The organism is uncultured Desulfobulbus sp. (genome assembly GCF_963662935.2).
Taxonomy (GTDB): Bacteria; Desulfobacterota; Desulfobulbia; order Desulfobulbales; family Desulfobulbaceae; genus Desulfobulbus.
The window spans coordinates 1,153,273-1,383,958 of the sequence record NZ_CAXXTL010000002.1; the positions used below are offsets into that span (position 1 = coordinate 1,153,273).

The window sequence follows — 230,686 nt, forward strand, 5'->3', positions numbered from 1 at the left end:
CCATTCCGCAATCCAGGCCCAAGGTTTCAAATCCCTGAAAGAGGGGGATCGAGTTAAATTTGATGTTGTCAGCGGGGCCAAGGGACCGGCAGCTGAAAACGTGACCAAACTCTAAGGAAAGCGCACCACACCCCTCGCACGATCGCGTTGGCCGAGATCGTGCGAGGGGTGTTCATTTCCCCTGCAAGCCACTCTCTCTTCCTGCCTGCCCTTCTCCCCTTTCCGGATAATCCGATCAGACCGCCTGCACGAATCTGATATATTTCGCAAACACCTCGGGGGCTAGCACCTGCAATTCCGTGCGGGCTGCACCCATTGCCGCATTGTCCTGGTGATGTCGGGCCCGTTCTGCCCATCGAAGCGTCGCATAGATTCGCGTTGCCTCGGTCTCGTTGGCGATCTCCTGCTCCACCAGGGGTAACACCTTGTGCAAATAGCCATACACCGGCGCCATAACCGCCCCGTGATTGGTGATGATCGCCGCAAGCCGGTGGTTGCATAACGGATAGGCTGCCATCCGCTGGGGATCGAGCAGCAGGGCGGTCGCGTAGACGCCGTTGGCTATTTCCCGCCGCCCCTGTAGCCACAGGGCATCGGCAAGATACCCGTAAAGAAGACCTTCTTCAGGGACTGATTCGATCAGGCTCCGCAACTGGCTCTCGGCAGCGACATAATCGCCCAACTGCAGCAAAAGATACCCATTGCACAGACCAGGCGGGATATATTCGACCCCGGCCCTTTCCATCAAGGCATGGAGCCGCCTGAGTAAATTGGTACGCAGCTCGCTGTCAGCAGTGCTGTTGCCGAAGGGAAAGGTCCCCAGCCGTTTCCAGAAAAAAACGACCGCATCTTCTCCCTGCCTTTCGGCGAGCTCCCGCACAACCTGCTCCCAGTACTCGACCGACCGCAGACCGGCTCCGGCGGCCTGATGATCGGGCAAGGCATCAAGGACGCGGGCAAAGTGCTCCCTTGCCTGAGCAAAATCAAGCCGGGCCAGGCAGTTGTATCCGTTGCCGGCCTCTAACAAATCCCATTGGAACAGGTTCAGTTGCATGACAGTAGGGTAAGGCGCTGTGCTCCCAAAAACTTCACAGGGAGTATCGGGGATCGCAGCACCTGAATGGAGGAAGCAACCGTTATCGACAAAAACCAGGTCGGATCAATCACTCATCGAGCAGCCGGACCGCGCCCTTGTCAGCGGAAGCGGCAAACCGGGCATAAACCCTCAGGGCCGTTGAAACAACACGATCCCGTCTTGGGGTAAAGGCCAGAGCACCCCGAGCCTCTTCGCTACGGCGACGAGCAACCATCTCTTCTTCACTGACCAGCAGAGAGATGGTTCGCTCCGGAATATTGATATCGATGGCATCGCCCTCCCGAACCAGTCCAATGGCACCGCCGCCGGCCGCTTCCGGGGAGACATGCCCGATGGACAGGCCGGAGGTGCCGCCGGAAAAACGGCCGTCGGTCACCAGGGCACAGGCTGCCCCCAGATGGCGGGACTTCAAATACGAGGTGGGGTAGAGCATCTCCTGCATACCCGGCCCGCCCTTGGGGCCCTCGTAGAGGATGAAGACCACGTCGCCGGCCTGCACCACATCGCCGAGAATGGCCTCGCAAGCCTCTTCCTGGGAATGGTAGACCTTGGCCTTACCGGTGAAATGCAGGATGGAGGCGTCAACCCCGGCGGTTTTGACAATGCAGCCTTTCTCGGCAATGTTGCCGTACAAGACCGCCAGTCCGCCGTCACGGGAGTAGGCGTGTTCGATATCGCGGATGCAGCCCGCAGTCCGGTCGGTATCGAGTTCAGGGTAGAGTGTCTGCTGCGAGCCCATCACCAGGTTGCGCACCCCAGCAGGAGCACTACGGTACAGGTCCCGCACCTCCTTGCTCACATCCGGACGCATAATATCGTACTGCATCAGCACCTGACCGAGCGTCAAGCCATCCACCCGATGCACTCCGGTGTCGAGCAAACCACCGCGCGCCAGTTCGGCGAGGATGCCAAGTATACCGCCGGCCCGGTTGACATCCTCCACATGGTAGGAGGAACTGGGCGCTACTTTGCAGAGATTGGGTGCCTTGCGCGACAGGGCATCAATATCCTCCATGGTGAAATCCACCCCGGCCTCATGGGCAATGGCGAGGATGTGAAGGACGGTGTTGGTGGAGCCGCCCATGGCGATATCCAAGGCCATGGCGTTGCAAAAGGCCGGCTTAGTGGCTATCGACCGGGGCAGAACCGTGGCGTCGCCTCGGCCGTACCAAGCCTCACAGAGGGCGACAATCCGTTCCGCCGCTCGATCAAAAAGCGCCATGCGCGCCGCATGGGTGGCGACCACGGTACCGTTACCCGGAAGCGCGAGCCCCAGGGCCTCATTGAGGCAATTCATCGAGTTGGCGGTGAACATGCCGGAGCAGGAGCCGCAGGTCGGGCAAGCGGAACGCTCAACCACGGCGACCTCCTCGTCGCTAACCGAACTGTCCCCGGCCATGATCATGGCGTCGACCAGATCCAAGGCCTTGTCGCCAACCCGGCCGGCTTCCATCGGACCACCGGAGACGAAGATCGCCGGGATGTTGAGCCGCATCGCCGCCATCAGCATGCCCGGCGTGATCTTGTCGCAGTTGGAGATGCAGACCATGGCGTCCGCCTTGTGGGCGTTGCACATGTATTCGACCGAATCGGCAATCAGCTCGCGGGAAGGCAGCGAGTAGAGCATGCCATCATGCCCCATGGCGATGCCGTCGTCGATGGCGATGGTGTTGAATTCGGCGGCAAAACAGCCTAAACTCTCTATCTTATGTTTGACCCGCTGGCCTATCTCGTGGAGATGGACATGGCCGGGAACGAACTGGGTGAACGAGTTGACCACGGCGATCACCGGCTTGCCGATCTGCTCCTCGCGCATGCCATTGGCCCGCCATAAGGCACGGGCACCCGCCATTCTCCTGCCTTCCGTTGTCGCCGCGCTCCGCAGTGGATTCGCCATTCTCTTCACCTCAACGCAATTGAATTATTTTTTTTCTTGTCTTTTTTCGCCAGGAAGCGATAGAACCTAACAAGATGATTTTGTCAATTCTATACTGGGATTCGTTATGAAACAACAGGAGATTAACTACTGGATCACCGCCATGCTCAACAAGCACGAGCGGGTTTCCGATCTCAATCTCACCGTGGGCAAAACCCTGCAGGTGGAGAGCGACGGCGTCCTGGTCCCGGTCGAGGTCACTCCACCGGTGACCGAACTGACCCCCTTCCAGACCGAGGTCTTTGCCCTCAACCTGATAGGCAGCAACCGCCGCCTATTGCGCGACCTGGTCACCAAGGGTTCCTGCGACCTCTCCTATTCCTTAGACGACAAGGTCCGCTTCAGGGTGAACATCTTCTCGCAAAAAGGCTACTACTCGACGGTCCTGCGGAAACTGGAAACCAAGATTCCCTCGATCAAGGGATTTCATTTCCCCGAGGCCTTCAGCAAGATGGCCAAGGAGGTCAACGGCCTGATTCTCTTCACCGGCGCCACCGGCACGGGCAAAACCACCTCCATGGCCGCGATCCTCAACCGGATCAACGAGGAACGCCAGGTGCACATCGTCACCCTGGAAGACCCGATCGAGTACGTGCATCCCCATAAAAAAGCCACCTTTAACCAGCGGGAGATGGGCGACGATTTCGACACTTTTTCCAGCGGCCTCCGTGCGGCCCTGCGTCAGGCGCCCAAGGTCATCCTCGTCGGCGAGATCCGCGACCGGGAGACCCTGGAAATCGCCCTGACTGCGGCGGAAACCGGCCATGTGGTCTTTTCCACCCTGCACACCATCGATACCGGCCAGACCGTCAACCGCATCCTCGGCATGTTTGAAACCGACGAGCAACCCCAGGTTCGTAACCGGTTGGCCGACACCATCCGCTGGATCGTCAGCCAGCGCCTTTTGCCCCGTATCGGGAGTGGCCGCATCGCCGCTCTGGAAATCCTCTGCACCAGCCTGCGGGTTCGGGACCTGATCATTAATGGTGAGACCGAAGAAAAGACCTTTTACAACGTGGTCCGGGATGGTTCAACCCACGACATGCGCACCTTTGACCAGCACCTGCTGGAACTCTTTGAAACAGGGCTGATCACTGAAGAATCGGCCATTCTCTACGCCTCCCACCGCAGTGAAATCAAGCGGGGTCTGGATACGATCAAAGCCTCACGGGGCGAACGGACCTCCTCTATTGACGACCTGCGCATGGAAGAGGAGGAAAATGACCCGTACAAACGCTGGTAAGCTCACTGGCCCTGCGATCATGCGCTCCCGATCAGCAATCGCCCTTGCCTCCCCTGGCCTGAATCGCCGCTACCGCACTTTGCCAAATCCACCACACCCGACTCCACCGTTTGAGGAAACCCCATGCTGACCCACTGCCCCTCCTGCCAGCAACCTCTCCCCTTCACCGACGACCAAATTGCACGGTTGGAACAGGCGCTCATCCAACTCGCGCCCGGCAAACTGCTGGCCATGAAGTGCCCCCTGTGCCGCAATTCGATTTCGCTCGACAAATCGGGACGTCCGCCGCAAAAACCCGCCTGCCACGTGCAGCCACCTCCGCCGCCGAACTTGGACTGGCTACAGACCGGTGTCTTTCAGGGGGAGGAAAAAGTGGAAGACGTGCCCATGGCGCTGGTTCTCCACCAAGCGGGTGAAGAGCGGAGACGAATCGGCGATTCACTGGAGGCCGTAGGTTATCAGGTCTTCATGGCCGACACGGTTCCCGAGGCTCTCGAACGCATGCGTTTTGTCAATTTTTCCTGCATCGTCCTCCAGGCAAAACTCGAGGGAAACCTTGAACAATCCTCCTTCCACGCTCACATGCGCGCGCTCCCGATGGATCGAAGACGCTATATCTTCTACCTTCTCATCGGAGAAAATTTTCATACGCTCTATAATCTTGAAGCTTTAGCATACAGTGCCAACCTCACCGTCAATACCGGCGACCTCCGCCACCTCGACATTGTGCTGCGCAAATCTATCCCGACCTACGAGGAATTGTTCGGCCCCATGCTCGAAGAGCTGGGTGCCTACGGCAAACGCTGAGGAGAGCAGGAGCCCTGCAACCCGGTTGGCCCCTGCAAATCAAGGCAACCGGAGACATAGCCACTCACCTTCCCTCCGGCCGAAACCGTTCCCTCCGGCCCGAATTGAAAAATGTTCCTGCAGGGCAAGAAATGCCTTTTTTCAGCAGGAAACAGTTGTTTTTCAAAAAAAACTCTGGTAAACAACCTGTTCTTACTAATCGGCACGAAAAAGATTTCTTTTTCGTGCCATCAACCACTTACCAAAGACCTCTACCGGTCACAACAGGAACACTCACTCCATGACAAATAACGGAACTCAACCCGCTTTTGCGGCAGATGACACCAGCTTTGAGGAAATGAGCTTTGCGGAATTATTTGAACAAGAAGACAACAACACCGTCATCACTGTCGGTGAGGTCGCCCTCGGGACTGTCGTCGGGCTGAGCAGTGACGCCGCCCTCATCGATGTCGGCGACAAAGCGGAAAGCTACATCCCGCTCTCCGAATTCCGCCAAGAGGACCCGGATCGAATCGTCAAGATAGGCGACCAATTCGAAGTCTTCATCGAAAAAAGAAAAGATGAAGGCGGCCTGCTCCTTTCACGCGAAAAAGCTATTGCCATCAAAGTCTGGGAACAGATTGCCACAATTCAAGAAGAAGACGGGACTATTGAGGGCCGTATTGATAATCGGGTCAAGGGCGGTATGTCTGTCGACATCGGCGTCCCCGCCTTCCTGCCCTATTCGCAGATCGACCTGCGGCCGGTCAAGGATCTGGATGGACTCATTGGTCAAACCTTCGACTTCAAGATCCTCAAGTTCAACCGCAAGCGCAACAACGTCGTCATTTCCCGGCGGGCCATCCTGGAAGATCAACGGACGGCCCTGCGCGAGCAGATGCGCACCTCTCTCGAGGAAGGTCAGACCATTCGCGGCGCGATCACCAATATCACCGACTACGGTCTATTTATCGACCTGGGCGGCATGGACGGTCTCTGCCACATCACCGACCTGTCCTGGGGCCGGGTATCGCATCCTTCCAAGCTGTACACCGTCGGCGAGGAGATTGAAGTCAAAATCCTCAAATACGACAAGAACTCCGACCGGGTTTCCCTGGGCGTCAAGCAGCTCAAAACCGACCCATGGGAACGGGTACCTGAACAGTATGCCCCGGGCTCCAGAGTCATGGGCAAAGTTGTTTCAATTACCGATTACGGTGTCTTCGTCGAATTGGAAGAGGGCGTCGAGGGCCTGGTCCACATCTCCGAGATGAGCTGGTCGAAAAAACCGCGCCACCCCTCCAAGATCGTCGGGGTCGGCGAGGAAATCGAAGTGCAGGTGCTCAAGGTCGAGGCAGAGACCAAGCGTATCTCCCTGGGCATGAAGCAGATGCAACCCAACCCCTGGGATGTGGTTGAAGAGAGCTATCCCGTTGGCTCGGTCATTGAAGGCAAGATCAAAAACATCACCGATTTCGGTATCTTTATCGGTATCGAAGAAGGGATTGACGGTCTTATTCATGTTTCCGATCTCTCCTGGACCGAGCGAATCAAACATCCTTCCGAGAAATATGCCAAGGGTGAGACTATCCAAGCGGTCGTTCTGAAGATCGACAAGGAAAACGAACGGTTCTCCCTCGGCGTCAAACAATTGGAGCCCGATCCTTGGCAGGCCGCTTCCAGCAACTACCCGATCGGCTCAACCGTTGAAGGCACCATCACCAACGTGACCGATTTCGGTGTCTTTGTACAATTGGAAGAGGGCATTGAAGGTCTGGTGCATGTCTCTGAAATCTCCAAGGACAAGGTGAAAACACCGGTCGGCATGTTCAATGTGAACGAAACCTTGAAGGCCATGGTCATCAACGTTTCCGCAGATGACCGCAAGATTGGACTTTCCGTCAAGGCCATGCAGGAGAAGGAAGACAATAACGGCGCTGTTCCCGAGGAATACCTGCAGAAAGCACAGAGTACGGCGCCCTCCACGTTCGGAGACCTGCTGAAGGCTGCTGCTGGCGAAGACTCAAATAAATAAGCACCCCCTGCTTTTTGTTTGCGAGGAACTCTAACGGGTGTTTCACCTAGCCACACCATGGGCGCGGACAAGGTGAAACACCCCTTTCTCTTCTACCCCGCACTCAGACGGCAAACTGTCTGATAACAACGCGGTCGGTTAAAAAGGATACAGATCATGCTCAAGCGTGAATTGATCAATCAGGTCTCCGAGCAACTTGGCGACTACTACAAACAAGACATAGCACAAGCTGTTGAAATCATACTCGAAGAGATCTCGCTGGCCTTGGCTGAAGAGCGAAGAGTCGAAATACGGGGATTCGGCAGTTTTTCGGTGCGCACCCGCAAACCGCGAACGACGAAGAATCCAAAAACCGGCAAGATGATGAATATCCCTGCGCGTAAAACGCTGCATTTCACCATGAGCAAGTCGTTGAAGGAAGTCTTGATCGACGAAGTGGAATAACCGCTCTTTTTCCGCAAGCACGAGACCGGACCCGTTTAAGGGTTCGGTCTTTTTTATTTATCGCCAAAAAAGAGAGGAGAGACGGTAGGAAGACGAAAAGCCTTTTTTACAGAAAGGAACTGATGTCCCCTTTGCCCACGCGCAGGATCTCAGGTTGTTCAGTCAAGAGAGAAATGACGGTGGAGGGTGCGGGGACGATTTCGCCACTGTCGATGATCAGGTCGACCTGTTTGCCGAAGAGCTGGTCAACATCGTGGCAGGTGCACACAGGTGCCTCATCTTCCTCAAGCATGGCGCTGGTATTGAGCACCGGATTTCCCAAGGCCGCGATGATAGCCAGACAGACCGGATGATCCGGAACCCGGATGCCCACAGTTTTCTGTTTGGTCAGCATAATTTTGGGGACGACCTTGGTCCCGGAGAGGACGAAAGTATAAGGGCCGGGAAGATTTTTTCGCATCAACCGGTAGGCATTGTTGCCGACATGGCCGTAATGACTGATGTTGGTTAAGGAAGCGCACATGAAACTAAAAGGCTTGTCCTTAGGACGCCTTTTAATCTGATACACCCGTTTGACGGCCTTTTGATTGAAAATGTCGCAACCGATACCGTACATGGTATCCGTCGGATAGCAAATGACACCGCCACGCTGGAGAATCTCGATTGCCTGGGCTATCAGCCGCGGCTGTGGATTGGAAGGATTTATTTCAACAATTTTTGCCATAGAAAAAACAGTCACTGAAAACAATAGGTTGGACGGCAGGAGTTGCCCGTTTTGCGGCAACCAGTTCATTGGTGGTGCGAACACTCCTTCAAAAATTTTATCAATAAAGCAGGAATATCCAGTAAAAGCCAGCGGTTTTTGCACCTGCCTCTTGAGCCCAAACCAGCGCCGGTTGACACCATTTTCCGGGTCGATTATTCCTTTTTTCGCAAGAACGTGCTAATAAGCCATGGATACAGTCATGCACCATGCACCGATTGACTGTACCGTAACCCACCGGCAAGATGAGCCCTTCAACCTCTTTTACAAGGTTGCTGCCTTCTCCGGCCACCCCTTCTTTTAAAAAAACAAACATACGCCGAGCAACCGGGACGGCTGAAACAACAACCCGCCCGTTTTCACTCCACTAGAAAAGGAGACCTTATGTTGCACCACGATATCCCCATGGCCCTTACCTTTGACGACGTCCTGCTGGTGCCGGGCGCCTCCGAAGTCCTCCCTTCGGAAGTCTCCTTAAAAACCCGCCTCACCAACACCATCGAGCTGCAGGCACCTTTGCTCAGTGCGGCCATGGACACGGTCACCGAACACCAGACCGCCATCGCCATGGCGCGGGAAGGCGGCATTGGCATCATCCACAAAAATATGAGCATCGAGCACCAGGCCAAGGAGGTCGAACGGGTCAAGAAGTCGGAATCCGGCATGATTGCCGACCCGATCACCGTCTCTCCCTATCAGAGCGTGGCCGAGGTGCAACAGATCATGCGCACGTACCGCATCTCCGGGCTGCCGGTGATTGAAGACGACAAGCTGGTGGGCATCGTCACCAACCGCGACCTCCGCTTTGTCTCCGACGACGGCCTGCGGGTCAACGATGTCATGACCAGCAAAAACCTGGTGACCGCCCAGGTAGGCATCGACCTGCCGCATTGCAAGGCCCTGCTCCATGAGCACCGCATTGAAAAACTGTTGATCGTCGATGAAAAGGGCCGTCTTAAGGGCCTGATCACCATCAAAGATATCGAGAAGATCAAGCAATATCCCAATGCGGCCAAGGACAGCTTGGGCCGACTGCTGGCCGGCGCAGCCCTCGGGGTCAGCGCGGAGTTGCTGGAGCGGACCGAGGCCTTGGTCAAGGCCCAGGTCGATGTGGTAGTGCTCGATTCCGCCCATGGTCATTCCGCCGGCATCCTGCGTTCACTTCAGGAGATCAAGGCCCATTTTCCTGATTTGCAGGTCATTGCCGGCAACATCGCCACCGGCGAGGCCGCTGAAGCCCTGATCAAGGCGGGCGTCAACGGCATCAAAGTTGGCGTTGGACCAGGATCAATCTGCACCACCCGCATCGTCGCCGGCGTGGGCGTTCCCCAGCTCACCGCCCTGAAAAACTGCGTCGAGGCCGCCTCGAAAAAAGGCATCCCGGTCATCGCCGACGGCGGCATCAAGTTTTCCGGGGACATCTGCAAGGCCATCGGCATCGGCGCCCACTCGGTGATGATCGGCTCGCTCTTTGCCGGTACCGACGAGACCCCCGGCGACACCTTCCTTTATCAGGGCCGGAAGTATAAAGGGTATCGGGGCATGGGCTCGATCGGCGCTATGAAGGAGGGCTCCAGCGACCGTTATTTTCAGGACAGCCAGAGCAGTAAACTGGTGCCCGAGGGCATTGAAGGGAAGGTACCCTACCGCGGCCCGATCTCGGAGATGATCTACCAGTTGCTCGGCGGCCTGCGTTCCGGCATGGGCTACACCGGCGCTGCCACCATCGAGGAACTGCACCAGAAGGCCCGCTTTGTCCAGATATCCACTGCTGGCCTGCGCGAGTCGCACGTCCATGATGTCATTATCACCAAAGAGGCTCCGAACTACCGGACCGAAGGGTTATAAGGCCCATTCACTCCTTTCCTCCTTGCACAGACAGGTTGCCCATGTCCACCCATACCCAGAAAATCATCATCCTCGATTTTGGCTCGCAAACCACTCAGTTGATTGCCCGCCGCATCCGCGAGCAGAAGGTCTACAGCGAAATTCACCCTTATACCCTGGACCTCGAACGGCTCAAGGCCATGCAGCCCACCGGTATCGTCCTCTCCGGCGGCCCGGCCAGCGTCTACGACGACGATGCCCCGATCAGCGACCCCGGCATCTACGAGCTCGGGGTGCCGGTGCTCGGCATCTGCTACGGTGCCCAACTGATGATGGTCCAGCAGGGCGGCCGGGTGGAAAAGGCCGAAAAACGAGAATTCGGCAAGGCCCAGCTCAACATCGAATATACCGGCGGCCTATTCGCGGGCATGGAAGTCTCACCCGCCCATTACCAGGTCTGGATGAGTCACGGCGACCGGGTCGAACAACTGGCGCCCGGTTTTGTTGTCACCGCCACCAGCGCCCATTCCCCCTTTGCCGCTTTGCGGCACGGTGAGAAACCCTTTGTCGCCGTCCAGTTCCACCCGGAGGTCGCCCATACCCTGATCGGTACCGACGTGCTCCGCAACTTCATTTTCGGCCTCTGCAATTGCCAGCCGGACTGGACCATGCATTCGTTCATCGACGCCACGGTCGCCGATATCCGCGCCAAGGTCGGGACCGATCAGGTCATCTGCGCCCTGTCCGGAGGGGTTGATTCCTCGGTGGTTGCGGCCATGGTCCATCGGGCCATCGGCGATCAGTTGACCTGCATCTACGTCAACAATGGCCTTATGCGGACCGGCGAGTCGGAGAGCGTGCTCCGCTTTTTCCGGGAGAAAACCCACCTCAAGGTCATCGATATCGATGCGGAAGCCTTCTTTCTTCAATCTCTGGATGGCATTGCCGATCCCGAGGAAAAACGCAAACGCATCGGCTACGGCTTCATTGAGATTTTTGAGGCCGAGGCCAAGAAACTGGGCACGGTGCGCTATCTGGCCCAGGGAACCCTGTACCCCGACGTGATCGAATCCGTGGTCTTTCGCGGTAAGGCGCCGATCAAATCGCACCACAATGTTGGTGGACTGCCCGAACGAATGCAGTTGGATCTGATCGAACCTCTGCGCGAGCTGTTTAAGGACGAGGTGCGCGAACTGGGCCTGGAGCTCGGCCTGCCCGAGGAGGCAATCTACCGCCAGCCCTTTCCCGGCCCCGGCCTGGGCATTCGCATCATGGGTGTGGTCACTGCCGAACGGCTGCGCATTCTCCGTCAGGCGGACGTGATCGTGCTGGAAGAGATGAAGGATGCCGGCTGGTACCGCAAGGTCTGGCAGTCCTTTGCCGTGCTCCTGCCGATCCAGACCGTGGGCGTCATGGGGGATGGCCGCACCTACGAGCATGTCATTGCCCTGCGGGCGGTGGACAGCAAGGACGCCATGACCGCCGACTGGTCGCGCCTGCCCTACGAGATCCTGGGGCGCATCTCCAACCGGATCATCAATGAGGTCCGCGGGGTCAACCGGGTGGTCTACGACATCTCCTCCAAACCGCCGTCGACCATCGAATGGGAGTAAGGCGATCATCACACAATCCTGAACCAATTAAGCGCTAACGTTTGTTATGCTCAAATCAGCAATCTATGTAGATGCGGAAAACATCAAAATGAGCGGCGGCTACGGCATGCGCTACGATGTGCTTGTCGACCTGGCCAACAACAACAACTCGGTGATGCTGAGGGCCAATTGCTATCTCGCTGAGGATCACGAGCGCACCCAGCGGGATGCGGAATACCGGCAAAAGGTCTATTCCTACCACAACATCCTGCGGCAATGCGGCTTTAAGATCATCAAGAAGTATGTCCGCCGCTTCAAGGATGAGGACGGCAACATCACCACCAAGGCCAACGCCGACATGGACCTGGCGATTGACGCCCTCCTTCAGGCCCGCAACCTTGACCGCATCATCCTGCTGACCGGCGACGGTGATTTTCTCCGCCTGATCGTCGCCCTGCAGAACATGGGCTGCCGAGTGGAAGTTATCGGTTTTCACAACGTCAGCAAGGAGCTGCGCGAGGTTGCCGACTCCTACATTTCCGGATTCCTCGTGCCCGGACTGTTGCCCATCGCCGGCAGCAACGGCGACAATGGCGACCAGTGGCAACGAGGTACGGTCGCCAACTTCAACCAGGACCGGGGTTTCGGCTTCTTCCGCTACTTCCGGTTGCACAACAGTGAACTCCAATCGGAAACCGTGTTTTTCCACCTCTCGAAATCAACCCTGCCCTCCGATCATTTTTTTCAGGAGCGGCACCGCATCTTCGAGTTCCGGGTGGTGGAAAATCCGGCCAACAACAACCGCTCGGAGGCTTGCGACATCCGACTCCTCAAGGAAGGGTAACCCGTGCTATGAAAGATGGCCTCTTGCTTGCCGGCGATATCGGCGCCACCAAGACGACCCTGGCACTGTATGAAGCTGCTGCCTGGCCGAGTGCACCGCTCCGACAGCAGACCTTGCAGAATGCCGGATTTGCCGATTTTGACAGTCTGCTTCGGGAATTTTTAGGAGCGGAGAAGCCGGCACCGGCAACTGTTTGCCTTGGTGTGGCCGGCCCGGTGATGGCGAATGCGGTCAAAATGACCAATCTCAACTGGTCGATCAATGCCGCTGGGCTGCAAGCCCATTTCGGTTTCGACCAGGCCCACCTGATCAATGATCTGGTGGCCACCGCCATGGGCGCCCTGCACCTGCCGCCGAAAGACCTGCAATGCCTCAATCCGGGGAAAAAGCAGGATGGGGCAGCGATGGCCGTCCTGGCGCCGGGCAGCGGTCTAGGCGAGGCCTTTGTTCTTCCGCACAACGAAACCTATTTTCCTTACCCCTCCGAAGGAGGCCATGCTAGTTTTTCCCCCAGAAACGCGGAACAAATTGCCCTACTCACCTTCATGCTCAAGCGGCATGCGCACGTCTCGGTGGAACAGGTCTGTTCTGGTCTCGTCATTCCCGATCTCCTCGCCTTCATGGCCACCAGGCAGTCCATGCCGGATTGGCTCCGAGCCGAACTTGAGCAGGTCACCGACCGGACGCCGATCATTGTGCAGGCGGCACTGGCGTCCGTGCGGGGCGAAAAGCCCTGCGACATCGCCGTCTCCACCCTCAGCCTCTTTATCGACATTCTTGCCGACGAGGCGGCCAACCTCGCCCTGAAAACCCTGGCACTGGGCGGCGTCTTTCTTGGCGGGGGGCTTGCGCCACGACTGTTGCCGCTCATCGACCCGCACCGGTTCATGACCGTCTTTGCCCGGGGCACTTACCAGGACATGCTCGCCCGCATCCCGATCCACATCATTCGCAACCCGCAGACCGCCCTGCTCGGGGCCGCAGCCTACGGCGCCGAGGCAATGGCCCGCAGCAGGGCTGCCCAAGGGCCACGGGAAAAGGCAATGATGCCCCAGCGGTAAGCCAAGCCCGGCCGCCTTCCAGCCCATTCCTCTCGGCCCAAGGGCTGTTCCAAAGTCGCGAACCCACCGCATATGACCCTTTTTGCGCTTTCCCAACTGCTGGCCGGCATTGCCATTGGTTTCGACCTACTCTCCTTCCAGTTCAAAGAGCGGCGGCAGATCATCGCCTGTCTGATCGTCTCCTGCCTGCTCATTGCCACCCATTTTGCTCTTCTCGGCCTCTGGACCGCCATGGGCCTCGGCCTGCTGGCGGCGATACGCTTTGTGGCCAGCTACCTCACCACTTCAAAGAAAGTGATGGCCTTCTTTATCGCCGCATCCATCCTCGTTACCGCTTTGACCTTTCACGGACTGTTGAGCGTCCTCAGTTGCTCGGGTTCTATTTTCGGCACTATCGGATCTTTCTGCAAGGAAGACAAACAGTTGCGACAGGTTTTACTGATAGCCACCAGCCTCTGGCTGATCCACAACTGGCTGGCAGGCACCCCCACGGCGGTCCTCATGGAGGCCCTGTTTATCGGCAGCAATCTCCTGGGATACTACCGCTATTATTACCGGAGGGCAGGAAAGACGGGACTGGAGCAATCGGACTCGGACCAACAGGGAAAATAAGCGAGGGCAACATTCATACGCCGGTCTGCACCGACGGCAAGGCCAGGAGGCGATGATAAATCTCCCGGCCGATCCAGGCATCAGTGGCGGCATACTGAATCTGCTGGGCGGTGAGATCGGGATTGGCCCAGTTGGTTGTGCGTGCCGACTTGGAGATGCGGATGCCACAGACCACGGCAGCCAGTCCCCTGAGACCGTGATTGCGGATACCGCGACTCCGGGCCATCCGAGCCAGTCCGACAAATCCGCCCGGCACGAAAAAATGCAGCTCCTGTAAACTGCGCAGATCGAAATCCAAGGCGACCCCGGCCTTGATAATGTTCGGATCACGAAGCACAGCCAGCAGGGGTTCGGGGAGGCCGGTCTGCTGCAACTGAAAGAGCACGACTTCCTCTTCGGTTGCCAATTGCAACAGACTTGGAGAAAATTTCTGCCCTTTCCTGAACGCGGGCCGGGTTTCGGTATCAAACCCCAGCACCGTGGCGCGCGTCAGACACGCCGCCGCCCTTTCCGCCTCTTTGCTGGTCCGCACCAGACGAACCGGCCCCTCCCATCGGCCAATGGGGAACAGGTTAATCTCCTCCTTGCTGATCCGGGTTCGCACGTTTTCTTTGACACTCTCGACCACGGGGACTTCCATAAACTCACTTTCCATAAACTGTTATCCCGGCCTTACCCTGCAAGCGCACTCGAACCGGTTGATATCCTCTTTGCCTCACAACTTCGTCAATTCTTCACGAAGGGCGCGGCCCAACTTGGCAATGGTGTAGGGTTTTTTGATATAGCACCCGACCCCGAGCCGCATCGCCTCGGTGACCCGTTCGCTTTCGGAAAAACCGCTGGTGATGATCGCCTTTTGTCCCGGCGCATGGACGATAAATTGCCGGTAGGTTTCGAGCCCGTCCATACCGTTGCCAAGGATCATATCAAGCAGCAGCAGATCAAACCGCTCGTGCCCGACCAGCGCCAAGGCCTCCGAACCGCTCCCCGCCGTGGTGACCCGATATCCCAATTCCGTCAGGATGGAGGCGGCTATTTCCCGCTGCTCCTCGACATCGTCGACCACCAAAATATGCTCCCCGCTGCCCCGATAATCTGCCAGCGAGACGGTCTGCAGGTGCTGTTGCACGATTTTCAAAGTCACCGGGAAATACAGGGTGAAGGTGGTGCCGGTCCCAACCGTGCTTTCACAGTTGATGTACCCCTGATGGTCCTTGACGGTCCCCCAGACAACAGCCATCCCCAGACCCGTGCCGCTTTTCCCCATCTTTTTGCTGGTATAAAATGGCTCGAAGATCTTGTCGATATCTTCTGTTTTAATGCCGCTGCCCTGATCCGTCACCTCAAGCACCACATATTCACCCTGGCTGATCCGTTCATAGAGCCGAAGCGAATTGTCCACATACCGGTTATCGGTCCGGAGACGAATCGTTCCTCCATGGTCCATGGATTCCGCCGCGTTGGTCACCAGATTCATAATCGTTTTGGCAAGGTGCACCGGCGACCCCAGGAGGGCAAAAAGATCCTCGGCGCATTCGGTCACCACCTCGATGCCGGGATGACGAAAATGCAACAGACTGAACTCGGGACTCCCCAGGTACTCGCTGATCAGGGTGTTGAGATTGACCGGTTCCTTGACCGCCACTCCCCGCCTTGCCAAGGTAAGCAGGTCTTGGACAATGGCCGAGGCCTTTTCCCCGGATTCCTTGATGGTTTGCAGGGGTTTGTACAACGGGCTGTCCTTGGGCAATTTCATCAGGAGAAGATCGGGATAGCTGACGATTCCCGAAAGGATATTATTGAGGTCGTGGGCCACGCCGCCGGCCAGGGTGCCGATCATCTCCAGCTTTTCCGCCCGGATCAGCCGATCCTCGGCCCGCTGCCGCTCAAGCACCTCTTTTTTCAGCTCTGCCCCCCGCTGTTCGATGATTTTCTCCAGATTTTCCTGGTGATGAGCAAGTGCAGCCTCGGTTTCTCTGCGGACCTGAATTTCTCCGTTCAGATCCGTCATGGTGTGGTCCAATTGTTCGATCATGGCGTTGAACGAATCGGTCAGCTCGGTGATTTCATCCGGCTTCACCGAAACGTGCGGCAAGCGCTGGCTGAGATCTCCGGCCCCGACGCTGCCGATGATCCGGAGCATGGCCTGGAGCCGGGCAACAATCAAGCGGTGAAAAAGAACAGCGAGCGCCAAAGAGACCAAAAGCAGCACCACCAGAGCGCCAGCGGTACTGAATTGCATGATCCGATCCAGGGGGCGCAGGGTATCGTCCAAGGACTGATTGATAACGAAGGCCCAATCAGTCCGCTGCAGATGCTGAAAAACCGTCAGCATTTCAGCGGATTTCATCTGATGCGTAAACATGCCGCTAGCGCCGGCTAAAATTCGGTGCAGGAACTCGGCAGAGGCAGCTTCCGATAACACGCTCTCATTATCCTGCGAACTGCCAAGAACCTGGAGATGATTATCGACGACAAAAGCATAGCCGTACTGTTTGATCTTGAAGTCCTCAAGGAACAGGGTCTTGAATATCGCGAAATCCACCACCCCGCCGAGCACGCCGACGACCTCGCCATTCACGAAAACCGGAGCGACCACGGTAAACGTCTTGTGCGTGGACAATCGACTGACGATCACATCGGAGATAACCGCTTTGCCTCTCGCTGCTTCCTGGAAATAGGGGCGGTCGGCCAAGTGCACCGGCTTTGCGGGCTGGCTGGCCTGCGGTGAGACCGCGATAATCTCCCCCAGTGGATTGGCCAGAAAAAGACTTTCGTATTGCGGATAACCCGTCTTTAAGCTGGCAAAAAGGGCCTCAGCCCCTGTGCGGGCGCTCCTGCCGTAGTAGCCCCCTTCCGTCAGGGCCTCGACCAGCACTTCCTGCCGGGACCAGGCCACAATATCGGTCACTCGCGCCTGGAGCCAGCTGTCGATCAATTTTGCGGTCAGCTGCACCTCCCTATCCAGCCGCTTGGTCAGTTCCTGGCGGATAATCGAGCGCGCATTGAGATGCTGCCCAACCAAAACCGCCAGCAACCCGAGGGCAATAATGCCCAAGGTGGGGAACAGAATTTTTTTACTGAGTCCTGATCGCATAGCCAGTTTACCTGATAACCACGTCAGCCCGTTTGATCATGCCGTACGGAATCTGGATGCCTAGCTGTTCGGCGGTTCGCAGATTCAGCTGAATGCGTCCGTGGCCGGTCGGATTGATCGCAAAATCGCCTGGTTTTTTGCCCTCGAGCAGTTCCCGGGCGATCTGTCCGGCGGCTCGCCCCTGTTCCCTCATGGAAACGCTCACGCCGCAAAGGATACCAGATTCGGCGGCACTGTCATAAAAACCGACCGTGGGCAGTTTGTACTGCTCGTTGATCAACCGGACCAGTTCCTCTTCGGGAACCTTGGCCGGGTTGGCAGCGCTGCGGGCGATGGTGCGGATCACATAAAGACCAACAGCATCTATCTGGGAATGATACTGTTCGAGTACCGCCTTCCAGGCCTCCAAGGTGAGCGGCTGCTCGTAGGCTACCACGGTAACCGGTAAGTTGAGCGTCTTGCAGTAGGCAATCAGGGGGTCGGAGCTCTCCGACTTATCGGCCAGGAGCAGCAGGCGCTTGACCTCCGGCCGGATTTTCTGCAGCAACTCGATACTCTCGACCACGTTAGGCCGCTCGAGCACACCGGTGACATTGGCCGCCGGAAAGCCGTACTGTGCCGGTTCACCGTTGACGCCACTGAAAACGAAGTAAGGGGGCGAGGGTTCGCCGGCATAGTCCTTGGCAAAGTATTGCTGGGCATTGTCGTCCAGGCTGATCACCACCTGAGGCCGGTATTCAGCGACGATCCGCTTGGCCTCTTGTCCCGCAGCCCGCTTCCACTGCTCGATGTTGTTCCTCTTGGTGTCCATGTAAAAGGAGCGAAGTTGACAATGGGCTCCGGTCAGAGCCTCCTCTATCCCCTTGGTCATTTCAACCACATGTTCCCACTGGTCTTCATGATAACTGTGGACGACCAAAATCTTTGGGGCCGCGGCATGGGAAGGAGAGAGAAACAGAAAAATAAGGATCAACAGAGGGAGGAGAACAAGGTGCAGTGTCCGGTTTCCGACGTTGTGCATGGCGTTCCTCGGGTTATGTCCGGGCTCGGTACAGGGAATCTTCACCTTTTATGCTCGCACAGAAACCTCATCATTGCAACCCCCCCCAGGGAAGAATAAAACGCTTCGTCTCTTTATCACGACGACTGCCTGGAAGAAGCAATACCTGCTTTTCTGCCTTGGCTGCAAGAAAAAGACTTTCTTTGTCCCCTCTTTTTTTCTATTCTGCACGCGTAGTAACTATTCTCATATTCTTAGATTGTTATGTTCCTTCGTCAGCTGTCTCCTTTAGCCTTGGAGTGCCCCCCTTGAAACCGACAGACATCGAGGATCCGGAATACTTTCACCAGGTGATCGACTGCCAGTTCGCCTGCCCGGCCCACACTGCGGTGCCGGAATATATCCGCCTGATCAGCGAAAAACGCTACACCGACGCCTATATGCTCAACTGGGTTTCCAACGTCTTCCCCGGTGTGTTGGGCCGGGTCTGCGACCGTCCCTGCGAACCGGCCTGCCGCCGTGGCCGGGTGGAAAAGGAGCCGGTGGCCATCTGCCGCCTGAAACGGGTCTGCGCCGACAACCGCGATGATGTGACGAGCCTCTTCCCCCCCATCCCCCGCCAAAAAAACGGCAAAAAAATCGCGCTGATCGGCGGTGGCCCGGCCGCCCTGACCGTGGCCCGGGACCTAATGCCGCTCGGCTACGAGATCGATCTCTATGACGACCAGGAAAAAGGGGGCGGCTTCATGCGCAGTCAACTGCCCTCGTTTCGCCTGCCGGAGTCGGTGTTGGCCACTGAGGTCAACTATATCCTCGACATGGGGGTGACCACCCATTTCAATCATCGGGTCGAAAGCATGAAGGCCATGCTGACCAAAGGCTACGACGCCCTCTTTGTCGGCACCGGCGCCCCGCGCGGCCGCGACCTGCCCGACCTGCCGGGCCGCAACGAAGGGGGACCATGGATTCATGTCGGCATCGACTGGCTGGCCGGGGTGGTCTTCGGCCATGTCTCCAAAATCGGCAAACGGGTGCTGGTGCTCGGCGGCGGCAATACGGCCATGGACTGCTGCCGCACCGCCCGGCGTCTTGGCGGCGAGGAGGTGCGCGTCGTGGTGCGCAGCCCGCGATCCGAGATGAAGGCCTCCTCCTGGGAGGTCGAAGAGGCCCTGCACGAAGATATTCCCATTATCGACAACCATGTCCCCCTGGAATTTGTCATCGAGAAGGGCACCTTGACTGGCATGCGTTTTGACAGGGTCCGGGCCGTACAGGACGCCGCTGGTAAACGCCGCCTGGAGTCAACCGGTGAGCCGCCGGTGTTCATGGCCTGCGACGAGGTCCTGCTCGCGGTCGGCCAGATGAATGCCTTCCCCTGGATCGAACCGGATGCCGGCATTCACTTTGATGCCCAGGGCTTGCCGGTGCTCGATCCGCACACCCTGCAATCCTCCCTGTCCCAGGTCTTTTTCGGTGGTGACGCCGCCTTTGGCCCGCGCAACATCATTACCGCCGTGGCCCACGGTCACGAAGCTGCCATCTCGATCGACCTCTTCTGCCAGGGCACATCTCTGCACGAGCGGCCCGCGCCCCAAGTGAATCTGGCCGGCCAGAAAATGGGCGTGCACGATTGGCTCTACCATAACCAGATAGCGGAAACCGAGCGGCAGGCCGTGCCCATGCTCGCCAAGGCCAAAACTCTGAAGGATCGGTTGCTCGAAGTCGAACTCGGGTTTGACCAGCAGGTGGGCCAGACGGAATCGCTGCGCTGCCTCAACTGCGATGTGCAGACGGTCTTTCGCGCCGATCTGTGCATCGAGTGCGATGCCTGTGTCGACGCCTGCCCGGAGAGCTGCATCAATTTTATCGACAATGGCACGGAGGAGGAGTTACGCACCCGGCTCAAGGCCCCGGCCACGAACCTTGGGCAGAGCCTCTATGTCTCCGGGCCGCTCCCCACCGGCCGGGTGATGGTCAAGGACGAGAACGTCTGCCTGCACTGCTCCATCTGTGCCGAGCGCTGTCCGACCTCGGCCTGGGAGATGCAGAAATTTCTTTATCATTCAGCACAGGCAGGACAACCATGAAGCAACTGGAAGGCGTCAACGATTTTGTCATCCGTTTTGCCAACGTCAACGGCTCCGGCTCGGCCAGCGCCAACAACCTCTTTGCCAAGGCGGTGTTCCGCATGGGCGTGCCAGTCAGCCCGAAGAACATTTTCCCCTCCAATATCCAGGGGCTGCCGACCTGGTATGAGGTGCGGGTCAACGAACAGGGTCATGTGGGGCGGCGGGGCGATGTCGATATGGTGGTGGCGGTGAACGGCCAGACCCTGCGTCAGGACTACGACAGTCTCGTTCCCGGCGGCTATTTTGTCTACGATTCCTCCAAGCCCCTGCCCGCGACCTTTCAGCGCGACGATGTCACGGTCATCGGCATCCCCATGACGCTGCTCTGCAACGAGGCCTTTGACAACCCGAAGATGCGGCCTCTGCTGAAAAACATCATCTATGTCGGGGCCATGGCCTCGCTGCTCGATATGGAATTGCAGGTCCTGGTCGATTCCCTGCGCAAACAGTTCCGAAAAAATCCTAAATTGGCCGAACCCAACATCCAGGCCCTGGAATTGGGCTTCACCTACGCGCAGGAGCATTTCCCGGGAACCTGCCGCCTTTCGGTGCGCCGGAGCGACCGCGTCGGCGACGGCATCATCATGGACGGCAACACCGCCGTGGCCCTGGGCGCCCTCTATGCTGGAGCAACCGTGGTTGGCTGGTATCCGATCACCCCTTCCACCTCGATCATCGAAGCTTTTGGCCGCTATGCCGAAAAATTCCGCATCGAGACGGCAACCGGCCGGATCAAGGCGGCCATTGTCCAGGCCGAGGACGAACTGGCCGCCATCGGCATCGTTATCGGCGCCTCCTGGAACGGGGCCCGCGCCTTCACTGCCACCTCAGGCCCGGGCATCTCGCTGATGGCCGAGTTTCTCGGCCTGGCCTATTTTGCCGAGATTCCGGCGGTGCTGATCGATGTCCAGCGCACTGGTCCATCGACCGGCATGCCCACGCGCACCCAACAATCGGACCTGCTGGCCTGCGCCTATGCCTCCCACGGCGACACCAAAAATCCGCTGCTCTTTCCCTGCGATCCCAAGGAATGCTTCGAGATGACCGCCGACGCCTTTGACCTGGCGGAACGGCTGCAAACGCCGATCATGGTGATGAGCGATCTCGATCTGGGCATGAACGATCACTTCAGCCCGCCGCTCAGCTGGGACCCGCAGCGCACCTATGACCGGGGCAAAGTCCTGGACGCCGCCCAACTCGATGCCCTGACTACCACCTGGGGCCGTTATCGCGACATCGACGGCGACGGCATCTGTTTCCGCACCTATCCCGGCACTCATCCTAGCAAGGGCGTCTACTTTACCCGGGGCACCTCCCGCGACGAGTATTCGGCCTACACCGAGGACAGCCCCACCTATGTCCGCAACATGGAACGCCTGCAATTGAAATGGGAGACCGCCAAACGGCTGCTGCCGCTGGCCCGGATCAAGTTCACCAATGCCCAGGCCCGGCTGGGGGTTGTGTTCTACGGCAGCACCACGCCTGCCGCCTACGAGGCCATCGACATACTGCGCATCCGGGGCATCGCCGTCAACAGCATGCGCATCCGGGCCTTCCCCTTCCAGCAGGAGGTGATAGACTTCATCGATGCCCACGATTTGGTGTTCATCATCGAACAGAATCGGGACGGCCAGATGCGTACGCTGCTGATCAACGAGGGCAACCTGCCGCCGCACAAACTGATCCCGATCACCAGTTACGACGGTTTGCCGGTGGCCAGCCGCTTTCTCACTCAGGCCCTGGAGGACGCTCTGGCGGAACGCGGGGTTATTCTGCAGCAGCTCGTCTCCGGCCAAGGAGGTGCCCAATGACCTTTTCCCGCCCGACCTTTCGCCACCCCGAACTGCCGCCCAATGCCGCCGGTTACAGCCGCCGCGATTACGAGGGCGGGATCTCGACCCTCTGCGCCGGCTGCGGTCACGATTCGATCTTCAACGCCATCATCCAGGCCTGCTTTGAGCTGGCCCTGCCGCCGCACCGGATCGTCAAGATGTCCGGCATCGGCTGCTCATCCAAGACTCCGGCCTATTTCCTCGGCAAATCGCATGGCTTCAACTCGGTGCACGGCCGCATGCCCTCTATCGCCACCGGGGCCAACATGGCCAACCGCGACCTGATCTACCTGGGCGTCTCCGGCGACGGCGACACCGCCTCCATCGGCATGGGCCAGTTTATCCATGCAGTCCGCCGCAACCTGCACATGCTCTACATCGTCATGAACAATGGCTGTTACGGCCTGACCAAGGGTCAGTACTCGGCCACCGCCGACAAGGGCTCCAGGAGCAAAAAGGGCGGAGTCAACGCATTGGAATCCATCGATCTCTGCGAGTTAGCCATCCAGCTGGGAGCCGGTTTTGTCGCCCGCAGCTTCTCCGGCGACAAACAGCAATTGGTCCCGTTGATCAAGGCCGGGTTGTCGCACAACGGGCTCTCCTTTATCGATGTCATCTCGCCCTGCGTCACCTTCAACAACAATCCGGAATCGACCAAAAGCTACCACTGGGTGCGCGAGCACAGCGAAGCCACCAACACCTTCGACTTCGTTCCCTTCCGCCAGACCATCACCGCCGAGTACCCGGATGACGCCATCCAGGATGTGACCCTGCACGACAATTCCATCATCCATCTGCATAAACACCACGATGCCCCGGATATTACCGACCGACGCCAGGCCATCGATAATCTGGAGGATCACAAGGCCCAAGAAATGATCCTGACCGGGGTGCTCTATGTTAATCCCGAATCAACCGATACCCACGAGATCCTCAATACCTGCGAGCGGCCGCTCAACAGCCTTGGCGAGGAGGATTTGTGTCCGGGGAGTGAGGCGTTGGAGGCGATTAACGGGGGGCATCGGTGAATCTATTAGGAACCCAGCAAAAGAAGAGCGTATCTATCAAATTCCGTCTATCCAAGGGTTAGCGCTCCATCCTATCTGATTCCAATTCTTTAATATATACTTGTAAAAGGAGGCCCAATTCATGTCCGTTTTACCGAGGTCCGAAATTAAAGAAGTACTGCGAGCCCTCACACTGGACGTTGATGAATACTTCGCCTCCGTTGAAAACGTATTCAAGCAAGATGGCAAATCGCGCTACACCTCCAGTTACGAGCCCGCCAATCACTTTTGGGACCAACTTCCTCCAGAATTGCAGGAAACTGCACGTGTGATTATCAACCAACTTCTCCCAATTTGTGCCACACTCGCCGACCAAGCAGGTTCGTCTCCGCTTACCGGAACGGAAGACTTGCAGGATATAAAAATAGCGACCAAAACTATGCGGACTGCCTTGAGGCTCCGAAAATATAGCTACCGTGAGCCAGATGCAATACATGATGAAGGTGCTATTTTAGGATTTCGACCAGCGGACCAGTCTGAAAACTACGCTCTTTTTCCAATTGCAGCTAAACGCGAGTTCGAAGAGCATCTGTCAAGACTTGGAGGGGTTCTTAAGCTTATCGAAGCCACTGCGTCCGCAAATCCAGGGGTTTCTTTGAGTGTTGCTGTTACTGAACCAGCTAAGTACCTAACAGGGACGGCCTTCATAATGATGTGGATGGACCCGCAGCATCCCGAGCTTAGCGATGTAGCTGATGCCGTTAGGTCTGTCTTTCGGTCATTTGAAGTACGAGCAGTACGTGCAGACGATATTGAGCACGAAGGTCTTATCACCGAACGAATACTAAACGAAATTAGAACCTCAGAGTTTCTATTTGCCGATCTAACTGGCATGCGTCCCAACGTATACTACGAAATAGGCTATGCGCACGCTCTTGGAAAACGGGTAATTCTCTTTCGTAAGTCAGGCACTGGCTTGCATTTCGATCTGGCTGGCTACAACTGCCCAGAATATGAAAACCTGAGAGATCTACGGGAGAAGCTCAGCAAACGACTTGTCAGCTTAACAAATCGAAATCCTAATGAAAAAAATGATATATAACGTGTGAATCCCTGAAATATTTCGGTAAAAAAATCGCCAACCAACCATTAAACCTAACCGGAATAAAGCGTGTTCTTAAAGAGGACAGCGAGTAGCCCGGATGAAGCTAGGACTTCGCCATGACCACGAACACCCGACCCCATCAAATGATGCCAGATACCCAAAACCAGTGGCCGAACCGCTCGTCAAAATGCTTACCCGCGCTGCGCGGCAAACTCCTCACCCACTGCGCCCTGCTGCTCTTGCTTGGCCTCACCGCTTGCGCGGAGCAATCAACTCGAATTGCTCAACCACCCATTGCCAACGCGCAAACGAGCCGGTCAGCGAACAGCGACCCCTCGGATACGTCTCCGCGTAAAAGTGTCGGCACCTACCATGCCAAGCAAATTACCGGCGATTTTGCCGGCTATGCCAGCCTGGAGCAATTCGTCGACCAGATGGTGCAGAAACATGGTTTTGAACGCGAATACTTGATGGGCCTGTTTTCCCAAGCCCACCGCAAAAACTGGACCCTCGACTATCTCGCCAAGTCGGATCAGGGATTAAAAGGCAAGCCCGCCGCTGGGGGATGGGCACGGTACCGGGCACAATTTCTCGACGAGCGCCACATTAGCGCCGGCGTTGATTTTGCCCACCGCCATCGGGCCGCACTCCAACGCGCCACGCAACAATACGGCGTGCCGGAAGAATACATTCTCGGCATTCTGGCGGTTGAAACCACCTTCGGCGGCAACGTCGGCAATCACCGCGTGCTCGATGCCTTGACCACCTTGGGGTTTGATTACGCCCGGCGCGGCGAGTACTTTCGCGATGAGCTGGAAAAATATCTCCTGATGGCGAGGAGTGAGGGCATGGACCCGGCTAAACCTGTGGGTTCGTTTGCAGGGGCCATGGGACTGGGGCAATTCATGCCCAGCAGTTTTCTGCAATGGGCAGTCGATTTTAACGGTGATGGCCGTCGGGATCTGTGGGACGCGGAAGATGCCATCGGCAGCGTCGCCAACTACTTTGCCCACCACGGCTGGCAAGCCGGTCACCCCGTGATCACGCCCTTGCAGGCGAATGGCACAGTCGCTTTGGAGCCAGGCATAGAACCAAAGTATACCCTCACCGCCTTGCAGCAAGCCGGTTTGCAGCCGGCGCGCCCGTGCAGCGGCGAAGGATCTCTGTGCTTATTGCTGCTCCGCCACCAAAACAACGATCAATACCTGATCGGTCACCCCAATTTTTACACCATCACCCGCTATAACCACAGCACCTACTATGCTATGGCAGTCCACGAACTGGCGGTATCGATCAAACGCAGGCTGTAATGACGGTGGGAACCGCCCGGTCATGGCCTAGAAAAGCCCCTGCTGCGCACGCAAGGACCAAGAGGCAAGTGACCTCGAGCAGAAGAAAGAGCAACAGCTTCGGATGACCATCAAAACCGCCCCGCGCCCTCTCGTCTCCTGCATCATGCCCACCTGGAATCGGCGGCGATTTGTCCCCCAGGCAATCAAGTACTTCCTGCGTCAGGACTATGCCCCCAAGGAACTGATCATCATTGATGATGGCACAGATCCAATCAGCGATTTACTACCCATGGATGCTCGCATCCGCTCTGTCCGGCTGGAGCATAAAGTAACGGTTGGCGCGAAGCGTAATCTGGCCTGCGAGCAGGCGAGAGGCGAGATCATTGTCCATTGGGACGATGATGACTGGATGGCGGATTGGCGCTTGAGTTATCAGGTCAGCGCGCTTCTGCACGACCAGATCGATATATGCGGCCTGAATCGTGTGGCCTTCTTCGATCCGGTTGCCGGCGCAGCATGGGAGTATGTGTTTCCGGGCACGATCAAGCCATGGGTCTATGGCGCGACGCTCTGCTACACCCGCGCTTTTTGGCGCAACAATCCTTTTCCGTCCATCGATACTGGAGAAGATACCCGTTTCGTCTGGAACGACCCAGAGGCCAAAATCGTAGCGCTACCTGACAACAGCTGGCTCGCTTCATTGGTTCATCCAGGCAACACCAGCAGCAAGCGGACCGACGAAAAAAGTTGGACAAAATATCCTCTGGCAAAAATCCGCGCACGCATCGGGACGGATTGGGAGTTTTACGAAGGCGGGTAGGTCGAAGGATGGGGGAAACAGCAGATGCGCCTTAACCCGGCCTGCCTACCGACCACGGCAGGCTGAACCCACCGTAGTCGTGACAGTTGCATGAAGATAGAAGCAGGGGGGCTTGTGTTGACCGCATGCCGGAACGACCTCTTCTGGCGCTCGTTAAACCGGCAGGGCTGGGCTCCGGTTATCTTCCGTACAGATTTTGTTGCATTGGACCTTCAGTCTTGATTTGCGATGACGGTGCAATCTTGCCTTGAACCGATGTCTTTGTCTGTGTGGAGAATTTCATCTGTTCGGATGCCACACTATCCTTGTCCTGACGGGAATAGGCAGTGGGCGGGCTCTCCATTCTTTTATTGTCCGCTAAAGCGTCGCCCACCGGCACCCCCAGAGAGACCCCCAGCGAGGCTGCCAAGGCCGCAACGGTAAGGGTTTTACTCAGGGAACGATCAGACGATTTTTGGTCATCGTGGGGCTGTTGTTGCGATGTTGACTCCATGGTCATCTCCTCCTTCATAGTATGCCGCCCACTCCCGGACGGCCTTGATGTGCATTGCCATTTTTTCGTCGATCTCCTCGGGGACGGGAAGATTCGAGCGACTGCAATAGTCGGCCACCGCCCGATCCATGTCAACCCAGGCGGCCTCTGGTCCATCCGCGCCGTCGGCGACAGCGCGGACAGCAGCGAGGACGGTCTCGGATTGGGAAGGTGCAAGCTCCTGTTCCTTCAGTGTCTCCATCAAATGCCACAGGAGATCCAGGTAGCGGTCTGCGGCGCGCATAAAAGGAAGGGCTCCTTGCTCTTCCAGGTACTGAGTGACGGTGCCGTTTTCGTGCAACACCCCTTGGCACCCTTCCTCAAGTGGTATCTGAGCAAAGGTTTCCACGCCTAAATAATCGACAAAACGCCCTAACGGATAGAGGCGGCAGACCAAGGGCCGGTCGGGGTGGACGGCGCACCCTTCGGCATCAAGAAAAACGCAGGTGCCCTCAGTATTGGTTTGCAGGATCGTCCCGCCGGTTGTGTATTGCCCGATGAATGCGGTGGTTGTCATGTCCCGATTGTCGGCCAAGCGGGCTATCTCATAGGGATTGAGCTGGATTTTCTTGAACCGGCAACAGCCCAGACAACGGCTGCAGGCAAAACCAAACGGGGATTGGCGGGTTAACCCGGTCTTGCAGAAAGAATTTCTCATAGGGGTTCTTGGCTCTCCTAGTCGATCAGCGCGGCACCATTCTGGTCTCGCTGAACGATTCCGCCCTATTTTATCGATATTAAAAATTTTATACAGGCCGGAATTATCCGGTCAAGCCTTTTCTCCGATGAAATGCCGACTATCCCGAGAGATTGGGAAGGCCGCGCAGCCATTAAGAAAGGTTAGCCAGGGGGAATATAAATTCTCTAACCAGCACTCAGCCGGCCAGGAGGATTCGCGCGAGTCCGGGAGAGTTGATCAACCGCCCGCCCGTTTGACCGTGTAGCCGAGCTGCTGCAGGGTTGCCACCAAAAGATCGCGGTGATCGCCCTGAATTTCAATGACGCCGTCTTTGACGGTGCCACCGGTGCCACACTTCTTTTTCAATTGGCTGCCCAGTTCTCTGAGTTCCTCCGGACCCAGCGCGAGGCCGGTGATCATCGTCACCCCGCTGCCCTTGCGGCCTTTAGTCTCGCGGCCAACCCGGACAATACCGTCACTTTTGGGGGCGGGTGATTTTGCCTTGCAGGTGCAGGCTGCGACCGGTCGGACGCAGCTGGGGCAGATCCGGCCGTGTTCGGTGGAATAAACCAAGCCGGATGGTTTCTTTTTGACCACCATCTCAGCCTTTCCCCTGTTCATCTGATAGGGACCATCGGAGTTCCTGACCTGCCAGGAAGGGCCGCACCGATCCATACAAATCGGGAACCAGCCACGCTTCACGCCGGAGTTCCACGGTCTTTGCCGGTGGCGCAATCCGGTAGAACCGCTGGGCATTGCCGGAAATGAATGCAGGCAATCGCTCCAGACACTCCGCCTCTTCAAAAAGCTGCACCAGCATGGGCAGGGCCACCGGCGCGGAGAAGACCCCAGCGGCGCAGCCGCAGCATTCCTTCTTATGGCGAGGATGCGGGGCCGAATCCGAGCCGAACAGCAGTCGGGAGTGGCCACCGAACACCGCCCTCCGCAGAGCTTCCCGGTCGCGCGGCGTCTTAGCGATCGGCTTGCAGAACAGATCCGGTCGCAGGAGCCCGCCCGCGACATCGCCCAGGGTTATCATCAGGTGATGGAGGGTGACGGTGGCCGCGACATTGTCAAACTTCTCCAGAAACTCGACCGCCGCAGCTGTGGTGATGTGCTCCATGACCATCCGCAGCCGGGGGAAGGTCTCGGCCAGCCATTGGTAGACAGGCAGAAACTCCCGCTCCCGATCCATGACAAAACCGCTGGTCTCGCCGTGCACCAACAGCGGGATATCCAACTCCTCCAACAGAGCCACGGTTGCCCCGATCCGGTCGAAGTCGCGCACCCCGGCCTCACTCTGGGTGGTGATCCCGGCCGGATAGAGCTTGAGCCCGATGATCTCGTCCTTGGCGGCAATCAATTCCTCACGGCTGTACTCGCGAAAGAAAAGGGTCATGTACGGCGTGAAGGTCTCCGCACCGCAGGCATGGTGGATGGCGGCGCGGTAGGCCCGCAATCGGGCCAGGGTATCCACCGGCTCGATCAGGTTGGGCATAACCACCCCGCCGGCGAACTGGACGGCGCTGAAGGGGGCGACCAGGTGCAGCATTTCCTGCTCGCGCAGGTGCAGGTGCATGTCCAAGGGGGCATCAAGCAACAGGTTCATCGATCTGAATGGGGGTTGAGGTTGATTGGCCGCTCAAAAAACAGGGGTTATTTTTTGGGCGGCAGGACATCGGTGATCGAGCCGTCGACCATCTCGGCGGCAAAGGCAAAGGTTTCGGCGAGCGTTGGATGGGCATGCACGGTTTTGCTGATGTCCTCGGCATTGGCGCCCATCTCCAGGGCAAGCACCGCCTCGTGGATCAGTTCGCCGGCATTGAGCCCGCAGATGCCGGCACCGAGGATGCGGCCGGTGACCTCATCAAACAGCACCTTGCTGACACCGTTGCTCGCGCCGCTGCTCAAGGCACGGCCACTGGCACCCCAGGGAAATTTGCCTTTTTTAAAAGAAAGCCCCTGCTGTTCGGCCTCCTTCTCGGTCAACCCCATCCAGGCGACCTCCGGAGAAGTATAGGCCACCGAAGGGATGGTCATCGGGGTGAAGGCCGACTTGTGGCCGGCAATTACCTCAGCCGCCACCTTTCCCTGATGCGAGGCCTTGTGGGCCAGCATCGGTTCGCCGACCACATCGCCGATGGCATAGAAATGGGGCACCGCGGTCTGCTGGCGCTCATTGACCGGAAGAAAGCCGTGCCCGTCAAGCGCCAAACCGATCGTCTCCAGCCCGAAACCTGCGGTGTTGGGCCGCCGCCCCACCGCCACCAGGACGGCGTCGAAGCTCTCGGTCGTTGCTATCTTGCCCTCAAGGATAACCTCAATGCCAGCCGGTCCATCGGTGATCCCGGCCACTCTGGTCTCGGTGTAAATTCGATATTTCTTCTTCAGCTTCAGAAAGAGCGGCTGGACCAGATCGCGGTCCGCGGGCGGGATAATTTGCGGCAGCATCTCGACGATGGTGATCTCGGCACCGAGCGCGCTGTAGACCTGGGCCATCTCCAGACCGATGATGCCGCCGCCGATGACCAGCAGCCGCTTTGGCACCGTGGTCAGGGCCAGGGCATCGGTGGAATCCCAGATGCGGGGGTCGTCCGGACATCCGGGCAAGACAAAGGGATGCGAGCCGGTGGCGATGATCGCGTCGGTGAAGCTGACCCTGGTGTCGCCGTCCTTGCCGCTGACCAGTAGGGTCTTCTGATCGACAAAGGTGCCATGGCCGGTGAGCCGGGTGATCTTACGGGCCTTGCACAAACCATCCAGACCGTTGGTCAGTTGGGTGACAATCTTGGCTTTATGACTGCGCAGGGCCTCGATGTCGATCTGAGGCGTGCCAAAACTCACCCCAAATTCGCTCGCCGCTTGTGCCTCTTCGATCACGAAGGCTGCATGCAGCAGGGTTTTCGAGGGAATACAGCCGACATTGAGGCAGACCCCGCCCAGCCGCCCGCCCTGTTCGATCAGGCAGACGTCAAGTCCCAAGTCAGCTGCGCGAAAAGCTGCCGTATAGCCGCCCGGTCCGCCGCCGAGAACAGCGACGCCGGTTGTTAGTTCATGCACCATAGAATGCCTCCTTTGAGAAAAATGAGGGGCCTTTATACCAGGGTTCGCTTCAGATCTTCAAGGTACAACCGCAGGGTCCGGCAGAACCGGGCTGCCTCGGCGCCGTCGATGATCCGGTGATCGTAGGAAACGGAAAAGGGCAGGATCAGCCGAGGGGCAAAGGCCTGGCCATCCCACACCGGCTTGGTAACCGATTGGGACAACCCGAGGATGGCTGCCTGCGGCGCGCTCACCAGGGGGGTAAAGCCGGTGCCGCCAATACCGCCGAGGCTGGAGAGGGTAAACGAAACCCCCTGCGACTCGCCGATGGTCAGCTTGCCCGCACGGGCTGCCGCACTCAGCCGGGCCAGTTCCGCGGCAATGTCGCGCAACCCCATCCGGTCGGCATGTTTGAGCACCGGCACGGTCAGCCCCTGGGGGGTATCGACCGCGATGCCGATATGGTAGTAGCGCTTGAGGATAATTTTCTCGCCGGGCACCAGGGAGCTGTTGCACAGCGGGTGGACCTGCAGCGCTGCCACCGCCGCCTTGACCGCGAAGACCAGGGGGCTATACTTCTTCCCGTCTTCCGCCTGCAGCTGCTGGCGGAACCGGTCGAGCTCGGTAATGTCGGCCTCGTCGAAATGGGTGACCAGGGGAATACCGACCCAGCTCGCGTGCAGGTGCGGCCCTGATATTTTCTGGATGCGGGTCAGCGGCAGCTCCTCGATGGGGCCATGGAGACTGAAGTCCTCCAGCGGGGCCGACAGGACGGGGCCACCGGCGGGTTGGGCCAGGGCCTGCTTGACCAGAGCCTGGACATCTTCCCTGAGAATCCGCCCCTTGGGACCGGTAGCCCGCACCTGGGCCAGATCAACCCCCAACTCGCGGGCATAGGCCCGGACCGAAGGGGTGGCATGATACGAGGGGGCCGGTGCATCCGCTTCCGTGGCCGGTTCCTGCGGCGCGGGGACCGGAGCCGGTTGCGCCTCGATGGACGGCGGCGCGGGCGTTGGGGCAACAGCTTCGGCCGGTTTCTCCGTCGACTCGGCATCTTCGCTGACCTCGATTTCGGCGATCAGGTCGCCGCCCTTGACCGTGTCCCCTTCCTTGCACTGCACCTTCTTGATAGTGCCCGCAAACGGCGAAGGAATCTCCATCACCGCCTTCTCACTCTCCAGGACGATCAAGGCCGCCTCTTGTTCGACGGTATCTCCGGGTTTGATCAACACCTCGATCACCGTGATCTTCTGGACGCCGCCGAAATCCGGGACGATTATTTTTTCCAGGCGCATGGCTGTCTCCTCCTAGCGGTTGACGGGGTGCGGGGCATCGGCATCGATCCGGTAGTGTTTGATTGCCTCCGCCACCCTGGCCCTGTCCAGTTCGCCCTGCTCGGCCAGGGCCGCCAGCGCGGCAACGACGATGTGCTGCCGATCCACCCGGAAGAAGGCGCGCAGGGACTCGCGGCTGTCGCTGCGGCCGAAACCGTCGGTACCGAGAATGGTCAGGGGATTGGGAATCAAGCGCCGGATCTGCTCGGCATAGCCGCGTACATAGTCGGTGGCGATCACCGCCGGTCCCGCAAATCCGGCCATCGCCTCGCTCAGATACGCACGCCGCGCTGGCTGATCGGGATGGAAGCGATTCCAGTCCTCAACCTCCATGCCCTCGCGGTGCAATTGGTTGATGCCGAGAATCGACCAGATATCGGCCTGCACCCCATGGTCCGCAGCCAGCAAATCGGCAGCGGCGATCACCTCCCGCAGGATGGCACCGCTCCCCAGCAGCTGCACCCGCGGTCCGCCCTCCTCCCCCTGGCGGAACAGGTACAGTCCCCGATGGATGCCCTCCTCAACCCCGGCCGGCATGGCCGGCTGCGGGTAATTCTCGTTGAGCAGGGTGATGTAGTAGTAACAGTCCTCACCTTGGCCGTACATCCGCTCCAACCCCTGCTGCACCAGCACCGCCACCTCGTAGGCAAAGGTGGGGTCAGAGGCCCGGCAGTTGGGGATGACCGAGGCCAGAAGCAGCCCCTGGCCGTCCTGATGCTGCAAGCCCTCGCCGTTGAGGGTGGTCCGACCCGAGGTGGCGCCCATGAGAAAACCCCGGGCCCGACTATCGGCGGCGGCCCACAACTGATCGCCGATCCGCTGGAAACCGAACATCGAATAAAAGGTGTAGAAGGGGATCATCGGCACGCCGTAGTTGACATGGGCGGTGCCGGCAGCCAGCCAGGAGGAGATGGACCCGGCCTCGGTGATCCCCTCCTCGAGGATCTGGCCCCTAACATCCTCCCGGTACCAGGCCAGGGCCTCGCCATCCTGCGGCTCGTACAACTGGCCCAAGGGAGCATAAATGCCCAACTGACGAAACAGCCCCTCCATACCGAAGGTACGGGCCTCGTCCGGAATAATCGGCACAATCTGCTTGCCGATCTGTTTGTCCCGGACCAGGGTGGTGAGCAGGCGGACAAAGGCCATGGTGGTGGAGATTTCCCGCTCCCCGGAGGACTCGAGCAGTCCGCTGAAGTCGGCGAGCAGCGGCGTGACCAGCGGGATATGGCGGCTGTCGCGAAAGGGCACCGGCCCGCCCATGGCCTGACGGCGATCCTTCAAAAATTTTGCCTCCGGGCTGTCCTCCGGCGGTTTGATAAAGGGCAGCGCGGCCAGTTCCTCGTCCTGCAGCGGCACATGGAAGCGATCGCGAAAGACCTTCAACGACTCCACATCCATCTTCTTGACGTTGTGAGCCACCATCACCGATTCCCCGGCCTGGCCCATGCCGAACCCCTTGATGGTCTGCACCAGGATGACCGTGGGCTGGCCCCGGTGTGTGCGGGCTGCGGCAAAGGCGGCGTAGACCTTGCGCGGATCATGGCCGCCACGGCTCATCTGCCACAATTGCGCATCGCTGATCCCCTCGACCAGCCGCACCAGGGCGGGATCGTCCCCGATGAGCTTTTCGCGCAGATAGGCCGGGCCCCGGGCATGGATGGTCTGGAATTCGCCGTCAACCATGGTGCCGAATTTCTTCAGCAGCAACCCTTCGGTATCGCGCGCTAGAATCTGGTCCCACTCGCTGCCCCAGAGGACCTTGATCACCTGCCAGCCGGCACCACGGAACTTGCCCTCCAGTTCCTGGATGATTTTACCGTTGCCGCGCACCGGTCCGTCCAGGCGCTGCAGGTTGCAGTTGACCACAAAAATGAGATTATCGAGGCCTTCGCGGGCCGCCAGCGACAACGCCCCCAAGGCCTCGGGCTCATCGGACTCGCCGTCGCCCATGAAGACCCAGATCTTACGCTCCCCGGCCGGTTTCAGGCCCCGGCTGTCCATGTAGCGCATGAACCGGGCCTGATAGATGGCCGCCATCGGTCCCAACCCCATGGAGACGGTCGGAAACTGCCAGAAATCGGGCATCAGCCAGGGATGGGGATAGGAGGAGAGACCGCGTCCATCCACCTCCTGACGAAAATGGGCCACCTGTTCCTCGCTGAGCCGTCCTTCGACAAAGGCGCGGGCATAGACGCCGGGAACGCTGTGTCCCTGGAAATAGACTAGGTCGGCGCCGTCCGGGCCATCGGGGCCACGAAAAAACCAGTTGAAACCAACCTCGTAGATGGCGGAAATCGAGGTGTAGGTGGCGATATGCCCGCCCAGGGCCTTTCCGTCCTTGTTGGCGCGGGCGACCATGGCCATGGCGTTCCAGCGGACATAGGCCGCCACGTTGCGGGCAAGCCACGATTCCTCAGGAGGGATGACCTCGCTCTGGTCGGGGAGGAGGGTGTTGCCGTAGGGGGTAAGGATGCCGGGCGAGGTGTTGACGCCCCTGCTTCTGGCGCGGTCGGTCAGGGTGCGGAGGAGATAATCCGCCTTCTCTCCGCCTTCCTGGGCAATCACCCCGTCGAGGGATTGCAGCCAGTCGTTGGTCTCTGCCGGGTCGGGATCGTTGAAATACGCACTCATCTGGCCTCCTGGAAAGAGAGAGGGGAACTCCGGGTTCTCGCCTTTTGGTGTGGCGCCGAAACGCTTCCACCCGGGCAGCTGAACCCGATATAATGCGTGAATCGGGCATTTTCCTGAACGATCCGCACGTTATCATGATATTCCGGTCCTCTGCAAGAGTTAGCGCACCCGCCTCTATCCAGGACACGATTTGCCCTGCCACTCGCACCAGCACCACGACAAAAATGTCCAAGTCGCTACCCTTTTGCCACCCCTCACCTGTCGAACTTGTTGCCAACCGACAGAACGATGGGTTGACCTGCAGACCTTCAACCGGACAACCAATTGATTTAGCAGACAAATCAATCACCTGTCGTTACTGGCCCAGGTTTTGCTTTTCCCTTATCGAGGGAACCGGCCGCATCCCGGCCTTCCCGGGTGGCACGGCAGGAGACAAACGATATGAAAGAGACATGGGAAAAGATTTTTGAATATGCCTCCATGCCGGTGCATGGCACGCTGTCGCGGAAATTACGCAACGGCGTAACTCTCCAGATCAACGAGGGCAAACGGTTTGAAAGTGCAGTGCTGTTTCTGGGCGAGAGTTTTATTCGGATCACCGAGGAAGAAGACGGCAAAATGATCAACAGTTATTACGATTGGCAAAGCATCCAGTCGATCAGGACCTACAGCCCCAAAGAGGGGCCAACGAAGTAATTTTTCAAGACGTATCAACCAGGAAAGACGAGCCGGCTCAACCGGCAACGGGCACCGGCGGTTCCCTTGATCCTCCGCCCGTGGCATCAGAACTGAAAACGATCGTTTGGGGAGCAGAAACAATGAGTGTGCAATACAGGCCGTTGGGCATGGTCAAGGAGATGTTGGAACTGATCGGGATCGAGGTGACCTATGCCTATGAAGATCTGATTTTTATCCAGCACAATCATTTTCTCCTCCAGTTCGGCAAGGTTGGGGAAATCCTCTTTTATTCTGCCAATGTTGCAACCACCGAGGACGAAGCGCAGCAACTCTTCACCGCAGTCCAGACTGCGGCAAGCGGCAAAGGCATCACCCTGCTCCGTCGCGGACCGTACCAATTGACGGCAGACGCCGATGAAAAGATGTCCCTCCATTTTCTTGACGACGCACCTCCGCAACCCGAATGAGCGCCGACTACCAACATTCCATGGAACTGCTGGCTTGCCCAAAATGCGGCTCGGCATGGTTTGTCTCCTCAAGGACCGATGAACGAATCGTTTTCCAAATGGATACCGGCCGACATCCGGTGATTGCACGGCCGGACCAGCAGGTGAAGGATGTAAACCTGATCGATCCGGATCACCTCTACTGCGGCGCCTGCACCTGGAAAGGTTCCGCCGGGGATCTAGTGGAATCGCACATGTAAGAAAACCCGCCACACGATTGCTCGAGGCTCCAAGAACTTTTAGGGAGCCAATAGCATGTCTCTCGTTGTTCCCGGAGACAACACGCACAATCTCCCCTTCCACCTCTCTTCAAAACCCGCATTTCACACCCGTAATCCACAGGCCCGCGTCTGCCCCATAACGTATGTTCAGGAAGAAGGCCGACCAGCAATCTCCGTCTTCCCTGCACCAGCATCTCCTGGCCCCACGGGTTGTTTTTTTGCGATCCCAATGCCCAGACTGTGCAAGATGGACAAACTCCATGACGTCAATCAGGGAAGCGAGTCTTGCCCTCAAAACTTCTTTCCCCCTGTCCTTCGACGGGAGCCTAAAATACGGATGACAGGTTTACCCCACCAGCCTGTCCGTCATTTGCCTTACTTGCACAACACATCCCAATCGCTGATTGTGCGGGTTGTGCAAAATAAAAAATATATTGCACAGGTTTTTTTTTCTCCTTATAGAACATCCAGAAGAATTCCCCCCATAGTTTGTTTCAAAGAGAGATAGGTCAAAATTTCATGCGTGCATAAGCAGTTAACTGTACATCAAGGAGGTGACAGATGAAGTCAAAGGTTGTGGGCAGCAACGATAATCTGTTGAGCAGCGTGACTCGCAGGGATTTCATGAAGTTCTGTACGGCTATCGCCGCGACGATGGGACTGCCAATGACGGCGGTGCCGGAAATCGCTGAAGCCGTCACCTCGCCGAAGCGACCGTCGGTGATCTGGCTTTCCGCTCAGGAATGCACCGGCTGCGTCGAAACACTGTTGCGGGCCGGGCATCCGAAACTGGACACCCTCATCCTCGATCTAATCTCCCTCGACTACTCCGAAACCCTCAATGTCGGGGCAGGGCACCAAGCCGAAGCGTACCGCGAAAAGGCGATTCAAGAGAACAAAGGCAAGTTCATCCTGGTAGTCGATGGCGCCATTCCGATCAAGGATAAAGGTGTCTACTGCATGGTTGCCGGCAAACCGGTACTCGACATTCTTCTAGAAACCGCACCGCTCGCAGCCGCTGTAATCGCTCTCGGCTCCTGCGCCGCCTGGGGCGGCGTTGCCGCCGCCGACCCCAACCCCACCGGGGCGACTCCGGTCTACGAGGTACTCAAGGCCAAGGGGATTCCGGTGGTCAACATCCCCGGCTGTCCGCCCAACCCTTACAATTTCCTCTCCACGGTCATTCATTTCATGACCTTCGGCAAACTCCCGGCCCTCGATGGTAAGGGACGCCCTAAGTTCGCTTACGATCGGCTCATCCATGAAAACTGCGAACGGCGACCCCACTTCGACGCCGGCCGCTTTGCCGAGGAATTCGGGGATGACAACCATCGCCTTGGCTACTGCCTGTACAAACTCGGCTGCAAGGGTCCAGAGACCTACAACAACTGTTCCACCCTCCCCTTCAACGACACCCCCGGCTGCTGGCCGGTGGCCACCGGTTCGCCCTGCTTTGGCTGCTCCGAGGAGAAGGTTGGCTTCCACAGCCCGCTGTTCTCCAAAGCCAAGGTGATCTTCCCGACTCCGCCGGCGCAGCAAGTCGATGCGGTACCGGAAAAGGGGAGCGGCGCCCAGAAATTCGCCTACGGCGTCGCTGGTGCGGCCGTTGGCGCGGTGGCGGTGGCTCTGTCCACGAGAGGCGGCAAGGGTGACGGTTCCTCAAGCTCGGGAGAATAAAGCCATGTCGATTAATAGACGCGATTTTCTCAAAATTTCTGCTGGTGCCGGCTTGGCGCTGTCGGCGGGCGCCACGCCTGCCCAGGCGGCCAAGACCCCAGAATTACCGCCGGAAGCAGTGGGCATTCTCTATGACGCGACCTTATGCATCGGTTGCAAGTCGTGCATGGTCAACTGCAAGAAGGTCAACTCGGAGCGGGGCGGGGCACTGTACCATAAGGACACAGCTGGCCAGATTCCCTACGTTTACAACGAGCCCGATAAAATTTATGACGCTCCGCAGAATCTTTCCGACAAAACCCTGTGCATCATCAAGGCGCACCGGAACGATGGCAAAGAGGCCAAACCCGCTTCCGGCGAGCAGAGCCTGAGTTTCCTCAAACTCCACTGCCTGCACTGCATCGAACCGGCCTGCGTTTCGGTCTGCCCGGTGGCGGCCCTGCAGAAAAACCCGACGACCGGCATCGTCACCTACAACAAGGATCGCTGCTTTGGCTGCCGGTACTGTCAGATTGCCTGCCCCTTCAACATCCCCATGTACGAATGGAGCAAGGCATCGCCCTCGGTGGTCAAGTGCCAGTTGTGCAACCACCGCTACGCCCAGGGCAAATACTCGGCCTGTTGCGAGTTCTGCCCCACCGGCGCCTCCATCTTCGGCAAGGTCAAGGATCTGCAAGAAGAGGCCAAACGCCGCCTCGCCCTCAAGCCCGGCGAGGTTTACTCCTATCCGGTCAAACGGGTTGACGGCAACGAGCACACCGAGAAGGTGGTGGCCAATTATGTCAATCACGTCTACGGTTTGACCGAAGCCGGCGGCACCCAATATCTTTTCCTCTCCGGGGTCACGTTCGACAAGCTGGGATTCAATCCGAGGATCACCAACCAGGTCTACCCCGACTTCACCTGGAACTACGTTTCAGCGGTCCCTAAACTGATCGCCACCCTGCTGGTCACCGGCACAGTGGTGCGTGTAGTGACTCAGAAACTGGATAAAAACAAAAAGGAATCCGGAAAAGGGGACGCGTCCTGAGCATCGGGACAACCCCGCGAAACCCAAGCATATTGCCGACTACCCCCTGAAGGGGGGTATAAAGGAGAACACACATGGCCAAGAAAATAACCATTGATCCCGTAACCAGAATCGAGGGTCATCTTCGGATTGATTGTGAAGTTGATAACGGCAAGATTACCAACGCCTGGTCATCGGGACAGATGTGGCGCGGTATTGAAATCATCCTCAAAGGCCGCGATCCCCGTGATGCTTGGGCCTATGCCCAACGCATCTGCGGTGTCTGCACCACGGTGCATGCCATGGCCTCTGTACGGGCGGTGGAAGATGCCCTGAAAATGGAGATTCCGCTTAACGCCCAGTTCATCCGCAACCTGGTGATTGGCGCCCATGGTATTCACGATCACATTGTCCACTTCTATCACCTCTGCGCCCTGGATTGGGTGGACATCGTCTCCGCCACCAAGGCCGACGTGGCGGCCACCGCGGCCTTGGGCCAGAAGCTGTCCAACTGGACCGGTAATAGCCCCCAGGCTATCAAGGCCACCCAGGACCGACTGAAGAAATTCATCGGCAGCGGCCAGCTGGGCATCTTTGCCAGCGGCTACTGGGGCCATCCGGCGATGAAACTCTCGCCTGAGGTCAACCTGCTCGCCGCCACCCACTACTTGCAAGCCCTGGATTACCAGCGCAAGATCAACACGGTGGTGGCGATTCTCGGCAGCAAGACCCCGCACATCCAAAATCTGGCCGTGGGCGGCGTCACCAATCCGATCAACCCGAACAGCCCGGCCAACCTGACCGTCGAAAAGTTGTTCCATATCAAGACCCTGATCGATGAGGTCGGCACCTTCATCAAAGAGGCCATGCTCACCGATGTCGCCGCGATTGGCGCCTTCTACGCCGACTGGACCAAATACGGCGCCGGCGTGCTCAACTACCTGTCGGTGCCCGATATGCCCATGGACACCAAGGGCACGGTTTTCGCCCTGCCCGGCGGCTACATTCCCGGCGGCGACATCAGCAAGTTCGTCCCGATCACCAGCCAACGCGAGAAGTCACTCTACGACGGCATCAAGGAATCGATCAAGCACGCCTGGTACAACGGCAACTGGGACCGCTCGCCCTACGAGGAAGAGACGGTGCCCAACTATACCGGCTTCGATTACGATAAGAAGTACACATGGGTCAAGGCACCCACCTATCTGGGCCAGCCTGCCCAGGTCGGCCCGCTGCCCAACGTGGTCGCCATGTACCTCTCTGGCCACGAGGCCACCAAGAAGTATGTCGACCTGACCCTGAAAAACGTCTCCGCCCTGGCCGGTACCACCGTAGGCATTGATGCCCTCCACTCGACCATCGGCCGGATTGCCGCCCGCGTAATCCGCTGCGGGGTACTCTACGAGAACATGAACGTCCAATGGCAGGCCCTGATCGACAACATCGGCAAGGGCGACCTCGACACCTTCAACGCCCCGGTGTTCCCGAAAGGTGAACAGCGCGGCACAGGCTTCCACGAAGCTCCGCGCGGCACCCTCTCCCACTGGATTGTGATTGAGAACGGCAAGATCAAGAATTATCAGGCGGTCGTTCCCTCCACCTGGAACGCCGGCCCACGCAACGGCGAAGATGCTCTCGGTCCCTACGAAGCCTCCTTGGTCGGCAATCCAATAGCGGACCCTGAACTGCCGCTCGAGGTTCTGCGCACGGTCCATTCCTTTGACCCATGCCTGGCCTGTGCCATCCATCTGGTCGACGGCAAGAAAACCCCGATCAGCAAGGTCAAAGTCCTGTGATTGATGGGCATGAGGTGAAAACGCTGGTGCTGGGCATCGGCAACCTGCTGATCGGCGACGAAGGGGTTGGCTGTCTGACGGTCGAGGCATTAGGCCGCCGCTACACCCTACCCCCTTCGGTGGCATGCGTCGATGGCGGCACGGCCGGCTTTGAGCTGCTCTCAATGCTGGAAAGCAAGGACCATGTCATCCTGATCGACGCCCTTCGCGACGACCGGGAACCGGGCACCGTGATCATGGTCGAGGACGAGCATGTCCCCCGTGCCTTCATGGCCAGGACAACGCCGCACCAATTGGGCATCTGTGATGTCCTGGCCGCCGCCCAGATGTGCGACACTATGCCCAAACATCTGACCTTGTACGGCATTGAGCCCAAACAGCTCGAGGTCGGCATCGGCCTGTCCCCGGAAGTGGAGGCCGGAATGGAAAAAACTATCCGTGCAGTTGTTGATCAACTCCGTCACTTTGGATATGAGGTGAAACGCAATGGAATCGAATCCGCAAATTAAAATGTGGACCCCGGCGACCATCGTCATGGTGGTCCTGATGATCCTCGGCGGCGCGGTCGCCGGCTATCGAATGCTCTTTGGCCTCGGCGCGGCAACCAACATGAACGACGGCTATCCATGGGCCTTCTGGCTCGGCCTCGACGTTCTTGGCGGCGTCGCCATGGCCGCTGGCGGTTTCATCATCGCCTGCGCCGTCTATATCTTCAACTGGAAGAAATATCATGTCATTGTCCGGCCCGCCATCCTCACAGCCTTTCTTGGCTACCTGATGGCGGTGGCCGCCATCTTTCTCGACATCGGCCACCCCTTCCGTCTGCCAAACCCAATGCTCATGTGGCAGTGGCACTCGGTCATGTGGGTCGTAGCCATGCACGTTATTTTTTACACCGCCACCCTGGCACTCGAGTTCAGTCCCATGGTCCTTGAAAAGCTCGGCTGGCATAAGACACTCAAAGCCGTGAACAAGATCATGGTGGGCGCTGTCATCTTCGGCGTCATGCTCTCCACCCTGCATCAAGCATCGCTGGGCGCAGTCTTCCTGATCGCTCCCTCCAAGATGTCGCCGCTGTGGTGGAGCACCGTTATGCCGTATCATTTCATGATTTCAGCCGTGGCCATGGGACTCTCCATGGTCAGCTTTGAAGCCATGCTCAGCAAGAAGTTTCTTCACCACGAGGTGGACAAAGAGGTTTTTTATGGGCTGGCCCGCGGCTGCCTGATCGTCCTCAGTTTCTACCTGATACTCAAACTCTACCAGTGGTTCGTAAATGCTGGTATCGGCGCGGCCTTTGACGGCACCATTGAGGCCAATATGTTCCTGCTGGAAATGCTCGTCGGTGTGATCCTGCCCATCGCGATCCTGAGTATCAAGAAAAACCGAACCAACCTTAACACCATCTTCAAGGTCAATATCATCGTCATCGCCGGCGTAATGCTCAACCGGATGAATGTGTGCCTTTTCAGCATGGAGCAGTTCAACACATGGAAAGGCTTTTCCTATACGCCTTCATGGATGGAGTTCGCGGTCTCACTGGGTATTATTTGCCTGGGGGTTTTGCTCTTCAAGATGTCGGCAAAGTATCTGCCGCTGTTTTCGCACTGAAGCCGCGCCGACCACGAAACCGGCCTTGCGGCGGGCGCGGATATTGGCAAGGAACCCGCATGGGGAGGTTACCATTCTCCGGCTTCTCCGTGCGGGCACCGTTTACGGGAATGAGATGATTGTTTCCAGGCTCGATGAACCCTAGGAGGTTGTTGCTATGAATCAATTGAAAAAGGTATGGGCATGCAAGCTGCTTGTTCCGGCCCTGGCCGGAATTTTTCTGGCAGGTTCAGCGCTTGCCGGTGAGGAATGCAAAGTACTTTTACAAAACAAGTGTTCTTCCTGCCATACCGTTAAGGACTATGTTTGCGTAAAGATGGATGAGAGTGCAGCAGGACGTCACTTTATGGTCCCCGAAACAGTCTACTGGCAATGGGTCATGCATACCATGATCAAGCAAGGCGCCGTTCTCACAGACCAAGAGAGTTCAACGCTGGTTGACTGCCTGAGTTCGCACGACGCCCAGGCCCGATCTTTCTGCACCAAAAAACCCTAAGACGGAGGGAGGGGATGGGATTGGGGCCGCCCCAGGTGAACAACCTGCCGGCTCCATCCCGCACTCGCCCGCTGGTCAAACGTCAGTATATTGCTCTTCAGGTCCGAAACAGATTATCGGCCAGTTCCGTCACCGTGCGTACCGGCACAATCCGCATCCCCTCTTTCTTTTTCCCCTCCAGCTGACGGGCCGAGGATTCGGGCATAAAGAAGGTTCCAAACCCGAGCCGTCCAGCCTCACGTAACCGCATCTCCATTTGCCCCACCGCCCGGATCTCCCCGGCCAGACCCACCTCGCCGCAGACCACTGTCGCAGAATCAATCGGCTTCTCGAAAAAGCTGGATAGCAGCGAGGCTACCACCCCAAGATCAAGGGCCGGTTCGTCGATACGGATGCCGCCGGCAATGTTGAGAAAGATGTCGTGATCAAACAAGGTCACGCCGAGCTTTTTTTCGAGGACAGCGGTGAGCAGGGCCAACCGCTGCGGGTCAGCGCCGATGGCGGTTCGCCGGGCCGTGCCGAGACTTGAACGACTGACCAGGGCCTGCACTTCCACCAGGATGGGCCGAGTCCCCTCGATACTGGGCAGGACCACCGAACCCGGCACATTGACCGGGCGCTCGGCAAGAAACAGGGCAGAGGGGTTGTCGACCCCGGCCAGCCCGCTCTCCTTCATCTCAAAGACGCCGATCTCGTTGGTGGAACCGAAACGGTTCTTCACTGTCCGTAGAATGCGAAAAACCTGACCGCGATCCCCCTCAAAATAGAGCACCGTATCGACCATGTGTTCCAAAACCCGGGGACCAGCGATGGACCCGTCCTTGGTGACGTGGCCGACTAGGAGAATCGGCAGATGACTCGATTTGGCCAGTGCCATGAGCCGGGCCGTGGACTCCCGCACCTGGGTGACCGATCCAGGCGCCGATCCCACCTCCTCACTGAACACTGTCTGGATCGAATCCACCGCCAGCAAAGCGGGCTGCATCTTGCCGGCCAGATCGACAATGGCCTCGACACAGTTCTCGGTGGAGACGTAGATCTCTTCGTCCTCAATTTTGAGACGACTCGCCCGCATCCTGATCTGGCGCACCGATTCCTCACCGGTGACGTACAGCACCTTAAGCCCCTTGACCGCTAGCGAGGAAAGCAGCTGGAGAATGAGCGTCGACTTGCCGATGCCGGGATCGCCGCCGATGAGCACGAGCGATCCGGGAACGATGCCGCCGCCCAGCACCCGGTCCATCTCGCCGATACTGGTCACCAGACGGGCGCACTCCTCCTCACCGCTTGCTGCCAGGGGTTGCGCGGTCGCGGTCGTCCGGCCATGGCGGACCGAAATCTGTTTTTTCTCTTCTGTCAGACTGTCCCAGGCGCCGCAATCGGGGCAGCGCCCCAGCCATTTGCGGCTTTCAAAACTGCACTGGCCGCAGACAAAGAGCAGGGTTTCTTTTTTCGATGGTTGCATGCACAATCCCGCCTGAGAAGGGTGTCATTCAACAGGTTTGAGAGTGGGTCCGCCTTCACACAAACCGTGTCGTCGCCTGATTTCCGTGGAAAATATTTCAAGGGATTCCTACCACTGCCTTATACAACCGGGGAACCGGAGGCGCAAGGCGTTCGCAAGACACAACGCACACCGAACATGGTCACCCTGAAAATGAACGAGATCTAATTCAATAGACCTTGAAAATCAGCCACCTCTTATGATTTACAACAAGGTGCTTCAGGTCGATCAGAGCTCTCCACCATCAATGTCGAGACCTGAAGTTTGATTCTGGCATAGAGCTCTAGGAGATCGTCTGTGCCAAAATTGGCAAACAATGACGCTGTCTTCGTCCCCCAGAGATCCCCTTGCATCCCGCTGATGCGGCCCCCAAGAGGGGCATAAAATATCTAATTGAATACACGAGTGAAATCTGTTATCAAAATTGCCATTAATCCAAAGACGATGCACCTGCCGATACGGTTTTCCGGCCTGATTGACGCAGGATGACAATAACAACCGAGATCGTTTCAGAGGGAGACTCAACAACACAAGAGGAGGGCTGTGCATGAATTCGTTGACTTTGGTATTTGCAGCATTGTGCGTATTTGCAATTGGCTACCGGTTTTACGGACTGTTCATCGCCAACAAGGTGCTGAACCTACGGGAGGAACGGCTGACACCTGCGGTAACCCTGGCGGACGGCCATGATTACCACAAAACCAATAAGTATGTCCTCTTTGGCCATCATTTTGCAGCGATCGCGGCAGCGGGCCCCCTGCTCGGACCCGTCCTAGCAGCCCAATTTGGCTACCTCCCCGGCGCGCTCTGGATTCTCATCGGCGCGGTCATGGCGGGTGGCGTCCATGACATGGTCGTACTCTTCGCCTCGGTCCGTCACAAAGGCCAAAGCCTGTCGAAGATCGCCGAGAGCGAGATCGGCAAAGTCGCGGGCGGGTTGGCATCGGTCGCCTTCCTCTTTATCCTCATCTTGACCCTGGCGGGGCTCTCCATCGCAGTGGTGAACGCCATGTTCGAAAGCGCATGGGGCACTTTTACCGTCTTCGCCACCATGCCCATTGCCTTCTTCATGGGCTTTTGGATGTATATGATCCGGCCGGGCGATGTCAAGGGGGCCAGCATCATTGGCGTCGTGCTCCTCTTTCTCGCCATTCTTGTCGGTCCTTATGTAGCCGCAAATCCGACCCTGGCTTCGATATTCACGCTCACGAAAAAACAGATTGCCATCATCATCCCCACCTATGGGTTCATGGCCTCGGTTTTGCCGGTCTGGATGCTGCTCTGTCCCCGTGATTATCTCTCCACCTATCTTAAGATCGGTACCATTGTCATGCTAGCGCTCGGCATTGTCGTGGTCCATCCGGATTTTCAGATGAGTGCGATTACCCAGTACGTGCACGGCGGCGGCCCGATCATCCCGGGACCAGTCTACCCCTTTGTCCTGATCACCATCGCCTGCGGAGCACTGTCGGGATTCCATGCAATCATTGGTTCAGGCACCACACCCAAGATGATCGGCAATGAACGGGACATCCTGTTCATTGGGTACGGCGCGATGCTGGTCGAAGGTTTCGTGGCGATCATGGCCCTCGTTGCCGCCTGTGTGCTCGTGCCCGCCGACTATTTCGCCATCAACACCGCGCCCGCAGTCTTCGAAAAGCTCGGCATGACCGTGCAGAACCTGCCCGCCCTGGCGGAACAGGTGGGTGAAAAGATCCAGGGCCGTCCGGGCGGAGCGGTATCGCTTGCCGTGGGCATGGCCTATATTTTTTCGTCGGTGCCGTTCATGAAGGGGCTGATGTCCTACTGGTACCACTTCGCCATCATGTTCGAAGCAGTCTTCATCCTCACAGCCGTCGACACCGGAACCCGCGTCGGCCGTTTCCTGCTCCAGGAAATGATCGGCAAGGCTATCCCCCAGTTTCTCGAGAAAAAGTGGTGGCCGGGAATCGTCATAACCAGCCTGCTCTTCACCGGTTCCTGGGGCTATCTTGTCTATACCGGCGACATCGCCACCATCTGGCCCCTCTTCGGCATGAGCAACCAGTTGCTCGCCTCAAGTGCGCTGATCATCGGTACCACCATGATCATCCGGATGGGCAAGGCACGGTATGCCTGGATCACGGCGGTGCCAGGACTGTTCATGGCCTTTACCACACTTTATGCAGGGTACCTGAATATCACGACCAATTACCTGCCGAAGAACAACATACTCCTCGCCATGCTTTCAGCGATCATCATGGCGCTAGTCGCCGTCCTGTTCACCTCGACCTTTTTCCGCTGGTATGAACTGCTCCAGATTGAGCAATCGGTGACCGACCGGTATGGAGATATGGTGCTCGAAGTTGTCGAAGAATAAGAAGGAGGTCTTTCATGGGCTGCTGCGAGTTCGAACTGCTGGAGATGAGTGTCTACCGGATCGTTCTCCAGGTCAAAAATCAGCACCGGACCGGCAAAGGCGGCCCTATCCCCTGCCACCTCTGCAATTGCGCGGTGGACCATGCATTCATCAAAAAACGTCTTCTCGGCTTCAATGTCAGAATCAACTGCCCGCAGTGCGGCTGGACCTTTGAGGGATAGGGAGAAAAACCGGATTAATAGAAAAAACGTCAGAACAGGGGCGGCCTTTGGTGGCGTCGGGGACGGAGTCGCCCTATTCCTCAATCAACGCAAGAACGAGTTGCCCCCGGCCACATTGCGGACCGGCACGGTAGCTGTAAAGGACAGATCCAAAATCATCCTCTTCACCAGCGACTGACCCCACACCAACCGATTTTTTGTGCCCCGCGCGCCCCTTCTCTCGAAAAAAGATAGGCGCGCGGGGACTTCCGAGCGCAGCCGCTAACGCAACTCTTTGCTGGCAGCAATACTCGCTTGCCGGTACACTGACAACCAGTGTCCTCGTTCTCGAACAGTCCGCAGCTATCGTCAACCGAACAACGCCGACGCCCCGCATGCCGTATCTGCTACTGATCCTCACCACCTTATTCTGGTCCGGCAACTTTGTCCTCAGCCGGGGGATGCATGCCGCCATGCCGCCACTGGCCCTCTCCTTCTGGCGGTGGTCGGTGGCCCTGCTTATTTTGCTGTTTCTCGCCCACCGGCATCTCCGGGCCCAGCGGGGACTGATCCGCGCCCATGGCCGGTTCATCCTCGTGCAGGGCCTCCTCGGTGTTCTCGGTTTCAACACCCTGCTCTATCTGGCCATGCAGCACACCACCGCCATCAACGCGGTGCTGGTCAACTCCTGCATCCCGGTGCTGATCCTGGTTTTTTCCTGGCTGCTCTACCGGGAAACCATGAGCCTGCGCCAATGCGGCGGCGTCCTGATTTCGCTTGTGGGTGTGGTCTCTATCATGGTCAAGGGCGACATGGCCACCCTGTTGCAGGTTTCATTCAACCGGGGCGATCTGCTGGTCCTGGCCGCTGCCGTGGCCTGGGCGCTGTATTCGTCCCGTCTCAAACAGTATCCCCAGGAGCTCCATCCGCTGGCCTACCTGACCGCGATCAACATCGTCGGCCTGCTGGCCATTTTTCCCCTGTATCTGCTTGAGTTCTCAGGCGGCAAGACCTTTTCCCTCAATCCGGCCTCGGTGGTCACCATCCTCTATGTGGCGATCTTTGCCTCGGTGCTGGCCTTTATCTTCTGGAACCGGGCCATCCGCACCATCGGCGCCAACAAGGCCGGTCCCTTTGTCCATCTTATGCCGGTGTTCAGCACCATCTTGGCGGTGCTTTTTCTTGATGAAACCCTGGCTTGGTATCATGCGCAGGGCGTTCTGCTTATTTTCAGCGGCATCCTCATGACCACCTTCCGGGTCAGCAGAGCAGCGCGGGATTGAGTCGACCAAGCCCACCCGGAACCGTCTCATTGCTTGTACCAAGAGCTCGCTCCCTGGGAACTCTTCTGCTATAAAGCACACACAACCTGAAAAGATATCGAGAGTCTCCATTCCCGCACCGTTGAGAACGGCGCACCCATCTCCACAAAGGAACCCCATGCACTACGTCGCAACGAAAATCTGCAGGGCCAGCGAGATCGGCTACAACGGCAATCTCTTCGGCGGTGCCATGCTCTCCTGGCTCGATGAGGCCGGAGCCGCCTTTGCCGGCTACCTCTGCCGTACACCGAACATGGTTACCCTGAAAATGGACGAGGTCCAATTCAGGCGGCCGGTCAAGATCAGCCACCATGTCCGGATCTACGCCAAGGTGCACAAGGTCGGCCAGAGCTCGCTGACCATTAACGTCGAGGCCAGACGGTTTGATTTTGTCAAAGAAATCGAGGAGATCGTCTGTTCCACCCAGATCGTGTATGTCAAGATTAATGAAGAGGGCAAGGCTGAGCCCATCGACGAGCATCTGCGGGCGACCATGGCGGATGCTTCGCTCTACGATCTCATGCAGCGTTTCTAACAGAGCCCTGCTTTTTCGCCACAATGTGAACGGCTGAGCCCTGGCCGAACCTGCTCACCGGTGGGGCTCGTGCTCCCTTCCGGCTCCGGTTTGCGGGAGCAATTGCGCAATCGCCTGGTTAGTCGCGGAGGCGGTGGGACAGGGATGGTGCCGGTAGGCAAGGAGATCGGCCAGGGTGTCGATATCCCGCAGCACCGGCAACAGGGCCACGTTCAGCCGGCATGCCGCGAAGCGTTGCAAAGTGGCCGGCAGGACCTGATTGGTACTCCAGGGAATATCAGTGAACAGTTCCTGCCGATACTGCTGGCGCTTGAGGGCAATCAGTCCGTAACCGCCGTCAACTGCCGGAGCCAGGGCCGCGTCATGGGTGGCAAGGGCTTCTCTGGCAGCACCGATGATCCGGGGGCCGAGGTCGGGGATGTCGCTGCCCACCAAAATTACCTGTTCAATCTCTTGGGCAAAGCAGTCGGCAAAAGCGGCCGCCATCCTTTCGCCGATATCCTCCCCCCATTGCGGCCGAACTTGGGCCGCCGCATCCCGCCAGACCTGGGGCAAAGCACCGCTCTCCTTGTCGTCATGAAACAGAAAAATCGGCAAGCCGGTGGCCTTGAGAGTACCGAGAATATCAGCCACCATGGCCTGGTACAGCTGACAGGCCCCCACCTCACCGAGACCAACGGCGAGACGAGTTTTCACCCGGCCGGGAACGGGCGCTCGCACGAACAGAGCCACCACTGTCTCAGGCACCTGTCTCATCCCTTGGTCTCCCGTTCTTCCCTGCTCGTTCCAGAGATTCCTGCAGCCAGAAAAAAGGGGCAAGGATGCCCATGTACCAGACAAAACAGCAGAGCCCGGTCAGGGCGCTCACGAGCCGGAAATCGATGCAGGGCGCAACCAGCCGGTCATAAAAACCGAGCAACGGGTATCGTCCCGGTCCCAGGTGCGGCCTTAGCCAGACATCGAGAAAGAAAAACAACTGCCAGGCATTGTGCCGGATATAGTGGCCCAGACGATAAAAGGTTCGGAGGGTTCCGGACAGGCCCCAATCACGGCGAACCATGGACCAGAGGAGACCGAAAAACGGCGTGAGCAGCAATTGGCCGGTCTCCTGCTGCACCCGATACACGCCCGGCGCGCGGGTGAAAAAGGCCAGTTCGCCGATGGAGAACAAACCCATCATCATCCCCATGAGGAGATAGCGGCGATGAAAGCCTTCGTTCTCAAAACGCCGCGCCGAGGTGTGGAGGGAACCGGGCAGCGTTAGCCATCGCCCCTGGTCTCTGATTTTTTCGGCAAGGCGCTGATCCTCGAGAAAGGGCAGGCTGTCGTCAAAACCGCCAAGCTGATGATAAAAGGTGCGGGAGAGGAGCAGCCCCTGGTCGCCGTTGGTGGTGTTGGTCCGGTTGAGGGCAGTCTTTTCCTCGATGTAGCGGTAGGCCAGCCTATTGCGCTGTCCTGAGCGCATGAACCGCAGGCGAAAATGACCGGCAACCCGGGGATGCTCCTTTTCTGCCTGCTGGAGAGTAGCCAGGGCGTTGACGAGCAGGCGGGAGTCGTCCAGCCTTGAATCGGCGTGCAGGAACAAAAAATAAATACCGGTCGCCTGTCCTGCTGCGGCGTTCATCTGCCCCCCCCGGCCGCGCGGACACCTGAGAAAACGGCTGCCAAAGGATCCGGCAACGGCCTCGGTCGCATCCGTGGAACCGCCGTCGCCGATGACAATCTCAAAGTCAATATCCCCTTGGCGCTCAAGATCCGCCAGAAGCGCGGGCAGTGCGCCCGCCTCGTTGAGCGTAGGAATGATGACGGACAGCAGGGGCTTCTCCAACCGGTTTTCCAGCGGGCGGATTTGCTGACTCATTACGGCTTCACGATCCTGCATCCGCCTCATCTAACAGACTGGCCGCCTCACGATCGACAAACCAATGCAGCTCCCCGTTCAATGGGCGGATCAATTGTGCCGGCACCACCGGTTGCGGACTGCTTGCCTCCAGGACAGACCGCAGGACCCCGGCCTTGTTGCGGCCGGTCACCAGGAACACCACCAGGGCTGCCTGGTTGAGCAGGGGCGCGGTCAGAGTCACCCGGGTAAACGATTCATCGGGACGGCGAGTCACGACGGTCCAGCGCACCTGCTCGGCCAGGCTAGCGGAGCCGGGCAGGAGCGAGGCGGTGTGCCCGTCCGACCCCATACCGAGCAGGACCAGATCAAAGCAAGGTGGATTGGTGCCGAAAAAAGCCTGCAGCTCGGCCGCATAGGCTGCCGCCGCACGCTCGGGCGACTGATCGCAGCGAATGGGGTGCACCTGCTCCGGATGCAGCGGCACAGAGTCAAGCAAGGCTGCGCGGGCCATGGATTCATTGCGCTCCGGGTCACCCGCAGGCAGACACCGTTCATCCCCCCAAAAGAAATGCACCTGTCCCCAAGGAATGCGGCTATGAAGTGGTTCCCTAGCCAATTGTTCATAGGTGCGGCGCGGGGTGTCGCCCCCGGCCAGCAGCGCGACGAAGCGACCGTGATCGGCCACCGCCGCCTGCGCCTGCTCGGCAAACAGTTCGGCCGCTGCCCGGCTGAGCGCTTCTTTGTCGGCAAACCGGCGGAGCATGCTCACTCCGCCGTTGTCGGCTGCAGCCAACTATGCCGTTGCCGGGCCACCATCAGGTCGGCGGATTCCGGTCCCCAGGTGCCAGCGACATACTCGGAGAAATCGGTCGCCGGCACCGATTCCCAAGCCTCAAGGATCGGCGTGACCACCTGCCAGGCGCATTCAATCTGATCAGCCCGCATAAACAGGGTGGCATCACCGCGAATCACATCGAGCAGCAAGGTTTCATAGGCCTCCGGCGCGGGTGTTCGAAAGGCCTCATGGTACCGGAACCGCATCTCAGCGGACCCCAGCAGCATCCGGGTTCCCGGCTGTTTGACCTGAATACGGGTGCCGATTCCCTCCTCGGGCTGAATTCTGATCACAATCCGGTTCGGCTGCCAGCTCTCCACCGCCGCCGAGGGAAAAAACTGGTGCGGCGGTGAATGGAAGAGGATGGACACCTCCGAAACCTTGGCCGGCAGGCGCTTACCGGTGCGGAGATAGAAAGGTACGCCATGCCAGCGCCAGTTATCGATATGAAAGGTGAAGGCGGCGTAGGTTTCGGTGGTGGAGTCGGGGGCTACGCTGCTCTCCTCGCGGTACCCCGGCACTGCTTTGCCGAGAACAGTTCCCCTGCGATATTGACCCCGCACCGCGACCCGATGGATCTCTTCCGGACGAAACGGTCGGATTGCCCGGAGGACATCCACCTTCTTGTTGCGGATATCATCAGCGTCAAAGGAGATCGGCGGTTCCATCGCCACCAGACAAAGAACCTGGAGGAGATGATTCTGCACCATGTCGCGCAAGGCACCGGACTGGTCGTAATAATCGCCCCGGTCTTCGACGCCAACGGTTTCGGCCACCGTAATCTGCACCTGATCGATATAGTGACGGTTCCAGATGGGCTCAAAGAGTGAATTGGCAAAACGGAAGGCCAGGATATTCTGCACTGTTTCCTTGCCGAGATAATGATCGATCCGATAGATCTGCGATTCAACGAACATCTCACCGAGGAATTGGTTCAAGTCCCGGGCTGAGGCCAGATCGCGGCCAAAGGGTTTTTCCACCACCAGCCGGTCGTGGGCGCAGTCCCGGCAGACGCCGAGCCGCTGGAGCATGGCCGCAGCCGGTTTCATCATGGCTGGCGGCACGGCCAGATAATAAATACGGTTAGCCCGCACCCCCCATTCTTCCTCGATCTTCTGAAGACAAGTGCTGAGGACAAGGCCGGAGGCAGGATTACTCACATCCTCAGAGAGATAGGAGATGGTGGCTGCAAATTCGTTCCAGTCCGATTCATCCTCTATCCCGCGGCGGGAAAACCATGCAACCCCTTGCCGAAGGCGCTGCCTGAAGGACTCGTTGTCTATCTGCCTGCGGGCAACGCCGACAATGGCAAACCGCTCCGGAAGCTGCCGGTCCAGCCGCAGATTGTAGAGGGCAGGGATAAGTTTGCGCTGGGTCAGGTCGCCGCCACCGCCGAAAATGACCACAATGGTCGGGGCAAGCGTTGCGGTTTGCGGCATGGCTAGTCCTCCTTGGCGGTCGGCTTCTCGATGTGGCCGCCGAACTGATATCGCAGGGCGGAGAGCAGTTGATCGGCAAAATCACCCTGGCCGCGCGAACTGAAGCGCTGGTAAAGGGCGGCACTCAGCACCGGGGCCGGAACGCCGGCCTCAATGGCAGCGGCAATGGTCCACCGGCCTTCGCCGCTGTCGGACACCCGCCCGGAGAACCCCTCGAGGGAAGGTTGATTCGCAAAGGCCTGGGCGCTTAAATCGAGCAGCCAGGAAGGGATGACCGAGCCTCGCCGCCACAGCTCGGCGATGTCGGCCAGGTTGAAGTCGTAGCGAAAATGTTCGGGGTGCTGCAGCGGGGTGGTTTCCGCATCGTGAACCTGTTCGCGGTTGCCCGCACCGGCATGACGCAGAATGTTGAACCCTTCGGCGTAGGCTGCCATCAACCCGTACTCGATACCGTTATGGATCATCTTGACAAAATGGCCGGCGCCGCTCGGGCCGCAATGGAGATATCCCTGTTCCGCCGTCGATCCCTTCTGCTGCCGCCCGGGCGTGGGGACCACGCTGGCACTGCCCGGAGCCAGGGCACTGAAAATCGGATCCAGCATTTCCACCGCCTCGGGTTCGCCGCCGATCATCAGGCAATACCCCCGCTCCAGCCCCCAGACTCCACCGCTGGTTCCCACATCGAGGTAGCGGATGCCCTGGTGGCCTAAAGCGCTGCTGCGGCGGATAGCATCATGATACCGCGAGTTGCCGCCATCGACGAGGATATCGCCCGGAGCCAGGAGCGGCGCAATCTCTGCGATCACCCCATCAACGGCGGCAGCCGGGACCATCAGCCAGACGACCCTCGGTGCTGCCAGGCAGGCGATAAATTCGGAAAAATTCAAGGTGCCGACCGCGCCTTCGGCCACCAGGGCTTCAACTGCGGCGGCCTGGCGCCCGTAGACCACGCAGCGGTGGCCCGTGCGCAATAACCGGCGCACCATATCGCCTCCCATCCTACCGATGCCGATCATCCCTATCTGCATGTCATTTCCTCCTGGATTGTCCCGATACAAAGAATCAACAGGCAAGCCGTATCACCCGCCTATTTCCTGAGCCATTGATGCAATCGGGCGCAGTACCTCTGGAATTGCTCGTTTGTCCGATTTCGGGGACGGTCCAACTCGATCTGCAGTTCCTCGCCGATCCCGCCGGTGTCCCGATCGATCAGCAGCACTCGATCGGCAATCGTGACCGCCTCCTGGACGTCGTGGGTCACAAAGAGAATCGTCTGCCGCCGCTCCCGCGACAAATCAAGGAGCAGATCCTGCATGTCATCCCTGGTTTGGGCATCAAGAGCGCCGAAGGGTTCGTCCATCAGCAAAATCGCTGGAGAGAGGATCAGCACCCGAGCCAATGCCACCCGCTGCTTCATCCCGCCGGAAAGAGTCCGGGGCAGATGGTCGCCGTAGCCCTGAAGACCGACCAGATCCAGATACCGGTCGACCTCGACTGCCTGCGACTGTGCCGACATTTTCCTGCCCCTCAGGCCAAAGGCGATGTTTTCCCGCACCGTCAGCCAGGGAAAAAGGGCATCTTCCTGGAAGACCACGCAGCGGTCCGGACCGGGCCGGGAGATTGGCCGGCCCTCCAGCAGACAGCGTCCCTGAATGGGGGCAAGAAAACCGGCGACAATCTTGAGCAGGGTGGACTTGCCGCAACCGCTGCGGCCGATCAGGCAGACCAGTTCGCCTTGCCGCAGCACCAGCGATATATCGCGGAGCACCGCTTCGGCGGCGCCGTTGTGGCAAAAAGTATGGCTGAGCCCGACGATTTCCAGAAGTGCCGGCCGGATGCCGTTTGCTGCCATCATCTCCGCCGCCTTCATATCTGCCGGCGGGCGCTCTTGAAACAGAGGCGCAGCAGGGCGACAAGCAGCCGGTCGCAGAGCCTGCCGATCAGGGCGATCAGGATGATGCCCACCAAGATGATGTCGGTCTGTCCCAGCATTCGAGCATCCATGATCGTCGCGCCCAAGCCGTCCGGGACGCCGGTGAGTTCGCCCAACACCAGATAGGCCCAGGAAATCCCCATGCCCAGGCGCAGGCCGGTGATGATATTGGGCATGGCCATGGGCAGCAGGATGGCAAAGACGCCACGCAGCCTGGAAACGCCGAGCATAGCTCCCGCCTGATAGTAGATCGGGGCGACCAGTTGCGCCCCGGTCAGGGCATTTTGATAGATGGGGAAAAAAGCGGCCATGGCCACCAGAAAAACCGTGGTCTTGATGCCGATGCCGAACCAGATCATGGCCAGCGGCAGCCAGCAGATGCCGGGGACTGCCCGCAGACCGCCGATGGCGCTGGCCACCAGACGGTTCACCAGGGCCAGGCGGCCGGAAAGGATGCCCAGGGGAATACCGAGCGCCGCGGCCAGGGAAAACCCCAGCAGTACCCGGGTCAGGGAGGCACCGAGATCACCGAGGAATCGGCCGGCATAGGGCCCCTGTCCGGCTATGCCGAAAACATAGCGCAGGCCCGCTTCACCCACTGTGACAGGATGCGGCAGGAGATACACCGGCACCAAACCTGTGGCGCTCACCCCGTACCACGACAGCAGGGCCGTCAGCGGGATCAGCAGGGCCAGCGCGGTGTTCTTTGTCCCCATCGAGTCTCTTCTTCCTTTGGTCTATGGTACCGCGACCGATCTTTGCTTGTCATTTCGACGAGCACCGCGAGGAGAAATCTCGTGTGGTGACAAGAGATTTCTCGCATACGCTCGAAATGACAAAACATCCTGCGGTGGCGATGAAAAGCCAGAAACAGCATGCTCTCACGGCCGCGCCTCGTGCACGGCCTTGGCGACAAAGCGCAGATCAAAAAGGCGGTCATAATCGGGCTGACGGTCGATAACGCCCAGAGTCTGCATCCGCTCGCCCAGGGCCTTGGCCCGTTGGACAAAGGCCGCATCCATGGTCCAGGCCAGTTCCATATTGGGAGCGGCCCGCTCCAGAACCTTGAGCGGCGTGCCGAAAGATTGGGCTTCCCGCAGCCAGCGGACCTGGTCGCGCTTGAGCGCTTCCGTGGCCCGAGCGTGGGCATTGACCAGGTACTGCACCCGGCCGGGATTTTTTTCGATCATCTCGCGGGTGACTAGCATCGCGCCATTGATTGTCCCTACCGATTCGTCAAAGTAGGGAGAGGAGAGAATACGGCCGTACCCCTGCTCGACCGCCGTGGCGGGGAAAGGCTCCCCCGAGAGAAAGGCATCGATCGCCCCTTGCGCCAGGGCAGTGCCCATGTCAAAAAAATCGACCCGCACCATGGTGACATCTTTGTCCGGCGACAGCTGGTTGCGGCTCAGGAGCTCGCGCAGGAGGATTTCATGCATGGTGCCGGGGACATAGCCGATCGTGCGGCCCTTGAGATCGGCGACCGTCTGCACCGGACCGACCTGGCGGACCACCAGAGCTGAACACTTGTTGCACAACGCCGCCACTACCACCACCGGCTGACCCATGACCGCCGACTGGATGGCATGGGCCAGGGTTGTCCCGGTCATGTCCAGGCTGCTGGCCAGCAGCGCCGTCTTCTGGTCCGCCGGGTTGGTGAAGGGAAAAACCGTGACCACATCGCCCTTTGCCAGGAATCCCTGATAGAAGAAGGGTTGAATGGTCTGGGCCGTCTTCCAGGTGCCGACCTTGAACTGGTCAGCTTGGACAGATGGGGACAGGACGAGGGTGGCCAGTAGAGCGAGGACAGCTATGATGCATGGTGTGTTTCGCATGGATGCTTTTCGTTTTCAATTTTCACTCAGAGGTTAGAAGGCAATTACCAATTCCAAGGCGAGAAGAGCGCAACAGGCTAGCATAATCTCGTTACATTGATTCAGGTAACTCAAATAACTCATCGTTCTGAGCATGCCACCTCCACCGCTTCGATACTGAATCGTTCGCCCGTTGCCGACGAGCTTCATTCCGCCATGATGTGAAGCATTCCTTATTGTGCTATCGAGGCAGCTACAAATATCCTGAAATGGTAGTGTATCTTTAAATGGGTTGCACCGATTAGCTTTATTTATGGTCAGATATTTTTTAAGATCCATGGTTACAAACTGATCGAACCTCCTCCCGTCACCTATGTTGTTCAGACACGCCAGCACTGCGATGTTACTGGTTAGCGTTTCAAACGCATTGCCATAAAATAATTTCGTTTTTGAAAATGCATGCGAAGAAGCTTCGAAGTCATCCGAAATCACCATTCCATACTTAACATGCATAAGCGTTTGAGAAAAATCACTAAAGCATCTGAAATATTCACTGAAAGTTTCAAAATACCTTTCGATATTTTCATTAGCCATAGTTGACTTGAAGAATTGACGAAATTTAAGATACTCACAGTTGTGAAGTCGTGCAATTTCACTGCAGTGATCTGAAGCATACTCGAAAAGATGATACTTAATAGGCATCAACATTCTGCCGCAGAAGTCGAACAGGACGAACTGCAGTTCGTAGGATTCCTTGAATTGACCTCCTCGATATTGCCTGAAAATTTCGGTAGCGAAACCAAGCTTACCCTTAGCGGTAAGAGACCAGCCCTTCTTCACAATCGGCCAGAGCTCATTCACACCCTTTTGCATTAGCGCCCACGCCCGCATTTCCTCGAACGATGAGAACTTCGGAGCATTTTTCCCTACGCCCATAGCATCATGAATTTCTGAGAATGCATGAGTATGGCGCATCGAAGGAAAAACACAATCGCGATGCCTGTCTTCTTTGGGGATGGGAAAGCCAGAGCTTAGGTTAATAATGGTGCCCTCGCTAGAACCATGTTCACAATTCTGAATTTCCCGAATGTGGGCTGAAGCTGTGGCGGGGTGGCAGTCCATCCCTACCACTATCTCTTCTTCGCATTCAAAACACTGGAAGGTATGTTCTTGATATGGCTCGTGCCCCACTTGTATACGTAGAGTGTGAGGGTGGCCACAGGTTTCACATTTTATAAAGTGACGAATAATCACAAATATTACCTCTTCTAACAGTGTTGTTCAGGTAAAGTTTGTGTCATTAAAAACAATTCGATGGTAACTCCGGGTTCCATTCCATCTCCCGAAGCATGGCGGCGCAATGGCTCACCGACCGTCCTCGTCCCTTGCCGGTATCGGCCTGGCCGTCGCGCGGACGATTGTTAGACAGTTGAGTTATGATCTGCAATCGTCACATACTTGCCAAAGCCACGAAACTGCTTCCTATAGGCTGGCCGCTCACCTTCACCAGGTTTGCGTAGCGGAATCGATGGTCACGGCCAAGGTAGCTCGCAGCCAACTGAACTTTGCTTTCATAAAATCATAATCAGGTCCGGAAGTTATAAAGGTCGCCTGTCCCTTGATCAAAAATCCGGCACCTGCCCCGTGCAAGCCCTTCACCTTGCTGCTTCCCAGGGTAATCAGCACATTAGGGTTGTGGGCAATATTCGCCTCTGTCTTGTGCATGTAACCTGCAGGAATGAACAATCGTTCGTCTGGTGATATTCTGAGGTAGCTGTTCCAGGTGTTGACCATATGCGGCCCATCCTTTCCCAAGGTCGCAATGGCAACAACCCCATCTTTCTTCATAATTTCGAGCAATGTTTCCGGGATCATCGTGACTACCTCTTGTTGTTTAGTTTGTTGCTCTGTCTAACGTTCCGGCTCACGGGTAAGGGCAGGCTTAGGGCCCCAATCCCGTGAAGCCAGTTGTTATGCGTCCCCACATTTATCTGCAATTGTTCTTGATTACAGATTCTAAGACATCAAATCTGGACAACCTTAATAAAATCGTAACTCATTTTATCAAATGAGCTAAATGCTATCTTTCCTTGACTTCTTCTCCTTTTTTTCTTTGCGCTTTTCCTTCAACGTTTTTTCTGATTTCTTCTTTTCGGTTTTTTGAGCATCTTTTCCTTTGGCCATGATCTTTCCTCCACTTAAATCAGTTAACTCTTCTCATGAATTATATTCATGATTTCTCCTCGCCTACAATCAATTTCCAGAGCGTGTGACAAGCACATAACAGCAATAACAGAACAAAGTACGCTTACAATACCAGTGCCGTTCTGGCGACATTGGAGTCATGCAAAACAATTCGACGCTAACTCCGGGTTCCATTCCATCTCGCGAAGCATGGCGGCGCAGTGGCTGACCGAGCGCCCCCGGCCCTTGCCGGTATCGGCCTGGCCGTCACGCGGACTGGAACCGACCTCGGGAAAGAACAGGTTGGCCCCGGCCACCAGCGAGAGGCTGTGCGGCTCGTGGGTGCAGTGGGCGCGGACGGTGTCGCCCATGACCAGACGACTGACCGCCACCATCTGGGCCATGCGCCGCTCACTGATCATCCCCAGCTGTTCTTTGGGTGAGCCGGGAAAATTGATCCGCCGCATGATGCCGCTGTAGGTGGCTTTTTCCCGGCGGGCCAGCAGCATCAGGTCGACAATCTCCTCGGCCGAATGCTCCGGCCCCACCGGTTCGACGCAGTTCATCCAGCGCAAGCCGACATCATGGAGCACCCGGATGGTCTGAATCCGCCGCTCCGGTTTAAACGGGGTGTCCGAGCCCTCGCCCAGACGGACGGCATGGTAAAAACCGACAAAGCCGGCATCAAGCAACTGCTCGCCCTCGGCGTGATTGATATCACGGGCATTGGCGACCAGCGGGGTGCTCACCTCCTGCTTGAGCCTCCGGCCGATCTCGAGCAGGCGAGAGAAGGAAAAGGTGCCGGTGGCCATCAGATTGAGAGCGTCGGCCCCCTCGGCCTCCCCCTGCCGGGCCCAGGCCAGGATATCTTCCAGGGGAAACTCGATCTTTTCAGTGAACAGCCCGGCCTGTTTAGTCAGGGAACAAAAGGCGCAGTCCATGGGGCAGGGTTCGACATTGAGCCCGATGTGCATGTGATTCTCCCCTTTCTCACCGAACTGGGTGCGGGAAAGATGGTTGGCGCACTCCATCAAGGCGTAGGTTTCCCGGCTTTCCAGCTCCAAATGCATCAGGGTCAGGGCTTCGTCCCGTGAAACCGGGCCACCGTCCCGCCCCTTGGACAAAATCTCCTCAACTGCCGGGCTTATCCGCCAACTCATCAATGCCGCTCCTTGTTGTAAAAATTTAAAACCCGTCCCCGCTGCGCCTTGGGCACAAAGCACTGGATTATTTATCGCCTCCTCAAAAAGAGCGAGACGTTTTTTTCTGTCATTTCGAGCATGAGCGAGAAATCTCGTCACCAGTCACGAGAGATTTCTCCCGTTGGTCGAAATGACACGGCATGCAGACAACCAGGGTACACCAGACTCCCTTGCAACACCTTATTCTTCTTTCGCAGCCCCTCTGGTTGTCCATTTGGAGTAGAACACGGGCACCAGCGCGAACAGGCCGAGCAGGGCAAAAGAGCCCAAAACCCGGGGCGAGGCCACATCGGCCAACGAGTCGATGGTGGCCAGACTGGCGCCGGCATTGACGTAGACAAAACCGCCGGGAATGATGCCCAGCATGGTGCCGAAGAAAAAGGTGCGCAACGGCAACCGGGTCAGGCCGGCGGCCAGGTTGATCAGAAAAAAGGGAAACAGCGGCACCAACCGCAGAAACAGCAGATAGTTGAAACCCCGGCTCTCCAATTCGCGGTTGATCCCCTCCAGCTTGGCACCGAATCGACTTAAAACAATATCGCGCAGTAGATAGCGGGTCACAAGAAAAGCCAGGGTCGCGCCGATGGTGGCGGCGATATTGGCATAGACCGTGCCCATGATCGAGCCGAAGACCGCGCCCGCTGCCAGCGACAGAATGGCTGCGCCGGGCAAGGACAGGGCCGTCTGGACGATGTAGAGTGTCATGAAACCCGCCACGGTGAGCAGCTGGTGCGCACTGTAAAAATCCAGCAATGCCTGCCGGTTGGCCTTGAGCGAGGCCAGGGTCAGGAAGCGCCCGAGATCGAGGGCGAAAAACAAGCTCACCACCAGGAGGCCCAGCACCAGCAGGATAATCTTGTTGCGGTTCATAGTATCGTGCTCCCGGGGGTCGGGACACGGCCGTCCAGACGCCGTATCTCCGGATGGACGGGCAGCGAAACCATCATCGCCGCCGCCATTGCAGCCAGCCGGCCAGCACCTTTTTCACCACCCAGGTCAGGCGGGTGCGGTTGTAGGCGTCCGCCAGTTTTTTGATTGCCTCGGCCTGGGTCGGGTAGGGATGAATGGTGCGGCCGATGGCGGACAGCCCCAGTCTCGCCGTGATGGCCAGGGACAGTTCGCCGATCATCTCGCCGGCGTGGCGCGCGACAATGGTGGCACCAAGGATTTTATCGGTGCCCTTGCGCAGATGCACCCGGGCAAAGCCCTCGGTTTCGCCGTCGAGAATGGCGCGGTCAACGCTAGCCAGTTCCACGGTCAGGGTGGTGAACGGGATGCCTCTTTCCTTGGCGTCCCGCTCATAAAGACCGACATGGGCAATTTCCGGATCAGTGTAGGTGCACCAGGGGATGGTCAGGCTGGAGGTTTTCTGCCGCCCCGCAAACAGCGCATTGGCAAGCAGAATGCGAGCATGGGCATCGGCGGTGTGGGTGAATTTGAAGGGAGAACAGATGTCGCCGGCGGCATAGATACGCGGGTTGGCGGTCCTCAGCCGATCGTCCACCAGCACTCCGGTGCGGTCATGGGCGACACCGGCCTTGTCCAGGTCGATCCCTTCGATGTTGGGTGCCCGGCCGACACCAACGAGGAGGGCGTCGGCCCGCACCTCAATGGCCGAACCGTTGCGTTCGAGGCGCAGGATTTTCTCCTGCCCGCTAGTTTCGACCGCGATGATCTTGACCCCAAGGTGCAGATCGATCCCTTCGCGAATAAAGGCGGCCTGGAGGATGGCGGCTGCATCCCCGTCCTCCCGACCTAGAATCTGAGGGGCAATTTCGATCAGTGAAACATGACTGCCGAACCGGGCGAAGGCCTGGGCCAGTTCGCACCCAATCGGCCCGCCGCCGATCACCGCCAGCCGAGGGGGCAGTTCGGTGAGCGTGAAGACGGTTTCGTTGGTGAGATACCCGGCCTCATCCAGGCCCGGAATGGGCGGAGCTGCGGCGCGCGCCCCGGTGCAAATCGCCGCCCGCTCAAACACAAGCCGCTTGCCGTCGACCTCAATACAATCCGGTCCGACAAACCGCCCCTGACCGAGAAAGACATCGACCCCCAATTCATCGTGGAAACGGCGGGCCGAGTCATGGCGGCTGATGCCGGCACGCAGGCGACGCATCCGTTCCATGGCCGCTGGAAAGTCAAATGCGACGGTCTCGCCGCCGCGCACCCCGAATCCGCCGCTGCTGCGCACGTCGTGGAGGGCGCGGGCCGCGCGGATGACGCCCTTGGAAGGGACACAGCCCACATTGAGGCAATCTCCTCCCATGAGATGCCGCTCGATCAGGGCCACTTTCGCCCCCAAACCGGCAGCACCGGCGGCACAGACCAGACCGGCCGTGCCGGCGCCGATCACCACCAGGTTGTAGCGGCCCGTGGGCTCCGGATTAGACCAATCCGGAGGATGGACGTTGGCCACCAGCGCATCATCATGCGGGTCCTGGGGAAGTAGGCTTGCAGGGACTGTCATATCCGTCGCTCTCGGTTGCAAAAAATACAGGAAGTGACCTCCGGGCAGGATCAAAAAACAAGGCAGGCCTTTGCGGTCTGCCCTACTCTAAGATCCTACAATGGTTACTTAAACAGTTTACTGTATTCGTTCAACCCTTCTTTTTCCAAGTCCACGGCGGGAACAAAGCGAAGCGCGGCGGAATTGAGGCAGTAGCGCAAGCCGGTGGGCGGCGGGCCGTCGGTGAAAACATGGCCGAGATGTGAATTGCCTTGCCGGCTTCGCACCTCGGTGCGGACCGTGAACAAACCATTGTCCACCTTTTCGACAATATTGGCCGCGACTAAGGGCTTAGTGAAGCTCGGCCAGCCGGTTTTTGAGTCATACTTTTCGGTGGAGCTGAACAGCGGTTCGCCGGAGACGATATCAACGTAAATGCCCGGTTCTTTATTGTCCCAGTAGAGGTTTTTGAAGGGCGGTTCGGTGCCGTTTTCCTGGGTGACCTCGTACTGCAGCGGTGTCAAACGGCTTTTTAAATCGGCCTGCGCCGAAGGGTTGACCTTGGCGTTTTTCCAGGTCTTTTCTAGAAAATCATCACGACCCGAACGGGACCGGTAATAACTATACCTGAGGGGATTTTCCTTATAATAATCCTGATGATACTCTTCCGCCCGGTAAAAGGTGGGAGCAGGAATGATCGGAGTAACGAGCGGTTTCTTGAAAATACCACTTTGAGCCATCTGTCCTTTTGATGCCTCGGCCAATTCCCGCTGCTCCTGGGTATAAAAATAAATGGCAGTGGTATAGCTGTGGCCGCGATCGACAAACTGACCGCCGGCATCGGTGGGGTCGACCTGGCGCCAATAGACGTCGAGCAACTGCTGATAGCTGACCTCTTTAGGATTGTACACGATCTGCACCACCTCGATATGGCCGCCCTGGCCATAATTTTCATAGGTAGGGTTGACGCTGGTGCCGCCAGCATAACCCGAGACCACCGACACAACCCCCCTGAGCTGTTCAAAAGGTTTTTCCATGCACCAAAAACAGCCGCCAGCGAACAGGGCCCGTTCGTAGCCCTTGCTCGCCAATGCCTCCGACTGCTCCTTGACCGTTTCAGCGGCCATGGCTTCCCTGCCCTGACCAACAACCATAGCGGCGATGAGGGTGAACATCGCACCAACTAGAGGGAACATGCTACGCGGTTTCATACTCTGCCTCCTTGCAAGGGATTCTCTGGATATTGTGGTCGATACATCGCATCGAAAAAGAAGGCTCTCCTTTTGCATCCTGGCTAACCTCGTGGTCGCTGACGACAACGAGGTCGGCGCACCGGAACAGGGTACCACTCCGTGTCATGTCTTCGATAGGTGAACAGTAAGCATCAACAGCTGGAGGGCACCACTCAGCATGACGAATTGTATGTTCACTGCAATTTTCCCGGTGGCGGACCATCCCTGTTGCCACCGCGGCGAGGATGCAATCCTCACAATTCCCTGGAAAAATGTCGGCCTTGTTCGTACAATGGCCCCCGCACAAGCCGTTCTTCTTTTCCTTGATCAATCCTCTGTTAGCAAAGGGTATTCTCATGAACATCGTCAACATCCTCGGCAGCCCGCGAAAGAACGGCACCAGCGCCCGCATTGCCCGCGCCTTCATCGAAACCGCCACCACCTACGGCGCCACGGTTGCCGAATATCCTCTCAACACCATGCAATACCGCGGCTGCCAGGCCTGCGAAGGCTGCCATACTCGCGCGGACCGTTGCGTCCTCAGGGATGATGTCACCGCTGTCCTGGATGATCTCTACCCCGCCGATATCGCGGTGTTCTCCGCACCGATCTATTTTGGCGACACCTGCGGCCAATTCAAAACCTTTTATGACCGGATGTGGTCGCTGATCCGGACCGATGTCCGGGACGATGAGGAAAACAGCAGCCGCCTGCCGCCCGGCAAGATTGCCGTGCTCATTCTCACCCATGTCGAAGGGGCCGGCGCCCACAACGATGTGGTCGAGCGCTATGTCCTGAATCTGGAACTCTACGGTTTTGAAGTCAGAACTCTCATTGCCCCGGGCCTGCGCCTCCAGTCGAACGCCGATATTGACACCCACCTGCAGACCGCGACCGCAATCGCGCGGGAGCTGCTGCGGGCCGGATGATCGCGGCCTTGTGGCCTACCGCCAGTTCGCCTGCATCTGCCGGAGGAGCGCGTCATAGACCGCATCTCCCACAGCAAAAACGCCTGGACTGTATCGGGAAAAGGCATACAGTTTAACCCGCAGTTCCGGGAAAATGTTCAAGGGTAGATATCCCTGGGCACAGAGTGCCAGAACGATCATCAGGGTATTATAGAAACAGATGTTAAGCGCTCGAGCCCGGCGGAGCACCTGTTTATCTTCGGACAGAACCGGCTGCCCCAGGGCATGCGCCGTCTGACAGAGGGTCTCATCCGTCGTTCCGGAACAGGTTGCGGCCTCCAGGACCACGTCTTCCGGCTGCGCCCCGTATTCAGCGACGACCTGGGGGATGAGCAGAAGGGTAAAGCAGCGGGCGGTTCGGGACAGCATTCCCAGACGCTCAAGATAGATCAGGGTCGAGGTGTCAATGACCCCACCCCGGAACCCATGCAGCTCCCGCAGTAATGATGCCTGATCACATGATATGTTCTGCAACCCTGTTCACCTCGACCACCACGAAGCGCGCTCTTCATCGCCCCTTGCCCTCTCGGTAACGATGTAAGAGCCCGCCAGAACCGGCAGATGGCACTTGAGCACCATCACTGACGACAGTATCGCACCTCACCCATTCACGCAACCATAGGAGAGACCATGGACCTGCAATTCACCATCGACCTTGACCTCTGCATCCAGTGCGGGGCCTGTATCGACGATTGCCCCTTCCACATAATCGAGATGTCCCCCGACTACCCGGCCCTCAATCCGACCCGAATCCACCACTGTATTCAGTGCCAGCACTGTCTGGCGGTCTGCCCGACTGGCGCCCTCTCCATTTTGGGATTCAAGCCGGAAAATTCGCTGCCCCTGCCGGAAAGCCTGCCCAGTGCCCAGCAGATGGCCGCTCTCATTCGAGGCAGGCGTTCGATGCGCCGGTTCCTGCCGGACCCCCTGGACGCCAGCGTGATCGACCACCTGTTGCGGACCGTGGCCAACGCCCCCACCGGCAAGAACAACCGCCAGTGCCTGTTCACGGTGATCGAGGATTCGGCCACCATGGAGATCTTCCGCCGCGAAACCATGGAAGGCCTACGCACGGCGGTGATTGAAAAACGACTTTCAGAAGGACAGGGGTATTTCCGCCATGTGGTCACCGCCTGGGACCAGGGCCGCGATATCATTTTCAGGAATGCACCCCATCTGCTTATGGTTTCGGTCCCCTCGACGGTGACCACCCCGGATGCCGACATGCTGATTGCCATGAGCTATTTTGAGCTGCTCGCAGCCAGCATGGGCATCGGCACCCTGTGGAACGCCATGATCCGGTGGGCTTTTTCTGAAATTTCAACCGACATGTACCAGCGGCTGGGAATCCCTGAGGATCATGTCAAAGGGTATGTTATCCTCTTCGGCAAACCGGCGGTCCAGTACCATCGCACGGTGCAGCGTGACGAGGTCCAGATCAACCGGGTCCGGCTGGCCTGAAGCCTGACCGGCATGGTCGATGCAGCGGCGCCTTCCTGCGCTGGGAATCTCTTGAGCCTGAACACCTGGACCGACGGCAGGAAAAGAGATGGACACCTTGGCGCGGTTTCATTAAACAGCAGGCAACGAAAGTGGGGAGCAGAAGACCGTCCATTCCGACGCGACCCCAGATGACCATCACCACTGTTTTGCTGTTGAGGCGACGCCCCACAGTTCGGCATAAACACACACCCTCTGAGACCCTCTCCTGACGACCATGAAACTTCTTTTTGACTTCTTTCCGATCCTGCTCTTTTTCGTTGCTTATAAATTTTTCGATATCTATATCGCCACCGGGGTGGCCATCGCCGCCACCATGGTTCAATGCGCGATCTCCTGGATAAAAACGCGGACAGTTGCGACCATGCAACTGGTTGCCCTGGCGGTCATCGTCATCTTCGGCGGCCTGACCCTCTACCTCCACGATGAGCAGTTCATCAAGTGGAAACCAACGGTCATCAATTGGCTGTTTGGTGGTGCCTTTCTGCTCAGTCAGGTGGTTGGCCAGAAAACAGCGATTGAACGGTTACTGGGGGCCAATCTGACCCTGCCAAAGCCGGTGTGGCGACGCCTCAACCTCGCATGGATCACCTTTTTCCTCATCTTGGGCGGGGTTAATCTCTATGTCATGAGCAATTTCGACCGCGACACTTGGGTCAATTTCAAATTATTTGGCATGCTCGGCCTGACCCTGGTTTTCATCGTGCTCCAATCCTTTTATCTGTCGAGATATGTGACCGAATCGCCATCTGATTCCGAGTAGCTTCATTCTTCCTGGAAATTTTTTCCAGACGCTTGTCAACCGATCTGCCGCTGATGCGTTCTCATAAGTAAAGGCCATTTATTTACCTTCACTTCAGGAGAACACAGCATGAAAACAAAATTGCTGACCGCCGCCGCCCTCACCCTCTTTTTCTGGCTGGGCAACGCCTTGGCCCAGGATTGGGGTGATCGCTATGAAAATCGCCTGGATAACCGGGGTGATCGCATCGATCAACGACTGGACGCCAAGGGAGAACGGATCAATGATCGTCTGGATAATCGATCCGAACGTGCTGCGGCCAATGGCCATGAACAACGTGCCCTGCGCCTGGATCGGCAAGGCGATCGGATTGAAAATCGCCTGGACCGCCGGGGCGATCACATCGACAATCGTCTCGACCGTAAAGGCCAGCGCGTCGACCGCCGCTCCGATCGTCGGCAGAGTTGACCAAAAACACTGTGAGGCCGGGCTCATCTCCCGGCCTCACAGGCAGTACTCCTGCGCAGGAACCAAATAGATCCGGGTATGGAATCCTTTTTGAAGTCGATTGAACGGCCGGCGTACCGCATGGCACTGCTTGCCAGCCGGAACCAGGAGGATGCCCTCGATTTGGTCCAGGACGCTCTCTGCCGTTTTATTGATAAATATGCCCAGCGGCCGCGGGAAGAGTGGAAACCGCTTTTCTACACCATTCTCCACAACGCCATCCGCGACTTTGGCCGCAGGCGAACGGTCCGCCGTTGCCTGCTCTGGTTCGGAGTCGGCACAACAAAGGATGGGGATGATAGCCTAGAAGACCGGGAAGACCGGCACAGCCCCAATCCGGAGCACACCGCTCAAGTCAGCCATGCCTTTGCCGCCCTGCAAGATGCACTGGCCCGATTGCCCTTTCGACAGAGACAGGCCTTTTTGCTGCGGAGTTGGCAGGAACTGAGCGTGGCTGACACGGCCGGCGTCATGGGGTGCAGCGAAGGATCGGTGAAGACACATTATTCCCGTGCGGTGCAGACCCTGCGGGAACAACTGGGGGATCATTGGCCATGAACGACGAACAGGACCGAAAATTCGCGGCAGCGGCAAAACAACTCCTTGATCAAGCGGCGGACGATCTCGACGGGGACACCTTGTCCCGGTTGCATCGCGCCAGGAACCGGGCGCTGGCGGGCACGACAAAACGACCACCGTTCTTTCGCCGGCCTTTACCCCTCGTGATCACCTCGGCCTTGACCGCTGCCGCACTGGTGCTCTTCGTGGCGTTTGGGCCATCGTCGCAGGAGACCATTGAAAAGAATCTGGTTGCGGATCTGGGACTCTTAACTGCAGAGGAATCTCTTGAATTTTTTGAAGATATCGAATTTTACGAGTGGCTTTCCACGGTTGAGGGGGAGGAGAACGGTTTGTCCCGCACTCCTGATGGTTCTCCTGATCCTCGTCCCCGTGGATGGTGCCTGGAGTCAGACGCCGGAAGCCGAGGTCGAGAATCCGGAGATGGAGATGCTGGAGTTTCTCGGATCATTTGAGGATAAAGACACGGGCTGGATGGATCCGTTTGAGCTTGAAGCCATGGCAAAGGAAAAGGGAACAACCGAGGAGAACAGCAATGACAAATAGGCTGCGACTTCGAGGAAGCTCATGGTTGTTCGGCATGTGGCTGTCTTTCGTTGTGATGCTCTGCTGCGCCTTGCCTCTCCATGCCGGTGACTTCAAGGAATTAAGCACACAGCAGCAGCGGATCCTGCAGCCGTTTGCTCAGGAATGGGACGGAATTGCACCGGACAAGCAGGAGCGTTTGCGGAAGGGGGCAGACCGATGGCTGGACATGAGCCCTGAGCAGCGGACCGAGGCCAAAGAGCGGCTACAAAAATGGCGTGACCTCAAACCCGAGCAACGCCAATGGATTCGCGAACGCTTTGAACAATTTCAAAAACTTTCCCCGGAGCAGAAACACCGTTTGCGCGCCGCCCGCGAACAATTTCGCCAGTTTGCGCCAGAAAAACGCAAAGAACTGAAACAACGGTGGCAATCCCTTGATCCCGAGCAGAAGGCCCGGTTCAAGCAACGTTTTTTTCTGGCCAATCCTCAACAACGAGCCATGCTGCTCGAACGTTGGGACAGGGCAACGCCGGAGCAGCGGCAGCGCCTGTTGGACAGGTGGGAGAGGCGAACGCCCCAGGAATAAAACAAAGACGTTGATGAGTGGAAAGACCACCTGATCTAAAGCAGTCGGTAATTCGGGGCGACCAAAGCTGATCGCCCCGAGTCAGTGGTCAAGGGAAGGACTGTAAAGGGTCGAGCGTGACAATCAGGAACGATCAACCTTCCTTTTCATCAACCCGTCGCATGCCCTCCATGATCAAGCCCATAAAACCGCCGATCACCGGCAGTTCTTTTTCCCCGGCAGTGAGGCCACTGGTGTAGGTAAAGTTGCCCTCGCTTTTTGCCAGCAGGGCAAAAAAAGCATCTTTGCCGGAGAAATCTCTATACTGGGTATCGACCAGTTCCCCTTCGTGAAAGGTGACCACAGCGTTGCCGTCGTCAAGCACCAGCTGCACCTTCCCTGTTTTCTGGCTGGAATTGATCAGTTGAAAGAGTTCGACCGGGTTAATTTCCGAGAGTTTGCCGGTCATACCCGAACTGATGGTGCCCGAACGCAGGGTGTTTGCCTGGGCGCGCTCCACCAGCATTCTGTAGAAAAAGACCTGGAGAACAGGGTAACGGTTGAGGACATGCTTGAAGTCCTTGCTGGAGAGGATGGCTAGCCGGGTTTTTTCCCTTGAATGGATGGAAGTGGTGATCGGCTCGCCGGACAAGAGGCTCATTTCACCGAAGATATCCCCAGAACCCATTTCCGACAGCATTTGCCCATCGTCACCGATGACCGCGACTCGACCTTCAAGCACGATATGAAGGCTCGTTCCCGGCTCGCCTTTTTTCAGGACGATCTTATTGGCCTCATACTCCTTCACCTGCAGTTGCCCCGAGAGGTCACGGAGACTGTCCTCGTCCAAGGGCTCGAAAATCTCAAGTCCACGCAGTAAATCATAAAATTTATCCAGATGGCGCATTCTTGCCTTCTGCTCAGCCGCCGCCAGCAGCTTCATCTGGAGTGTGGCAAAATCCCTTTCTTTCTTGAACTCAAATCGGATCAGACCGGTGCACCCGCCACATTCGAACTTGACTCTCTGGAGGCCATAGGGAGAAAAGCGCTCCATGCTTTTCTTTTCGGCAACGGCCTTCATTAATTCGCGCACCATCATCAGGCAGGCCGGCTTGCCCTCGGGAACTGTCAGGGCCATTTGCTCCACCTTGAATTCCTCACCGACATTATAAATCGGGCAGGAACGCTCCTCGGTAACAATAAAAATGGCATTACGGTAATCCATGTATCTCCAAGGGGTCTCGAGTGACCCGTGAGCAATGCATCAAGGCAGACGCAGAATTGATGTTGAATCTGGACATTTCAGTCGGAACGGCCAAAGAGAAGGTAAATGATCAGGCCAAGGACGGCAGCGCCGCCAAAAATAACCGGCAAGATTTTATTCACCTGCACCACTCCGTTCACCACAAGAGTTTGCATGTAGGGCGTCCCCGAGGCATACCAGGCACCCATGACGGCGCTTAGAATGATCATGTCGCGAAAGGCTTTTTTGTACAGCAGGTAGCCGACCAAGGCCACAAACGGCACTAAAAACCAAGGATTGGTGAAGAGTCCTGAAAAATCAACCTCTTTAAACTGTTCCGGCAGATGGGTGCTTTCGAGAAAACGGCCGATGGGTTCGAAAAAAGCGCCGGCTTTTTTGCTGATTGAATCGATGAGTTCTCCGAACATTACAGTTTTCTCCTTAGTTGAAAAAGGGCCATTCTTTAGGCCGGAAATTGTGACGTTCTTGCCGGATGGGGAAGACAGGTGGCTGACTCGAATAGCCACAAGCAAGAACATCCCGGTTACGTTCATGGTATCAATGGGAAAGCGGTTCGTCAAAACGAAAACTCAATGGTGTGCTTTTCGGTTTTCCAAGTGTATTGAGCTGAGCCGCAGGGTTTCACTTGCGACTCCAAAAGGTTGCATGGTAGAAGTGAGCATTCTTGACCGCCTCCCCGTCGAGCCGACTGACAAGTCGCCACCTCGGCGGGAATTTTGAGAAGAGCCGCCGCCCATATCTTGTTGACCCCTGCCCGACGATGTACCTGCCATGAGCCTTCTTGATCAACAATCCGTCTTTTCCGCCATGCTGCAAGCTGGTCCCTTTGCCGTTGGGGATACCCCGCCTCTGGCCCACCCTTTTTCGCGGGAGACCAAGGCCTGGGTGCAACACATCCACGGCAACCAGTTACTGAAAACCAAGTACCGCTCGGTCCGCAATCAGATCTTCGATCTTTTGGGCATCGCGACCTACGATGAAGTCCTGGCCCTGATCCACGACAAGGAGTTGCGAACCAAGGCGGCGGAACGTGCTTATCTGCTGCTCGGCAACATGTTCGGCATTGAGGGCACCGGTCAGGAGGTTATCCGCCATCTCCACGAATATGCGCGCACCGCCGACGACGTCATCAGTTCCTTGCGGGCCAAGGTGCTGGCACCGTACAGCGCTCATATCGAAACCACCAACGAGATTGTCACCACCTGGGATCCGGTCGAACTGCTCTTGGCCCTGTTTGATGACCGCTACCACAAAAAAGCCCGTTTCGAGGCCAAACGCAAACTGGCGCTGATGGGACTGGCCGGTTCCATCGATCAAAGGGAGCGGGAAACAAAAATTGGCGAAAAGTTTCTCACTTTCCTTAATTTTCTCAACGCCTTTGTCTGGAGTCCGGATTGCAAAATCGGCGAACTCGACATCCGCTACCTCTACAGCACCCACAACCGAGAAAATTTCAGTTGCAGCGCGGTCAAGGTGCTCTCCGAGGAAGAGGCCCGATTGATTATTCCGGCGGTCGGCGAAAAATTGACCCTGGTGAAGCGGCGCCGTTTTCGCGACAACGGCGCTGACATTCCCATTTATGTCACCATCCGTAAGAAGGAACCCTCGGCCAAGGTGCTCAAACTGCTGCGCAAAAACGAAAAGAATCCGGCCACTGCGGTCGACGATGAACTCGGCCTGATGGCGGTGCTCAACTCGGTCAACGATGTCAAACGGTTCGTGCGCCATCTCACTCGCAGCGCGGCCCGCGCCGAATCGTTCATGACCCTGGAGGACATCTCCGACACCCTGACCGGCGGCGAATATCGCGGCACCGCCACCGGGAGCTCGGGCAAGACCTCAATGCTCAAATTCTTTGCCCGCACCGGCGGCATGCGCATAGAATTCATCCTGCACACCAACCGTTCCTACCTCAACTATATTTATCAGCGCGACGTGGCCCATGACGAGTACGAGGTCAAGCGGATTTTTGATACCGGTGTGATCGAATTTCTCTTTCCACCGGACATCTATCATCTCGATCTGCAAAAAATCCGCGACCACCAGTTGGCCTGGTTCCGCAGGAGGATTGAGGAAAACTGATCGTGATCCAGAGTTTTTGGGTTAAAAAAGAAAGGGGAAGGCCGGTTCCTTTTCCGCAGTCAAGGTTTCGGCGGTAATCATCGGGATGGTAAAGCCGCGGTTCTCGTACAAGGAGAGTGGGCCCTTGACCCGCACCCAGCTGTCATTGCCGAGGAAGGCTTGACCGATTTTTTTGACAAAGATAAAGACAGGACGGGCATCGGCGGCGAAGCAGTTAATCAAAAAACGATAACAGATCATCAGGTCTTCGGGCAATTGCGGATCCCGCATCCCCTGGCAGACCGTCTCCACCTCCTTCCCCGCATACTGTGCCGCCTGGTCATTGAGCCGGGTGAGCGGCACCTCCGCTGTCTCCCCCACCCCCTCTTCCGCATCGGCTGGTTGCACTGTTGTTGCCTGTCCAGTCTGCACCGGTGGCCCGTCCGGCGCCTGCACGGCCCTGTGAGCGAAGGTCTGGGCGTTAAATCGCGCCGTCGGCAGCATGATGCCATACAAGAGCGGCACCAGCAGTATCAGGAAAGTCGGCCAGCGCCACCAGAGAAAAACCTCGCGCGAAGCCGTTGCCGGCTTACCGCAACTGACGGCCAAGAACAGCAGGAGAACAACAGCGCCGCAGACCACCAACCACCACAGCTTGGGATGAAGCAGCCGGGCCAGATGGCCTTGACCGAACACCACCAGCCAGACAAAAAATCCGGCCCACAGGGCGAGGAGAAGACATTTGAGAATTTTGGTCGGCATGGTCAAAAGAGATCGGGCAGGAAGGCTTGCAGGGCGAGTATGGCCAGCAGGACAACGGCCGGCACCGTAAGGGCCAAGGCGACAATCAGTCGTTTCCGGAAGACGCTCAGATACATCAGGAGCAGCTTGATATCGAGCATCGGGCCCAGAACCATGAAGGCCATCTGGGCGCTGCCCGGCAGGATGCCGCGAAAGCTGGCGGCGATGAAAGCGTCGGCCTCGCTGCAGAGGTTGAGCAGCACCGCCATGATCATCATGATCAGGATGGCCTGCCAGGGCGTGGCCAGCAGGTGGTTGAAGGTGTCCATCGGTACAACGCTGCGAACAAAGGCGGCGATGAAGGCCCCGATCACCAGATAGAAACCGACACTGAAAAAATCATCGCTGGCGTGTTCCAGGGCGTGACGGACCCTGGCTATCCATGAGGGCTTACAATCATGGTTGCAGCCCTGGTGGCCGCAGGAAACGGGCAACGCCTTCCCCCATTCAGGCAGCAGGCCGTTGTCCCGGTTAAACCATCGCCCCAGGAGCAGACCAATGATGACGGCAATGCAATAGCCGCTGCCCAGGCGCACCGCCGGCACCATCCAATCGTAGCTATAAGCAATGGCGGTGGAAAAGGCAACAATGCCATTGACGATCGGTCCGGCGAGGAGAAAGGTGAGGGCCGCCGCCAGGGGCACACCTGTGCCGAGTAACCGCCTGATCACCGGTACGATGGCGCATTCGCAGACTGGCAGCAGCAATCCCATGCCACCGGCAAGAAAAACCGCTCTAATCCGGTGCTGCCGCACCACCCGGTCCACCCAGGCGACCGGCACAAAGACCTCGATCAGCCCTCCGGCCAAGGAACCGATCAGCATGAACGGCAGGGCTTCGACCATGATGGCCAGAAAGTTGATGGCGATATTGCCGATCAGACCCCGCCAGGCTGGGGTCTGCCCCAGCAACAGAAGAAGCAGGGTCACGACAAGAAAGAGCAGACTTCCGATCCAGGCCAACTCCTTCCCCAAACCGGTCGAGGCGGTTTGCGCTGGAGGTTGGTAGATGGGCAAGGGCACCATTTTGGGTTGATTCGTCATTTGTGGTCTTTATCCGTCTTCTCGAGGAGCATACCTCGGATCAAGCCGAGACTGGGAACAGAAAAATCAATATTTTTTTCAGTAAGATCCGAACATGTTCGGAAAGTGCGTTCCTCCGGATGCTCGTTTGGGGCCGCACTCTATCCCTCTTCCGAAAAAGTCAATCGCTGCTGCTTAAAGCAACAAGAGCTGTCCGCACCATGCCTCCGGCTGGATTTTTTTGAGGTGCACAAAAAAATTGTGCAGCCGCAGCTTGCGGATTCAACATGAAAAATATATCTTGCGCACTTGTTTCTCCATTTGGTCATAACCAGGCTTTTTCTCCAACCCTCTTCCATACTGGCCAACAGTGCCTCGACACCATGACCGCCATACCTGTCTCAACAGAACCCGCCTCCGCCATTCTGCTTATTCATTGCCCTGACAGTAAGGGGATCGTTGCCACCGTCAGTGAATTTATCTACAAAAATAACGGCAACATTACCTTTCTTGACCAGCACGTCGATGCCCTACGCAAGGTCTTTTTCATGCGGATTGAATGGGAGTTGGAAAGGTTTATCATTCCGGACGACAAGATCGGCGAATATTTCGACACCTTGATTGCCAAGAAATACGAGATGCAATGGCAGTTGCACTTCTCCCATGAGGTGCCTCGCATGGCCCTTTTCGTCTCCAAGCTGCCCCATTGCCTCTACGATATTCTTTCGCGCTGGAAATCCCGGGAGATCGAGGTTGAGATCCCCTTGATCATCAGTAATCACGCCGACCTCGAACCGGTAGCCCGCCAATTCGGCATCGATTTTCATCTGTTTGAAATCAACAGCCAGAACAAGAGAGCGCAGGAACAGGCGCAGCTTCAACTGCTGGCCGACCACCAGATCGAACTCATCGTTCTCGCCCGCTACATGCAGATCCTCTCGGACGAATTCGTCGGCCAGTATAAAAACAGGATCATCAACATCCACCATTCCTTCCTGCCCGCCTTTCCCGGGGCCAAACCGTATCACTCCGCCTTTGAACGCGGCGTGAAGGTGGTCGGCGCCACCAGCCACTACGTCACCGCCGATCTCGATGCCGGCCCCATCATTGCCCAGGACATCATCCGGGTCAGTCATGCCGACACGGTGGAGGATCTGGTGCGAAAGGGCCGGGATCTGGAAAAGGTGATTCTTTCGCGCTCGATCTGGCACCATCTGCAACGCCAGATTCTGGTGTATCAGAATCGGACCGTGGTTTTTACCTGAGCCTCTTCCGATCCGGCTAGCCTTTTAACACCCATCCTCCCCGGGTGGTGGGACCGCCATCTCAAAAAGGTGGAACTCAAGGCTGCCTTCGTAGATGAAAAAGGTGTCGATGTATCGTCCCGGTTCGTCGGGGACGGCCGTATTGGTGGTATAGATGCCGAGATGCCGATCCTGCAACGGCATGTCCGGGTCAACTAGGACCCACATCAGCGGCGCATCGTCTCCTTTGGTCTGCACGGTGAGGATTTGTGCGCCCAAGGGAAGGGGAATGGCTTGCATCCGGTTGGGCGTGAGGTCAAACTTCCAGATAGTTTTCATACTGTTCTCTTATTTTCTGAGATGATAAAAAGATGTGCAACGGTTTTGGCAGATAATTGGCCAAGGAAAGCGCTTTTTTTCCGGTCGAAACAGACCTGTCTTTTTACCTCTGTTGATAAAGGGCTGCAAGATGTAGGCGTGTCCGGAGGAATCTCCGGGAATCGATGATGGCGCGAGAACAAGATCATCCTTGCGGATTTTGGCATTTCTGTTATCTGTGCAATAATTTTTCAAGACCGCGAACGGATGCCAGCACCTTTTTAATCAAGCCGTTCCCAGAACTTCTTCCCATCAGGATATGTTATGAAATTTCCTATTGATTTGTCGACGTACCAACCCTTGCGTTTTTCCGTGGCTCAAGAGAGCTTGACGACGGAGCAACGCGCCACTCTCTTGGCCAACATCAATCTGGTTCGCGACAGCCTCGTTTTTTTTACCGCTCTGGCCAACTCTAAGGGGTTAGGCGGGCATACCGGGGGGGCCTACGACATTGTGCCCGAATTGCTGATCGTCGACGGCTTCATGAAAGGATCGGATGCCTGCTACCCGGTCTATTTCGACGAGGCCGGCCATAGGGTGGCCATTCAATATATCATGGCGGTGCTCAACGGCTACAAAGAGCCCGAGGCCCTGCTCCATTACCGGGAATTCGGCAAAGGATTCTACGGCCATCCCGAGCGTAATGAGGCGGACGGTATCTTTTTCAGCTCCGGCCGTTTAGGGCACCTTTGGAGCCATGTCAACGGTGTGGCCGAGGCGAATCCGGGCAAGACCGTTTTCATGTTCGGTAGCGACGGTTCCCAGCAGGAAGGCGATGACGCCGAAGCAGCTCGCTATGCGGTAGCTCGCTCGCTCAACGTCAAGTTGCTGCTCGACGACAACGACGTCACGATCGCCGGTCATCCGAGTTCTTATATGCAGGGATATGATCTGGCACGGACCCTCGGTGGGCAAGGCCTTGCGGTCCACACCAGCGCCGGCGAGGACATCGACCTCCTTTTCGCCTCTATTCGTCAGGCGATAGCCGCCAAGGGACCTGTAGCTGTGGTGATCAAACGCAAAATGGCCCCTGGGGTCGTCGGCATTGAGGGGCTGCCCAAGGGCCACGACGTCATCCCCGTGGCCATGGCCGTCGACTATCTCACCGCCAAGGGACATACTGCCGCAGTGGCGATGCTCAAACAGGTACCGGCCAAGGCCGAGAAAATCGTCTACCTCGGCAGCACAGCCGAATCGGCCAAGAACCGGGACGAATTCGGTAAAATCGTCTGCGACATTCTCAAGACAATGGAGAATCCCGCCGCCAAGGTGCTGGTGGTCGATTCCGACCTTGAGGGTTCCTGCGGCCTGCACCATATTCGCAAAAACTGCCCGGAAGTGTATATCCACGGCGGCATCATGGAGCGCAACAATTTCTCGGTGGCCGCTGGATTCGGTTCCGCGCCGGGCAAACAGGGAATCGTCGGTACCTTTGCCGCTTTTCAGGAGATGGTGATCTCCGAAATCACCATGGCCCGCCTCAACCAGGCCAATGTCCTCGCCCATTTCTCCCACTCCGGGGTGGACGACATGGCGGACAACACCTGCCATTTCGGCATCAACAACTTCTTTGCCGACAACGGCCTGGCCGAGCATGACCAGACCCGGCTCTATTTCCCCGCCGACGCCCTCCAGCTCAAGGCGATCCTGACCAAGGTCTTCCACGATCCGGGCCTGCGTTTTGTCTACTCCACCCGTTCAGGCACCCCCTTCATCCTCGATGAGAAAGGCGAAAAATGCTTTGGTGAGGGCTATGTCTTCAGCCCGGATAAGGACGAGGTGATCCGTCATGGCCGTGATGGGTACATCGTCTCCTACGGCGAGATGCTCTATCGCTGTCTCCATGTGGTTGAGCTGCTCAAGGAGACAGGCATTGATCTCGGCCTGATCAACAAGCCGGTGCTTAATGTGGTGGACGAAGCCATGCTTGCAACAGCTGGGACCAGCCCGATGGTGCTGGTCGTGGAGACCCAAAACAGCAAAACCGGCCTGGGCATCCGTTACGGCAGCTGGCTGCTCGAACGAGGCTATGCGCCGAAATACGGTCACATGGGAACCTGGAAGGACGGTGCCGGCGGTTTGTCCGAACAAATACCCTACCAGGGCATGGGGATCGAGGCGATTCGCGACAAGGTTATGCAGATGCTCAAGGGCTGATTCTTTTTCACAAGTTTACCCCGGCTACAGACTTCAGGTCTGCTGGCGAAGAATAAACCGGAGGTGCTTTTTTGGACAAAAGCTCTCCGGTTTTTTTATCCCCGGATGAGCAGGACGACTGACCAAGACTCAAACAGAAAGAGCCCCTTGCAATAATGCAAAGGGCTCTTTTTATTGGAATTGAGTTGAAGGGTGAGCTTAGCGGAGTTCCTGCGGCTTGACAATCGCGCCCTTGGCAGCCTTCAGTGCCAGCAGACCGGCCTTTTGCTCCTCATAGACGGCAAAAAGCCGTCCAGAAACTCCTTGCTCCTTGCGCCAGGCGGCTTCCTGCAAATCAATCCGGGCAACCACGTTATCGATGTACAGGGAAAACTGCATGGTGTAGAGCGACTCGGGATATTCCTTGTTGATCTTTTCGTTGAACAATTTTTCCAGATCCTCGTATTTCGGAATCATCCCGATCGGGGTTTCGATGGCCTGGACATCACCGTGGGTATACAGCTCGAGCCAGCCCAGCCAGACATGAACATCTTTCTTTTCCCCCAGGAGTCCCTTGCCATTGCCACCGCGAGCCTCGTGGGTGAGGAAGTAATTGAGGCCTGCCAGCACCGGTTTTCTGGTCATCTTCTCGTTGCCGTAAAAATTAAGCTGGGCATCGAGGTAATCGGTCATGCTCCCTGCGACAAAAGGCGTGTTGGCCCAGGGTTGACGATTGACGCCGCTGGCCCCGATCTCGGCAGCCGTTGCCTTGGAGACGATGGAGGCTCCGATGGCCACGCCGGCATCCATGCTTTTTGCCACCCAGATCGGCGGCATGGTATTCGAATCGCGGCCGGAGTAGGTAATGACCTTAATAACGATACCGTTGGGATCGGCATTGACGGCCTTATTGTGGTTGCCCACGGCCTCTGCCTTGAGAGTGCAGCGCGAATTGGGGTGGGAAAGAGGGACCCCGGTCATCTCTTTTGTCCACTGCCCCTGATAATTGACGCCCTTCTCGGGAAGCGGGTCCCCGTCACCGGTCCAGCGCGGTTTGCCGTGCTCGTCGACCAGCACATTGGAAAAGATGACCTCTGCTCCGGGCTGGCGCAAACATTTCATCAGGTAAGGGTCGCCTTCCAGGTTGACGTCCTCGATGATACCGAAAATGCCGATTTCAGGATTGACCGCCCGCAAGGTGCCGTCCTGTTCGATCCACATCTGGGCAAGATCGTCGCCGACGAAATCGCTGCCAACCATGGCGGTGGTGGTTTTACCGCAGCCCGAGGGAGCCGCGCCGGCAAAATAGGTTTTACGGCCGTCGGGGCCAGTCATGCCGGTGATGAACATGTGCTCCGACAGTTCCTCGCCATGGTGCTTGTACATGGCGCAGTCGGAGGCGAAGCGGTGGTTGCCCTTTTTCATCAGCAGGGTGTTGCCGGCATAGGTGCAGAAGGTCGAAAAGGTGGTCTGCCAACTCCTATCCATATATATGCGAGCCTTGGGTACATCCTCCGATCGGTTCGGTCCTTCGGAATGCACATTGGTGAAAAACTCCCCCCGCCGGGCAACCTCGGCGTCGAAATCGGCAAAGCAGTTGCGATAGAGCAGTTCCGCCGAATGCATGACATAGGTGGAACTGGAGATCTCGATGGCCGGTATCGAGGCTTTGGCGCCCACCGGGCCGCGGCTGTAAAAACCGACAAACATGGTTTTGCCCTGCATGATGCCTCGCATATGCTCGCGGACATAGGCATGCGATTGATCCCGCGGTTCTTTTTTTGCCAGCGACGAGACCTGCTCATCCTCGTTGTAGATGTAGAAGGTCTGATCGACCATGCGGCCCTGATCCTCGGGCAGATCGAAATGGATGGTGTGGCCAGTCATGGCCAGTTTTTTCTCCTCGCCTTTTTCCAGACTCATCCGACGGACTATTGCGCAATCCTCTTCGCTGCCAGTGTGCACATAAACCCGGTCGGGTGCACACATGGCAATGGCGTTGGCAACCTTGAGCAGTGCCTCTTCATTCGTGATCAAGGCGAGCCGGCCCAGGTGTTCGCTGTCGAGCTGCTGCTCGAACAGATTTCTGGCTTCGCCAATGGTCATAATGCCGCCAACCGCTGATAAAATATCAACGCCTTTTTTAAACTCCAACATCCTGCCTCCGTGGGATTACCTTTCTGAATTGAATATGGGGGAACTGTAGTGGTACAGTTGCTTACAAGTTTGTAAATTATAATATCTAGCTCGATTTTTTGGAATTCGCAAACAGGAATGCAGATTTTTTGAGTTTTCCCTGCCAAACTGCCGTCGATTGTGCGAGTGGGCAGACTCGAAACAACATTGGAACAGGTAAAATCTGCACAGAGATCAGGCAAGACGTTGCAGCTCTTTTGTGCAACCAAATTGAATTCGACGGGCTCAAGTCGTTTCTGGTCGCCCGGAAAAACGAACGCTTTTCAAATGACAGACCACTGTAACCATCGCCGAAAATGACGCGCGATGCTATGCTTGCACCATGTCGAGTCCTTTCCGGTCGGTCCATGCTCTCCGTATTGGCTCAAAAATTGTAGGCAGACCCTATTGTCCAATAAACACCTTCTTCAACCGATGAAAACCCACCTCCCCGACTCGTTATGCCCAATGTAATTGTTTGCCAAGATGCCCAGGATTACCGGGTCGTCGAATTTGCCTCTTCGGTCACCATCGGCAGGGAGAGCGATAACGACATCGTCCTGGCTTCACCGCAGGTTTCCCGCCATCATGCCTCCATCGCCCTCCGGGAGAACGGCGAGTACATGCTCTTTGACCATGAAAGCACCAACGGCGTATGGATAGAAGAACGCAAGGTCAACGGGATTCACCTCCTTCATGGTATGACCTTCCGGATCTTTAACTATTTCTTCACCTTCATTGACGAGCGGAAAGACAGTCGTCCTTCCAGGGTCTTTGCCATCGAGGACAACAATCCTCCAGCGGCACAGCGGCCAATAGACTCAGCCACCATTCTCTTCAACCCGGAATCGGCCGCAGCGCCATTTCCCTTGGCAGCATTGGCCGCACCCGTGACGGCAGAGTCGCAGACAGCCCCGCTTTCCCGTTTACTCCTTGAGCTACAGGGGATTGACGAGGAGGGGATTCTGGGAGAAAGGATCCTGGCCGAGGCCGTGCAATTTGCTGGCGCGGAACGGGGCTTCCTCGCCCTGCTTAACGAAAAGAATGAACTCCTCTATACAGTGACCCACTGTTTCGACCCACGCCGGGAGAGCCGGGAGGTCTGCCAGGAGGTGGTGCAACAGGTGATGAACGGCTGCCGGTCTGCCAGAATCGACGGTGAAGAACGGGGAGAGAGCCGCAAGGGCAAAGCTCAAGCGCAATCGGTGCTTTGCGCCCCTTTGATCCGGAATGGTAAGGCCATCGGCTGTGTCTATCTCGATCATCACCTGCCCGCAATATTCAATCCGGACCAGCAGAGCAGCCTGGAAATCCTGGCCTTGCACGGAGCCGTGCTGCTCGATAACCTCGCTGGCCGCCAACGGATGCACCGGGAACGTGAATCCCTGAAATCACGGCTCGCCTCAAAGGACGAAACCATTGTCCGCAGCGAGAAAATGGTCAAACTCTATGAAGATATCCGCACCATTGCGGCCATCAATGTACCGGTCTTTATCCAAGGGGAGGCAGGCAGCGGCAAGGAGCACGTGGCCTCTGCCCTGCACAATTTTTCAGGGCGCAAAGGAACTTACATTCCCCTCAACTGTGCCGCCATCCCCGAGGGCATTTTTGAAAGCGAGCTGTTCGGGTCGAAAAAAGGCGCCTACCACGAGGCCATCGACAAACCGGGCAAGCTGGAGCTGGCCGAGGGCGGCACCCTGTTTCTCGACGAAGTGGCCGACATGTCACTCATCCTGCAACCCAAACTGCTGCGGTTTCTTGAAAACGGCGAGATCACCCGCCTGGGCGACACTCGAACCCGCAGACTCGACGTGCGGGTAGTCACCGCCACCAACCGGGATGTGGCTGCTATGATCCGCGACAACCTGTTCCGCGACGATCTGTTCCAACGCCTCTCCTGCTTTACCCTCAAGGTGCCGCCGCTGCGGGAACGGGTCGAAGACATCGAACCCCTGATCCACTATTTTCTCAAAAAATTCTCCGCCGAATACAACTGGCAGGAACCCCGGATTGCGGACAGCGGCCTCCAACTCCTCTCTCAGTATCAGTGGCCCGGCAATGTTCGCCAACTGCGCAACGTCCTGCTGCGATTGGCGGTCCAATCCCAGGGAAGATTGATCTCAGAACGGGAGATATTGGGTCTTTCCGAGGAATTCGGTGCCATGGAACCAGCAAAGCTTGAGGTTTTTCCCAGCCTGGAGGAAGTCGAGAAGAACCACATCAAAGCGGCCCTGGAACGGGCAGACGGCAATATCTCTGATGCCGCCGCACTGGTGGGCATTGCTCGCTCGACTTTCTACCAGAAGATGAAGAAGTACGATATCTCGACCTGACCCTCAGCGATTCCATGCAGATGTTGTAAAAATGGACAGAAGATGTAAACGACTGTCCGTTTTTACGACAACCCTTCTTTTCAAGAAAATCATTTAAAATCGCAACAGTACAGAGAGGACGGCTTAAGACTGTTCGATTCTCGGACATTCTCCATACGAAAAGCTCCTGTCCCCTTTGCTTTTTTTCCCTTCCTCTCCCCTGCCCTCCTTCCCCTCTCGCCATCAAAAATATAACTACCTGTAATATATTATATTTTACAAGGCACGCATCTCTGTATCGTTTCTGGCATTGCCTTTGCTAATCTGGTGCCAACAGTTGTTGATCCTTATTTCTATCACTCAAACCCATACGTAAGAGGTACTCATTATGAAAAAAACTGTTCTGGCCGTTGCCATCGCTTTTGCCCTTTCCGCCGGTGTGGCCCATGCTGACAATACCCTTTCCGGATCATTCAAACGAAAAGGCGGATCCATCCACCACAATACCTTTAACGCCCAACCCACCGCCAGCAGCAACACGAATACGAATACCAACACCAATATCATAACCGTCAACACCGCGGCAACCCAGACCTCGACCGCTACCGCCACCGCTCCGACCACTCAGACCTCGGGTTCGACCGCAGCTACCAGCAGCACAGCTTCCACCAATACCGGCACAGACGCTACCGATACCGCCTCCACCACGGATACCGCTGACACCACCGCTTCCACCACCGATGCCAGCACCACTGACACCGCTGCGACAACCACCCAAGGACAAACCGATCCGCAGGGCGGGTTGCAGGCTGGTATCCGTAACGAAATCAAGAACACCGGCAACATCAGCAGCACCATCAGCGGCGGCAACAACAATATGGCCAATGCCGCCTCCATCTCGCTCAATGGCGCCTCAAAAGCCACTGCCTCGGTAGAGAATAAAGTGAGCAAAACCGGAAATATCACCAGCTTGGTCAAGGCAGGCAACAACAATACCGCCAACGCCGCCTCGATCTCGATGGGAGGAACAGCAGTGAAAGGCCGCGTCCTCAATGAGGTGGAAGGAACCGGCAACATTTCCTCCACAGTTGAGGGTGGAAACAACAATCAGGCCAACGCCGCGTCCATTGCCATCAACTAAGACAACGGCGAGTTTCCTGTTGCGGCGCCTCTCGTCGCAACGGGAAAAACCCTGGTTCCTCACTAAGCCAATCTGTTTTTGGAGAAAGAAAATGAAAGTAATCCACATGCTCACCCTGAGTGCGCTCCTTGCGATACCGGTTGTCGGCCATGCCGATCTCCTCGGCATCCGGGCGCAAAACCAGGTGAAGGGGGGCGAGTACAACGCCCAAGCCAAAGGGGGCAATAACAACGTCGCCAATGCCGGTTCCATCCAGATGACAAGCAGCCAGGCCAAGGAAGTCACCAACCGAGTTCGGGCTAACGGCACAGTTTCCGCCACGGCGAATGGCAACAATAACACCGTGAACAGCGCCTCCGTGTCCATGGAAAATTCCCAGGCCGGCAAGGTGTCCAATACGGTCAAGGCCGAATCCATCAGCAACACCGTCCAGGGGAACAACAACACCTCCAATATCGGTTCGGTAATGATGCAAAACTCCAAGGCCGGTGCAGTGACCTCCTCAGTCACCGGAGGCAGCCTCAACGGGGTGATCGACGGCAACGACAACCAGCTGAACATTGGATCGGTTCAGTTGAGCCAAGCGCAGCGGGGTGATGTGAATACCAAAACCGACTTGGGTAATGTCGCTGTCTCGATTTCGGGCAACAAAACCAAGGTTGCTGTTGATTCCGTGGTTGCCGCCGACTGACAAAGTTTCTGAGGACGATAACGATGCGAACGATCACTGTACCCCTGATGTTCTTGTTAGTGAGTGTCTGTGTTTCCCCCATCGCGCCCTGCTGGGCCGATGATCAGGATGACGGCATTCAAATCGACGATACGGTCCAGTCGTATGACCAAATCAGCAAGTCAAACAAGAATTTCTCCTACCTGACGCAGCGCGCCAGGAGTAAGACAGCATCGGGGTCCAGTGACGTCGTTACCTCTAAAGACGGGCTCCTCAACAGCGTCGTCCTGGAGTCAGGGGCGAAAATAAATGGCGACATCATCATTATCGACAGTTCCAAGGGCGACAAGACGATCATTTCCGAGTAACCGAAGTCGAGGAGCAAATATGTTGTGTTTACCAAAAAGATCGCGGGCCCGGATGCATCCGGGCTCTTTGCTGTTGATATCGCTGGTTGCCCTGGCCCTCACCTCCTGTGGGAAGCTCGACCCCCGCAATGTGGATGTCGACCTTCCCAAGGACACCCCGGTGATCACCGAGACCAATTTTGATAAACCCCTGGCCGACCTGGGTAAAATGACCCAGGTGTACGGCAAGCGGGTGTTTATCCAAGGCAAGGACATTGTCGACTTCACCGGGCTTTCGCAATATTCAAGCGGCGAGATCCCCCACGACATCACCGAGATGAGCAAGAGTGCGCTCAACGCCATCGGCGGCAATGTCGTCTATATCCCCTACAGCCCGGTCTTCATCAACAACCAGATGGTCACCGGTTACTCCAATTTCCAGGGGAAATACATCCCGGACATCGTCCTCTCCGGCGGCATCACCGAATTCGATCGCGGACTTGAGACCCGGGGGAGCAACACCGATTTTGGAGTCACAACCAAACCTTTCAATGTTAACCAGTCCTGGGTCCCCGGCGATACGATCTCGGTCGACTACAATCAGGAAGACCAGAACAGCGTCGCCCGGATCACGCTGGATTTCAATCTGCTCGATTTCCGGACAATGTCCGGGGTCGCCCGGATGCAAACCGTCAACTCGATCAATGTCTACAAGGCAATGGCGGATAAAGAGCTCGGCTTCACCATTTTTGGCCCGAGCTTTGGCCTCAAGGGCACCGTCAAGAAAGTGCAGGGACGGCATGCGGCCATTCGTCTGCTGGTCCAGACCAGTATCCTGCAGATTGTCGGCAAGTATCTCTACCTGCCGTACTGGAAACTGATTCCGAACATGCAGCCCGATCAGGTCGTCCTGGATAAAATCAGGCAGGATTTCAGAAATCTGAGCCAGAACGATAAAGTAGGCGAGATGCAGACCTGCCTCTACCTCAAGGGCTACAATGTGCCGGTCACCGGCAAAATAGACAACCAAACCCAAGCGGCGCTGGCCAGCTTCAAACCTGGGTATAAATCCGCTCAGGGCGCAAGTGACACCGAGCTCTATGTTGAACTGTGGAGTTCGCTTGGTGATAACCTGCAACAGGTTTCCGATCGCCGCGAGATGCTGGCCAAGGCAATCAATGGGTCCAGTCCTCCAGTGGAGAGAGTCGCAGCCGCTCCGGCAAAGCCGGCGCCAGCCAAAGCTGTCGATAAGCCAGCCGCCAACAAGGTCGCCACGCAGAAACCGGAGGCAAAACCCGAGCCAAAGCCCGCACCGGTTGAGAAAACAAGCACCGGTCCCGCGGCTGTCGCCAAGACGAACAAGGAGAAGACAGCCACGGACACTAAAGAACCCACCATAGCCAAGCAGCAGAATCCGCGGGACGATATCGCGCAGGTGTTGCGGAGTCAGTCGGTTACGGGTAATAAAACTTCAGCGGAGGCTCTGATCAATGAAAGACGCATGGCCGAATAATTTTGCCAAGGGTCTGTTGCTCGGCGGCTTCGCTACGGCGCTGATCGGTCTCTTGATGGGTGCGGTCCAAAATGATGGGCCCACCTTGACCGTGCCGGTGCTCAACCAGCGCGAGGACAGCGCGGTCCCGCTCTCCAGCACGGGCCGCTACCAGATCGTCACCTGGGAGGCGGGCGGCGGCTACGGGGCCTTTATCCTCGATACGTCAACCGGTATAACCAAAGCGGTCTATAGTTCGAACAAAGGGCCTGGTGGCAAAAGCGTCAACAATCTTGGCAAGCCCTTTCACCAGATGTAAAGAAAATGAAACGCAGCGTAACGAGCACCCAAAGGAGTCGGGTATGAAATGGTGGAATAGATTAAGGCCGGTAGCGGCAGAGTTGGTCATCCTGGCGCTGGTTTTCGCCGCCGTGCTGGCAGCCAACATTGGCCACGCCGCCACAGGAGCGGTTGGCCCCCAGGGGTACGGCCTGAAAATTTTCCGGGTTGAATCAGCACTCTACCCTTTTGTCCATGTCTACATGCGCACCTTTGACCAGGAGATGAATCCCTTGGTTAACCTTAATGTGCTCAATATCGGTGTAATGGTTGAAGGCCGAGCCTACGATCCCCGGAAAAAGCAGTACCATATTCAACCCCTTCGTGGCCGGGAGGAAGCGACCCGTTCCATCCTTGTTCTCGATACCAACAAGCTGCTGAAAGGACCTGATTTCGAGGCCATGGTTCGAGCAGCGGCCCGTTTCATTGACGCCAAGCGAGCCCAAGATCAGGTAGCGATTCTCGCCCTGGATAACAGCGGCGAGGGGTATTCGGTCCTCTCCAATTTCGACCGAGAGCCCGGCATCCTCGGCCGTCGGCTCGCTGATCTCCAGCCGCGCAGTGACAAAACCCGCCTCTATGACGGTGTAGCCGCCGCCATGCAAATGGCCAGCTCTTCTGTGGGGGGCGATTCCTCCAGTGATGTTGAATACATCGTTTCCACCTCGATTATCGTACTCAGCAGCGGCCGAGACGACGACAGCGCCATCAACCGTTCCGATCTGATGACCCGGATCTCCAGCCTGAAAATTCCGACGCCGATCTATTCCCTCGGCTTCACCGGACCCGAGGCCAAGGAACAGCGTAACCTTCAGGCACTGTCCAAAAATTCCTTTGGCAAACACTATCCCATCGGCGGGGCCTACGACACCATAACCCGCAGCATTGAGGATATTCAAAACATCATGCAGAGTGATTACGTGCTCACCTTCCGTGCCTATATTCCCGTGGACGGCGCACGGCACAACGTCAAAATCGGGGTGGAATATCCGACCGGCAGCGGCATCATGTACTACGACGCCTCTTCCTTCGAGGCCATTGAGCCGCCGACCTTTCCCAAAATCCTCGAGGCCCAACAGAAGATCGACAAGGTCATCCCCGCTCTCAAAGACGAGGAACTCTATCTAAAAAATCCCTTTGCGCCAACCAGCGGCCCACCGGCAACCGGCAAGAACTGAAGCTTTCCGTTCCATCCGCGCCTGACCGGGCACGAACCTGAATACCCTTAGCCAGCCTCCTTGCCGCTCCTCATGCGGCCGGAGGCTGGACCTTTCCCCCGATTCCTCAACGCACCCATGGAATCTTCCGTGCACAATTCCCTCGCCCCAGATCGTCTGGCCTACCTGGTGGCTCTGGATGCCGGCTTTTCCTACCGGGAATACTGTATCGACGCCAAAGGCGTCACCATTGGCCGGGAAGGGAGCTGCTGCGACATCGTGGTCGCCGGGACCACCGTCTCACGACGTCATGTTCGCATTCTTGCTGCTGGCGAGAACCGTTTTTTCCTCGAAGATCTGGACTCCACCAACGGCGTCTTTGTCAACGGCCGGAAGATTGTCGATTCTGTCGCATTACTGGACGGTGATCTGATCGGACTCGGATCCGCCACCACGCCCCATCTTCGCTTTCAAGACCACAGCAGCCGAGAGATCCGCCACCTCACCCTCGCCGCCAGAGAGCAGTGGGTGATCGGCCGCACCCCGGACTGCGACCTGCCGCTCCCCTTCGAGCCGACGGTGAGTTCGCACCACGCGTTCCTCTCCAACCGCAACGGTAACCTGTACCTGGTGGACAACCACAGCCTCAACGGCACCTGGGTGAACGGCAAGGCCCTTCGGCAGGGCAACCTGACGGCCACCGATACCGTCATCATCGGTTCGACCCACCTCCGCTTTCAACTGGGGGCTGACGGCTCGCTCATCGTCCGCCAGCGGGAATGCGGCCAGGCGGTCCGGTTGGAAGGCATCGGTCTCTCCCGGACCGTCCCGCTCGGAGGCCAGAGAACCCGGCTGTTGCTCGACGACATCACCCTGACCATCGCGCCGGGGGAGTTCGTCGGCATCCTGGGGCCCTCGGGCGCAGGCAAGACCACCCTGCTCACCACCCTCAACGGCTTCACCCGGCCGGACCGGGGACGAATCCTGCTCGATGAAACGCCCCTTGACAGCACCTCGGCCATGTTCCGCAACGCCATCGGCTATGTGCCGCAGGACGACATCCTCCACCCTGAACTGAGCGTCGAGGCCAGCCTTGACTACATCGCCCGGTTGCGGTTATCGCCCGATCTTTCGCCGGCACAGCGGGCCGATATAGTCGGAGGCACCATCGAAACCCTTGGGTTGAGCCAGGTCCGCCAGACGCCGATCCACCAACTGAGCGGCGGCCAGCGCAAACGGGTTTCCATCGGGGCCGAACTGCTGGTCCGCCCCAGTCTCCTCTTCCTCGACGAACCCACCTCCGGCCTCGATCCCAGCACCGAGGACCGGCTGATGCACCACTTCCGCAGCATGGCCCACAACGGCACCACCGTGGTCATTACCACGCATGTCCTCTACAACCTCGCCCTGCTCGACAAAATGGCCATCCTTTCCCAGGGCCGACTGGTCTTTTTCGGCACCCCGGATGAGGCCTTGACCTTTTTCGGCGAAAACGGCAGGCCCCTCACCCAGCCGACCCGGATCTTTGACCTGCTCACCGGTGAGGAGCAGCTGAACACCGCCGACCGTAGCAACGGCCATGAACAAGAAGAAATTGCCGACCGCCTTGCACGCTTGTATCGTGACTCCCCCTTCCACCGAGAGAACATCGACAAGAGGCTCTCGATAACCGCCCGGACTCTTCTGCGTGCAAAGGAAGAGGCCCCCGTCCAGCCTCAGATGAAGCAGCGGCCTCGATCGTGCCTTCTTTGGCTTGCGGCGGTGGCCGGACAATTCTTTCAGCCCGCTACCCTCAGCGGATCATGCCGTTCCTGGCTCATCCTGTCCCACCGACATCTGCACATCCGCGCCAGTTCAATCAAACGGCTGTTGCTGTTCCTCCTCATTCCAGTGGCCCTGGCTCTGGTCACCCTGTCACAACATATCACCGGGGTTGTAGCCGATGAGGCGGTTCGTGCCCAAAAGAGCGCGATCCAGGAATCGATGACCCGGGGCGGCGTTGCCATGGAAAACCTGCTCAAACACCTGTTATCGCCGGCCGGAACCTATGACCCCCGGTCCGCCACCGATCTGCTCTATGGCCTGCGGCACGAAGGAGTGGCCAACCTGCCCGTCCCCATGAGTGTGCTGTTGATGATCGTCATGACCGCCGTGTTCTCGGGCACCCTTATCGCCTGCCTGGAAATCTCCACGGAACGATCCATTTATCGCCGGGAACGGATGTCGCACCTCCACATAATGCCCTACTTGGGATCGAAACTGCCTTTTTGCCTGGCGATGACAGCCCTGCAATGCCTGGTCTTTCTTGCCGTTTGCTGGCTGCATCCCATCCTGCGGCAGACGGCCTTTGTCCCCATCTGGCTGACCATGGTCGCCGTTGCCTGGAGCTCGGTGGCCATTGGCCTGCTGCTCAGCGCAGTGGATTCGACCGGAGGACGATTTTCGGTGATGCTGGCCATCGCCGTGGTCCTCCCCCAGTTACTCCTCTCCGGCGGCCTGGGTCCTGATTTTTACGGACGCATGGGCAACGAACTTCGCTGGGCGGCCGATCTGCTGCCAGCCCGCTGGGGGTTGGAGATGGTCTGCACTGCGCTGTTCGACTCGCTCACAGGGACCGGCGTACAATGGATTCCCGCCTATGTCCGGCAGGTGATTGGTTTTGACTTCGGCCCAACCGTTTATTATAGTGGTTGCTATGTCCTGTTGACTCAATCCATTCTCTGGCTTCTTTTCTGTGCAGGATTCCTGAAATACCGGGATCTCCGATAATGTTGAACGATTCACAAACCCTTCTCGACACCAGTATTGCCGGACCGCCTCCGGTCCTTGTTAGCGACGATGGCGGGCTGATAGCCGGTCGATACCGTTTATTGCGCCCCCTTGGCGAAGGTGGCATGGGCAATGTTTACCTGGCCGAGGACCTGGTGCTGGCCCGCCAGGTGGCCGTCAAGACGGTTCGTCCGGAGCTGAGCGACAACGAGGAGATCCGTTCCCGGATCAAGCGGGAATGCCGGCTGCATGCCGCCATCGGTGCCCATCCCAATATTGTCACCCTCTATGACACCGTCGAGGAAAACGGCCACATCTACCTGGTGATGGAGTACTTCGCCGGCGAGACCCTTGCCGGCCGATTGGCCGCGACCAACAGTTCAAGGGGACTCCCGCTCAACAAGGCCCTCGACATTGTCCGCCAGTTATTGCGAGCCCTGGCCTGCATCCATCACCGCGACATTGTCCACCGCGACATCAAGACCTCGAACATCCTGCTCCAGTTACAACCCGACGGCCATTATCTGGCAAAATTGACCGATTTCGGCATTGCCTGGGCGGAAATAGAGTCCGACACCATGACCCGGCTGACTTCCCTGGGAACCCAGGGACCAGGAACCCCCGTGTACATGGCCCCGGAACGGATTGATCCCCAGACTTTTGGCGAGGTTTGTCCGGCTTCAGACCTCTATGCGGTCGGCATTATTCTCTATGAGCTCTTGACCGGGCAGCCGCCGTTTACCGGAACAATGACCGAAATTTTTTCCGGACATTTGGTGCAGCAACCTGCCCTGAAGACGCTCCCGCACACCATTCCAGCGGGCTTGCACGTGGTCCTGCGCACGGCCCTGGCCAAACAACCAACCGAAAGGTATCAGGATGCCGAGCGCTTTATTGCAGCCCTCGCGGAACTCGATGACAACGAGACGGTGCTGCCCGAGCATATCGCTGTGCAAGAAGCCACCATGATCGCCCAGCATGGCGATTGCCCTGTGCCTGGCATCCCCGAGGCAACCCTGCTCAATCCGGCCCAAGGCCGCAACCGGAAGCAAATCCGAGTACCGCAATTTCGGCGTACATGGCTCTATGCTGCCACCGTGCTGCTGCTTATCCTGGCAGGGTACCTGGTGCAGAACCATTTCACCGGGAAACCAAATTCCGTATTGAATGCGTCCGGCGAGACGGCCGTCACGGTGGCCGAACCCAAAACTATTCCTCCTGCCACGACCGAGTTGGCCGACCAAGGGGAGCACAAAATCAACTCCGCTCTGGATGCGGTCGAGAGCGGGCGGCAGCAGAAAAAGAGTATCGAATCGATGGCGGCTGCGGATCGGAGTGAACCAGCCCCAAAAAACGAGTGGCAAGTGGTCGAAAATAGCTCCCGCAAAATCCGCTGACCCTTCCCCCCTAAACCATGTCAGGCAAATTCCTCACCGCATTTTTTGTTACCGCAAGTTACCTTTTAAGTGGCTGCGCCGCCCCCTTGCTCCTCACTGCCGGTGCAGCCGGTGCCGGCGCCGGGTACGTAGCGACGCAAGAAAAACCAAGAAGCCAGGTTGAGATTTTTTTTAACGATCTCGGCAGGTCAATCCGGCATACAACCCGCAGAATTTCAGCAGGGCTGCCTGGCCGACGCCCCACAACCTATGCAGAGCCAACCAGCCAACGCTCCGTTGCCTCGGAACCTCGGAGCGGTATTGCCCTCAAAATTCAACGATCCACACTGGCGCCTACGGAGGTCCACAAAGGTGAGCAGGTTACGCTGACCCTGCGATACATGATCATGGGCACCCCCGAAAAGGGGGTAACGATACGGGAAAAAAGTTCCCTGAACAGGGACGGCAAGGAATTAACGGTGCTGAAGGACGAATCGAGCGAAAAAGAGAACGGCACATGGGAAAACACCCTGAGCTTTGCCGTCCCCGAGGGGGCGCAACCGGGTAAATACACCGTGACTCTCCTCATCAGCGCCCAGGGTCAGACCCGGAGCACCCAACGCTCCTTTACGGTTCGCTGAGGATCATGTTTTCTTCCTGGCATTCTTTTTCTTTTAAGAAGGTGGAGTGACAGGTGCAACTTGTAGAAGGAAATTGCCGGGTTCTCGACTCGCAGGTGTTTTATGCCGGGGCGACCGATCCAGGGCGCGTTCGCCGGTGCAATGAAGATAACCTGTTGATCCTTCCCGAGACCGGAGTTTTCGCCGTAGCCGATGGCCTCGGCGGCCTAGATGCCGGTGATATCGCCAGCAGTACGGCTCTGGCACACCTGAAGGACCTCTGCTCTGCCCCAATTTTTCTTGACGATGGCGATGCGAAGAGCCATCTTGAAGCGATTATCGCCGCCGTCAACAGCCACACTTACCAATACCGGATGCTTCTGGGAAAAAACATGGCAACCACGTTGGCCCTGGTGCAGTTTGGCAGCAATGGCACAACCCTGGCAGCCCATGTCGGTGACAGCCGGATCTATCGTTGGCACAACGACGAATTGATTAGAATTACAAGCGACCATTCATTGGTCAATGAACTCTATGAACAAGGGGCATTGACCGCCAGCCAAGCCGAACGGTCGCCGCAGCGTCACGTCATCACTCGGGCGGTCGGCGCCGAACCGACCGTCCTCCCCTCAATCACATCATTCACTCTTGCACATGGTGATAAACTGCTCCTTTGTACCGATGGGTTGACCAGCATGGTATCAGATACGCAGATCGCCCAGTGCCTCCGAAGCGAACAGACGAATATCGGTCGACTCGTCGAGCAGCTCGTTCATTTGGCCAACGAGGCCGGCGGCCATGACAACATCACGTCGATTGTCCTATCTATTCAATCGTAGATGCCCTTGATCTTTCGGGCGAGAGAGAAAACAAAACCTCACCTTTGCCAGGGCCAGGTTGAGTCAATTGGATAAAAAAAGGGCGTCTCGCTTAAAGCGAGACGCCCTTTTTTCTCAAGCGTGTTGTGGACTAATTATGCGTGTTTTTTCTCAGGCGCCTTCAAGGTCATCAGGATGATAACCGCAACAGCCAGAACGCAGGCGGAGATCACGAACGGGATGAAGAAGGAACCGGTTGTGGCCTGGATCTTACCACCGAGGTAAGGACCGCAGAAACCGGCAACACCCCAGGCGGTGAACAGCAGACCATAGTTAGAGCCCTGAGCGGTCGGACCGAAGTACTGCAGAAGAGTGGCCGGGAACAGGGTGAACATCGCACCGTAGTTCCAACCGATCACAGCGGCACACAGGGCCAGCAAGGTCGCAGTGTTGCCCGCCGGAAAGAGAGCAACCATGGCGCCTGCTTGAATAATGAACAGGGTGATGAAGATTTTTTTGGTACCGATTTTGTCAGCCAACGGGCCGATCAGGATGCGGACCAGGGCGTTTGTAATCGCCAATGCACTGGGTGCACCAGCTGCAGCCATGGAAATGGTCTTGGCCGCATCGGCGGGCAACTTGTCAGCAACAGCGAGACCAAGTTCCGCCTTTTTTATCAAGGACATGGCGTCGATACCATGCTTGGCGATGAGCCCGATAACCATGAGGCCAGCAAAGGAGCCGCAGAAGTAAGCAACCCACAGCAGCCAGAACTGGGCGGTACCCTTGGTCTCTTCATAGGTGTAATCGCGGGTTACCTTGGGAGCACCAGCTCCTGTGGCGGCAGCAGGCGGATTCCAACCTGCGGGCTTGTAACCGGCCGGCGGTACTTTCAAACAGAGAGCGGCCATAACAACCATGAGGCCCATGGCCATGCCGACATATTTAAAAACGGGAAGAGCGCTACCGGCGCCGATGGTTGGCGAGGTAATCATCCAGGTGGCCAGCGGTGCCATGATGAAAGAGCCAAGGCCCAGACCAACAACGGTGAAACCGGTCGCCAAAGCGCGGCGATCAGGCCACCATTTCGGTGCAGTGGCAATGGGTGGCAGATAGACACAACCACCGCCTAAACCGCAGATGACGCCATAATAGAGATAGAGCAAGTAGAGCGGTGTTCTGTTGGCATCCTGGAGAGCCTGGCCACCAGCGGCAACCACGGCAGGATCGGGCGGGGTGATGGTGGAGACCATGAAAAACCCGAAGGCCATGACAAGTCCACCGATGAGAACGACGTTCCTCGGACCGAGCTTATCGCTCAAACGCCCAGCAGGAAAGGTCACCAGTCCGAAGATCAGACAGATGAGAGCATACGCCATGGCAACCTCAGGAACAGTCCAACCGAACTGCGTCTGAAGAGGTTTGATGAAAACACTAAACGCATACAACAGTAAACCGCAAGTGGTGCTGCCTAAAAGACCTCCAAGTAATGGTATCCACCTTGGAAAAGTAGTTTGTTGTGACATTTATGCACTCCCCCTTTTTTGAGTTTTATTGAACTGCATGCTGCGATGAGTACTTCGTCGTTCTAGTTAGTTTCCCCCTCCTCCTTTTTTGCTGAATATTCTTGGGCTTGCCTGTGTATTCACAGGCCCCTGGCTCAATGTAGCGGTGACTATAAATGAGAAGGAAAGTGCTGTCAACGAACAAAATCAAGGGGTTTAGGGCGTTTTTAACCCTTTTTTTACGCGCCCGTCGTTTAAGGGCGCCAAACAATGACGCGCCATTCATCCCGTACAGCCTGCAGATGCTGGCGATCCCACCTACTCAAGGTCGAGGTGTTGGAGGGCTGCAGGTCTTCTTCATCCCACAGAAAAAAGATTGATTTCTTCGGGAGTGCCCGCAAAGGTGCCATGGGACCCATTCCCACGAATTTTTAGCCATTGCGAGCAGGGAACGAGGAACCCATGGCGATGTTGCCTGCTCTCCTCCCTGCGAGGTCGTTATGCAGGCGCTGCAGGGCGATCTCCTTGGCCTTGGCCTCGACCTCAACGGTTATGGCCAAGCCACGCCAGCAGAGTGGCAGATCAGCGGGATCGATGAAGTCGTGATGAGGTCGCGGGTTGGTACTCTGCCACCCTTCCCTTGGGCTGGAGAGATGAAAAAGCGGCTCCCTTGTCCAGGTAGCTAGGGCCTGCTCGGTCACCTCCTCGATCGTCAGCCCGTCGGGAAGACAGCGGTGATGGTGAACATCGTAGACAAAAGGGATGCCGGCGGCGGCACAGACCGGCAGCAGGTCCGAAGGCGTATAGACCCGATCGTCGTTTTCCAGGACGAGGCGTGAACGAAGGGAAGGCGGCAGATGGACAAGTACCGCGGTCAACCGTTGTAAGGCCGCCGTTTTGTCGCCATAACCGCCACCGCCGTGGAGGGTGATGACGTCGGCACCGATGAGTTCAGCCACTTCGGCGTGATAGGCGAGCTCGTCCAACGAACGGGCGGTAACTCCGGCGACCGGCGAAGAAAGCAGGGTGAACTGGTCGGGATGAAAGGTCAAGCGAATGCCTTGGGCCGCCGCCAATTGGCCTGCCTGCCGGTAGGCTTGCTCGATGGCGGCATGATCAGGCAGCTCCGCCAAGCGGTAGCCCATTTGGGGATGGGTTTTCAGGGGCAAGATACGGCTATTCAACCGGAAGGAGCCAATAGAGTGGCCGGCACAGTAGGCAATCGCCGCCAGCAGGGCGGTGGCATTGGCGGCCACCGTTGCCGCAAGCATTTCCAACTGCCGTTTGCGGTCGAATTTGCCTAAATGGGTTGCCTGGCGGACGGCGAAATGAATCGGCTCTTCTTTGAACAGGCAACATAGACCCCAGCGTATGCTGTTCATGCTGGAAGCGGTCCATCCCCAATGACCGGCAACACCTTGACGACCTGGAAACGGACCAGATGCTTAGGTCTCTTTGCCCTGTCTTCCTCCGGGTTGAAGTGCCGCCTGGTCAGGGAACGCAACAATTCGGCATCGTCCGACTCGTCGATTTTTTGCAGAAAAAGTCGTATACCCTTAACCCTAGGTCCCTGCTCGAGAAACAGATAGCATGCATGGCCGTTGGTCTGGAGATGGGCATAGGTCATGCGTTCACGCATGATCATAGCGACGCTGGAATCATCTTGAAAATGTGGTTTGGCGTACACCGCAGTGGTTATTTCACCTGAAGCCGACGCAGTCGCCAGTATTCCCGTTCCCTGTGTGGTAGTAAAATATTTGGGCAAATCCATAGTCTCTTTTCCTCAAAGGTTCAAAGGTTGGTTGTTGCCTATAAAATTAACCAGGGGATGCATCCGGGCAATGGGAGAGAAATGCTGGTTTAATGATAGTTGAATATATCACCAGTTTCAACCGCCTCGCTCGTAGTCCCAGTGTCTCCGATGGGAGACTGCTTGCGTTGTTCGCTGCTGTCCACTATCATGCAGCTATGGACGCTCGTCACTCTTTTCGTTGTCATCTAGGGAGCACAACATGGCCGACAGCCTCTACATCGCCAACCTGGAAAAAGAAAGCGGTAAACTGGTCGTCACCCTGGGCGTCATGGAACTGCTCTCCCGCAGGATCGACCACGTCGGTTTTTTTCGGCCCATTGTCCCTGGTGACGGCACAAACGACAACGATATCAGCCTGATCAAGCAGCGCTACAATATTGGCCTCCGCTTTGATGAGATGGCCGGAGTGAGCCACGAATTGGCCCGTACGATGATCGCCGAGGGTGAGGAACTGCTGCTGTTCCGCGAGATAGTCCGCAAGTACAGTGAGGTGCGCAAGAAATGCGATTTTCTCCTCTGCGAAGGACCCAATATCGTCAGCATGTCCGAGGCCTTTGACTACGACATCAGCATCCGTATCGCCCGTGAACTCGGCACGCCCACGCTGCACGTCGTCAATGGCCGCAACCGGACCGTGGCGGAAATCCTGGAAAACATCGGGGTGGCGGAAAAAATCTACGAACAGTATCAGTGCCCGCTCCTGGCCATCTTTGTCAACCGGATCGATCCCGATCTGCTGGCGACCGCCGAGGTCGAGATCCGCAAAAGCCATCAGAACAAGACCTATCGCCTCGATTTCCTGCCGGAGATGGAGGGGTTTAGCATGCCGACCATGGAAGAAATCACCGACGCCCTCGGCGCCCGCCATTTCAGCGGCCCCAAGGCGGGATTACAGCGCGATGTCCACTCCATCAAGGTAGCGGCGATGAGCCCGGCCAATTACATCGATTTCCTTGAAGAAGACGACCTGATCGTGACCCCTGGTGATCGTCCCGACATCATTTTTGCCACCCTGGGCGCCATTGCCTCGCGTAACTACCCCTCACCGGCCGGCATGCTCCTCTCCGGGGGCCTGGAACCGAGCCCTTCGATGGTCAAACTGCTCGACGGCATCGACGATCTGGCCTTGCCGATTTATCTCATGCCCGGCGATACCTACCGGGTCGCCCTGCGTGCCGGCGAAATCCAGGGCACCCTGCAGCCGCACAACGCCCAGAAAGTCGCCCGGGCGCTCGGCGTTTTTGAGAGCCATGTCGACACCATCGGCCTGGAGCAGCAGGTGATCGAGACCGTGTCCGCCACCATGTCGCCCCTGATGTTCGAGTATTCTCTGTTTCAGCGAGCCCGGGCTGAGCGTAAGCATATTGTCCTACCCGAGGGTGGTGAGGATCGTATCCTCCAGGCGGCCGAGATCCTGCGCTCCCGCGAGGTGGTCGACCTTACGCTCCTGGGCGAGGAAAAAGCCATCCGCAGCCGGGCCGCATCCCTGGGCTTGCGACTGCAGGATGTGGCCATCATCGACCCCAAAACCTCGCCTCTACGCGACGAATTCATCGAAAGTCTCTACCAGGCCCGCAAACACAAGGGATCCACCCGCGATTACGCCCGCGACGCCATCAACGACGTCAGCTATTTCGGCACCATGATGGTCCATACCGGCCGGACCGACGGCATGGTCTCCGGCGCGGTGCATACCACCCAGCACACCGTCCGCCCGGCCTTCCAGATAATCCGTACCCGCCCCGAGGTGCTGGTGGTCTCCAGCGTCTTTTTCATGTGCTTCGACACGCGTGTCCTGGTGTACGGCGACTGCGCCGTCAACCCCAACCCCAACAGCGAGGAACTGGCCGAGATCGCCATCCGTTCGGCCGAGACCGCGGCCATGTTCAACATCGAGCCGATTGTGGCCATGCTCTCCTACTCCAGCGGGGCCTCCGGTCAGGGCGAGGATGTCGAACGGGTGCGCGAGGCGGTGCTGCTGGCGCACAAACGTTGGCCGGAGCTGAAAATCGATGGACCGATTCAGTACGACGCCGCCATCGACCTCTCGGTCGGCAGCCAGAAAATGCCGGAGAGCGAAGTCGCCGGCCGGGCCAGCGTCTTCATCTTCCCGGATCTCAACACCGGTAACAACACCTACAAGGCGGTACAGCGCTCCTCGGGGGCCGTGGCCATTGGCCCGATCCTCCAGGGGCTCAACAAACCGGTCAACGATCTCAGCCGGGGTTGCCTGGTGGCAGACATCGTCAATACCGTAGCCATCACCGCCATCCAGGCCCAAGCTGCGGATGGGAAGAGACAGATCAGAGCGGGGACGCGTGCCCCCTGATGCTCGCTTCCCGCGGACTGCAACGGGTCAGAGACAGACACCTGGCTGGGCGGACCTGTCCAGCCAAACCTTCGACTGACCTCTGATTGCCATCGCCCTACCCCGGGTGGATCACCGCTATCCATCTCGGCATCCAGGACAATCGCAGGGAAGATTTTTTAGTAAAACAGGGGGGAAGACCCCATTGTGCAACCACAAGGAGAACCGATCATGACCCAGGAAAACAGCGAAATGGAAGAATTGCTCGAGCAGATCGACATGGTCCTGGAAGCGGCCCAACAGAACGATCTCGACGCCATCTACGATTACCGGGCCACCATCGTTTCGATGTATGCCCAGGCAATGGTTGAGTTTCACTTTGAGGAAAGTCAGCTGGACTGGCTCAATGATCTGGTCGGCGCGGTGGAGTCGGACGACATCGCCACCTGCCGCCAACTGCTTGAACAGGAAGAGGACACGGATATGATCTTTCTCGCCTCCCAGTTCGCGGCAATCATGGCTGGGTTCTTTCACCACGATGAATGCCTGACCGTGGTCCAGGCCATCGGACTCCGGGCCCTGCTCAAAGGGATGCAGGCCGAGAAGGACGAGGAATAAGCTCAAAAATTAGCAGGTACAGTATATACCGCAACAGGCGAAATACTCGGTAAAGGCCTGGATCACGGTGTCAATGTCGGGGCGCTCGATGTCAAGGTGAGTGACCAGGCGCAGGCGCTGACCGCCGGAAACGAGGATGTTGCGTTCTTTGAGAAACCGGGGCAGGACCACGGCAAGCCGGGGGGCGAGAGCGACAAAGACCATGTTGGTCTGGGCCGGCCCGTGATCGATCTGCAGGTCCGGAAGTCGTCGCAGCCCTTCGGCCAGGAGGGCTGCATGGCGATGATCCTCGGCCAACCGTTCGATGTTGTTCTGTAGGGCGTAAGTTCCGCCGGCAGCCAGAATCCCAGCCTGACGCATGCCGCCGCCGAGCACTTTGCGCCAACGCCTGGCCCTGGCGATCAAGTTTTGACTCCCACAGAGCACCGAGCCCACCGGTGCCCCCAATCCCTTGGACAAACACACCGAAATCGAATCAAAATGGCGGGTGATGGCGGTGACCGGGACCTGCTGCTTGATGGCAGCATTGAACACCCGGGCCCCGTCAAGGTGCAGCCGCAGTCGGCGTTCCCGGCAGTAGGGGGCGACCTGTTCCATGTAGGCAAGGGGCAGGGCCAACCCATTATGGGTGTTCTCCAGACAAACCAGGGTGGTGCGGGCAAAATGGACGTCGTCAGGTTTGATCGCCCCGGCGATGCGCTCCAAGGCCAGGGTCCCGTCCGGTTCGAAATCCAGCGGTTGCGGTTGAATGGAGCCAAGGACCGCCGCACCGCCTCCCTCGTATTTATAGGTATGGGCCTGCTGACCGACTATATATTCGTCGCCGCGCTGGCAGTGGGCCATCAGAGCCAGGAGGTTGGACTGGGTGCCGCTGGCGGCAAAGAGCGCCGCCTCGGTCCCCACCATGCCGGCGGCCAGCTCTTCCAGCCGGTTGACTGTCGGATCCTCGCCGTAGACATCATCCCCTACCTCGGCCACTGCCATGGCAGCACGCATCGCCTCACTCGGCCGGGTGACCGTATCACTTCGCAGATCAATCATTTTCATTTTTAGGAACCCGCTCAGTGCACCTCGCGACCACGGCCGGAATCGCTCAAACCGGCCAGGGCGCGTGGATAGGGGCGGAGAAAAACTTGCTGCTGCAGATACTGGTTGCCGAAACGAATGGAGTGGGCCTCGATCAGCCGAGTGACTGCCTGCAGCGGTAACCGTTCATCCCGATATTCCTCAATCGAATTGATCACATACTCTTTTTCCACGGACTCAAGGTGCTCGGAGATCCAGCCGAAGGCATGATAGAGGGTGTTGATCACCCCGGGAATGCGCAGCGGCGCGTCGAGAATGCGAAGGAGCTCCTCGCGATACAGGCGGAAGACCTCGACCGCCGGCAGCCTGCCATGGTTGGCGACGATTTTGCCCGCCAGACGAAATCGGCTCTGGTTGTAGGCGAGAAAGAGCAATTTATGGCTGGCATGAAAGGCAACCAAGGGGCCCATCTCGGGGTGCTCACTCAGGTGACGAAAACGGGCCAAGGTATAAAGTTTGATCAGGAAATGTTCCCGCAAGGAAAAGTTGGTCAGCCGCATCTCATCTTCAATGGATCGACCAGCAAAGGTCAGCAGGACCTGCTCACCGAAAAGCCCCCCACCCTTCTTGAGAAACTGGGGCTTATCGATGCCCTGGTAAATCTTGGTGTCAAAGAGGCCGCAACTCGGCGACTTGCTCTTAAGAATGGCGCCGTCGATCTGCGGATGGCTAGTCAGGATGCTGTCAATGGTGGCCTGGAGTTGTGCGGTCACCTCCCGGCCAGTGGCGGGCTGATACACCACAAATCCTTCCCCCGCCTGACAGAGCCGGATCGGCGCCCGGGGGATGCCCAGGCCGCAATCGGTTTCCGGGCAGACCGGAATCATCTCGACATGCGGTTGCAACTGCTCGATCAAGGAGTTGTTCAAAATCTGGCCATCGTAGCGGCAGGCGGCAAAGCCCAGGCAGCGACTGACTAACACCTTGGGCCTTGGGAAGGTCTCGTTCACAGGTTGCACCTTGGGCAAATGAGGGAAGAGAAGGGTCAGCAGCAGCCGGACAGCACCTTGCGGCCCAGCAGCCGGTTGACCCAGGCGGCAAGGATGGCCACGGCACAGCCCACCCCGGGCGACACCGTGAGGGCCTGCACCGGGCAGTTGCGGGCGCAGGCTCCGCATTCCATGCACAGGTCGGGATCGTTGACGTCGAGCTGCCCATCGGCAAGGAAGAAGATCCGGTGCGGGCAGACCACGACGCAGTTGCCGCAGCCCACACAGCGCTGCCGGTCAAGCCGCAGGGTTGCCACTCCGTCAATATACCGATAGCCGTGCATGGGTGTTTCTCCGTTTCAAAAAAAGGGGCCGGCCAACCACAACGCCAGAGCAAGAAAGGCAGCGGCCATCTGCACCGGCAGACCCCGCCGCATCTCGTATTCAACCCCACTCGGTGAGGTGAAGGGGGTGGAACCGGTGAAATTCATCGCCAGGTAGGAACTGATGGTCTCTACCCAGAGCACCAGGGCGACTTGCTCGACCGGTACAAGCCGGGGAGCAAACAGCAGCAAACCGCAGAGGGCAACAGGCAGACCAGCCCCCAGGCCTTTGAGCCAGAACTGACGACCGGGAAGCCAGGGCAGCAGCAACGGTGTTAAAATCGCCCCGCCCAGAATGCCGAAAATAGTGGCCGCCAGAAGGATCACACCACGATCAAGGGCTGCCACCAGGGAAAAAAAGGTCGGCCCGATACCGGAAAGGAGGAAAACCAGGCAGAAGAGAACCAGCAGGGGCTTGGCCAGGAGGAACAACTCGACCGGAATGAGCACCGCCCGTTCCGCCAGGGTGAAGGTCACCGAACGCATAGCCTCGTCACACTGCTGGCCCTGGTTGAGAAAGGCGGGCAGGTCGGCGGACCGCACCGGTCCGAACAGGGCCGTAAAACTGCAGCCCTTTCTGACTGCCGGGGCAGCAACACCGGTGGCTGCCAACTGGGGAAGAATCAGCTCACGATGGCTGACCAGTTGGCCCACACGGTAACGGCCGACGCTCTGAATCACCTCTTCAGTTGAAAAACTGCCCTTGCCAGCGGCACACCAGACATTGATGCCCCTGGTATCGACCACCAGCAGCCAGGCATCGATTCCACCCAGCTGATGTCGCAGGGCGTCGAAGGAGAGCTTGTAATTGGCCGTGACCAGCACCGGCGACTGCGGCACCGGCGATCCCACCGCATAACAGCCAGGGGCCACCTTGTAGTTGCGGCGGATGATCCCGATGCGAGCCCCCAGGGTTCCCCAGAAATCGCGGTTGCTGACCGTGGTCGCCACTTGGGGAACGGGACCGATGGGTGTCTCGATAAAGCCGCGGACAAAGGGAGAGAGGGTGTACCCCGCCCGTTCATAGACCCCGGACCGGGGTTCCGGTTTCGGGCCTCAGCAGGGGGCCTCCGCAGGGGGCGCGGCAAAGACGGGGAGTTCCGGCAGGCTCCGTAGGGGTGGCAACAGGCAAGGTTCGTCGGATTTCATGGCTGGGGCTCGGTTAGTTAGGGACGTGTAAGAATAGGCTACAATAATGCAGCACAGGAGTTCCAGCCAGGTTTTTCTCGGTTTGACAGCAGGCTCGACAGATGACGGCAAAGCGTCTATTTTTTATGCAGGCGGACTACCCCTGTTTCCCCTGCTCTGAACATTGTCCAAAGAGCACTCCCATGCCCATCGCTGCCCATACCCTGCACACCAGCGGCCTTCTGCACCAACGGGCCGAAACCGCCCGGCGGCTATTGGAGCACTGCACTCTTTGTCCCCGTCGCTGCGGAGTCAACCGGCTGGCTGGCGAGACCGGCCTCTGTTCGACAGGGGCGCATGCACGGATCGCCAGCTACGGCCCCCATTTTGGGGAGGAACAGCCGCTGGTCGGCGTTCACGGATCCGGCACCCTCTTCCTCGCCGGCTGCAACCTCTGCTGCTGCTTCTGCCAGAACTATGACATCAGCCAGGGGACCGAACCAACTCAAGAAATCGACGCCCGCGAGTTTGCCGCCATCATACTGGAATTGCAGGCCATAGGTTGCCACAACATCAATCTGGTCACCCCCAGCCATGTGGTTCCCCAGATCCTGGCGGCCCTGATCCCGGCCCTCGAGGGTGGTCTCGACATCCCGATCGTGTTTAATTGCAGCGGCTATGAAAGCACGGAGACATTGGCCCTGTTGGACGGGATCATCGACATTTACATGCCGGATTGCAAGTTCTGGCATTCCTCAACCGCGGCCCGTTACGCCCATGCCCCCGGCTATCCGGAGCGGGTCCGCGAGGCGCTGCTGCTCATGCACCGTCAAGTCGGCGATCTGGTCATTGACGAGGATGGGTGCGCCCGCTCCGGCCTGCTGGTCCGCCACCTGCTGATGCCGGGGTTGCTCGAAGAAACGGAGGCGATTCTTCGCTTCATCGCCACCGACCTCTCCACCGACACCTATGTCAACATCATGGCCCAGTATCATCCCTGCGGCACGGCTGATCAGTTTGCGGAACTGTGCCGGACCATCAGCGGCGACGAGTATCGGCAGGCCCTGGAGATCGCCCGAACACTTGGCCTCACCCGGATCGACCGCCCCGATTTCGATCGGATCCTGCGGCGGATGGGCATTTGAAGGGCCGTACCCACACCAAATCGGCACCAACAGCAGACCGTCCCCACCTTGTTCAAAGAACTCCGTGGAACCAAGCTTTCCTTGATTTTACGCCCTGCCGGTGTTATCCATCAACCCTTTGAGGCTGCTCCTTGAAAGAAGGAACGATTAGCCTGAGCCGCTGCCTGACAACCCTTTTGTTGGCGTCACTTTTACCCTGATTCTTCAACCACCTCTTCGATTGACATGACAGCCTATTGCATTGGTATAGATACCGGCGGCACCTACACCGACGCCGTCCTCATGAACTCTGTTTCCAGGCAGGTGATAGCCTGGCGTAAGGAACGAACCACACCCCACGACCTCAGCATCGGTGTCGGCCGCGCCCTCGCCGGCCTCCTGCAGCACTCAGTGACACCGGCAGAGGTGACCAAACTTTCCGTGTCGACCACTTTGGCCACCAACGCCGTGGTGGAAGGTCGCGGTGCCAGAGTCGGCCTCTTTGTGCTTGGTTATGTCCGCCATTTCAAATTGCCGGTGATCGTCAACATTTTTCTCAAGGGCGGCCACACCATCACCGGAGAAGAGGAGGAACCGCTGGATATCGAAGGCCTGATCGATACCTTGCCTGGGCTGACGGCCGAGGTGGATAGCTATGCCGTCTGCGGGGCCATGTCGATTAAAAACCCTACCCATGAATTAGTCGCCCAAGAGGCCATTCGACTCATCGATCCCAAGCCGGTTTTCTGCTCCCATCTGGTTTCCAGCCACCCAGGCATGCTCGAACGCTCTGCCACCGCCTGCCTGCATGCCAAACTGATGCCGCTGATGACCGATTTCCTCGCCTCGATCCAGCGCTCCATGCTGGCGACGGGACTCACCTGTCCGGTGAATATCATCTGCGGCAACGGCCGGGGCGAAGCCTTGGACCGGATCATCGACAAGGCCGCGATCACCATGGCCAGCGGTCCGGCCGCAACGGCTCGGTTCGGCGCGGCCAGCGGATTGGCATCGGCCCTGGTGGTTGATGTCGGCGGCACTACCACCGATGTCTGCCTGATCAAGGACTGTCAGCCTCTCATCAATCGCGAGGGCTGCGTCATCGGCGAATGGCGGACCCATGTCGAGGCCGTGGATATGTACACTTCCGGCGCCGGTGGCGACAGTCACGTTGCCTGCCACCGGGACGGCCGCATCGCCCTAAAAAATTCCAGGGTACAGCCGCTGGCCATGACCCCCGACCTGCCCGACCCTGCGGAATGGCTGAATATCGATGCTGATTCCATTCTGGTACTGCCGGTGCCGGGACTCGACCAGGATCTGGTCCAGGATGATCCTCTTCTTCGTTTTCTGGCGCAGCATGGCCCGACACCGCCCAGCACCCTCGCGGTACAGACCGGGGTCGGCGGCATTATTCTCGAGAAACGGCTGGAACGGCTGATGTATCTCCAACAGGTTGTCCTGGTGGGTTTCACTCCCACCGATGCCCTCCATGCCCTTGGTCTGCTCCAGATCGGCAACGGTACGGCCAGTCGGAGCGGCGCCTCGGTGCTTGCCAGCCAGATTGGCCTCTCCGCCGATGATCTTTGCCGGCGGGTGCTTGCCGAGACCGAGGCCGCGATTGAAACCATTGTGCTCACCTATCTCAGCCGTTCGGTCTGGCAGGATGGTCAAAGCACCCCGTTTCTCAATCGTCGCGACAACGACCTGTTCGCGGTGCACTTCACCTTGAAACTGCCCATCATCGGCATTGGCGCCGCGGCCCGTTGCTTTCTCCCCGGCGTGGCCCAGCGACTGGGAACAACCGTCTCCTTTCCCGATGACTGCGAAGTGGGCAATGCCATCGGCGCGGCTCTGATCGGCTTGGACGATTAAGGAAGGCCTCTCGCTTCGTGGTGCGGGCATTTGACAGAATCAGCAGGCAAGCCGCCATCCCATCTTTACTCTCGCAGTCAACCCTTGCCGCGACTGGTCACCTTTCTCCTTTACTTCTTCCCGGCCCTGGTTATCATTGAGAAGTATTCTCATGCACTAACGGAGTAACACTCATGGATATCCTGCTCAGTCAGTTTGACACCTATTTGCAGTCCTCGCTGCTCGCCTCCCTGGTTATCGCCTTTCTTGGCGGTGTTCTCGCCAGCCTAACTCCCTGTGTTTATCCGATGATTCCCATCACCGCCGGGGTGATCGGCCATGCCAATGTCGGTGGTTCCAAGCGGCGCGGATTTGCTCTTTCCCTGACCTATGTCACCGGCATGGCCCTGACCTATGCTGCGCTTGGGATCTTTGCCGTCGCCACTGGCCGGTTTTTCGGATCGATCAACAGCAGTCCCTGGACCTTTCTTGTTGTCGGCAACGTCTTTCTGTTGTTTGGCTTAGGTATGCTCGATGTTGTGCAATTACCCACCTTTGCCGGAAAATTCACCAACAAGCGCCTGGGAATAGCCGGAATTTTCCTGGCCGGGGTTTCTTCTGCCCTGGTGGCAGGCCCCTGCACCACACCGGTGCTCGGCTCCCTGCTAGCCTATACCGCCTCTTCCCAGAGTCTGATCATGGGCGGGTTATTGCTTTTTGTGTTTTCTTTGGGCATGGGCGCGCTCCTTTTGGGTGTCGGCACCTTTTCCAGCTTTCTGTCCTCAATTCCCCGCTCCGGCGCCTGGATGGTCAAAATTAAAAAAACCATGGGCCTGCTGATGCTGGCCATGGCCCAATATTTTTTTATCAAGGCCGGTTCACTGTTTCTCTAAAGAACACGATGGACCGCAACGCTTACCTCCTGTCACCACCGCACCGAGAACAAACATGGGAAAAACTCTTCTGAAAAAATTTGTACTCCTGGCCCTGCTGCTCATGCTCCCCTGCTCCTTGCCAGCGGCGCAGCTGGGGCAGCAGTTAATCCCATTCAAGGGCTCCGATCTCAACGGCCAACCCTTTGATTTACAGCAGAGTATTGGCAGTAAGCCGGTGATGCTCATCTTTTGGGCCTCCTGGTGCCCGACCTGTAAGACCGAGGTGCCCAAGATCAATCAACTGGCTGAGAAATACCGGAGCCGGGGGATGGAGTTTGTTGCCGTCAATGTCGGATTTAACGACTCGGTCGAACGGGCCAATGCCTTTGCCCAGAAAACCGGCATGACCTACCCGACTTTTTTCGACGGGACAGGGTCGATTGCCGAAAAGTATCGGTTGCAAGGAGTCCCAACAGTGATCATTGCCGATAAACACGGCGTCATCCGCTTCCGCAATTTTAGCGCACCGGATATTTCCGAGGCCAACTTTGCCCAACTGACAGCAGATTAAGGGAGAGGGGAAAAAGGCGGAGGTTAGGGCTCGTCTTCTTGGGCGACCACGGTATAGGCCCCCTGCACCTCCTGAGGAATAGCGACCGGTTTCCCGGTCGCTAGATCGCAGAAGATAAACAGGGTCGAGGCAGTCGCCAACACGACCCCATCCGCCGGGCGGCGGAATTTGAATTTGCGCAGCGATCGGATCTTGTGAAAGTCTGCGACCCAGGTCAGGATTTGTATCGTCTCTCCGGCATGGGCCGAGTGAAGGTACTCGATGGTGTGAGCGCGGATGATCCAGGTTCGGCCGAGGGTGAGAAAGCGTACCGTTGGCCAGCCCAACTCAGCTGAGTGCGCCATGGCCGCCTCCTGCATCCAGTGGACGTACTGAACATTATTGACATGGCCATTGACGTCTATGGCCGTTTCCGGCACCACCAACTGGACCCTGCCGATGGCGCTCATTTCTTGCCCTTGGCCGGAGGATCAAACGAAGCTAGATTCTGCCCCGTGGCCGAAAGCAGCCGCTGCATCGCCAGATGATAAGAGACCAGAGCCTGGGCCAGGCGGCTGTAGGTGGTGTTCAGGTCACGCTGAGCCTCGTTGAGCCGGACCAGCGAGGCCTCGCCTGCGTCGTATTCGTTTTTGGCCAGATCGCGATTTTCCTCCACCAGCTTGACCGTCTCCCGCTGTAGTCGCACCTGTTCCTGGGCGGCCGCCAGTAAGGCGAGGTCTTGGCGAATTTCGGCGGCCACCGAGTTGCGCAAGCCGGCCAGGGTATACACGGCTTCCCGCTTTGCCTGTTCGGCCTCGATCATCCGGGCCTTGTCGGCCCCACCGGCATAAAGATTCCAACTCATATTCATGCCCACGGTACTGCCGAAATCCTCACTGCCAAGCCCGGCATCGCCCTCTCTTACCCCTTCAACTACTCCAGCGACCTGCACCTTAGGATAAAACGGTGCTTTGGCCAGCCCTTTAGTCGCCTCGGCCTGTTTGACCACCATCTCCAGCCGGCGGATATCCGGACGGGCCGCCAGCGCCTCCTTGATCAGCACCTCCGGCGTTTTTTGCTGGCCCTTGGTCGCCGATTCCCTATCCAGAGCTTCCAGGCGGACATGGGACGGGAACTCGGCATCCGGCAACCCCAGCAGCGCCGCCAGACCGTATCCTGCCGCTTCAAATTCCCGCTGATAGAGCATCAGACCGGTCTTGGCCGTGTTCAGCTGGACCTTGATATTAAGAACGTCACCCCACGGGCCAGCCCCCACGTTATACCGGTTCTGGGCGTCTTCCAACTGCCGGGTGTAAAAGGTTTCGTCGGCGCGGGCGATATCGACCCTGGTTTGGGCCAACTGGGCGTTGAGAAAGGCCTCGGCCACCGAGGTGACCAACAGACGGCGGCTGTCCACCAAGGCGGCAGCGACCGACTGCTCGTCAAAGGCGGCTTGTTGTTCCTTGAAATTGCGGTAAAAGCCATCGAATAACACCCAGGTGGCCTGGGCGCCGGCACCGTACCGATCGGTGCTCTGGTCGGTTGTCCCGCCCCACAAGGCGGCGAGCCGCTGGTTGCCCTGATAACTGCTGTCGGAAAGCCGGATGCGAGCGCCGGAGCCGGAAACATCGAGGCTCGGCCACCAGGTGGCGACGGCCTGGCTTACTCTGGCCCTGGCCTGTTCCACCCGCGCCTGGGCGGCCTCCATGTTGGGATTGCTCGCCAAGGCCAGTGATTGGGAAGTCCGCAGATCGAGTACCTTGATCTTCGACAAGTCGGCGACCTCCTTTTTTTCTTCCGCCGCATGGGTGGCGGCGCCCAAACAGCAGAGCAGACAAAAAACTCCCATCAATATCCGTTTCATATCATCCTCCGGTTCAACGACTTCTCACCGTTGTCTTGTTTCTCAGATCCCGTTATGCGCCACATTTGCCGTAAAACCAGACTATAGGGACAATTTTTCCCTGGCAACAGGCGGGAGCACACGGCACACCCCGGGCACTATAAACCACTTTCGGCCAGGGATTACACAAGAAAATCGAACTGAATGCAAAACAGCGACGACCGTCCTGTCCGGTTTTCTGAACAGCGCCGCGAGCGGCAACGGCTCTGGCGGGTTAATTGATGCCCAGGTAGGCCTTTTGCACCGATTCGTTGCGGCGAAGGTTGGCGGCGGTGTCGCTGAGGACAATTTCACCGTTCTGCAGGACATAACCACGGTGGGCAATGGAGAGGGCCATCAGGGCGTTCTGTTCCACCAGGAGGATGGTGACCCCTTTGTCGTTGAGGAGCTTGACGATGTCGAAGATCAACTCCACCAGCACCGGCGCCAGTCCCATGGAGGGTTCATCGAGCATCAGCAGGCGAGGATTCATCATCAGGCTGCGGGCAATGGCCAGCATCTGCTGCTCCCCCCCGGAGAGGGTCCCGCCGTGCTGGCCGAGCCGTTCCCTGAGCCGGGGAAAAAGCTCACAACCGTAGTCCATGCGCTCGCGGACAAGGGTGGGGTCCTTGACCGTGAAGGCCCCCATTTCCAGGTTCTCCCGCACCGTCAGCTTAGGAAAAATGCCGCGGCCCTCGGGCACATGGCCCAGCCCGGCAAGGACAATGGTGTGGGGCTCCATTCGAGAGATCTCCCGGCCGTCAAAGCTTATCTGCCCCCGGCTTGGATGCATCATGCCGGAAATGGTGCGCAGGGTCGTGCTCTTGCCGGCGCCGTTGGAACCGATAAGGGAGACGATCTCCCCCGGCTCAACGGTCATAGAGATGCCTTTCAAGGCATGAATATGCCCATAATAACTGTGGACGTCGGTCAGGGTCAACAGGCTCATCCGAGTTGTTCCTCGTGCTGGCCGGCCACGGCGCCGCGACCGAGATAGGCCTCGATCACCTGCAAATTGGTCCTGATTTCCGCCGGGGTGCCTTCGGCAATCTTCTCGCCATAATCCATGACGCAGATTTGTTCGGAGATGTTCATCACCACTCGCATATCGTGTTCAATTAGGAGGATGGTGATTCCTTTTTCATCTCGGATGCGGCGAAAAAGGTACGTGACGTCCTCAGTTTCCTGAGGATTCATCCCCGCTGCCGGTTCGTCGAGCAAGAGCAGCAAAGGATCGGCGGCCAGAGCCCGGGCGATCTCCAGGCGCCGCTGAGCGCCGTAGGGCAGATTCTTGGCCAACTCATTGCCCACGCCCGAAAGGCCGACATAGTGCATCAGCTCCACGGCCCGGCGCTCCGCATCTTTTTCCTCCTTGACGAAGGCCGGCAGTCGGAGCAAGACCTGAAACGGGGACTGCTTAAAGTGAATATGCATGCCGATGAGGATGTTTTCGACCACGGTCATCTCGCCGAAAAGCCGGATATTCTGGAAGGTGCGAGCGATGCCGCGGGCGGCGATCTGATCGGGTCGCAGTTTGGCCAGGGACCGGCCGTTGAAATTGATCTGGCCCTGGTCGGGCTGATAGATGCCGGACAAGGTATTGAAGAAGGTGGTTTTACCGGCCCCATTGGGTCCGATGATGCTGACGATCCGGCCGGCCTCCAACTGAAAATTAACCCGGTTGATGGCGGTCAGGCCACCGAACGATTTGACGATACCGATGGTTTCCAGAAGCGCCATCATCCCCTCACTCAGCCGTTGCCGGGTCGTCTGCCAGCTTGCGCCGGCGCCTTTTTGCGGGAATCAGGCCGGCCGGGCGGAAGATCATCATCAGAATGAGGATTAAACCAAAAAACAGACGCTGGTACTTCGCCGGATCCAGCTGGGTGGAGAGATCTTTCCAGGCAAAGTTGATCAGGGGAATGATGGCCTCGCTCTGCCGCAGTTCGCTCAGGTAGAGGGAGAATCCCTGGAGGATCTGGAGGTTGAGGATGGTGACCACCGCCGCGCCCAGGATAACCCCGGGGATGGAGCCGGAGCCGCCGAGAATGACCATGGACAGGACGCCGATGGACTGCATGAAGGAAAAGGATTCCGGACTGATAAAGGTCCGGCTGGCAGCCAACAACACGCCCATGACTCCGGCAAACGAGGCGCCGACGGCAAAGGCGGCCAGCTTCATCCGCACCAGGGGAATCCCCATGGCAATGGCGGCGGTCTCATCTTCGCGGACCGCGGTCCAGGCCCGGCCGATTTTTGAATCATTCAGCCGCCGGGTCACCAGGATGATCACAAGAATAACCAGCAGCGCCAAGAGGTAGAAAAACAGATTGTACATGTCGGCGGGGCTCACCGTGTGGCCGATCAGGGGGCCAAAAAGATCATTGAACCCTTGGACCGCCCATTCGGGCATGGTCGGTCGTTGAATCGGGGTGATGCCCTGGGGGCCGTTGGTGAAATTCAGCGGCTTGTCGAGATTGTTGGCCAATACCCGGATCACCTCGCCGAATCCGAGGGTGACGATGGCAAGATAGTCGCCGCGCAGCCGCAGGACCGGCAGGCCGAGCAGAATACCGGTCAGGGCAGCGATGATGATCGCAATGAACAGGAAGAGATAAAAGGCGTCACCGGGAAGCAAAAAGGGTAAATTCGAGGGTTGGGTTCCAGGCGCAAAGGAGAGGACAAAATACTGCTGCGATCCGAAAAAGGCCCAGAGATAGGCGCCAACGGCATAAAAGGCGACATACCCCAGATCAAGCAGGCCCGCAAAACCGACCACGATGTTCAGCCCCAGGGCGAGGGCCGCAAAGACGCTGATCTGAAAAATCACCTCGAGGTAGAAGATGTTGCGCACCCCGATCACCGGGATGATCAGCAGGGCAAGAACCGCACCGGCAACCAGTTTAAAGCGTTGATCCGCCTTGAGGACGTAGAGCGAAAGCAGCGAGCTGATCAGGACCAGAAAGGCGATGTTGGAGCGCGGAGCCACATACACCAGCACACTGCCCAGACCGATGTGAGCTAGGATCAGCAGGTAGGGCAGGATGCCGGCATTGAGCTGCCGGAGAAGAACGGTGCTGAATCGGTCGGTCATGGCGCCTCCTCGCTCAAGCCTTCTGGCCGACATGTTCGCCCATCAGCCCCTGGGGACGAAAAATGAGGACGATGATCAGAATGGAGAAGGCGAAGATGTCCTTGTATTCCGAACCGGCCGCGCCCATGGTGAAGACGCCGAGATAGGAGCCGGCAAAGGTTTCCAGCATGCCGAGGACGATCCCGCCCAGGAGGGCACCGGTAATGTTGCCGATGCCGCCGAGCACCGCCGCGGTGAAGGCCTTAAGGCCGGGGAAAAAACCGACAAAGGCGTCAATACGCGTGAATTTCAGGGCATAGAGCACGCCTGCGGCACCACCGAGCAAACCGCCGACCAAAAAAGTCAGGGAGATGATCCGGTTGACGTTGATACCCATCAGGCTAGCCGTCTGCCGGTCCTGGGCCACGGCACGGATGGCCTTGCCGATCCGGGTGGCGTTGACCAGGTAGTTGAGGCCGACCAGCATCAGGACGGCGGCGGTGATGACGATGATCGATTTTACCGAAATACCCAGGGCGATGTTGGCCTCGCCGAAGGTGAACCGCCCCAGATTCAAGCGCTGATCAAAGTTGCCAAAGGTCGGCATGATCCGGTTGAACTGACCGGTGGTCAGACCTTCAACCAAACGAATCACATCCTGCAGCAGAAAAGAAACACCAATGGCCGAAATCAGAGGCACCAGACGGGGTGCGCCACGCAGGGGGCGGTAGGCAATGCGCTCAACCGTCACCGCCAGGGCGCCCGCGGCCGCCATACCCATGACGATGGCCAGGATCAGGTACGCATAGGCCATGCCCAGCGAAGCCCCCCGGAGGATCCCGGAACTATCGAGGGCAATCAGGATTTCGACGCCGACAAAGGCGCCAACCGCGAAGATCTCACTGTGGGCGAAATTGATGAATTCAAGGACGCCGTAGACCATGGTGTAGCCAAGGGCGATGGCGGCGTACACAAATCCGATGGTCAGTCCGTCAATGACCACCTGGGGCAGGTTAACCAGGGTATAGGTGTACAGGGACACATTAAAACGAGCGTGCAGGTGCGGACCGACTGCAGTCTGATCGAGGATCAGTGCCAGGACAAGGACCAAGGTGGACAGGACAACCGCGCTGCCCAGGGAAAAGAGGAGCAATTGCCCAAAAGGCCGCAACAACTCACGGACATTGATGGCGGCAAAAAACTGTTTCATAAACGCTCCCTGCTCTAAAAAACTTCCGGCCCTGAGGAAGGGCCGGAAGTGTCGTGTCTGAGGAAGCCTTATTTTGGAGGAGCAATATTAAGCGTCTCCACCACGGTGTTCTCGCTCCACTTGGCGGGATCGGCGGACTTGACTTTGATCACGAAATACTGGGCCACGGTGGGATCGCCGATGGCGTTGAAGCTGAAGGTACCGGTGATGCCGGCAAAATCCTTAAGAGCGCGAATAGCCTGGGCCACCTCGGCGCGGGTAGGTACCTCATTGTTCTTGGCTTTGGCGGCATTTTCAATCGCTTTGAGACAGATGGCCATGCAATCATAGCCCTGAGCGGCGAATGGCTGCGGATCGGCGTTATACTTGGTTTTGAAATCCTGAATGAACTTTGCCGTACCCGGATAGACCGAGGCCGGACCGGACACCGTGGAATAGTAGGTTCCAGTGCCGTCGAGCAGGGTCTGGCCGGCGATCTTGGTGGCGTCGGACGAGTCAAATCCGTCATCGCTCATGAACATGCCTTGATAACCACGCTCCCGTGCCTGCCGAAACAGCACCGCTGCCTGGAAGGTCATGCCACCGAAATAGACTAGATCGGGGTTGCCGGCGATCACCGGCGAGAGCAACGCATCGAAATTGGCTTTTTCCTCGGTGCCTTCAAAGCCGAACACCTTCATGCCTTTTTCTTCTGCCCGCTTCTTGAAGAATTCAGCTATCCCCTGGCCGTAAGCGGTTTTATCGTGGACGACAAAAACACTTTTAACGCCGTGGCTGAAGGCGAAATCTGCACCGACCAGACCTTGGACGTCATCACGACCAACGATGCGGTTGATTTCGGAATACCCGCGGGTAGTCACCTTGGGGTTGGTGTTGGCCGGCGAGACGTTGGCCAGGCCGGAGGTATGATACACCTCGGAGGAGGGAATCTGCACGCCGGAGTTGTAGTGACCGACAATCGCCAGGATAGCGGGATCGGAGACGATGCGCTTGGCGTTGGCCACGCCGGTATCGGGATTGGCCTGATCATCGAAGGGGGCCAGATCGACCTTGAACCCCAAGTCGGCCAGCGGTTTACCTAACTGCTCCAGCGCCATTTCGGCGCCGCGCTTGATGTCCACTCCAACCGCTGACTGGTCGCCGGAGAGCGGCGATTGGGTGGCTATCTTGATCGACTTGACTGGAGCGGCAACGGCCGGGTGAGCACACAGGGTCAAGGTCATGCCGGCAGCAGCCAGCAGCGGAAAAAGAAACGGCATCGTTTTGGGCATTCTGATCCTCCTTTAAGTTGAGGCGAGCGGATGCGGTGCCACGCACCGGTTGCATACCCCTCCGGTGCGGAGGCATCCTGAGAGCTGGTCATACCTGGCATACTAAAAGATGCCACTTCTTTGTTGGGGGCAAACCAGGCCGGCGCACCCCACTCTTCCAACGCGTTCGAAGGGAGAATCCTCCTTCAAGCTCGCCCTTGCCCGAGGCAACTTCCCCCTTTGTTGGGGTCGTCCTCGTCCGGTCCTTGCTTAATACAACTCGCTTTTTTTCAGGAGGCGGACAGCGATAAAATAGGCGGCCGCCACTGTGGCGACCCAGGCAACCGATAAAAATATGGTCATAATGGTCATAAGAAACTCCTCACTGGACGGAAAAAATTCCAGACGAGACCCCCGCGCGCGGCGGCCTCGTCCGGAGGGCTGCAATCGACAGGGAACCCTCAATAGGCGGCCCGGTCGCCGGTATCCTCAATCTTCATTTTACTGCGGTTCATCAGCCACCAGACATAGGCCACGTAGGCCAGAACAAAGGGTATCCCCAAGGCGACATAGGTCATGATCTTCAGGGTATAGGGGCTCGACGAGGCATTGTAAATGGTCAAGCTCGACTGCAAGTCAACTTTGGAGGGATAAAAAGCAGTTTTATTGTAGGCCGGCAGCAGCAGGACCGTCAAACCGACCAGCACAGTGCCGAGGCCGCCGTACCAGATGCCGCAGGTTTCCGTGGACTTGGCGGTTTTCCAGACACCGAAGATCAGGAGGGCCAGACCGGCAACCAGGAGGCCGAGCAGCCAGGGATTGGCCAGCAGGTTACGCAAATACTTAAAGCTGACGATTTCGATCGTGCCCTGGGCATCGACAATCCCGTAGCCGCGCATGAAGAGCAGCGAGCCGACAATCAGGAGGCAAAACGGCAGGGAGAGCACAAGATTCTGCCAACAGGCCTTGCGCAGTCGGGTTTCCATCTCTGGCACCTCGCCCAGCTCCAGATTATTGATCAGGTACATGGCGCCCAGCGTCCGGGCGTTGAACACCAGAAACAGGCCCATAGCGATATTGAAAATCGATGAGACCGAGGGGCTGAGCGCGGCTTCCAGTCCACGAAACGGATGGGTCCAGGTGACAAAATTACTGGCGTTCAGGGTAAAGTTGGAGCCGGTGTAAAAGGTGCCGACTGCCGCGCCGATCAAGAGGATGCCGACCACGCCGTTGATAAAGAGCAAACCTTCATAAGTCAGACTCCCATAGATGTTCCACGGTTTCTTGCGGAACTCGTAGCTGACCGCCTGGACTATGAAGGTGAACAGAATCAGGATCCACACCCAGTAGGCGCCGCCGAAGGAGGTGGAATAGAATTTGGGAAAGGCGGCAAACAGCGCGCCGCCAAAAAGAACCAGAGTCGTGAAGGTTATCTCCCATTTGCGGCCCAGGGAGTTGATGATCAGGTCCTTCTCCGTTGGGGTCTTGGCCACCTGCCACAACAGGCTCTGCCCTCCCTGAACAAAGGTCAGGAACAGAAACAAAGAGCCGACCACTGAACAGAGCAGCCACCAGAGATGCTGCAGGGTTGTATACTCGAGTTGTTCTATCATATCAGTTTTCCTCCGGTCCGATGTTGATCTGCTTGACCATGATGCTGATTTCGGCAATGAGCAGCAGCGTAAACAGCCCCAGAAACATGAAAAAGGTGGTCTGCACCGTGCCGGTGGTCAGGTTGGTGCGGGCAATGGAAACTGGGAGCAGCCCCTGGATGGTCCAGGGCTGGCGTCCGACCTCGGCCACAATCCAGCCGGCCTGAGTGGCAATCATGCCAAGAAAATAGGTGGTGGTTCCCAGGCCCAGCAGCCATTTCTTTTCCCCCAGAGTTCCTTTATAGGCAAAGTAGAGATAGGCAAAAAAGATCAAGGGAAAGAGGGTGCCGAGAATGATCATGACATGGAAGGCGTTAAAGGACAGGGCCACCGGCGGGACGGCCTCTTCCGGTTTGCTCAGGTACCCGTAACCGAGAAATTCCTTGTACTCGTTGAAGGCGGCAAGATGCACGTCGGCTGCTGCCTTGTCCCCGGCTTTTTTGGCCTGCTTGTAGGCGTCCAGGCTGGCAATCGCCTTCTTGCCGCGTTCCATTTTCTGGACCGAACCAAGAATATTCTGTTCGGCATTACCGTAGACCAAGTCCTTCATACCGGGCACAAAGGAGCCAAACGAGCGGTTGGCCATTAGCGACAGAAGTCCGGGAATGTGCAGATTAAAGCCAATGAAAGGCTCCTGGGCATCGTAGACTTTTTTCTCCCGGTTGATCAGCCCCAACGCGACCAGACCGGCGTTCTTTTGTCCCTCGTACAATCCCTCGAAGGCGGCGAGCTTCATCGGCTGCACCTGGGCGATTTCATAGGCCGATTCATCACCGTTGAAAATGGTGAACACCGAGGCCAGCAGGCCAAGGGAAGCGGCCACCACGATGGAGCGTTTGGCCATCAGCACATGGCGGCCGCGCAGCAGATACCAGGATGAGATCGAGATGACGAAAAATGCGCCGATGAGCATGGAGGAGCTGGTGGCATGGGTGAATTTATTGATTGCGTAGGGCGAGAAGGCAACCTCGGCGAAGTTCTGCATCTCGAAACGGGCGGTTTCGGGATTGAAGGCCTGCCCGACCGGATGCTGCATCCAGGCGTTGGCCACCAGGATCCACACCGCTGACAGACTGGAGCCAACGGCCACCATCCAGGTGGAAAACAGGTGAAACCCCTTGGAAACCCGGTTCCAACCGAAAAACATCACCGCAAAAAAGGTCGCCTCCAGGAAAAAGGCGAAGATGCCTTCAATGGCCAGGGGCGCCCCGAAGATGTCACCGACCATCCAGGAGTAATTCGCCCAGTTGGTGCCGAACTCGAACTCAAGAATGATGCCGGTGGCCACGCCGATAGCGAAATTGATGCCAAACAGCTTCATCCAGAACTTGGTCAGCCGCTTCCACTCCTCACTTCCCGTTTTCACATAGATGGTGTGATAAAAGGCGATGATCCAGGTGATCCCCAGCGTGAGCGGCACAAAGAGCCAGTGATACATGGCGGTCAGGGCAAATTGCGCCCGTGCCCAATTGACCATGCCAAGGTCCAGATTTTCAATCATAGTCATTCTCCTTTGACGGGTTGGGTAGAGCCTTGGGCGGATTGCGTCAATTGTTCGATCACATACTCGGCCCGTTGTGTATCGGTTGAAAACTTCGTTGCCAGGAAATCAGGAAAAAAGAAAAATTTCAAGACCGCAAACAGAATAAACAGTTTTATAAAGATTATTTTCCACAGGACCCGGCCCACGGTCATCTGGCGGAAGCCGTCACGGTAGAACCGGTAGATTCGGAGCACAAGCCGGGGACGAGGCGCGGACGAGGTCTTCATTGCAGATCGTTTCGCGTGGAGGCGGTCGCCTCAAGCCTTTCCGGTTCCAGCAAAATCTTGGGGTAGGAGGGGAGGCAGGAGGTATCGGTGACCAGTTGGTCGAAGCTGACTTGGCGCAGAGAGGCGCGCAACTGGTCGCGGGCATCGAGCCAGACACGGTGCACGGCGCAGTGGTCGCTGATTTTGCACCCGGCCGGACGGGCGACGCAGTCGTTGAGATGAATTTCGCCGATCATGGTTTCCACTACTTCGAGCAGGCTGATGGCGGCCGGATTTTTGCTGAGAAGAAAACCTCCCCGTGCCCCTTGGCGGATCTCGATCAGGCCGGCCCTGGCCAGATCCTGGGCGATTTTGGCGAGGAAATGGGCGGGGATATCCGCCTGCCGGGCAACCTCCTGGCGACGGGTCAAGACGCCCTGTCCCTGACGAGACAGGTAGATCACACAGCGTACAGCGTATTCGGCGGCCCGGGTCAAGCGCATGGTCTGGTCAAAAAAGAGAGAAATGAGATCAATAAGGTCTCATATATTTGATTCCATCAGGACTGTCAACAAGATCTCTGGAACAGGCGGTGGAAAGCAAACTACTGGGAGGAAACCGGTGCCGGACGCCTCGCCGGCAGCCGACATTCCGATAGCGGTGGAAATCAGGCGGTGGACACGACGCCGTATTTTTGCTGGTATTTTTCTCGAGCCTTCCCTATCTCCACCATGTCAAGAAGGTAGGCGTCCGATCGGTCAAGGTAAAAGGAGAGGGCCTTGGCAAAATTCCGCCCCACCATGCCGTCGACAAAGACCTGGCTGATCTCCCGTTGCCGTTTGAGGACAAGCTGCGATCGGTAGAAAATCAGCCACTCCTCGGTGGACAGGGTGACGGCAATCTGCTGCAGGGCTTTACGCGCCCGGGGTTGGTACATCCAGATGTACATCAGGTCCAGGGCATTGACGATAAACACTTTTTTCAGATCGTGAGCCTCCTCGTGGATGGCGGCGATCAGGGTTTTCGGCGACTGGAGCAGGTCGAGGACGTCCTCTTCCGGGAACAACACATCCAGTCGGGCGTAGACGGAAAACATCTGGGAGAGTTTCTCCTGGTAATCGGCCAGCCGGATGCGAACATTGTTCTGTCGATCGGCCAATCCTTCGATCACGCCGGCGACACAGTCCGATGCTAGCTTGGAGATGACCGCCGCCCATTTCTGCAAGCCCACCTCAACCCCTGGGACCATGGCGATATGCATGAGCGAGGCCAGACCGTCATTAAAGAGAATGGCCAAAGGGATGGAGAGAATCGAGCGGAAAAAGTTGCCGATCACGGCACTGCGAGGCAGGCCGCGGAGGATATTATGGGTGGAGATGTAGATGCCGTTGGCCAGAGCCATCACCGAATAGAGCACCAACGGGCTGGTCGAGGTGGTGACGCCCAGCTGCTGCTGCAGCAGCAACGTCTTAACCAGATAATCAAGCAGCGGCACGGAAAAGCCGGTGTAAAAGAGGGAGTCGGCAATCCGGCTCCAGCTCACCAGTGAGTTCCACGGCAGCAGAGGAGAGCGTTGCAACCCGCCGCCGCCGAGAATCGATTGGATGATGTTACGCACACCGGTGATCCCGAACCAGATAAAGGCCCCGAGATAAGCGAGCACCCACCAGTCCTTGGTTAGGGCAAAGGTCAGAAAAGCCGGAACAAAGCCGGCCGCGATCTTGAGGAGATTGACCAGGTGTGAGTTCAGATACCTGAAAGGATGTTTGAGCTTCTCATTCTTGTTCTTGAGTGTTGGATGAAGGTCAATGGCGGGAACGCGGCGAATACCGCCCAGGGTGGCGACATTGCCGTCAAGACTGGGATGCACCTCAAACCGGTCCAGGCTCCAATCGGTCCAGTGCACCGCTCCATTCCGGCACGCCCCCAGAAGATGCCCGAAGAGCCGTTTGTGCCAGGGAATGGCCACTGAATCTTCGCCGCGAACATGATGATGGTGAATCATCCGGGCAGTGACCGGGATGAGCTTACGCTGTTCCCCTTTGTGCTCGTGCATGACCTGACGGATGGCTCGCGGGGGCAGGGTATCCAGCACAACCAAGCCCATGCCGTGCTGCAATTGCGATTGACCGGTGGAACCCGAACCGATACGGGAACCGAGATACCGTTTGTTGTAATGGCTATGAAACGATTCGATATTGAGCAGAATATCCAACAGATCGTCCTTGCGCGCGTTCATCTCCGCCAATTCTTGCTGCGATTTGGCGAAAATTTCCGGCGCTACCGATTTTTTTCGTCCTTCCTCGCACTTTTTCTCCACGATCAGACGGGTTCGCTCAAAATCCCAGATAATTGCCCGGATCGCTCTTTTCAGGGTGATGACGTTATCTTCGTTCAGGGCCTTCTGGAGGACGTTGATCAACTGGTAATTACGGGCGGGACTGCTGATATCCACCGCCTCGCCGGCAAAGCCGCTGCCCTTGACCGAGGCCATGGCGGTCATGCCATGAGCGGAATCCTTGAGGTTGAAGGATTCGATGTGGGTAATCCTGCCCTGGCAGAGGTAGAGCAATTCCAGGGTGTCCTGAATCGAGAGATTGCTCAGATTGAGGGTGAAGCGCGAACCGGAATGCATGGAGGCCAGACGGGCGAGAAGCTCGGGTGGCGCCAGATTCATCAGCGGCGGCACCCCTTCGTCGTGCGGCACAGTGGGATCGTGGAGGCCGGGATTGCGGAGAGGTTGGAGGAACCGGTTAATGATACTCTCCAAATCCAATTTGATCATCTTTCGGGCGCAGACTTGCAACAGCTCTTCCCGTTTTCCGTTGTCCAGGGGATGGGCAGCGTGAATCCGTTGCACCTCCGCATCGAGCAGGCCGTGATAGCGGTTCTGGATGAACTTGGCCAGATGGAGCAGCGACGGCTGCCCGGTCCCGACAAAATGGAGGAACTGCCCCTCATCCAAGGAACCGCACTCCAGATCCAATTCCCGGTCCAAAACCGACCGATGCATTCTATTGAACTCACGGAGGACATCGAGAACGTAGCGCTGCTGGTAGAGGGAGACCTGGCACCCCTCGGCCAGCATTTCCTGCACGGTGCTTTCCTGGAGAAACTGTAGCAGGCTGTGGTTGTCGAAAAAACCCTCGAGTTCCCAGATGAAGCGGACAAATTTATTGCGGAACCGCGACGAGAGTTCAATGCCGATGCGGACATGGATATCGAGAATGGCCCCGGCCTCGAGTAGCTCTTCTACCACCTCCTGCTCGACATGGTTGTAGTAGACCACGGTCAGCTTGCGGATCCCCTTGATCCAGGCGTCCATCAACAGGTGGGTGGGTGATTTCCTCCCCTTGGTGTTGGCATCGTGCACATGGTCATCAAAGGCAAACTGGTTCCATTCCTCCGGCATTTCAAGGAGATGATACTTCGTTAGCTCCTTCCGTACTAACATGGGCTTGCCGGTGTAGACCATGCGAAAATCGTGGGCCAGCTCCAGTTGCTGCAGTTCATTGCCCTCGGTGCGGACCAGTTCTTTCATGATCTGCATCAACACCCGGGCGGTATTCTTGTGGTAAAAAGAAGTAGAGGAACTGAAAACCTCGTCGCGCAGGCTCCGCAGGGCGACGATCCGGTCGTGGGCTTTGCCGGCCTCAAGGGAACCGAGCAGGCCGACGATGGCATAGGCGATCCGCAGCCCGCTGGGGGCAGCCATCTCCTTGATACCGTGGGGATGCATGTACGGGGTCATCAACGAACTGACAGACTGCGGCCGGGATCCCCGCTTGAGAACATCATTGACGATGCCGAGCAGTTTGTAGTCGTTGGCATCGAAAAAAAGCCGTGATGGCTGGTGCTTCATGGGAGGGCGTTCCTTAAAGGGATGGTTCGGTCGCTGACTAGGCGCGTTCGGCAATCAAATACTGAAGAATGTTGTCGCCGGAAACCGGTCGTGAAAAATAGTATCCTTGGGCCTCATGGCAGCCCATGGCGTCCAGCCCGAGGAGCTGCTCCTCGGTTTCGACCCCTTCGGCTACAACATTGAGGTGCATCTGCTGGCTGATGGCGATGATGGTGGCGACAATACCGCTGTTTTCCTGCAAATCGTCGACAAACTGCTTGTCGATTTTCAGGGTACTCACCGGCATCTTGCTGAGATAGCCGAGCGAGGAGTAACCTGTGCCGAAATCGTCAATGGAGAAGAGAATACCCAATTCGCGCAGCCGGTGCATGATGTTCAGCGTGTGCTCCACGTCTTTCATCGCCGTTGTTTCGGTGATCTCAAACTCCATGAAGCGGGGATCCACCTCATACCGGCCGAGAAGGTCCTCAACGATGTCCACAAAATCAAGGTTATGAAACTGGCGAGGGGAGATATTGACGCTGACCGGCACCTCCACCCGCTCTTTTTTCATAACCGCATGAAAGGCGCAGGTTTCCTCCATCACAAAGAGGCAGATATCGTCAATCAGGCTTGATTCCTCGGCGATCGGAATGAAGGCGGCCGGACTGATGAGTTTACCGCCCTTCTCCCAGCGGATCAAGGCTTCCAGGGAGGATGTTTTCCGGCTGCCGATGTTCACCTTGGGCTGGTAGTGGACGACAAATTCCCGGTTGAGTAGTCCGTAGCGGATGCCGTTTTCCGTACGGAATTTTTCGTAGAGTTCCTCATGCATCCCCTTGGAAAACAGCACATGCCTGTTTTTCCCTTCCCGTTTGGCCTTGTGCATGGCCATATCAGCGCTCCTGATCAGGTCCAGGGGATTCTCGCCGTCTCCCGGGTAGATCGAGATGCCTATGCTGGCGTTGACATAGATCTTCTTGAAGTCGAGGAGGAACGGTTTTTTGAGGACAGCCTGGAGCCTGCCTGCGGTCAAATAGATCAGCGACTCATTGTCGAGATGGTCCATCAGGAGAATGAATTCATCGCCGCCGATCCGGCACAGCATATCATCTTCGGTCAGCACTGAGGAAAAACGCTGACTGACCTGGACCAGCAGATCGTCCCCCTGGTTATGACCAAAGACATCGTTGACATTCTTGAAATTATCCAGATCGATGTAGAGGACCGACAACCTGCCCCCCTCGGCCTTGATTCTGGCAAGGGTCTTGGCCAATTTATGCTCGAGATAGGAACGGTTGGGCAGACGGGTGAGGATGTCGTGATAGGCCATGAAGGCGATCTGCTTGTCGCGTTTCTTCAGCTCGCCTATTTCGTAGAAGGTGGCGAAATAATAAGCTGTTTCCCTGTGCTCGTTATGAATGCCGGTGATCGTCAACCACTCCGGGTAGACCGTGCCGTCTTTCTTCTTGTTCCAGATTTCCCCTTCCCAGTTACCTTTTTCCAGAAGGTGCCCCCACATCTGCTCAAAGAATTCGGCGTCATGCTGGCCGGATTTGAGCATGCGCGGATTCTGACCAAGAGCATCTGCCTGGTCATAGCCGGTGATGGTGGTAAAGGCCTCGTTAATCGCCAGGATTCTGCCTGAACCATCGGTGATCACAATGCCTTCGGTGGCATTGTCAAAAATTTTCTTATAGATCTGCAGGAAGGTTTCAGCGCTTTTCCGGAGCTGCACCTCGGTGGTCAATTTCTCGTTAACAGCTCGTAACCTTTTGATATGTTCATCGAACTTCTTGACGAGAAAGGCAGTTTCACAGCCACCCTCACCTTCAAGCTCCTTGCCGCCATCAGGAATCTCCAATTGCCGGGCAAAGCGGCGAAGAGGCCTGGCGATCATCCGGCTGAGAAAAAGAGCGGCGCACACGGCGAGGCCGGTCCCGGCCAACACCATCATAATGGCAATTATCCGTGTGGAGAACAGGCTGGCATAGGCCTCGGTCGCGTCGGTGGTCACGCCGACGGTCAGGTTGAAACGGGGGATGTGATGAAAGAAAAACAGCCTTTCCTTTACCCCCTGTTCCGGCGAATCCTGCCAAGGCGCCCGAACAGTGTATTGGTGGTTGGTTGCAGCTGCCAACATGATCGGCTTGAGCTGGGCGGCAAATTCGTCCACCCTGTCCATTTCTCCCTTAAACGGATGCGCCAAAAGTTTCCCTTGGCCATTGAGGAGAAATGCGTAGCCGAATGAACCGTATTTGACGTTGGCCATCCGTTGTTCAATATCCCGAAAATCAATAAATCGTTCTACTTCTTCCCGATAGCAGACAACCGCGACAATCCAGTCCCAAGGCTTAAAATACTCCATATAAAGCGCCTTGGGATGCAGCCTGTCTTCATTGGGGTTTTTCCAGGAATATTCGAGATACCCCTGTTTAGCTGCAATCTGCTGCCTGATAAAGGGCCAAGCCTCTTTGTATTCCTCCTGCTGGAGGATATTTTTTCCCACCAGCGCGTCGCGCGGATGAAACTGGACGACACCTTTTGAATCGATGCAGTAGATGTAGCCTGAGTGCCCAATTTTCTGGCCGTTGAATGTTTTGAAGAGTTCTTGCTTGAGCTTTTCCCCATCCTGACTCCCATCCCCTGCCCCTTGTTTATACGTATTCTCTATCTGGTTGCGGTTGTATTCAGCCACTCCGCGAAGATAGTTGCGCAACGAGGCGTCGATGGAGGCCTCGATCATACCGGCGATGGAGGCGCCTGCCGCCTCCATCCCTTCATTGATGCTCCTGTTAAGATGGGCCAGCGTGGTATGGAGAACAACAGCGGAAACAAGAAACAAGGGAGCAAGGAGAAAAAGAATATTCCCGAAAAATATCTTTTTCCCGATCGACCATTGTTCAATGTTTGGCAGCTTTGCCAGCCATCTCGAAACGCCCATGATGCATCAATGTATCAAAAAACAAAAGGATCAGCGCCGCAGGAAGAGGCGCGTGGACAAACCTGGCCTGCGCAACGATAAAAAGAACTCATGCTCACTGCAGTGTATCGCAACTTGCCGCGAGCACAAACTCTTTTTCATCAATGGAGTTGTCGTGCCGCTTGGCATGATCAAAGCGATGGGGTGCTCCGTCGACGTGTCGAGAATACGAGGTGCGGCACAACGAAGAGGGCCAGGCGAAACTGGGCGGCAGATGCGGCGGCTGAGCTTACTCTTCCAGGCCGGAGACGATGAGCAGGCGGAGATCCTGGGTCGGGCTGAAATCTTTTTTTTCCACCGCAAAGGTGGTGGGGCCGGTTTTGCGGAGGCCGTCGATGCACAGGGAGAGGACATTGCTCGGCTTGCCCTTGTCAATGGTTAGGCGAAAAACGCCGATGGGGCCATGCCAGGTGTTGGCCGTGGTCAGGACGTAGTCGAGAAGGATGGCCGTGCCGGTTCCAGCCATTTCGCTGGCCTTCTGGCGATGCAGCCGCTTGGCTAAGGCCTTGCGGGTACCAGCATCAATGCAGTAGGTCTGGATCAACTCGCGATGATAGGTGTCGACATCCTTCTCTTGCGCGGGCCAGACAAAAATACCGCCAGGAGGAGCAGGGTTATAGCTGTGCTCGATCCTGATTTCCCGGCCTGCGGCAAAGGTCTGCGGCCAATGGTAACGGACGATGATCGACCAGGCGGGGAGCGGCGATTCGCCATCAAAAAAATCAGCCAGCCCTTTGGTTTTCAGTATCTCTTGGGCCTCTGGCGGCAGACGGGTGAGCACAGCGGCCACCTCATCAACGTTGAGCGACAGGGGGATGCCGTATCCTTTGAGCAGAGCGGTCACATCCTCACCAGGCGCGTCATAATTAGCCGCTGGCTGACGGCGTTCATCAAAGGGTGGCTCGAGGACGGCGATCCGTTGGGTGCGCACCTCGATTTTCTTGCCGTCCACTGTGGCGGTAAAATCCACCACATTTTCCCGATGCAAATCATCCTCGGTCAAGGCAAATCCGGAATCGACAAGGCCGGCCAGGGAAATCGGCGGCAACGGAAAGATGACCTCGCCCTGCACCTCCGCCGGGCCTTCGTTACGAAACACATACGCCACCCGGACCTTGACGGGACTCAAAAATAGATCCTCCGAGACCATACGGGCACTGGCGCTTTGTTGAAACTGCAGGCCGGTGGCGGTCAGGCCGCCGAACCCATCGTTAGCCGCGCTCACAACCGGTGTCAGCAGCAGCCAGAGCAGCCAGAGTATCGGTTTCTTCATCGACACACACCCTCTCTTCAGGATTACACTTCCAGAATTCGCATCCTGGCATCCAAAGCCAGGATCTCGCCATTTGCCAGGAGCCGCACCGGGTTGATATCCAGTTCTACTATTTCTGGGAAATCGGCGAGTAATTGGGCGATGGTGCCGATCGTCCGGATAAAGGGTTCGGTATCAATGGGTTGTTGGCCTCGCAGTCCGGCCAGAATCCGCCAGATCTTGAGCCGCTCAAGTTTGCTGCGGATTTCGGTCCGCGATGAGGGGCAGAGCACCCGCTCGACATCCTGGAAGAGCTCCACATGAATGCCGCCGGAGCCGAAGAAGACTACCGGCCCGAAGGCAGGGTCCTGGAGACCGCCGATGAACAGGTCGTGCCCGTCCGGGGCCATGGACGTGACCCGCACCCCCTCCAACCTGGCGCCTGGTCGAAAACACTCAAGGTTCGCACGAATTCGGGCAAAGCCCTGGATCGCCTCCTCCGGCGAACCGATGCCGATCAGCACCCCGCCCGCCTCGGTTTTGTGGACCGCATCCGGAGAAACCACCTTGAGCACCACGGGAAAGCCGATGCGCGCGGCGATCTCTCCCGCCTCTTCGGCGCTTCGAGCGATGGCCGTAGCGGGGCTGGTGATTCCGCACAAGGTGAGCAGCTCCAATGCCTCCTCGCCGATCACGCCGATATGCTGTTGCACCCAATCCCGCACGGTCGCGGACTGCAGATTGCTGTCCGCCGGGTCCGGCTGCAAGGGACCAACCGCTTTTCTGGCATGAAAGGTCATCTGCCGATGCAGGGCGAGGACAGCCTCTTCCGGACCATCGAAGACCGGAATGGGCCCCTGCTGTTTCATGGCGGCGAGGGTCGGCGCGTCCCCGTATAGAACCAGGACCAGCGGTTTGTTGGTGGAGCGGGTCGCCCCGGACATCGCCAGGGAGACGTCGGTGTTGAACATGGCGGTGAAGACATCCGTGCCGCCCTCGGGCATCCGTGGCCACTGGCTGGCGAAGATCGCGCCGTCGACCTGATCGCTGGCCAGGACATGGCTGAAAATCTGCGGATACTTGTCGATCTGGTAGATATCGCCCATGTCGAGGGGATTATGTAACTTGATGATCCCGGCATTGGCGACCTCGGCCAGCTCCTGATAGAAGGTCGGGCCTGGATCAGCAAAGGTGAAGCCCTGATGCTCGCAGAGATCGGCCATGGCCACGCCGAGACCGCCCGCCGGACTCATGGCCATGATCCGCTTGCCGCGCATCGGCGGCAGATCAAAGGCCTTGGCCGTGGTGACGAAGTCGCGGAAATGGTCGATACGGATGATCCCGGCCCGCTCAAAGGCGGTCTTGATGATGGCCTCGTCGTTGCCGAGCGATGCGGTGTGGCTCATTGCCGCCCGATTACCGGCGGTGGTGGTATTGGACTTGTAGACAATCACCGGCTTGTCGATTCGCTGGGCCAGTTCTACCAGGCGCCGACCGTTGCCGATGCTTTCCAGATAGAGGCCGATCACCCGGGTTGCGGGGTCAGCCCCCAGATATTCGAGAAAGTCGCACTCGTCGAGATCGAGCTTATTGCCGATGCTGGCGAACTTGGCCAGCCCCACCGACTCGCCCTCAAGCAGATTCCAGAGAAAAAGCCCCAGGCCGCCGCTCTGGGTAATCAAGGAAAACCCGCCTCGTTTAACCGGAAAGGAGGGCACAAAGGGCAGACAAAGGCCGCTGGCGGTATCGGCCAGGGTCAGGCCGTTGGGACCGACGAAACGGATGCCGAAACGCCCGGCGGCGGCGAGCAACTGGGTGGCCAGGTTCTTGCCCTCCTCGCTCGATTCATTGAAGCCGCCGGCCTGTATTGCCAGCCGCTTGATGCCTGCCCGGCCGCAGTCTTCCACCGCCTGCGGCACATAGCGGGCCGGGATCAGCAGCACCGCCAGGTCGGGAATCACCGGCAGGTCGGTGGCGCTGCGGTAGACCCGAACACCGCCGACATCGGTTTCCTCGGTGGCCGGATTGATGCCAAAAAGACGGCCGCGAAAACCCCAGCGCAGGCAATTATCGACAATGATGCGTGGGGTGTTATGGGCTTTGGAGGAGAGGCCGTAGACAGCCAGGCTCGCAGGGGCAAAAAATGTGTCCATGGCGGGTGTCGTCACTCACGGCGCAGGAAGAACCTGCGGAAAAGGTCTGGGATTGATGCTGTTGGTTTGGAAATGGGCAAGCAAAGCACCGGTCCGGCCAACGGTGGAACGCAGAAAATGATTTTATTCGCCAACGGATCGACCGCACCTCTCCCGGCAGCAGAGCTGCAAATCAAACCGCCTGTCCCCGTCGCAGGGCGGCAACGACCAAGCTGACAAGAAACCAGCCGCAGGCAACAATGATAATGGTGGCGCCGGTTGCGGTCCGTGCCCAGTCCTGGGCGGAGATGAGGAGGCCGGCAACGGCCGAACTGAGGCTGACCAGCATTGCCCACCAGAACATGGCGCCCGCCGATCGGGCGACGTTCCGCGCCGCCGCCGCCGGCACGATCAACATGGCCGTGACCAGCAACACCCCGACTGCCTGCACCGAAAACATGACGACCAGAGCCAACAGGCCGGCAAAGAAATACTGTTGGATTGCCACCCGGACTCGATGGGCCTGGGCCAGAGCGGGATTCAGCCCGATGTAGAGCAAATGGTTGTAGCTGACCGCCTGGAAGGTCATCAACACCAGGAAAAGCAGCATCAGGCTGAGGATCTGGCTATCGCTGATGGTGAGGATATCGCCATAGAGAAACCGTTGCAGGTCGCGGGCCAGGGAACGATCGCGGCTGACAATGGCCAGGCCGAAGGCGACCATGGCCGAAAAAAAGACGCCGATCACGGTGTCGCTCGACAAGCTGGAATGGCGCTGCAGGATCATGATCCCCAGACCGACCAGAAGACCGAAGGCCGGCATGGTCCAGCCGGGATCCACCGAGAAGATCAATCCCAGGGCCACACCGGCAAAGGCGGAATGGCTGATGGCATCGGAGAAAAAGGCCATGCGGAAGTTGACCACCATCAGCCCCATGACGGCGGCCATCGGTGCCAGCAGCAGCAGTCCCAGCAGAGCCTGCTGCATAAACCGGGCCTGGAGGCACTCAAAGGGGAGCAACAGGGGCAACAGCGCGTACAGCGGCGACAGATCAGGCATCGGGCCGCTCCTGGCAGCAGGGTGCGGAACAGACAGCCTGGTTGTCCGGCATGGACCGGCTGTTGACCAGCCCCATGTGCATGCCGAAGATGGCGGTCAGATTTTCGCTGGTCAGAGTCTGGCGCGGCGGACCCTCGGCGGCCACCTTATGATTGAGGCAGATCACATGGGTGGCGTGGTGGGTGACCGTGGCCAGATCGTGACTGACCATCAGCTGGGTGAATCCTTTGGTGTGACGGAGGTTATCGAGGAGTTCGCAAAAAATCAGCTCTCCGTGAAAATCGACGCCGGCCGAGGGTTCGTCAAGGACCAGGAGATCGGGTTCCTGCCGCAGGGCCAGGGCCAGAAGCACTCGCTGCAATTCGCCGCCGGAGAGTGCGCCGATCTGCCGCCCAGCCAGATGCTCGGCTTTGACCTGAGCCAGGACCTCCATGGAGAGGCTTTGCAGATCGGGGCGAATACCGAACCAGAGCGGTTTTTTTTGAAAGCCCATGGCAAGGAACTCGCTGACCGTCAGCGGCATGCCCCGGTCAAAGGTGAGCCGCTGCGGCACATACCCGATGCGGGGACCGGCACCGTTGCCGCTGATGAGGATGCGGCCCTGATACCTGATTTCCCCCAGCAGGGCGAGAAGTAGGGTGGTTTTCCCTGCCCCGTTGGGGCCGATAATCGTAGTACAGCTGCCCTTGGGCACCGTGGCGGTCACCCGGTCGACAATGGAAATGCCGCCGCGCTCGACTGTGACCTCTTCGAAACGGACGGCGGCGTCAATAGGTTGGTACAATGGAAGGGGTTCAGTTGCTGCCAAGCGTTTTTTCCAGGGTGTTGAGGTTGGTGCGCATGACCTGCTCGTAATAGTCCAGGGACGCCCGCTCGGGACCGTTGGCCGCCGGATCCAAGCGGGCGGCGGCAATGGAGGCCTCCTTGGCGATGGTCTTGCCAACAGATTCTGGATACTGTGGTTCGGTGAAAATAGCACCCGCTTTTTTGGCGCGGATTGTTTTAACGATCGCCAGAATCTCCGCGGCCGAAGGCTCCTGGCCGGCATGGGCCTGGACCACGGCCACCACCTCAAGTCCCATGTCTCGGGCCAGGTAATCAAAAACTCCGTGCTGGGTAACGATCCGGTTGTTGGCCAACCGCTTGCCCAAAGCCGCCAAATCGTCAGCCAGCAGGTTTAATCGTTGACTGTAGCCTTGGCCATTTGTGGTATACACCGTCGCTCCTGGAGGATGGAACTCGCCGAGAGCTTTGACAATATTACCGGCCAGCAGGGCCGCCATACGTGGACTGGCAAAGAGATGGGGGTTGGAACCGCCATGATGCTGTTCATGTTCACCCTCATGCAGGTCTTTGTCGTGAAGATGCTTGTTCTCGCCGTCGTGGCCTTTGTGCTCGTCCTGTTCCATGTCACTGTACTGCAGGATCTGCCCGATCCCCTGGGAACTGTCGATGATTTTCAGGGCCGGATTGGCCTTTTGCAGCGGTGCACCCAAAAATTCCTCCATCCCCTGGCCATTGATGACGAGAATATCGGCCTTGGCCAGTTTGCGCATGTCCTGCGGTGTCAGGGCATAATCGTGAGGGCAGCCCATCTGGGCCGGGATCATCAGGTCAACCTCAATGCCGCTGGCACCTGCGGTAATGTTGCGGGTGATCTGATAGAGGGGAAAGGTGCTGGCCAGGACCGTCAGCGTTTTTTCTGCCGAGGCTTCCGTCTGACGGAGCAACACAACAGAGCAGCAACCAAGAAACACCAAGCACAACCTCAATACGTTTGGTTTCATGAATATTCTCCTATGGAATCGCGCTTGCGCTAATGCGAATGCATTTGCATTATACAGATGCCACCTTAGCCGTCAATCAATATTGCGAAACCTTTTGCATGAGGAAGAGACGGTGACTATAGTGCAGACTTGGAGCCATGCCTATGCAACGAAAGACAACCCAGCGAACCGCCATCGAACAGGTCTTCCTCAGCGAGGACCGGGCCCTGGGCATCGAGGAGATTCTCCGCCTTGGTCGTACCCTTGTGGAATCGCTCAATCAAGCCACAGTCTACCGTAACCTCAAGCTGCTGATCGACAAAGGGTGGCTCAAGCAGATCAATCACCCAGCCATGGGCACGCTCTACGAGTGCACCGGCAAGGGACACCATCATCATTTCCACTGCCACGGCTGCAACCGGGTCTTCGAGTTGCCAGGCTGCTCCCTCAACCAGGAAACCGCGGCGCCCGAGGGGTTCATCGTCGAGGACCATGAAATCTTCCTCTTCGGCGTCTGTCCATCCTGTGCCGCCTCTCCCCAATAAGCCTCAACCCCCACATCGCCCGAGCCTGCGCTATGCAGTTGCTCGCAGGTACTCCTTGTTCCCGCGCCTTATCATGATCATAGTCTTGCCAGTGTGTCGTTGACGCTCCCTTTACCGTGGAAAGATCATGTCTGCTCTTCGTCTCCTCCTCCTGCTTATTTTTGTGACAGGATACCCTGTTCAGGACGCCCTGGCCGAACGGGTTGTCCTTTTTCTCGGCGATTCCCTCACCGCAGGCCTTGGCGTGGAGCCGGATGAGGCCTATCCCCGGCTGCTCGGGGAGATGTTGACCAAGGATGGGGTCGCCGATGTCCGCATCGTCAACGGTGGCGTCAGTGGCTCGACTTCGGCCAGCGCCCTGTCACGGTTGCAATGGTATGATAAATTCAAGCCCTCTGTGCTCTTCCTGGCCCTAGGCGCCAATGACGGCCTGCGCGGTCTTACCATTGAAGAGATGGACAAAAATTTAGCCGAAGTGATTGATGCAGCCAGAAAGCGGGGGATGAGTGTCATTCTGGCCGGCATGGAGCTGCCGCCCAATTATGGCGATGAATACACCGGCAGCTTTCGCCAGGTGTACCGTGATCTCGCCAGCCGGTACGGCCTTACCTTGATTCCCTTTCTGCTCGAAGGGGTGGGCGGGGTCGCCGGCCTCAACCAGGCCGATGGCATTCACCCCAATGCCGAGGGACACCGGCAAATCGCCCGCCACGTCTATCCTGTGCTTAAAGCGCAACTCGACTCCATGCGCCCCCAGAAGGAATAAATCGATCATGACCACACTGGAACGCACCCCGCTGGTTGCGGTGCACGATCTGCACAAGGCCTATTCCCTCCCGGAATCGAGCCACCTGACCGTCCTGAGCGGTGCCCATTTTTCCCTGGCGACAGGCACCACCTTGGCCGTTACCGGCCAGTCCGGCAGCGGAAAATCGACGCTCATTGCCCTGCTGGCGGGCCTTGACCGTCCGGACCGGGGCAGGATCACGATGAACGGCGCTGATTTGACCGCCATGGACGAAGCCGGGCTGACCCGGTTCCGCGCCGCCCATATCGGCATTGTTTTTCAACAGTTCCACCTTTTGCCGCATCTGAGCGCCGAGGAAAACATCCGCCTGCCGCTGGAACTGCTGTATCGTCCCTGCGAGGGAACAACCATCGACGCCTTGCTGGAGAGCGTCGGCTTGACGGCGCGCAGGAACCATCTGCCCGCGCAGCTCAGCGGCGGCGAATGCCAGCGAGTGGCCATTGCCCGGGCTCTGGCGGTCAAACCGCTGCTCCTCCTAGCCGACGAGCCCACAGGCAATCTTGATGTGACCACTGGCCGCGAGGTCGCAGACCTCCTCTTCGACTTGGTGGAACAGGAACAGATGACCATGCTCGTGGTCACCCATAACCAGGAGCTGGCCGAGCGCTGCACCCATCGGTTGAAGCTTGCGCAGGGGTTGCTGCGGTGAAGGCGCTGCTGCGGCTTGGTTGGCGCGGGCTCTCCCGCAACCGGCGGTTTTCCGCGCTGTTCATCATCAATCTGGCCCTCGGTCTCACCGGCTTTCTCCTGATCGGCTCATTTGGCGCTTCCCTCTCCCGCCACCTCGACGCCCATCTCAAGGAAATCCTCACTGCCGACCTGGTGTTGCAGACCTCGCGACCTTTAAACGAGCAGGAAATTGCGCTGAGCCACACTATGGCTGGCCCCGGCAGCCGTTTCTCACAGCAGGTTTCCCTCTATACCATGGTCAAGGGCAACGGCGTCTCCAGGCTGGCCCAGATAGTGGCCATCGACGAGGCTTACCCTCTGTACGGGAATTTCCATTCTGCTGTTGAGCCTCTCGATGACAATGTGATCACTGACCTGCAACAGCAGCGACAGCTGGTGATGAGCCGGGAAGCGGCCCGGTCCTTTGCGCTAACGCCAGGTGACATCCTCCAGATCGGCCAGGTTGGTTATGCCCTGGCCGCTTATATTGCCCGTGATCCCGGCAACAATTTCACCGGCCTGTCCCTGGCCCCAAAAATCTATATAGGGCTCCCGCAATTGCAGGAGTCCGGCCTGCTCCGTTTCGGGAGCCGCGTTACTTACCAGCACTTCATCCGCCTGCCGGATACCGCCAATGCCGCCGCTGTTGCGGCCCAAATCACCACGGCACTGGCCGAGTTATCGCCAAAGGCCCCTGAAGTCCGCGTCTCCACTACGGTGGACGTCAATCGCCGCCTGGGACGGGTGATCGGCTATTTCAGCTCCTTTCTCGGCCTGGCTGCCATGGTCTCGCTTGGGCTTGCGGGCCTTGCCGCCGCCTTTCTTTTTCGCGAGCATTTGCGCAGCGGGTTAAAGGAAATCGCCATTCTTCTCAGTTTGGGGGCCAGTCGTGGTCAGTGCCTGGTGCTCTCCATGGGAGAATTAGCCTTGCTTGGCCTGGTAGCCGCCAGCTGCTCCATCGCCCTGGCCTGGCTGCTGCTCCCCCTGTTCGGCCACCTATTCATCGGGATCATTCCAGCAAACCTACCCCTGCGAATCGACCCCGCCGCCGCCCTCGCGACCCTGGTCATTGGGGTGGTCGGCAGCCTGTTGTTTTGCCTGCCGGTCTATCGACGGATCCTTGAGGTTCGGCCGCTGTGGCTGCTGCGGGAAGAGATCGAGAATGCCCCCGCTCCCGGCAAGGCGGCCCTCAAACACCTTGCCGCTCTGCTGCCAGCTGTGGGACTTTTGCTGCTCCTGACCCTGCTGCTCAGCCACTCCCCTTTCCAGGGTCTCGGGTTCACCGCCGGCCTACTGGTCCTGGTTGTTGTGTTCGCCCTGATGGCTAAACTCCTGTTCATCGGGTGCCGCCGCTGGTCGCACACTAGATCCCTCACCTGGCGGATCGTGTGGCGCAATCTTTATCGCAACCGCCTTGCAGCCTCGGCTGTCTTTGTCGCCCTGGGGATGGCGCTACTGCTGGTCAATCTCATCCCCCAGGTGGAAAAAGGACTGACTGCGGAGATCGGGCAACCAGAGGGGCTGGAACTTCCCGATCTTTTCCTTATCGATGTGCAAGAAGAACAACAGCAACCGTTGCACCTCTTTTTTCAGGGTGAAAGAGCCGCTCTCTCCCCCTTGGCGCCCATGGTGCAAGGCCGAATCGTCAGCATCAACGGCCTGCCCTTTGCCCACTGGCGACAGCAGCACAGCAACGGCGATGAGCGGGGATTGCGGCGGACCGAATTCAATTTTTCCAGCCGTGAGCAGTTGGATCACTCCGAGACTGTGGTCGAGGGGCCGCCGATGAGCACGGTTCCCTGGGCAGCCGATTCAAACCAGCCGTTTGCGATCTCAATGGAGCGGGAGTTTGGTGAACGCCTTCAGGTGGGCATCGGCGACCGGCTGATTGTTGATATCCTGGGGATTGAATTGGAGGGACAGGTCGTCAACCTGCGCAAGGTCCGCTGGAACAGCTTTCAGCCCAATTTTTTCATGCTGGTGCAAAAGGGGGTGCTGGACGACGCTCCCAAGACCTATCTGGCCTCGGTGAGCCGGGTGGAGAAAGACAAAAAAGAGGTGCTGGTCAACCGGCTGACCGCCGCATTTCCCAATGTTTCGGTAATCGATGTCAGCGGCACGGTTGCGCAGTTGAGCACCATCGCCGGGCAACTGAGCCAATCATTGCGGTTTATGGCCGGGCTTGCCATGGCAATCGGCCTGGTCACCGTGGTTTCGATCGCCCGGCAGGAGGCTCTGCGGCGCGAACGGGAAATCAATTTACTCAGAGTCTTGGGGGCTGGTATCGGCAGGATTCGGACCCTTTTTATCCTGGAATTCGCTGTCCTGAGCGCTGCAGCCGCCCTCACCGCCCTCCTGTTGAGCGTTCTCTGCTCACTGGCGATCTCCTGGCTGCTGTTCGACCGTCTCTGGCAATTCCAGTGGCAATCCAACGCATTTCTACTGCTGGCCGTCCCCCTGATGTGCGCCCTCACCGCCTTGTTGGCCACCGACTCGTTGATTCGCCGCAAACCCACGGCCTTGCTGGACTGAGCCGCAACACAACGGGTAAAAGCATCGCTTTCTCGCCTACCTCGCACCTCCGTCCACCCAGATTTCCCTCTGCACACACTCTTGATCCTCGGGTCGCATCACCCGGCAGCCCAGAACGCCTTCCTGGAAACTGCCATAAGTGGCATGTCGAGGGATGCGAAGGGTTCCGTCGTCATCCAGTTCGACCATGGCGATCACATCGCCGCCGTTGCCCAGCGTCAACTCACAAGGTATCTTTCGCATAGGGTTCTGGCGGGTTCTGTTTCTCGGTTTGCACGTATTTGATGGCTTTATCGATCTTGACCTGCTGATTCGTCGGTTGCCCCTTGGCCTCCGGCACCTGGGTGGTCAACTCCAATCGCGAAGGCGGCCCGTTCAGTGAAGCCAGAACCCCTTCGTCGCGGCTATAAAGATCGGGCTTGAACATCACTTTGCCGTCCAAGACATTCGTGGTCAGATACATGAGATAAATCGGTAACGACTGTTTGAGGATCACCGTCGAGGTCTTGCCCAAAGCGAGGAGCTGATCCATTCTTTCGACCGTGGTCAGGTTGCCAACGTCATTGGCGAGAATCAACCGGCCCAGTTCCAAGGGGTTTTGCACCCGGATGCAGCCGTGGCTAAAGGCACGCTGCGTCCGCCCAAACAGAGATTTACTCGGCGTATCGTGCAAATAAACGTGATAGGGATTGGGAAAGAGGAACTTAATCAACCCCAGGGAGTTGTCCTTGCCAGAATCCTGGCGGAGAGTATAGGGTAAAAATTTTCCCTGGTACTGTTTCCAGGGGATGGAATGGGGGTCAATCTCGGTACCGCTGCTGTCGAAGATGCGCAGCCGCTGTTTGGCAAGAAATTCCGGGTCGTTGACGATGCTGGGAACGGTCTCGTTCTTGACGATGTCCGGGGTGGGGGTCCAGGTCGGATTGAGGACGATGTAGGTGATTGCCGACCGGAAAATGGGGGTCTGGTGAAAGGGCTTGCCGACCATGACCTTACCACTCCAAACCATCTTATTTTCATGGTAATACTGCAACATGAAACCGGCAATATCGATAATGAGGCTGGAACTGGGCATGTCGTGGATAACCCATCGTGTCCGCTCCAGATTAACCCGGATCTGGTTGATCCGTTCAGCCACGGTGACGTTCATGGCATTAATCGTGGTTTTTCCTGCAGTTCCATCGGGTTCAATGTGATGCCGAGCCTGGAAGGCTTTGACCGCGGCAACAAGATGATCGTCATACAGATTCGATTCTACCGAGCCCCCCCGGGGACGATATTCGCCCGTAACGGTCAGGCGATGACGAATGGCCGGCACCCGCTGATCAGACATGCCCGGTTTGAGACTCTCGCCGACAGGCACCTGGTGCCATCCGCTCTTACCGGCAAACTGTTTGTACTGGGCTAGGGCCTCCTTGAGATTGACGTAGGACGGATGGTGCGGAGAGAGTTTGTCGAGGGTGGCCCGAACCGTACCGGTTTTAATGGCGGTCAAATACGTATCGATGGGTGAAGAGCGAGGTGTGGTTGCCTCAAGATTCTTCTTTTCTTCAACCTTGCGGGGATCAACTTTGCCGTACCGTTTGTGCTGGCCGAGCAGAACCAGGGCGTCGGAAAGTAACAGATCGTATTCGACCAGTTTGGCTAGGGAGGTGCTCTCTTTCAGCTCATTGGCATATCGGGTGAGGGCTTGGAGATGGTAATCGTCGGGAATGAGCCCTTCATCTGCAGCGGCAGCAATGGCACTCAGCAGTTGATTGATGTTGTCCCGGTTGTCCCAGAGCGGATTAAATTGATTTTTCCTATACAAATCGAGAAGATACCCGGAAGTGTAAACCGGTTCCTTGCCGACACTGTCCTCTATCTCAAAATACAATTGCTCAAGACGCTGCTGAAGCAGCTGCTGCCCCTGATCGCCGGTTGTCGCGGTTGAAGGGGAAGCTGCACCATTGTTACCGGTTGGCGACCCGCTTTCCGGATTGACGGGGGCCAATTGCGGTGGCGCACCGTTCACCACGGACGGCGACGTGAAAGGAGTGCTGTCCCCAGCGTACGTAGCGTTGGGCGCATAAAAAAGGGACAAGAGAAGCAACCCGCCTAAAAAGAGGAGGCGGGAGGAGAACGATTCGCAAGAAAGGGGCATGAGAGGATTATCCTGGACGCAGGCTGACTTCTTCGGATGGAATCAGGTAGTGGTTGGCTTTTTAGACAAAGGTTAAGTTCAATGCCGCATGAAATGTTCTTTTGTTTTAAGGAAGAACGGCGACATTGACAAGAACTTAAACTTTTTTTTTAAAAAAAAAGGTTTACTCACCATTCAGGACTCCCCTTCCAGCCAGTGCCGCCACCGCGTTGCCCCCCTAAACGGTCGAGGCACTGGATTATTTCTCCCTTGTGATCGGTGGCACCAGGGTACCTTCACTTACAACACATCCGTTTTCAAGTCAGCGAACAAAGAGAGTATTTTCCTGATGTTGCGCCCAAGAGACCCATGGAACGTTTTTCGGGCGGGAAGAGAAACAGCCGGTGTGGCAGGCAAGAGACGGGGCGGCTCTATTGTTGCAGCGTCGGCCCGATAGCGCTGATTTTCGCTTCCGGATGGATAAAGCGGGCAATGGTCACTAACGTATTGGCAAAAGAGGGAGGCGAAGGGCTGCAGACCAGATCCGGATCCATCACATGCACCTGATTGTTGCGGGTTGCCTCGATGGTGGCAAAGCTCAACCAGTGCTTCTTCTCTTCGGCGCCGATGCCGTTCTCTGATCCCATCACTGCGATGACGATCAGGGCCGGATTCAGGGCGATGACCTGTTCGGTTTTCATGATGCCTGAGAGCTGATCACCGGCAATATTGACACCACCACCCAACTCAATAAAATCATTTGTGAAAGATTTTCTCACCGAAGAAAACAGCGGATGGGCACCGACCTGAAGGAACACCTTGCGGCGTGGTAACGGGGCCACAGCCCGACGAACCGCCTCGACCTGTGTTCGGGCGCGACCGACAATAACCTCTGCCCGTTTTTCCAAACCCAACATCCTTCCTAAGCGGAAAAAATGTTCGCAGATATCTTCAAAGGAAGCAGGTTGGCCAAAAGTTTCCACCCGGAAACCGAGTTGCCGCAATTTTTCGACCTGCTGGGGCGGGGTTAGGTTGTTGGCCAGAATGAGTTGCGGCTGCAGGCTGACAATCTTCTCGATACTCAGTTCCTGAACCGAGCCGACTTTCGCCTTGTGGCGAGCCGCTTCCGGCCGCTGGCAATAGAGAGTATTGCCGACCAGGCTGTCGCCCGCGCCCAGAAGAAAAAGATTTTCGGTGATCAAGGGGCCCAGGGAGACGATGCGATCGTAGGAGGATACCGGGTTGTCCGTAGGCTCCACCGCATTTGTGCGAACCGGAATGAAACCGACTGCCAGTAGCAGAAAAACGGAGCCGAACCAGATGCTCATTATGCCCAGGTTTTCCGTGCCGGGTGATCTGATCCGCTTCATACCATTGCGGTATCGGGTGAGCGAGGCAAGGGGGAAATCAGGGGAATCAGATGATATCGTCGTCGCTTAAATCATCTTCTTCTTCGAGTTCGCCATCCAGATCGTCCTCGCTGTCATCGACATACTCTTCCTTCTCTTCAAATTCGTCCCCTTCCTCGGGCGAAATCTCGGGAGTAGAACTGTCATCCGACGGACGAGTGGCTTTGGGGATTTTCGATTCCGGCAGCACAAACTCCCGAATTTTTTCAACTTCATCGGGAAGAAGGAGATCGGACTGGCAGGCAGGACACCCTTTGACATGTTGATCGACAAATTGCATCATGCGGGCCGGTGCCATGGTTTCCTGCTTGACCCGAAGGTACCAGTCCTTAATTAGACGTATCAGTTGTTCACATTCCATTGAGAAATCGAGTTGCTTTGCTTGCTCGGACGGTCAGCCCGGTTCGCGTGATGAGAAGAGGAGAAGAAAAAGTTGTTTTTCCAAGTGATAAATAGTAGATTTTATTTCTGATCGGAAGTGGAAAGGGCACTGGTGGCTCTCCCGGACTTCAAATCCGGTGTGTCGGGTGAATAGCCCGGCAGGTGGGTTCGATTCCCATGCACTTCCGCCATTTTTTCAGTGTCATCAGCACTTCTTGTCGGGCTATTTTAGCCCGAATCTTTTCTCGCTGTCAATCTTCTTTTCCCAGGTTTGTGTCAACAAAAAAAATCGCGGCACGATGAAAAAAGCTGCCACGCCTTGCTTGAACACAATTCCGCGCTTCCTCCCACCCTTGCCTAACCAAACAATCCATTGTTTTTTTTACTTAAAAACGACAAGAACCGTAAAAATCGGATCCAAGTGCAAGAAAACTTTGCGCAGAAACGACCTCTCCCCTTGATCTGCCGGAAGGATTTAAGGCAAGATAGAAACTATGCAGCTGTAATCAACAAAATGATGCGTGCACCGCACCACGCATTAACAATGATCAAAAGTTGAACGGATATCGGGCAACGGCCCCGTAAAAATATCCCTATAGACAGCAACTGATATCGCCCTTGACCATCATGCCGGGTAGCACAATCTGCTGCAGCCATAGGCTCTCTCGATTGTTGTTGGGATGGGGTTGAAGCATTCTCCGACAGAATGTTGACTACCATTCATCCGGCCACTGTATTCACAGCTTCTCAACGTCTGCTCAAGGAGAACCATGGCAACCTTTGACTCTGTATCGACTCCACAACCAAGCGTCACGCCACTCTCATCTCCTGCGCCCCTCCTGGAGACAGTTCTGACCTTTGCCACTGTCCGCTCTTTTCATGCCGGAGAACCCATCCTTGCCCCCGGCACGGCCACCAATGCCTTCTATTTTCTGATCAGCGGGGCGGTGGAGGTCAGTTACACCGACCGGGCCGATACCAGGATCACGGTCGCATTGATCGGTACCGGAGAATTTTTTGGAGAAATTGGCTTTTTCGATGGTGAATCACGAGTACGGGACATCCAGGCCGCAGAGGCAGCCCAGGTCGCCGTTTTTGACGCTGCGGTGATGGCCGCTTTAAGGGTGCAGCAACCTGATCTCTGCATGGATTTTCTTGTTTTCCTCACCCAGAAAATCTGCGGGAAATTCCGCCGGATTGCCGGGGAACGCGAGCCGATCGCTGGCTATGCCGAATCCCTGTCCACCCGGCACGCCAGCAGATATACCGAGGCGAAACCCTTGCCCGCCCCCCTGGTTCGCTCATCGCAATGGCACCAGATTAGCGACCGCATGGAGGGGTTGAAATCGGAGTTGTTCAACCTCTCCCACCGATTACAAAAAACCGAGGCAGAAGGCAAACAGGATCAGGAGAGTGAAGCACGCTGCCATCACGTCCTTGAACAACTCAACGGCTCGTTAGCCGACTTCGAACAGACCATGGCCGGCAGCGGCTACGAGGAAGTCATGTGGGGTTATGTCTTCAAGGAAATTTTCCCCTATTTCATGCGCAGCCGCTTTGCCGAGCGAGCCTACTTCAAGCCCAAGGGCTATGCCGGCGATTTCCTCATGATGGAGCATATTTACGCCGACGTACCCAAAGGTGAGGGCAAACTCGGCGAGATCATCGACGCATTCTGCCTGCAGCGCCCTGGTTCCCTAGCCATCCGCGGCAGACGTATTCTTTTACGGAACCAATTGATGCAACTCAGCGGCGCCATTGCCGCTCGCGGCGGCATCACCCGGATCATGAACCTTGCCTGTGGTCCCAACCGGGAACTCTTCGATTTCCTCGGCGCTTGCGAATACAGTGAAAGCATCGAAGCCCTTTGTGTCGACATCGACTCCGAGGCACTCCAGTACACCAACCAGTACGTTAATATTTTCCCGCACCGCGCCTCGATCCGGCTGATGAGTGAAAACGTCATCAAATGGGCGCTTGGCCGGGCAACCCATCATATCGAACCGCTCGACATCATCTACTCAGCCGGTCTCTGCGATTATCTCGACCCGCGCCTGTTCCGGGCCCTGATCACCCAGTGTCATCGCCATCTTAAACCGGGCGGCACCCTGCTGCTGGGCAACTTCACCTTTTATCCCGACTCCCTTTTTCTTGATAAGTTGCTGAAATGGGAACTCATTTACCGGACTGAAGAAGAAATGAAGGAGCTTTTCGCGCCCACTCCCTTTGGGGAGCAGGTCACAATCATCTCCGAACAGGCGCAGGTCAATCTCTTTGCCGTGGCCACCAAGCAGTAAAACAGCCATGAGCAGGGCCTCAGGCACAGGATCGACAGATTTTGCCGACGAAATACACGCCCTTTTCTGTCAAAGGACGGACATCTGCCTCTGGCTGGGCGTTGTGTTTTTTTCCCTCTTTTCCCTGCTCGATTATTTTTACTGCCGCCCCTTTTTCGGCCTCTTTTTCAAGTACCGCCTGAGTTTCGTCGTTGTCCTCGCCTGCCTTCTTTTCCTGCTCAGATATCCGGCAGTGAAGCGCCATACCCGCACCCTTATGTTTGCCGCCATGCTACTCGGAACACTGAGCATCTCCTTGATGACCATCAAACAGGGCGGTTTTGTTTCGGGGTATTATGTCGGCATTCTCCTGATGATCGCAGGCGGCTTTTCGGTCTTGCCCCTCAACGTTCTCGAGGCCTTATTTCTTGGCTGCGCCATGTATCTGACCTACTTCCTGACCGTCTATTTCTCTACCCGCCCTCTTGATGAACAGGCGTTTATTTCCCTGGTCAATAACAGCTTTTTCTTTTTCACCATCATCATCGTCACAACGATTCAATGTTTCGATGAAATCCAAACGCTGCTCAAATCTCTCCGGGCCCAAAGAGGGTTGCAAACACTCCATGGGGAGCTCAAACAGTACACAGGAGACCTTGAGATTCTGGTCAAAAAGAGGATGGCAATGCTGGAGGAATCAGATCTCAAATTCCACGACCTCTACAACACCATCCAGGATATCGTTGTGTTAATCGATGCCGAGGGGGCCATTTGCATGATCAATCACCACGGCGCCCTCCTCCTTGAACGGAGCCCGGAACAACTGCAAGATGCCTTGCTTATGGAGTTCCTCCCTTTGGGGGGCCGCGATATTCTTATTAATGAGATTATCCCTCGCCTCAGCCGGAATGAGGAAGTCAAGGGCGTGCAGTTGCAGATGCAGACCGGGAGTGGAAGAAACATCGAAGTGGAGGTGAGCGGCAACCGGGTCGAACTACCGGGTCATGAAGCGCATTACCAGCTGATCATCCGCGACATCTCCTTGACCAAGGAAGTGGAGCGACAAGTCATTGAATCAGACCAGTTGCTCGACACTTCCCGCCAGGCCGCAATCTTCGGACTGGCGCGATTGGCCGAATGCCGTGATGACAACACCGGCGCCCATCTTCTCAGAATCCGAGAATACACCCGAATCCTCGCCACGGAACTGGCAGACAACCCGGAACTCAAGCAGAGTGTCACCGGCCAATTTATCGAGGATCTGTGCCTTTCCTCGGTGCTCCACGATATTGGCAAGGTCGGCATTCCGGACGCTATTCTCCTCAAACCCGACCGGCTGTCCACTCAGGAATTCGAGGCCATGAAGCGGCATTGTCTTTTTGGCAGCAGCGCGCTTTCGTCGGCGGAGAACGATTCGGACAGTCTCAACTTTCTTCGTATGGGCCAAGAAATTGCGCTCTATCATCACGAACGTTGGGATGGTGCCGGCTACCCCAAAGGTCTCTCCGGAAAAGACATCCCCCTCTCGGCACGGATTGTGACCCTTGCCGATGTCTACGACGCCCTGACTTCAAGCAGGACCTATAAGCCTGCCTATACTCATGAACAAGCACGAATGCTCATCGTGGCGGACAGCGGACACCGATTCGATCCCGCGATCGTCAACGCCTTTCTCAGAAGGGAACAAGATTTCATATCTGCGAGGAGAGACCTGCTCTTGCATGCTCACCCGCATGGGGCCTAAGAGAGCCCGCCATGGATCATATTGAACAATTCAACAAGGAATCCCGGCAACTGCATCACCAGCGGGTATATTTTATCCTCCTAGCCGGCATTGTTGTGATGCTCCTGTTCGCCCTTCTTGACGCCCTCTTTGTTCCTCAATATTTCCAGGAATTTCTCCGATGCCGACTCTTTTCGGTCGGCATCGGCTTTCTGTTGCTCCTTGTCAATTATTATGACCGATCGCATCGCTGGACCTGGATCATCGGCTTTGCGGGGTACCTTTGTTTCGGCATCGTCATCCTCCTGACCTTGTACCGCCAGGGAGGTATTGTTTCGCCGTATTATGTCGGCCTGATTGTTGCCATGACTGTCTATACGGTCCTGGCGCCACTCACCGTTGTCCAAACCCTGATCAGCGGTTTTGCCCTTATTTTCCTTTACTTGATCTCCATTTTTTTCGTGGAAACACTCACTCCTTATCAATTGATCAATCTCTTCAGTCATCTCTTCTTCATGGTCTGTTTCGTCCTCATTGCCGCCACTCAGAGTTGGGCGGACACGGTCGCCCGAGGGCAGGAGTGCCTGCTACGGGCCGCGGAGAATGAGGCCGCAGAGGCTCTAGCCCACCAAGCCGGTACGCTGGAAAATGAAGTCAAAAGACGGGCTGGAGAACAGAAAGCCACGGAACAACACTACCAGGCCTTGTATGAGGCTATTGCCGACGATGTCGTTCTCATCACGGAGCACGGTCAGGTGCTTCAGGCCAACAGTTCTTATCAGCGCCATTTTTCAAAGGGTAAAACCCAGATAGAGAACTCGTTCCTCCAAGTGGTCAGCCCTAGGGATCTTGAGAAAATGCGTGCAGCACTGGCTGAAATCATCGGCAATGGCACACCCCTTGCCCACCTGCACCTCACCCTCGTCTCTGCCCAGGGTCTGCCCAGGGAATCGGAAATCAGCGGCGCCCTGCTCCGGCGCGGCGATAGAATCCTTGGCGTCCAACTGGTCATTCGCGACATCAGCGTGCGTAAACACCTGGAAAAACAATTGCTCACTTCATTAAGTATCATAAAGCAAACCGAAAACGCTGCGATTCTGGCGCTCGCCAAATTATCAGAATATCGTGACATCACTCCCGGCCATCACCTGGAGCGCATCCGCGAATATTGCAAGGCTTTGGCGGTCGAACTGGCCCGCCGCTGCCAGTTTGCAGAAACAATCACTCCGGGTTACATCCAGAATCTCTATCAGGGCGCCATTCTCCATGACATCGGCAGGGTTGCCATCGCCGACGAAATCCTCAGCAAAACCGGCCCGCTCTCGGAACGGGAAGAAGAAGCACTCCGCAACCATACCCTGAGCGGCGGCGATGTGATCAAGGCCATGGAAAAGGAAGCCAAAGGCAGCGGCTTCTTATCTCTGGCCAAGAATATCGCCTACTTTCATCATGAACGGTGGGACGGCCAAGGATATCCTTACGGACTGCGAGAAAACGAGATCCCTTTGGAAGCTCGAATCATGGCCCTGGCTGATGCGTATGAGGAGTTGACCGCCGCCATCGATCCGGAAAAGAGACTACCGCACCCTCAAGCAATGGGTGTGATCGTCAGAAGCGCGGGCCACCAATTCGATCCAGTCATTGTCGATGCCTTTGTCGTCAGCCAAGAAATTTTCGACCGGATTCGGCATGAACTGGCCGAACCGGCCTGACCTTCTGCTTGGTTAAAATTGAAAGAATTCGGCCTCGTGCCAGATCTTTTATGCTGAACGTTTCCCGAGGGCCATCCGGCAACATTTCCCTTGCCGTTCGAAAGCAAATACACTAAAACCATGAAGAATTAGCCAATCCGCGCATCCCGAGCGAGAGGTTTCCTTCTGGTGCGTACATCTGATTATCTGAGACTGGACAGCGATTTTCCTACGGAGGAGTAAATGATGAAAGCGAATATGATGCGTGCTCCGCTTATCAAATCAGCGGCTGTACTTTTGGTTTTTGTTCTACTGGCCTACTTGACCAGTGCGTCGCCCGAGGGGAGTGTCCTTAACTCCGTGGGCCTGATCATCATCGGCGCGTTTCGTTTTGTGCAGTGGCTTATTGCCATGGCTATCGGCATGGCAGTCTGCATAGCCTTTCTCATTGGCGTTTTCCTCTTTGCCGTCTCCTTGGTCAACAAAGAGACAGCTGCTTCCATGTATGAAGCGGTCAAGGGCTCGGTTGCCGCTCTTTGCCAACCGGTTTGCTCCCGTTTTGGTGCCTTCCAGTGCAAGGAGACCCGATGCGCCCCACCCGTGCAGGCAGCTGCTGCCGAAGGGCAACTCAAAGAGGATCTGCACACCCTCATCGCCGGTGAGGTCAAAAAGGTGACCGATAACCAGCAGGCGCTGAGTGCTCAATTCTCCGCCCTCAACAGCAAAATCGAGACGCTGGAAGAGAAGAGTGCAGATTTTGCCGTAGCCGGGCAACTGGAAGTTCTAGCCGCTGAAATCACCGCTTCCGGAAAAATTCTCGGAACTGTTCAAGAAAACGTGGCCACCCTCGAAGGCAAGATCAACAACACCGTTCAGCAACTGCAGGCCATTACCCCGGAAAAAATGATGGGCGAGATCCCGGCCCGTCTGGAAAAACTGGAGCAGGGCGGTGACGACAAGGGCTTTGATCCCGCACCGCTGACCGCATCCATCGAGAGTTTGCAAAAGGAGATGGAGGAGTTAAAGAAAAAGAACACCGGCAGCGGCAAGGCCAAGAAAAAAGCCTGACCCTGAGCAGACCATCCCGGCTGTTCCTCATCGGAACAACCGGTTGAATCAAGCCATCCCCGTCGCCCAACGGGTTGGCTTTTTTTTTATTTCTTGACCACCTCATGTGGAAGCAGCTCTTTGAAGTATTCGATCGAGGGAAAGTGACAGGAATACTGCACCCGCTGGCGACTGCTGGGTCGGGCGACGAAGAGCAGATGAGCCAGACCGTACTCCTGGGCGACAAAAAGCACCTTTTCGGTATCATCCACCAGCAGGGTTCGGGTTTTATCAAAATGCAACATCTGCTGCAGTCGTTCCCAGAATCCCGACTCCTCCTTGGCCAATCCAACCTCCTCGGCACAGACGACGCGATCGAACCAGGGACCAAGGGCGGTTTTTTCCAGCTTGATCGACAGGGTGCTGGAATGGGCATTGGTAATCAGATACAGCTTTTTCCCGGCCTTGAGGCAATATTCCAAAAATTCGATCACATACGGATGCACGCCGATCAGGTGATTGATCCGGAGCTTCAGCTCCTGTAAATCGATCCCCAGCTCACGTGACCAAAAATTGAGATCGGCCCAGTCCAGAGTATCTTTCACCTTATGATACCTGGTCAATAAGTGCTCTTTGGCTTCCTCGACCGGGATGTCGTGCACCAAGCTGTAATGCTCTGGAAGATACTGCTCCCAAAAATAGTCGTCGAAATGTTTATCCAAAATGGTTCCATCCATATCCAAAAGAACGGTGTCGATGGCATTCCAGGGGAGCAGGGGGAAAATCTTCTCACAAGGGGGCGGAGTGTTCATGGGGTTATCCCTTCAATGTTTGCAGTACTGACTGAATGCGGACAAAAAGATTTTCCTGGAGGGAGAAAGGCACAATCAGCCGCTGGTCTGGGGTGAGGCGAATGGCTTTGCCCGGTTTTTTCCGGTCAGGCTTCTGTTGTATCAGGCCGAGGAGGCGCTGCGGATCGACCGGCGGATTCGGAATAAACGAAAAAACAAGAGAATCAGGCCCCTGCTCCAGTTTACTGATGCCCAGAGCACGCAACTCCTGCTTAAGTGCGATGATCGTCAGCAGTGTCCGTGCTTCTGAGGGCAAGGGGCCATAGCGATCGGTCAACTCCTCTTCCAGATCGGTCAATTCTGCCTCGGTGCCGTTGTTGCCGGCAATCGAAAGACGGCGGTAGGCATGATAACGCTGACTGGTGTCTTGAATATAACTGTCCGGGAGAAAGGCCGCAACCTTCAGCTTTATCTCGGGATCGATGTCCGCCGCCGCGACCGTGACGTCGCCGCCTGCCAGAGCCTTGCGTTTCAAATCAGCAACCGTTGATTGCAGTAACTCCAGATAGAGATCGTAACCAACCGCGGCAATATGGCCGGATTGGGACACCCCGAGAAGGTTGCCGCCTCCGCGGATCTGCAGATCGTTCATGGCCAGCTTAAATCCGCCACCCAGCTCAGAGCAATCCATCAGGGCCCGCAGACGCTGCTGTGCATCCGTTGTCAGATGATCTAAAGAGGCGACCAGCAGGTAAGCATAGGCTTGCCGGGAGGAGCGGCCGACCCGGCCCCGCAGTTGGTAGATGTCAGCCAGCCCGAGATGATCGGCGCGGTTGATAATTATGGTGTTGGCATTGGAAATATCCAATCCGGATTCAATGATCGTGGTGCACACCAGGACATCAATCTCATGGTTGATGAAGCGCACCATGATGTCTTCAAGTTGCGGCCCCGGCATCTGCCCATGGGCCACACCAATTCGGGCCTGGGGAGCGAGGGCGGCAATGGTATCGGCCATGCGATGAATCGACTGCACCCGGTTGTGGACGAAAAAAAGCTGCCCGCCGCGTTCCATCTCCCGCGCCACCGCCTCACGAATGACCAGCTGATCATTCCGGGCCAGGAAGGTTTTCACCGAGCGCCGCTGCTGAGGCGGTGTCGAAATGACCGAGAGATCGCGGATGCCTAGCAGCGACATCTGCAGGGTCCGGGGAATCGGGGTGGCAGTGAGGGTGAGTACATCGACCGTTGCCTTGATTTTCTTGATCTTCTCCTTGTGGGTGACGCCGAATCGATGTTCCTCGTCGACGACCAGCAGGCCCAGTTTACTGAACTGGATGTCCTTGGAGAGAAGCCGATGGGTTCCAACCACCAGGTCGATCTTGCCGGCCGCCAGGTTGGCGACAATCTCTTTCTGTTGCTTGCTGGTCCGGAAACGGTTGAGGCAGGCTATCTCCACCGGGAAGGAGGCGAAACGCTCCCTGAAGGTGGCGGCATGCTGCTCGGCCAGCACAGTGGTCGGCACCAGGATCGCCACCTGACGTCCGTCCTCGATCACCTTGAAGGCGGCCCGGGCCGCCACCTCCGTTTTGCCGTAGCCGACATCGCCGCAGATAAGGCGATCCATGGGCTGATCGTGGGTGAGATCGTCAATCACATCATCAATGGCCTTGGCCTGCCCGCTGGTTTCATCGTAGGGAAAGGATTCTTCAAGCTGCCGGTAGAGATCGCCGGGGGGCGAAAAGCGGTGGCCCTGGCGCATGGCCCGTTGGGCATAGATGTCCAACAGCTCTTGAGCAATCTTCCACACCGCCTCGGTGACCTTTTTCTTGGCTGTCTGCCACCGTTGGGAACCGAGGCTGTCGAGTTTTGGCTCCTGATCGGTGAGCCCCTGATACCGGCTGACCCAATGGAGCCGGTCCACCGGCACGTAGAGTTTGTCGTCGTCTCGAAAGGCGATCAACATAAAATCCCCCCGTTGCCCGGAAAATTCCATATTGACCAGCCCTTGAAAGACACCGACACCGTGATCCCGGTGGACGACGATATCCCCTTGGCTCAATTGATCAATCTGGACAGACTCACCCTGCTCGCCGGCTCGTTTTCCCCGCCGCCCGCCATGGAGCCGCTTGTCACCAAACAGTTCGGAAGCGGAAAGAACGTGCAGGTGTTCCGAGAGGAGATCAAAGCCCTTGGACAGGGGTTGCTCAAAACAATAGATCAGACCTGGGTCCTGCAGGGCAGCAGGTTCAAAGGGCGGGGGAAGCAAGGTAGTCCGCAGCTGATAGTTGCCGAGCATCTCCCGCAGATGTTCGGCTTGCCGGGCCGAGCGGCAGGCAAGGACTATCCGCTCGTTCTCCTGCTGCCACAGGTGAATGCGATCAGCCAGGGGTGCCAGCAATCCGCGCTTTTTGCGTTGCAATTCGATTTCTTGGGCGAGCAGACTGTGATCGCTCGACGGCAGGGTCAGAGTCGGACCGGAATGATCCGGATCCGGCAGGGTAGCAAAGCGCGCCGCCAGCCGGGAGCCACAAGCCGTCTCCCATTCCGCTTCGGTGAGGAAGAGGTCATCCGGGGGAAGAACAGCCACATGCCGTTCTAAAGCCTCGAGGTAATTTGCCTGGATGCGGTCACGCACCAGTCGCATTCGCTGTTTGACCGCCAGGGGATCATGAATAATCAAAGAGCTCTCGGTTGGCAAATAGTCGAAAAGGGTCTGCACCCCCTCTCGGCCCCCATACAACAACGGCAGCATGAATTCCATGCCAGGGAATCGCTGCCCAGTGACGAACCGCTCGCGGATGGCGCGATGCTCATCTGACGACCAATTCTGCTGTCCAGCCGCTCTATCGACGGCGTCCTGCAGGGCTCCACGCTGGCCGCTCTTGGGAAACACCAGATCCGATGCTGGCACCAGCACAGCTTCACTGATCTCTTGCCGGGATCGCTGCGAGATGGGGTCAAAGAGCCTGATTGACTCCAGGGTGTCACCAAAAAAATCGAGGCGAAGTGGGCCGGCCTTGATGGCATCGAGACTGGGCGGATAGACATCGATAATGCCGCCCCGGAGGGATAAATCGCCTTCTTGTCGGACCATATCGCACATCTGGTAACCGGCAGCGAGCAGAGAGGTGATCAGTGCGTCCCGATCCGTCTCCTCGCCGGAAATGATCAGTTCACAGTGATCGCTAAGAGCCTTGGCTGGAAGAACTCGCCGGAGAACCGCCTCGGCTGAGGTGAGGACTATGCAGGGCTCACGGGCTTCCTGTAGTTGAAACAGGGTGGCCAACCGGGTGCAGACCGTGGCCGGATCTGGCGAGAGTGGCGTGTAAGGCGGGATTTCATAGCTCGGGTGGATGAACACCGGAACCTTGGAGAAAAAGGCGATATCCTGGGCAAGAATTTCGAGCTGTTCGTCGGCGGGCAGTAGACAACAGAAGGTTCGCTGGTGTGTTTCCACCGCCCTGCTGAGCAGCAGGGCGGTGGATGCGCCGTGGAGGCCGAAAATATCGGGGGGCGAACTGTTTTGACGCAGCCGCGGAAGGATCGACTGCATGGAAAGCGGTCAGGTCAAAGGAAAGCGGGGAGGATCAGAAGGTTCCGCCCATGCTGAAATCCCAGTTGGAGCTATCTTCGCCATCCTGCTTATCCAGATTGAAACCCCAGGCCAATCTGATCGGACCGAGCGGAGATGCCCACGAGATGCCGAGACCGGCTGTTTTCTTGTAATCGCTGAAATCCCAGCTATCATCTTCGCCAGGCATACCGCCGCCATAGACATTACCGAAATCATGGAAGATCTCACCGTCCATACCCATACTCTTGACGAGGGGGAAGATGATGGAGACCGTCCCATACCACATCTTGTCGCCGCCGATCTTATCACCGGTCAGAGGATCTATCGGACTGATGGAGGCAGACTCAAAGCCGCGAATCGAATTCATGCCGCCGAGAAAGAATTTTTCATACACTGGCAGCTTCCCGTCCTCATTCTCAAAGGCCTGGCCGGCAGCGCCCTTGACATGGAAAACCGTGCTCCAGAACATCGGGAAATACCAGGATGAGGCGGCCTCCACCTTAGTGAACTCGGCGTCACCGCCGAACGGCCCGCCCGCATAGGCAAGGTTGATGCTATTGCGCGAGCCTTTGGTCGGGGAGAAACTCTTGTCCCGAGTATCACGGACAAAGCCAACCTCGGGCATACTGAGCAGGTTGATATCCTTAGACTGGAGGATCGCCGAGGATACATTGGCATAATCGATATCGGTCAAATCGGTATTGGAAATGGTGTAGCCGTAAAAGATGCGCCACTCCTCGAACAGCGGGTGTCCCAACCGGGCGGTAGCGCCGGTGGAATCCTTGGTGAAATCGTCATACTCGCGCTCCCAGTTGAACAGGTCGATGCTGCCGGAGACCTGGGAATCATAGAGCCGCGGGTTGGTGAACTTCAAGTTGTAACGGGTACTCTTGCTGCTGGTACTTGCGGCCAAGGACAGCTTGTTGCCGGTACCGAAGATATTGTCCTCGGAGATTTCACCCATGAACAGGACATTCTCAGACGACGAATAGCCGGCGCCAATCTGGAAGGATCCGGTGGATTTTTCCTTGACGTCGACCACCACATCCATTTGATTTTCAGTCATGGTCGGTTTCGGCGTCACCGTCACCTCTTCAAAAAAGCCGAGACGGTTGAGTTTCTGGGTGGAGGTCCGAACAGCCTTGGAGTCAAAACGGCCCCCCTCCTCGACCTTGAGATCACGCCGGATAACGTTGTCGCGGGTGCGGGTGTTCCCCTGGATTTCCACACGATTAATGTAGGCCATGGCGCCCTTGTCGACGCGCAACATGATATCGACCTTCTCACCCGACTTGTTGACCTTGGGATTAACTTCGGCAAAGGCGTAACCCTGCTCGGAATAGAGATCGGTGAGCCGAGTGACGTCATCCCGTAGGACCTGACGGTTGAGATACTCCTCATCGCGAATTTTAAGGACGGCCAGCAACTCTTCCTTCCCTTTGATCAGATCACCCTCGATGTCGATGGTCCCGACCTTATAGCGAGAACCTTCATCAATGGGAAAGGTGACAAACAGTTCGTCCTCTTTCTGATCAACAATGGGTTCACCAACCTTGGCCTCAAGAAAACCATGATTCTGATAGAAGGAGGCCACCCGCTCGGCATCCTGCTTCAGGACGTCCATTTTCAATACACCGGCATCGGTCAACCAGGAAAGCCACCACTTGTGCGTACTGGTTTGAATCGCATCCTCAAGTTCGCCTTCAGAAAAACTCTTGTTGCCAGTAAATCCGATTTTTTCAATGGTAATCTTCCGGCCTTCCTTGATCTCGAAGCGAACCTCAGCGTTAGCGTTGGCGGGGGCACTTATTTTCGCAGCGACTTCGGTGTTATAATACCCTTTGGATTTGTACAGGTCTTTGACCTTTTGCACAGCTTCGTTGACTTTGGTGGGGTTAAGGATAGTGTTGGGGGTTATGCTGGCAGCGTCACGAACATCCTCTTCTTTGATCTCGGAGGCTCCGGTAATGACAACACTGCCAACGAGCGGTTTCTCCTCCACCCTAAAAATGATGTTCTTGCCCGCCTCGGTATCCTTGGCCTCGATCTCGACGTTGTCAAAATACCCCATGGCAAAAACAGCCTTAAGGTCCTGACGCAAGGTGGTAGGATCGTAGAGATCGCCGGGCTTGGTCGATATTTTTTGGAGAATGGCACCGGCATCGATCCGCGCGTTGCCAACCGGAGCGATGGAGGCAACTGTGCCGCTCCGGTTGGTATAGGCAAGCATGGCACTGACGATCTCACCGGTCACCTTGCCCAATCCCTCGATAGAATCGGCTTCCCGAAAGGCGGAATAAGGTGCTTTGGGGGCCAGTACGTCTATAATGGCACAATCGACGCTGATCCGGTTTCCCAATTTATTGAGGCTACCGATAACCACATAATCGGCACCAACGGATTCAACGGCTTTGCCGAGCGTTGCAGTTGACGGCGGCCAAGCACCATTATAATTGACGAGTTTTTCCGCCTGACTGCGCGGCATCATCTTCATCCCCTTGGCCATTGCTTCCCGTTCCAAGGCCTTGTCGGCTTGCCCCGTGACAGCAGCGGCGTCAGGAGCATTAATCTTGAACGGTAAGAAAAGCGTCTTTTGTTCCAGCGCCATGGAAACACCCGGAAGGGCAAGAACGCCAAACAGCAACGCACAGGACAAAAGCGCAAGGGCCAGAGGGGTACGACGAGTTCGTGATGTCGACGGCATGGGAAGGTTCCTATTTGAGTCTGTTCCTTTGACCAGCCATGCGCTTGCACGCAGCTACTGGTCAAAAGAGGGAATAAGCGGCGGTTTTCAGGCTACCGGTTGATCTCCTCGCAAATCGCGAGCATTATGACATGTTTCCTTGATTTTGCAAGAAATTCTGTCATCTCATGTTGTGGCGATTACGATATGCGAGCATGCAAAATCGCCAATTTCCCCCTTTCTTCCGAAACGGTGAGACATAACCACTCTTTCCGCGTCACCGCTGTACAGAGCCTTCATCAAGCAAACACTCCACCGCACCGTGCAGTTCCATCGCCAGCCCCTGCTTGTCGCCGGCCTTGAATTGGCCCATGGAAATCGGCGGGCCGACACGGATAATTATTTCGCCGCTGCGCGGAAGAAAGGTGCCTTTCGGCAAGACCTGATAGGAACCGTTGAATCCCAAAGGAACGATAGGCACACCGGCTTTAATGGCTAGCAAAACCGCTCCGGTTTTGAACTCCTGGAGCGTTCCATCGGCGCTGCGGGTCCCCTCCGGAAAAATAAGAACCGAGTTGCCTGCTGCTATCCGTTTGGCGGCTTCATCGAGGCTTTTTAAGGCTTGACGGCCATGAGTTCGATCAATGGGGATATAGCCAGCCCGATGCATGGCCCTCCCAAAAACCGGTATCCGGAAAAGTTCTTTTTTGGCAATCCAGCGAAAATCATGAGGGAAATACCCTTGAAACGAAAAGATATCGTATTGACTGCAATGATTCCCTGCAAAAATGTAGGTTTGCCCGGGATCAAGGTCCTCAGCGCCCTCCACCCTCACCCGGACGCCGGCAAGCCAGCACAATATTCTCCCCCAATAACGAGGGAAGACCTGGACCTTCACCTCTGATTTTCGTACCCACAGCAAATCGACCAGGGTAAGAACAGAAACAATTATGGTCAAAAACGGCGCCAAAATGAGGGTACAACTGCCTCGAATGATATGTTGCGGTGACATGCCTGCTGCCAATAGGTTTAAAGGAATCCGGTCATTGCGCCAAAAGCGGCCCGAAAAATGAAAATCGTGGCAAGGTACTTAGCAGGCACCCTGAAGAAGAGCAAGAAATTATAGCAGGAGTACGGCTCTGTTCGTGAAATGGTGCGGCCAGCGTACCAGGATTGACGGGAGACGTTTGATCGAATATATTCCTTCGCCTATCTCCTGCTCATCCATTGAGCGGCTTCATGCGCCTCTATAGAGATTTGTCACCCCATAAGGAGTCTATTGTGACTGCAGACATGATTACCATCAAAGCTGACGGCTCACTGAATGTTCCGGCCAACCCCATTATTCCCTTTATTGAAGGGGACGGAACCGGGCCCGACATCTGGGCAGCCGCCCGAAAGGTTTTGGATGCCGCAGTGGCAAAAAGTTACAAGGGCACGCGTACCATCGAATGGCTGGAGATCCTGGCCGGAGAAAAGGCCTTTCAGCAGACCGGTGAATGGCTCCCGCAGGAAACCATCGATGCCCTGAAAAAATATGTGGTCAGCATTAAAGGCCCCTTAACCACACCGGTCGGCGAGGGCATGCGCAGCTTGAACGTGGCCCTGCGGCAGGTGCTCGACCTCTATGCCTGTGTCCGGCCCGTCCGTTATTATCAGGGGGTTGTTTCTCCGGTCAAGGATCCGGGGCAGGTTGACATGGTCATCTTTCGGGAAAACACCGAAGATGTATATGCCGGCATCGAATGGCAGGCGGGCACGGAAAAGGCCGACCGGGTGATCGAATTCCTTCGGAACGAAATGGGTGCGCTGATTCGCGACAATTCAGGTATCGGTATCAAGCCGATCTCGGAATTCGGCACCAAGCGCCTGGTGCGCAAGGCGATTCAATTTGCCATAGATCATGGCCGCGATTCAGTGACTCTGGTCCACAAAGGCAACATTATGAAATTCACCGAAGGGGCCTTTCGCAACTGGGGATATGAGTTGGCAGCGGAAGAATTCGGCGACACCATCATTACTGAAGCGGCCCTTTGGGACCAATACAACGGCACAGCGCCGGAAGGAAAAATCGTCATCAAGGACCGGATTGCCGATGCCATGTTCCAGCAGATTCTCCTGCGCCCCAGTGAGTATTCGGTCCTGGCCATGCCTAATCTCAACGGCGATTACATGTCCGATGCCCTGGCAGCCCAAGTAGGCGGACTGGGCATCGCCCCTGGGGCCAACATCGGTGACGGGGTCGCCTTGTTCGAGGCCACCCATGGCACAGCTCCGAAATATGCCGGCTTGGACAAAGTCAATCCCGGCTCGATCCTTCTCTCCGGGGTGATGCTGCTTGAATATATCGGCTGGCAAGAAGCAGCCGATTTGATCAAAACTGCGATGGAGACAACCATTTCCCAAAAGACGGTCACCTATGACCTGGCTCGGTTGATGGAAGGAGCCACCGAGCTTTCCTGCTCTGCTTTTGGTAACGCCATAATCAATAATATGTAGTATTAGCGCAGACTACAGCGGATGCCCTCCCTTTTCGAGGCCATAAAAGATCTGCTGTTCCCTCCCCATTGCCTGGGTTGCCAGCAGCGGCTGGCTTCTTCCCGGCCGCCGCTTTTCTGTTACGACTGCGGCGCCAACCTTGCCTTTATCCGCTCTCCCCGCTGCCTCTGTTGCGGTATCCCCTTTGTCAGCGGGGCCGATCACCTCTGCGGCGACTGTCTCACCGGGAACCATGCCTTTGACATGGCGCGGGCCCTCCTCTATTATCGACCTCCAGCCTCCGACCTGATCCGCTCGCTCAAATTCAACGGCAACCTGGCTGGCATCACCACCTTTAAAGAACTGCTCACGGATGAAAAGCTGTTGGATGGTTTTGTTGAACCCGAGATCATCCTCCCCGTCCCCTTGCATCCAAGCAGATTACGGGAAAGGGGATTCAACCAGGCCCTGGTTATCGCCCGGGGCTGTTTGCCGAACTGGAAAGAAAAAATAGAAACGGGATTATTACGACGCCACCGCACGGCCACACCTCAATCACTGTTGAGCGGCAAGGAACGGCGAAGGAATTTGAACAATGTTTTTTCCCTGGTCGATCCAGAAAAGGTCGCGGACGCAAGGATTCTTTTGGTTGATGATGTCTATACTACCGGCAGTACGGTCAACGAATGCAGCAGGATGCTGCGCAGAGCTGGAGCAAAACGCATTGAGGTCTTCACCCTGGCGAGAAGCCTTACCCGCTAGCCCAAGAGCGCGAGCAGCGCAGGAGGGACTTCAGCACCTGCTCTTCTCGACAAAAGAGATCGAAGAAGAACACGTCTCGCAATGAACGGCGCTACGTACCGATTGAGTTCGTTTCGAACCTTGGAAAAAGCCCTACCAGGTTCGAAACTGACCGGAATCCAGGTGAATAAAACCAGCCCTGGGATAATACCCCACGCCACCGCTTTGCATCGCCATGGCGCATTGGTGTATCTGATCGATGTTAGCGCCGGAAAACTGGATATCGACAGCCTGCCCTTTCATATGCAGGCTATGGCTTGCGACTCCGCCACTGCTTCGTCTCAATCCTTTATTGGTTTTGGGGGAGCGATAACCGGAAATCACCTCGTACACCCCTTTGCTCCCCATTTCTCCCTGGATAGCCCAGAGGATATCCAGAAGCTTCGGGTCAATAACATGAACCTGTCCGGTCTGGTAATCGCGGAGAAATTGGTTGACCTGCATCAAGGCTTTGCGGTCGTATGCATTCCCCGAGGCATAGGTGAGAGTCAGTTCCTGCTGGGAACGGGTATGAAAAAAAGAAAGCGAGCGTTTTTCCAAAGCCTTTGCACAACTGATGGTCGGGACGGAAACAACGCCCAAGCCGAGAACGAGCTGGGTTGATTTTAAAAGAAAAGAACGACGGGACAAATTGGGTTGGGAATTTTTTTCTGTAACCATTTTCCTCTCTATTCAAGGGGTTATCAAGTTTGTCATCCAAACTGACGAACATCCGCGCTGAGTGGTTTCAGGCAAAATCAGGGCCCATTAAAAAGGAAAGACTTGCTCTTGTCAAGAATTTGAAGGAGAAAAAAGCAACCACCTCCAACAAGACAATGAAATTTCAACACGTTACGATCGATATTTTCTAGCATCAACTAAAAGCCGATTCTTTCAGAGGCAGTTTTTTGTCACTAGCCGCACATACTCTGGGCTGCACATTGCCAGGCGGGTGTCTTTTTTGTATTTTTAATAAAGGCATAATCCTATCTTTCCAAGATCAATCCAGGAGAATTGGTTATGCACATAGACCTCGCGACTCGGCCAAGGCCTTCTGGAATCGTTTTGAATGAGAGCCTACCCGAAGCATGGAAGGCAGCTGGAAATGGCATTGATTGAGCAGAACATGCTCACAGAGCAATACCTGACCGACGCATCGCTGACAGTGTCTGGCAAGGGGTTTATGCTGGGCTGGAACCAAAGAACAATCGACAGGCCAGAGTGAACTTGGTAATTGCCCGCGACGGATGCGCGGCTAAAATCGTCGCGATCTGTACCCGACTAGAGCGAGTTGACGAGACCCGAGGAGTATTTTCAGGATGAGGATAATTTCCGGTGGCCAGACAGGCGCCGATCAGGCGGCGCTCGATGCGGCCATAGCCCTCGACATTCCCCATGGCGGTTGGCTGCCCAAGGGGAGGAAAACCGAACAAGGTCCCTTGCCGCTACGGTACGACCTTCGGGAATCGGGTTCCTCCCGCTATAGGGACCGGACCGAAAAAAACATCCTTGCCGCCGACGGAACCTTGATCTTTTCCTTCGGCCCGCTGACCGGAGGGTCAGCCTTAACCGAAGCCCTGGCCATCCGCCACGATCGCCTTTTTCTTCATGTCGACTTTGAATTGATTGAGAGGAAACAGGCAGCAGCGCTTGTGGAAAAGTGGTTAAGAGACTGCCGGATCGCGGTTGTGAATGTTGCCGGTCCTAGGGCTAGCAACGAACCGCGGATCTACCAAGCCGTCTACTCCCTGTTAACCGGGATTCACTGGCCAGAGTGACCGTTCTCATGAACTCCATTTGGGGGAGACCAAAGAAAGAGGGCAAGGGCTACAGATCCATATCGAGAGCTGAGCGCACCGCAGTGCTTAATCCCCGAAGGTCCATGGGTTTCATCAGGAGATCGCAGGCACCGGCCTCTCGGGCTATATCATAGTTGAGACGGTCCGAGTAACCGGTGCACAGAATAACCGGGATGTCCGGTCGCAGGCGCCTGATTTCGCTGGTGAGATCGATGCCTGTCATCTTCGGCATGGTCTGATCGGTTATCACCAGATCGACCGGTGGCTGCCCCTGTTGGATGAGGGCAAGCACTTCCAAGGGATTCCCAGAGGTGGTCACGCTGTACCCCAGGTGGGTGAGCATCATTCTGCACGTTTCCCGAATCTCTTTCTCATCGTCCACAATCAGGATGTGTTCCGAGCCGGCCGGCAAAGGTCCCTCGCTGCTCGTCAAGCCGCCGTTCGTCCCGTGATCAGCCACGGGAAGCAGTACGGTAAAAACGGTCCCCTCGCCCTGCTGCGATTGCACCGATATCTCACCACCGAGTTCCCGAACAATACCGTGGACAACGCTCAGCCCCATACCTGTGCCCTCGCCCGGTTCCTTGGTGGTAAAAAACGGTGTGAAAATGCGTTGCAGAATCTCGCTTTCTATTCCCTGCCCAGTATCCTCCACCGTCAGTGCGACCCAATCTCCTCCGCCATTCTCCTCAGCCTTGCCAAGTTCCACCCGTGTTTTTTGCTCGAGCCGAAGGGTGAGATGACCACCTTTCTCCCGCATCGAATAAAAGGCATTGGCACAGAGGTTCATCACAATCTGCTGAATCTGCACCGGCGCGGCGATGACCATGGCATCGACTGCCACTAGATCCTGGGTGATGTCGATGGTTGTCGGCAAGGTGGCCCGCATCAGTCTCAGACTCTCCTTGATCAACGGCGCAACCGTAACCGGAACCTTTTCCACGGCGGATTGCCGACTGAAGGTGAGTATCTGCTGGACAAGGTCTGCTGCCCGTTTCCCCCCCTGGCGGATGTGAAGCAGGTTGTTATGAATTTCGGTCTCCGGCGTGCTCAGAAGCAGAGCCATATCGGTGAAGCCGATGATACCGCCAAGGATATTATTGAAATCATGAGCAATACCGCCTGCCAAGGTGCCGATGGCCTCCATTTTCTGGGCCTGGCGCATGCGGGACTCGATTTCCACCTCGTGGGTAATGTCGCGCTGCACCAGCACAAAATGGGTGACAGCGCCCTTGCCATCGCGCACCGGCGAAACGGTTGCTGCCGTTATAAAAAGGCTCCCGTCCTTGCGCTGGTTGACAATTCTCCCCCGCCATACCTCCCCTAGATAAACAACATCCTCGATTCTCTGGTCAAAATGTGCTTCCTGCTCCCTCGCCCAGAGCATCCGCACGGGCTGACCATCGCACTCCTCCCGGCTATACCCAGTCATCTCCTCAAGCGCCGCATTCACATAGTCGATAGTGCCCATGCAATCGACGATGAGTACGGCTTCCTTGACCTGATCGACAGCCGCAGTCAGGCGACGCTGGCGGGCAGCCGATATCCGTTCTTCGGTAACATCGCGGACGATGACAATGCATTGCGGATGCTTGCCCAGTTGATACGGTGTAGCGGTGATGACGACTTCGCGCATTGTTCCTGAAAACTTAAGAAGTTGCACCGCATCAACACTGATTGCGCGGCCCGCTGCCGGCTCTCTCAAGCTTTCCGTAACCGTGCGTCTGGAATCCCGATGGAGGAAATCGATGAAGCAGTGGCCGATCACCTTTTCCTCGCCGCCGTTGGCAATCATATGTGTTGCTTCCTTATTAGCGTAGATCACCGTCTCGTTAACGCCCAGAAGAAACACCCCCATCGGAGCCAGATCGAGCAGACTGGCCAACTGTTCCTCCACGCTCCGTTGCCGCTGCTCTTCCCTTCTCTTGATCACAATACCGCTGAGCAGCAGGCTCAGCAGACCGACGGCGATGATTGCAACCACGGTCACCGTGAGCCACTGTGACCGGAACTCGGCCATGGCTCCCAGCACTTCCTGCGCCGGTGTCAGCAGGACAATCGACCATCGAGCATCGCCGGGGAGTTCGAGCGGGCAGACAACGGCATACACCCGACGCTCCTCCTGGTCGGTGCCGGGGCGAAGATCCCGAGAAAAGAACAAAATCTTCTGCTCCTTGCCGGTAATTGCCATCCGCAGTTGTGCCAACTCATCGGTTTCGCCGCGGAGATGGTGACTGCTTTTGCCGACAAGAGCGGCATCGGGAGCCGCGAGGATATCCCCCTCGCGGCTGAACAGCAGGGCATACCCGTTATGGTTTAAGGGGATCTGCTTCAGGTATCGGCTGGCCACCTGGGCAAAGGGCAGGGAAAAGGAGAGACAGCCGGCAAACTGGTTATCCGGTGCAACAACAGCGGAAAAATACACCTGCCTGCTCCCGTCCGAAAGATGAATGGCGTCACTCACCGTGGGATTCTCTTGTTTCTCGATTTGCCGGCAGTGGACAGCCGCCCCTCCTTGACCGTTTGCAGATTCCTTGGGGATGGCGAAAAGGGGTGCCCCTGTGGCATCGAACCGCTGGATGGCGAGAATATCTTCCGGATGAATCGAAAAAAAATCTTGGAGCAGCGCCCTGCCGCCGTCGTCCAGATTTTGGATGGATGGTTGCTGCACCAGGTAGGAAAGCGCTTTCTCGTAGGTGGAAAAATATGCCTGCAACCCCGATCCGGCCTGTTGAGCCAGGAGCGCCTGCTGGATGCGGAAGGTTTCGATGGTTTTATTTCGAACCGAAAGGTAAGGGAGATAGAACAGACCGGCCAGAATCAAGGTGGCCAGGAGGGCGAGAGTGATATGCTGATAATTGAACCGTTGATTCATGGGCATGCGAACGAGAAGAAGATCAACTGAAGCTTGTATACATTTAACTATAGCAAATTCTGCCTAGTTCCCTAAAATAAAAACCATTCTTTTCTTGGATTGTGCGCTGCAGTCTTCGCTTCCGGCAAAACTTCCGGGGCCATTTCCCCCCACCCTTTTTTCCAGGAGTAGCTCGTGTTCCTGCATCAATCCAATCGTCTGGAAGCGCTGTTCCAGCAACTCCGAGCCGTCATCCATGCCCCCTTGGCCGATCCCCTGGTCCCCGAGATCATTGTGGTCCAAAATCAGGGCATGGCTCAATGGGTGGCCCAACAACTGGCCTTTTCCACCGGGATCGCCGCCCATCTCCAGTTCCCGCTTCCCGCCCGCTTCGTCTGGGATGTGCTGCAGCCGTTGACGGGGGCGGCGCCGGATGAAGATCTCTTCCGTAAACCGGTGCTGCGCTGGCGGGTGACCGGATTGCTGCCGCACCTGCTCGACGCCCCCGCCTTCCGGGAAATTGCGACCTACCTGCGGGACGATGGCGACGGCGGCAAGCTCTACCAACTCTCGGGGCGGATCAGCGATGTCTTCGATCAGTATCAGATTTACCGGCCAGACCTGCTCAGCCGCTGGCAGCAGGGGGAAGAAACCCATTGGCAGGCCATGCTCTGGCGCGAATTAGCTGCCAGTTCCGTTCCGCACCGGACACAACTGGCCGAACGCTTTCGCCTTCTCCTGACCGATGAAGCGGTCGCACCGGACAACTTGCCCCAGCGCTGTCACCTGTTCGGCATCAACTCGCTGGCCCCGGTCTACCTGGAGATCATCGAGCGAATCAGCCGCCACACCGAGGTGCATCTCTTTCACCTCAGTCCCTGCCGCCACTACTGGGGCGACCTGGTCTCGACCCGGCAACTGGCCGGAATGCGCACGAAAGGCCGACTGACAGCCGAGACCGGGATCGACCCTTACTATGAGCAGGGCCATCCCCTGCTCGTCTCGCTGGGTAAAACCGGGCAGGATTTTTTCCGGCAACTGCTCGATTGTGAGATGCAAGAAATCGACCTGTATCAAGCGAACGAGCAGTCCCATCTGCTGGCCACCCTGCACAACGATATCCTCGACCTCCGCGACCGGTCCGCCGCCGGTGAAGAACGTTACCCGCTTCATCCCGACGATCGGTCGCTCCATTTCCATTGCTGTTTTTCGCCGCTGCGCGAGATCCAGGTGCTGCATGATCGCCTGCTCGACCTCTTTCAGCACTTTCCGGACCTGACCCCCAGCGATGTCCTGGTCAGCGCCCCGGATATCCAGATGTATGCCGACGTGGTTGCCGGCGTCTTCGGCGAGGCGGCTCAGGAACGGCGCATCCCTTGGTCGATTGCCGATCAGGGGATGCATCAGGAGCAGCCCTTGGTCCGATGTTTTCTCGATTTGCTCGCTCTTCTCAAGAGCCGTTTTACCGCGCCTTCGGTCCTGGCCCTGTGCGAAACACCTGCCCTTCTCCACCGCTTTGGGCTCGACCCGGCCATTCTTCCACGCCTGCACGCCTGGGTCCGGGATACGGGTATCCGCTGGGGGCTCGATGACACGCATCGGCACGAGCTGGAAATCCAGGCTGGAAGCCTCCACAGTTGGCGCTTTGGCCTGGACCGGTTACTGCTCGGTTATCTCATGGGCGACTGCAGGGAGCCCCATTTGGGCATCCTGCCCTACGGTCATCTGGCCAGCAGCGAGACCGTTGAGCTCGGCGGATTTCTCACCCTGATCGAGACCCTGGCCCATTGGCGGCTGCGCCTGCGCCAGAGCCGCCCGGTCGAGGAATGGTGCGACGGCCTGCTCCGTCTGCTCACGGATTTTTTCGATCCCGAAGACGACGACCAGGGACTGCGCACCCTGCGCGAGGCGATCAATACTCTCAAATCCGACTGCCGCCTTGCCGGGTACGGCGAGTCACTTTCGCTTGTCGTTCTCACGCAACACCTGGACTCCGCACTCGCCCAACCCGGAAACGGCCAAGCCTTTCTCAGCGGCCGGGTCACCTTCTGCAATATGGTGCCGATGCGTTCCGTCCCTTTCCGCGTCGTCTGCCTGCTGGGGATGAACGACCAGGACTTCCCCCGCTCCCAGCATCCGGTCGCCTTTGATCTGATGGCCAGTGCACCGCGGCTGGGTGACCGTAATCGCCGCTATGACGACCGCTATCTCTTTCTCGAGGCCCTGCTCTCCGCCCGTGATGTCTTCTATGTATCCTGGGTGGGCCGCAACCAACGCGACGACAGCATCGTTCCGCCCTCGGTGGTGGTCAGCGAACTGCGGGATTACCTGGAACAAAGCTGTCGGTTTACGGCAACATGCATTACCGCCCACCTGACCACCACCCATCCGATGCAGCCCTTCAGCTCCCGCTGTTTCGACGGCTCAGTCGCCACCGCCAGTTACAATCCGGCCTGGCTGCCGGCGGACCGGGAAAGCGAGGCACCACCTTTTCTCCGCACCCCGCTGGAGCCGCCCGGACCGGAAGGGCGCACCGTCGACGTCCGCCAACTGCTCCGCTTTTGGCGACACCCAGTCCGTTTTTTCCTCGAACGGACCATTGGATTGCGCCTCTGGGAGGAAGAAGCGGGAATCGAGGAAAACGAACCCTTTGTGCTTGACCACTTGCAACAGTATATTCTGCGCCGAGAAACCGTTGACGACCTGCTGCAAGGGATGCCGGAAGAAGATATATTGTGCAGCCTGGAGAGCAGCGGCCGCCTGCCCCAAGCCGGTTTCGGCCGCACCCAGTTTGCTGGAATAGCCGAAATAAGCGGCCTTTTTGCCGATCAACTCCGCCCCTTGCTGGCACAGCCCCATGAGCCGCTGGAAATTGACCGCACCATTGGTCCCTTCCGCCTCACCGGCTGGCTGGCCGATCTGCACCGGGGCGGCCGGATCACCTGGCACAGCGGCGCACTCAAGGGCTCAAGCCTGATGGAACTGTGGATCAACCACCTGATCCTCAACCTCCTCAACCCGCCCGGCCTCTCTCTTCATTCCGTCCACCTGGCCCGGGACAGGGCACAGGCCGACAACCCGGTGCGCCGCGCAGCCCTCAGGCCGGTGGCGGATCCCGAATTACACCTCCACCGGTTGCTCGATCTCTATTGGCAGGGCCTCTCGCAGCCGTTGCCCTTTTTCCCGGAAACCAGCATGGCCTGGGCCAAGGCGGTGGGAACCGGCAAAGAGGAGGCCCGGGCGCGGCAGATCTGGCAAGAGGGCTTTCAACGGACCGGCGAGGGCGGCAACCCGGCCTATCGCTATTTTTTCTCCTCGACCGAACTGCCGCTGAGCCCTGCTTTTGTTGAACTGACCAGCCTCTTTACTCCGATTCTGGCCCACCTGGAGGACGAGCATGCAGGCGCTTGATCCGCTCACCCTCCCCTTGCATGGTTGCCGATTGCTCGAGGCCAGCGCCGGCACCGGCAAGACCTACACCCTGGCCCTGCTCTTCCTCCGCCTGCTGCTCGAACGCGGCTTGGCGGTCGACCAGATCCTGGTGGTCACCTTCACCCGGGCGGCCACCGGTGAGCTGCGCGACCGCATCCGCCGCCGGCTGCGCGAGGCCCTCGATCACCTGGAACACCGAGGCGAGGCCGATGGGCAATTGACCGCCCTCCTGGCGGCTCTCCCGCAGGAATTGGCCAAGCAGCGGCTCAATGATGCCCTGGTGCGGATGGACGAGGCTGCCATCCACACCATTCACGGCTTTTGCCAGCGCATCCTGCAAGACCACGCCTTTGAATCCGGCATGCCATTCGAGGTCGAATTGCTGGAGAGCGAGGGACCGCTGCGCCAGCAGGTGATCGAGGATTTCTGGCGCAACCGCTTCTATCCGGCAACGGAGGAAGAAACGGCCTGGGCCGCAGCAACCTGGGGTGATCCGTCCGGGCTGCTCAAGGCGCTCGGCAACTCGGTCACCGCCGTGGGTGTCGATCTTATCCCGAAGGTCGATATCCAGGCGGTCAGCGAACTGACGGCACAGAGTTGCCGGCTCTTTGCCGAGGTCCGGCAAGCGTGGGCACAGGATCGTGACCGGGTGAGGGCCATTCTTGAACAGGATCCGGGTCTGCAACGTAACGAAAAGGCCTATCGCCTCGCCGATCAGGTTCCCGAGCTGCTCGCCGCCATGGATCATCTCGCCCATCAAGCCGATCCGCCTTTTCCCTTGCCCAAGGGAATCAACCGGCTCGCCACTTCGGTCATGGCCGAGTTGGTCAAAAAAAAATGCTCCCCCCCAGCCCACCCCTTCTTCACCCTGTTTGACCAATGGTTCCAGTGCCACGACCAATGCCTGTGTTGCCGGGCCATCCTTGTTCTGCTTGAGGCTTGGCAATACGTGCGAGCCGAACTTGATCGGCACAAGCGGGCCCAGGGCTGGCTGGCCTTCGACGACCTCTTGACTCGCCTTGACGAGGCTCTGGAGCGGCCCCGAAGCGGATTACAACTGGCGGCCTCCATCGCCGCCCGTTATCCGGCGGCCCTGGTTGACGAGTTTCAAGACACCGACCCCGTCCAATACCGGCTCTTCTCCCGCATCTACCGTCAGAGCGCCGGCAGCCTGTTCATGATCGGCGACCCCAAACAGGCGATCTACTCCTTTCGCGGCGCCGACATTTTCACCTACATTCAGGCCCGCCGCAACACGACCACTGACAGCCACTACACCCTGGGCGTCAACCACCGCTCGACTCCAGCCATGGTGCGGGCGGTGAACGCCATGTTCGGTCATAGGCAGGACGCCTTTGTCTTCACCGACGACATCGCTTTCCAGCCTGTCCAGGCAGCAGCCGAGCACAAGACGCAGCCGCTGCTGCTCGGGGGACAGGCCCTGGCGCCACTGACAGCACTTGTCCTTGACACCGACCGGCTGAAAAACGAGAAATCGAAAACCATCAGCAAGGACCGGGCAACCAAGGCCGCTGTTGACTTCTGCGCCGACGCCATTGTCCATCTCTTGGAAGAGGCCGAGGGGGGCCGGGCGACCATTGCCGGGAAAAAGCTTATGACCAGCGATATCGCCATTCTTGTTCGCAGCCACCACGAAGCAGAGGCCATGCAAGGAGGGTTGCGTCTCCGGGGACTGAGCAGTGTTGCGTACAGCCAGACCTCGGTTTTTGCGAGCGACGAAGCCCGCCAACTGACCCTGGTGCTGGCGGCGCTGGTCGATTTGGCCGATGCCGCCCGCATCCGTACCTGCCTGACAACCGATCTGTTCGGCTGCACCGGGGAGGATCTGCATCGTTTCAGCGTGGATGAACGGAGCTGGGAGGCACGGCTGGCCAGCCTGCTCCGCTACCGGCAGATGTGGCGCGACCAGGGATTCATGCCGATGTTCCAGCGCCTCCTCACCGAAGAACGGGTCACCCAGCGTCTGTCGGCCAGGGACGGTGGCCTGCGGAGCCTGACCAATTTTCTTCATCTGGCCGAACTGCTCCAACAGAGCCCGGCCGGCGAGCACGGCATAGCGCCCCTGATGCGCTGGTACCGGCAGCAGACCCAAAATCCGGACAACAACGCCGCCAACCAGTTGGTGCGGTTGGAAAACGACGAACAACTGCTGCGGATCGTCACCATTCATCGGGCCAAAGGTTTGGAGTTCCCCGTGGTCTTTCTCCCCTTTCCCTGGGCCAGCCGAGGCCTGGACACGTCTCAGCCACTCAGCTTCCACGACCGGAACACCCTGCGCCTGACCCTGGACCTTGGCACCGGCCAGGAGGAACATCGCCTCTGGGCCGAGGAAGAGCTGTTGGCCGAGGATTTGCGCCTTTTGTATGTGGCGGTGACCCGGGCAAAATGCTGCTGCCTGTTCTGCTGGGGCCGGGCCAAAGGAATGGAGCGCACCGCCTTGGCCCACCTCCTGCACCAGGGACGCTGCCCGGCCGACGATGCCGAACTGGTCCGCCAACTGGGCTCATTGCATGCTGCGGAAAACCTCCTCGACATTCGGCCCTATCCCGAGTCTTTCGGCACCCACCGCCTCGCTTTCGCGAGCGACAAACCAACCCTGCGACCGAAAACCTTCCAGGGCAGGATCAATCCCGGCTGGTCGATGACCAGCTATTCCCGCCTGAGCGCCGGTAGCGACAGTCCCATGGACACCGACAGGGATGAACGGGACAGCGCCGTTGCCAACGTCCCGGAGGATTTTTCCTCTATCTTCACCTTTCCCCGGGGGCCGGCCGCCGGAACCTGTCTCCATACCCTGCTCGAAGGTCTCGATTTCAACCGCCCCGTTGGCACACAGCAGTCCTTGTTGGCCGAAGTACTCGAGCAGGCCGGGATCGACCCGCGCTGGCAAGCGGCCACGGTCCGCTGGCTGGATGACCTGTTGACCGTCCCCCTGCCCGCCGCCTGTGCCCTCAAACAGGTGGCCGGCAAGGACCGGATCGACGAACTCAGCTTTCTTTTTCCCTTGGAACAGGTCGATCTCCGCCGCTTCAACACCCTGCTCGAAAGCGCGGGATTTCGCCCCCTGGCCGGAACCGCAGCGACCTTGCAGGGTTTGATGAAGGGGTTTATTGATCTGGTCTTCCGCCACCAAGGCCGGTATTTCATTGTCGACTACAAATCAAACCATCTCGGGATTGGGCGCGCCCATTACGGACCCGAAGCCCTGGCAGAATGCATGGACAGCCACCAGTACGATCTCCAATCCCTGATCTACACCCTGGCCCTGCACCGTTTCCTTGGTTCCCGGATCAAGGAGTACCGGTACGATGACCAGGTGGGCGGCGTCTATTATCTTTTCCTCCGGGCCATGCATCCGGACCATCCTCCGGGAACGGGCATCCACGTTTCCCGGCCGGAATTCAGTCTGATCGCGGCCCTCGACGATTGCTGCCGGGGTGGGAAAGGGAGATGACGACCATGCTAGATCAGTTGCTCGCCAGCCGGGCGCTCCGTTTCATTGATGTCCAGGCGGCCCGTCTGCTGGAACGGCTTGACCGGGGACAGTGCCAGGAACTCCCCGTGCTCGCGTCTTTTGCCAGTTGGGCTACCGGACAGGGCCACACCTGTCTACCCCTGTCCGCGGTGCCCGGCCTGCTGGCAGACACCGGCCTGGACAATGGACCTTTCCGCGATCCAGCCACCCTCCGGCAACACCTTCTGGCTTCCCCGGTGGTCGGCCGTCCCGGCGAGGTCACCCCTCTGATCCTCGATGCGCACGACAACCTTTATCTGCTTCGCTTTCACCGCTACGAAGAGGCTATTGCCCAGTCTCTGCGCCAGCGGGCCACCGGAATCGAGGAGATTGCCACATCAACGGCCCAGCCGCTCATCGATGCCCTCTTTCCCACCGATGTTCCATCGACGGCCATCGACTGGCAGCGAACCGCCGCCGTTCTGGCTCTGTGCAAACGCTTTCTGGTTATCTCCGGCGGACCGGGTACCGGCAAAACCTACACCGTGGCCCGCATTCTCGCGCTTCTGATCGCGCTCTCCACTCAAAAGCTGCGCATTGCCTTGGCGGCACCCACCGGCAAGGCGGCCCTCCGCCTTCAGGAATCGATCCACCACGCCAAAACCACCTTGCCCCACTCTTTGGCCGAGGCGATTCCCGATCAGGCCCAAACCCTGCACCGGCTGCTCGGATTTCAGTCCCAGCGGCCCGGTTTTCTCCACAATGCAACCAATCCGCTTCACCTCGACCTCTTGATCCTCGATGAAGCCTCGATGATCGATGTGCCGTTGATGGCTGCGACGCTCGATGCCCTCCCTGCCACCAGCCGGGTTATCCTCCTCGGGGACAGGGATCAACTGGCCTCGGTGGAGGCCGGCAATCTGTTCGGCGATCTCTGCGGCACCGGGGAAATCCGCTGGTCGCAACAGCTTGTCGAACAGGTGCAGCCGCTCATCGGTCAGGGCCAAATCCCGTCCTCTTCCCGTGAGGCATCCGACCCCCTGGCCGACTCGCTGGTCATTCTCCATACCAGCCGCCGGTTCGCCGAGGGTTCCGGAATCAGGGCCCTGTCGCGGGCCGTCAATACCGGCGATCCCGAAATTATGGAAAAAGTCCTGCTCCAGGAGGCACCGGATTTACACATTGAGGAGGGAGCGGGATCGCTGCCGACAACCTGGCTCAAGGAGCACCTCGAAGGGTTCTTCCTGCCGCTGTTTACCGCCGATTCGCCTCGAGCGGCGCTCCAGGAACTCAGCCATCGGCGTATCCTCTGCGCCCTGCGCGAAGGACCGAGCGGGGTCGAGGGCATCAACCGCCTGGCGGAAACACTCTTCCGGCGCAAGGGCCACGTCCCGTTGACAGAGCGGGTCTATCGCGGCATGCCGATCCTCATCCTGCGCAACGATTACGGTCTCGGCCTCTTCAACGGCGACACCGGCATCCTCTGGCCCGACGATCAAGGCACGCTTCAGGCCTGGTTCCCCCTGGAAAACGGCGCGATCCGGCCGGTGGGTCTGGCGCGCCTGCCTGCCTGGCAGACCTCCTACGCCATCACCGTCCATAAATCGCAAGGTTCGGAATTTGCCCAGGTGCTGTTCATTCTCCCTCAAGACGATGTGCCGATCCTCAGCCGCGAACTGCTCTACACCGGCATCACCAGGGCGCGGGAGCACCTGATCCTTGTGTGCCGCAGGGACCTGCTTCTCCGGGCCATCCAGCGCCGGGTCGTCCGTTATTCCGGCCTTGGGGAAAAGCTCCGGCGCCAGGAAAGCGGCCTCCCTTCAGAAAATCCCCTTTAAACAAGCAACGAGAGACCTGCATGGACATCAGAAAACTGGAAGTTTTCCGCAAGGTGGTAGAGTTGAAGAGTTTCACCAAGGCGGCCGAGGCGGCGCTGCTCTCGCAACCGACGGTGAGCGAGCATGTCCGTAGCCTGGAGGAAGAATTGGGGCTGAAACTGGTGGACCGGTTGGGACGGGAAGCGGCCCCCACCCCGGTCGGACGCCTGCTCTACGATTACGCGGTCCGGATGACCCAACTGCAGCAGGAAGCCCTGCAGGCCATCGCCCGCTACAACGGAGCCTTGAGCGGCGAGGTGCGAATCGGGGCCAGCACCATTCCGGGGGCCTACATCCTGCCCCGGCTGCTCGCCTCCTTTTGCCGGCAATATCCCGACGTCAGACCCCAGGTCCAGGTCAGCGATTCGCGGACCATCGCCTCCCGGATACTGGACGGCACCGTTGACCTGGGTCTTGTCGGTGCAATCTGGAACGAACGGGGCCTGGAATGGAGCGCCCTTTTTACGGACACCCTGGTTGTCGCCGTCCCTCCCCATCACCCGCTGGCCGCGCACGCCGCCCTGCCCGTCGGCGAACTGCTCAAACACCCCTTGATCCTCCGGGAACAGGGCTCGGGCACCCGCAAGGTTATCGCCCGCATCCTCGAACAACGCGGCCACCGGGAAACCGATCTCCGGGAAACAGCGACCCTGGGATCCAACGAGGCCGTCCGGGAAGCGGTCAAGGCCGGCATCGGCATTGCCGTGCTTTCCGCCCGGTCCGTAGCCCAGGACGTGCAGACGGGAACCTTGGTGGCGCTCTCTCTTGAAGATGCGGCGGCTGAACGGCCTCTTTATCTCATCCAGCGGAAGAACCGCGAGCCCTCGCCGGTGGCTGCCGTCTTTCTGGACCATCTGCGAGCGGCGGCCAACCGGGAGACAATCCCGGCTCCGTAACGGTGCCGGGATTGTTCCGGGCCGCGATCAACTGCTCTTTTCTGCTCCGGGCTGACTTTCCATCCAAGCAAAAGGAGCAGCCAAACCGGCCGGTTCAAGCCCGTTCTTTTCCCCAAGCCAGCTCTCAACCTGGGCCTGCCACTCGCTGCGCGCCTGCAGCCAGTTGAACAGGAAACCCTGCGGATCCTCCTTTTTGGCCACCGCATTGCGCAGACGCTCACCGGTGAGCATCATCCGCAGCCGCAGACGCTGCATGCTGATGATGTCCCGCAGGGATTGCATGGCCGCCTCCAACCGGTGAGCCGACGAACGAAAACCGCTCGTGCCGATGGCTGCCTGGGTACCGGGCAGGGCCAGATCAACCTCTTGCAGGGAGCGGACTTCGCCCTCTTCGGTAAGAAAGACACCGCTGGCCTTGATCGTTCCCAGGATGGTTCCGTCCGCCTTTTCCAATTGGAAGCCTGTACCGGCATGGAGGACGGAAATCGCCCCGACTCCGGCTTCTTGCAGAGACATCAGGGATTCACCACCCTGTCCGTCGGGCCTCCAGATGAACAACTGGTTAAAGATGGGATCGTTTTCATCGATCCATTGGTTGGCGTCGGAATCCAGTTCGGCCAGTTCGCCAAAACCCGAGCCGCTCTCCGGACCAAACAGCTCCAGGCCGTTGTTGATAGCCCCGTCATTGTTGCGATCAAAGGCCAGAAATCCGCAACCGCTGCCGGGACAGGCCAGATTCTCCGCGGCCCCGTCACTGTCGAGATCAAAGAGAAAGGTACTGTCGCCGAGCAACGGCGAGTCCAGGTCAAACTGGAGGATCAGGGGATCGATAAAGAGGGTGGAAACCTCCACCGCCGAGTATTCGAAGGCCATGGTGGACCGTTCCATGGAAAGACCGAGATCAAAGGCGATCTCCCGTCCATCCGTGGTCTGGACCGTGCCCTGGGCGGCAAACAGCAGGGACTCTTCCTGGCTGTAGAACGTACCGCTGACCAGGTTGGCCGTCCGCACACTCAACAGGGGGCTGGCTGCCTGATCCAGCGGGGTAAACGGCGCCGGTGCGGTCTCGTCGACCTCCGAGGCGCGGATGCTCAACGGCTGGCCAATCACCTGCCCGGCCAGTTGCGCGAGGGTTGCCTCCGTGCCGGTCTCCTTGGTGCCGCCGGTGCTGAGGGTGGTGCTGTCACCGCTGGCCTGGCTGACTTCGGACCGGCAGGTGAGTTGTGTTTGGGTTGAGCTGGCAAGCATAGCGGCAAGGCGAATACCGAAGAGATCGGTTTGTCCCGTGGTCTCAGCCGGAGCCGTGCCCATGCTTAATCCAGTGAATCGTTGGTCCACTTCCCTGTAGGTTCGTGCTGCATCCATGCTGACCGAGGTCGCAGCAATTTTCATCGTTCCTCCTCATCTGGGGTAGAATGTATTCTGATAGAGCCTCCTGTCTCTATCGACCGCCCTTTGCCAAGAGTTAACCCTGAACCTCGCCGCCATCGAAACAGGGCAACGCCCGCAGCAAGGTGGATTTGACAAATCCCACCTCCAAGCCTATTGGTTTGGGAAAAGAACGATGGAATGACAACCTGTTCATCAAACGTCGGAACGACAAAGGAGAATGATTATGACAACACAGGCAACGGCCATGGTCCTGGCCTCATTTGCAGCCGATAGTCTCGCCCTGGGAGCCCACTGGATCTACGATACCGATGCAATCGATCAGCGGATCGGCCGGGTGGACCGCTTACTCAAACCTCTGCCCGATTCCTACCATGCCGACAAGACGCAAGGTGAGTTTACCCATTACGGCGATCAGGCCTTGGTGCTGCTTGAATCCCTGGCCCGGACCGGCGCCTTTACCTTGACCGATTTCGCCGCCGCCTGGCAGGCCCTGTTCACCGGCTACCGGGGGTATATCGACAAAGCCACCGCCACCACCTTGGAAAACCTGGCCGGGCGGCTACCGCCTGACCAGTGCGGCTCCCATTCCTCGGACCTCGGCGGTGCCGCCCGGATTGCACCCCTGGTCTATTGGTATCGCAGCGACCGCGACCGCCTGCTTGAGGCCGTTCGCCAGCAGACCGCCATGACCCACAACAACCCGGCCACCCTGGCAGGAGCCGCATTCATCGCCAAGACGGCCTGGGAGGTGCTGCGGGGAACCGATCCGGTGACCGCCATGGAAAATGCTCTCGAGGAAGGGGTGGCCGATATCGACCTGGATAATCGCATCCGGGGCGGCTTGGACTCCGGCGGCAAGGACACGCGCACGGTGATCAAAAAATTCGGCCAGATGTGCGGTATTGCCGCCGCCCTGCCCGGTGCCATCCACCTGATCATCACCTACCCAAACGATCTCAAAACGGCCCTGATTGAGAATGTCATGGCCGGGGGCGACTCGGCGGCCCGCGGCCTGGTTGCCGGCATGATTCTGGGAGCCCATCTGGGAGAGGCCGCCATCCCCGAGGAGTGGCTGACCGGCATGGTCCACTGCGGCCGTATTACCAACCTGCTGGCTGCGGGGAAAGGAGCAGCATGAACGGTGACCCGTTATGATTGCTGATGAGGACAGGTGGGCGGAACCACAGCGTGCCACAAGAGTGGTTTGAAGAAATCTCATTGACGCCAGAAAAAATAGCTTATATTACATAACCAACACTCTGTTTTTGGTAAAAATTATCATCTGGATTTTTCATGACGACAAAAAACTTCCAACCGCAACTGCAGCATTTTGAGCAGATGTGCAAGGACGCCGGCCTCAAGGTGACCCACCAGCGGTTGGAAATTTATCGTGAACTGCTGGGCTCCCTTGATCATCCCTCCGCAGAAACCCTATACAAACGGTTGGAAAAACGCTTGCCGGCCCTGTCGCTCGACACGGTCTACCGGACGCTGGCCACCTTTGAAAAACTCTGTTTGATCCACCGGGTGGAAACCGTGGAGAGTCAGGCCCGTTACGAAGCGCTGACCACCCGTCATCACCACTTTCTCTGTGATACCTGCGGCCAAGTGTTCGATTTTGCCTGGCACTCTTTTGATGCCATGACATTACCGTCCGGTCTTGCGGAAATCGGCGCCGTTGCCCGCACCAGTGTGGTCGTGCATGGCACCTGTGCCGCCTGTGCCCGAAAAGATCAGCAAAACGACACACCGGAACAGGCTGTTGTCCAGCCAATAATCACCTCAACGCGCTAACTTCCCGCCCAGCTCCATCGCAGGCAGCCTCCCGCCGTCTCCTCCCCCTGCCCCGGGGAGTATTTCTTTTAAAATTCTGCTTTACAGTAAAAAGAGAATGATTATCGTCTGCAGCAATGTTTGCTTTCTGTTTGCTGCTTGTGAAGCGGCCCGTTGACAGGCGCCTCATACCACTCGTAATGTCCTTCCACTCGATATCATTTGAAAAAGGAGACCTACCATGGCCAAAATTACCCTGAAAGGCAATGCAATTGAAACCATCGGTACCCTGCCCGCCAAGGGATCCGCAGCCCCTAATTTCACGCTGGTCAAAACCGATCTGTCCGAAGTGACGCTTGCCGATTACAAAGGCAAGAAGATCGTGCTCAACATTTTTCCGAGCATTGACACCCCGGTCTGTGCCACCTCGGTCCGCCAGTTCAACAAGACCGCCGGGGAATTGACCAATGCGGTTGTCCTCTGTATTTCCGCCGATCTGCCGTTCGCGCACACCCGGTTCTGCGAGACCGATGGCCTCAAGAATGTGGAATCGCTCTCCGTGTTCCGCTCCAACGCCTTTGGCAAGGATTACGGCGTGACCATCACCACCGGCCCCATTGCCGGTCTGTTGTCCCGCGCCATTGTCATCATTGATGCCGACGGTAAGGTCATCTACACCGAGCAGGTTCCCGAGATTGCCCAGGAGCCCAATTACGATGCCGCGCTCGCCGCGTTGAAGTAATCTTCCAACCCGTCTGTTTTCCCGAAAGCTCCGGTCAGCCCCTGACCGGAGCTTTTTTTATTGGCGTCGCTCTTTCCCCTTTTCCCCTGTCCCCGTTGATGCCCTTCCGATTTTGATGGTTTCGTAAAAAGTCTATTCCTGTCATTTCGACGAGCACAGCGAGGAGAAATCTCATAATAATTCGAGCCTGTTGCAAAATGAAAGATTGTTTGTTTCGACCCGATTATCTGGAAAAGAGCGAAATGATTATTCTCGTCATTTCGAGCGGTAGCGAGAAATATCGTCCTTTAAGGCATGAGATTTCTCCCGTTGGTCGAAATGACACAGTATGCGGACGTTCATTTTGCAAGAAGCTCAATTCTACAGAGAGTTCTCGCTGCACTCGAAATGACAAAACGGAGAATTCTTCCTTTTTACGAGTTCATCGATTGTACAAGTGGCAGGGGTTTTGATCGTTGCCATGCTCCGGCGTCCCCGGCGTGTGCGCCCGTTTCACCAGATTTTGGCAGGTCGCCCAAGAGCGTCCGCCTCGCATCGACGATTTCTGGTGCAATCCTTCAAGGCTTCAAGTGCTGCACCCAGCCCGATTTTATCGGCGACATTTGCAGCAATCAGCCACTGGTTGCCCATCTTTTCTTCATGCCGCCCACCGGAGGCGGTTAATCGCCAGATCAAGCGTCAATTCAAACACCTTGTCCCGCTTTTCGTTGAACACGATGGTGTCGTAACTGTCGTGGGGCAAGAAATTGTCCAGCACCCGGCTGACCTCGTCCTTGACCGCCAGCCGGGTCTGGCTGTCCTTATACCAATCCTGCACCAGCACCTTGGGCTGTTCTTCGGTCAACCTCTTCAACAAGGCCTTGGCCGCCAAGCGCACGCTCTGCTCCTCGTCCTTGGTCATCTTATCCCTGCTGAGCAGGTCGTAGAGTTCAAGTTCGTCTTCGCTCAAGCCCTTGCGGATGTGCCGCGCCTCCTCTTCCCGCAGGCCGGCGGCGAACTGCATCAACTCCTCAAACACCGCATCCACTGAACTACTGCCGGCGTTGTAGGCGTTGATCACCTCCTGCAGCCGTTCGCCAAAATTGCGGCGGGTGCTGTTTTTACCCAGCATTTCCGCCACCTTTTTCTCCAGGAACACCCGCAGATCGGCAATCTCAATGTTCTTGTAGACCGTCGCCTTAAACTCGGCCCACAACTTGTCGAAATCGATCCGGCTCAGATCCCAGAGTTTGCCTTTTTGGCGGATAACGTAGGTTTCGTGCTCATCGGCCATGGGCAAACCGCCGTCACCCACCACCACGCTTTCATCGAGCAATTCACCGATCCGCCGCCGCGCCGACTCGATGTCCTGCTGCTCGATGATGCTGTCGATCACCCCGCGCAGATACTGCACCACCGCCACGGTCCGCACCACCGGGGCGCCGAGCACCTCCGGCATGCAGGCCTCGAACAACCCGGTGACCACGTTCTCGTACACACAAAAACTCTTGCGCCATTCGTCCTTGGCCAGCAGGGTGTCCGCCCACAGTTTGAACTGGCCCAACTGCTGAAAGATATCCTGCTCCGCCAGCACGCTGCGCAGCTCAACCCCCTTGTCTGCACAGTAGACGCAGGCCTGGCCGATAGCCTCCTCCAGCAGGCGAAACAGCTCCTCCTTGTCCCGCACCGGCGGCTCCTCGCCCGCATTGCCCTGGCCGTAGTCCTTGAGCGCCTTTTTCAAGCGGCCGAAGACGCCGTAGTAGTCGATGATCTCGCCATGCCGCTTCTCCACCCCGCCGATGGTGTGCGCACTCACCCGGTTGGCGCGGGCGATGGTCTGCATCAGGGTGTGATCCTTCTGCGGTTTGTCGAGATAGAGGGTGGAGACGGTCGGCGCGTCAAAGCCGGTGAGCCACATGGCGCAGACAAACACCAGCTGCAGCGGGTGTTCCGGGTCCTTGAAGTTGTATTCCAGATCATGGCCGTTGGCGTCGAGCGTGTCCAGGCGCTTGCGGTGCGGCCGGATGTCGAGCCCCTGCTGGGCAAACTTTTCCTCCTCGCCGTTCTCGGCGCTGATCACCACCGCCATCTCCACCGCCTTCATGTACGCCACCTGCCGTTTCAAGCGGGCGCTGTGCAGTTCGTTGGTGGATTGGCTGATGGTGCCGCGCAGGGTTTTGATAGCCTCCTTCCACAGCCGCTGCACCTTGTCGATCATCTTCACCGCCGTAAACTTGTCCACCGAGATGACCATGCCCTTGCCCAGATAGCCCCGGCGGGGAAAGTGGGCGACAATGTCCTTGGCGATGAGCTCCAGCCGATCGTCGCGCTTGATCAGCTCCAGCTCGCTGGCAAATTGGCGCTCCAGCTTGGCCTGCTGGGTCTCTCGTCGAGGTGCTCGTCTTCCAGAATCTGGTAAAACTCATCGCTCAGGTCGTCGTTCTGGTTCTGCACCTCGGGCACGCGCTTGCTGTAAAACAGCGGCACTGTGGCGCCGTCGTCCATGGACTGGCTGAAGTTGTATTCCGACACATAATCCCCGAACCATTCGTTGGTTTTGCGCTCGCGGCCCAACAGCGGCGTTCCGGTGAAGGCCAGGAATTGGGCGTTCGGCAGGCCGGCGCGCATGTTCTCGGCCAGCGACTTGTACTGGGTGCGGTGGGCCTCGTCGACAATGACGATGATGTCGTCGCGGCCGGAAAGCAGCGGGTAGTCCTTGCCCTTGGGCCAGCGGAATTTGTGGATCAGGGTGAAGACCAGCCGTTTGTTCTGGCCAAGGAAGGTCCGCATCTGGCCGCTGTCCTTGGGTTGGGCCGCATCGGCCTTGCGCACGGTCTCGGTATGGAGGAAGTTGTTATAGATCTGGCGGTCGAGGTCATCGCGGTCGGTAACCACCACAAAGCTGTAATTGCCGACGCATTTGCGGAATATCTTGCGGGCGTAGAAGATCATCGAAAAGCTCTTGCCCGAGCCCTGGGTATGCCAGAACACGCCCAGCTTGCCCCGCAGCTCCTCACGGCGGAGAAAGGCGGCAAAGCCGCGATTGACGCCGATGAACTGGTGGTTCTGGGCGATGATTTTTTGGCTGCTCTTGTGAAAGATGATGAAATTTTCGAAATAATCAAGCAGCTTGTCCGGCGGGCAGAGACCGGCCAGGAAACGTTCGACGCTGGTTCCTTGGGCCGCGATCTGTTCGCGGCGGATTTTTTCTTTTTCGTCGTCGGGCCGCAGCCAGTGGAAGAAAAACTCCCAATCGGCGGTCATGCTGCCGACCCGGGTCTCGATGCCGTTGGAGAGCACGCACAGGGCGTTATAGAGAAAAAGCTGGGGGATGTCGGCCTTGTAGTTGGTGAGGTTGTCGTCGTAGGCGCTTTTCACTTTGACGTTGGAGTTCTTCAGCTCGATGAACACCAGCGGCAGCCCGTTGACGTAGAGCAGCACATCCGGGCGGCGGAAACCGGCCTTGGGTCCGGCGCCGCTGGATTGAATCCACAACTGGCTGACAACGAGAAAACGGTTGGCGCTCGGGTCGTCAAAGTTGATGATCCGTACCCGTTCGCGGCGGGTTTTGCCGTGATTGTCCTTGAACTCGACCTGGACGCCGTCGCGGATCAGCCCGTCCAGCTCGCGATTGGCCGCCACCGGGGCCATCACCTGGCGCTGGTCGCACAGTTGTTTGAGCACATCAGCAAAGACGGACGGGGGAATATCCGGGTTGAGGCGGAGCGCCGCCTCGCGCAGCCGGTCCTGAAGGATGACCTCACGTTTGTCCATGCGCCCGGAACCGTCGGCCAGATCAGCGGGGTCGACGGTGAAGCAGTTGAGCGTCTCGTAACCGTAGTCCTGCTGCAAGCGTTGCAGCAGGACTCGTTCGATGTCGTCTTCCCCAATAAAGTTGGGCATGAACAACCTCCAATTGCTCTGCAAGGTTTATATCGCGGGCATGGCCCGCTCCTACGGTCCCAGCGTGGGTAGGAGCGGGCCATGCCCGCGAAAAGACGTTACCCCCCGCACTACAGGGCACCCATTACATCCTCCCATCCGCCCATCCGTCATTCCGGCAGGCTGTGAGCCAGCTCCTCGCGCATGCTTGGCGGAAAATGGATGTCAAGGTCCTCGACCGGGAGCTTGCCGGAAATCAGGCGAGGGAGGAGCAGGTCGCGGTTTTGGATGAGGTTAACATTTGACTGACGCAGGTTTTCTGCCTGTTGGTGTAATGGCTCTATAATACAATCAAATTCCTTCTGGAGATTTGGCTCGGGGACAAATACGGGAAGGCCATTGAGATGATTGCGATTGAGAGTTGGAACACCGGCACCCGAGTTAAACCCCTCAAGCCCCATATTTTTCAGCATATAGAATGTTAAATACGCTGAATTTCCCAAGAAATCGAGAACATAAAGAGTGGTGTTGAGAGGCCATGCCCGCGAGTGAGTCATCAGAACTTGACCTAAACTGCCAGAGCGACCAGTTGTTATGACAGGCGGTTCAGCTTTGAAAAGTTTGTGAAATGTCTTTATCGAGGTCGAGGCGATAACCGGGTATTGGCCTGGTTCGACTAAGGCGTCTGGCAGATCGTAGCCACGTTTCAACATGCAAAACTCACCAAACCTCTTTTGCGGCCAACCTTCCGGCACCCCCTTGACGAACTTGGTGTTTTGGTAACCGGGGAAGCGCATGCGCACGAACCATTCGCGGTAGAGTTCCTCGGCCATCGTTTCCAGCAGGGCAATGCGGCGCTTGTTGGTCTCGATCAGGTCGTCGTAGGCGATCAGGATCGCGGCGATTTTGCGCTGGGTGGGCAGCGGTGCTATCGGAATTGGGAGTGTCTCTGCGTCAGGCACTCGAAGGTGAGCAACGGTTGAACCAGATCCTTTCGCTTGAATTACCGCCTGAACATAGGGGCCAACCATCTGATAAAAGAGATAATTTTGATCTACTTTTTCAGGATTGACGCGATACAGCATTGTTCTTTGCCCCAGGAACAATTTGCCGTCAGAACGTAATAGACCGACTTCGCCGAGAGGTGCTTCTCTGGAAAGAATTATATCGTTCTTTTTCAGTCGAGCGCGGCGAGTCCATTTATTGAAAACAGCCTCTTCCACAAATCGATTATTAATAACGTCAATACGACCATTACGGATGTTTGTGGTTCGGATCATTCGGAATCCTGTATCATGTTCGACAACAGGTGCGGTTTTGTTGATACAGTCCAATATTTCCGAGCAAACGATATTTGCCCCCAAAATCTCCCAATTTTCTGGAAAAATTTTCATTTAATCACCTGAAATTTTGGCGATATTGGTGGCAATGACGCTAGCAATAGACGTCGCTTGAGCATTGGCCTCCATCAGTTCATCATTTAATCGCGTAATTTCAGCTACAAACTCCTCCTCCGTCTTCCCATCCTCCTCAATCACTACACCCACATAGCGGCCCGGGTTGAGCGAATAATCCTGCTCCCGCACTTCTTCCAAACCAGCCAGTTTGCACAGACCGGTGACGTCCTCGTAGCGGGCCTCGGGAAAGCGCTCCTGCAGCCAGCCGATGTGGCCAAAACTGCTTTCCGCCTGCTTGACCTCGACATGGAGGGCCTCCAGTCCGCTCTTCAACTGCTTGGTGGCGCGGTCAGCGTTCTGGCGCTTGCCACCCTTGCCGCCCGCCTTGGCCAGCGCCGCCAACTCCTTCTCATGCTGGCGCACCACCTTGTCGATCTGCTTGAGACAGCCGTGCAGGGCGGCAAAGAAGGGAGTGAAGGCGGCGCGGAACTGGTGCTGGGCCTGGTTCTTCTCCTCCACTGTGCGTAAGCCCTGGCTTGCCTCTTGGTAGCCGCCATAGGCCCAGCGCAGATCCGCCAGCCCCTGCCAGGCCGCGACCAGACCAGCCACCGCCGCCTTGCCGGGGCCGTCGTCGAGCACTTCCAGCAGTTGCGCCGAGACCGGCTTGACCAGGGCGCTGTTGCTCTCCAGCCGCTCCATGCCCACCTTGAAATAGCCGTCGATCAGGGCGAGGAACTCAACGCTGCGGCCTTTATGCAGGCGGCTGATGATAGCGATGTTTTGCACCTGCTCCTCGGAAAACTCGCGGTGGGCGCGGTCGATCTGGGTGAAGATGTTGCGGGCGTCGATGAAGAGAATGCGTGCATCACTTTTGGCCTTGTCGAAAAACCAGAGGGTGGCCGGCAGGGTGACGGTGTAGAACATGTTCGACGGCAGGGTGAGCATGCTGGAGATCAGGTTCTGCTCGATCAGGGTCTGGCGGATGTCGGCCTCGGAATGGCGGGCGTCGGAGGCGGAGTTGGCCATGACCAGGCCGGCGCGGCCGGTGTCGTTGAGCGAGCTGGCAAAAAGGTTGATCCACAGGTAGTTGGCGTTGGGCACCGTCTCCTTGCCCTGGTCGGATTTCTTGAGCTTGGTTTTATTGCGCGGGATGCCGTAGGTGGTGAAGCGGCGGTCCTTTTCCACCGTGGAGAGCCCAACCTCGTCGACGTTGAAGGGCGGATTGGCCAACACATAGTCAAAGCGGCCAAAGGAATCGAAGTGGTCGTCGTAGTAGCTGATCCCCTGGCGGATGTCGCCGCGCAGGCCGTTGACCGCCAGGTTCATCCGCGCCAGCTTGACCGTCTCGCTGCGTTTCTCCTGGCCGTAGACAAAGACGCTGGTGTCCTTGCCCTGCTGCTCGAGTTCGGCGCGGTGGGCGGCGATGAACCCGGCGGATTGCACGAACATGCCGCCCGAGCCGCAGGCAGGGTCGAACACCGTGCCGCCGTGAGGCTCGATGATCTCGACCATCAGCCGCACCACCGAGCGCGGGGTGAAGAACTCGCCGCCGCCCTGGCCTTCGGAGAGGGCGAACTTGCCGAGGAAGTATTCGTAGATCTGGCCGAAGATGTCGCCGTCGGCGTCGTCGGGGATGTTGTCGAACTGGCGCAGCAGGTCAAAGGGCAGGTGTTTGGTGTCCTGGGTGCGGGTGAGGCGGTAATACTCGTCCTTGGGCAGGCTGCCGGCCAGCTCCGGCTTGTAGCGCTCGATGTCGGTCATTGCCGTTTCGATGGCCTTGGCGATGTCCTGATCTTCCGGGAGGTTGAGCAGGGCGCTGTAGCGGGCGTGGCCGGGCAGGTAAAAACCGCACTGGGCCATGGCGATCTCATGGAGCGGCTTTTCCCGGCGAGTGCCCTTTAGGTTGTCAAACTCGGCCTGGATGGCCTGTTCGTAGCGGCGGTAGTTGATGTCAGCAAATTTGAGAAATATCAGACAGAGCACCGGGGTGCCGTATTCGCTGGCGCTGAGGTCGGAGTTGGCGCGGAGGTTGTCGGCCGCCGCCCAGAGGTCGTTTTCGAGTTATTTGAGTTGGTCGCTGTTCACGTAAAAATCGCCAGGCACTTAAAAATATTCATATTTATCTGGAAAAATAGAGCCATCAGGCTCATACATTTTTTTTGCTAGAGAGGCAATCACTTTGATAACACGGGATTATCCAGAGCGCCAGAACAACCCCGCGAATTTCTTCGCAGAGTTTTCGGGCCGACTTGCCGGATCTGACAAAAGGGCAGATCGATATTGACAGGATCGGTATTTTTTTTTAGCGTCCTTTGACCATTTCATCAATCCACCGACAAAGCCAATGCAGATCGACGCCACCAATCTTGCCATCATCAACCACCTCAAAGACGGCCGGGCCTCGTTTAAGAAAATCGCCGAGGAGTTGTCCCTGGCCGAGGGCACGGTGCGCTCGCGGGTGAAAAAACTCACCGACGAGGGTGTGCTCTCGATCAGCGGTCTGGTCAATCCCGAGGCCCTGCCCGATCAGCAGATCGTCATGGTCGGGGTGCGGGTCAAGGGCATGGATCTGGTCACCAAGGGCGAGGAGTTCAGCCGGCTGCGCAGTGTCATCTCGGTGTGCGTGGTCACCGGCCAGTTCGACCTGATCGTCACCGCCATGCTCAGCAAGGATTTCGGCCTGCTCGAATTTTTCACCCAGGAAGTGGCCACCATCGACAACGTGCGTTCCGTCGAGACCTTTGTGGTCTATAAAAGTTTCAACCTCAAGGTGCCCCTGACCGGTCAATTGGCGGCGGCGACCGTTGAGGACAACGGATAATCAAGGAGCCAACCATGGACACCACCATCAAAACCACCCGGCTGCACGCCTGGCATGTGGGCCAAAACGCCAACATGGCGGCCTTCGGCGGCTATGAGATGCCGCTCTGGTATCCGAGCGGCGCCAAGGCCGAGCATCTGGCGGTGCTCACCGGCGCCGGGCTGTTCGACACCAGCCACATGGCGGTGCTCAGCCTCCATGGGCCCAAAGTGCGGGACCTGCTGCAGCGCTTGTTTTCCAAGGACCTGGAGCGGTGTATCGGCCCCAAGAAAGGACCGCTGGTCGCCGGCCGCTGCGTCTACGGGGTGTTTCTCGACCAGAACGGCGGGGTGATCGACGATGCCATAGTCTACCAGTGCGCCGCAACTGACTACATGATCGTGGTCAACGCCTCCATGGGCGGACCGATTGCCGCGCACCTGCGGCAGGAGCAGGCCGGACAGCCCGGAGCGGTGATCAACGACCATACGGACAAGGTCGGCAAGATGGATCTCCAGGGACCGGCGGCGGCCAGGATTCTCGGCCGAGTCCTTAAAGACCCGGCGACGGTTTTCGAGCGGATGGTCTACTTTTCCTTCAAGGGTTCGTTTAATCCGCAGCTCATGCCCGCCGAACCGGTGACCCTGCTCGACGGTACGCCGCTGATGGTGTCGCGCACCGGCTATACCGGTGAATTCGGCTTCGAGCTATTTATCGCTCCCGAGCATATCGACAAACTGTGGAACCAACTGCTTGCAGCCGGGCAACCGGAAGGCATTCTCTCCTGCGGCCTGGCCGCGCGTGACTCGCTGCGCGCCGGAGCCGGATTGCCGCTGTCCCATCAGGACATCGGCCCCTGGATGTTTGCCTGCAACCCCTGGCTCTTTGTCCTGCCCTGGAATGAGGAAGGCGCCGCCTTCACCAAGGACTTCACCGGCGCCCCTGCCCTGCTGGCCGCAACCAACCCGCCTTGCACCTTGGCCTACGCCGGTTTTGACCCGCGCAAGATCACCATCAGCGACCAGAGCCGGGTCATTGATCTGGAAGGCAAGGTGCTGGGCACCATCCTCACCTGCACCACGGATATGGCCATCGACCGGGTCGGCACCGCCATCATCAGTATCGCGACCCCGGTCGAGGCTGGCCGTCCCGAACCCTTTACCCCGCGCGGCCTCTGCTGCGGCTTGGTCCGGGTGGACCGGATGTTGGCCGCCGGTACCGAGGTGGTGCTCACCGACGGCAAACGCAAACTCAAGGTCGAAATCCGTGACCAGATCCGGCCGGACCGAACCGCCCGCAAACCCATGCACAGCATGCTGTAAACCCACCTTAGCAAGGAGAAGCACCATGAAAGAACTCGAAGAACTGCACCTGCCGGATGATATCCGTTACACCGATGAGCATGAATGGGCACGGATCACCGGCGATACGGTGCGCATCGGGGTCAGCGACTATGCCCAGGATCAGTTGGGCGACATCGTTTTTGTCGAACTGCCGGCCATCGGCGACAGCTTTGCCAAGGGGAACGAATTCGGCACCCTGGAGTCGGTCAAGGCGGTGTCCGAACTGTACATGCCGATGTCCGGGGAGGTGGTCGCCGTCAATACGGCCCTGACCGATTCGCCCGAACTGATCAACCAGAAGCCCTACGAGGCCTGGATTATCGAAATCAAACCTTCAGACCGCAGCGAATACGAGCAGTTGTTTGCGGCTGCGGCCTACCTCGATCTCCTCAAAGGATAAGCCTATGCGCTACCTGCCTCATACCCCCGAAGAAATCGACGCCATGCTCGCGGCCATTGGTGCGTCGAGCCTGGACAGCCTGTTCGAGCCGGTGCCCGCCGACTGCCGAATGACCGGCACCTGGGATCTGCCTGCTGCCAAGAGCGAATGGGAACTCAACGACCACCTGCGCCATCTGGCCGCTGCCATGCGGGTGGACGAGCACACCAAGGTCCTGGTGGGCGCCGGCAGCTACCAGCATCATATCCCGGAAACCGTGCGCAGCCTCGCCAGCCGTTCGGAATTCCTCACCGCCTACACTCCCTATCAGCCGGAGATGGCCCAGGGAACCCTGCAGGGCATCTTCGAGTATCAGACCCTGACCGCCCGTCTGCTCGGCGTGGATGTGGTCAACGCCTCGATGTATGACGGCGCCTCCGCCCTGGCCGAGGCCCTGCTCATGGGATTGCGGATTGCCAAAAAGAAAAAGCGCGTGGCGGTGGCCAAGGCGATCCATCCCCACTACCGCGCCGTGGTCCGGGCCTATCTACAGCCTGCGGGTTACGAGGTGGTGGAACTGGATTTCCTGGCCAGCGGCCGCACCGATCTGAGCGGCCTGGCCAAGCTGGACGACATCGCCGCCGTGGCCCTGCAATCGCCCAACTTCTTCGGTGTGATCGAGGACCTGGAGGCGGCCGCAGCCACCATCCACGGGGCAGGGATGCTGTTCGTCACCTGCTTTACCGAGCCGCTGGCCTACGGGTTGCTGAAAAATCCCGGTTCCTGCGGGGCGGACATTGTCTGCGGCGAGGGCCAGAGCTTCGGCATTGCCCCCTCCTTTGGCGGACCGGGATTGGGCATGTTCGGCTGCAAGGAACCCTTTACCCGCAACCTGCCGGGACGGCTGGTCGGCGAGACCAAGGACCTTGAGGGGAGGCGCGGCTATGTCTTGACGCTCGCTACCCGCGAACAGCACATCCGGCGGGAAAAAGCGACCTCCAACATCTGTTCCAACCAGGGCATCTGCGCCATGACCGCTGGTATGTATATGGCCTCCTTGGGCGGTACCGGCATCCGTCAGCTGGCCCGCCTTAATTACGACAAGACCCAACATCTCAAGGAGACACTGCGCAAAGCCGGGGCCAAGGTGGTCTTCGACGGACCGGTGTTCAATGAATTTGTGGTCGAGTTCCCCACGGATTTTCAGCTGGCCTACGAACGGTTGCTGGCCAAAAACATCGTTGCCGGCCTGGAGCTGGGCGCACTCTACCCTAAGATGGCCGGCTGCCACCTCTTCTGCGTCACCGAAACGATCGACAAACAGACCATGGACACCATTGCTGCGGAGGTGGGAGCATGAGCGACATATTAGGAACAGGCGGGCTGATTCTCAACGAGCCCCTGCTCTGGCACAAGGGCAAGAAAGGCCGGATCGGCATGTCGATCCAGGCAAGCGATGTCCCTTCCGCCGCGATCGACGCGCACCTGCTGGGGGATGCGGTCAATTTTCCGGATTTGAGCGAGGTGGACGTGGTTCGCCACTATACCCGGCTGTCGCAATGGAATTTCGGGGTGGACAGTGGCATGTACCCGCTCGGGTCCTGCACCATGAAGTACAACCCCAAGACCAATGAGCGCCAAGCCGCCACCCCGGCGATTGCCAACGCCCATCCGATGCTGGCCGACCGCCTCTGTCAGGGAACTTTGCGATTGCTGTACGAGTTGCAGCAGTATCTGGCAACCATCACCGGCCTGGATGCTGTCTCCCTGCAACCCGCAGCCGGGGCGCACGGCGAGCTGACCGGCATGCTCATCTTTCATGCCTGGCACCGCAGCCGGGGTTCCCAGCGCCATAAAATCCTCATCCCGGACACGGCCCACGGCACCAACCCTGCCTCCGCCGCCCTCTGCGGTTTTAAATCCGTGCCGGTCAAATCCGACGATCAGGGCATGCTCGACCCGGCCCTAGTGGCCTCGCTCATGGACGAGGACACCGCCGGCATCATGCTGACCAACCCGAACACCTTGGGTCTGTTCGAGGAGCGGATTCGCGAAATCGCCGCCGTCGTCCATGCCAAGGGCGGCTTGGTCTATGGCGACGGCGCCAATATGAACGCGGTGCTCGGAGTGATCGACGCCAAGCGCTGCGGCATCGACGTGCTGCATCTCAACCTGCACAAGACCTTCTCCACCCCGCACGGCGGCGGCGGTCCTGGTGCCGGTCCGGTCTGCGTCACCCGCGAACTCGAACCCTTCCTGCCCGTGCCTAGGGTGGTCAAGGAGGGAGACGTCTTCCGTCTGGACAGCGACCGGCCGCAGTCCGTCGGCCGTGTCCATGCCTTCCATGGCAACTTCGGCGTGCTCGTGCGGGCCTACAGCTATATCCTCAGCATGGGCGAGGCGGGCCTCAAAAAAGCCAGCCAACTGGCGGTGCTCAACGCCAACTACATCAAGGAACAGCTGAAGGATGTGCTCCACCTGCCCTATGACCGGCCCTGCATGCACGAGTGTGTGTTCTCCGACCTCAAGCAGCAGGAGTACAAGATCAGCACGGTCGACATGGCCAAGCGACTGATCGATTACGGTTACCATCCGCCGACCATCTACTTTCCGCTGATCGTCCACGGGGCGATGATGATCGAACCCACCGAAACCGAGTGCAAGGACGATATCGACCAGTTCATCGCCACCCTGAAAATCATCACCAAGGAAGCGGTGGAACAACCCGAACTGCTCCGCCAGGCACCGCAGCGGACCAAGGTGCGGCGGCTCGACGAGGTGCAGGCGGCCCGGTGCCCCTGCCTGATCGGCCCATCTGGAGACTGAGCGATTTCTCTTCCAGGTGTTGAAGATGACCAACACAACCGCCGCCTTCTGCGACCTCGGCCTAGCTGCCTACCCGGCTGTGCATGCCCTGCAGGTGGTGTTGGCGGCGCGGCGGCTGGGGACCCTGGCCACCGATTTGTTCCTGTCTGTCGAGCACCCGCCGGTCTTCACCTTGGGCCGGCGGGGCAACCGGGAACATCTGGGAGTGAGTGAGACCTTCCTGCGGGAGCGCACCATTGCCGTGGTGCCCATTGAGCGGGGCGGCGAGATCACATATCACGGGCCCGGACAATTGGTGCTTTACCCGATCATCAACCTGCGCCAGGCCCGCCTGGGCGTGAGCGACTATGTCTACCTCTTGGAGGACCTAATGCTGCGTCTCACCGCCGACTTCGGCGTCCAGGCAAGCCGCGACGCCCGCAATCACGGCATCTGGGTGGGCAACAGCAAATTGGGCAGCATCGGCATTGCCATCCGCCACGGTATTACCTTCCATGGGTTGGCCCTGAATGTCGATCTCGACCTGGAACCCTTCTCCTGGATCAATCCCTGCGGACTGCGGGATGTCGGCATGACCTCCCTGTTCCAGGAAGGTGCGACCAACTGCACCATGGACCGGGTCAAGGCGCGATTGCAGCACCTTCTGACCGAGGTCTTCGGTGTGGAACTGCACATCCTTTCCCCGGCAAACCTGACCGCCTATCTCCCCCCTTCCGCCCCGCAGCCATGACCACCGAACCCACCAAAGGCAAACCCCGCTGGCTGCGGCGCAGGTTGCCCACCGGCCCCGAGTATGAACGCATCCGCCATCTGATCAAGGATCAGTGTCTGGCCACGGTCTGCCAGGAGGCCATGTGCCCCAATCAGTTCGAATGCTTCGGCAAGGGCACGGCCACCTTCATGATCCTGGGCGACCGGTGCAGCCGCAACTGCCGCTTCTGCGCCGTCGGCCACGGACCCCAGGGCCCGCCCGACCCGGAAGAACCCGGGCGTGTTGCCGAGGCGGTCCGCTCCATGGGACTCGGCTACTGCGTCCTTACCTCGGTCACCCGCGACGACCTGGCCGACGGCGGGGCCGGACATTTCGCCGCTACCATCCGGGCTATACGGGCGAAAAATCCGCAGATCCTGATAGAGGTGCTGATTCCTGACTTCCAGGGTGATTTCGAGGCATTGGCCACGGTCCTTGCCGCCGGTCCGGATGTGCTCAACCATAACCTCGAAACCGTGGCACGGCTCTACCCGGCCGTCCGCCCCGAGGCCGACTATCGGCGTAGCCTGGAACTCCTCAAGAGGAGCAAGGCCATCGCCCCCGACAGGGTGACGAAATGCGGCATTATGGTCGGGCTGGGGGAAACAGTAAAAGAACTCACCGGCCTTTTTACTGATCTGCGCCAAACCGGCTGCGACATTCTCACCATCGGCCAGTATCTCCAACCCTCGCGAGGCCACCTGGAGGTGGTCCGCTTTCTCCCTCCGGAAGAATTCACTGTCCTCGAACAACAGGCTCTGGCCCTGGGATTCGGCGCCGTGGCTGCAGCCCCCTTTGTCCGCAGCTCCTATCAGGCAGAACCTCTGTATCGGCGGGTTACAGGGACAACTGGTCCCTGATTATTGCCCCGGCGACCGCACTCTCTCCACTCCATGTGCTTATCACTCCGTCAATCCGTCGAGTCCTGTTGACACAAACTGGAGAATGAATCATTATAGGCCATCGTACATTCGCAGCCTCGGCTTTTGCTGCACGCACGGGCCAATGCCGTTCCGAGTCAGACCAACCACCGGTACCTCATGCTCAACAGAAAGAATAAAGCGCTCCAATTCGGCCAATTCCTTGCTCTTGTCGCCAGCTTGCTGATCGCGGCCCAGATCGGGTATACCCTGTACCAGGGGTCGCCTTTATGCCTGAACGGTGGTTGTAAAGTGGTGGAAAAGTTGACCAGGGTTTCTCCTCTGGTCTTCAACGTGGTGGGATTTTTCTTTTTTCAGGTGGTCTATTGGGGGCTGTATGTAGCGCGCGGTGAGATGCGCCGCTTGCCGCGTTTCATCAAGTCGCTGCTCCTGGCAGCGCTTGCGGTCGAAGCGGTGCTGATCGGTTTTCAATATCTGGTGGCGCAGGCCTTCTGCGTCTACTGTCTGGGTATCCTCGCTTTTATCATCCTGCTCAACCTCCTGCTCGGATGGAGACAAATCGTGCCCGGTGCCCTGGTGTTCGCGGCTGCGATACTGGCCTTTGCCAGTCTGGATCTCAACCACAACGCCCCCGGCGAGCAGGCCTTCACCGCCGGTGTCTTTGCCAGCCGGCCGGGATTGCTCAAGCAACCTGAAAATTATCTCTTCTATTCCTCAACCTGCGCCCATTGCGAAAAAGTGATTGCTGCTTTAAAAACCAATGCCCGGGCCACGATCAACTTTAACCCCATCGATACGATCACAAGCATCGACCTGCCCAAGACCACCCTCAACGCTTCCTATTCACCGGCTTTGAACAAAGCCCTGCTGGCCTCGCTGGGGATTGACGAGATCCCTGTCCTGATGACCAGAACCGCAGACGGATGGTCGATTCGCCGCGGGGAAACCGCCATCCTCGCTCATCTGAGCCTGCCAGCGCGAACCACAGGCCCGTCCGGTTATTCAGCCCCACCGGCCACCCAAGCAGGCATCCCCGGACTTGACGGCAGTGAGGGTTGCCAGGTTTCCACCGATTGCGCCAGCGACGCCTCCGGCCAATCGACCGGCCGCTGAGTCCACGCTCCCCACCACTCTCGGCTCAGGCGGCTGCCAAAGCCTGATCCAGATCCCAAAATAGATCCTCGGCATCCTCCAGGCCCACACTCAAGCGAACCATATCCGGCGTCACCCCGGCACCCCGCATCTCCTCGTCACTCAGCTGGCTGTGGGTGGTGCTGGCCGGATGGATAGCCAGGCTTTTGGCGTCGCCGACATTGGCCACATGGCTAAAGAGCTTCAAGCTGTCGATGAACCGCTGCCCAGCCGCACGTCCGCCCTTGACGCCGAAAGTAAGGATAGCGCCCGCGCCTTCGGGCAGATAGCGCTGTGCCCGCTCAAAGCTGGGATGACCGGCCAAGCCGGGATAGGACACCCAGGCCACCTGCCTATGCTCCTGGAGAAATTCGGCCACTCTGAGCGCATTGCTGACATGGCGTTGCATGCGCAGACTGAGGGTCTCGATCCCCTGTACGGTCAGCCAACTGTTGAAGGGCGAGGCGGAAACGCCCAGATCCCGCAGCATCTGCACCCGTGCTTTCAAGATGAAAGCCGGCGGTCCTAAGCTGCTGTACACCAGACCGTGGTAGGAGGGGTCGGGGTCGGTAAAGTTGGCAAACCGGCCGGAGCTCCAATCAAAATTGCCCGCATCCACGAGGACGCCGCCCAGGCAGGTGCCGTGACCGTTGAGAAATTTGGTGGTGCTGTGGCTGACGATGTTGGCCCCCCATTCGATCGGCCGGCAGAGGTAGGGTGTGGCCAGGGTGTTGTCGATCACCAGAGGCAGCCGGTGGGCCTTGGCAATGCCGGCGACCTCAGCAAAGGGAAAAACAATCAGGCCGGGGTTCCCCAGGGTCTCACCATAAATGAGTTTGGTGGTGGGCCGGATGGCGCGAAGAAAGGAGTCCGGATCGGCGGGGTCGGCAAAGGTGACCTCGATCCCCAGCCGTGGCAGTGTATAGCGCAACTGGGTGTAGGTGCCGCCATACAGACTGTTGCTGGACACGATGTGGTCGCCAGCGCCACACAGCGTGAGAAAGGCCAGGGTCTGAGCGCCATGACCGCTGCTGGCGGCCAGTCCGGCAAGACCACCTTCCAGATCGGCCACCCGCTGTTCCAGTACATCAGTGGTCGGGTTCATGATCCGCGTATAAATATTGCCGAATTCTTTGAGGGCAAAGAGGTTGGCGGCATGCTCGGAATTTTTAAAAAGGTAGGAGGTTGTCTGATACAGGGGCACAGCCCTGCTGCCGGTGGCCGGGTCAACGGTTTGTCCGGCGTGGAGCTGGCGGGTGGTAAACCCAAGCCGGCGGTTTTGCTCTGTCATCGTGCAGCCTCCTCAAAAAGGGTCCTGGGGAAAATATCCTTCCGCATGCATCTGTTGAGAAGTACCCTGGTCCCCATCAATGGGATAGCACCATGGAGTCTCTCATTCGATTGCATTGTTAATTTAACACGATTAGGTGACACTGCAATCTCTGGCGTGAACGGATTGAGAATTCTACGGAAGGGCGGGGCTCACCATTGGTCCGCATTCAACAGTAGGCAGGTGAACCGGCAAGAACCGAGATTAACATTCTTGGTGCTTCTCAATCCCGGTGCGGAAGAAAGCGCAACGGCTCGGCGATGTTTCTTACTCCGGACAGCAAACGACCCGATTGCGGCCAGAGTCTTTGGCAAGATAAAGCGCTTTATCGGCCAGTTGCAACAGATCCGAACCTGTCTCCGGTTGGTGGGCGTGCAGGGAGGCGACCCCAATGCTCACGGTTACCGACCATTGGCGCCCCTGATCGCTGAACGTATAGGCCTCGACCAGGGTACGGATCTTCTCGGCAACAAACCCGGCGTGACCGAGAGCAGTATTGGGGAGAGCAATGACAAATTCCTCGCCACCGAAACGGGCAGCCAGATCGCCAAAGCGAACATTTTTCTTCACCAACGCACCAATTGTTTGCAACACATAGTCCCCAAAGCCGTGGCCGCAGGTATCGTTCACCTTCTTGAAATGATCGAGATCAAAAAAAAGGCAGCTGATGTCACCTCTGGAACGCTGCGCCCGGGCGAACATCTCCTCAAAGGCATCCTGGAAATAACGCTTGTTGCGCAGACCGGTCAAGCCGTCGTTGACAGCCTTCTCGTAGAGATTCTTATTCATTTCCTCCAGGTGGCGCATGTGGCGGCGCAGCTGGAGGTGGACCTGGACCCTGGCCAGCAGCTCCTCGGCGATGAAGGGCTTCATCAGATAATCACTGGCCCCGGCCCGGAACATCTGCAAGACCGCATGGGTGTCGCCGGTGCCGCTGAGGGAGAGCATAGGTAGATGCTCGGCCTCGGGGAACTGGCGGGTAAGGTGGATAAATTCGTCGCCGCGCATGACCGGCATATCGAAATCGACAATGACCATATCGACCTGAACAAGATTTTCCTTGATCAATTCAAAGGCCTGCCGTCCGTTTTCCGCCTCGATGACACGCAAACCGATGCGTTCCAAACAGGCACCGACCATCCGGCGCAGCCCTTGGTTATCATCCACCACTAGCGCGGTCATGCCGGTAAAAGTGGATTGCGGGCGCAGCACCTTGTTGACAGCGGCGGCGATATCGCCCCGAACGAAGGGTTTGGAAATGAATTCTAGGCTGCCAAGATGAAACCCGCGGCTTCGGTTGTCAAAGGTATCGTTCGCGGAAACAAAGAGCACGGGAATCCGGGCTCCTGTGTTGCCGAACTGCCCTTGTTCCTCCATTTCCCGCAGTTGCTGACAGCAGGCAAACCCATCCATCCTCGGCATGTCAATGTCCAGGGTGATCAGGTCCGGCGGTTTCTGCATCCAACGCAACGAAGAGATGGCCTCCAAGCCGTCACTGAAGGGGATGACACTATAACCGGCCACTTCCAGTTCCTTTTTAATGACGGTCCGCATGGTTGCACTGTCGTCCACCACAACCACCGTTTGCTGACCCGGCGTTTCCCTTTTCTGTTTTTTTAAATCGCTCAATGGATTCACCTTCATGGCTGCGGCACTGCCCGCCCCTTCCCCATCTGGGGGATCAGTTCGAAAACAACTTCATCAAAATGATTGTATGAAAAAGTACCCTGCCTCAAAAGCAAAATATACCCAACAGCCTCTTTTCTCCCTCAAATCCATGATCAGCGGTGCAGCGAGTGGCAGATTTGCTGTAATTAGTTTGACGGATAACCGGCCGCTTTTTACAATGCATGCGCGTCATGATCACTATCCCTGACGACTGTTGGAAACATGGCGGATTCAAACGCCCCCTGCCTCCACCACGGTGATCGGGCAGGGTACGAAAGGAGAGGAACATGCTGTCTTTTACCTTAGCAAGTGGAGATCGTCTCCCGGCCCTTGGTCTCGGCACCTGGAAATCGGCGCCCGGTGCCGTCTATGCGGCGGTCAAAGAGGCCCTGGCCATCGGCTATCGCCATATCGACTGCGCCCCAGCCTACCAGAATGAACCCGAGGTGGGCAAGGCGGTGGCGGAAGCCATCGATTCCGGAATGGTGGCCCGTACCGACCTCTGGCTGACCTCGAAGCTGTGGAACGACGCCCACGCGCCGGAACAGGTGCAACCGGCCCTGCAAAAAACGCTGGCTGATCTGCGGGTTGACTTCCTCGACCTCTATCTCATCCATTGGCCGGTGGTGTTCAAGCCCGGCGTCATGTTCCCCCGGCGCGGCGAGGACTATATCTCTCTGGACGCCCTCCCGATCAGCCTGACGTGGAAGGCGCTGGAGGACTGTGTGGCCCAGGGGCTGGTACGCAACATCGGGGTCTGCAATTTCAGCGTCCGCAAACTCGACACCTTGTGCCGTCAGGCCGCGATCCGCCCGGCGATGAACCAGATCGAGCTGCATCCGTATCTGCAGCAGGGGGCGATGCTCGAATTCTGCCGTGAAAACGGGATCCAGGTCACGGCCTATTCACCGCTTGGCTCGGGAGACCGGCCGGCGGGCATGAAAAAAAGCGGCGAGCCCACCCTGCTCGACAATCCGGTGATTCAACGGGTGGCGGCCAAGCACGGGGTTACGCCTGCCCAGGTGTTGCTTGCCTGGGGGCTCAGCCGCAAGACCGTGGTCATTCCCAAATCGGTCAATCCGGAACGGATGCGACAGAACCTGGCCGCCGCCCAATTGGGACTCGATGCGCAGGACGTGGCGGATATCGCGACGCTCGACCGGGGGTATCGTTTCGTCGACGGCTCTTTTTTCGCGGGACCGGGGTCACCCTATACCCTCGAACAGCTGTGGGACGAATGAAACCCGTTCCGCACCTTCCATGATTGTCATCGAGCATCTTGCCGCCGAGGGGTTGCGGATCGACCATTTTGCCGCCCTGCCCGGTGAGGCCTGGTGCCTGATCGGCGGCATCGCCTCCGGCATAGAACGGTTCTGCGATGTCCTTGCCGGCGAAGCAACCGAGGTACGAGCCGAACGCCTGCAGTTGCCTCCGAACCTCGGCCTGCTCTCGTTCAAGCGGCAGCAGTCGATTTTCGAAGCCGAACTGCGCAAGGATGACACCGACTTTCTCGACCGGATCGATCCCGGCACCCCGGCCCGGGATTTCCTCACCGATATTGAGCGCCACCATCACCTGATCGACCTCTTTTCCCTGACCGGGCTGCTGGATCGGGGCTACCGCCAGCTGAGCTCCGGCCAGGCACGCAAACTGTGCCTGCTGCAGCAGATCACCCGAGGTGTCGCCTTTTTAGTGCTAGAAAATCCCTACGAGGGGCTCGACCTGGCCAGTTGCCAGGATTTGGACCGGGTAATGGCAGAGCTCCGCGAGCAGGGTCTGGGAATCCTCCTCCTAGTCAACAATACCGGCGACATTCCCCCTTGGTGCACCCACCTCGGGGCTTTCAAGGACGGAACCATAGTTGCCCAGGGTGCGCGGCCCGCAGTGCTGGCAGAGATCACAACCTTGCTGGCCCACCAACCGCCGCTTTTTCGGGTTGCGGTCGAAGAATTGCGGCAGGAGCGGCAAACAGTCAGCACCAATACAATCGGCGACACCCTTGTCCGCCTGCGCCAGGGCTTTGCCCGTTACGGCGAAGTTTCGGTCTTCAGCAACCTCGATCTCACGATCAACCGAGGCGACCACACCCTGATCACCGGCCCCAACGGCTGCGGCAAATCCACCCTGCTGCAGCTGATCACCGGCGACCACCCGCTCTGCTACGCGAACGATCTCACCCTCTTTGGCAGACGTCGGGGCAGCGGTGAGTCGATTTGGGACCTGAAACGGCAGATGGGTATCGTCAGTGCTGATCTGCACCGTAACCACCGTGTGGCCGGCAGCGCCCTGGCAATCGTGCTTTCCGGGTTGTTTGACTCAATTGGCCTCTACACCCGGCCAAGCGCAGCACAGCAGCAGTTGGCCCGCCGCTGGCTGCAACGGCTCGGCCTCGGTGACCGGGCCGAACGAGCCTTCCGCCAGCTCAGTTATGGCGAGCAGCGGCTGATTCTCCTGGCACGGGCCCTGATCAAGGTGCCGCGCCTCCTCATTCTCGATGAGCCGACCCAGGGTCTGGATGAAGCCAACCGGGTGGCCCTGCTCGATTTTCTCAGCGAAATCGCTGAAGAAGAGCTGGCCACCATCCTCTTTGTCAGCCATCGCCCGGATGAGTTCCGCGATTTTTTCAGCCAACAGGTCCGTTTTTCCTGAATAAAACAGAGCCGTCCCCACAGCAGAGAACGAGGGCGAGCCATCGTAAAACCTGCACAATCAGCGCCTCCATTTCGTTTGACACCCGGACGGTGATTCCGTATAAGGCAAAAGGTATCCGCTCCGTAACCGGAGCGATCAACAGGATGAAACGGATTGTCTCGCAAGCTGATCAACGAAAAGAGCGCTGCGCAGAGTACCAAATCGCTTGCCCGCGTGCAGGCCTGCCTGGGAATGAGGTTGGTACAATTCACCTGGAAACCAGGCACGCGAAGGAGCGGAGCGCTCCGGTATGCGATGCGGCCCGTGGAAATAGAGTGGGGCAAAATCCTCAGGCTCTTGTAGTGACAGAGCACCATCCTTATCGTTGAACCGTTTATCGCTGTGCTCAGCGCAGACAAATCGACAATCTCTTTGCCTCCTTCCTCCGAATAACCGTCATGGGCAAAGTGATCCCCCCGCAAGCTCGACGAAGCGCTGCCGGCAGCCGATGCCATCGGCGGGTGAGTGGGCAAAATGTTTGGTCGGCCGGAATTCTTGCAGGTGGAGCGGGACAAGACGGAAGGGATCGAACGGAACCCGCAGCTGATGACCAAGGTTTAACCGGCCATTTACCTAAAAGAACTTTTCAATAACAGGAGAAAAAAATGATACTGTCCTACCGTGATTATCAGCCGCAGGTCGGCAAGGGCGGCTGGGTAGCTCCCAGCGCCACCCTGATTGGCGACGCGATCCTGGGCGAGGATGTGTCCCTCTGGTTCGGTGTCATTGTGCGGGGCGATGTCCACCGCATCCGCATTGGAGCGCGCACCAACATCCAAGATCTCTCCCTGCTCCACATCACCCAGCACGAAGGAGCAGAACGGGATGATGGGGACGGGCATCCCACCCTCATTGGCTGTGACGTCACCGTTGGCCATCGGGCCATTCTCCACGGCTGTACCGTGGGCGATCTTTGCCTGATTGGGATGGGGGCGATTATCCTGGACGGCGCAGTTATCGGTAGGGAATCGATTGTTGGCGCTGGGTCGGTGGTCACACCGGGCAAACAGTTCCCCCCGCGCTCCCTGATTATGGGCACACCGGCCAAGGTGGTCAAGGAGGTCAGCGAGGTCCAGTTGCAAGAAATGCAGGCGTCCTGGCGGCGCTATGTGGCCCTGAAAAACGAATACCATCAAGCCAAGGTGGGCGATTGCTTTTAGAGTCCCCCCTCCGCCCTGACCGCAACCTGACGTATCAGACGGTCAAAACCGAGTTGGCCTCGCCGTATTCATTGGGGGCATAGCCGTCGGCATCGGTATCGTTGACCCAGACACCGCCGTCGAGCACATAGCGAAAACGGTAAGACTGACCGGCAGGAAGAGAAAGGATGGCGGAAAAGCTGCCGTCCTTCAGTTTTTTCATCGGGGTCTCACGCAGGGACCAACCGTTGAATTCTCCGGCCAGGACAGCGGTTTCGGCTTGTTCCTCGTTCTCGTATTTGAAGGTGACACGGCAAACTGAACCGGTTTTGGAATAACTTTTTTTCAGCATTAGGGTCTCCTTGCTTGTTCAGGGCGGAAATGCACAAATCTAGGGGCAACGCGACAATAACGTTTAAATTGTAAAACAGCCGACTCAGGGGGGCAAGCACTATCTTGAATCAAAACACTCCGTGAACAACAGCTGAAGAAGCTGACGGGGAAGAGAGAGACCGGCCATGCCGACGGCATCTCACCTGCCCATCGGGGCACACAAGACTATTTCCGTCATTCTGTTGGCTTCACTTTCCATGATGGCGCAACCTTTTCATTGCGCACACGGTTTTTTCTCTTTTCTTTGTACAGCCGAACTGCATTCCCGCAACCCTTTTTCATTCAATACGCTCATGACCGATACCCCCAAGACCGCCAACCGCGGCCCCCGCATTCCTGAGTTGCTGGCCCCGGCGGGCAGTTTCGAAAAATTGGCGACTGCCATTCATTATGGCGCCGACGCCGTCTACCTGGGCGGCAAAGAGTTCAGCCTCCGGGCCAGGGCCGCCAATTTCGACGAGGAAGGGCTCCGGCAGGCAGTCCACTATGCCCACAACCATGGGGTCAAGGTCTATGTCACGGTCAACATTTTTGCCCACAACCACGATCTGAATCGTCTGGAATCCTATCTCTATCTCCTGCGGGACACCGGCGCCGACGGACTCATTGTCAGCGACCCCGGCATCCTCGCCATGGCTCGGCAACTTGTCCCTGATCTGTCCCTGCACCTCTCCACCCAGGCCAACGTCACCAATTGGGCCAGCGCCCGTTTTTGGGCCGAACAGGGCATCAGCCGCCTCAATCTCGCCCGTGAATTGGGACTGGAGGAGATCAGGGCCATACGGGCGGCAACCGGAATCGAACTGGAGGCTTTTGTACACGGCGCCTTGTGCATCTCCTATTCCGGGCGATGCATGCTGAGCAACTATTTCACCGGCCGCAACGCCAATCAAGGCGATTGCGCCCATCCTTGCCGCTATTCCTACGCCTTGGTGGAGGAAAAACGGCCCGGCCAATACTTCCCGGTCGAAGAGGATGACCGCGGCACCTACATCTTCAACTCCCGCGATCTCTGCCTGCTCAACCAACTGCCGGCATTGATCGATGCCGGCGTCGACTCCATCAAAATCGAAGGGCGGATGAAATCGGCGGGCTACGTGGGGGCCGTGGTTCGCCTCTACCGGCTGGCCCTTGACTGGATTGAACACCAACTATTTTCTGGAGAACCTGCAGTTAGCCTCGTTCTGCCCGAAGCTTTTCATAAGGAATTGAGTAAGATCGGTACCCGTGGTCAGACAGAAAACTTTTTTAGTACCAGGCCTTCATCCGATGACATGCTTTATGATAGAATGCGGCTAGAACAAAGTTATGTTCCGGTTGGCATTGTCCGCGCCGTCGCACCGTTGCTGATCGAGACACGATATGCCATTACCCTTGGCGACAAAGTGGAATACCTGGGCCGTACGATTGAACCAACCACGGTGACAATCATTGAAATGCACCTGGAAGACGGCACGCCGGTGCATCGTGCAAATCCGAACTCCAGGATACTCCTGCGGACTGAGCCGCCACTGGTCGCCGTTGAAACGCAATCGCTTTTGCGAAAACATATAGAGTCATCATGAAACCCTATCTCAATGTTCCCTTTCTCCCGGAGGACAGGTATGTCGATTTTCTGATGCAGTGTACTGCTGACCTGGACAGTGTCCATTTCAGCCTGCTGCATAGCCGGGCCCTCGACAGCCGCATCCGGATTGAACCGCCCACGGCCCAGGAAAAGATCATCTCCGGCCTCGAACGATTGCAGGGGCCCAAAAAATACGCCCTGCTCAACAGCCGCTTCTACACCCCGGAACTGCTCACCGATCACAACAGCATCAAACCAATCATCCACACCTTGGAGCATTACCTGCATCGCGGGGTGCTCGACGGCATTGTCTATTGTGACCATTATCTCCTTCAGGTTCTCGCCGATGAGGCCCCGGACATTGCCGCACAACTGGAAGCGGTCCCCAGCGTCAACACCATGCTGGACTCCTGCCACAAGATCGAGGCCCAACTGACCTACATCGGGGAAACCGGCTTCAAAATGCCGGGCAAGATCATCCTCGATCGCTCTCTCAACCGCAACCTTGATGAGCTGGCCAAAATCAGCTTGCAGATGCATCAAAACTTTCCTGGCCTTAGAATGGAGGCGCTGGCTAACGAGGGCTGCCTGCCTTACTGCCCCTTCAAACTCTCCCACGATTCGTACATCGCCCTGGCCAATATCGGCGGCCAGGATCAAACCCACGTCATCAATTGCGATATTGGCTGCATGCGGCTCTTGGATGAACACCCGTACCGCTTGCTGCAATCCCCTTTTATCCGGCCCGAGGATATCGATCTGTATCTGTATCATGTGGATACGATCAAACTCTGCGGTCGTACTTTGGGAACCGATTTTTTAATCAACGCCATCACCGCCTACCGTGCCCGGCGATACGACGGCAACCTGCTCGACCTGATGGACGCCATGTCCTGGCTGGCGGACAGCCTGTACGTCGACAACAGCCTACTGTCGTTCGATTTCGCCAACATGCTCTCCCAATGCGACACCCGTTGCGACCGCTGCGGCTTCTGCAAGGAACTGTTCGAATCCATTGCCCATCCGCTGCCCATGGTCATCAGGGATCAGCGAGCGACTGCCGATTGACAGGGTGGGCAGCCGTGGGTAAGGTTGCCGTACTTCCTCCCGCTGGTCATCGGCTTTCCGGCGGGCTGGAAGGGGAGCTCCTATCCAATGGACACAAAGACGCTTGTGGCGGGAATGTATGGAATCATTTGAACAATTGCTGGCAGAGTCAACGAAAATCCACGGCCATATCTGCGCCGGCCAGGTGATCGGCGTGCGCATGTCCATGGCCGCTTTAGACTGGATTGGCATCACCGATCCCAAGGGCGCGGACCGGAAAAAACTCTACGTGCTGGTCGAGATCGACCGCTGCGCCACCGACGCCATCCAATCGGTCACAGGTTGCAGCCTGGGCAAGCGCTCGTTGCGCTGGCTCGATTTTGGGGTCATGGCGGCCACCTTCGTTCACCTGGAAACCGGCCGAGCGGTGCGCGTCACCGCCCGGGAGGAGGCACGGGCGCTTTCAGAAAGCTACTGCCCTGAAGTTGTCGAAAAGTATCAGCGCCAACTGGAGGCCTACAAAGTCATGCCGCTGGACGACCTGTTTGTCTTCCAGGAGGTCAAGGTAGCCTTGCGGGATTGCGACATGCCGGGACGTCCGATCCGCCGGGTGCAGTGCGGGAAATGCGGCGACTGGGTCCAGGATTGCCGTGAATTGGCGAGGGAAGGCACGATCCTTTGCCGGGCCTGCGACGGTGAGCGATATTATCAGGTTGTAGAGTCGGACCGAAGTGCGGCCAGTTCCACCTCTTCGTGAAAAGGGGCAGTCCCTTTTTCTCCTTCCGGATCGGCACCCGCGGATGCTGTTCCCTACCCCTCCCGCATGAACAGGTCGCGCATTCGCACCTTCAGCCTGCACTGCCGCAAGCGTTACGGCCAAGCGATCGGCAAGATTCCGCTTGATCTGGGTATTCCCTGCCCCAACCGGGCCAGAGGCGGTTGCCTCTATTGCCGTCCGGCCAGTTTCACCCCCTTTTCCCTGCGCGCAACCGATGCCTTGGCCGAACAGATCCGCCGGGGAAAAGAGCACCTGCTCAAGGGACGATTCCGCCACTATTTCGGGTATTTTCAGCAGGAAACCTCCACCGCCCTGGCCACTGACCGGCTCATCCCCCTGCTTGCTCTGATTCTCGTTGATCCTGATTGCCGTGGCCTGATCCTCTCCACCCGCCCCGACGCCATTGCCGATAACCTGCCCGCTGCCCTGGCCCATCTGGTGCGGCACAGCGGCAAGACTTGCCTGGTCGAGCTGGGGCTGCAGTCGATCCACGACCAGAGCCTCCGCCTGCTCAACCGCAACCACAGTTTTGCCGATTTTGTCGCCGCCGTAGACAAACTGCACGCCGTGGAAGGCATTGAAATCGGTGCCCATCTGATCCTCGGTATTCCGGGGGAATCGGAGGCGGAAATGCTGACCACGGTGCAGACCGTCTGCGCTCTCCCCATCCAGGCCTTGAAACTGCACCACCTCCAGGTGATCGAGGGCACTCCGCTGCACCGCCTCCACACCCTGGGCCAGGTCCCGGTGTTCACTCTGGAAACCTATCTCGAGCTGCTGCTCCGCCTCCTGCCCCATATTCCTCCCCGGATTGCCCTGCATCGGCTCTGGTCCACGGCCCACCCCCATTTGCTGATCGCCCCGAAATGGCAATGTTTGAGCGGAGAATTGAGCAAGAAGCTCCACCGGATGATGGTGGAAAGGGGTCTTTGGCAAGGACAGGAAACAGAAGAAGGGGAGGGATCAGCCGAAAAGGGTGTGGAACAACGATGAGCGGTTAGTGCGGCGCAAACGTTTGAGGTAGTACGGAAAATCCAACCCGTAGCGCTGCTGGGAGTCGGCGGAGCACTTTTGCGCCTTCTTGATGATCTTATGCGGGATATCGTTGGGAAAAATCAGGAGAATGACATTGCTCCGTTTCTTGACCGCCATCTGCAGAAACCGGTCGCCACTCGCCTCTCCCACTGCCCGTAGAGCCTGATGATAAAGGGGCTTGTCGCCGCACCACAGGTTCACCACCAAAATGCCCTCGGGGCACAGCCTCGCAAGCAGCAAGCTGTACAGCTCGGAATCGAACAGAGCGGGGGCCATGGCGCCAGGACCGAAGATATCGAGAAAGGCGAGGTGGTATCCGCAAGCGGGATCGGTGTGCAGATACGAGAGGGCGTCCCGGTTGACGATCCGCAGACCTTCGCGGAGCGGCAGCCGGAAATAGCCATGGGCCAGGTCGATCACCAGCCGTTCCTTTTCCACCACATCGATTTGGGCCTCGGGGTGATGGTGGAGTAAAAAATGGGGCAGAGCCCCGCCGCCCAAACCGATAAGGAGGAATTTTTCGGGCCGCGGATGGAGCAGCAGGGCGGTTGCCATCCATTGGGTGTAGGCGAGCTGCAGCTCCCAGGGCTTCTGGAGATCGATGCAGGTCTGCCACTCTTCGGTGCCGAACCGAAGGCTGCGGAAACTCCCCTCATCGGTGACCAGGACCGGATGCTGGCCGGTGTGGCCGCTAAACACCAGTTGTTGCATCGATTGCGCCTTAAAAAAAAAGCCGCAAAGCCGAGAGATCAGCTTTGCGGCCAGAATGACGCGAGATATTCACCGCCCTAAGGGACAACGGGCGATATCGTTTGACCAGCGTAACCCGTTGTTTGCGGGTCACGAACCAGCCATGGTGTACGGGTTTATCGTTTTCTTTTTTTCATACACGATGAAAATCACTTGCAGCCTCTCAGCCCTCAGCCGCCGCTCTTGGCCGGGGTCTGCTGCTTTTCGGCCTCAGCCGCGGAACCGGCGATGGCGGCGCGATTGACCTTGATCCGCACATTCTCGGCGATCTCCAGCGTGACTACCGAATCGGTGATGCCGGTGATCTGCCCATGGATGCCGCCACCGGTGATGACCTTGTCACCCTTTTTCAGGTTCGACAGGTAGTTTTGATGCTCCTTGGCCTTTTTCTGTTGCGGTCGGATCAGCAAAAAATAGAAGACGATAAAAATAAGAACCAGCGGGACAAATTGGGCAATATTGGCCAACCCCGCGGGGGCGGCAGCGTCAGCGGCCCAGGCAACTCCAGTCATGAAACATTCCTCCAGTTAATCGTTAGTGTTCTGCAAACGGTCCAGTCCGTTGTTGATAAAAAGATCGGCGAAAAGCAAGAAAACGGTCTTCCCGGATCGCCTCCCGCATGCCCGCCATCAACGTGCAATAGTAGTGCAGGTTGTGGATGCTGTTCAACTGGTAGGCCAGGATCTCACGGCTCTGGAACAGGTGCCGAAGATAGGCGCGCGAATAATGGCGGCAGGTGTAGCAGCCGCAGGTTTCGTCCAACGGCCTCTGGTCCTGTTGAAAACAGGCGTTTTTTATAACAAGTCTGCCCTCTGAAGTAAAGAGCATTCCATTGCGGGCGTTGCGGGTCGGCATGACGCAGTCGAACATATCGATGCCGTGATAGACGCCCTCAACCAGGTCCTCCGGTGTGCCGACGCCCATGAGGTAGCGGGCGTGATCGGCCGGCAGATGATCGGCGGTGGCCTCCATCAACTCATACATCAGCTCCTTAGGTTCGCCCACCGACAGTCCGCCCAGGGCATAACCATCAAATCCGATGTCGACCAGCTGCTCGATTGCTTCCAGGCGCAGGTCCGGAAACATGCCTCCCTGGACAATACCAAAAAGATGCTGGCCGGTCCCACTCTGTGCATCACGGCATCGTTTGGCCCAACGGGCGGTCAGAGCCGTGCCTTTGATGGTCTGCTCCCGGTCCGCCGGATAGGGAATGCAGGTGTCCAAGGCCATCATGATGTCGGATCCCAGGGCCTCCTGGACATGGACGGCATCTTCGGGGCTGAGGAAAAGCTTGGTGCCGTCGAGATGGGAACGGAAGGCGGCCCCCTCCTCAGTGATCTTGGCCAGTTCCCGCAGGCTGAAAATCTGAAAACCGCCGGAATCGGTGAGGATCGGCCCGTCCCAGTGCATGAACTGGTGCAGACCGCCGAAGCTGCGGATCAGTTCATGGCCGGGCCGGATGTAGAGATGGTAGGTGTTGCCGAGGATGATCTGCGCCCCGAGCTCGACGAGATTTTCCGGGGTCATCGCCTTGACCGTGGCCTGGGTCCCCACCGGCATGAAGACCGGGGTCTGGACGGTGCCGTGCAGGGTGGCCAGTTCGCCCCGACGTGCCTTGCACTCGGTCGAACGGCCCAGCAGGGTAAAGGGTGAGACTCTGGTCATGGAGATAATCCGGGAACAGGTATTATTCGACGCTCAGGATGAGGACGTCGAAATGGAGCATCTCCCCGGCCAAAGGGTGGTTGAAGTCAAGCTTGGCGATTGTTTCCCCAATGTCGGTGACCAGGCCCTGCAATTCCTGGCCTTCGGGGCCAACGGCAGTGAGCATCGCGCCCGGCTGGCGTGCTTCCTCGGGCAGGTGCTCCAGGGGCACCTCAATCAGCGCCTCCTCGGAAATGACCCCATAACCGTCCTCGGGCGGGACGATGACCTTGAGGGTGTCCCCTGCCTTTTTGCCGATCAGGGCCTGCTCCAAACCGAAAATGAGTTGTTCTTCGCCTTGGGTGTAGGTGAGCGGCTCCGCCCCTACGTTGGTGTCGACCGTTTCGCCGTTGTCCAGGGTCAGGGTATAGGTAATGGCAACGGTTTTGCCTTCACTGATGATCATATTGCCCTCGTTCATAAAATGACCGGTCCGGGAGATCCGCACCGGTTGCCGTGGTCTGCCAGGAGGCGGCGACAGCGTGCGCACAGCTATAAACCGCCCGGCGGACAATTGCAAGACCGCACTCAAGCCCGAAACCGGTTGCGCGCCGCCCATCCTTGACGTTTTCAGGACAGCAGGAGGGCAAGCCGCCGCTCCAGCTCGCCCTGTTGAGCACCGATGGACTGGTTGAGATGGAATTGCACCAGAGCCCGGTGCAGATTCTGCCCCGGTCGGGTAATCTTGAAATAACGGTCGCCTGCCAAATGGTCGGTGAAAAATCGCAACCCCAGTTCAAAGCTGATCAGCGCAACAGCCGTTACCAGCAAATCCTTGTCCGCCGGGGTGAGCAGGTGCCCGGCCTGACGCAGATAGCCGGCCATCAGGGCCTGAAAATAATCCGGGTCAAAAACCGTGGCGGCAGGGTCGGCAGGGCCCTCGCCCATGGGATTGCAGCAGGAACGGAGGCAGTCGCCCAGGTCATGCAGGAGCAGCCCCGGCTTGACCGTGTCGAAATCGATCAGGCTAACCGCCCGGTCGGTATCGGCGGCGAACAGGAAATTGGCGGCCTTGGGATCACCGTGGATCACCTGGTGGCTCAACCGGTCCCTGGCCTGTTCAAGGATGGATGCACTCGGGCGGAGTTTTTTGATCCGGCGGCAACAAAAGGCCTCTGGTTCGTTCTCCTTCCGGGCCTTGCTGCGGACGAGGTCATAGTGTTCCAGATACCGGGGGGTAATGTGGAAATCCGGCAACGGATCGGCAAGCGCTTCGGGGTCGATATCCGCGGTCAAGAGATGGAAGCGCCCGAGCAGGGAGCCGATCTCCTCGGCCTGCGCCGGTTTTTTCAGAGTGTCCAAGGTTCGGGTGTTGTCGATATGGGTCAGCAGCCGCCAGCAATGACCCGCCGGATCGAAATAATGATCCCGCCCTTCCGGGTTGGTCACCAGACAAAAAAAAGAGATGCCGGATTCAGTGTTCCGGTTCAGATGCGCGGTGACGATCCGCATGTTGGCTATCACCGCTCCCGGATCGGCAAAAACCGCGGGATGCAGCCGTTGCAGGACCAATTGCTTCCCGTCGACCAGCTCAACTCGCCAGGTATCGTTAATATTGCCCTGCCCCAACGGCACAAGGTCCAGGAAAGAGGCGGCCGGAAGAAAGAAATCGAGGGCGAGGGCGGTATCCATAAAAAGGCAATGGGGTAATCAGGGGGCGGGAGCAACCGGCGGCGGGTATTTGCACGCATTGAGCGCCATCTTCTCCGAGGCCGCGGCCAGCATGTCGATCCCCAGCTGATCGGCCAGGCGGGTCAGGTAGATGAGGACATCGGCGATCTCGTGCGCCACCTCGTTCCTGGTTTCAGGCGTCAGATTGGAGCTCTGCTCCGGGGTGAGCCACTGAAAGTGCTCAAGCAGTTCAGCCGCTTCGACAATCAGGGCGGCGGCGAGATTTTTCGGGGTGTGAAAGGGTTCCCAGTCACGCTCGCCGGCGAAACGGCGCAACTCCAGGGTCAGTTGTTGGAGACTGATGCAGTGGTAGGGCGATTTTTTTTGAGCCATGGCGGTTCCTCCTGTGCCAAAACGATCCGCCAAGGTAGCGCATCAGGGGCTGTTTGTCACTCCCAAGGCGCAGATCTCAGACCATGGCGGCGACCAGCCCTTTGATCCGTTCGACCACCTCGCCGACTGCCTGCTCGACCTCGGGCGACATCTGCTGGGTGAACTCCTTGATTTCCTTGACCTCAATCAGCAGGATACGGATATCGGCGGGCATCTCCTCCGGAAAACAGATGTAGCCCGTCTTCAGGGTGGTGCCCAGGGTGATGGCATGCGAGTTGACCAGGGCATGGGTGGTGAAGATGTCATCCAGCGTGACCTCGAGGATGGATCCCGGCTTGTTGCCGAGTTTGCAGGCGTCGACAATGATGGCCCGCTCAAAATCCCGGATCTTGTCCATCACTTCGAAACCGGCTGTGTAGGCCACTCCGATTTGGCAGGCCAGGTTCTCCTGCTCCAATCGCTCAGCCACGACGATCCCTGCCCGGTCATCCTGGAGATAGGGGTTGCCGATGCCGACAACCACGCATTTTCTATTCATGGCGGCCTTGCAGTTGAAAAACATGCCCAAGACGGGCATTGTTCACTGCTGATTGGCGATTCATCAGCATCTGTATTCAACAAACAAAAAAGAGGCCCCCAGCGGGCCTCTTTTTAAATTTCTTCAACAAGTTTATATCAAGCCGGCCAGCCATTCGAATGCATTGTTTGCCCCTGGCGATCGATAACGAAGCACTCATACCCAGGCCGGGAGTTGATGTACCGCATTCCGACCTCCGGCTCCATGACAAAGACAGCGGTCGACAGGATGTCGGCATCCATGGCGGTGGGAGCCATGACCGTGACGCTGGTCGCCAGATGCGGTGAGTGACCGGTTTTGCTGTTGACGATATGGTGAAAAACCTTCTCCCGATCGTAATAAATCTCGTAATTGCCTGAGGTCGCCACAGCGCCCTCGCGCAGACTGATAACATCGGGGTATTCTTTCTTTTTCGCCGGGTCCTGGATAGCCACGGTCCAGGCCTTGCCCTTGGCGACTGAGCCGCCGACCCGAATCTCGCCTCCTGCGTTGACCAAGTGGTTGGCTATTCCATTTTCAGCCAGCACCTGCGCCGCTCGGTCGGCGATAAAACCGGGAGCGACGCCGTCCAGCGTAATCCCCATGCCCTTCTCGGGCAAGAGGATGGATCCGTTATCAAAGCGCAGGCGTTCTGAACCGATCAGGTCGAGAATCGCATCGGTCTCGGCTTCGGTTGGCTGCTTACCGGCAGCGAATCGCTTTTGGAAAAGATCGACAAGCGGCGCGACGGTAATATCGAAAGCCCCATTGGTGTCGCGGTGGAAATAGAGGGCTCGACCGAGCACCTCACGAATTTCAGGGATCGGCTGAGCAAGGCAATGCTCAGTATTGAGCTCGCAAATCGGCGATTGATTGCCATAGCGGGTCAGGAGAGTGCAGAGGCGGTCAACTTCGGCAAAGGCAAGTCCCATGGCGTTTTCCGCCTCGTCCCTGGAGGTGTGCATGACCGTCATGTCGACAAAGGTACCCATAGCAATACGGGTTTTGGAAACCTTGTACGTATTTTTGTGAAACAACAAGCTTTCCGCCTTCTCGACTGGCAACAGGGTCGCTGCGGCAGCTCCTAGGCCCAGGAGTCCGGAGAGCTTTAAAAATGATCTTCTCTTGTGATCACAAACATTTGGGAAAATTTTCATGACTGTTCCACTCGTTTGGTTTTATTAACCGGCCATTTTCAGGCCATCAGCGACATTTCGGGCTATAGTCAGCCGTCCCTTGTAATGACGAAAAATCTCGCGAGGACATTTAGCGACACACACTTCCTCGCAGGAAGGACCATAAGCAATGCAGCTCTTATGATCGATGACAATCAGATTATCGGTATATGCCACCGCTTTGGCCGGGCACACCTTGACACAGAGCTTGCAGCCGATACAGCCGACTTCGCAGACAGCCTTAACATCCTTGCCGAGATCTTTTGAAGAGCAAGGCACCCACACCCGAGCCTTCAACGTTTGCAGCTCGATAATCTTCTTCGGGCAGGTGCGCACGCACACCCCGCAACTCACACATTTATCCGGGTTAATAATCGGAAAATTATCAACCATTTCTATGGCATCGAATGGACAGGCTTCAGCGCATTCGCCCAGGCCAATGCAAGCATACTGGCATTTCGATGGTCCGCCAAAGCCGAGGTTGGCAGCTGTGCAGGAATGAAAACCGATATAGTGATGCTTATGGCTGACCCGTCCCTCAACCCTTGAACAGCGGACAACCGCCATCTGGTCTTCGACCTCAGCCATCTTCTTGCCGGTGAGTTCGGCCACCACCGCAGCCACCGCTTCTTTGCCGGGAAAACAGAGATTTGGCGGGACGGCGGGATCATTGACCACGGCAATGGCATAGCCTTCACAGCCCGGATATCCGCAGCCGCCGCACTGGGCCAGGGGCAGGGAATGCAGGACCTTATCGATCAGCGGGTTGGTCTCGACCGCAAACTTATGGGCAGCGATGGCCAGACCGATACCAAAGAACAGGCCTATGCAGCCGAGAAGAACCAGCCCGCTCAGGGCTATTTTAAGTAATTGCGGATCCATTTCACCACTCTCTTATCCATCCGTGTTGTCGATTTCAGTTTTCAGATCAAAACAGCTGCAAACCGGAAAAACCGAGAAAGGCCATGGCGAATTGCCCGGCGACGATGAAGGCAATGGGCAAGCCTTTAAATGTCGGGGGTATGTTGGCTATTTCCAACCGCTCCCGAACAGAACTCATGAGATAGAGGGCCAGTAAAAAGCCCCCTCCGGCACCAAGGGCCAGCATGAAGGTCTCGAGGAAATTGTAATTGAGGCTCGACATGACCAGCGGCACGGCAATGATGACACAGTTGGCGATGACGAGAACCAGGTAGACGCCAAACGAGTTGAACAGCACCGGATTGACTTTGCGCAGGATCGTGTCGACTGCCTGCACGGTGAGCGAAACCAGACCAATGAAGACGACGATTTGGAGAAAGTTGAGATTGAAAGGAATCAGGGTAAACTTGTAAAAGAGCCAACTCATGCTGGCAGACGCCACCATGACGATGGTGAACACCACCCCCATGCCCTTCGCCGTTTCCTTTCTCTTCGATGTTCCAAAAAATACGCACAACCCAAGGTATTTGGTGAAAACGAAATTATTGATCAGCAGTGCGGCAATAAGAATCGAGAACAGATACCCGAGGTAGGATTTCGAAACCTTGAAAGTGAGATCGGCAACACCCGTCAGCCCCCGCAACGAAACCACATGCGTTTTCGCGGTATTGAGCGGTTCGGCGAACAGCAGTGCGACATTGCGACCGTCACTGCCCACCGTTGCGGAGATCAGGCTAAGCTTGATATCGGGATCGTTTTCTTCAAAAACCGTATACTTAGCCACATCGCCAGCCACCGCCTTGTCGACAGGCGCGGTGAAGGTGACCGCAATGCCGTTTTTGCCGGAAAACGAGGTGGTTTCGATGAAATCAGCGGCCTGCAGCCATGCCGGCAACAGCAGGACGACAAGAAGCACGGCAAACGGAGGAATTTTCAGGTTGCTCATGATTGCATTCCTTTTTTACGTTTGTACACCAGTTCGATCCAGTTGAAAAAAGCCATCATCAAGCCGACGACGAAGAATCCCGCGCTCGGCAGGATAAAGAACAGCAAGGGTTTGAATCCTAGGACGTCGTAGCCGAAGATCGCTCCCGATCCCAACAGTTCGCGGACAAAACCGATGACCACCATGCCGACCATGAATCCAAGACCCATGCCCACCCCATCCCAGAAGGAGTCGGACACCTTTTCTTTGCAGGCGAACATTTCCAGTCGCATGGTAATGATAGCAAAGGCAACGATCAGTTTGATGAAAATGCCCATCTTAGCGTAGGCCCCAGGCAAGTAGGCGGCCATGACCAGATCGATGACCGTTACCCAGGTAGCGATGGTCAGGGTGTAGGTCGGTATTCGAATCCGGGGATGGATTTGGTCTTTAAAGAGTGAAATGGTCACGCTGGAGAAAACTTGGACCAACAACACGGCAACGCCCAGCATCAGACCATTCATGACCGTGGTGGAAATACCGACCGCCGGGCACATCGACAGCGCCAGCCGGAAGATCGGGTTTTCGCTCAGAATACCCCGCCCAAGGAGTTCCCAGGGTGTTTTGGTGTTAGATGAATGTGTTGTCACTCTGGTCCTCCGACTAGGTTAAAACGAGACAGCAATTTTTTGCTCTTTGAGCACACGATCGAGAATATCCAAGCGGTAAGCGAACTTAACTGCCATCCCTTTCACGCCATCGGTCAGCATCCGCGAGGAGATGGTTGCTCCGGTCAGGGCATAGATATTTTTGTCCTTGAATTGTTCCATTATCCGAGAGACATCGGCGTCGGCGAGATGTCCCTCAAGGGCTTGCCGGTATTGCTCCGGCAAAGGCTCTTTGACAACCTGCAGCCCTTTGAGCACATCAAACGATCTACCTTTGAACTGCTTCTTGAAATAATCCTTTTCAATCTCGGCACCAAGACCGGGATCTTCCTCGTGCTCCAAAACCTCCACGCCCAGCATCGCATATTTCTGGTCAAGCGCCAGCATCACGTTGATAAAGGTCTTGAAGCCCGGGAACTTGCCTCCCAGCAGATACGCCACCCGTTTGCTGTCATTGGTCACCACAATGGTATGATCGGCAAAGCGGATCTCCTTGCCCGGACCGACAGCCGCCAGAACCGCCTTGTCGCGGTCTTCTTTTTCCCGGCTCTGCTCGGCGTCAAGGGCCACCTCTTTCCGATCGGCCATTTTACCTTCCAAATCTAGGCTGACGAGGGTGTAACCCGCCTTGCCTGCTTGGGCCGTCGGCACCAGGTACCCGATCAGCTGCCTGCCCGGTTCGGTAATGATATAGCGATAGATCTGGTGCAGGGCCAGGGTCGCGGGCACCGGTTTGCGTTCCCCATAGCCCAGCAGGCCGTACATGGTCCGTTCTTCCCGGGCATGCTCATTGTGCTTCTTGGCTTTGTCGGTGATGATAAAAGCCGCCCCCATCACCGTTGCCGCCATCAGGCAGGAAACCGTAAGACGGAAGACGATGTTCAGGATGTCTTTCATTGGTCACCTCCAACCGGCGGGGCGAACCGCTTGGGCTTGAACCATCCATCCAGGACCGAACTGAGCGGGTTCATCAGCAGAATGGCGTAACAGATGCCTTCGGGATAACCGCCCTTTAACCTGATTAAAACGGTCAAGGCGCCGATACCTACTCCGTACACCAATTGTGAGGTTTTATTGGTCGGCGAGGTGACGTAATCGTTGGCCATATAGAAGGCGCCGAGCATGGCACCACCAGAGAGTATTGCCAGCAGCGGATCGCCGGTGAAAAGCGCGTTCCCACCGAAAATCCAGGAAAGCAGGGCGATGGTGCCGAGAACCGAAACCGGAATATGCCAGGTGATATATCGCCTGTACATCAAATAGAGACCGCCGAGCACCAGCAGGAGGCCGGAGGTCTCACCGATGCACCCGGGCCGCCAGCCCATGAAAAAGGACCCATAAAGGCTGGTACCAGAACCGAAGGTCTTCGCGAAACCAGCCATTCCCTGTGCCTTAAGGACTGCCAGAGGGGTGGCGGCGGAAACCGCATCCGCTCCGGCGCCGAGGTGGCTGAAAATCGCCATCCCATCCACGGGTGACAGCCAGGCCGAGGTCATGGCCACCGGAAAGGTTGCCAGTAAAAAGGCCCGGCCCATCAAGGCCGGATTAAAAATATTGTAGCCAATTCCACCCAACAGGTGTTTGCCGACGTAAATCGCCATGACCGCGCCGAGTACCGGCAACAGATAAGACACGCCAGGAGGAATGACAAAAGCGAGCAGTACACCGGTCAAGGCTGCGCTGCCATCCATGATGGTGATTGGTCGCCCGAGCAGCTTTTGGCTGACGGCCTCCACCGCCATGCAGCTGATGACCGAGACAGCGGTGATGATCAAGGTTTGAATGCCGAAGATAAAGACCGACAGGATCAGCGGCGGCATCAGGCAGGCCACCACGGTCCACATGATTTTCTCAACCGATTCATTGCTCTTCACATGCGGCGAAACTGAGACAATCCAGTTCGGTTGTGAGGGGAATGACTGGTTATCAGGCGCTTGCGTTTCGATGGCGATACTCCTTCAGAACGATATTACACATGCAACGTGAGGGGTTCTCTCCCCCACCCACCCCAAACCCTAACCCGAGAACGGGAACCTTTCCTTGACGTCCATGCCACCCGACGACGATGCCGTCTCACTGAGGCTCCTGCCCCTGAGCTATCTCTTTGCCTTCATTTTGGCCAACCGAATGAATTGTACCAGAGGCCGTTTAGCTGGGCAGATATAGGCGCAACTGCCGCATTCAAAACAATCGAACACCCCGAATTGGGCGGTGTCCTCGGACCGGTTGGCCTCCACATAGACACCGATTTCCTTTGGTTCCAGACCCATCGGGCAGGCATCAAGGCACCATCCGCAACGGATGCATTGCGAGTGAGGCCGGCTATCGATTTCTTGGGCGGTTAAAAACAGGACCGACGAAGTGGTTTTGGTCACCGGAACGTCAAGGCTTGAAACGGCAAAGCCCATCATCGGTCCCCCCATGATGATTTTCGCCAGTTCCGGTTTGGTGCCGCCAAGGTACTGCACAATATCGCCGATTTTGGTTCCGACCTTGACCAGGAGGTTGGCGGGCTTCGTGATACCGCCGCCGCTAATGGTGACCACTTTTTCACAGAGCGGCTTATTGAGCACTACCGCATCGTAAATCGCCCGCGCGGTCGAAACGTTATGAACCACGACCCCCACCGCCGACGGCAGGGCCATGGAAGGCACTTTTCGCCCAACAAGAGCCTGAATCAGCTGTTTTTCCGAACCTTGGGGATACTTAACCTGCAAGGCATGCACTGACAAAGAACACTCTGGTGTACTGCCCAGCCGGGCAGCATCAGCCATAGCCTGAATGGCATCCGGTTTGTTGCTTTCAATGCCAATCTGGCAATTTTTAATTCCCAGAATTTTGAGAATGATCTGAGCACCTTCGATGATTTCTTTCGGGTGTTCAAGCATCTGCCGGTGATCAGCGGTTATGTACGGCTCGCATTCGGCCCCGTTGAGCAGCAAGGTGTCGATTTTGGCGTCTGCGGGTGGCTTAAGTTTCACATGCGTGGGAAAACCGGCCCCGCCGATCCCGATGACACCGGCATCATGCACCTTAACCAGGAGATCGGTGGCGCTCAATTCCTGCCACGGGTTCGGCGTGTAGGAAGCAGGCGTGGCAGCATGATCAACCGCAATGGTGATCGACGGCGCTTTGACCCGCAACGGATGCGCCGACATCCCGATATCCTTGATGGTGCCGGCGACAGGCGAATGCAGCGGTACCCCTAACCCTTTCACCACTTCGCCGATTACCGCTCCTTCGAGGACGACATCACGCTTTTTCACCATCGGCGAACAGGGTGCGCCAATGTGCTGGCCAAGAATTATCTCCAGTTCATCCGGTACCGGCATCCGCTCAATGGCAAGAGCGGCGGTCTGGTCCTTTGACTCCGGTGGATGGACGCCGCCTTTGGGAAAAGTCAGTAAGGAATTCATAAATTCAAGCACATGTGGAACTGAAATATTTGCGGCAAACTTGCCCTTAGAGTCGTTGTGGCAGGTGAAGACGATGATTGTTCCTCCCTGTTGAATCGACCATTTTTTATGCGATTCCGCCAAATTGTTTCATAAATTGAATCCGTTCGAAAGCCGCCGGGTTACCGGTCTTGCGGTGACTGAGAGCACCGCGAAAATCGTCGATTCGATTGTAGTCTTTCTCACTCATCCAGGCTTCCAGTTCCTGGAGCATGGCGGAGATCTGCTCTGTCCCGTTCTTATAGAGGGTTGTGACCACCTGAACCGCTGCCGCACCGGCCAACAACTGCTTGATTAACCCCTCGCCGTCGTGGATTCCGGTGGATGCGACAAAATCCTTGTCGATATTAGCCGAGAGCAGAGCAATCCACCGCAGGGACTCGGTCATTTCCCCTGGAGTGCTGAAAATATCGGCCTTGGTGACGGTCATCCCCTTGATATCAATGTCTGGTCGAAAGTAGCGATTGAAGAGGACAAAACCGGACACCTTGCCGGTCCAACTCAACCGTGCGAGAAGATTGGCAAGGGCTGAAGAATAGTGGCTTATTTTCAAAGCCAGCGGGATGGAGATCATTCCGCTGACCTTTTCAACGATTTCAAAGTACAGATTTTCACTGTCCTGGCTGGTCAATCGCGGGTCGCTCGGCAGCAAGGAAACATTCAACTCAATGGCATCGGCTCCGGCTTTTTCCACCAATTTGGCAAAAGACACCCATTCATTGGCCGAAGTGCAATTGATGCTGGCGATGATCGGTATATCGACCGCCTTTTTCGCATCAGCGATCAAGTCGAGGTATTCTTCCAGGGCTTTTTCCCTGGTATACCCCCGAATGTAATCAAAGGCATCAGGGTAATCGGCCTGATAATTCTCAAGGTTTTGCGAGAGCTCGGCAGCTATCTGTTCCTCGAACAACGATTTGAGAACCACCGCTCCGGCCTGATTTTCTGCCAGAGCTATGATCGAATCAACCGTTTTTGTGAGACCGCAGCTCCCGACAACGATAGGAGTCCGTAGCTTCAGGCCAAGATAGTGCGTGGACAGATCTTTCATGGTCATTTCCGGCAGTGGATTGCCACTCCGCACTCTCCGGCAGGCAGCTTCTCCTCAGCGGCCCGAAAAGAGAATGGTCAGTGGTTCCTGTTAAACGAATTGTACAAGTTAATTCCACACACACAGCAGGTGATACCCATTACAAGCAACAACATGTTCAGCCGAAAATACCGCTGTTCCCCTTACAAGTTGTGCCCCGACGTAATGAAAAAATAAGTCGCTGAATGATTCGAACCAACTCTCATTACCATCGCAAGTATTTTGCTGATTGATTATCACCATAATGGAATTGACTACCTACTTCTCATGCTAAGGTCAAGAATCTATTCAATGATCGCAGCGCCCCAAAAATGAGCATCCACAGATAACTCTTCGGAATATCTAAAATTGATCCCAGCCACCCTGAATATGAAAAATACTGATCAACAAGATCAACATTGTTTATATAAACGCACAACTTGCACAACCAGCGCTCGTCTCCTCGAAAAGGGCAGAAGTTAACCGTTGCAATAACCTGTCAATAATAAACATAAAAGCGCCATAACCCCTTTATGGTTCTTTCCCACCCGACCAGCTTTCCTTATTATAATGTGCAAAATATGCGTAATCCGCACAGAGTTTTTTTTTGAGCGAGCCCGCACGAGCGATCTCGCCCTACCTTCTTTGCCAGCTGAAACGCTGCTTTTCACAATACTGCAGATGGCTGGCTACGATTGAGAGTTGTTGATTTGACAGAGACGAGAAACATCGGAAAAAAGCCTGACCACCATTGGCCGGCGCACACCTAACTGAAATTATCCAAGCGGGAGACGGGGAAGATAAAATAAGCGGGGATTATTGGTAATACTGTCGGCCCGCCGTGACCAACGTTTGCCAGGCGGCCGAGGTACTTTCTTTAATGTCAGGCATCAGGACAATCGTCTCGGCAAAACCATAGTCGACTAAGGCTTTGCGGCATTCGAGCAGTGTATCCTGGACAATCTCTTTGGGATGCTCACCATAGAGATTATAGACCAGTCCGAGCAGAGGGATGTTGCGGGTCTTGATCGCCTCAAGGCTGAGACGAGTGTGATTGATCGATCCCAGGCGTGGAGAACTGACCAGGATCAGAGGAAGTTTTTTGTCAGCAAAATAATCGAGCAACAACAACTGATCATTCAGCGGCACCAGCAGGCCACCGGCACCCTCCACCAGCAACCATTCATACTGCGCCTGCAGGGTGGACATGGCCCGGTCAATCTCGGCAGCCTCGATCTCTCTGCCCACCATGCGCGCCGCCAAAAAAGGTGAGGCTGGATAGGGAAAGACATAGGGACAGGTGGTTCCGTCCCGGTCAAAATCGGTCAGCGGCTGCCCCATCAATTTGCGGTGCAATTGAATGTCGTCCGAGGTTTCGGGACAGCCGGTTTGCACCAATTTCAGCGTGGTCACATTCTGTTTCTGTTGGACAAGATATCGAGCCAATAATCCGGTGACATAGGATTTGCCGACATCGGTGTCAATGCCGCCCACGGCAATGGTGTAGTGCGGAGTGGTCATGAGTATGCTCCATGGAGCGATTGTGGCAGCGCCCCGTCCAAGTGTAGTTACAACCGGGGCCGGGCGACGATGAACATCGGATGGTAAGTAAGCCGGACACCCTGATCGCCGGAGAATTGTTCTCTGTAGTCAGTAATAAAGGCGTTGACCTGACGCCGGGTCCAGGCCTGCTGGCCGATTGAATTGACACCGGTGGCCCGCAGGTGCTGGAGCACCGCCACCGGATCGGGATACCACAGAATTTCCCGTGTCTCCTCTGCAGCCAGGATATCGAATTTTTCCGCCACCACTGTCCGCACCTGCTCAAGAGTGCGATAGGCTAAGCCCATCCCGGTGACCGTGCGTATTTCCCGCAGATTGTCCTTACCATACAGTGAAAAGGCCAGAAGAGCGCCAGGGTGGAGGTGATCATGCAGTTTGATGCACAGCCCGGGCAAGTCGTGCACCCAATGCAGCGTCGAGGAAGAGATCACCAGATCGTAGCGATCGGGCAGCGGAACGGTCTCTATATCCCCGGCCAGGAAGGTGATTTTGTCGGCATGGATACCGATCCTGCGACAGACACGCTGCTCGAAAGAGGCGACCAGATCGCAAATGGTGAAATGATCGATCCCAGGAAAGCGGGTCAGCGTCTTCTCGGTCAACAGGCCGGTGCAGCAGCCGATCTCGAGAACGTCAGCCGGCTGCAAATCGGGAGCAGCCTCGCGCAGCAGATTCAGCAATCGGATAGCCACCCGATATTGCACCGTGGCCTGCTGTTCATAGGTGGTGGCTGCCTGCTCGAACCGGAGCTTGATGAGCTGTTTATCAGGAATCATGGGCAGTGATCGGGTTACGTCGTACATATTTCCAAGGCCTTGCAACCCGACGGAGCGGAACGATGCAGATACGAATACATAAAATGGCGAAAGACAGGCCTCTTTCCCTGTTTACAGAGAAAAAAAGGCTTGGCGCGCTGCTTGTAAGTTAAAATCCCCAGAGCAGGCGGCCATCAACCCAGCCGCTTACCCCCTGCCCGTGCTCAACCCTGACCCAGCCATCCTTCTTCTCCAGGGTCTTGAAGACCACGCCGTAATTGGCCTTGGCAACAATAGCGCCTTGGGTATTCGGCTCGCTACGAACATTAATCTGCTGATCCGTTCCCTTGTTGGCCTTAACAATCATGTGGGGCGTTTTCTGGATAGTCTTTTTGTGCACCCAGCCGGTGCTGCCTTCAAAATCCTTGACCTGCAGCCACTCCCCCTTGGAACTGACGATTTCAACCGGGAAGCCTGAGCCGATTGTCCACACGACCTCATGCTCGGCGCCGGGTCCGGAGCGCATGTTGATATCCTCGCCGGCGATGGATGCCATCTCCGCCGCTGCAGCAATCCGCGCCAGCAGCAGGAGAGAAAAAACGATGAAAAAGAGGGGTCGTCGCCTATTCATGATTGGGTCCCTTGACGCATGGATTTATCAGGCAAGGCCGGCGACATCCGCAGAACATGCCCCGCTACTTCAAGAGAAAGCGCATCAAACTGACAGGCCTCGGTACTGCATCGCAGACACCGAATGCATTCGGTACTGTTCGGCGTTTCGTCAACGCGGATATTCACAGGGCAGGCCTGGTGGCAGGCACCACACTTTGTACAGTTATCCACATTAAATTTCAACCTAATCAGGCTGTACCGATTGAACAGGCCGTAAAAAGCGCCCAGGGGACAAAGGGTCCGGCAAAAAGGCCGGGAAGCGACGATGCTCCAGAGGACGACAGCTGCCAGCAGAGTCACCTTATACAGGAAGAGCAGACCGGCAGCTGGGCGAAGATCGGGCGCAAGCACCAGCATGGGGATACCGGCTTCCAGCGTCCCTGCAGGGCAGAGAAATGCGCAGAACCAGGGTTTACCCATGCTGAAATCATCGAGCACCGTCAACGGCAGGACCACCACCAGGAGCAGTAGGACAAGGTACTTTCCCCATCTGAGCACCTTGGGTATCCCGCATTTCGGTGAGGGAATCCGATGGAGCAACTCCTGAAACATGCCAAAAGGGCAGGCCCAGCCGCAGATGAAACGGCCGAACACCACACCAAGCATGCCCATGCACCCCAGCACATAGCTGCCCACATAGAACTGCCCCGCCTGCAGCGAAAGCCGCACGCCTAACAAGAGTTGCTGCAGGCTGCCGATAGGGCAAAAAGTGGTCGAAGCAGGACAAGAGTAGCAGTTGAGACCGGGCGAGCAGATGACCTTCAATGGCCCCTGGTAGAGGGTGCCGCTGACCGGGAACCCCCAGTACCCGTTGCTGAGAAAAACCCAGAGGGACTGAACCCATTTGCGCAGGCATTCCATACTCAACCGATGCCGATACACTCTAGGCAGATAGAGCGGGCCTGTTCACGGACGCGCGTGGGCTCATCGAGCGCGATGCCAGCAAGAAAAAGCAGAAGAAAAAAGAGAAAAAGAAACAGCGGTGCCTTGCGCATCCTGCCGGTTTTATCCTGTGGCCCTTGTTGCATACCGTCCCTCTTTTTCCGCCTGGATTTTACCGGGACAGCAAACTGACCAGCCGGTCGAGGTCATCGCTGGAGTAGTATTCGATCTCCAGCTTGCCTCTTTTGCCCTGCTGAACAATCCGGACCTTGCTGTGCAACTGGTTGGTCAACTGGGTGACCAGGGCGGCACAGTATGACTTGGGTAATTCTTCTGCCGGTGGCGGCAAGGTGGCCTCATTTGCCTTCGGTACCGAATTATGGGGTTTTTGAGTGCACAAACGTTCCGTGGCCCGCACCGACAACTCCTCGTTGACAATCCGGTCGCGAATTTCCCGCAACTGCTCCGGCTGATCCTTGATCCGCAGCAGAACCCGGGCGTGCCCCTCGCTGATCAGTCCCTGAACGACATCTGCCTGCAGACTTTGGGGTAACTGGAGCAACCTGAGTACATTGGTAATGGTCGACCGCTGCCGTCCCACCTTTTTGGCCACCTCTTCCTGAGTGAGGTGGAATTCCTCCATCAGACGCCCATAAGCCACGGCCTCCTCAATGGGATTGAGATCGTGGCGCTGGATATTTTCGATCAGGGCCAGCTCCAGGCTTTCGTTGTCGCTCCCCTTGTCCATCACCACCACCGGAATTTCCTCCCGGCCCGCCAGTTTCGCGGCGCGAAGCCGTCTTTCTCCCGCGATCAGAACATAGCGGTTGTCGTTCCCCTGGGTGACCAACAACGGCTGGATCACCCCTTTCTCGCGGATGGAATCGGCCAACTGCTGCAGTTTTTCGGCATCGAAATGGCTGCGCGGCTGATTGGGATTCGCAGATATCTTCTCGATATCACACATAAAAAATCGATCAGCCTCATCCAGATTGTCTTCTGGAAGCAGTGCGCCCACACCCCGGCCCAGAACATTCTTCATCATAATCAGGCCCTCGCCTTGGTTCGCATGAGGAATTCGGTGCCCAGTTGCTTGTAGGCCTTCGCCCCGCTGCATCCGGCATCGTACTCGATGATGGTTTGCCCATGGCTGGGGCTTTCGCTGAGGCGGACGTTCCGCGGGATCACTGTCCGGTAGACCTGCTCACCAAAATGTTTTTGGATCTCGCTGGCCACCGAGTGGGTCAACCGGTTCCGCCGGTCATACATAGTGAGCAGCAACCCTTCAATGAACAATTCCCGGTTCAAATGCTTCTTCACCTTGCGGATGGTCTGCACCAGTTGGGCCAACCCCTCCAGGGCAAAATATTCACACTGCAGCGGAATCAACACCGAATCAGCGGCCGTCAGGGCATTGATAGTGAGAAGGCCCAGGGAGGGAGGGCAGTCGATCAGGATGTATTGAAAATGCCCTGTGACCGATCGCAAGATGGACTTCAACCGCTTTTCCCGGTTTTCCTGGGCGATCAGCTCGACTTCGACGCCGACCAAATCGATGGAGGCCGGCAGAATGGAGAGATTTTTCAATTTGGCCGGCAGAATGCAATCAACAGCCTCTTTGGCGCCGATGAAACAGCTATAGATATTCTTGTCTTCATTCGTTTTAAAAACACCCACGCCGCTCGAGGCATTGCCTTGAGGATCGGAATCAACCAGCAGCACCTTTTTGCCTTTGTCAGCCAGAACAGCAGCGAGGTTCAAGGTAGTGGTGGTTTTCCCCACCCCGCCCTTCTGGTTAGCGAGCGCGATAATTCGTGTATCCAATGTAATTTTCCCCCAGCATCTCTTTGTTGATGAAACATTTGGGGAGTATACTATACTCTCGTTCCCCAGAGAACAGTTCTCTTGCCCTCCAAATAACTTTGCCCATGTTTCACGTGAAACATTGCCGGCGCGGGATCCTCATATGGCAGACTACAGTGATGTGCTTATTGTCGGCAGTGGCGTTTCGGGACTTTCGTTTGCGCTGAAGGTCGCCCAGTTTTCCAAGGTTACCCTGATTACAAAAAAGAAAAAAGCCGACACGGCGACCAATTTGGCCCAGGGGGGCGTGGCCGCGGTGTTGTCAGTGGAAGATTCAATCGATGCCCACATTGACGACACCCTCATTTCCGGAGACGGCCTCTGCAACCAAGAGATTGTCCGCATCGTCACCACCGAGGGGCCGGACCGGGTTCGGGAGTTGATGAACTTGGGGGTTCGATTCCAAAGGGGTGAGAACGGGAAGGGTTTTGATTTGGGCATGGAAGGCGGCCACTCGGCTCGCCGGGTGGCCCATGCTTCCGACCTGACAGGCAAGGAAATTGAACGGGCCCTGCTGGAGCAGATCGCGGCCAACCCCAACATCGAAGTGTTGGAAAACCACCTTGCCATTGACCTGTTGATCGAATCAAAAGCCCGTGGCCAGGAGCGGTGCAATGGCGATCGTTGCCTCGGCGCCTATGTGCTCAATCGCTTAACCGGCGAGGTCGAGACACACCTGGCGGGGGTGACGGTGCTGTGCACAGGGGGTTGTGGCAAGGTCTACCTCTACACCACCAATCCTGACATCGCCACCGGCGACGGTGTGGCCATGGCCTATCGGGCTGGAGCCAAGGTGGCAAACATGGAGTTTATCCAATTCCACCCCACCTGTTTTTTCAACCGGGAGGCAAAAAATTTCCTCATTTCGGAGGCAGTGCGTGGTGAAGGCGGCATCCTGATTAATCAGCAGGGGTTGCCGTTCATGAAAAAATATGATGCCCGTGGCGACCTGGCCACCCGTGACGCCGTGGCCCGGGGTATCGATGCGGAGATGAAGGCCACCGGCGCGGATTGCGTTTTCCTTGACATCACCCACAAATCAGCCGCCTTCCTCATGGAACGTTTCCCCAACATCTACAAAACCTGCAAACAGTACGGGGTCGACCTGACCAAGAAACCGATCCCGGTGGTGCCAGCGGCCCATTACATGTGCGGCGGCGTGCTGGTGGACGAGTGGGGGAAAAGCTCCATCACCAACCTCCTCGCTCTGGGCGAAACCGCTTGCACCGGATTGCACGGGGCAAACCGGCTGGCCTCGAATTCCCTCCTTGAGGCGGTGGTCTTTGCCCACCGTGCGGCCCACTGGTTACAGGGGCAAATCGACGGTATTAGAAAATTGGAACGGATACCTGTTGACGGTTGGCGGACCGGTGGCGCAGCTGTGCTGGACGAGTCGATCCTCATCAAGCATAACTGGGATCAGGTCCGGCAGTTGATGTGGGATTATGTGGGGATTGTCCGTCGGAAAAAACGGCTGGATCTGATTCAGACCCGGTTAAGCTGGATGCTCACCGAGATCAAAGAGCATTTCTATGATTATCTTCTCACTCCTGATCTGATTGAACTGCGTAACCTGGCGGTCATCGCCGACCTGATTGTGCAGAGTGCGAGCTTGCGGCGGGAGTCTCGCGGTCTCCATTACATTCTCGATTATCCGGAAAAGAACGACAGCGAGTACCGTCGGGACACTGTGCTCCAGAAATAAAACCCAAAAAAAAGCCCCCGGGACCTGCGCTCCGGGGGCGATCTGCTCATTTCCTGGGCTGCTTCTTCTGCATCTGCTGCATGGCCTCGTTCATCTGCCGCATCATTTCTTGCTGCTCTTCCGGGCTCATTCCTTCGTCTTTCATCCCCTGCTGCATGCCTTTGTCCATGCCACCCGCTCCCATCATCCCCATGGGGCCTGCCGCTTGCATCTGTTTGGCTCCATCGGGTTTTTTCAGGGTGTCCATGGTCTGTTGAATCATCCCGGCCATCATATTTTCCGCTTCTTGATTCAGGGTGGCGTCGATCCCTTGCGGCGGAGCAAAAGCGCTGCCAGGAATGGCGGCACTGGTATCAATTTTGGTGGCTGCATTGGTGCTGTTCATCCCCATGATGGCAATTTCCGACCGCAGGGGAATATCAGTTCCATGGAGCAGATGGACTGTCGACATGCCCCCCACAGTGGTGATGTCACAGTCATAACCGAGAATCTTACCGGCCTTCTGCTGGACAGATCCGCCGAATTGGCCCATCATGCTGGTCCCGAGTTCCTTCGCATTTTTCTCGAAATTCTTTTTCTCCTCGGCATTGAATTTGTTATATTCGGTTAGGTAGATCTTGCGAGGATTGGTGGTTTTTTCTCCTTTTTTCTCAACAAGATCATAGGTATACATCCAATCCGAATCAATAATCTCTACAGTTTCCGTCTTTTTGGTCATGCCCATCATGGTGGCCGTGGCTTGACGGTACTTGGCCCGCAGTTTGCCATACTCCTTGATGTAAAGTGTTTCCTTCCCCTGTTCGCTGCCGGTCAGCTCGTAGTGGATGGTCGCCTCCTTGAAAGGGAGCTTCATTTCCCAGGGAAGATCCTCTCCCCAGGCGAGGGAGCAAAAAAACAGCAAGATCATGGATACAACCAGCAAACATTGTTTTCTCATAGACATCTCCTTGGTCAGTTCATAGGGGCAGCTGAGCTGCAACACGTTATCACCCCTTATTGTAACGACTCAAATCTGGGGCACAAGAAAAAGAGAGAAAGAAGGCCATGCTTTCGATAATACAGACAATCGCCGAACGAAAAATCCAACAGGCCATGGCCGAGGGCACGCTGCCCGATCTCAGTCATTGGAAAGACAAACCCCTCCCGCCGGACGATATGGCCAATGTCCCTGAAGACCTGCGCATGGCCTATCGGTTGTTGAAGAATGCCGGATATTTGCCGGAGGAGGTAGCGGTTCGAAAAGAGATAAACCGCCTTGAGCAGTTGCTCGAAACCTGCACGGATGAAAAGGAGAAAGTCAGGCAGTTAAAAAAGATCAGTTGCCTGAAAACCAAACTGGAGTGCCGCATGGGCAGGGTTATGGAACTTGGCGAGGATGGGCCCTATTACGACAGGGTGGTGGACAGGCTGTCAACCCCCAAGTCGGGTTGACAGCCTGACAGTGGTCACAACTCCATTATGTCGCTGAACAGCGCCTGGTCCTGTTCGATCTTCTCCCTGCTGCCGATGGTCGCCCGATAACGGCTGGCTTGCAGTTGCTGGAAGAGAGGGGCAAAACCGCGCAGGTCCTTGGCGGTAGTCCGGACAATCTCCTCAATCCGCCGCTGGCGATAGGCGGGGGTAATACCCGACAAATAGTCATTGCGGGCCGAGGCGCCCTTGGTGGCTGGTCCCTGGTGGGGATTGGCGGTGCCATAAGCACCAATAACCAGCTGCTGCAACGATTCCGCCGACAGTTCATGCAATCCGTTGATGACCGCCGGCAGGGCCTCATAGGCCTCATAGGTCTTTCTCACCTGGGGATCACGGTAGCTGACCATGCCGAAGTTGCCGGTGAGATGGTTGAATTGGATGAAACAACCGTACGCCCCGCCCATCTGCCGCACCGTATTCCAAAGATAATCCCGCGACAACCAAGTTCTCAGGACCTCGAACGAACCGTTATACTGCGCCGTGTCCGGAAACAGGGTGCAGGCCTGGATATTGTAGACCATCTCGGCCGAGGTGGTGAAGGCCTGGGTGGCCGGAGTCTGGGCAAAGTGCATTGAAGCCGGTTCCTGGAGCTCGCCGGAGAGGGCCTGAACAACAGAAAGACCAAGATTTTGGAACCGGCGGATATCTTTATCCTCGGCAGTGATCGAAACAATCAGTCCCTGGCGGCGGAAGAGCAGATCGCGGATCTGCCGCAGAGCAGCGTGGAGTTTGGCTTCCTTCTCCGTATAGTTGCCAGCCAGGTGTTTCAGGTGGAGGTAGGCATGAACGCCATGGACATACTCGTTATATTGGCCAGCACGGCTCAGATGCGAAAAGGCCCTGGTTGAGGCCAGGGTGTAGCCCTCGCTCTGCACCGAATGTTCGGCCCAGGCATATTCCCGATGGATGATCTCTTCAACATGATGTTCATCGGAAAAATCAACCGAGGTCAGCACCTCGGTCAGAAGGTCGATCGCCTGATCGAGGTACGAAGAGAGGGCCTTGATGTGCAGCCAGAGGATCGGCCGGACCGTGTTGCGGTCGTCGGCTCGCACGTACACCTGGAAAGAGTGAGAAAAATCGCCGGTACACATGTTAATCGCCTTGGCGAACTGCATGTAATCCTTTTTCTCCGTCCCGATTTCCGTGAGGATGGTGGCGAAGAGGTCAAGATAGGGCAGGAGCTCTGCCGGCAAGGAGGAGCAGTCCAGTCCAAAATCGAGATAACAAATGCCGTTGGTCGAGAACTCATTGATCAGCAGTTCCGCACCGGCAAGTTGTGCGGGCAGGGCTGCATTAAAGAGCGGCTGGACATCCAAATCATCCAGGGAGAGCTGAGGCAGACGCCGCAGATCTTCGGCCGAGTTCTGGGTTGCCTGCTCGGCCATCAGCTCTTGGGTGTGCTCAACCAGATTGAGACGGCCGTCCTCGTCAAGCGATTGGGAATATTCCTCCAGGCGCTGCTGTTCATCGTACAGATTTCGCGCCATTTTATTCGGATCAGGCGCCAGGGTGACCGTGACCGTGGCAGGATTATCCAACAAGTAGGTCCGGATCAGCTGCTCGAAATAACCATTTTCCGTGGCGTCCTTGCGGATTTCAGTCAACAGTTCATCAATCCTGAGGGCGTCAAAGGGGGCCATCTGGTGTTTCAGTGCGGGCAGCGCCTTACTGATCAGGTCCAGACCGCGTTGGGCCTTGTTCATCTCTTCCCGCACGGTAAATTCGTACTTGTTCAGCTCGGAGAGCATCAGTTCCCGGTCTAGCTGCTGCTCGACCATCCGGGTGAGAGTGGCTTTATAGAGAGCAAGAAAATGGTCCCGCTTCTCCGGGTCGGTGCCGACCAGGTAGGTGATCATCAGGGTTTTATAGCTGGAGTTGGACAGAAACAATCCTCCGAAATCCTTACATAAAGAGGCGTTGAATATCGCTTTTTTCAGGGGCGAGCCATCGGAGTTGTACAAAATGTTGGCGATGATTTGAAAGGCGGCATTGAGCTTGCGATCATGGACCGTCCCCACCGCCGAGCTGATGGCCAGGAAGGTCTTCTCCTCGGTTGAGCTACCTGGTTGCACCGGGTAGGTATCGTCGATAAACAGCGGTTCCTTGATGTCCAACCCTTCCTTAATCCGGGCCTTGGTCACCGGCTGCGTAAAGTTGGCCAGAAAATTTTCCTGAACAAAGGCCAGTTCTTGGTCAAGGGGGGCATCGCCATAAAAGAAAAAGGTGCTGTTCGAGGGATGGTAATGGGAGCGGTGGAAGTCAACGAACTGCTCGAAACTCAGATCGGGAATGTGCCGGGGGTCGCCGCCTGACTCGTGGGCATAGGTCGATTCCGGCATCAGACCGCCGTAGGTATGATGAAACAGGGCCCGGATCGGGTCGGAATAGGCCCCCTTCATCTCGTTGAGCACCACGCCCATATACTGCAGCTGTTCATCGCTGTTCTCAAGGTGGTAATGCCAGCCTTCCTGCTCAAAGGTCGATTTGAGCAGCAAGGGGTTGAAAACGACGTCGCAGTAGACGTCCATGATGTTGAAATATTCCTTGAGATTACGGGTGGCAAAGGGATACCAGGTGGTATCCGCGCCAGTCATGGCGTTGAGGAAGGTCATCAGACCGCCCTTATTGATCTCGCCAAACACGTCCTTGACCGGGTATTTTTTCGAGCCCATCAGCACCGAATGCTCGAGGATGTGGGCCACGCCGGTGGAATCATCGGGCACGGTCATAAAGGAGACGCAGAAAGTCTTGTTGGGGTCTTGGTTTTTAATGGCCAGGGCCTGGCAACCAAGCACGGTATGGGTAAAGAGAAAGACGGTGGAATGAATTTCGGGAATCTCTTCCTTCTGTTCAAGCACAAATCCATGGTAAGTCGAGCCTATGGCAAACGATGTCATAACGTTCCGTTGTTAAAAAGTTTTATGGGAGTCCAAAAGAATGGTGACCGGGCCGGAATTTGTCAAGGAGACCTGCATCATGGCCTGAAAAACCCCAGATTGGGTGGGGATGCCACGCTGCCTGCAGAGATCTATAAACCGGTCATAGAACTGCTCGGCCTGTTCGGGCGGTGCTGCCTCGTTCCAGGAGGGACGGCGGCCTTTGCGACAATCGCCGTACAGGGTGAACTGGGAAACCACCAGCAGCTCGCCGCAAATATCGGTAAGCGAGCGATTCATCAAACCACCTTCATCTTCAAAAATGCGCAGATGCGCAATCTTGTCCACCAGCCAGGCGAGATCTTTTTCGGTATCGGTACGGTGGATGCCCAGCAGGACGAGCAGCCCCGCAGCGATGGCACCGGTCCTTTGGTGGTCGACCTCGACCTGCGCACGACTGACGCGTTGAACGACGGCTCTCATGAATACGTGGGTCGGTAAAAAGGAATGTATTGATCAAAAGCTAAAAACAGCATGCGGTTCTTCACTCGCTCGCAGCCTCAAGAGAAGAGAGAGCGTGCCCGGCAGCCGGTTGCAAGGCGCCGGCGTGATATTGGACAATCGCCATGGCAGCCAAGGCCGCAGTTTCACCGCGCAGGATTCTCGGTCCCAGGGAAAAGGTGGTGAAGTTCCAGCGGTGCAGAACCTGGAGATCCTCGGCATGCAGGCCGCCTTCCGGTCCCAGCAGCAGGCATATGGCCCCTGGATGGTCGGCAAAGGTTGTCGACAAAGCAGCCTGCTGTTCGCCCTCCCAGGCAGCCAGACGATGGGAAAAGGGGGTAAAATCGACCTGAATCAGAGATGCCGCCGGAAGGATGGTCATGGGAGTGGTACGATGGCTCTGCTTGCAAGCCTCAATCATGATCCGCTGCCAGCGTTCAACCTGATGGTCGCGGTCGCCATGATTTTCGCAGTATTTCGAAACCACCGGTAGGAAGGCTTCCACCCCAAGCTCGGTGGCCTTCTGCACCAACAGGTCCATTTTCTTGCCTTTAAGCAGGCATTGGGCCAGGGTCAGCGGCGCCTTGGTGGCAGCATCTTCACGCCAGGTCTCGGTGACGGTGGCGGTCACCAGGTTTTTGTCTGCTGTCTGCAAAAGGGCGGCGTACACGCCGCCCTGTCCGTCAAAAAACTCGACAGTCTGCCCCGGTCTGAGCCGGAGCACCGAGGCGATGTGGCGAGCCTCCGGCCCGGTTATCGCAATCCGAGTGTCCGTGCGGCTCTGGGCTGGGAGAAAAAATCGTCGCATAATCATTCTGTAGCATACAAAAGGCGCAAATGCATACCATTCCCCTGAATCGATATGAAAAATCGATCAGTCATCCTGGCCCGAGCCGAAACCTGCACTGGGCTCAACCCGCCGGTAGGTATTGATGGTCAGCGGCACCGAAGCCGCGAGCCTACGGCTGTCGACCAGGCAAAAAGGCTGATCGGAAAAATCGGGAAAAAAGGTGTCGCCCTCGTATTCCTGATCAATTTTCGTTAGAATTATGGTGTGGGCCAGGGGCAAGGCCGCGCGAAAAAGTTGTTCACCCCCGATGACAAAAGCCTTTTCCGAGGCTGCACAGAGACGGATCGCCTCAAACAGGGAGGCAACCACGATGCACTCCGAGTGCGCCCGGAAGCGTGGATTGGCGCTGACCACGATATTTATGCGGCCCGGCAAGGGCGCGCCGATCGATTCATAGGTCCTGCGGCCCATGATCAGGGGATGGCCCATGGTGGTTGCTTTAAAATGGGCCATGTCTTCCGGTATCTGCCAGGGGATGGTATTATGGTAGCCGATAACCCGGTTGGCGGCCATGGCGGCGATAATGATCAGTTCCATATTCGCTCATGCGTCCAGATGAAGGCAACAATTTGAAAAGCCGGCAGCTTACACGCTCCCCGAGACATCAGACTACGGTTTTTTAGGTTTTCCGGCAAGAGAGCGGGCGATTCCAAAGGAGGCTGAGGTGCGATTTTTAATTTATGGGGCCGGGGCATTAGGTCAGGCAATCGGTTGTATGCTGGCGGCGGACGGCCACCAGGTTGATTTGGTGCTCAGACCGCGTTTTCTCGAGGCCTTGCACTCCTCCGGCCTGGAGGTGACCGGTCTCTTCGGCGAGTATCGCGTCCCACCCGCGCAGATCGGGCTGCTCACCAGCCTGAAAAAGCGGAACGGCAGCGAGTATGACGCGGTTTTGCTCACCACCAAGACTTACGACACGGACAGCGCCATCACCGATATTGTCGGCCTGTCCCAGTGCTATTGCCCAGTGGTCTCGCTGCAGAACGGCTGCGGCAACCTGGAGAAGCTGGAGGAACGTCTTGGCCGCGAGCGCAGCCTGGCAGCCAGGGTGATTACCGGCTTTGAGATCGAGCGCCCCGGCCGGGTCCGAATCACGGTCTCGGCGGACGCGGTCCATGTGGGCGGCTGCGTGCGCGGCGTCATTCCGGGTGCAGCCAAACGATTGGCGGAAGCGCTGACCCATGCCGGTTTGCCGAGCATTGCGGTTGCCGATGTTTACCAGTCGCTCTTTGCCAAGCTCCTCTACAACTGCGCCCTCAATCCGCTGGGCGCGGTCCTTGGCGTCCATTACGGGGCCCTGGCCGAAAGCGACGAGACCCGGATGATCATGGACCGGGTGATCGAGGAGACCTTCACCGTCATCGCCACCATGGGCGGCAACACGCCTTGGCCGGATACGGCCGGCTACCGCAAGGTCTTTTACAGCCAGCTGGTGCCTGCCACCTACCACCATCGCCCCTCCATGCTCCAGGACCTGGAAAACAACAAACCGACCGAGGTCGAGGCCATGGTCGGTTATGTGGCGGCCCAGGGGCGGAAATACGGCGTGGCCACCCCCTGTTGCGATCTTCTGGCAGCCCTGGTCAGGTTCAAGCAACAGCGGGCCCTGCAAAGGAGTTAATGGCGGCCCTTGCCGCTTCCTACTCGCCCAACCGGGTCAGCAGGGTTTCGAGCAGCCGGTTGATCTCCCGAAACAATACAGGGTCGACGGCAGCTATTTGGTTCTCGCTCTGAATATACTTTCCCGTCACCAGTTCATGGCCGCAGTGCGTGAGCATCTCCCCTACCGTTGCCGGAGTCGATTCCAGATGAAACTGGAGGCCGAGAATCCGGTTGTCATACAAAAAAGCCTGACTTCGGCAGCCCTCGCTCTCGGCCAGATGCACCGCACCCTTGGGGAGAGCGAAGGTATCGCCGTGCCAGTGAAAAACGGTGGGCCGCTCCGGCAAGCCGTCAAGGAAACCGGACGTCTTGCCTTCCTCGGTCAGGGTGATCGGCCACCAGCCGATTTCTTTTTCCCTACCGGCAACAACCGGCGAACCCAGGGCATCGGCCAACAGTTGTGCCCCCAGGCAGATGCCGACCGCTGATTTGCCCGCATTGATGGCCTCGCGAATCCATGCCCTTTCCTGAACCAGCCACGGATAGCGGTCGTCCTCGTAGATATTCATCGGCCCGCCCATGATCACCAAGCGGTCGAAGGCCTCCGGCCGGGGCAGCTTCTCTCCCGCATAGAGGCGGGTCAAGGTTAAAGAGTGTCCCTGATTGGCTATCCACTGACCAATATGGCCCAGCCCCTCAAAAGGGACATGCTGCACGGCATGTATGCGCACCGTCATCTCCTCCAATAGTGACGAAATCGACCAACAGAACAAACAACTCGGGGCCGCCCGCTGCCGCATACCGGCGCGGGTGACCCCGAAAAACAA

At 57.4% G+C, this 230,686-nt stretch carries 197 protein-coding genes, 1 tRNA gene and 2 pseudogenes (1 of these 200 cut by a window edge); 94 read left to right on the forward strand and 106 right to left on the reverse strand.

All coding sequences use genetic code 11. The annotated features are described in order from the left end of the window. Nucleotides 1–115: the 3' portion of a cold-shock protein gene (locus ACHZCX_RS09400; RefSeq protein ID WP_319586975.1), read on the forward strand. 86 nt of this gene lie to the left of the window's left edge; 115 of the gene's 201 nt are visible here — the last part of the coding sequence; its start codon lies off the left edge, out of view; it ends in the stop codon at nt 113–115. 120 nt (nt 116–235) lie between these two features. Here the strand turns inward: ACHZCX_RS09400 and ACHZCX_RS09405 are convergent, their stop codons facing one another. Both ACHZCX_RS09405 and ilvD read right to left on the reverse strand, forming a co-directional pair. Next, complete coding sequence (locus tag ACHZCX_RS09405) at nt 236–1,054, reverse strand: hypothetical protein (RefSeq protein ID WP_319586976.1); 819 nt, start codon at nt 1,052–1,054, stop codon at nt 236–238. A gap of 109 nt (nt 1,055–1,163) precedes the next feature. After that, nucleotides 1,164–2,993 carry a dihydroxy-acid dehydratase gene (gene ilvD / locus ACHZCX_RS09410; RefSeq protein WP_319586977.1) on the reverse strand — a complete coding sequence of 610 codons (1,830 nt, stop codon included), beginning with the start codon at nt 2,991–2,993 and terminating at the stop codon, nt 1,164–1,166. Nucleotides 2,994–3,099: 106 nt separating this feature from the next. Between ilvD and ACHZCX_RS09415 the strand changes: the two genes are divergently transcribed. The 4 genes from ACHZCX_RS09415 to ACHZCX_RS09430 all read left to right on the forward strand — a co-directional run bounded on the left by ACHZCX_RS09415 (nt 3,100) and on the right by ACHZCX_RS09430 (nt 7,540). After that, entirely contained in the window at nt 3,100–4,275 is a 1,176-nt protein-coding gene (locus ACHZCX_RS09415; protein WP_319586978.1) for a PilT/PilU family type 4a pilus ATPase, read from the forward strand. Nucleotides 4,276–4,398: 123 nt separating this feature from the next. Then, on the forward strand, nt 4,399–5,082 hold the full coding sequence (locus ACHZCX_RS09420; RefSeq protein WP_319586979.1) for a hypothetical protein: 684 nt from the start codon (nt 4,399–4,401) through the stop codon (nt 5,080–5,082). Nucleotides 5,083–5,362: 280 nt separating this feature from the next. Continuing rightward, complete coding sequence (locus ACHZCX_RS09425) at nt 5,363–7,096, forward strand: 30S ribosomal protein S1 (RefSeq protein ID WP_319586980.1); 1,734 nt, start codon at nt 5,363–5,365, stop codon at nt 7,094–7,096. A 156-nt stretch (nt 7,097–7,252) separates the two neighbouring features. Beyond that, nucleotides 7,253–7,540: an HU family DNA-binding protein gene (locus tag ACHZCX_RS09430; protein WP_319586981.1), complete on the forward strand. Its 288-nt coding sequence runs from the start codon at nt 7,253–7,255 to the stop codon at nt 7,538–7,540. 106 nt (nt 7,541–7,646) lie between these two features. On the opposite strand, the gene ACHZCX_RS09435 is transcribed toward ACHZCX_RS09430, so the two are convergent. Then, complete coding sequence (locus tag ACHZCX_RS09435; protein ID WP_394708821.1) at nt 7,647–8,264, reverse strand: L-threonylcarbamoyladenylate synthase; 618 nt, start codon at nt 8,262–8,264, stop codon at nt 7,647–7,649. A 100-nt stretch (nt 8,265–8,364) separates the two neighbouring features. Further along, complete coding sequence (locus ACHZCX_RS09440; protein WP_319586983.1) at nt 8,365–8,619, reverse strand: hypothetical protein; 255 nt, start codon at nt 8,617–8,619, stop codon at nt 8,365–8,367. 68 nt (nt 8,620–8,687) lie between these two features. On the opposite strand from ACHZCX_RS09440, the gene guaB reads away from it, so the two are divergent. From guaB to ACHZCX_RS09465, 5 genes are all read left to right on the forward strand, one after another. After that, nucleotides 8,688–10,151, forward strand: a complete 1,464-nt coding sequence (guaB, locus tag ACHZCX_RS09445) for an IMP dehydrogenase (RefSeq protein WP_319586984.1) — start codon at nt 8,688–8,690, stop codon at nt 10,149–10,151. A 41-nt stretch (nt 10,152–10,192) separates the two neighbouring features. Continuing rightward, nucleotides 10,193–11,743: a glutamine-hydrolyzing GMP synthase gene (gene guaA / locus ACHZCX_RS09450; RefSeq protein ID WP_319586985.1), complete on the forward strand. Its 1,551-nt coding sequence runs from the start codon at nt 10,193–10,195 to the stop codon at nt 11,741–11,743. Between the two features lie 46 nt (nt 11,744–11,789). Continuing rightward, nucleotides 11,790–12,566: an NYN domain-containing protein gene (locus tag ACHZCX_RS09455; protein ID WP_319586986.1), complete on the forward strand. Its 777-nt coding sequence runs from the start codon at nt 11,790–11,792 to the stop codon at nt 12,564–12,566. Nucleotides 12,567–12,574: 8 nt separating this feature from the next. Beyond that, complete coding sequence (locus ACHZCX_RS09460; RefSeq protein ID WP_319586987.1) at nt 12,575–13,627, forward strand: glucokinase; 1,053 nt, start codon at nt 12,575–12,577, stop codon at nt 13,625–13,627. A gap of 72 nt (nt 13,628–13,699) precedes the next feature. Then, on the forward strand, nt 13,700–14,239 hold the full coding sequence (locus ACHZCX_RS09465) for a YgjV family protein (RefSeq protein WP_319586988.1): 540 nt from the start codon (nt 13,700–13,702) through the stop codon (nt 14,237–14,239). A gap of 13 nt (nt 14,240–14,252) precedes the next feature. Here the strand turns inward: ACHZCX_RS09465 and ACHZCX_RS09470 are convergent, their stop codons facing one another. The 3 genes from ACHZCX_RS09470 to ACHZCX_RS09480 are packed head-to-tail and all read right to left on the reverse strand — an operon-like array spanning nt 14,253 to nt 18,357. Further along, complete coding sequence (locus tag ACHZCX_RS09470; RefSeq protein ID WP_319586989.1) at nt 14,253–14,894, reverse strand: 3'-5' exonuclease; 642 nt, start codon at nt 14,892–14,894, stop codon at nt 14,253–14,255. A 60-nt stretch (nt 14,895–14,954) separates the two neighbouring features. Beyond that, nucleotides 14,955–17,336, reverse strand: a complete 2,382-nt coding sequence (locus tag ACHZCX_RS09475; RefSeq protein WP_319586990.1) for an ATP-binding protein — start codon at nt 17,334–17,336, stop codon at nt 14,955–14,957. Between the two features lie 7 nt (nt 17,337–17,343). Beyond that, nucleotides 17,344–18,357: an ABC transporter substrate binding protein gene (locus ACHZCX_RS09480; RefSeq protein ID WP_319586991.1), complete on the reverse strand. Its 1,014-nt coding sequence runs from the start codon at nt 18,355–18,357 to the stop codon at nt 17,344–17,346. A 287-nt stretch (nt 18,358–18,644) separates the two neighbouring features. Here ACHZCX_RS09480 and ACHZCX_RS09485 point away from each other — a divergent pair, with 287 nt between their 5' ends. The 6 genes from ACHZCX_RS09485 (at nt 18,645) to ACHZCX_RS09510 (ending at nt 26,521) form a co-directional block, all read left to right on the forward strand. After that, nucleotides 18,645–20,423: an FAD-dependent oxidoreductase gene (locus ACHZCX_RS09485; protein WP_394708783.1), complete on the forward strand. Its 1,779-nt coding sequence runs from the start codon at nt 18,645–18,647 to the stop codon at nt 20,421–20,423. Continuing rightward, nucleotides 20,420–22,276, forward strand: a complete 1,857-nt coding sequence (locus ACHZCX_RS09490) for a 2-oxoacid:acceptor oxidoreductase subunit alpha (protein ID WP_319586993.1) — start codon at nt 20,420–20,422, stop codon at nt 22,274–22,276. Before ACHZCX_RS09485 ends, ACHZCX_RS09490 begins: the two co-directional genes overlap by 4 nt. Continuing rightward, nucleotides 22,273–23,325 (forward strand): 2-oxoacid:ferredoxin oxidoreductase subunit beta, encoded by a 1,053-nt coding sequence (locus ACHZCX_RS09495; RefSeq protein ID WP_319586994.1) that lies wholly within the window; start codon nt 22,273–22,275, stop codon nt 23,323–23,325. The genes ACHZCX_RS09490 and ACHZCX_RS09495 overlap by 4 nt, the downstream gene beginning before the upstream one ends. A gap of 121 nt (nt 23,326–23,446) precedes the next feature. Continuing rightward, nucleotides 23,447–24,406, forward strand: a complete 960-nt coding sequence (locus tag ACHZCX_RS09500; protein WP_319586995.1) for a hypothetical protein — start codon at nt 23,447–23,449, stop codon at nt 24,404–24,406. A gap of 119 nt (nt 24,407–24,525) precedes the next feature. Further along, entirely contained in the window at nt 24,526–25,719 is a 1,194-nt protein-coding gene (gene mltB, locus ACHZCX_RS09505; RefSeq protein ID WP_319586996.1) for a lytic murein transglycosylase B, read from the forward strand. Between the two features lie 103 nt (nt 25,720–25,822). Beyond that, nucleotides 25,823–26,521 (forward strand): glycosyltransferase family A protein, encoded by a 699-nt coding sequence (locus tag ACHZCX_RS09510; RefSeq protein WP_319586997.1) that lies wholly within the window; start codon nt 25,823–25,825, stop codon nt 26,519–26,521. A 178-nt stretch (nt 26,522–26,699) separates the two neighbouring features. On the opposite strand, the gene ACHZCX_RS09515 is transcribed toward ACHZCX_RS09510, so the two are convergent. From ACHZCX_RS09515 to aceE, 7 genes are all read right to left on the reverse strand, one after another. Beyond that, nucleotides 26,700–27,014, reverse strand: coding sequence for a hypothetical protein (locus ACHZCX_RS09515; protein ID WP_319586998.1), 315 nt, complete (start codon nt 27,012–27,014; stop codon nt 26,700–26,702). Further along, on the reverse strand, nt 26,980–27,711 hold the full coding sequence (locus ACHZCX_RS09520) for a YkgJ family cysteine cluster protein (RefSeq protein WP_319586999.1): 732 nt from the start codon (nt 27,709–27,711) through the stop codon (nt 26,980–26,982). The genes ACHZCX_RS09515 and ACHZCX_RS09520 overlap by 35 nt, the downstream gene beginning before the upstream one ends. A 258-nt stretch (nt 27,712–27,969) precedes the next feature. Further along, nucleotides 27,970–28,353 carry a translation initiation factor Sui1 gene (locus ACHZCX_RS09525; RefSeq protein ID WP_319587000.1) on the reverse strand — a complete coding sequence of 128 codons (384 nt, stop codon included), beginning with the start codon at nt 28,351–28,353 and terminating at the stop codon, nt 27,970–27,972. After that, on the reverse strand, nt 28,334–29,341 hold the full coding sequence (gene pyrC, locus ACHZCX_RS09530) for a dihydroorotase (RefSeq protein ID WP_319587001.1): 1,008 nt from the start codon (nt 29,339–29,341) through the stop codon (nt 28,334–28,336). Before pyrC ends, ACHZCX_RS09525 begins: the two co-directional genes overlap by 20 nt. Before the next feature lie 47 nt (nt 29,342–29,388). Next, entirely contained in the window at nt 29,389–30,795 is a 1,407-nt protein-coding gene (lpdA, locus tag ACHZCX_RS09535; protein ID WP_319587002.1) for a dihydrolipoyl dehydrogenase, read from the reverse strand. A gap of 32 nt (nt 30,796–30,827) precedes the next feature. Continuing rightward, a complete protein-coding gene (locus ACHZCX_RS09540; RefSeq protein WP_319587003.1) occupies nt 30,828–32,069 on the reverse strand; it encodes a 2-oxo acid dehydrogenase subunit E2 in 1,242 nt (413 codons plus the stop codon). A gap of 12 nt (nt 32,070–32,081) precedes the next feature. Next, complete coding sequence (gene aceE / locus ACHZCX_RS09545) at nt 32,082–34,742, reverse strand: pyruvate dehydrogenase (acetyl-transferring), homodimeric type (RefSeq protein WP_319587004.1); 2,661 nt, start codon at nt 34,740–34,742, stop codon at nt 32,082–32,084. Between the two features lie 441 nt (nt 34,743–35,183). On the opposite strand from aceE, the gene ACHZCX_RS09550 reads away from it, so the two are divergent. The 9 genes from ACHZCX_RS09550 to ACHZCX_RS09590 all read left to right on the forward strand — a co-directional run bounded on the left by ACHZCX_RS09550 (nt 35,184) and on the right by ACHZCX_RS09590 (nt 42,736). Continuing rightward, nucleotides 35,184–35,438, forward strand: a complete 255-nt coding sequence (locus tag ACHZCX_RS09550) for a hypothetical protein (RefSeq protein ID WP_319587005.1) — start codon at nt 35,184–35,186, stop codon at nt 35,436–35,438. Nucleotides 35,439–35,560: 122 nt separating this feature from the next. Continuing rightward, a complete protein-coding gene (locus tag ACHZCX_RS09555) occupies nt 35,561–35,887 on the forward strand; it encodes a hypothetical protein (protein WP_319587006.1) in 327 nt (108 codons plus the stop codon). Next, the gene (locus tag ACHZCX_RS09560) at nt 35,884–36,126 is read left to right on the forward strand and encodes a hypothetical protein (RefSeq protein ID WP_319587007.1); all 243 of its coding nucleotides are present in this window, start codon (nt 35,884–35,886) and stop codon (nt 36,124–36,126) included. Before ACHZCX_RS09555 ends, ACHZCX_RS09560 begins: the two co-directional genes overlap by 4 nt. A gap of 582 nt (nt 36,127–36,708) precedes the next feature. Next, a complete protein-coding gene (locus tag ACHZCX_RS09565) occupies nt 36,709–37,824 on the forward strand; it encodes a hydrogenase small subunit (RefSeq protein WP_319587008.1) in 1,116 nt (371 codons plus the stop codon). A 4-nt stretch (nt 37,825–37,828) separates the two neighbouring features. Then, nucleotides 37,829–38,854: a hydrogenase 2 operon protein HybA gene (gene hybA, locus ACHZCX_RS09570; RefSeq protein WP_319587009.1), complete on the forward strand. Its 1,026-nt coding sequence runs from the start codon at nt 37,829–37,831 to the stop codon at nt 38,852–38,854. Nucleotides 38,855–38,928: 74 nt separating this feature from the next. Then, nucleotides 38,929–40,629 (forward strand): nickel-dependent hydrogenase large subunit, encoded by a 1,701-nt coding sequence (locus tag ACHZCX_RS09575; protein ID WP_319587010.1) that lies wholly within the window; start codon nt 38,929–38,931, stop codon nt 40,627–40,629. Further along, a complete protein-coding gene (locus tag ACHZCX_RS09580) occupies nt 40,626–41,138 on the forward strand; it encodes a HyaD/HybD family hydrogenase maturation endopeptidase (RefSeq protein WP_319587011.1) in 513 nt (170 codons plus the stop codon). Before ACHZCX_RS09575 ends, ACHZCX_RS09580 begins: the two co-directional genes overlap by 4 nt. Further along, nucleotides 41,116–42,240, forward strand: a complete 1,125-nt coding sequence (nrfD, locus tag ACHZCX_RS09585; RefSeq protein WP_319587012.1) for an NrfD/PsrC family molybdoenzyme membrane anchor subunit — start codon at nt 41,116–41,118, stop codon at nt 42,238–42,240. The genes ACHZCX_RS09580 and nrfD overlap by 23 nt, the downstream gene beginning before the upstream one ends. A gap of 157 nt (nt 42,241–42,397) precedes the next feature. Continuing rightward, nucleotides 42,398–42,736: a hypothetical protein gene (locus tag ACHZCX_RS09590; RefSeq protein ID WP_319587013.1), complete on the forward strand. Its 339-nt coding sequence runs from the start codon at nt 42,398–42,400 to the stop codon at nt 42,734–42,736. Between the two features lie 97 nt (nt 42,737–42,833). Here ACHZCX_RS09590 and radA read toward each other — a convergent pair whose 3' ends face one another. Then, nucleotides 42,834–44,201: a DNA repair protein RadA gene (radA, locus tag ACHZCX_RS09595; protein ID WP_319587014.1), complete on the reverse strand. Its 1,368-nt coding sequence runs from the start codon at nt 44,199–44,201 to the stop codon at nt 42,834–42,836. 586 nt (nt 44,202–44,787) lie between these two features. On the opposite strand from radA, the gene ACHZCX_RS09600 reads away from it, so the two are divergent. From ACHZCX_RS09600 to ACHZCX_RS09615, 4 genes are all read left to right on the forward strand, one after another. After that, entirely contained in the window at nt 44,788–46,599 is a 1,812-nt protein-coding gene (locus ACHZCX_RS09600) for a carbon starvation protein A (RefSeq protein WP_319587015.1), read from the forward strand. 14 nt (nt 46,600–46,613) lie between these two features. Next, entirely contained in the window at nt 46,614–46,820 is a 207-nt protein-coding gene (locus ACHZCX_RS09605; RefSeq protein WP_319587016.1) for a hypothetical protein, read from the forward strand. 374 nt (nt 46,821–47,194) lie between these two features. Further along, a complete protein-coding gene (locus tag ACHZCX_RS09610; RefSeq protein WP_319587017.1) occupies nt 47,195–48,082 on the forward strand; it encodes a DMT family transporter in 888 nt (295 codons plus the stop codon). 157 nt (nt 48,083–48,239) lie between these two features. Next, entirely contained in the window at nt 48,240–48,656 is a 417-nt protein-coding gene (locus tag ACHZCX_RS09615) for a hotdog domain-containing protein (RefSeq protein WP_319587018.1), read from the forward strand. Nucleotides 48,657–48,710: 54 nt separating this feature from the next. Here the strand turns inward: ACHZCX_RS09615 and ACHZCX_RS09620 are convergent, their stop codons facing one another. The 14 genes from ACHZCX_RS09620 to msrB form a co-directional block, all read right to left on the reverse strand. Beyond that, nucleotides 48,711–49,412: a TIGR04282 family arsenosugar biosynthesis glycosyltransferase gene (locus ACHZCX_RS09620; protein WP_319587019.1), complete on the reverse strand. Its 702-nt coding sequence runs from the start codon at nt 49,410–49,412 to the stop codon at nt 48,711–48,713. Beyond that, complete coding sequence (locus ACHZCX_RS09625) at nt 49,396–50,538, reverse strand: TIGR04283 family arsenosugar biosynthesis glycosyltransferase (protein WP_319587020.1); 1,143 nt, start codon at nt 50,536–50,538, stop codon at nt 49,396–49,398. The genes ACHZCX_RS09620 and ACHZCX_RS09625 overlap by 17 nt, the downstream gene beginning before the upstream one ends. Further along, nucleotides 50,525–51,262: a 6-phosphogluconolactonase gene (gene pgl / locus ACHZCX_RS09630; RefSeq protein ID WP_319587021.1), complete on the reverse strand. Its 738-nt coding sequence runs from the start codon at nt 51,260–51,262 to the stop codon at nt 50,525–50,527. The genes ACHZCX_RS09625 and pgl overlap by 14 nt, the downstream gene beginning before the upstream one ends. Before the next feature lie 2 nt (nt 51,263–51,264). Further along, the gene (gene zwf / locus ACHZCX_RS09635) at nt 51,265–52,773 is read right to left on the reverse strand and encodes a glucose-6-phosphate dehydrogenase (protein WP_319587022.1); all 1,509 of its coding nucleotides are present in this window, start codon (nt 52,771–52,773) and stop codon (nt 51,265–51,267) included. A gap of 2 nt (nt 52,774–52,775) precedes the next feature. Beyond that, nucleotides 52,776–53,801: a phosphogluconate dehydrogenase (NAD(+)-dependent, decarboxylating) gene (gnd, locus tag ACHZCX_RS09640; RefSeq protein WP_319587023.1), complete on the reverse strand. Its 1,026-nt coding sequence runs from the start codon at nt 53,799–53,801 to the stop codon at nt 52,776–52,778. A 59-nt stretch (nt 53,802–53,860) separates the two neighbouring features. Continuing rightward, on the reverse strand, nt 53,861–54,628 hold the full coding sequence (locus tag ACHZCX_RS09645; RefSeq protein ID WP_319587024.1) for an ABC transporter ATP-binding protein: 768 nt from the start codon (nt 54,626–54,628) through the stop codon (nt 53,861–53,863). An 11-nt stretch (nt 54,629–54,639) separates the two neighbouring features. Continuing rightward, a complete protein-coding gene (locus ACHZCX_RS09650; RefSeq protein WP_319587025.1) occupies nt 54,640–55,422 on the reverse strand; it encodes an ABC transporter permease in 783 nt (260 codons plus the stop codon). A 165-nt stretch (nt 55,423–55,587) separates the two neighbouring features. Next, entirely contained in the window at nt 55,588–56,541 is a 954-nt protein-coding gene (locus tag ACHZCX_RS09655; RefSeq protein WP_319587026.1) for an NrtA/SsuA/CpmA family ABC transporter substrate-binding protein, read from the reverse strand. Between the two features lie 33 nt (nt 56,542–56,574). After that, nucleotides 56,575–57,774 (reverse strand): hypothetical protein, encoded by a 1,200-nt coding sequence (locus tag ACHZCX_RS09660; protein WP_319587027.1) that lies wholly within the window; start codon nt 57,772–57,774, stop codon nt 56,575–56,577. A gap of 249 nt (nt 57,775–58,023) precedes the next feature. Continuing rightward, nucleotides 58,024–58,395 carry a pyridoxamine 5'-phosphate oxidase family protein gene (locus tag ACHZCX_RS09665; protein WP_319587028.1) on the reverse strand — a complete coding sequence of 124 codons (372 nt, stop codon included), beginning with the start codon at nt 58,393–58,395 and terminating at the stop codon, nt 58,024–58,026. 467 nt (nt 58,396–58,862) lie between these two features. Then, on the reverse strand, nt 58,863–59,864 hold the full coding sequence (locus ACHZCX_RS09670) for a hypothetical protein (protein ID WP_319587029.1): 1,002 nt from the start codon (nt 59,862–59,864) through the stop codon (nt 58,863–58,865). A 222-nt stretch (nt 59,865–60,086) separates the two neighbouring features. Continuing rightward, nucleotides 60,087–60,776, reverse strand: coding sequence for a TVP38/TMEM64 family protein (locus ACHZCX_RS09675; protein WP_319587030.1), 690 nt, complete (start codon nt 60,774–60,776; stop codon nt 60,087–60,089). A 73-nt stretch (nt 60,777–60,849) separates the two neighbouring features. Next, nucleotides 60,850–62,373, reverse strand: a complete 1,524-nt coding sequence (locus tag ACHZCX_RS09680; RefSeq protein WP_319587031.1) for a mercuric reductase — start codon at nt 62,371–62,373, stop codon at nt 60,850–60,852. Between the two features lie 104 nt (nt 62,374–62,477). Next, nucleotides 62,478–63,479 (reverse strand): peptide-methionine (R)-S-oxide reductase MsrB, encoded by a 1,002-nt coding sequence (msrB, locus tag ACHZCX_RS09685; protein WP_394708822.1) that lies wholly within the window; start codon nt 63,477–63,479, stop codon nt 62,478–62,480. Between the two features lie 461 nt (nt 63,480–63,940). Here msrB and ACHZCX_RS09690 point away from each other — a divergent pair, with 461 nt between their 5' ends. After that, nucleotides 63,941–64,513, forward strand: a complete 573-nt coding sequence (locus ACHZCX_RS09690; RefSeq protein ID WP_319587033.1) for a flavodoxin family protein — start codon at nt 63,941–63,943, stop codon at nt 64,511–64,513. 15 nt (nt 64,514–64,528) lie between these two features. Here the strand turns inward: ACHZCX_RS09690 and ACHZCX_RS09695 are convergent, their stop codons facing one another. Beyond that, nucleotides 64,529–65,026 carry a hypothetical protein gene (locus tag ACHZCX_RS09695; RefSeq protein ID WP_319587034.1) on the reverse strand — a complete coding sequence of 166 codons (498 nt, stop codon included), beginning with the start codon at nt 65,024–65,026 and terminating at the stop codon, nt 64,529–64,531. 156 nt (nt 65,027–65,182) lie between these two features. Here ACHZCX_RS09695 and ACHZCX_RS09700 point away from each other — a divergent pair, with 156 nt between their 5' ends. From ACHZCX_RS09700 to ACHZCX_RS09725, 6 genes are all read left to right on the forward strand, one after another. After that, nucleotides 65,183–66,013, forward strand: coding sequence for a nitroreductase family protein (locus ACHZCX_RS09700; RefSeq protein ID WP_319587035.1), 831 nt, complete (start codon nt 65,183–65,185; stop codon nt 66,011–66,013). 256 nt (nt 66,014–66,269) lie between these two features. Next, on the forward strand, nt 66,270–66,815 hold the full coding sequence (locus ACHZCX_RS09705; RefSeq protein ID WP_319587036.1) for a septation protein A: 546 nt from the start codon (nt 66,270–66,272) through the stop codon (nt 66,813–66,815). A 108-nt stretch (nt 66,816–66,923) separates the two neighbouring features. Continuing rightward, nucleotides 66,924–67,262 (forward strand): hypothetical protein, encoded by a 339-nt coding sequence (locus ACHZCX_RS09710; RefSeq protein ID WP_319587037.1) that lies wholly within the window; start codon nt 66,924–66,926, stop codon nt 67,260–67,262. 78 nt (nt 67,263–67,340) lie between these two features. Beyond that, on the forward strand, nt 67,341–67,859 hold the full coding sequence (locus ACHZCX_RS09715; RefSeq protein WP_319587038.1) for an RNA polymerase sigma factor: 519 nt from the start codon (nt 67,341–67,343) through the stop codon (nt 67,857–67,859). Continuing rightward, nucleotides 67,856–68,335 carry a DUF3619 family protein gene (locus tag ACHZCX_RS09720; protein ID WP_319587039.1) on the forward strand — a complete coding sequence of 160 codons (480 nt, stop codon included), beginning with the start codon at nt 67,856–67,858 and terminating at the stop codon, nt 68,333–68,335. The genes ACHZCX_RS09715 and ACHZCX_RS09720 overlap by 4 nt, the downstream gene beginning before the upstream one ends. Before the next feature lie 80 nt (nt 68,336–68,415). Next, a complete protein-coding gene (locus tag ACHZCX_RS09725) occupies nt 68,416–68,994 on the forward strand; it encodes a DUF3106 domain-containing protein (RefSeq protein ID WP_319587040.1) in 579 nt (192 codons plus the stop codon). A gap of 133 nt (nt 68,995–69,127) precedes the next feature. Here the strand turns inward: ACHZCX_RS09725 and ACHZCX_RS09730 are convergent, their stop codons facing one another. After that, on the reverse strand, nt 69,128–70,198 hold the full coding sequence (locus ACHZCX_RS09730) for a cyclic nucleotide-binding domain-containing protein (protein ID WP_319587041.1): 1,071 nt from the start codon (nt 70,196–70,198) through the stop codon (nt 69,128–69,130). 77 nt (nt 70,199–70,275) lie between these two features. Further along, nucleotides 70,276–70,644: a hypothetical protein gene (locus ACHZCX_RS09735; RefSeq protein ID WP_319587042.1), complete on the reverse strand. Its 369-nt coding sequence runs from the start codon at nt 70,642–70,644 to the stop codon at nt 70,276–70,278. A gap of 364 nt (nt 70,645–71,008) precedes the next feature. Between ACHZCX_RS09735 and ACHZCX_RS09740 the strand changes: the two genes are divergently transcribed. Beyond that, on the forward strand, nt 71,009–72,319 hold the full coding sequence (locus ACHZCX_RS09740) for a hypothetical protein (RefSeq protein WP_319587043.1): 1,311 nt from the start codon (nt 71,009–71,011) through the stop codon (nt 72,317–72,319). 21 nt (nt 72,320–72,340) lie between these two features. On the opposite strand, the gene ACHZCX_RS09745 is transcribed toward ACHZCX_RS09740, so the two are convergent. Together ACHZCX_RS09745 and ACHZCX_RS09750 are read right to left on the reverse strand one after the other, a co-directional pair. Then, complete coding sequence (locus ACHZCX_RS09745; protein ID WP_319587044.1) at nt 72,341–73,060, reverse strand: TIGR03943 family putative permease subunit; 720 nt, start codon at nt 73,058–73,060, stop codon at nt 72,341–72,343. A 2-nt stretch (nt 73,061–73,062) separates the two neighbouring features. After that, nucleotides 73,063–74,142 (reverse strand): permease, encoded by a 1,080-nt coding sequence (locus ACHZCX_RS09750; RefSeq protein ID WP_319587045.1) that lies wholly within the window; start codon nt 74,140–74,142, stop codon nt 73,063–73,065. 362 nt (nt 74,143–74,504) lie between these two features. Here ACHZCX_RS09750 and purU point away from each other — a divergent pair, with 362 nt between their 5' ends. Then, nucleotides 74,505–75,386 (forward strand): formyltetrahydrofolate deformylase, encoded by an 882-nt coding sequence (gene purU / locus ACHZCX_RS09755; RefSeq protein WP_394708823.1) that lies wholly within the window; start codon nt 74,505–74,507, stop codon nt 75,384–75,386. Nucleotides 75,387–75,410: 24 nt separating this feature from the next. On the opposite strand, the gene ACHZCX_RS09760 is transcribed toward purU, so the two are convergent. Continuing rightward, nucleotides 75,411–75,704, reverse strand: a complete 294-nt coding sequence (locus tag ACHZCX_RS09760) for a hypothetical protein (RefSeq protein WP_319587047.1) — start codon at nt 75,702–75,704, stop codon at nt 75,411–75,413. A gap of 303 nt (nt 75,705–76,007) precedes the next feature. Between ACHZCX_RS09760 and ACHZCX_RS09765 the strand changes: the two genes are divergently transcribed. Then, nucleotides 76,008–77,900, forward strand: a complete 1,893-nt coding sequence (locus ACHZCX_RS09765) for a transketolase C-terminal domain-containing protein (RefSeq protein ID WP_319587048.1) — start codon at nt 76,008–76,010, stop codon at nt 77,898–77,900. A gap of 198 nt (nt 77,901–78,098) precedes the next feature. On the opposite strand, the gene ACHZCX_RS09770 is transcribed toward ACHZCX_RS09765, so the two are convergent. Further along, complete coding sequence (locus ACHZCX_RS09770; protein ID WP_319587049.1) at nt 78,099–80,036, reverse strand: phosphoenolpyruvate carboxykinase (GTP); 1,938 nt, start codon at nt 80,034–80,036, stop codon at nt 78,099–78,101. A gap of 479 nt (nt 80,037–80,515) precedes the next feature. On the opposite strand from ACHZCX_RS09770, the gene ACHZCX_RS09775 reads away from it, so the two are divergent. The 11 genes from ACHZCX_RS09775 to ACHZCX_RS09825 all read left to right on the forward strand — a co-directional run bounded on the left by ACHZCX_RS09775 (nt 80,516) and on the right by ACHZCX_RS09825 (nt 93,116). Further along, nucleotides 80,516–82,387, forward strand: coding sequence for a sigma 54-interacting transcriptional regulator (locus tag ACHZCX_RS09775; protein WP_319587050.1), 1,872 nt, complete (start codon nt 80,516–80,518; stop codon nt 82,385–82,387). 367 nt (nt 82,388–82,754) lie between these two features. Next, the gene (locus ACHZCX_RS09780; RefSeq protein ID WP_319587051.1) at nt 82,755–83,507 is read left to right on the forward strand and encodes a hypothetical protein; all 753 of its coding nucleotides are present in this window, start codon (nt 82,755–82,757) and stop codon (nt 83,505–83,507) included. A gap of 91 nt (nt 83,508–83,598) precedes the next feature. Beyond that, nucleotides 83,599–84,198, forward strand: coding sequence for a hypothetical protein (locus tag ACHZCX_RS09785; protein WP_319587052.1), 600 nt, complete (start codon nt 83,599–83,601; stop codon nt 84,196–84,198). Between the two features lie 23 nt (nt 84,199–84,221). After that, nucleotides 84,222–84,545 carry a hypothetical protein gene (locus ACHZCX_RS09790; protein WP_319587053.1) on the forward strand — a complete coding sequence of 108 codons (324 nt, stop codon included), beginning with the start codon at nt 84,222–84,224 and terminating at the stop codon, nt 84,543–84,545. Between the two features lie 19 nt (nt 84,546–84,564). After that, nucleotides 84,565–86,037: a hypothetical protein gene (locus ACHZCX_RS09795; protein WP_319587054.1), complete on the forward strand. Its 1,473-nt coding sequence runs from the start codon at nt 84,565–84,567 to the stop codon at nt 86,035–86,037. Further along, a complete protein-coding gene (locus ACHZCX_RS09800) occupies nt 86,015–86,335 on the forward strand; it encodes a hypothetical protein (protein WP_319587055.1) in 321 nt (106 codons plus the stop codon). Before ACHZCX_RS09795 ends, ACHZCX_RS09800 begins: the two co-directional genes overlap by 23 nt. Nucleotides 86,336–86,378: 43 nt before the next feature. Further along, entirely contained in the window at nt 86,379–87,533 is a 1,155-nt protein-coding gene (locus ACHZCX_RS09805) for a VWA domain-containing protein (protein WP_319587056.1), read from the forward strand. Between the two features lie 129 nt (nt 87,534–87,662). Beyond that, the gene (locus ACHZCX_RS09810) at nt 87,663–90,281 is read left to right on the forward strand and encodes an FHA domain-containing protein (RefSeq protein ID WP_319587057.1); all 2,619 of its coding nucleotides are present in this window, start codon (nt 87,663–87,665) and stop codon (nt 90,279–90,281) included. Beyond that, nucleotides 90,281–91,678, forward strand: a complete 1,398-nt coding sequence (locus ACHZCX_RS09815) for a serine/threonine-protein kinase (protein WP_319587058.1) — start codon at nt 90,281–90,283, stop codon at nt 91,676–91,678. Before ACHZCX_RS09810 ends, ACHZCX_RS09815 begins: the two co-directional genes overlap by 1 nt. A gap of 86 nt (nt 91,679–91,764) precedes the next feature. Next, nucleotides 91,765–92,298, forward strand: a complete 534-nt coding sequence (locus ACHZCX_RS09820; protein WP_319587059.1) for a hypothetical protein — start codon at nt 91,765–91,767, stop codon at nt 92,296–92,298. A 53-nt stretch (nt 92,299–92,351) separates the two neighbouring features. Then, entirely contained in the window at nt 92,352–93,116 is a 765-nt protein-coding gene (locus tag ACHZCX_RS09825) for a protein phosphatase 2C domain-containing protein (protein ID WP_319587060.1), read from the forward strand. 134 nt (nt 93,117–93,250) lie between these two features. Here ACHZCX_RS09825 and ACHZCX_RS09830 read toward each other — a convergent pair whose 3' ends face one another. Next, nucleotides 93,251–94,621 (reverse strand): OFA family MFS transporter, encoded by a 1,371-nt coding sequence (locus ACHZCX_RS09830; protein WP_319587061.1) that lies wholly within the window; start codon nt 94,619–94,621, stop codon nt 93,251–93,253. Between the two features lie 155 nt (nt 94,622–94,776). Here ACHZCX_RS09830 and ACHZCX_RS09835 point away from each other — a divergent pair, with 155 nt between their 5' ends. Beyond that, a complete protein-coding gene (locus ACHZCX_RS09835; protein ID WP_394708784.1) occupies nt 94,777–94,980 on the forward strand; it encodes a hypothetical protein in 204 nt (67 codons plus the stop codon). A gap of 51 nt (nt 94,981–95,031) precedes the next feature. Here ACHZCX_RS09835 and uvsE read toward each other — a convergent pair whose 3' ends face one another. Together uvsE and ACHZCX_RS09845 are read right to left on the reverse strand one after the other, a co-directional pair. Then, on the reverse strand, nt 95,032–95,982 hold the full coding sequence (gene uvsE / locus ACHZCX_RS09840; RefSeq protein WP_319587063.1) for a UV DNA damage repair endonuclease UvsE: 951 nt from the start codon (nt 95,980–95,982) through the stop codon (nt 95,032–95,034). Continuing rightward, a complete protein-coding gene (locus tag ACHZCX_RS09845) occupies nt 95,979–96,371 on the reverse strand; it encodes a pyridoxamine 5'-phosphate oxidase family protein (RefSeq protein WP_319587064.1) in 393 nt (130 codons plus the stop codon). Before ACHZCX_RS09845 ends, uvsE begins: the two co-directional genes overlap by 4 nt. 241 nt (nt 96,372–96,612) lie before the next feature. Between ACHZCX_RS09845 and pta the strand changes: the two genes are divergently transcribed. After that, a complete protein-coding gene (pta, locus tag ACHZCX_RS09850; protein ID WP_319587065.1) occupies nt 96,613–98,742 on the forward strand; it encodes a phosphate acetyltransferase in 2,130 nt (709 codons plus the stop codon). A 210-nt stretch (nt 98,743–98,952) separates the two neighbouring features. Continuing rightward, the gene (locus ACHZCX_RS09855) at nt 98,953–99,339 is read left to right on the forward strand and encodes a hypothetical protein (RefSeq protein WP_319587066.1); all 387 of its coding nucleotides are present in this window, start codon (nt 98,953–98,955) and stop codon (nt 99,337–99,339) included. 9 nt (nt 99,340–99,348) lie between these two features. Here ACHZCX_RS09855 and ltaE read toward each other — a convergent pair whose 3' ends face one another. From ltaE to hgcA, 4 genes are read right to left on the reverse strand one after another with little or no spacing between them, the layout of a single operon-like run. After that, nucleotides 99,349–100,386, reverse strand: coding sequence for a low-specificity L-threonine aldolase (gene ltaE / locus ACHZCX_RS09860; protein ID WP_319587067.1), 1,038 nt, complete (start codon nt 100,384–100,386; stop codon nt 99,349–99,351). 14 nt (nt 100,387–100,400) lie between these two features. Then, the gene (locus tag ACHZCX_RS09865; RefSeq protein WP_319587068.1) at nt 100,401–101,375 is read right to left on the reverse strand and encodes a DUF523 and DUF1722 domain-containing protein; all 975 of its coding nucleotides are present in this window, start codon (nt 101,373–101,375) and stop codon (nt 100,401–100,403) included. A 35-nt stretch (nt 101,376–101,410) separates the two neighbouring features. Then, nucleotides 101,411–101,698 carry a mercury methylation ferredoxin HgcB gene (hgcB, locus tag ACHZCX_RS09870; protein WP_319587069.1) on the reverse strand — a complete coding sequence of 96 codons (288 nt, stop codon included), beginning with the start codon at nt 101,696–101,698 and terminating at the stop codon, nt 101,411–101,413. Nucleotides 101,699–101,713: 15 nt separating this feature from the next. Continuing rightward, complete coding sequence (gene hgcA, locus ACHZCX_RS09875; protein WP_319587070.1) at nt 101,714–102,886, reverse strand: mercury methylation corrinoid protein HgcA; 1,173 nt, start codon at nt 102,884–102,886, stop codon at nt 101,714–101,716. Nucleotides 102,887–103,068: 182 nt separating this feature from the next. On the opposite strand from hgcA, the gene ACHZCX_RS09880 reads away from it, so the two are divergent. From ACHZCX_RS09880 to ACHZCX_RS09895, 4 genes are all read left to right on the forward strand, one after another. Then, nucleotides 103,069–104,010: a radical SAM protein gene (locus ACHZCX_RS09880; RefSeq protein ID WP_319587071.1), complete on the forward strand. Its 942-nt coding sequence runs from the start codon at nt 103,069–103,071 to the stop codon at nt 104,008–104,010. Nucleotides 104,011–104,235: 225 nt separating this feature from the next. Beyond that, nucleotides 104,236–105,864, forward strand: a complete 1,629-nt coding sequence (locus ACHZCX_RS09885; protein WP_319587072.1) for a hydantoinase/oxoprolinase family protein — start codon at nt 104,236–104,238, stop codon at nt 105,862–105,864. Nucleotides 105,865–106,037: 173 nt separating this feature from the next. Then, nucleotides 106,038–106,736, forward strand: a complete 699-nt coding sequence (locus ACHZCX_RS09890; protein WP_319587073.1) for a cytochrome c biogenesis protein CcdA — start codon at nt 106,038–106,040, stop codon at nt 106,734–106,736. A gap of 55 nt (nt 106,737–106,791) precedes the next feature. After that, the gene (locus ACHZCX_RS09895; RefSeq protein ID WP_319587074.1) at nt 106,792–107,289 is read left to right on the forward strand and encodes a TlpA disulfide reductase family protein; all 498 of its coding nucleotides are present in this window, start codon (nt 106,792–106,794) and stop codon (nt 107,287–107,289) included. A gap of 23 nt (nt 107,290–107,312) precedes the next feature. Here the strand turns inward: ACHZCX_RS09895 and ACHZCX_RS09900 are convergent, their stop codons facing one another. The 18 genes from ACHZCX_RS09900 to ACHZCX_RS09985 form a co-directional block, all read right to left on the reverse strand. Then, nucleotides 107,313–107,738 carry an acyl-CoA thioesterase gene (locus ACHZCX_RS09900; RefSeq protein WP_319587075.1) on the reverse strand — a complete coding sequence of 142 codons (426 nt, stop codon included), beginning with the start codon at nt 107,736–107,738 and terminating at the stop codon, nt 107,313–107,315. Further along, nucleotides 107,735–109,132 carry a TolC family protein gene (locus tag ACHZCX_RS09905; RefSeq protein ID WP_319587076.1) on the reverse strand — a complete coding sequence of 466 codons (1,398 nt, stop codon included), beginning with the start codon at nt 109,130–109,132 and terminating at the stop codon, nt 107,735–107,737. Before ACHZCX_RS09905 ends, ACHZCX_RS09900 begins: the two co-directional genes overlap by 4 nt. A 253-nt stretch (nt 109,133–109,385) precedes the next feature. Further along, nucleotides 109,386–110,099, reverse strand: coding sequence for an ABC transporter ATP-binding protein (locus tag ACHZCX_RS09910; RefSeq protein ID WP_319587077.1), 714 nt, complete (start codon nt 110,097–110,099; stop codon nt 109,386–109,388). Next, the gene (locus tag ACHZCX_RS09915) at nt 110,096–110,890 is read right to left on the reverse strand and encodes an ABC transporter ATP-binding protein (protein ID WP_319588729.1); all 795 of its coding nucleotides are present in this window, start codon (nt 110,888–110,890) and stop codon (nt 110,096–110,098) included. The genes ACHZCX_RS09910 and ACHZCX_RS09915 overlap by 4 nt, the downstream gene beginning before the upstream one ends. A gap of 7 nt (nt 110,891–110,897) precedes the next feature. After that, on the reverse strand, nt 110,898–112,244 hold the full coding sequence (locus tag ACHZCX_RS09920) for a hypothetical protein (RefSeq protein ID WP_319587078.1): 1,347 nt from the start codon (nt 112,242–112,244) through the stop codon (nt 110,898–110,900). 13 nt (nt 112,245–112,257) lie between these two features. After that, complete coding sequence (locus ACHZCX_RS09925; protein WP_319587079.1) at nt 112,258–113,433, reverse strand: branched-chain amino acid ABC transporter permease; 1,176 nt, start codon at nt 113,431–113,433, stop codon at nt 112,258–112,260. A 68-nt stretch (nt 113,434–113,501) separates the two neighbouring features. Beyond that, nucleotides 113,502–114,704, reverse strand: a complete 1,203-nt coding sequence (locus ACHZCX_RS09930; protein ID WP_319587080.1) for a branched-chain amino acid ABC transporter substrate-binding protein — start codon at nt 114,702–114,704, stop codon at nt 113,502–113,504. Nucleotides 114,705–115,144: 440 nt separating this feature from the next. Further along, entirely contained in the window at nt 115,145–116,296 is a 1,152-nt protein-coding gene (locus ACHZCX_RS09935; RefSeq protein ID WP_319587081.1) for a cytochrome d ubiquinol oxidase subunit II, read from the reverse strand. Nucleotide 116,297: 1 nt separating this feature from the next. After that, nucleotides 116,298–117,836 (reverse strand): cytochrome ubiquinol oxidase subunit I, encoded by a 1,539-nt coding sequence (locus ACHZCX_RS09940; RefSeq protein WP_319587082.1) that lies wholly within the window; start codon nt 117,834–117,836, stop codon nt 116,298–116,300. Nucleotides 117,837–117,838: 2 nt separating this feature from the next. After that, a complete protein-coding gene (locus tag ACHZCX_RS09945; protein WP_319587083.1) occupies nt 117,839–118,105 on the reverse strand; it encodes a DUF4492 domain-containing protein in 267 nt (88 codons plus the stop codon). Beyond that, a complete protein-coding gene (locus ACHZCX_RS09950) occupies nt 118,102–118,587 on the reverse strand; it encodes an Rrf2 family transcriptional regulator (protein ID WP_319587084.1) in 486 nt (161 codons plus the stop codon). Before ACHZCX_RS09950 ends, ACHZCX_RS09945 begins: the two co-directional genes overlap by 4 nt. Before the next feature lie 164 nt (nt 118,588–118,751). Beyond that, nucleotides 118,752–121,946 (reverse strand): hypothetical protein, encoded by a 3,195-nt coding sequence (locus ACHZCX_RS09955; RefSeq protein ID WP_319587085.1) that lies wholly within the window; start codon nt 121,944–121,946, stop codon nt 118,752–118,754. A gap of 37 nt (nt 121,947–121,983) precedes the next feature. Further along, a complete protein-coding gene (locus ACHZCX_RS09960; RefSeq protein ID WP_319587086.1) occupies nt 121,984–124,869 on the reverse strand; it encodes an EAL domain-containing protein in 2,886 nt (961 codons plus the stop codon). A gap of 268 nt (nt 124,870–125,137) precedes the next feature. After that, nucleotides 125,138–126,181 (reverse strand): DUF4424 family protein, encoded by a 1,044-nt coding sequence (locus ACHZCX_RS09965; protein ID WP_319587087.1) that lies wholly within the window; start codon nt 126,179–126,181, stop codon nt 125,138–125,140. A 23-nt stretch (nt 126,182–126,204) separates the two neighbouring features. Continuing rightward, nucleotides 126,205–128,313 (reverse strand): acetate--CoA ligase family protein, encoded by a 2,109-nt coding sequence (locus ACHZCX_RS09970; protein WP_319587088.1) that lies wholly within the window; start codon nt 128,311–128,313, stop codon nt 126,205–126,207. A gap of 172 nt (nt 128,314–128,485) precedes the next feature. Next, the gene (locus ACHZCX_RS09975) at nt 128,486–129,352 is read right to left on the reverse strand and encodes a metal ABC transporter permease (RefSeq protein ID WP_319587089.1); all 867 of its coding nucleotides are present in this window, start codon (nt 129,350–129,352) and stop codon (nt 128,486–128,488) included. After that, on the reverse strand, nt 129,345–130,160 hold the full coding sequence (locus ACHZCX_RS09980; protein ID WP_319587090.1) for a metal ABC transporter ATP-binding protein: 816 nt from the start codon (nt 130,158–130,160) through the stop codon (nt 129,345–129,347). The genes ACHZCX_RS09975 and ACHZCX_RS09980 overlap by 8 nt, the downstream gene beginning before the upstream one ends. Then, nucleotides 130,147–131,139 carry a metal ABC transporter substrate-binding protein gene (locus ACHZCX_RS09985; protein WP_319587091.1) on the reverse strand — a complete coding sequence of 331 codons (993 nt, stop codon included), beginning with the start codon at nt 131,137–131,139 and terminating at the stop codon, nt 130,147–130,149. The genes ACHZCX_RS09980 and ACHZCX_RS09985 overlap by 14 nt, the downstream gene beginning before the upstream one ends. Nucleotides 131,140–131,282: 143 nt before the next feature. On the opposite strand from ACHZCX_RS09985, the gene ACHZCX_RS09990 reads away from it, so the two are divergent. From ACHZCX_RS09990 to ACHZCX_RS10005, 4 genes are all read left to right on the forward strand, one after another. Continuing rightward, the gene (locus tag ACHZCX_RS09990) at nt 131,283–131,663 is read left to right on the forward strand and encodes a transcriptional repressor (RefSeq protein WP_319587092.1); all 381 of its coding nucleotides are present in this window, start codon (nt 131,283–131,285) and stop codon (nt 131,661–131,663) included. A 127-nt stretch (nt 131,664–131,790) separates the two neighbouring features. Further along, nucleotides 131,791–132,429, forward strand: coding sequence for an arylesterase (locus ACHZCX_RS09995; RefSeq protein ID WP_319587093.1), 639 nt, complete (start codon nt 131,791–131,793; stop codon nt 132,427–132,429). Between the two features lie 7 nt (nt 132,430–132,436). Next, a complete protein-coding gene (locus ACHZCX_RS10000; RefSeq protein ID WP_319587094.1) occupies nt 132,437–133,120 on the forward strand; it encodes an ABC transporter ATP-binding protein in 684 nt (227 codons plus the stop codon). After that, the gene (locus ACHZCX_RS10005) at nt 133,117–135,672 is read left to right on the forward strand and encodes an FtsX-like permease family protein (RefSeq protein WP_319587095.1); all 2,556 of its coding nucleotides are present in this window, start codon (nt 133,117–133,119) and stop codon (nt 135,670–135,672) included. The genes ACHZCX_RS10000 and ACHZCX_RS10005 overlap by 4 nt, the downstream gene beginning before the upstream one ends. Nucleotides 135,673–135,708: 36 nt before the next feature. Here ACHZCX_RS10005 and ACHZCX_RS10010 read toward each other — a convergent pair whose 3' ends face one another. From ACHZCX_RS10010 to ACHZCX_RS10025, 4 genes are all read right to left on the reverse strand, one after another. Then, nucleotides 135,709–135,915 (reverse strand): hypothetical protein, encoded by a 207-nt coding sequence (locus tag ACHZCX_RS10010; RefSeq protein ID WP_319587096.1) that lies wholly within the window; start codon nt 135,913–135,915, stop codon nt 135,709–135,711. Continuing rightward, entirely contained in the window at nt 135,896–137,815 is a 1,920-nt protein-coding gene (locus tag ACHZCX_RS10015; protein ID WP_319587097.1) for a L,D-transpeptidase family protein, read from the reverse strand. The genes ACHZCX_RS10010 and ACHZCX_RS10015 overlap by 20 nt, the downstream gene beginning before the upstream one ends. A gap of 410 nt (nt 137,816–138,225) precedes the next feature. Continuing rightward, nucleotides 138,226–139,164: a helical backbone metal receptor gene (locus ACHZCX_RS10020; RefSeq protein ID WP_319587098.1), complete on the reverse strand. Its 939-nt coding sequence runs from the start codon at nt 139,162–139,164 to the stop codon at nt 138,226–138,228. 46 nt (nt 139,165–139,210) lie between these two features. Further along, on the reverse strand, nt 139,211–139,564 hold the full coding sequence (locus tag ACHZCX_RS10025) for a hypothetical protein (RefSeq protein WP_319587099.1): 354 nt from the start codon (nt 139,562–139,564) through the stop codon (nt 139,211–139,213). Between the two features lie 113 nt (nt 139,565–139,677). Between ACHZCX_RS10025 and ACHZCX_RS10030 the strand changes: the two genes are divergently transcribed. The 5 genes from ACHZCX_RS10030 (at nt 139,678) to ACHZCX_RS10050 (ending at nt 146,342) form a co-directional block, all read left to right on the forward strand. Beyond that, a tRNA-Sec gene (locus ACHZCX_RS10030) sits at nt 139,678–139,775 on the forward strand. A 579-nt stretch (nt 139,776–140,354) separates the two neighbouring features. Beyond that, complete coding sequence (locus tag ACHZCX_RS10035; RefSeq protein WP_319587100.1) at nt 140,355–141,881, forward strand: cyclic nucleotide-binding domain-containing protein; 1,527 nt, start codon at nt 140,355–140,357, stop codon at nt 141,879–141,881. 7 nt (nt 141,882–141,888) lie between these two features. Further along, nucleotides 141,889–143,604 (forward strand): HD domain-containing phosphohydrolase, encoded by a 1,716-nt coding sequence (locus tag ACHZCX_RS10040; RefSeq protein ID WP_319587101.1) that lies wholly within the window; start codon nt 141,889–141,891, stop codon nt 143,602–143,604. Nucleotides 143,605–143,615: 11 nt separating this feature from the next. Continuing rightward, nucleotides 143,616–145,295, forward strand: a complete 1,680-nt coding sequence (locus tag ACHZCX_RS10045) for an HD domain-containing phosphohydrolase (protein ID WP_319587102.1) — start codon at nt 143,616–143,618, stop codon at nt 145,293–145,295. A 222-nt stretch (nt 145,296–145,517) separates the two neighbouring features. Further along, on the forward strand, nt 145,518–146,342 hold the full coding sequence (locus ACHZCX_RS10050) for a hypothetical protein (RefSeq protein WP_319587103.1): 825 nt from the start codon (nt 145,518–145,520) through the stop codon (nt 146,340–146,342). A gap of 86 nt (nt 146,343–146,428) precedes the next feature. Here ACHZCX_RS10050 and ACHZCX_RS10055 read toward each other — a convergent pair whose 3' ends face one another. The 4 genes from ACHZCX_RS10055 to ACHZCX_RS10070 all read right to left on the reverse strand — a co-directional run bounded on the left by ACHZCX_RS10055 (nt 146,429) and on the right by ACHZCX_RS10070 (nt 154,384). Then, a complete protein-coding gene (locus ACHZCX_RS10055) occupies nt 146,429–147,133 on the reverse strand; it encodes an HAD family hydrolase (protein WP_319587104.1) in 705 nt (234 codons plus the stop codon). Nucleotides 147,134–147,137: 4 nt separating this feature from the next. Continuing rightward, nucleotides 147,138–150,668 (reverse strand): transcription-repair coupling factor, encoded by a 3,531-nt coding sequence (gene mfd / locus ACHZCX_RS10060; protein WP_319587105.1) that lies wholly within the window; start codon nt 150,666–150,668, stop codon nt 147,138–147,140. Between the two features lie 34 nt (nt 150,669–150,702). Beyond that, nucleotides 150,703–153,393, reverse strand: a complete 2,691-nt coding sequence (gene bamA, locus ACHZCX_RS10065; protein ID WP_319587106.1) for an outer membrane protein assembly factor BamA — start codon at nt 153,391–153,393, stop codon at nt 150,703–150,705. A 256-nt stretch (nt 153,394–153,649) separates the two neighbouring features. Further along, nucleotides 153,650–154,384: a lysophospholipid acyltransferase family protein gene (locus ACHZCX_RS10070; RefSeq protein ID WP_319587107.1), complete on the reverse strand. Its 735-nt coding sequence runs from the start codon at nt 154,382–154,384 to the stop codon at nt 153,650–153,652. 185 nt (nt 154,385–154,569) lie between these two features. Between ACHZCX_RS10070 and icd the strand changes: the two genes are divergently transcribed. Both icd and ACHZCX_RS10080 read left to right on the forward strand, forming a co-directional pair. Next, nucleotides 154,570–155,871: an isocitrate dehydrogenase (NADP(+)) gene (gene icd / locus ACHZCX_RS10075; RefSeq protein WP_394708824.1), complete on the forward strand. Its 1,302-nt coding sequence runs from the start codon at nt 154,570–154,572 to the stop codon at nt 155,869–155,871. Nucleotides 155,872–155,892: 21 nt separating this feature from the next. Next, nucleotides 155,893–156,612 carry a ComF family protein gene (locus ACHZCX_RS10080; protein ID WP_319587109.1) on the forward strand — a complete coding sequence of 240 codons (720 nt, stop codon included), beginning with the start codon at nt 155,893–155,895 and terminating at the stop codon, nt 156,610–156,612. Between the two features lie 132 nt (nt 156,613–156,744). Here the strand turns inward: ACHZCX_RS10080 and ACHZCX_RS10085 are convergent, their stop codons facing one another. Further along, the gene (locus tag ACHZCX_RS10085) at nt 156,745–157,311 is read right to left on the reverse strand and encodes a DUF882 domain-containing protein (protein ID WP_319587110.1); all 567 of its coding nucleotides are present in this window, start codon (nt 157,309–157,311) and stop codon (nt 156,745–156,747) included. Nucleotides 157,312–157,949: 638 nt separating this feature from the next. Between ACHZCX_RS10085 and ACHZCX_RS10090 the strand changes: the two genes are divergently transcribed. Further along, complete coding sequence (locus ACHZCX_RS10090; protein ID WP_319587111.1) at nt 157,950–158,408, forward strand: putative molybdenum carrier protein; 459 nt, start codon at nt 157,950–157,952, stop codon at nt 158,406–158,408. 49 nt (nt 158,409–158,457) lie between these two features. Here the strand turns inward: ACHZCX_RS10090 and ACHZCX_RS10095 are convergent, their stop codons facing one another. Beyond that, on the reverse strand, nt 158,458–161,304 hold the full coding sequence (locus ACHZCX_RS10095) for a PAS domain S-box protein (RefSeq protein ID WP_319587112.1): 2,847 nt from the start codon (nt 161,302–161,304) through the stop codon (nt 158,458–158,460). A gap of 174 nt (nt 161,305–161,478) precedes the next feature. Here ACHZCX_RS10095 and recC point away from each other — a divergent pair, with 174 nt between their 5' ends. The 4 genes from recC to ACHZCX_RS10115 are packed head-to-tail and all read left to right on the forward strand — an operon-like array spanning nt 161,479 to nt 170,963. Then, nucleotides 161,479–164,694 carry an exodeoxyribonuclease V subunit gamma gene (gene recC / locus ACHZCX_RS10100; protein ID WP_319587113.1) on the forward strand — a complete coding sequence of 1,072 codons (3,216 nt, stop codon included), beginning with the start codon at nt 161,479–161,481 and terminating at the stop codon, nt 164,692–164,694. After that, nucleotides 164,681–168,190 carry an exodeoxyribonuclease V subunit beta gene (gene recB, locus ACHZCX_RS10105; protein WP_319587114.1) on the forward strand — a complete coding sequence of 1,170 codons (3,510 nt, stop codon included), beginning with the start codon at nt 164,681–164,683 and terminating at the stop codon, nt 168,188–168,190. The genes recC and recB overlap by 14 nt, the downstream gene beginning before the upstream one ends. Continuing rightward, the gene (recD, locus tag ACHZCX_RS10110) at nt 168,187–170,028 is read left to right on the forward strand and encodes an exodeoxyribonuclease V subunit alpha (protein WP_319587115.1); all 1,842 of its coding nucleotides are present in this window, start codon (nt 168,187–168,189) and stop codon (nt 170,026–170,028) included. The genes recB and recD overlap by 4 nt, the downstream gene beginning before the upstream one ends. 20 nt (nt 170,029–170,048) lie before the next feature. Next, nucleotides 170,049–170,963, forward strand: coding sequence for a selenium metabolism-associated LysR family transcriptional regulator (locus tag ACHZCX_RS10115; protein ID WP_319587116.1), 915 nt, complete (start codon nt 170,049–170,051; stop codon nt 170,961–170,963). Between the two features lie 27 nt (nt 170,964–170,990). Here ACHZCX_RS10115 and ACHZCX_RS10120 read toward each other — a convergent pair whose 3' ends face one another. After that, a complete protein-coding gene (locus ACHZCX_RS10120) occupies nt 170,991–172,355 on the reverse strand; it encodes a hypothetical protein (RefSeq protein WP_319587117.1) in 1,365 nt (454 codons plus the stop codon). Between the two features lie 223 nt (nt 172,356–172,578). Between ACHZCX_RS10120 and ACHZCX_RS10125 the strand changes: the two genes are divergently transcribed. The 3 genes from ACHZCX_RS10125 (at nt 172,579) to tpx (ending at nt 174,870) form a co-directional block, all read left to right on the forward strand. Next, a complete protein-coding gene (locus ACHZCX_RS10125) occupies nt 172,579–173,493 on the forward strand; it encodes an ADP-ribosylglycohydrolase family protein (protein ID WP_319587118.1) in 915 nt (304 codons plus the stop codon). Between the two features lie 155 nt (nt 173,494–173,648). After that, nucleotides 173,649–174,149, forward strand: a complete 501-nt coding sequence (locus ACHZCX_RS10130) for a Fur family transcriptional regulator (protein WP_319587119.1) — start codon at nt 173,649–173,651, stop codon at nt 174,147–174,149. A gap of 220 nt (nt 174,150–174,369) precedes the next feature. After that, nucleotides 174,370–174,870 carry a thiol peroxidase gene (gene tpx, locus ACHZCX_RS10135; protein WP_319587120.1) on the forward strand — a complete coding sequence of 167 codons (501 nt, stop codon included), beginning with the start codon at nt 174,370–174,372 and terminating at the stop codon, nt 174,868–174,870. 637 nt (nt 174,871–175,507) lie between these two features. Here the strand turns inward: tpx and ACHZCX_RS10140 are convergent. The 3 genes and pseudogenes from ACHZCX_RS10140 to ACHZCX_RS10150 form a co-directional block, all read right to left on the reverse strand. After that, nucleotides 175,508–178,752 (reverse strand): annotated as a pseudogene (locus tag ACHZCX_RS10140) (type I restriction endonuclease subunit R). Nucleotides 178,753–178,901: 149 nt separating this feature from the next. Next, the gene (locus tag ACHZCX_RS10145; RefSeq protein ID WP_319587123.1) at nt 178,902–180,125 is read right to left on the reverse strand and encodes a restriction endonuclease subunit S; all 1,224 of its coding nucleotides are present in this window, start codon (nt 180,123–180,125) and stop codon (nt 178,902–178,904) included. Further along, a pseudogene (locus ACHZCX_RS10150) lies at nt 180,126–182,213 on the reverse strand (N-6 DNA methylase). It abuts the gene before it with no gap. A 259-nt stretch (nt 182,214–182,472) separates the two neighbouring features. On the opposite strand from ACHZCX_RS10150, the gene ACHZCX_RS10155 reads away from it, so the two are divergent. The 8 genes from ACHZCX_RS10155 (at nt 182,473) to ACHZCX_RS10190 (ending at nt 190,221) form a co-directional block, all read left to right on the forward strand. Further along, a complete protein-coding gene (locus ACHZCX_RS10155; protein WP_319587124.1) occupies nt 182,473–182,949 on the forward strand; it encodes an Lrp/AsnC family transcriptional regulator in 477 nt (158 codons plus the stop codon). A 14-nt stretch (nt 182,950–182,963) separates the two neighbouring features. Further along, a complete protein-coding gene (locus ACHZCX_RS10160) occupies nt 182,964–184,250 on the forward strand; it encodes an aminomethyltransferase family protein (protein WP_319587125.1) in 1,287 nt (428 codons plus the stop codon). A gap of 25 nt (nt 184,251–184,275) precedes the next feature. After that, nucleotides 184,276–184,671 (forward strand): glycine cleavage system protein GcvH, encoded by a 396-nt coding sequence (gcvH, locus tag ACHZCX_RS10165; protein ID WP_319587126.1) that lies wholly within the window; start codon nt 184,276–184,278, stop codon nt 184,669–184,671. 4 nt (nt 184,672–184,675) lie between these two features. Then, entirely contained in the window at nt 184,676–186,010 is a 1,335-nt protein-coding gene (gene gcvPA / locus ACHZCX_RS10170) for an aminomethyl-transferring glycine dehydrogenase subunit GcvPA (protein WP_319587127.1), read from the forward strand. Then, the gene (gcvPB, locus tag ACHZCX_RS10175; RefSeq protein WP_319587128.1) at nt 186,007–187,476 is read left to right on the forward strand and encodes an aminomethyl-transferring glycine dehydrogenase subunit GcvPB; all 1,470 of its coding nucleotides are present in this window, start codon (nt 186,007–186,009) and stop codon (nt 187,474–187,476) included. Before gcvPA ends, gcvPB begins: the two co-directional genes overlap by 4 nt. Before the next feature lie 25 nt (nt 187,477–187,501). Continuing rightward, on the forward strand, nt 187,502–188,206 hold the full coding sequence (gene lipB, locus ACHZCX_RS10180) for a lipoyl(octanoyl) transferase LipB (protein WP_319587129.1): 705 nt from the start codon (nt 187,502–187,504) through the stop codon (nt 188,204–188,206). Next, nucleotides 188,203–189,087 carry a lipoyl synthase gene (gene lipA, locus ACHZCX_RS10185; protein WP_319587130.1) on the forward strand — a complete coding sequence of 295 codons (885 nt, stop codon included), beginning with the start codon at nt 188,203–188,205 and terminating at the stop codon, nt 189,085–189,087. Before lipB ends, lipA begins: the two co-directional genes overlap by 4 nt. Before the next feature lie 126 nt (nt 189,088–189,213). After that, nucleotides 189,214–190,221, forward strand: coding sequence for a hypothetical protein (locus ACHZCX_RS10190; protein ID WP_319587131.1), 1,008 nt, complete (start codon nt 189,214–189,216; stop codon nt 190,219–190,221). 25 nt (nt 190,222–190,246) lie between these two features. Here the strand turns inward: ACHZCX_RS10190 and ACHZCX_RS10195 are convergent, their stop codons facing one another. Together ACHZCX_RS10195 and ACHZCX_RS10200 are read right to left on the reverse strand one after the other, a co-directional pair. Then, nucleotides 190,247–191,530, reverse strand: a complete 1,284-nt coding sequence (locus ACHZCX_RS10195; RefSeq protein WP_319587132.1) for an O-acetylhomoserine aminocarboxypropyltransferase/cysteine synthase family protein — start codon at nt 191,528–191,530, stop codon at nt 190,247–190,249. Nucleotides 191,531–191,836: 306 nt separating this feature from the next. Next, nucleotides 191,837–193,198, reverse strand: a complete 1,362-nt coding sequence (locus tag ACHZCX_RS10200; RefSeq protein ID WP_319587133.1) for a diguanylate cyclase — start codon at nt 193,196–193,198, stop codon at nt 191,837–191,839. Nucleotides 193,199–193,524: 326 nt separating this feature from the next. On the opposite strand from ACHZCX_RS10200, the gene ACHZCX_RS10205 reads away from it, so the two are divergent. The 3 genes from ACHZCX_RS10205 (at nt 193,525) to ACHZCX_RS10215 (ending at nt 197,088) form a co-directional block, all read left to right on the forward strand. Then, a complete protein-coding gene (locus ACHZCX_RS10205; protein ID WP_319587134.1) occupies nt 193,525–194,478 on the forward strand; it encodes an aldo/keto reductase in 954 nt (317 codons plus the stop codon). A 19-nt stretch (nt 194,479–194,497) separates the two neighbouring features. Next, nucleotides 194,498–195,886: an ATP-binding cassette domain-containing protein gene (locus tag ACHZCX_RS10210; RefSeq protein WP_319587135.1), complete on the forward strand. Its 1,389-nt coding sequence runs from the start codon at nt 194,498–194,500 to the stop codon at nt 195,884–195,886. Nucleotides 195,887–196,533: 647 nt separating this feature from the next. Next, nucleotides 196,534–197,088, forward strand: coding sequence for a gamma carbonic anhydrase family protein (locus ACHZCX_RS10215; protein ID WP_319587136.1), 555 nt, complete (start codon nt 196,534–196,536; stop codon nt 197,086–197,088). Between the two features lie 34 nt (nt 197,089–197,122). Here ACHZCX_RS10215 and ACHZCX_RS10220 read toward each other — a convergent pair whose 3' ends face one another. Further along, nucleotides 197,123–197,419 (reverse strand): isoamylase early set domain-containing protein, encoded by a 297-nt coding sequence (locus tag ACHZCX_RS10220; protein ID WP_319587137.1) that lies wholly within the window; start codon nt 197,417–197,419, stop codon nt 197,123–197,125. A gap of 166 nt (nt 197,420–197,585) precedes the next feature. Between ACHZCX_RS10220 and ACHZCX_RS10225 the strand changes: the two genes are divergently transcribed. The 4 genes from ACHZCX_RS10225 (at nt 197,586) to ACHZCX_RS10240 (ending at nt 201,845) form a co-directional block, all read left to right on the forward strand. Further along, the gene (locus ACHZCX_RS10225; protein WP_319587138.1) at nt 197,586–199,025 is read left to right on the forward strand and encodes a U32 family peptidase C-terminal domain-containing protein; all 1,440 of its coding nucleotides are present in this window, start codon (nt 197,586–197,588) and stop codon (nt 199,023–199,025) included. Then, nucleotides 199,022–200,095 (forward strand): hypothetical protein, encoded by a 1,074-nt coding sequence (locus ACHZCX_RS10230; RefSeq protein ID WP_319587139.1) that lies wholly within the window; start codon nt 199,022–199,024, stop codon nt 200,093–200,095. Before ACHZCX_RS10225 ends, ACHZCX_RS10230 begins: the two co-directional genes overlap by 4 nt. 118 nt (nt 200,096–200,213) lie before the next feature. Continuing rightward, nucleotides 200,214–200,831, forward strand: coding sequence for an FmdE family protein (locus ACHZCX_RS10235; RefSeq protein WP_319587140.1), 618 nt, complete (start codon nt 200,214–200,216; stop codon nt 200,829–200,831). A 66-nt stretch (nt 200,832–200,897) separates the two neighbouring features. Next, nucleotides 200,898–201,845 (forward strand): TIGR01212 family radical SAM protein, encoded by a 948-nt coding sequence (locus ACHZCX_RS10240; RefSeq protein WP_319587141.1) that lies wholly within the window; start codon nt 200,898–200,900, stop codon nt 201,843–201,845. Here ACHZCX_RS10240 and ACHZCX_RS10245 read toward each other — a convergent pair. The 22 genes from ACHZCX_RS10245 to ACHZCX_RS10350 form a co-directional block, all read right to left on the reverse strand. Beyond that, nucleotides 201,816–202,598, reverse strand: coding sequence for a hypothetical protein (locus ACHZCX_RS10245; RefSeq protein WP_319587142.1), 783 nt, complete (start codon nt 202,596–202,598; stop codon nt 201,816–201,818). The genes ACHZCX_RS10240 and ACHZCX_RS10245 overlap by 30 nt on opposite strands. Nucleotides 202,599–202,807: 209 nt before the next feature. Continuing rightward, entirely contained in the window at nt 202,808–203,149 is a 342-nt protein-coding gene (gene yajC / locus ACHZCX_RS10250) for a preprotein translocase subunit YajC (protein ID WP_319587143.1), read from the reverse strand. Between the two features lie 22 nt (nt 203,150–203,171). After that, nucleotides 203,172–204,302 (reverse strand): tRNA guanosine(34) transglycosylase Tgt, encoded by a 1,131-nt coding sequence (tgt, locus tag ACHZCX_RS10255; protein ID WP_319587144.1) that lies wholly within the window; start codon nt 204,300–204,302, stop codon nt 203,172–203,174. A gap of 22 nt (nt 204,303–204,324) precedes the next feature. Then, nucleotides 204,325–204,747: an FKBP-type peptidyl-prolyl cis-trans isomerase gene (locus ACHZCX_RS10260; RefSeq protein WP_319587145.1), complete on the reverse strand. Its 423-nt coding sequence runs from the start codon at nt 204,745–204,747 to the stop codon at nt 204,325–204,327. 164 nt (nt 204,748–204,911) lie between these two features. Continuing rightward, complete coding sequence (locus tag ACHZCX_RS10265; RefSeq protein ID WP_319587146.1) at nt 204,912–205,973, reverse strand: phosphotransferase; 1,062 nt, start codon at nt 205,971–205,973, stop codon at nt 204,912–204,914. 18 nt (nt 205,974–205,991) lie between these two features. Beyond that, the gene (locus tag ACHZCX_RS10270; RefSeq protein WP_319587147.1) at nt 205,992–206,345 is read right to left on the reverse strand and encodes a nucleotide pyrophosphohydrolase; all 354 of its coding nucleotides are present in this window, start codon (nt 206,343–206,345) and stop codon (nt 205,992–205,994) included. Nucleotides 206,346–206,421: 76 nt separating this feature from the next. Continuing rightward, nucleotides 206,422–206,883: a hydrogenase maturation protease gene (locus ACHZCX_RS10275; RefSeq protein ID WP_319587148.1), complete on the reverse strand. Its 462-nt coding sequence runs from the start codon at nt 206,881–206,883 to the stop codon at nt 206,422–206,424. 137 nt (nt 206,884–207,020) lie between these two features. Beyond that, the gene (locus ACHZCX_RS10280) at nt 207,021–208,058 is read right to left on the reverse strand and encodes an FAD:protein FMN transferase (RefSeq protein WP_319587149.1); all 1,038 of its coding nucleotides are present in this window, start codon (nt 208,056–208,058) and stop codon (nt 207,021–207,023) included. A 24-nt stretch (nt 208,059–208,082) separates the two neighbouring features. Then, a complete protein-coding gene (gene rnfB / locus ACHZCX_RS10285; RefSeq protein WP_319587150.1) occupies nt 208,083–208,958 on the reverse strand; it encodes an RnfABCDGE type electron transport complex subunit B in 876 nt (291 codons plus the stop codon). A 46-nt stretch (nt 208,959–209,004) separates the two neighbouring features. Beyond that, nucleotides 209,005–209,943: an Rnf-Nqr domain containing protein gene (locus tag ACHZCX_RS10290; RefSeq protein WP_319587151.1), complete on the reverse strand. Its 939-nt coding sequence runs from the start codon at nt 209,941–209,943 to the stop codon at nt 209,005–209,007. Further along, entirely contained in the window at nt 209,940–210,572 is a 633-nt protein-coding gene (locus tag ACHZCX_RS10295; RefSeq protein WP_319587152.1) for an electron transport complex subunit E, read from the reverse strand. The genes ACHZCX_RS10290 and ACHZCX_RS10295 overlap by 4 nt, the downstream gene beginning before the upstream one ends. Nucleotides 210,573–210,590: 18 nt before the next feature. Next, complete coding sequence (locus tag ACHZCX_RS10300) at nt 210,591–211,487, reverse strand: FMN-binding protein (RefSeq protein WP_319587153.1); 897 nt, start codon at nt 211,485–211,487, stop codon at nt 210,591–210,593. Then, nucleotides 211,484–212,542, reverse strand: coding sequence for an RnfABCDGE type electron transport complex subunit D (locus ACHZCX_RS10305; protein WP_319588731.1), 1,059 nt, complete (start codon nt 212,540–212,542; stop codon nt 211,484–211,486). The genes ACHZCX_RS10300 and ACHZCX_RS10305 overlap by 4 nt, the downstream gene beginning before the upstream one ends. A gap of 144 nt (nt 212,543–212,686) precedes the next feature. Continuing rightward, a complete protein-coding gene (rsxC, locus tag ACHZCX_RS10310; RefSeq protein ID WP_319587154.1) occupies nt 212,687–214,006 on the reverse strand; it encodes an electron transport complex subunit RsxC in 1,320 nt (439 codons plus the stop codon). Nucleotides 214,007–214,112: 106 nt separating this feature from the next. Continuing rightward, entirely contained in the window at nt 214,113–215,096 is a 984-nt protein-coding gene (locus ACHZCX_RS10315) for a dihydroorotate dehydrogenase-like protein (RefSeq protein ID WP_319587155.1), read from the reverse strand. Between the two features lie 834 nt (nt 215,097–215,930). Next, nucleotides 215,931–216,635 (reverse strand): dethiobiotin synthase, encoded by a 705-nt coding sequence (bioD, locus tag ACHZCX_RS10320; RefSeq protein WP_319587156.1) that lies wholly within the window; start codon nt 216,633–216,635, stop codon nt 215,931–215,933. Between the two features lie 47 nt (nt 216,636–216,682). Next, on the reverse strand, nt 216,683–217,480 hold the full coding sequence (gene bioC / locus ACHZCX_RS10325; protein ID WP_319587157.1) for a malonyl-ACP O-methyltransferase BioC: 798 nt from the start codon (nt 217,478–217,480) through the stop codon (nt 216,683–216,685). Between the two features lie 121 nt (nt 217,481–217,601). Next, a complete protein-coding gene (locus ACHZCX_RS10330) occupies nt 217,602–218,063 on the reverse strand; it encodes an SH3 domain-containing protein (protein WP_319587158.1) in 462 nt (153 codons plus the stop codon). Then, the gene (locus ACHZCX_RS10335; RefSeq protein WP_319587159.1) at nt 218,060–218,965 is read right to left on the reverse strand and encodes a 4Fe-4S binding protein; all 906 of its coding nucleotides are present in this window, start codon (nt 218,963–218,965) and stop codon (nt 218,060–218,062) included. Before ACHZCX_RS10335 ends, ACHZCX_RS10330 begins: the two co-directional genes overlap by 4 nt. Before the next feature lie 2 nt (nt 218,966–218,967). After that, nucleotides 218,968–219,132, reverse strand: a complete 165-nt coding sequence (locus ACHZCX_RS10340) for a hypothetical protein (RefSeq protein WP_319587160.1) — start codon at nt 219,130–219,132, stop codon at nt 218,968–218,970. 26 nt (nt 219,133–219,158) lie between these two features. Then, nucleotides 219,159–220,031: a ParB/RepB/Spo0J family partition protein gene (locus ACHZCX_RS10345; protein ID WP_319587161.1), complete on the reverse strand. Its 873-nt coding sequence runs from the start codon at nt 220,029–220,031 to the stop codon at nt 219,159–219,161. A gap of 2 nt (nt 220,032–220,033) precedes the next feature. Then, a complete protein-coding gene (locus ACHZCX_RS10350) occupies nt 220,034–220,810 on the reverse strand; it encodes an AAA family ATPase (RefSeq protein ID WP_319587162.1) in 777 nt (258 codons plus the stop codon). A 142-nt stretch (nt 220,811–220,952) separates the two neighbouring features. On the opposite strand from ACHZCX_RS10350, the gene nadB reads away from it, so the two are divergent. Beyond that, nucleotides 220,953–222,554, forward strand: coding sequence for an L-aspartate oxidase (nadB, locus tag ACHZCX_RS10355; protein WP_319587163.1), 1,602 nt, complete (start codon nt 220,953–220,955; stop codon nt 222,552–222,554). Between the two features lie 46 nt (nt 222,555–222,600). Here the strand turns inward: nadB and ACHZCX_RS10360 are convergent, their stop codons facing one another. Next, the gene (locus tag ACHZCX_RS10360; protein WP_319587164.1) at nt 222,601–223,491 is read right to left on the reverse strand and encodes a hypothetical protein; all 891 of its coding nucleotides are present in this window, start codon (nt 223,489–223,491) and stop codon (nt 222,601–222,603) included. Between the two features lie 107 nt (nt 223,492–223,598). Here ACHZCX_RS10360 and ACHZCX_RS10365 point away from each other — a divergent pair, with 107 nt between their 5' ends. After that, nucleotides 223,599–223,985, forward strand: coding sequence for a DUF1992 domain-containing protein (locus ACHZCX_RS10365; RefSeq protein ID WP_319587165.1), 387 nt, complete (start codon nt 223,599–223,601; stop codon nt 223,983–223,985). A 14-nt stretch (nt 223,986–223,999) separates the two neighbouring features. Here ACHZCX_RS10365 and ACHZCX_RS10370 read toward each other — a convergent pair whose 3' ends face one another. From ACHZCX_RS10370 to ACHZCX_RS10385, 4 genes are all read right to left on the reverse strand, one after another. Then, nucleotides 224,000–226,927: an insulinase family protein gene (locus ACHZCX_RS10370; protein ID WP_319587166.1), complete on the reverse strand. Its 2,928-nt coding sequence runs from the start codon at nt 226,925–226,927 to the stop codon at nt 224,000–224,002. Between the two features lie 12 nt (nt 226,928–226,939). After that, complete coding sequence (dtd, locus tag ACHZCX_RS10375; RefSeq protein ID WP_319587167.1) at nt 226,940–227,389, reverse strand: D-aminoacyl-tRNA deacylase; 450 nt, start codon at nt 227,387–227,389, stop codon at nt 226,940–226,942. 61 nt (nt 227,390–227,450) lie between these two features. Continuing rightward, a complete protein-coding gene (locus tag ACHZCX_RS10380) occupies nt 227,451–228,215 on the reverse strand; it encodes an RsmE family RNA methyltransferase (protein ID WP_319587168.1) in 765 nt (254 codons plus the stop codon). A 66-nt stretch (nt 228,216–228,281) separates the two neighbouring features. Beyond that, a complete protein-coding gene (locus ACHZCX_RS10385) occupies nt 228,282–228,794 on the reverse strand; it encodes a dihydrofolate reductase (protein WP_319587169.1) in 513 nt (170 codons plus the stop codon). A 127-nt stretch (nt 228,795–228,921) separates the two neighbouring features. On the opposite strand from ACHZCX_RS10385, the gene ACHZCX_RS10390 reads away from it, so the two are divergent. Continuing rightward, nucleotides 228,922–229,878, forward strand: a complete 957-nt coding sequence (locus ACHZCX_RS10390; protein WP_319587170.1) for a ketopantoate reductase family protein — start codon at nt 228,922–228,924, stop codon at nt 229,876–229,878. Nucleotides 229,879–229,897: 19 nt separating this feature from the next. Here ACHZCX_RS10390 and ACHZCX_RS10395 read toward each other — a convergent pair whose 3' ends face one another. After that, nucleotides 229,898–230,596, reverse strand: coding sequence for a type 1 glutamine amidotransferase (locus ACHZCX_RS10395; protein WP_394708785.1), 699 nt, complete (start codon nt 230,594–230,596; stop codon nt 229,898–229,900). Between the last annotated feature and the right edge of the window lie 90 nt (nt 230,597–230,686).

What these genes read in the sequence shown, in the direction of transcription:
- ACHZCX_RS09405 (WP_319586976.1), bottom strand. Translation starts at nt 1,054, where the DNA reads ATGCAACTGAACCTGTTCCAATGGGATTTGTTAGAGGCCGGCAACGGA.
- ilvD (WP_319586977.1), bottom strand. Translation starts at nt 2,993, where the DNA reads ATGGCGAATCCACTGCGGAGCGCGGCGACAACGGAAGGCAGGAGAATG.
- ACHZCX_RS09415 (WP_319586978.1), top strand. Translation starts at nt 3,100, where the DNA reads ATGAAACAACAGGAGATTAACTACTGGATCACCGCCATGCTCAACAAG.
- ACHZCX_RS09420 (WP_319586979.1), top strand. Translation starts at nt 4,399, where the DNA reads ATGCTGACCCACTGCCCCTCCTGCCAGCAACCTCTCCCCTTCACCGAC.
- ACHZCX_RS09425 (WP_319586980.1), top strand. Translation starts at nt 5,363, where the DNA reads ATGACAAATAACGGAACTCAACCCGCTTTTGCGGCAGATGACACCAGC.
- ACHZCX_RS09430 (WP_319586981.1), top strand. Translation starts at nt 7,253, where the DNA reads ATGCTCAAGCGTGAATTGATCAATCAGGTCTCCGAGCAACTTGGCGAC.
- ACHZCX_RS09435 (WP_394708821.1), bottom strand. Translation starts at nt 8,264, where the DNA reads ATGGCAAAAATTGTTGAAATAAATCCTTCCAATCCACAGCCGCGGCTG.
- ACHZCX_RS09440 (WP_319586983.1), bottom strand. Translation starts at nt 8,619, where the DNA reads ATGTTTGTTTTTTTAAAAGAAGGGGTGGCCGGAGAAGGCAGCAACCTT.
- guaB (WP_319586984.1), top strand. Translation starts at nt 8,688, where the DNA reads ATGTTGCACCACGATATCCCCATGGCCCTTACCTTTGACGACGTCCTG.
- guaA (WP_319586985.1), top strand. Translation starts at nt 10,193, where the DNA reads ATGTCCACCCATACCCAGAAAATCATCATCCTCGATTTTGGCTCGCAA.
- ACHZCX_RS09455 (WP_319586986.1), top strand. Translation starts at nt 11,790, where the DNA reads ATGCTCAAATCAGCAATCTATGTAGATGCGGAAAACATCAAAATGAGC.
- ACHZCX_RS09460 (WP_319586987.1), top strand. Translation starts at nt 12,575, where the DNA reads ATGAAAGATGGCCTCTTGCTTGCCGGCGATATCGGCGCCACCAAGACG.
- ACHZCX_RS09465 (WP_319586988.1), top strand. Translation starts at nt 13,700, where the DNA reads ATGACCCTTTTTGCGCTTTCCCAACTGCTGGCCGGCATTGCCATTGGT.
- ACHZCX_RS09470 (WP_319586989.1), bottom strand. Translation starts at nt 14,894, where the DNA reads ATGGAAAGTGAGTTTATGGAAGTCCCCGTGGTCGAGAGTGTCAAAGAA.
- ACHZCX_RS09475 (WP_319586990.1), bottom strand. Translation starts at nt 17,336, where the DNA reads ATGCGATCAGGACTCAGTAAAAAAATTCTGTTCCCCACCTTGGGCATT.
- ACHZCX_RS09480 (WP_319586991.1), bottom strand. Translation starts at nt 18,357, where the DNA reads ATGCACAACGTCGGAAACCGGACACTGCACCTTGTTCTCCTCCCTCTG.
- ACHZCX_RS09490 (WP_319586993.1), top strand. Translation starts at nt 20,420, where the DNA reads ATGAAGCAACTGGAAGGCGTCAACGATTTTGTCATCCGTTTTGCCAAC.
- ACHZCX_RS09495 (WP_319586994.1), top strand. Translation starts at nt 22,273, where the DNA reads ATGACCTTTTCCCGCCCGACCTTTCGCCACCCCGAACTGCCGCCCAAT.
- ACHZCX_RS09500 (WP_319586995.1), top strand. Translation starts at nt 23,447, where the DNA reads ATGTCCGTTTTACCGAGGTCCGAAATTAAAGAAGTACTGCGAGCCCTC.
- mltB (WP_319586996.1), top strand. Translation starts at nt 24,526, where the DNA reads ATGACCACGAACACCCGACCCCATCAAATGATGCCAGATACCCAAAAC.
- ACHZCX_RS09510 (WP_319586997.1), top strand. Translation starts at nt 25,823, where the DNA reads ATGACCATCAAAACCGCCCCGCGCCCTCTCGTCTCCTGCATCATGCCC.
- ACHZCX_RS09515 (WP_319586998.1), bottom strand. Translation starts at nt 27,014, where the DNA reads ATGGAGTCAACATCGCAACAACAGCCCCACGATGACCAAAAATCGTCT.
- ACHZCX_RS09520 (WP_319586999.1), bottom strand. Translation starts at nt 27,711, where the DNA reads ATGAGAAATTCTTTCTGCAAGACCGGGTTAACCCGCCAATCCCCGTTT.
- ACHZCX_RS09525 (WP_319587000.1), bottom strand. Translation starts at nt 28,353, where the DNA reads ATGAACAGGGGAAAGGCTGAGATGGTGGTCAAAAAGAAACCATCCGGC.
- pyrC (WP_319587001.1), bottom strand. Translation starts at nt 29,341, where the DNA reads ATGAACCTGTTGCTTGATGCCCCCTTGGACATGCACCTGCACCTGCGC.
- lpdA (WP_319587002.1), bottom strand. Translation starts at nt 30,795, where the DNA reads ATGGTGCATGAACTAACAACCGGCGTCGCTGTTCTCGGCGGCGGACCG.
- ACHZCX_RS09540 (WP_319587003.1), bottom strand. Translation starts at nt 32,069, where the DNA reads ATGCGCCTGGAAAAAATAATCGTCCCGGATTTCGGCGGCGTCCAGAAG.
- aceE (WP_319587004.1), bottom strand. Translation starts at nt 34,742, where the DNA reads ATGAGTGCGTATTTCAACGATCCCGACCCGGCAGAGACCAACGACTGG.
- ACHZCX_RS09550 (WP_319587005.1), top strand. Translation starts at nt 35,184, where the DNA reads ATGAAAGAGACATGGGAAAAGATTTTTGAATATGCCTCCATGCCGGTG.
- ACHZCX_RS09555 (WP_319587006.1), top strand. Translation starts at nt 35,561, where the DNA reads ATGAGTGTGCAATACAGGCCGTTGGGCATGGTCAAGGAGATGTTGGAA.
- ACHZCX_RS09560 (WP_319587007.1), top strand. Translation starts at nt 35,884, where the DNA reads ATGAGCGCCGACTACCAACATTCCATGGAACTGCTGGCTTGCCCAAAA.
- ACHZCX_RS09565 (WP_319587008.1), top strand. Translation starts at nt 36,709, where the DNA reads ATGAAGTCAAAGGTTGTGGGCAGCAACGATAATCTGTTGAGCAGCGTG.
- hybA (WP_319587009.1), top strand. Translation starts at nt 37,829, where the DNA reads ATGTCGATTAATAGACGCGATTTTCTCAAAATTTCTGCTGGTGCCGGC.
- ACHZCX_RS09575 (WP_319587010.1), top strand. Translation starts at nt 38,929, where the DNA reads ATGGCCAAGAAAATAACCATTGATCCCGTAACCAGAATCGAGGGTCAT.
- nrfD (WP_319587012.1), top strand. Translation starts at nt 41,116, where the DNA reads ATGGAATCGAATCCGCAAATTAAAATGTGGACCCCGGCGACCATCGTC.
- ACHZCX_RS09590 (WP_319587013.1), top strand. Translation starts at nt 42,398, where the DNA reads ATGAATCAATTGAAAAAGGTATGGGCATGCAAGCTGCTTGTTCCGGCC.
- radA (WP_319587014.1), bottom strand. Translation starts at nt 44,201, where the DNA reads ATGCAACCATCGAAAAAAGAAACCCTGCTCTTTGTCTGCGGCCAGTGC.
- ACHZCX_RS09600 (WP_319587015.1), top strand. Translation starts at nt 44,788, where the DNA reads ATGAATTCGTTGACTTTGGTATTTGCAGCATTGTGCGTATTTGCAATT.
- ACHZCX_RS09605 (WP_319587016.1), top strand. Translation starts at nt 46,614, where the DNA reads ATGGGCTGCTGCGAGTTCGAACTGCTGGAGATGAGTGTCTACCGGATC.
- ACHZCX_RS09610 (WP_319587017.1), top strand. Translation starts at nt 47,195, where the DNA reads ATGCCGTATCTGCTACTGATCCTCACCACCTTATTCTGGTCCGGCAAC.
- ACHZCX_RS09615 (WP_319587018.1), top strand. Translation starts at nt 48,240, where the DNA reads ATGCACTACGTCGCAACGAAAATCTGCAGGGCCAGCGAGATCGGCTAC.
- ACHZCX_RS09620 (WP_319587019.1), bottom strand. Translation starts at nt 49,412, where the DNA reads ATGAGACAGGTGCCTGAGACAGTGGTGGCTCTGTTCGTGCGAGCGCCC.
- ACHZCX_RS09625 (WP_319587020.1), bottom strand. Translation starts at nt 50,538, where the DNA reads ATGCAGGATCGTGAAGCCGTAATGAGTCAGCAAATCCGCCCGCTGGAA.
- pgl (WP_319587021.1), bottom strand. Translation starts at nt 51,262, where the DNA reads ATGCTCCGCCGGTTTGCCGACAAAGAAGCGCTCAGCCGGGCAGCGGCC.
- zwf (WP_319587022.1), bottom strand. Translation starts at nt 52,773, where the DNA reads ATGCCGCAAACCGCAACGCTTGCCCCGACCATTGTGGTCATTTTCGGC.
- gnd (WP_319587023.1), bottom strand. Translation starts at nt 53,801, where the DNA reads ATGCAGATAGGGATGATCGGCATCGGTAGGATGGGAGGCGATATGGTG.
- ACHZCX_RS09645 (WP_319587024.1), bottom strand. Translation starts at nt 54,628, where the DNA reads ATGATGGCAGCAAACGGCATCCGGCCGGCACTTCTGGAAATCGTCGGG.
- ACHZCX_RS09650 (WP_319587025.1), bottom strand. Translation starts at nt 55,422, where the DNA reads ATGGGGACAAAGAACACCGCGCTGGCCCTGCTGATCCCGCTGACGGCC.
- ACHZCX_RS09655 (WP_319587026.1), bottom strand. Translation starts at nt 56,541, where the DNA reads ATGCGAAACACACCATGCATCATAGCTGTCCTCGCTCTACTGGCCACC.
- ACHZCX_RS09665 (WP_319587028.1), bottom strand. Translation starts at nt 58,395, where the DNA reads ATGATCCCGGAAACATTGCTCGAAATTATGAAGAAAGATGGGGTTGTT.
- ACHZCX_RS09670 (WP_319587029.1), bottom strand. Translation starts at nt 59,864, where the DNA reads ATGAGTTGGCGGATAAGCCCGGCAGTTGAGGAGATTTTGTCCAAGGGG.
- ACHZCX_RS09675 (WP_319587030.1), bottom strand. Translation starts at nt 60,776, where the DNA reads ATGAACCGCAACAAGATTATCCTGCTGGTGCTGGGCCTCCTGGTGGTG.
- ACHZCX_RS09680 (WP_319587031.1), bottom strand. Translation starts at nt 62,373, where the DNA reads ATGACAGTCCCTGCAAGCCTACTTCCCCAGGACCCGCATGATGATGCG.
- msrB (WP_394708822.1), bottom strand. Translation starts at nt 63,479, where the DNA reads ATGGCCGCTGAAACGGTCAAGGAGCAGTCGGAGGCATTGGCGAGCAAG.
- ACHZCX_RS09690 (WP_319587033.1), top strand. Translation starts at nt 63,941, where the DNA reads ATGAACATCGTCAACATCCTCGGCAGCCCGCGAAAGAACGGCACCAGC.
- ACHZCX_RS09700 (WP_319587035.1), top strand. Translation starts at nt 65,183, where the DNA reads ATGGACCTGCAATTCACCATCGACCTTGACCTCTGCATCCAGTGCGGG.
- ACHZCX_RS09705 (WP_319587036.1), top strand. Translation starts at nt 66,270, where the DNA reads ATGAAACTTCTTTTTGACTTCTTTCCGATCCTGCTCTTTTTCGTTGCT.
- ACHZCX_RS09710 (WP_319587037.1), top strand. Translation starts at nt 66,924, where the DNA reads ATGAAAACAAAATTGCTGACCGCCGCCGCCCTCACCCTCTTTTTCTGG.
- ACHZCX_RS09715 (WP_319587038.1), top strand. Translation starts at nt 67,341, where the DNA reads ATGGAATCCTTTTTGAAGTCGATTGAACGGCCGGCGTACCGCATGGCA.
- ACHZCX_RS09720 (WP_319587039.1), top strand. Translation starts at nt 67,856, where the DNA reads ATGAACGACGAACAGGACCGAAAATTCGCGGCAGCGGCAAAACAACTC.
- ACHZCX_RS09725 (WP_319587040.1), top strand. Translation starts at nt 68,416, where the DNA reads ATGACAAATAGGCTGCGACTTCGAGGAAGCTCATGGTTGTTCGGCATG.
- ACHZCX_RS09730 (WP_319587041.1), bottom strand. Translation starts at nt 70,198, where the DNA reads ATGGATTACCGTAATGCCATTTTTATTGTTACCGAGGAGCGTTCCTGC.
- ACHZCX_RS09735 (WP_319587042.1), bottom strand. Translation starts at nt 70,644, where the DNA reads ATGTTCGGAGAACTCATCGATTCAATCAGCAAAAAAGCCGGCGCTTTT.
- ACHZCX_RS09740 (WP_319587043.1), top strand. Translation starts at nt 71,009, where the DNA reads ATGAGCCTTCTTGATCAACAATCCGTCTTTTCCGCCATGCTGCAAGCT.
- ACHZCX_RS09745 (WP_319587044.1), bottom strand. Translation starts at nt 73,060, where the DNA reads ATGCCGACCAAAATTCTCAAATGTCTTCTCCTCGCCCTGTGGGCCGGA.
- ACHZCX_RS09750 (WP_319587045.1), bottom strand. Translation starts at nt 74,142, where the DNA reads ATGACGAATCAACCCAAAATGGTGCCCTTGCCCATCTACCAACCTCCA.
- purU (WP_394708823.1), top strand. Translation starts at nt 74,505, where the DNA reads ATGACCGCCATACCTGTCTCAACAGAACCCGCCTCCGCCATTCTGCTT.
- ACHZCX_RS09760 (WP_319587047.1), bottom strand. Translation starts at nt 75,704, where the DNA reads ATGAAAACTATCTGGAAGTTTGACCTCACGCCCAACCGGATGCAAGCC.
- ACHZCX_RS09765 (WP_319587048.1), top strand. Translation starts at nt 76,008, where the DNA reads ATGAAATTTCCTATTGATTTGTCGACGTACCAACCCTTGCGTTTTTCC.
- ACHZCX_RS09770 (WP_319587049.1), bottom strand. Translation starts at nt 80,036, where the DNA reads ATGTTGGAGTTTAAAAAAGGCGTTGATATTTTATCAGCGGTTGGCGGC.
- ACHZCX_RS09775 (WP_319587050.1), top strand. Translation starts at nt 80,516, where the DNA reads ATGCCCAATGTAATTGTTTGCCAAGATGCCCAGGATTACCGGGTCGTC.
- ACHZCX_RS09780 (WP_319587051.1), top strand. Translation starts at nt 82,755, where the DNA reads ATGAAAAAAACTGTTCTGGCCGTTGCCATCGCTTTTGCCCTTTCCGCC.
- ACHZCX_RS09785 (WP_319587052.1), top strand. Translation starts at nt 83,599, where the DNA reads ATGAAAGTAATCCACATGCTCACCCTGAGTGCGCTCCTTGCGATACCG.
- ACHZCX_RS09790 (WP_319587053.1), top strand. Translation starts at nt 84,222, where the DNA reads ATGCGAACGATCACTGTACCCCTGATGTTCTTGTTAGTGAGTGTCTGT.
- ACHZCX_RS09795 (WP_319587054.1), top strand. Translation starts at nt 84,565, where the DNA reads ATGTTGTGTTTACCAAAAAGATCGCGGGCCCGGATGCATCCGGGCTCT.
- ACHZCX_RS09800 (WP_319587055.1), top strand. Translation starts at nt 86,015, where the DNA reads ATGAAAGACGCATGGCCGAATAATTTTGCCAAGGGTCTGTTGCTCGGC.
- ACHZCX_RS09805 (WP_319587056.1), top strand. Translation starts at nt 86,379, where the DNA reads ATGAAATGGTGGAATAGATTAAGGCCGGTAGCGGCAGAGTTGGTCATC.
- ACHZCX_RS09815 (WP_319587058.1), top strand. Translation starts at nt 90,281, where the DNA reads ATGTTGAACGATTCACAAACCCTTCTCGACACCAGTATTGCCGGACCG.
- ACHZCX_RS09830 (WP_319587061.1), bottom strand. Translation starts at nt 94,621, where the DNA reads ATGTCACAACAAACTACTTTTCCAAGGTGGATACCATTACTTGGAGGT.
- ACHZCX_RS09835 (WP_394708784.1), top strand. Translation starts at nt 94,777, where the DNA reads ATGAGAAGGAAAGTGCTGTCAACGAACAAAATCAAGGGGTTTAGGGCG.
- uvsE (WP_319587063.1), bottom strand. Translation starts at nt 95,982, where the DNA reads ATGAACAGCATACGCTGGGGTCTATGTTGCCTGTTCAAAGAAGAGCCG.
- ACHZCX_RS09845 (WP_319587064.1), bottom strand. Translation starts at nt 96,371, where the DNA reads ATGGATTTGCCCAAATATTTTACTACCACACAGGGAACGGGAATACTG.
- pta (WP_319587065.1), top strand. Translation starts at nt 96,613, where the DNA reads ATGGCCGACAGCCTCTACATCGCCAACCTGGAAAAAGAAAGCGGTAAA.
- ACHZCX_RS09855 (WP_319587066.1), top strand. Translation starts at nt 98,953, where the DNA reads ATGACCCAGGAAAACAGCGAAATGGAAGAATTGCTCGAGCAGATCGAC.
- ltaE (WP_319587067.1), bottom strand. Translation starts at nt 100,386, where the DNA reads ATGAAAATGATTGATCTGCGAAGTGATACGGTCACCCGGCCGAGTGAG.
- hgcB (WP_319587069.1), bottom strand. Translation starts at nt 101,698, where the DNA reads ATGCACGGCTATCGGTATATTGACGGAGTGGCAACCCTGCGGCTTGAC.
- ACHZCX_RS09880 (WP_319587071.1), top strand. Translation starts at nt 103,069, where the DNA reads ATGCCCATCGCTGCCCATACCCTGCACACCAGCGGCCTTCTGCACCAA.
- ACHZCX_RS09885 (WP_319587072.1), top strand. Translation starts at nt 104,236, where the DNA reads ATGACAGCCTATTGCATTGGTATAGATACCGGCGGCACCTACACCGAC.
- ACHZCX_RS09890 (WP_319587073.1), top strand. Translation starts at nt 106,038, where the DNA reads ATGGATATCCTGCTCAGTCAGTTTGACACCTATTTGCAGTCCTCGCTG.
- ACHZCX_RS09895 (WP_319587074.1), top strand. Translation starts at nt 106,792, where the DNA reads ATGGGAAAAACTCTTCTGAAAAAATTTGTACTCCTGGCCCTGCTGCTC.
- ACHZCX_RS09900 (WP_319587075.1), bottom strand. Translation starts at nt 107,738, where the DNA reads ATGAGCGCCATCGGCAGGGTCCAGTTGGTGGTGCCGGAAACGGCCATA.
- ACHZCX_RS09905 (WP_319587076.1), bottom strand. Translation starts at nt 109,132, where the DNA reads ATGAAACGGATATTGATGGGAGTTTTTTGTCTGCTCTGCTGTTTGGGC.
- ACHZCX_RS09910 (WP_319587077.1), bottom strand. Translation starts at nt 110,099, where the DNA reads ATGAGCCTGTTGACCCTGACCGACGTCCACAGTTATTATGGGCATATT.
- ACHZCX_RS09915 (WP_319588729.1), bottom strand. Translation starts at nt 110,890, where the DNA reads ATGGCGCTTCTGGAAACCATCGGTATCGTCAAATCGTTCGGTGGCCTG.
- ACHZCX_RS09920 (WP_319587078.1), bottom strand. Translation starts at nt 112,244, where the DNA reads ATGACCGACCGATTCAGCACCGTTCTTCTCCGGCAGCTCAATGCCGGC.
- ACHZCX_RS09925 (WP_319587079.1), bottom strand. Translation starts at nt 113,433, where the DNA reads ATGAAACAGTTTTTTGCCGCCATCAATGTCCGTGAGTTGTTGCGGCCT.
- ACHZCX_RS09930 (WP_319587080.1), bottom strand. Translation starts at nt 114,704, where the DNA reads ATGCCCAAAACGATGCCGTTTCTTTTTCCGCTGCTGGCTGCTGCCGGC.
- ACHZCX_RS09935 (WP_319587081.1), bottom strand. Translation starts at nt 116,296, where the DNA reads ATGATAGAACAACTCGAGTATACAACCCTGCAGCATCTCTGGTGGCTG.
- ACHZCX_RS09940 (WP_319587082.1), bottom strand. Translation starts at nt 117,836, where the DNA reads ATGATTGAAAATCTGGACCTTGGCATGGTCAATTGGGCACGGGCGCAA.
- ACHZCX_RS09945 (WP_319587083.1), bottom strand. Translation starts at nt 118,105, where the DNA reads ATGAAGACCTCGTCCGCGCCTCGTCCCCGGCTTGTGCTCCGAATCTAC.
- ACHZCX_RS09950 (WP_319587084.1), bottom strand. Translation starts at nt 118,587, where the DNA reads ATGCGCTTGACCCGGGCCGCCGAATACGCTGTACGCTGTGTGATCTAC.
- ACHZCX_RS09955 (WP_319587085.1), bottom strand. Translation starts at nt 121,946, where the DNA reads ATGAAGCACCAGCCATCACGGCTTTTTTTCGATGCCAACGACTACAAA.
- ACHZCX_RS09960 (WP_319587086.1), bottom strand. Translation starts at nt 124,869, where the DNA reads ATGGGCGTTTCGAGATGGCTGGCAAAGCTGCCAAACATTGAACAATGG.
- ACHZCX_RS09965 (WP_319587087.1), bottom strand. Translation starts at nt 126,181, where the DNA reads ATGAAGAAACCGATACTCTGGCTGCTCTGGCTGCTGCTGACACCGGTT.
- ACHZCX_RS09970 (WP_319587088.1), bottom strand. Translation starts at nt 128,313, where the DNA reads ATGGACACATTTTTTGCCCCTGCGAGCCTGGCTGTCTACGGCCTCTCC.
- ACHZCX_RS09975 (WP_319587089.1), bottom strand. Translation starts at nt 129,352, where the DNA reads ATGCCTGATCTGTCGCCGCTGTACGCGCTGTTGCCCCTGTTGCTCCCC.
- ACHZCX_RS09985 (WP_319587091.1), bottom strand. Translation starts at nt 131,139, where the DNA reads ATGAAACCAAACGTATTGAGGTTGTGCTTGGTGTTTCTTGGTTGCTGC.
- ACHZCX_RS09990 (WP_319587092.1), top strand. Translation starts at nt 131,283, where the DNA reads ATGCAACGAAAGACAACCCAGCGAACCGCCATCGAACAGGTCTTCCTC.
- ACHZCX_RS09995 (WP_319587093.1), top strand. Translation starts at nt 131,791, where the DNA reads ATGTCTGCTCTTCGTCTCCTCCTCCTGCTTATTTTTGTGACAGGATAC.
- ACHZCX_RS10000 (WP_319587094.1), top strand. Translation starts at nt 132,437, where the DNA reads ATGACCACACTGGAACGCACCCCGCTGGTTGCGGTGCACGATCTGCAC.
- ACHZCX_RS10010 (WP_319587096.1), bottom strand. Translation starts at nt 135,915, where the DNA reads ATGCGAAAGATACCTTGTGAGTTGACGCTGGGCAACGGCGGCGATGTG.
- ACHZCX_RS10015 (WP_319587097.1), bottom strand. Translation starts at nt 137,815, where the DNA reads ATGCCCCTTTCTTGCGAATCGTTCTCCTCCCGCCTCCTCTTTTTAGGC.
- ACHZCX_RS10020 (WP_319587098.1), bottom strand. Translation starts at nt 139,164, where the DNA reads ATGAAGCGGATCAGATCACCCGGCACGGAAAACCTGGGCATAATGAGC.
- ACHZCX_RS10025 (WP_319587099.1), bottom strand. Translation starts at nt 139,564, where the DNA reads ATGGAATGTGAACAACTGATACGTCTAATTAAGGACTGGTACCTTCGG.
- ACHZCX_RS10035 (WP_319587100.1), top strand. Translation starts at nt 140,355, where the DNA reads ATGGCAACCTTTGACTCTGTATCGACTCCACAACCAAGCGTCACGCCA.
- ACHZCX_RS10040 (WP_319587101.1), top strand. Translation starts at nt 141,889, where the DNA reads ATGAGCAGGGCCTCAGGCACAGGATCGACAGATTTTGCCGACGAAATA.
- ACHZCX_RS10045 (WP_319587102.1), top strand. Translation starts at nt 143,616, where the DNA reads ATGGATCATATTGAACAATTCAACAAGGAATCCCGGCAACTGCATCAC.
- ACHZCX_RS10050 (WP_319587103.1), top strand. Translation starts at nt 145,518, where the DNA reads ATGATGAAAGCGAATATGATGCGTGCTCCGCTTATCAAATCAGCGGCT.
- ACHZCX_RS10055 (WP_319587104.1), bottom strand. Translation starts at nt 147,133, where the DNA reads ATGAACACTCCGCCCCCTTGTGAGAAGATTTTCCCCCTGCTCCCCTGG.
- mfd (WP_319587105.1), bottom strand. Translation starts at nt 150,668, where the DNA reads ATGCAGTCGATCCTTCCGCGGCTGCGTCAAAACAGTTCGCCCCCCGAT.
- bamA (WP_319587106.1), bottom strand. Translation starts at nt 153,393, where the DNA reads ATGCCGTCGACATCACGAACTCGTCGTACCCCTCTGGCCCTTGCGCTT.
- ACHZCX_RS10070 (WP_319587107.1), bottom strand. Translation starts at nt 154,384, where the DNA reads ATGTCACCGCAACATATCATTCGAGGCAGTTGTACCCTCATTTTGGCG.
- ACHZCX_RS10080 (WP_319587109.1), top strand. Translation starts at nt 155,893, where the DNA reads ATGCCCTCCCTTTTCGAGGCCATAAAAGATCTGCTGTTCCCTCCCCAT.
- ACHZCX_RS10085 (WP_319587110.1), bottom strand. Translation starts at nt 157,311, where the DNA reads ATGGTTACAGAAAAAAATTCCCAACCCAATTTGTCCCGTCGTTCTTTT.
- ACHZCX_RS10090 (WP_319587111.1), top strand. Translation starts at nt 157,950, where the DNA reads ATGAGGATAATTTCCGGTGGCCAGACAGGCGCCGATCAGGCGGCGCTC.
- ACHZCX_RS10095 (WP_319587112.1), bottom strand. Translation starts at nt 161,304, where the DNA reads ATGAATCAACGGTTCAATTATCAGCATATCACTCTCGCCCTCCTGGCC.
- recB (WP_319587114.1), top strand. Translation starts at nt 164,681, where the DNA reads ATGCAGGCGCTTGATCCGCTCACCCTCCCCTTGCATGGTTGCCGATTG.
- recD (WP_319587115.1), top strand. Translation starts at nt 168,187, where the DNA reads ATGACGACCATGCTAGATCAGTTGCTCGCCAGCCGGGCGCTCCGTTTC.
- ACHZCX_RS10115 (WP_319587116.1), top strand. Translation starts at nt 170,049, where the DNA reads ATGGACATCAGAAAACTGGAAGTTTTCCGCAAGGTGGTAGAGTTGAAG.
- ACHZCX_RS10120 (WP_319587117.1), bottom strand. Translation starts at nt 172,355, where the DNA reads ATGAAAATTGCTGCGACCTCGGTCAGCATGGATGCAGCACGAACCTAC.
- ACHZCX_RS10125 (WP_319587118.1), top strand. Translation starts at nt 172,579, where the DNA reads ATGACAACACAGGCAACGGCCATGGTCCTGGCCTCATTTGCAGCCGAT.
- ACHZCX_RS10130 (WP_319587119.1), top strand. Translation starts at nt 173,649, where the DNA reads ATGACGACAAAAAACTTCCAACCGCAACTGCAGCATTTTGAGCAGATG.
- tpx (WP_319587120.1), top strand. Translation starts at nt 174,370, where the DNA reads ATGGCCAAAATTACCCTGAAAGGCAATGCAATTGAAACCATCGGTACC.
- ACHZCX_RS10145 (WP_319587123.1), bottom strand. Translation starts at nt 180,125, where the DNA reads ATGAAAATTTTTCCAGAAAATTGGGAGATTTTGGGGGCAAATATCGTT.
- ACHZCX_RS10155 (WP_319587124.1), top strand. Translation starts at nt 182,473, where the DNA reads ATGCAGATCGACGCCACCAATCTTGCCATCATCAACCACCTCAAAGAC.
- ACHZCX_RS10160 (WP_319587125.1), top strand. Translation starts at nt 182,964, where the DNA reads ATGGACACCACCATCAAAACCACCCGGCTGCACGCCTGGCATGTGGGC.
- gcvH (WP_319587126.1), top strand. Translation starts at nt 184,276, where the DNA reads ATGAAAGAACTCGAAGAACTGCACCTGCCGGATGATATCCGTTACACC.
- gcvPA (WP_319587127.1), top strand. Translation starts at nt 184,676, where the DNA reads ATGCGCTACCTGCCTCATACCCCCGAAGAAATCGACGCCATGCTCGCG.
- gcvPB (WP_319587128.1), top strand. Translation starts at nt 186,007, where the DNA reads ATGAGCGACATATTAGGAACAGGCGGGCTGATTCTCAACGAGCCCCTG.
- lipB (WP_319587129.1), top strand. Translation starts at nt 187,502, where the DNA reads ATGACCAACACAACCGCCGCCTTCTGCGACCTCGGCCTAGCTGCCTAC.
- lipA (WP_319587130.1), top strand. Translation starts at nt 188,203, where the DNA reads ATGACCACCGAACCCACCAAAGGCAAACCCCGCTGGCTGCGGCGCAGG.
- ACHZCX_RS10195 (WP_319587132.1), bottom strand. Translation starts at nt 191,530, where the DNA reads ATGACAGAGCAAAACCGCCGGCTTGGGTTTACCACCCGCCAGCTCCAC.
- ACHZCX_RS10205 (WP_319587134.1), top strand. Translation starts at nt 193,525, where the DNA reads ATGCTGTCTTTTACCTTAGCAAGTGGAGATCGTCTCCCGGCCCTTGGT.
- ACHZCX_RS10210 (WP_319587135.1), top strand. Translation starts at nt 194,498, where the DNA reads ATGATTGTCATCGAGCATCTTGCCGCCGAGGGGTTGCGGATCGACCAT.
- ACHZCX_RS10215 (WP_319587136.1), top strand. Translation starts at nt 196,534, where the DNA reads ATGATACTGTCCTACCGTGATTATCAGCCGCAGGTCGGCAAGGGCGGC.
- ACHZCX_RS10220 (WP_319587137.1), bottom strand. Translation starts at nt 197,419, where the DNA reads ATGCTGAAAAAAAGTTATTCCAAAACCGGTTCAGTTTGCCGTGTCACC.
- ACHZCX_RS10225 (WP_319587138.1), top strand. Translation starts at nt 197,586, where the DNA reads ATGCCGACGGCATCTCACCTGCCCATCGGGGCACACAAGACTATTTCC.
- ACHZCX_RS10230 (WP_319587139.1), top strand. Translation starts at nt 199,022, where the DNA reads ATGAAACCCTATCTCAATGTTCCCTTTCTCCCGGAGGACAGGTATGTC.
- ACHZCX_RS10235 (WP_319587140.1), top strand. Translation starts at nt 200,214, where the DNA reads ATGGAATCATTTGAACAATTGCTGGCAGAGTCAACGAAAATCCACGGC.
- ACHZCX_RS10240 (WP_319587141.1), top strand. Translation starts at nt 200,898, where the DNA reads ATGAACAGGTCGCGCATTCGCACCTTCAGCCTGCACTGCCGCAAGCGT.
- ACHZCX_RS10245 (WP_319587142.1), bottom strand. Translation starts at nt 202,598, where the DNA reads ATGCAACAACTGGTGTTTAGCGGCCACACCGGCCAGCATCCGGTCCTG.
- yajC (WP_319587143.1), bottom strand. Translation starts at nt 203,149, where the DNA reads ATGACTGGAGTTGCCTGGGCCGCTGACGCTGCCGCCCCCGCGGGGTTG.
- tgt (WP_319587144.1), bottom strand. Translation starts at nt 204,302, where the DNA reads ATGACCAGAGTCTCACCCTTTACCCTGCTGGGCCGTTCGACCGAGTGC.
- ACHZCX_RS10260 (WP_319587145.1), bottom strand. Translation starts at nt 204,747, where the DNA reads ATGATCATCAGTGAAGGCAAAACCGTTGCCATTACCTATACCCTGACC.
- ACHZCX_RS10265 (WP_319587146.1), bottom strand. Translation starts at nt 205,973, where the DNA reads ATGGATACCGCCCTCGCCCTCGATTTCTTTCTTCCGGCCGCCTCTTTC.
- ACHZCX_RS10270 (WP_319587147.1), bottom strand. Translation starts at nt 206,345, where the DNA reads ATGGCTCAAAAAAAATCGCCCTACCACTGCATCAGTCTCCAACAACTG.
- ACHZCX_RS10275 (WP_319587148.1), bottom strand. Translation starts at nt 206,883, where the DNA reads ATGAATAGAAAATGCGTGGTTGTCGGCATCGGCAACCCCTATCTCCAG.
- ACHZCX_RS10280 (WP_319587149.1), bottom strand. Translation starts at nt 208,058, where the DNA reads ATGAAAATTTTCCCAAATGTTTGTGATCACAAGAGAAGATCATTTTTA.
- rnfB (WP_319587150.1), bottom strand. Translation starts at nt 208,958, where the DNA reads ATGGATCCGCAATTACTTAAAATAGCCCTGAGCGGGCTGGTTCTTCTC.
- ACHZCX_RS10290 (WP_319587151.1), bottom strand. Translation starts at nt 209,943, where the DNA reads ATGAGCAACCTGAAAATTCCTCCGTTTGCCGTGCTTCTTGTCGTCCTG.
- ACHZCX_RS10300 (WP_319587153.1), bottom strand. Translation starts at nt 211,487, where the DNA reads ATGAAAGACATCCTGAACATCGTCTTCCGTCTTACGGTTTCCTGCCTG.
- rsxC (WP_319587154.1), bottom strand. Translation starts at nt 214,006, where the DNA reads ATGAATTCCTTACTGACTTTTCCCAAAGGCGGCGTCCATCCACCGGAG.
- ACHZCX_RS10315 (WP_319587155.1), bottom strand. Translation starts at nt 215,096, where the DNA reads ATGAAAGATCTGTCCACGCACTATCTTGGCCTGAAGCTACGGACTCCT.
- bioD (WP_319587156.1), bottom strand. Translation starts at nt 216,635, where the DNA reads ATGACCACTCCGCACTACACCATTGCCGTGGGCGGCATTGACACCGAT.
- bioC (WP_319587157.1), bottom strand. Translation starts at nt 217,480, where the DNA reads ATGTACGACGTAACCCGATCACTGCCCATGATTCCTGATAAACAGCTC.
- ACHZCX_RS10330 (WP_319587158.1), bottom strand. Translation starts at nt 218,063, where the DNA reads ATGAATAGGCGACGACCCCTCTTTTTCATCGTTTTTTCTCTCCTGCTG.
- ACHZCX_RS10335 (WP_319587159.1), bottom strand. Translation starts at nt 218,965, where the DNA reads ATGGAATGCCTGCGCAAATGGGTTCAGTCCCTCTGGGTTTTTCTCAGC.
- ACHZCX_RS10340 (WP_319587160.1), bottom strand. Translation starts at nt 219,132, where the DNA reads ATGCAACAAGGGCCACAGGATAAAACCGGCAGGATGCGCAAGGCACCG.
- ACHZCX_RS10345 (WP_319587161.1), bottom strand. Translation starts at nt 220,031, where the DNA reads ATGATGAAGAATGTTCTGGGCCGGGGTGTGGGCGCACTGCTTCCAGAA.
- nadB (WP_319587163.1), top strand. Translation starts at nt 220,953, where the DNA reads ATGGCAGACTACAGTGATGTGCTTATTGTCGGCAGTGGCGTTTCGGGA.
- ACHZCX_RS10360 (WP_319587164.1), bottom strand. Translation starts at nt 223,491, where the DNA reads ATGAGAAAACAATGTTTGCTGGTTGTATCCATGATCTTGCTGTTTTTT.
- ACHZCX_RS10365 (WP_319587165.1), top strand. Translation starts at nt 223,599, where the DNA reads ATGCTTTCGATAATACAGACAATCGCCGAACGAAAAATCCAACAGGCC.
- ACHZCX_RS10370 (WP_319587166.1), bottom strand. Translation starts at nt 226,927, where the DNA reads ATGACATCGTTTGCCATAGGCTCGACTTACCATGGATTTGTGCTTGAA.
- dtd (WP_319587167.1), bottom strand. Translation starts at nt 227,389, where the DNA reads ATGAGAGCCGTCGTTCAACGCGTCAGTCGTGCGCAGGTCGAGGTCGAC.
- ACHZCX_RS10380 (WP_319587168.1), bottom strand. Translation starts at nt 228,215, where the DNA reads ATGCGACGATTTTTTCTCCCAGCCCAGAGCCGCACGGACACTCGGATT.
- ACHZCX_RS10385 (WP_319587169.1), bottom strand. Translation starts at nt 228,794, where the DNA reads ATGGAACTGATCATTATCGCCGCCATGGCCGCCAACCGGGTTATCGGC.
- ACHZCX_RS10395 (WP_394708785.1), bottom strand. Translation starts at nt 230,596, where the DNA reads ATGACGGTGCGCATACATGCCGTGCAGCATGTCCCTTTTGAGGGGCTG.